At 57.9% G+C, this 178,673-nt stretch carries 180 protein-coding genes and 2 tRNA genes (1 of these 182 only partly in view); 89 read left to right on the top strand and 93 right to left on the bottom strand.

The genetic code is table 11. From position 1 onward, the window contains the following. A protein-coding gene (locus tag AC2FFH_RS08380) for a TRAP transporter large permease (protein ID WP_496844188.1) crosses the window boundary here: on the top strand, positions 1 to 171 show its end. Its footprint begins 2,184 nt before the window's first position; the window shows 171 of its 2,355 coding nt (coding positions 2,185-2,355); its start codon lies beyond the left edge, outside the window; its stop codon occupies positions 169 to 171. 133 nt (positions 172 to 304) lie between these two features. Here the strand turns inward: AC2FFH_RS08380 and AC2FFH_RS08385 are convergent, their stop codons facing one another. The 4 genes from AC2FFH_RS08385 to AC2FFH_RS08400 form a co-directional block, all read right to left on the bottom strand. Next, positions 305 to 694, bottom strand: a complete 390-nt coding sequence (locus tag AC2FFH_RS08385) for a VOC family protein (RefSeq protein WP_109311357.1) — start codon at positions 692 to 694, stop codon at positions 305 to 307. Positions 695 to 700: 6 nt separating this feature from the next. Further along, positions 701 to 1,525, bottom strand: a complete 825-nt coding sequence (locus AC2FFH_RS08390; RefSeq protein WP_109311356.1) for an arginyltransferase — start codon at positions 1,523 to 1,525, stop codon at positions 701 to 703. A 77-nt stretch (positions 1,526 to 1,602) separates the two neighbouring features. After that, entirely contained in the window at positions 1,603 to 2,034 is a 432-nt protein-coding gene (locus tag AC2FFH_RS08395) for an RDD family protein (protein ID WP_058274521.1), read from the bottom strand. A 65-nt stretch (positions 2,035 to 2,099) separates the two neighbouring features. Then, a complete protein-coding gene (locus AC2FFH_RS08400) occupies positions 2,100 to 2,522 on the bottom strand; it encodes a DUF2852 domain-containing protein (protein WP_282151432.1) in 423 nt (140 codons plus the stop codon). 147 nt (positions 2,523 to 2,669) lie between these two features. Here AC2FFH_RS08400 and AC2FFH_RS08405 point away from each other — a divergent pair, with 147 nt between their 5' ends. The 5 genes from AC2FFH_RS08405 to AC2FFH_RS08425 are packed head-to-tail and all read left to right on the top strand — an operon-like array spanning position 2,670 to position 7,884. Next, positions 2,670 to 3,059 (top strand): DUF4440 domain-containing protein, encoded by a 390-nt coding sequence (locus AC2FFH_RS08405; protein ID WP_496844189.1) that lies wholly within the window; start codon positions 2,670 to 2,672, stop codon positions 3,057 to 3,059. Beyond that, positions 3,056 to 5,845 carry a [protein-PII] uridylyltransferase family protein gene (locus tag AC2FFH_RS08410; RefSeq protein WP_496844190.1) on the top strand — a complete coding sequence of 930 codons (2,790 nt, stop codon included), beginning with the start codon at positions 3,056 to 3,058 and terminating at the stop codon, positions 5,843 to 5,845. Before AC2FFH_RS08405 ends, AC2FFH_RS08410 begins: the two co-directional genes overlap by 4 nt. Then, positions 5,832 to 6,104, top strand: a complete 273-nt coding sequence (locus tag AC2FFH_RS08415) for a hypothetical protein (protein WP_108859046.1) — start codon at positions 5,832 to 5,834, stop codon at positions 6,102 to 6,104. Before AC2FFH_RS08410 ends, AC2FFH_RS08415 begins: the two co-directional genes overlap by 14 nt. A 38-nt stretch (positions 6,105 to 6,142) precedes the next feature. Continuing rightward, positions 6,143 to 7,345 (top strand): RSP_2647 family RNA methyltransferase, encoded by a 1,203-nt coding sequence (locus AC2FFH_RS08420; RefSeq protein ID WP_496844191.1) that lies wholly within the window; start codon positions 6,143 to 6,145, stop codon positions 7,343 to 7,345. Then, entirely contained in the window at positions 7,342 to 7,884 is a 543-nt protein-coding gene (locus AC2FFH_RS08425) for an RSP_2648 family PIN domain-containing protein (protein ID WP_496735778.1), read from the top strand. The genes AC2FFH_RS08420 and AC2FFH_RS08425 overlap by 4 nt, the downstream gene beginning before the upstream one ends. 68 nt (positions 7,885 to 7,952) lie before the next feature. Here the strand turns inward: AC2FFH_RS08425 and AC2FFH_RS08430 are convergent, their stop codons facing one another. Continuing rightward, positions 7,953 to 8,639: a M48 family metallopeptidase gene (locus AC2FFH_RS08430; protein WP_496723279.1), complete on the bottom strand. Its 687-nt coding sequence runs from the start codon at positions 8,637 to 8,639 to the stop codon at positions 7,953 to 7,955. 191 nt (positions 8,640 to 8,830) lie between these two features. On the opposite strand from AC2FFH_RS08430, the gene AC2FFH_RS08435 reads away from it, so the two are divergent. Next, entirely contained in the window at positions 8,831 to 9,301 is a 471-nt protein-coding gene (locus AC2FFH_RS08435) for a hypothetical protein (protein WP_496782652.1), read from the top strand. 149 nt (positions 9,302 to 9,450) lie between these two features. Then, the gene (gene trhA / locus AC2FFH_RS08440; RefSeq protein ID WP_496767032.1) at positions 9,451 to 10,119 is read left to right on the top strand and encodes a PAQR family membrane homeostasis protein TrhA; all 669 of its coding nucleotides are present in this window, start codon (positions 9,451 to 9,453) and stop codon (positions 10,117 to 10,119) included. Positions 10,120 to 10,122: 3 nt separating this feature from the next. Here the strand turns inward: trhA and AC2FFH_RS08445 are convergent, their stop codons facing one another. The 5 genes from AC2FFH_RS08445 to AC2FFH_RS08465 all read right to left on the bottom strand — a co-directional run bounded on the left by AC2FFH_RS08445 (position 10,123) and on the right by AC2FFH_RS08465 (position 14,260). Further along, positions 10,123 to 11,307, bottom strand: a complete 1,185-nt coding sequence (locus AC2FFH_RS08445; protein ID WP_058274514.1) for a vWA domain-containing protein — start codon at positions 11,305 to 11,307, stop codon at positions 10,123 to 10,125. A gap of 3 nt (positions 11,308 to 11,310) precedes the next feature. After that, positions 11,311 to 11,481 carry a hypothetical protein gene (locus AC2FFH_RS08450; RefSeq protein ID WP_186437468.1) on the bottom strand — a complete coding sequence of 57 codons (171 nt, stop codon included), beginning with the start codon at positions 11,479 to 11,481 and terminating at the stop codon, positions 11,311 to 11,313. Between the two features lie 3 nt (positions 11,482 to 11,484). Continuing rightward, positions 11,485 to 12,852, bottom strand: a complete 1,368-nt coding sequence (locus tag AC2FFH_RS08455; protein ID WP_496844192.1) for a DUF2927 domain-containing protein — start codon at positions 12,850 to 12,852, stop codon at positions 11,485 to 11,487. Next, positions 12,849 to 13,298 carry a GNAT family N-acetyltransferase gene (locus AC2FFH_RS08460; RefSeq protein ID WP_496735772.1) on the bottom strand — a complete coding sequence of 150 codons (450 nt, stop codon included), beginning with the start codon at positions 13,296 to 13,298 and terminating at the stop codon, positions 12,849 to 12,851. Before AC2FFH_RS08460 ends, AC2FFH_RS08455 begins: the two co-directional genes overlap by 4 nt. A 116-nt stretch (positions 13,299 to 13,414) precedes the next feature. After that, positions 13,415 to 14,260, bottom strand: a complete 846-nt coding sequence (locus tag AC2FFH_RS08465; RefSeq protein ID WP_496767036.1) for an AAA family ATPase — start codon at positions 14,258 to 14,260, stop codon at positions 13,415 to 13,417. Between the two features lie 372 nt (positions 14,261 to 14,632). Here AC2FFH_RS08465 and dksA point away from each other — a divergent pair, with 372 nt between their 5' ends. Further along, positions 14,633 to 15,055, top strand: coding sequence for an RNA polymerase-binding protein DksA (dksA, locus tag AC2FFH_RS08470; protein ID WP_058274529.1), 423 nt, complete (start codon positions 14,633 to 14,635; stop codon positions 15,053 to 15,055). Positions 15,056 to 15,125: 70 nt separating this feature from the next. Further along, on the top strand, positions 15,126 to 16,277 hold the full coding sequence (locus AC2FFH_RS08475) for an FAD-dependent monooxygenase (RefSeq protein ID WP_496844193.1): 1,152 nt from the start codon (positions 15,126 to 15,128) through the stop codon (positions 16,275 to 16,277). A gap of 4 nt (positions 16,278 to 16,281) precedes the next feature. Here AC2FFH_RS08475 and xth read toward each other — a convergent pair whose 3' ends face one another. Together xth and AC2FFH_RS08485 are read right to left on the bottom strand one after the other, a co-directional pair. Further along, the gene (xth, locus tag AC2FFH_RS08480; protein WP_496767038.1) at positions 16,282 to 17,061 is read right to left on the bottom strand and encodes an exodeoxyribonuclease III; all 780 of its coding nucleotides are present in this window, start codon (positions 17,059 to 17,061) and stop codon (positions 16,282 to 16,284) included. 60 nt (positions 17,062 to 17,121) lie between these two features. After that, positions 17,122 to 17,445: a HesB/IscA family protein gene (locus AC2FFH_RS08485; protein ID WP_058277565.1), complete on the bottom strand. Its 324-nt coding sequence runs from the start codon at positions 17,443 to 17,445 to the stop codon at positions 17,122 to 17,124. Positions 17,446 to 17,521: 76 nt separating this feature from the next. Here AC2FFH_RS08485 and AC2FFH_RS08490 point away from each other — a divergent pair, with 76 nt between their 5' ends. Further along, positions 17,522 to 18,664, top strand: coding sequence for a deoxyguanosinetriphosphate triphosphohydrolase (locus AC2FFH_RS08490; RefSeq protein ID WP_496767039.1), 1,143 nt, complete (start codon positions 17,522 to 17,524; stop codon positions 18,662 to 18,664). Here the strand turns inward: AC2FFH_RS08490 and AC2FFH_RS08495 are convergent, their stop codons facing one another. Next, positions 18,665 to 19,216, bottom strand: coding sequence for a putative pterin-binding protein (locus tag AC2FFH_RS08495; RefSeq protein WP_496844194.1), 552 nt, complete (start codon positions 19,214 to 19,216; stop codon positions 18,665 to 18,667). Positions 19,217 to 19,347: 131 nt separating this feature from the next. Between AC2FFH_RS08495 and argS the strand changes: the two genes are divergently transcribed. The 6 genes from argS (at position 19,348) to AC2FFH_RS08525 (ending at position 24,916) form a co-directional block, all read left to right on the top strand. Further along, on the top strand, positions 19,348 to 21,093 hold the full coding sequence (gene argS / locus AC2FFH_RS08500; RefSeq protein WP_496844195.1) for an arginine--tRNA ligase: 1,746 nt from the start codon (positions 19,348 to 19,350) through the stop codon (positions 21,091 to 21,093). Positions 21,094 to 21,132: 39 nt separating this feature from the next. Continuing rightward, positions 21,133 to 22,245 carry an SPOR domain-containing protein gene (locus tag AC2FFH_RS08505; RefSeq protein ID WP_496844196.1) on the top strand — a complete coding sequence of 371 codons (1,113 nt, stop codon included), beginning with the start codon at positions 21,133 to 21,135 and terminating at the stop codon, positions 22,243 to 22,245. After that, positions 22,242 to 23,249 (top strand): beta-N-acetylhexosaminidase, encoded by a 1,008-nt coding sequence (gene nagZ, locus AC2FFH_RS08510; protein WP_496738383.1) that lies wholly within the window; start codon positions 22,242 to 22,244, stop codon positions 23,247 to 23,249. Before AC2FFH_RS08505 ends, nagZ begins: the two co-directional genes overlap by 4 nt. After that, a complete protein-coding gene (locus AC2FFH_RS08515; protein ID WP_113789426.1) occupies positions 23,239 to 24,033 on the top strand; it encodes a segregation and condensation protein A in 795 nt (264 codons plus the stop codon). The genes nagZ and AC2FFH_RS08515 overlap by 11 nt, the downstream gene beginning before the upstream one ends. Continuing rightward, the gene (gene scpB, locus AC2FFH_RS08520) at positions 24,026 to 24,682 is read left to right on the top strand and encodes an SMC-Scp complex subunit ScpB (RefSeq protein ID WP_496723244.1); all 657 of its coding nucleotides are present in this window, start codon (positions 24,026 to 24,028) and stop codon (positions 24,680 to 24,682) included. Before AC2FFH_RS08515 ends, scpB begins: the two co-directional genes overlap by 8 nt. A gap of 63 nt (positions 24,683 to 24,745) precedes the next feature. Continuing rightward, positions 24,746 to 24,916: a hypothetical protein gene (locus AC2FFH_RS08525; RefSeq protein WP_158541293.1), complete on the top strand. Its 171-nt coding sequence runs from the start codon at positions 24,746 to 24,748 to the stop codon at positions 24,914 to 24,916. 52 nt (positions 24,917 to 24,968) lie between these two features. Here the strand turns inward: AC2FFH_RS08525 and AC2FFH_RS08530 are convergent, their stop codons facing one another. The 8 genes from AC2FFH_RS08530 to AC2FFH_RS08565 form a co-directional block, all read right to left on the bottom strand. Next, positions 24,969 to 26,048 (bottom strand): 2'-deoxycytidine 5'-triphosphate deaminase, encoded by a 1,080-nt coding sequence (locus tag AC2FFH_RS08530; RefSeq protein WP_496844197.1) that lies wholly within the window; start codon positions 26,046 to 26,048, stop codon positions 24,969 to 24,971. A gap of 61 nt (positions 26,049 to 26,109) precedes the next feature. Further along, positions 26,110 to 26,186 (bottom strand) — tRNA-Pro (locus AC2FFH_RS08535). A 61-nt stretch (positions 26,187 to 26,247) separates the two neighbouring features. After that, entirely contained in the window at positions 26,248 to 26,880 is a 633-nt protein-coding gene (locus tag AC2FFH_RS08540) for a MerR family transcriptional regulator (protein WP_496779226.1), read from the bottom strand. 18 nt (positions 26,881 to 26,898) lie between these two features. Continuing rightward, the gene (gene ihfA / locus AC2FFH_RS08545) at positions 26,899 to 27,201 is read right to left on the bottom strand and encodes an integration host factor subunit alpha (protein ID WP_496723238.1); all 303 of its coding nucleotides are present in this window, start codon (positions 27,199 to 27,201) and stop codon (positions 26,899 to 26,901) included. A gap of 96 nt (positions 27,202 to 27,297) precedes the next feature. Then, positions 27,298 to 28,269, bottom strand: coding sequence for a beta-ketoacyl-ACP synthase III (locus AC2FFH_RS08550; protein ID WP_109311337.1), 972 nt, complete (start codon positions 28,267 to 28,269; stop codon positions 27,298 to 27,300). A gap of 21 nt (positions 28,270 to 28,290) precedes the next feature. Next, positions 28,291 to 29,379 carry a phosphate acyltransferase PlsX gene (gene plsX / locus AC2FFH_RS08555; protein WP_496723236.1) on the bottom strand — a complete coding sequence of 363 codons (1,089 nt, stop codon included), beginning with the start codon at positions 29,377 to 29,379 and terminating at the stop codon, positions 28,291 to 28,293. A gap of 24 nt (positions 29,380 to 29,403) precedes the next feature. Beyond that, on the bottom strand, positions 29,404 to 29,610 hold the full coding sequence (gene rpmF, locus AC2FFH_RS08560; RefSeq protein WP_037316137.1) for a 50S ribosomal protein L32: 207 nt from the start codon (positions 29,608 to 29,610) through the stop codon (positions 29,404 to 29,406). A 206-nt stretch (positions 29,611 to 29,816) separates the two neighbouring features. Further along, positions 29,817 to 30,353, bottom strand: a complete 537-nt coding sequence (locus tag AC2FFH_RS08565) for a YceD family protein (RefSeq protein WP_058274498.1) — start codon at positions 30,351 to 30,353, stop codon at positions 29,817 to 29,819. A gap of 84 nt (positions 30,354 to 30,437) precedes the next feature. Here AC2FFH_RS08565 and AC2FFH_RS08570 point away from each other — a divergent pair, with 84 nt between their 5' ends. The 3 genes from AC2FFH_RS08570 to AC2FFH_RS08580 all read left to right on the top strand — a co-directional run bounded on the left by AC2FFH_RS08570 (position 30,438) and on the right by AC2FFH_RS08580 (position 33,620). Next, complete coding sequence (locus AC2FFH_RS08570; RefSeq protein WP_496844198.1) at positions 30,438 to 30,911, top strand: outer membrane protein assembly factor BamE; 474 nt, start codon at positions 30,438 to 30,440, stop codon at positions 30,909 to 30,911. A gap of 98 nt (positions 30,912 to 31,009) precedes the next feature. Beyond that, positions 31,010 to 31,744, top strand: coding sequence for a GNAT family N-acetyltransferase (locus AC2FFH_RS08575; RefSeq protein ID WP_496767046.1), 735 nt, complete (start codon positions 31,010 to 31,012; stop codon positions 31,742 to 31,744). Positions 31,745 to 31,811: 67 nt separating this feature from the next. Continuing rightward, positions 31,812 to 33,620 (top strand): ABC-F family ATP-binding cassette domain-containing protein, encoded by a 1,809-nt coding sequence (locus tag AC2FFH_RS08580; RefSeq protein ID WP_496844200.1) that lies wholly within the window; start codon positions 31,812 to 31,814, stop codon positions 33,618 to 33,620. Here AC2FFH_RS08580 and AC2FFH_RS08585 read toward each other — a convergent pair. Next, complete coding sequence (locus tag AC2FFH_RS08585; protein ID WP_496844201.1) at positions 33,617 to 34,168, bottom strand: sugar O-acetyltransferase; 552 nt, start codon at positions 34,166 to 34,168, stop codon at positions 33,617 to 33,619. The two genes, AC2FFH_RS08580 and AC2FFH_RS08585, sit on opposite strands and share 4 nt — an antisense overlap. A gap of 9 nt (positions 34,169 to 34,177) precedes the next feature. After that, a complete protein-coding gene (locus AC2FFH_RS08590; protein ID WP_496779219.1) occupies positions 34,178 to 34,933 on the bottom strand; it encodes a 3-hydroxyacyl-CoA dehydrogenase in 756 nt (251 codons plus the stop codon). A gap of 499 nt (positions 34,934 to 35,432) precedes the next feature. Between AC2FFH_RS08590 and AC2FFH_RS08595 the strand changes: the two genes are divergently transcribed. Next, positions 35,433 to 36,314: a hypothetical protein gene (locus AC2FFH_RS08595; RefSeq protein WP_496844203.1), complete on the top strand. Its 882-nt coding sequence runs from the start codon at positions 35,433 to 35,435 to the stop codon at positions 36,312 to 36,314. A gap of 102 nt (positions 36,315 to 36,416) precedes the next feature. Here AC2FFH_RS08595 and tyrS read toward each other — a convergent pair whose 3' ends face one another. Together tyrS and AC2FFH_RS08605 are read right to left on the bottom strand one after the other, a co-directional pair. Further along, the gene (gene tyrS, locus AC2FFH_RS08600) at positions 36,417 to 37,670 is read right to left on the bottom strand and encodes a tyrosine--tRNA ligase (RefSeq protein WP_282168145.1); all 1,254 of its coding nucleotides are present in this window, start codon (positions 37,668 to 37,670) and stop codon (positions 36,417 to 36,419) included. A 91-nt stretch (positions 37,671 to 37,761) separates the two neighbouring features. Beyond that, positions 37,762 to 39,030, bottom strand: a complete 1,269-nt coding sequence (locus tag AC2FFH_RS08605) for an MFS transporter (protein WP_496844204.1) — start codon at positions 39,028 to 39,030, stop codon at positions 37,762 to 37,764. Between the two features lie 209 nt (positions 39,031 to 39,239). On the opposite strand from AC2FFH_RS08605, the gene AC2FFH_RS08610 reads away from it, so the two are divergent. Further along, the gene (locus AC2FFH_RS08610) at positions 39,240 to 40,298 is read left to right on the top strand and encodes an anhydro-N-acetylmuramic acid kinase (protein WP_496844260.1); all 1,059 of its coding nucleotides are present in this window, start codon (positions 39,240 to 39,242) and stop codon (positions 40,296 to 40,298) included. 172 nt (positions 40,299 to 40,470) lie between these two features. On the opposite strand, the gene AC2FFH_RS08615 is transcribed toward AC2FFH_RS08610, so the two are convergent. Then, positions 40,471 to 40,992: a TetR/AcrR family transcriptional regulator gene (locus AC2FFH_RS08615; RefSeq protein ID WP_496844205.1), complete on the bottom strand. Its 522-nt coding sequence runs from the start codon at positions 40,990 to 40,992 to the stop codon at positions 40,471 to 40,473. A gap of 200 nt (positions 40,993 to 41,192) precedes the next feature. Between AC2FFH_RS08615 and gntH the strand changes: the two genes are divergently transcribed. From gntH to AC2FFH_RS08630, 3 genes are read left to right on the top strand one after another with little or no spacing between them, the layout of a single operon-like run. After that, a complete protein-coding gene (gene gntH, locus AC2FFH_RS08620) occupies positions 41,193 to 42,374 on the top strand; it encodes a guanitoxin biosynthesis MBL fold metallo-hydrolase GntH (RefSeq protein ID WP_496844206.1) in 1,182 nt (393 codons plus the stop codon). 54 nt (positions 42,375 to 42,428) lie between these two features. Continuing rightward, positions 42,429 to 44,195 (top strand): hypothetical protein, encoded by a 1,767-nt coding sequence (locus AC2FFH_RS08625; RefSeq protein WP_496844207.1) that lies wholly within the window; start codon positions 42,429 to 42,431, stop codon positions 44,193 to 44,195. Positions 44,196 to 44,247: 52 nt separating this feature from the next. Then, positions 44,248 to 45,471: a HupE/UreJ family protein gene (locus tag AC2FFH_RS08630; protein WP_496723210.1), complete on the top strand. Its 1,224-nt coding sequence runs from the start codon at positions 44,248 to 44,250 to the stop codon at positions 45,469 to 45,471. A gap of 197 nt (positions 45,472 to 45,668) precedes the next feature. On the opposite strand, the gene AC2FFH_RS08635 is transcribed toward AC2FFH_RS08630, so the two are convergent. Continuing rightward, complete coding sequence (locus AC2FFH_RS08635) at positions 45,669 to 46,718, bottom strand: GFA family protein (protein ID WP_496764456.1); 1,050 nt, start codon at positions 46,716 to 46,718, stop codon at positions 45,669 to 45,671. Between the two features lie 301 nt (positions 46,719 to 47,019). Here AC2FFH_RS08635 and AC2FFH_RS08640 point away from each other — a divergent pair, with 301 nt between their 5' ends. Beyond that, positions 47,020 to 48,051, top strand: coding sequence for a GlxA family transcriptional regulator (locus AC2FFH_RS08640; protein WP_496764458.1), 1,032 nt, complete (start codon positions 47,020 to 47,022; stop codon positions 48,049 to 48,051). Here the strand turns inward: AC2FFH_RS08640 and AC2FFH_RS08645 are convergent. The 9 genes from AC2FFH_RS08645 to AC2FFH_RS08685 all read right to left on the bottom strand — a co-directional run bounded on the left by AC2FFH_RS08645 (position 48,029) and on the right by AC2FFH_RS08685 (position 57,073). Continuing rightward, entirely contained in the window at positions 48,029 to 48,961 is a 933-nt protein-coding gene (locus tag AC2FFH_RS08645) for a 3-hydroxyacyl-CoA dehydrogenase NAD-binding domain-containing protein (RefSeq protein WP_496764460.1), read from the bottom strand. The two genes, AC2FFH_RS08640 and AC2FFH_RS08645, sit on opposite strands and share 23 nt — an antisense overlap. Continuing rightward, positions 48,961 to 49,701, bottom strand: coding sequence for an SDR family NAD(P)-dependent oxidoreductase (locus AC2FFH_RS08650; RefSeq protein WP_496764463.1), 741 nt, complete (start codon positions 49,699 to 49,701; stop codon positions 48,961 to 48,963). Before AC2FFH_RS08650 ends, AC2FFH_RS08645 begins: the two co-directional genes overlap by 1 nt. Beyond that, positions 49,701 to 51,119, bottom strand: a complete 1,419-nt coding sequence (locus tag AC2FFH_RS08655; RefSeq protein ID WP_496844208.1) for a gamma-aminobutyraldehyde dehydrogenase — start codon at positions 51,117 to 51,119, stop codon at positions 49,701 to 49,703. Before AC2FFH_RS08655 ends, AC2FFH_RS08650 begins: the two co-directional genes overlap by 1 nt. 10 nt (positions 51,120 to 51,129) lie before the next feature. Beyond that, positions 51,130 to 52,062 carry a 3,5-dioxohexanoate:acetyl-CoA acetone transferase gene (gene kce, locus AC2FFH_RS08660; protein ID WP_496844209.1) on the bottom strand — a complete coding sequence of 311 codons (933 nt, stop codon included), beginning with the start codon at positions 52,060 to 52,062 and terminating at the stop codon, positions 51,130 to 51,132. Further along, positions 52,062 to 52,856 carry an SDR family oxidoreductase gene (locus AC2FFH_RS08665; protein WP_109312332.1) on the bottom strand — a complete coding sequence of 265 codons (795 nt, stop codon included), beginning with the start codon at positions 52,854 to 52,856 and terminating at the stop codon, positions 52,062 to 52,064. Before AC2FFH_RS08665 ends, kce begins: the two co-directional genes overlap by 1 nt. A gap of 5 nt (positions 52,857 to 52,861) precedes the next feature. Continuing rightward, positions 52,862 to 54,388 carry a choline-sulfatase gene (gene betC / locus AC2FFH_RS08670; RefSeq protein ID WP_496779201.1) on the bottom strand — a complete coding sequence of 509 codons (1,527 nt, stop codon included), beginning with the start codon at positions 54,386 to 54,388 and terminating at the stop codon, positions 52,862 to 52,864. Continuing rightward, complete coding sequence (locus tag AC2FFH_RS08675; protein ID WP_496844210.1) at positions 54,385 to 55,506, bottom strand: aromatic ring-hydroxylating oxygenase subunit alpha; 1,122 nt, start codon at positions 55,504 to 55,506, stop codon at positions 54,385 to 54,387. The genes betC and AC2FFH_RS08675 overlap by 4 nt, the downstream gene beginning before the upstream one ends. A 241-nt stretch (positions 55,507 to 55,747) precedes the next feature. Then, entirely contained in the window at positions 55,748 to 56,650 is a 903-nt protein-coding gene (locus AC2FFH_RS08680) for a fatty acid desaturase (protein ID WP_496844211.1), read from the bottom strand. A gap of 3 nt (positions 56,651 to 56,653) precedes the next feature. Then, positions 56,654 to 57,073: a cupin domain-containing protein gene (locus AC2FFH_RS08685; protein ID WP_496779195.1), complete on the bottom strand. Its 420-nt coding sequence runs from the start codon at positions 57,071 to 57,073 to the stop codon at positions 56,654 to 56,656. Between the two features lie 85 nt (positions 57,074 to 57,158). On the opposite strand from AC2FFH_RS08685, the gene AC2FFH_RS08690 reads away from it, so the two are divergent. Then, the gene (locus AC2FFH_RS08690; protein ID WP_496844262.1) at positions 57,159 to 58,577 is read left to right on the top strand and encodes a protein adenylyltransferase SelO; all 1,419 of its coding nucleotides are present in this window, start codon (positions 57,159 to 57,161) and stop codon (positions 58,575 to 58,577) included. Between the two features lie 11 nt (positions 58,578 to 58,588). Here AC2FFH_RS08690 and AC2FFH_RS08695 read toward each other — a convergent pair whose 3' ends face one another. Beyond that, positions 58,589 to 59,560, bottom strand: coding sequence for a cation efflux transmembrane domain-containing protein (locus AC2FFH_RS08695; RefSeq protein ID WP_496844212.1), 972 nt, complete (start codon positions 59,558 to 59,560; stop codon positions 58,589 to 58,591). 96 nt (positions 59,561 to 59,656) lie between these two features. Continuing rightward, the gene (locus AC2FFH_RS08700) at positions 59,657 to 60,544 is read right to left on the bottom strand and encodes a DMT family transporter (protein ID WP_496844213.1); all 888 of its coding nucleotides are present in this window, start codon (positions 60,542 to 60,544) and stop codon (positions 59,657 to 59,659) included. A gap of 204 nt (positions 60,545 to 60,748) precedes the next feature. Here AC2FFH_RS08700 and AC2FFH_RS08705 point away from each other — a divergent pair, with 204 nt between their 5' ends. The 6 genes from AC2FFH_RS08705 (at position 60,749) to AC2FFH_RS08730 (ending at position 65,283) form a co-directional block, all read left to right on the top strand. Next, a complete protein-coding gene (locus AC2FFH_RS08705; RefSeq protein ID WP_496844214.1) occupies positions 60,749 to 61,453 on the top strand; it encodes an endonuclease/exonuclease/phosphatase family protein in 705 nt (234 codons plus the stop codon). A gap of 71 nt (positions 61,454 to 61,524) precedes the next feature. Beyond that, positions 61,525 to 61,938 (top strand): Fur family transcriptional regulator, encoded by a 414-nt coding sequence (locus AC2FFH_RS08710; RefSeq protein ID WP_496738406.1) that lies wholly within the window; start codon positions 61,525 to 61,527, stop codon positions 61,936 to 61,938. A 135-nt stretch (positions 61,939 to 62,073) separates the two neighbouring features. Then, the gene (locus AC2FFH_RS08715; RefSeq protein ID WP_496779187.1) at positions 62,074 to 62,955 is read left to right on the top strand and encodes a DMT family transporter; all 882 of its coding nucleotides are present in this window, start codon (positions 62,074 to 62,076) and stop codon (positions 62,953 to 62,955) included. A gap of 145 nt (positions 62,956 to 63,100) precedes the next feature. Beyond that, positions 63,101 to 64,378, top strand: a complete 1,278-nt coding sequence (gene eno / locus AC2FFH_RS08720; protein WP_496723170.1) for a phosphopyruvate hydratase — start codon at positions 63,101 to 63,103, stop codon at positions 64,376 to 64,378. A gap of 46 nt (positions 64,379 to 64,424) precedes the next feature. After that, complete coding sequence (locus AC2FFH_RS08725; RefSeq protein ID WP_496779185.1) at positions 64,425 to 64,964, top strand: GNAT family N-acetyltransferase; 540 nt, start codon at positions 64,425 to 64,427, stop codon at positions 64,962 to 64,964. Positions 64,965 to 65,115: 151 nt separating this feature from the next. After that, on the top strand, positions 65,116 to 65,283 hold the full coding sequence (locus tag AC2FFH_RS08730) for a hypothetical protein (RefSeq protein ID WP_199528541.1): 168 nt from the start codon (positions 65,116 to 65,118) through the stop codon (positions 65,281 to 65,283). Positions 65,284 to 65,331: 48 nt separating this feature from the next. Here the strand turns inward: AC2FFH_RS08730 and AC2FFH_RS08735 are convergent, their stop codons facing one another. The 3 genes from AC2FFH_RS08735 to mazG all read right to left on the bottom strand — a co-directional run bounded on the left by AC2FFH_RS08735 (position 65,332) and on the right by mazG (position 67,640). Beyond that, complete coding sequence (locus AC2FFH_RS08735) at positions 65,332 to 65,781, bottom strand: GNAT family N-acetyltransferase (protein ID WP_496779183.1); 450 nt, start codon at positions 65,779 to 65,781, stop codon at positions 65,332 to 65,334. Beyond that, the gene (locus AC2FFH_RS08740) at positions 65,778 to 66,719 is read right to left on the bottom strand and encodes a nucleoside hydrolase (protein WP_496844215.1); all 942 of its coding nucleotides are present in this window, start codon (positions 66,717 to 66,719) and stop codon (positions 65,778 to 65,780) included. Before AC2FFH_RS08740 ends, AC2FFH_RS08735 begins: the two co-directional genes overlap by 4 nt. A 63-nt stretch (positions 66,720 to 66,782) precedes the next feature. Beyond that, entirely contained in the window at positions 66,783 to 67,640 is an 858-nt protein-coding gene (gene mazG / locus AC2FFH_RS08745) for a nucleoside triphosphate pyrophosphohydrolase (protein ID WP_496844263.1), read from the bottom strand. 66 nt (positions 67,641 to 67,706) lie between these two features. Here mazG and AC2FFH_RS08750 point away from each other — a divergent pair, with 66 nt between their 5' ends. The 4 genes from AC2FFH_RS08750 to AC2FFH_RS08765 all read left to right on the top strand — a co-directional run bounded on the left by AC2FFH_RS08750 (position 67,707) and on the right by AC2FFH_RS08765 (position 71,332). Further along, positions 67,707 to 68,870 (top strand): M20 aminoacylase family protein, encoded by a 1,164-nt coding sequence (locus AC2FFH_RS08750; RefSeq protein WP_496738413.1) that lies wholly within the window; start codon positions 67,707 to 67,709, stop codon positions 68,868 to 68,870. Between the two features lie 12 nt (positions 68,871 to 68,882). Then, the gene (gene speB / locus AC2FFH_RS08755) at positions 68,883 to 69,851 is read left to right on the top strand and encodes an agmatinase (RefSeq protein ID WP_496844216.1); all 969 of its coding nucleotides are present in this window, start codon (positions 68,883 to 68,885) and stop codon (positions 69,849 to 69,851) included. 62 nt (positions 69,852 to 69,913) lie between these two features. Then, positions 69,914 to 70,861: an agmatinase gene (speB, locus tag AC2FFH_RS08760; RefSeq protein WP_496844217.1), complete on the top strand. Its 948-nt coding sequence runs from the start codon at positions 69,914 to 69,916 to the stop codon at positions 70,859 to 70,861. 63 nt (positions 70,862 to 70,924) lie between these two features. Further along, the gene (locus tag AC2FFH_RS08765) at positions 70,925 to 71,332 is read left to right on the top strand and encodes a DUF1499 domain-containing protein (RefSeq protein WP_496844218.1); all 408 of its coding nucleotides are present in this window, start codon (positions 70,925 to 70,927) and stop codon (positions 71,330 to 71,332) included. On the opposite strand, the gene AC2FFH_RS08770 is transcribed toward AC2FFH_RS08765, so the two are convergent. Beyond that, the gene (locus AC2FFH_RS08770) at positions 71,273 to 71,560 is read right to left on the bottom strand and encodes a hypothetical protein (protein ID WP_496844219.1); all 288 of its coding nucleotides are present in this window, start codon (positions 71,558 to 71,560) and stop codon (positions 71,273 to 71,275) included. The genes AC2FFH_RS08765 and AC2FFH_RS08770 overlap by 60 nt on opposite strands. 63 nt (positions 71,561 to 71,623) lie before the next feature. On the opposite strand from AC2FFH_RS08770, the gene prfA reads away from it, so the two are divergent. The 3 genes from prfA to AC2FFH_RS08785 all read left to right on the top strand — a co-directional run bounded on the left by prfA (position 71,624) and on the right by AC2FFH_RS08785 (position 74,349). Next, positions 71,624 to 72,679, top strand: a complete 1,056-nt coding sequence (gene prfA, locus AC2FFH_RS08775; protein WP_496844220.1) for a peptide chain release factor 1 — start codon at positions 71,624 to 71,626, stop codon at positions 72,677 to 72,679. Continuing rightward, positions 72,676 to 73,521 (top strand): peptide chain release factor N(5)-glutamine methyltransferase, encoded by an 846-nt coding sequence (prmC, locus tag AC2FFH_RS08780; RefSeq protein WP_496764506.1) that lies wholly within the window; start codon positions 72,676 to 72,678, stop codon positions 73,519 to 73,521. The genes prfA and prmC overlap by 4 nt, the downstream gene beginning before the upstream one ends. Positions 73,522 to 73,758: 237 nt before the next feature. Next, the gene (locus AC2FFH_RS08785; RefSeq protein ID WP_496723147.1) at positions 73,759 to 74,349 is read left to right on the top strand and encodes a DUF4167 domain-containing protein; all 591 of its coding nucleotides are present in this window, start codon (positions 73,759 to 73,761) and stop codon (positions 74,347 to 74,349) included. 58 nt (positions 74,350 to 74,407) lie between these two features. On the opposite strand, the gene rsmA is transcribed toward AC2FFH_RS08785, so the two are convergent. The 5 genes from rsmA to lptG all read right to left on the bottom strand — a co-directional run bounded on the left by rsmA (position 74,408) and on the right by lptG (position 80,803). Beyond that, complete coding sequence (gene rsmA, locus AC2FFH_RS08790) at positions 74,408 to 75,250, bottom strand: 16S rRNA (adenine(1518)-N(6)/adenine(1519)-N(6))-dimethyltransferase RsmA (RefSeq protein ID WP_113790091.1); 843 nt, start codon at positions 75,248 to 75,250, stop codon at positions 74,408 to 74,410. Positions 75,251 to 75,334: 84 nt separating this feature from the next. Next, positions 75,335 to 76,300: a 4-hydroxythreonine-4-phosphate dehydrogenase PdxA gene (gene pdxA / locus AC2FFH_RS08795; RefSeq protein ID WP_496723145.1), complete on the bottom strand. Its 966-nt coding sequence runs from the start codon at positions 76,298 to 76,300 to the stop codon at positions 75,335 to 75,337. After that, on the bottom strand, positions 76,297 to 77,550 hold the full coding sequence (locus AC2FFH_RS08800; protein WP_496723143.1) for a peptidylprolyl isomerase: 1,254 nt from the start codon (positions 77,548 to 77,550) through the stop codon (positions 76,297 to 76,299). Before AC2FFH_RS08800 ends, pdxA begins: the two co-directional genes overlap by 4 nt. Beyond that, entirely contained in the window at positions 77,541 to 79,703 is a 2,163-nt protein-coding gene (locus tag AC2FFH_RS08805) for an LPS-assembly protein LptD (RefSeq protein ID WP_496844221.1), read from the bottom strand. The genes AC2FFH_RS08800 and AC2FFH_RS08805 overlap by 10 nt, the downstream gene beginning before the upstream one ends. Beyond that, a complete protein-coding gene (lptG, locus tag AC2FFH_RS08810; RefSeq protein ID WP_496844222.1) occupies positions 79,703 to 80,803 on the bottom strand; it encodes an LPS export ABC transporter permease LptG in 1,101 nt (366 codons plus the stop codon). Before lptG ends, AC2FFH_RS08805 begins: the two co-directional genes overlap by 1 nt. A gap of 240 nt (positions 80,804 to 81,043) precedes the next feature. Here lptG and AC2FFH_RS08815 point away from each other — a divergent pair, with 240 nt between their 5' ends. From AC2FFH_RS08815 to AC2FFH_RS08830, 4 genes are all read left to right on the top strand, one after another. Beyond that, positions 81,044 to 82,510: a leucyl aminopeptidase gene (locus AC2FFH_RS08815; protein WP_496764516.1), complete on the top strand. Its 1,467-nt coding sequence runs from the start codon at positions 81,044 to 81,046 to the stop codon at positions 82,508 to 82,510. A gap of 4 nt (positions 82,511 to 82,514) precedes the next feature. After that, positions 82,515 to 82,973 carry a DNA polymerase III subunit chi gene (locus AC2FFH_RS08820; RefSeq protein ID WP_282118261.1) on the top strand — a complete coding sequence of 153 codons (459 nt, stop codon included), beginning with the start codon at positions 82,515 to 82,517 and terminating at the stop codon, positions 82,971 to 82,973. Between the two features lie 154 nt (positions 82,974 to 83,127). After that, entirely contained in the window at positions 83,128 to 84,339 is a 1,212-nt protein-coding gene (locus AC2FFH_RS08825) for an NADH:flavin oxidoreductase/NADH oxidase family protein (RefSeq protein WP_496844223.1), read from the top strand. Positions 84,340 to 84,610: 271 nt separating this feature from the next. Beyond that, positions 84,611 to 85,657, top strand: coding sequence for an aldo/keto reductase (locus AC2FFH_RS08830; RefSeq protein ID WP_496781264.1), 1,047 nt, complete (start codon positions 84,611 to 84,613; stop codon positions 85,655 to 85,657). A 70-nt stretch (positions 85,658 to 85,727) separates the two neighbouring features. Here the strand turns inward: AC2FFH_RS08830 and AC2FFH_RS08835 are convergent, their stop codons facing one another. Next, complete coding sequence (locus tag AC2FFH_RS08835; protein WP_496844224.1) at positions 85,728 to 86,714, bottom strand: GlxA family transcriptional regulator; 987 nt, start codon at positions 86,712 to 86,714, stop codon at positions 85,728 to 85,730. 133 nt (positions 86,715 to 86,847) lie between these two features. Between AC2FFH_RS08835 and bcoG the strand changes: the two genes are divergently transcribed. The 4 genes from bcoG to AC2FFH_RS08855 are packed head-to-tail and all read left to right on the top strand — an operon-like array spanning position 86,848 to position 90,219. Continuing rightward, positions 86,848 to 87,759 carry a 3-dehydrocarnitine:acetyl-CoA trimethylamine transferase BcoG gene (bcoG, locus tag AC2FFH_RS08840; RefSeq protein ID WP_496844225.1) on the top strand — a complete coding sequence of 304 codons (912 nt, stop codon included), beginning with the start codon at positions 86,848 to 86,850 and terminating at the stop codon, positions 87,757 to 87,759. Beyond that, entirely contained in the window at positions 87,756 to 87,989 is a 234-nt protein-coding gene (locus AC2FFH_RS08845) for a hypothetical protein (protein ID WP_496844226.1), read from the top strand. Before bcoG ends, AC2FFH_RS08845 begins: the two co-directional genes overlap by 4 nt. A 5-nt stretch (positions 87,990 to 87,994) precedes the next feature. Beyond that, positions 87,995 to 89,461, top strand: coding sequence for a carnitine 3-dehydrogenase (locus tag AC2FFH_RS08850; RefSeq protein WP_496844227.1), 1,467 nt, complete (start codon positions 87,995 to 87,997; stop codon positions 89,459 to 89,461). Then, on the top strand, positions 89,458 to 90,219 hold the full coding sequence (locus tag AC2FFH_RS08855) for an SDR family oxidoreductase (protein WP_496844228.1): 762 nt from the start codon (positions 89,458 to 89,460) through the stop codon (positions 90,217 to 90,219). Before AC2FFH_RS08850 ends, AC2FFH_RS08855 begins: the two co-directional genes overlap by 4 nt. Here the strand turns inward: AC2FFH_RS08855 and AC2FFH_RS08860 are convergent. Together AC2FFH_RS08860 and AC2FFH_RS08865 are read right to left on the bottom strand one after the other, a co-directional pair. After that, positions 90,216 to 90,398 (bottom strand): hypothetical protein, encoded by a 183-nt coding sequence (locus tag AC2FFH_RS08860; protein ID WP_496738430.1) that lies wholly within the window; start codon positions 90,396 to 90,398, stop codon positions 90,216 to 90,218. The genes AC2FFH_RS08855 and AC2FFH_RS08860 overlap by 4 nt on opposite strands. Before the next feature lie 94 nt (positions 90,399 to 90,492). After that, positions 90,493 to 91,356 carry a helix-turn-helix domain-containing protein gene (locus AC2FFH_RS08865; protein ID WP_496764538.1) on the bottom strand — a complete coding sequence of 288 codons (864 nt, stop codon included), beginning with the start codon at positions 91,354 to 91,356 and terminating at the stop codon, positions 90,493 to 90,495. A gap of 105 nt (positions 91,357 to 91,461) precedes the next feature. Here AC2FFH_RS08865 and AC2FFH_RS08870 point away from each other — a divergent pair, with 105 nt between their 5' ends. From AC2FFH_RS08870 to AC2FFH_RS08880, 3 genes are read left to right on the top strand one after another with little or no spacing between them, the layout of a single operon-like run. Beyond that, entirely contained in the window at positions 91,462 to 91,665 is a 204-nt protein-coding gene (locus AC2FFH_RS08870) for a DUF2061 domain-containing protein (RefSeq protein WP_058278218.1), read from the top strand. Then, positions 91,658 to 92,542, top strand: coding sequence for a fatty acid desaturase (locus tag AC2FFH_RS08875; RefSeq protein WP_496738432.1), 885 nt, complete (start codon positions 91,658 to 91,660; stop codon positions 92,540 to 92,542). The genes AC2FFH_RS08870 and AC2FFH_RS08875 overlap by 8 nt, the downstream gene beginning before the upstream one ends. A 21-nt stretch (positions 92,543 to 92,563) precedes the next feature. After that, entirely contained in the window at positions 92,564 to 93,466 is a 903-nt protein-coding gene (locus tag AC2FFH_RS08880; protein WP_496844229.1) for an EamA family transporter, read from the top strand. Here the strand turns inward: AC2FFH_RS08880 and AC2FFH_RS08885 are convergent. From AC2FFH_RS08885 to AC2FFH_RS08895, 3 genes are all read right to left on the bottom strand, one after another. Then, positions 93,463 to 94,830 (bottom strand): DEAD/DEAH box helicase, encoded by a 1,368-nt coding sequence (locus tag AC2FFH_RS08885; RefSeq protein WP_496738434.1) that lies wholly within the window; start codon positions 94,828 to 94,830, stop codon positions 93,463 to 93,465. The genes AC2FFH_RS08880 and AC2FFH_RS08885 overlap by 4 nt on opposite strands. Before the next feature lie 184 nt (positions 94,831 to 95,014). Continuing rightward, complete coding sequence (locus AC2FFH_RS08890) at positions 95,015 to 95,944, bottom strand: glycosyltransferase family 2 protein (RefSeq protein ID WP_496844230.1); 930 nt, start codon at positions 95,942 to 95,944, stop codon at positions 95,015 to 95,017. A 189-nt stretch (positions 95,945 to 96,133) separates the two neighbouring features. Further along, on the bottom strand, positions 96,134 to 97,741 hold the full coding sequence (locus AC2FFH_RS08895) for a peptide chain release factor 3 (protein WP_496723114.1): 1,608 nt from the start codon (positions 97,739 to 97,741) through the stop codon (positions 96,134 to 96,136). Between the two features lie 109 nt (positions 97,742 to 97,850). Between AC2FFH_RS08895 and AC2FFH_RS08900 the strand changes: the two genes are divergently transcribed. The 8 genes from AC2FFH_RS08900 to AC2FFH_RS08935 all read left to right on the top strand — a co-directional run bounded on the left by AC2FFH_RS08900 (position 97,851) and on the right by AC2FFH_RS08935 (position 105,275). Continuing rightward, complete coding sequence (locus AC2FFH_RS08900) at positions 97,851 to 98,213, top strand: SnoaL-like domain-containing protein (protein ID WP_496723112.1); 363 nt, start codon at positions 97,851 to 97,853, stop codon at positions 98,211 to 98,213. Positions 98,214 to 98,282: 69 nt separating this feature from the next. After that, positions 98,283 to 99,062 carry an SDR family oxidoreductase gene (locus AC2FFH_RS08905; protein WP_496764547.1) on the top strand — a complete coding sequence of 260 codons (780 nt, stop codon included), beginning with the start codon at positions 98,283 to 98,285 and terminating at the stop codon, positions 99,060 to 99,062. 2 nt (positions 99,063 to 99,064) lie between these two features. After that, positions 99,065 to 100,177, top strand: coding sequence for a YhaZ family DNA alkylation repair protein (locus AC2FFH_RS08910; protein WP_496844231.1), 1,113 nt, complete (start codon positions 99,065 to 99,067; stop codon positions 100,175 to 100,177). A gap of 105 nt (positions 100,178 to 100,282) precedes the next feature. Continuing rightward, positions 100,283 to 101,329 (top strand): methyltransferase domain-containing protein, encoded by a 1,047-nt coding sequence (locus tag AC2FFH_RS08915; RefSeq protein WP_496764553.1) that lies wholly within the window; start codon positions 100,283 to 100,285, stop codon positions 101,327 to 101,329. Positions 101,330 to 101,409: 80 nt separating this feature from the next. Then, positions 101,410 to 102,495 carry an ABC transporter ATP-binding protein gene (locus tag AC2FFH_RS08920; protein WP_496764556.1) on the top strand — a complete coding sequence of 362 codons (1,086 nt, stop codon included), beginning with the start codon at positions 101,410 to 101,412 and terminating at the stop codon, positions 102,493 to 102,495. A 120-nt stretch (positions 102,496 to 102,615) separates the two neighbouring features. Beyond that, positions 102,616 to 103,398, top strand: a complete 783-nt coding sequence (gene surE / locus AC2FFH_RS08925) for a 5'/3'-nucleotidase SurE (RefSeq protein WP_496764558.1) — start codon at positions 102,616 to 102,618, stop codon at positions 103,396 to 103,398. Beyond that, positions 103,395 to 104,045: a protein-L-isoaspartate(D-aspartate) O-methyltransferase gene (locus AC2FFH_RS08930; protein WP_058271826.1), complete on the top strand. Its 651-nt coding sequence runs from the start codon at positions 103,395 to 103,397 to the stop codon at positions 104,043 to 104,045. The genes surE and AC2FFH_RS08930 overlap by 4 nt, the downstream gene beginning before the upstream one ends. Positions 104,046 to 104,108: 63 nt before the next feature. Further along, positions 104,109 to 105,275: a peptidoglycan DD-metalloendopeptidase family protein gene (locus tag AC2FFH_RS08935; protein ID WP_496844232.1), complete on the top strand. Its 1,167-nt coding sequence runs from the start codon at positions 104,109 to 104,111 to the stop codon at positions 105,273 to 105,275. Positions 105,276 to 105,336: 61 nt separating this feature from the next. Here the strand turns inward: AC2FFH_RS08935 and AC2FFH_RS08940 are convergent, their stop codons facing one another. Then, on the bottom strand, positions 105,337 to 106,008 hold the full coding sequence (locus AC2FFH_RS08940) for a helix-turn-helix transcriptional regulator (RefSeq protein ID WP_282118278.1): 672 nt from the start codon (positions 106,006 to 106,008) through the stop codon (positions 105,337 to 105,339). 15 nt (positions 106,009 to 106,023) lie between these two features. Further along, positions 106,024 to 106,332, bottom strand: coding sequence for a hypothetical protein (locus tag AC2FFH_RS08945; RefSeq protein WP_282118279.1), 309 nt, complete (start codon positions 106,330 to 106,332; stop codon positions 106,024 to 106,026). A 217-nt stretch (positions 106,333 to 106,549) separates the two neighbouring features. On the opposite strand from AC2FFH_RS08945, the gene AC2FFH_RS08950 reads away from it, so the two are divergent. From AC2FFH_RS08950 to AC2FFH_RS08965, 4 genes are all read left to right on the top strand, one after another. Then, positions 106,550 to 106,765, top strand: a complete 216-nt coding sequence (locus AC2FFH_RS08950) for a twin-arginine translocase TatA/TatE family subunit (protein WP_170354368.1) — start codon at positions 106,550 to 106,552, stop codon at positions 106,763 to 106,765. A 6-nt stretch (positions 106,766 to 106,771) separates the two neighbouring features. After that, a complete protein-coding gene (tatB, locus tag AC2FFH_RS08955) occupies positions 106,772 to 107,230 on the top strand; it encodes a Sec-independent protein translocase protein TatB (protein ID WP_058271821.1) in 459 nt (152 codons plus the stop codon). Continuing rightward, the gene (gene tatC / locus AC2FFH_RS08960; RefSeq protein ID WP_496723092.1) at positions 107,227 to 108,102 is read left to right on the top strand and encodes a twin-arginine translocase subunit TatC; all 876 of its coding nucleotides are present in this window, start codon (positions 107,227 to 107,229) and stop codon (positions 108,100 to 108,102) included. The genes tatB and tatC overlap by 4 nt, the downstream gene beginning before the upstream one ends. A gap of 116 nt (positions 108,103 to 108,218) precedes the next feature. Further along, positions 108,219 to 109,061: an ATP-binding protein gene (locus tag AC2FFH_RS08965; protein WP_496844233.1), complete on the top strand. Its 843-nt coding sequence runs from the start codon at positions 108,219 to 108,221 to the stop codon at positions 109,059 to 109,061. A gap of 59 nt (positions 109,062 to 109,120) precedes the next feature. Here the strand turns inward: AC2FFH_RS08965 and AC2FFH_RS08970 are convergent, their stop codons facing one another. The 13 genes from AC2FFH_RS08970 to alr form a co-directional block, all read right to left on the bottom strand. Further along, entirely contained in the window at positions 109,121 to 109,765 is a 645-nt protein-coding gene (locus tag AC2FFH_RS08970; RefSeq protein WP_496723088.1) for an SDR family NAD(P)-dependent oxidoreductase, read from the bottom strand. Positions 109,766 to 109,806: 41 nt separating this feature from the next. Then, complete coding sequence (locus AC2FFH_RS08975; protein WP_282151357.1) at positions 109,807 to 110,055, bottom strand: hypothetical protein; 249 nt, start codon at positions 110,053 to 110,055, stop codon at positions 109,807 to 109,809. A gap of 268 nt (positions 110,056 to 110,323) precedes the next feature. Beyond that, positions 110,324 to 111,847: an amidophosphoribosyltransferase gene (purF, locus tag AC2FFH_RS08980; RefSeq protein ID WP_496764571.1), complete on the bottom strand. Its 1,524-nt coding sequence runs from the start codon at positions 111,845 to 111,847 to the stop codon at positions 110,324 to 110,326. A gap of 36 nt (positions 111,848 to 111,883) precedes the next feature. Further along, positions 111,884 to 112,024 carry a hypothetical protein gene (locus tag AC2FFH_RS08985; protein WP_496764573.1) on the bottom strand — a complete coding sequence of 47 codons (141 nt, stop codon included), beginning with the start codon at positions 112,022 to 112,024 and terminating at the stop codon, positions 111,884 to 111,886. A gap of 595 nt (positions 112,025 to 112,619) precedes the next feature. Continuing rightward, positions 112,620 to 113,225 carry an AAA family ATPase gene (locus AC2FFH_RS08990; protein ID WP_496764576.1) on the bottom strand — a complete coding sequence of 202 codons (606 nt, stop codon included), beginning with the start codon at positions 113,223 to 113,225 and terminating at the stop codon, positions 112,620 to 112,622. A gap of 191 nt (positions 113,226 to 113,416) precedes the next feature. Further along, a complete protein-coding gene (locus AC2FFH_RS08995; RefSeq protein WP_496738449.1) occupies positions 113,417 to 114,016 on the bottom strand; it encodes a CvpA family protein in 600 nt (199 codons plus the stop codon). A gap of 40 nt (positions 114,017 to 114,056) precedes the next feature. After that, a complete protein-coding gene (radA, locus tag AC2FFH_RS09000) occupies positions 114,057 to 115,418 on the bottom strand; it encodes a DNA repair protein RadA (RefSeq protein ID WP_058278214.1) in 1,362 nt (453 codons plus the stop codon). 120 nt (positions 115,419 to 115,538) lie between these two features. After that, the gene (locus AC2FFH_RS09005) at positions 115,539 to 116,321 is read right to left on the bottom strand and encodes a DNA repair protein (RefSeq protein ID WP_496779125.1); all 783 of its coding nucleotides are present in this window, start codon (positions 116,319 to 116,321) and stop codon (positions 115,539 to 115,541) included. A 146-nt stretch (positions 116,322 to 116,467) separates the two neighbouring features. Next, the gene (locus AC2FFH_RS09010; RefSeq protein WP_496779123.1) at positions 116,468 to 116,917 is read right to left on the bottom strand and encodes a paraquat-inducible protein A; all 450 of its coding nucleotides are present in this window, start codon (positions 116,915 to 116,917) and stop codon (positions 116,468 to 116,470) included. Positions 116,918 to 116,921: 4 nt separating this feature from the next. Continuing rightward, complete coding sequence (locus AC2FFH_RS09015) at positions 116,922 to 117,368, bottom strand: hypothetical protein (protein ID WP_496779121.1); 447 nt, start codon at positions 117,366 to 117,368, stop codon at positions 116,922 to 116,924. A gap of 2 nt (positions 117,369 to 117,370) precedes the next feature. After that, positions 117,371 to 118,117, bottom strand: a complete 747-nt coding sequence (locus AC2FFH_RS09020; protein WP_108858454.1) for an ABC transporter ATP-binding protein — start codon at positions 118,115 to 118,117, stop codon at positions 117,371 to 117,373. After that, entirely contained in the window at positions 118,114 to 118,896 is a 783-nt protein-coding gene (locus AC2FFH_RS09025) for an MlaE family ABC transporter permease (RefSeq protein WP_472723887.1), read from the bottom strand. Before AC2FFH_RS09025 ends, AC2FFH_RS09020 begins: the two co-directional genes overlap by 4 nt. Next, positions 118,893 to 119,927, bottom strand: coding sequence for an alanine racemase (alr, locus tag AC2FFH_RS09030; protein WP_496764585.1), 1,035 nt, complete (start codon positions 119,925 to 119,927; stop codon positions 118,893 to 118,895). Before alr ends, AC2FFH_RS09025 begins: the two co-directional genes overlap by 4 nt. 229 nt (positions 119,928 to 120,156) lie before the next feature. On the opposite strand from alr, the gene AC2FFH_RS09035 reads away from it, so the two are divergent. Continuing rightward, positions 120,157 to 120,699, top strand: a complete 543-nt coding sequence (locus tag AC2FFH_RS09035) for a GNAT family N-acetyltransferase (RefSeq protein ID WP_496764587.1) — start codon at positions 120,157 to 120,159, stop codon at positions 120,697 to 120,699. A 3-nt stretch (positions 120,700 to 120,702) separates the two neighbouring features. Here the strand turns inward: AC2FFH_RS09035 and AC2FFH_RS09040 are convergent, their stop codons facing one another. The 6 genes from AC2FFH_RS09040 to AC2FFH_RS09065 all read right to left on the bottom strand — a co-directional run bounded on the left by AC2FFH_RS09040 (position 120,703) and on the right by AC2FFH_RS09065 (position 126,681). Next, positions 120,703 to 122,193, bottom strand: coding sequence for a replicative DNA helicase (locus AC2FFH_RS09040; protein ID WP_496723064.1), 1,491 nt, complete (start codon positions 122,191 to 122,193; stop codon positions 120,703 to 120,705). A gap of 225 nt (positions 122,194 to 122,418) precedes the next feature. Then, complete coding sequence (locus tag AC2FFH_RS09045) at positions 122,419 to 123,099, bottom strand: orotate phosphoribosyltransferase (RefSeq protein WP_108858457.1); 681 nt, start codon at positions 123,097 to 123,099, stop codon at positions 122,419 to 122,421. A 142-nt stretch (positions 123,100 to 123,241) separates the two neighbouring features. After that, on the bottom strand, positions 123,242 to 124,423 hold the full coding sequence (locus tag AC2FFH_RS09050) for an ammonium transporter (protein WP_496764591.1): 1,182 nt from the start codon (positions 124,421 to 124,423) through the stop codon (positions 123,242 to 123,244). Positions 124,424 to 124,577: 154 nt separating this feature from the next. Beyond that, positions 124,578 to 125,060: a CinA family protein gene (locus AC2FFH_RS09055; protein WP_496764595.1), complete on the bottom strand. Its 483-nt coding sequence runs from the start codon at positions 125,058 to 125,060 to the stop codon at positions 124,578 to 124,580. Further along, positions 125,057 to 125,554 (bottom strand): phosphatidylglycerophosphatase A family protein, encoded by a 498-nt coding sequence (locus AC2FFH_RS09060; RefSeq protein WP_108858460.1) that lies wholly within the window; start codon positions 125,552 to 125,554, stop codon positions 125,057 to 125,059. The genes AC2FFH_RS09055 and AC2FFH_RS09060 overlap by 4 nt, the downstream gene beginning before the upstream one ends. Then, positions 125,551 to 126,681 carry a bifunctional 2-C-methyl-D-erythritol 4-phosphate cytidylyltransferase/2-C-methyl-D-erythritol 2,4-cyclodiphosphate synthase gene (locus AC2FFH_RS09065; RefSeq protein ID WP_496844235.1) on the bottom strand — a complete coding sequence of 377 codons (1,131 nt, stop codon included), beginning with the start codon at positions 126,679 to 126,681 and terminating at the stop codon, positions 125,551 to 125,553. Before AC2FFH_RS09065 ends, AC2FFH_RS09060 begins: the two co-directional genes overlap by 4 nt. Positions 126,682 to 126,865: 184 nt before the next feature. Between AC2FFH_RS09065 and dusB the strand changes: the two genes are divergently transcribed. The 5 genes from dusB (at position 126,866) to ntrX (ending at position 134,110) form a co-directional block, all read left to right on the top strand. Then, positions 126,866 to 127,849, top strand: a complete 984-nt coding sequence (dusB, locus tag AC2FFH_RS09070; RefSeq protein WP_496844236.1) for a tRNA dihydrouridine synthase DusB — start codon at positions 126,866 to 126,868, stop codon at positions 127,847 to 127,849. After that, complete coding sequence (locus tag AC2FFH_RS09075; protein ID WP_496696576.1) at positions 127,846 to 128,910, top strand: two-component system sensor histidine kinase NtrB; 1,065 nt, start codon at positions 127,846 to 127,848, stop codon at positions 128,908 to 128,910. Before dusB ends, AC2FFH_RS09075 begins: the two co-directional genes overlap by 4 nt. Positions 128,911 to 128,948: 38 nt before the next feature. Next, positions 128,949 to 130,316 (top strand): response regulator, encoded by a 1,368-nt coding sequence (locus AC2FFH_RS09080; RefSeq protein WP_496844237.1) that lies wholly within the window; start codon positions 128,949 to 128,951, stop codon positions 130,314 to 130,316. Between the two features lie 99 nt (positions 130,317 to 130,415). Further along, positions 130,416 to 132,704, top strand: a complete 2,289-nt coding sequence (locus AC2FFH_RS09085; RefSeq protein WP_496764606.1) for a sensor histidine kinase NtrY-like — start codon at positions 130,416 to 130,418, stop codon at positions 132,702 to 132,704. Continuing rightward, on the top strand, positions 132,701 to 134,110 hold the full coding sequence (gene ntrX / locus AC2FFH_RS09090) for a nitrogen assimilation response regulator NtrX (RefSeq protein WP_496738462.1): 1,410 nt from the start codon (positions 132,701 to 132,703) through the stop codon (positions 134,108 to 134,110). The genes AC2FFH_RS09085 and ntrX overlap by 4 nt, the downstream gene beginning before the upstream one ends. A gap of 12 nt (positions 134,111 to 134,122) precedes the next feature. On the opposite strand, the gene AC2FFH_RS09095 is transcribed toward ntrX, so the two are convergent. Then, positions 134,123 to 134,605 carry a hypothetical protein gene (locus AC2FFH_RS09095; RefSeq protein WP_496721695.1) on the bottom strand — a complete coding sequence of 161 codons (483 nt, stop codon included), beginning with the start codon at positions 134,603 to 134,605 and terminating at the stop codon, positions 134,123 to 134,125. A 96-nt stretch (positions 134,606 to 134,701) separates the two neighbouring features. On the opposite strand from AC2FFH_RS09095, the gene trkA reads away from it, so the two are divergent. The 5 genes from trkA (at position 134,702) to AC2FFH_RS09120 (ending at position 139,556) form a co-directional block, all read left to right on the top strand. Next, complete coding sequence (gene trkA / locus AC2FFH_RS09100) at positions 134,702 to 136,078, top strand: Trk system potassium transporter TrkA (RefSeq protein ID WP_109311769.1); 1,377 nt, start codon at positions 134,702 to 134,704, stop codon at positions 136,076 to 136,078. After that, positions 136,078 to 137,616 (top strand): TrkH family potassium uptake protein, encoded by a 1,539-nt coding sequence (locus AC2FFH_RS09105; protein ID WP_496723048.1) that lies wholly within the window; start codon positions 136,078 to 136,080, stop codon positions 137,614 to 137,616. Before trkA ends, AC2FFH_RS09105 begins: the two co-directional genes overlap by 1 nt. A 126-nt stretch (positions 137,617 to 137,742) precedes the next feature. Continuing rightward, positions 137,743 to 137,982 (top strand): RNA chaperone Hfq, encoded by a 240-nt coding sequence (gene hfq / locus AC2FFH_RS09110; RefSeq protein ID WP_005982826.1) that lies wholly within the window; start codon positions 137,743 to 137,745, stop codon positions 137,980 to 137,982. After that, positions 137,982 to 139,253, top strand: a complete 1,272-nt coding sequence (gene hflX, locus AC2FFH_RS09115; protein ID WP_496764609.1) for a GTPase HflX — start codon at positions 137,982 to 137,984, stop codon at positions 139,251 to 139,253. Before hfq ends, hflX begins: the two co-directional genes overlap by 1 nt. A gap of 18 nt (positions 139,254 to 139,271) precedes the next feature. Beyond that, positions 139,272 to 139,556: a putative quinol monooxygenase gene (locus AC2FFH_RS09120; protein ID WP_496705367.1), complete on the top strand. Its 285-nt coding sequence runs from the start codon at positions 139,272 to 139,274 to the stop codon at positions 139,554 to 139,556. 12 nt (positions 139,557 to 139,568) lie between these two features. On the opposite strand, the gene AC2FFH_RS09125 is transcribed toward AC2FFH_RS09120, so the two are convergent. The 4 genes from AC2FFH_RS09125 to hemB form a co-directional block, all read right to left on the bottom strand. Then, positions 139,569 to 139,964 (bottom strand): SgcJ/EcaC family oxidoreductase, encoded by a 396-nt coding sequence (locus AC2FFH_RS09125; protein ID WP_496738465.1) that lies wholly within the window; start codon positions 139,962 to 139,964, stop codon positions 139,569 to 139,571. Between the two features lie 108 nt (positions 139,965 to 140,072). Further along, complete coding sequence (locus tag AC2FFH_RS09130; RefSeq protein WP_496844238.1) at positions 140,073 to 142,535, bottom strand: penicillin acylase family protein; 2,463 nt, start codon at positions 142,533 to 142,535, stop codon at positions 140,073 to 140,075. 173 nt (positions 142,536 to 142,708) lie between these two features. Continuing rightward, positions 142,709 to 143,281 (bottom strand): lipid-binding SYLF domain-containing protein, encoded by a 573-nt coding sequence (locus AC2FFH_RS09135; RefSeq protein ID WP_058271789.1) that lies wholly within the window; start codon positions 143,279 to 143,281, stop codon positions 142,709 to 142,711. A 142-nt stretch (positions 143,282 to 143,423) separates the two neighbouring features. After that, positions 143,424 to 144,422 (bottom strand): porphobilinogen synthase, encoded by a 999-nt coding sequence (hemB, locus tag AC2FFH_RS09140; protein ID WP_496844239.1) that lies wholly within the window; start codon positions 144,420 to 144,422, stop codon positions 143,424 to 143,426. A 119-nt stretch (positions 144,423 to 144,541) separates the two neighbouring features. On the opposite strand from hemB, the gene AC2FFH_RS09145 reads away from it, so the two are divergent. Together AC2FFH_RS09145 and mfd are read left to right on the top strand one after the other, a co-directional pair. Then, entirely contained in the window at positions 144,542 to 145,069 is a 528-nt protein-coding gene (locus tag AC2FFH_RS09145; RefSeq protein ID WP_496723037.1) for a component of SufBCD complex, read from the top strand. A 19-nt stretch (positions 145,070 to 145,088) separates the two neighbouring features. After that, positions 145,089 to 148,547, top strand: coding sequence for a transcription-repair coupling factor (mfd, locus tag AC2FFH_RS09150; protein WP_496844240.1), 3,459 nt, complete (start codon positions 145,089 to 145,091; stop codon positions 148,545 to 148,547). Here the strand turns inward: mfd and AC2FFH_RS09155 are convergent. The 5 genes from AC2FFH_RS09155 to AC2FFH_RS09175 form a co-directional block, all read right to left on the bottom strand. Continuing rightward, on the bottom strand, positions 148,544 to 149,197 hold the full coding sequence (locus tag AC2FFH_RS09155; protein ID WP_496844241.1) for an SH3 domain-containing protein: 654 nt from the start codon (positions 149,195 to 149,197) through the stop codon (positions 148,544 to 148,546). The genes mfd and AC2FFH_RS09155 overlap by 4 nt on opposite strands. Next, a complete protein-coding gene (locus tag AC2FFH_RS09160; protein ID WP_496844242.1) occupies positions 149,194 to 150,858 on the bottom strand; it encodes a tetratricopeptide repeat protein in 1,665 nt (554 codons plus the stop codon). Before AC2FFH_RS09160 ends, AC2FFH_RS09155 begins: the two co-directional genes overlap by 4 nt. Before the next feature lie 57 nt (positions 150,859 to 150,915). After that, positions 150,916 to 152,124, bottom strand: coding sequence for an MFS transporter (locus tag AC2FFH_RS09165; protein WP_496844243.1), 1,209 nt, complete (start codon positions 152,122 to 152,124; stop codon positions 150,916 to 150,918). A 75-nt stretch (positions 152,125 to 152,199) separates the two neighbouring features. Continuing rightward, entirely contained in the window at positions 152,200 to 152,859 is a 660-nt protein-coding gene (locus AC2FFH_RS09170; RefSeq protein ID WP_496764628.1) for a DsbA family oxidoreductase, read from the bottom strand. After that, a complete protein-coding gene (locus AC2FFH_RS09175; RefSeq protein WP_496844244.1) occupies positions 152,856 to 154,373 on the bottom strand; it encodes a class I adenylate-forming enzyme family protein in 1,518 nt (505 codons plus the stop codon). The genes AC2FFH_RS09170 and AC2FFH_RS09175 overlap by 4 nt, the downstream gene beginning before the upstream one ends. A gap of 65 nt (positions 154,374 to 154,438) precedes the next feature. On the opposite strand from AC2FFH_RS09175, the gene AC2FFH_RS09180 reads away from it, so the two are divergent. After that, positions 154,439 to 155,062 carry a helix-turn-helix domain-containing protein gene (locus tag AC2FFH_RS09180; protein ID WP_058271780.1) on the top strand — a complete coding sequence of 208 codons (624 nt, stop codon included), beginning with the start codon at positions 154,439 to 154,441 and terminating at the stop codon, positions 155,060 to 155,062. On the opposite strand, the gene AC2FFH_RS09185 is transcribed toward AC2FFH_RS09180, so the two are convergent. Both AC2FFH_RS09185 and AC2FFH_RS09190 read right to left on the bottom strand, forming a co-directional pair. Further along, complete coding sequence (locus AC2FFH_RS09185; RefSeq protein WP_496723024.1) at positions 155,051 to 155,287, bottom strand: hypothetical protein; 237 nt, start codon at positions 155,285 to 155,287, stop codon at positions 155,051 to 155,053. The genes AC2FFH_RS09180 and AC2FFH_RS09185 overlap by 12 nt on opposite strands. 468 nt (positions 155,288 to 155,755) lie before the next feature. Next, positions 155,756 to 157,570 (bottom strand): extracellular solute-binding protein, encoded by a 1,815-nt coding sequence (locus tag AC2FFH_RS09190; RefSeq protein ID WP_496764633.1) that lies wholly within the window; start codon positions 157,568 to 157,570, stop codon positions 155,756 to 155,758. Positions 157,571 to 157,863: 293 nt separating this feature from the next. Here AC2FFH_RS09190 and AC2FFH_RS09195 point away from each other — a divergent pair, with 293 nt between their 5' ends. Together AC2FFH_RS09195 and AC2FFH_RS09200 are read left to right on the top strand one after the other, a co-directional pair. Next, on the top strand, positions 157,864 to 158,637 hold the full coding sequence (locus AC2FFH_RS09195) for a 3-hydroxybutyrate dehydrogenase (protein WP_282118313.1): 774 nt from the start codon (positions 157,864 to 157,866) through the stop codon (positions 158,635 to 158,637). A gap of 61 nt (positions 158,638 to 158,698) precedes the next feature. Continuing rightward, a complete protein-coding gene (locus AC2FFH_RS09200; protein ID WP_496765341.1) occupies positions 158,699 to 159,727 on the top strand; it encodes a patatin-like phospholipase family protein in 1,029 nt (342 codons plus the stop codon). Here the strand turns inward: AC2FFH_RS09200 and AC2FFH_RS09205 are convergent, their stop codons facing one another. From AC2FFH_RS09205 to AC2FFH_RS09220, 4 genes are all read right to left on the bottom strand, one after another. Continuing rightward, positions 159,728 to 160,405, bottom strand: a complete 678-nt coding sequence (locus AC2FFH_RS09205) for a DUF502 domain-containing protein (RefSeq protein WP_058278068.1) — start codon at positions 160,403 to 160,405, stop codon at positions 159,728 to 159,730. A 76-nt stretch (positions 160,406 to 160,481) separates the two neighbouring features. Beyond that, entirely contained in the window at positions 160,482 to 161,387 is a 906-nt protein-coding gene (locus AC2FFH_RS09210) for a pseudouridine-5'-phosphate glycosidase (RefSeq protein ID WP_496844245.1), read from the bottom strand. Beyond that, the gene (locus AC2FFH_RS09215) at positions 161,384 to 162,277 is read right to left on the bottom strand and encodes a PfkB family carbohydrate kinase (RefSeq protein ID WP_113790158.1); all 894 of its coding nucleotides are present in this window, start codon (positions 162,275 to 162,277) and stop codon (positions 161,384 to 161,386) included. Before AC2FFH_RS09215 ends, AC2FFH_RS09210 begins: the two co-directional genes overlap by 4 nt. A 54-nt stretch (positions 162,278 to 162,331) precedes the next feature. Next, positions 162,332 to 162,952: a thiamine phosphate synthase gene (locus AC2FFH_RS09220; RefSeq protein WP_496844246.1), complete on the bottom strand. Its 621-nt coding sequence runs from the start codon at positions 162,950 to 162,952 to the stop codon at positions 162,332 to 162,334. A gap of 153 nt (positions 162,953 to 163,105) precedes the next feature. On the opposite strand from AC2FFH_RS09220, the gene AC2FFH_RS09225 reads away from it, so the two are divergent. The 4 genes from AC2FFH_RS09225 (at position 163,106) to AC2FFH_RS09240 (ending at position 167,906) form a co-directional block, all read left to right on the top strand. Then, complete coding sequence (locus AC2FFH_RS09225; RefSeq protein ID WP_496844248.1) at positions 163,106 to 163,849, top strand: RNA methyltransferase; 744 nt, start codon at positions 163,106 to 163,108, stop codon at positions 163,847 to 163,849. Between the two features lie 62 nt (positions 163,850 to 163,911). After that, positions 163,912 to 165,057 (top strand): heme A synthase, encoded by a 1,146-nt coding sequence (ctaA, locus tag AC2FFH_RS09230; protein ID WP_058271772.1) that lies wholly within the window; start codon positions 163,912 to 163,914, stop codon positions 165,055 to 165,057. 5 nt (positions 165,058 to 165,062) lie between these two features. Next, a complete protein-coding gene (locus AC2FFH_RS09235) occupies positions 165,063 to 166,532 on the top strand; it encodes a carboxypeptidase M32 (protein WP_496764643.1) in 1,470 nt (489 codons plus the stop codon). Between the two features lie 174 nt (positions 166,533 to 166,706). Then, on the top strand, positions 166,707 to 167,906 hold the full coding sequence (locus AC2FFH_RS09240; protein WP_496844249.1) for a DsbA family protein: 1,200 nt from the start codon (positions 166,707 to 166,709) through the stop codon (positions 167,904 to 167,906). Positions 167,907 to 167,934: 28 nt separating this feature from the next. Here the strand turns inward: AC2FFH_RS09240 and gyrA are convergent, their stop codons facing one another. Then, complete coding sequence (gene gyrA, locus AC2FFH_RS09245; protein WP_496705394.1) at positions 167,935 to 170,664, bottom strand: DNA gyrase subunit A; 2,730 nt, start codon at positions 170,662 to 170,664, stop codon at positions 167,935 to 167,937. 193 nt (positions 170,665 to 170,857) lie between these two features. Here gyrA and AC2FFH_RS09250 point away from each other — a divergent pair, with 193 nt between their 5' ends. Further along, a complete protein-coding gene (locus AC2FFH_RS09250) occupies positions 170,858 to 171,127 on the top strand; it encodes an usg protein (protein ID WP_058271768.1) in 270 nt (89 codons plus the stop codon). Positions 171,128 to 171,218: 91 nt separating this feature from the next. Further along, positions 171,219 to 171,914, top strand: coding sequence for a lipid-binding SYLF domain-containing protein (locus tag AC2FFH_RS09255; protein WP_496764649.1), 696 nt, complete (start codon positions 171,219 to 171,221; stop codon positions 171,912 to 171,914). On the opposite strand, the gene AC2FFH_RS09260 is transcribed toward AC2FFH_RS09255, so the two are convergent. Then, positions 171,915 to 172,868: a radical SAM protein gene (locus AC2FFH_RS09260; RefSeq protein ID WP_496844250.1), complete on the bottom strand. Its 954-nt coding sequence runs from the start codon at positions 172,866 to 172,868 to the stop codon at positions 171,915 to 171,917. It lies immediately after the preceding gene. Positions 172,869 to 173,029: 161 nt separating this feature from the next. Here AC2FFH_RS09260 and zwf point away from each other — a divergent pair, with 161 nt between their 5' ends. The 4 genes from zwf to AC2FFH_RS09280 all read left to right on the top strand — a co-directional run bounded on the left by zwf (position 173,030) and on the right by AC2FFH_RS09280 (position 178,576). Beyond that, the gene (zwf, locus tag AC2FFH_RS09265; protein WP_496764655.1) at positions 173,030 to 174,484 is read left to right on the top strand and encodes a glucose-6-phosphate dehydrogenase; all 1,455 of its coding nucleotides are present in this window, start codon (positions 173,030 to 173,032) and stop codon (positions 174,482 to 174,484) included. Beyond that, complete coding sequence (gene pgl, locus AC2FFH_RS09270) at positions 174,481 to 175,152, top strand: 6-phosphogluconolactonase (RefSeq protein WP_496764657.1); 672 nt, start codon at positions 174,481 to 174,483, stop codon at positions 175,150 to 175,152. Before zwf ends, pgl begins: the two co-directional genes overlap by 4 nt. Before the next feature lie 5 nt (positions 175,153 to 175,157). After that, entirely contained in the window at positions 175,158 to 176,768 is a 1,611-nt protein-coding gene (gene pgi / locus AC2FFH_RS09275; protein ID WP_496844251.1) for a glucose-6-phosphate isomerase, read from the top strand. A gap of 188 nt (positions 176,769 to 176,956) precedes the next feature. Then, complete coding sequence (locus tag AC2FFH_RS09280) at positions 176,957 to 178,576, top strand: long-chain-fatty-acid--CoA ligase (protein WP_496844252.1); 1,620 nt, start codon at positions 176,957 to 176,959, stop codon at positions 178,574 to 178,576. A gap of 20 nt (positions 178,577 to 178,596) precedes the next feature. On the opposite strand, the gene AC2FFH_RS09285 is transcribed toward AC2FFH_RS09280, so the two are convergent. Further along, positions 178,597 to 178,671, bottom strand: a tRNA-Asn gene (locus AC2FFH_RS09285). Between the last annotated feature and the right edge of the window lie 2 nt (positions 178,672 to 178,673).

Here is a 178,673-nt window from a genome sequence, read left to right on the forward strand (position 1 = left end):
CCGTTTGGGTTTGCGCTATTCTACTTACGAGGGGTCGCGCCCAAAGAAGTCACAACAGGCCACATCTACCGTGGGATCATTCCGTTCGTGATCATTCAGGTGGTCGGGATTGCGATCCTGTGGTTCTTCCCGTCGATCGTGACCATTGTTCCGGATCTGATCCCGAATTGATGCGACGTTCATAACCAAATTGAAAAGGGGGCCTTTGGGCCCCCTTTGCTTTGGTGTTGGGGGAAGGCGCGCTGGCCCTTCTTGGTCTGCGCCCAATTCAACCCTAGGATATTTTTGCCAGATGAAGTGCAGATCAGGTGAACTGGATCAGATCCCAGCGATTGCCGAACGGGTCGCGCCAGACGGCGACGATGCCATAGGGCTCATTGCGTGGGTCTTCCTCGAAATGGACGCCTGCAGTGATCATTGCGTTGTGGTCACGTTGGAAATCATCGGTTTGAAGGAAAAAGCCGACGCGCCCGCCGGTTTGGTTTCCAACGGCAGCGGTCTGGCTTGGGCTATCTGCCTTGGCCAGCAGCAGGGATGCGTCGCCCGAACCCGGCGGGGCAACCCGGACCCAGCGTTTGCCACCGCCGAGATCAATATCCTGCTGCAGGGTGAAACTGAGTGTTTGGGTATAGAAGGCGATCGCGTCATCGTAGTCCGGCACCACGAGGGTGACGGCGAAAAGACTTTGGGGCATGGGATATCAGCCTTTGGTAGGGTGGCGGTCGGGCAGTTGGATGCTGGCAACCTGTTCCGCGATTGGCGCGGTGGACAAAGGGTGGCGGCTGGAATCCGTCAGTTCAGATGGGTTGTTTACGCTGATCCATTCGCCCTGGTAATAGGCCTCAAGCCCTGAGAAGCGCGCTTTGTAGCCCATCTTGGGGCTGCCCGGCACCCAATATCCGAGGTAGACATAGGGCAATCCGGCTTCGCGCGCGATGTCGATGTGATCGAGGATCATATACGTACCCAGCGAGTTCTGCGGTTGCTGGGGGGTGTAGAACGAGTAGACCATGCTGAGGCCGTCATCCAGAACATCCGTCAGGCTGACGCCGATCAGATCTCCGGTACTTGGGTCGCCATATTCTACGACACGGCTGCGGATCGGAGTTTCTTCGATCATCGCGGCGAATTCGAAAACGTCCATATCGGCCATTCCACCATCCGCGTGGCGGGTATCCAAGTAGCGACGGAAGAGTTCGTATTGCTCGTCCGTGGCCCAGGGTGAGTTCGCCCTGCGTTGCAGGTACGCGTTGCGTTTTGCCGCGCGTTTCTGACTTTTGCTTGGGCGGAAGGCCGTCACGTCGATCCGGGCCGACAGACAGGCCGCGCAATCGGAGCAGGACGGGCGGTACAACACATTTTGCGATCGGCGAAACCCTTGTTGGGACAATGAGTTATTCAGCTGATCCGCACCTTCCCCCTGAAGGGCAGTGAACAATTTACGCTCCATCCTGCCCTCAAGGTAAGGGCAAGGCTGTGGGGCCGTCACATAAAATTGTGGCGCGATTGGCAGCGTGTGTCGCATGAACGTTCCGTGTTTCCTTGGACCGGATGATAACAACCGATCCTAAAACCGCCAAGTGATTCACGTCGTTGAATTTTTTACGCGCGCTGGTTGATCATGACAGTTCCAAGGAACGCATCGGTAAGTCCCTGGCCGCGTGCGCTGGTCAGCATCATGATGACCGAGATGATCTGAATGACCGGAAACGCCATACTGACAAAATAACCGGCTGTGTGGGCCACCGCTTTGCCCAAATCCATCCGGGATCCGAATGAATCGCGCAGTTCGATCCCCATAAAGCGCATGCCCAGTGTGGCCGAGCCATTGGCGATGGTAATCACGCGGTAGACGAAACTGACGACGGCGTAGATCAAGGCCAGGACGAAAAAGCCCAGACCAAAGGTCAGCAGGATGGCTACCGTACACAACAGCGAGATAAAGGCGATGTCGAAAAGCCAGGCGATAAAACGCTTGGTCGCGACAGACTGGTAAAACTCCGGCTGTCGGTCTGGGTCGGGCAGGTGGGTCATATTTTGATTTCCGGCTGAGAATTTAGGGCACCCTGTCCCGAATGTCGGGACAGGGCAAGGTCGGCTTAGGCGCGTTCGCCGTTTTCAGCCTCATCGTTGTTTTCACGGGCGCGTTCGTCCATGAACTGGTCAAACTCAGCCTTGTCTTTGGCGTCGCGCAGGCGGCGCAGGAAGGATTCGAATTCCTGTTGTTCGCGCTCGAGCCGGGCCAGGGTGTCGGACTTGTAGGCGTCAAACGCGCTATTGCCGGATGGCTTCATCGCACTCATGTGGCTGTGCCAGGATTTGCGACTGCTGCAGGATTTGCTAAACATGCGTTTGCTCCAGATCATATAGGCAAGAAGCGCCAGGCCAACGGGCCAGAAAAAGATGAAACCAAGGACCATGGCGGCGATCCAGGCCCCTTTGCCCTTGTCATCCATCCAGGCTTCGGCACGAGAGAGCCACCCCGGATTTTGTGGGACGGCGTGGTCGGACAATGCGGTCATTTGGGTTCTCCGGGTTTGATGTAAATTGCGTTCACATTGTCTAGATGGGGACTGAAGTGCGGGTTGCAAGGGGTCGATGTAAAAATGATTTACATTTTGTAATTTGCGGTGGTTGACCTTGCTGTGGAACGGGCGCACTTTCCGCCTATGCAACATATTGAAAATACGACACCTCCGACGCTGGATGAAATTCTGAACCTGGAAAAGCAGGTTTGGACTGCCCTGATGGAAGGCAATGCAGCCGCAGACCGGGCCTTGCTGAGCTCGGATTTCCTTGGGGTTTATCCGACGGGATTTGCGAACCGGGATGATCATGTGGGGCAGTTTGCCGACGCGCCGACGATGGCGCGCTATGAGCTAAGCGACACCCGGTTGCGGGTTTTGACCTTGGACATTGTTCTGCTGTCATACCGGGCCGACTATCAGCGACCCAAGGCCGAGGGTTGGGAGGCAATGCTAATCTCGTCGCTTTGGGAATGGCGGCACGATGTCTGGGTCAACAGTTTCAGCCAGGATACGCCTCTGGAGGGGAAATGACCGCGCCTCTTTCCATTCAGCGCTTGCCACGAGCATTCGATCAGTCGCTTGGCGATGATGCGCGCGCAGCGGTAAGTGGCATTTCATCCGAACAGGGCGAGTTGATCGCAGGGGCAGCTGGGTCCAGCCCCTATCTGAAAAACTTGATCGATCACGAAAACGATTGGTTGGCCTCAGCGCTGCAACACCCCGATCAAGCGCTGGCCGACGTTTTGCAGGCTGCGCAAATACTACCGCCGGATCAGTTGAAACCGGGGCTGCGGCTGGCCAAGCGACGGATGGCGTTGCTGACCGCTCTGGCCGATCTGGCGGGCGCGTGGCCGTTGGAAAAGGTGACTGCTGCGCTAACCGATTTTGGCGCGTTAGCGGCGGATGTGGCGGCCAAGGCCGAGATCGCCAACCTGATACGGCGCGGTAAACTACCGGGCATGGGGCCGGACGATGTCGAAACCGCAGCCGGGATGATTATCCTGGCGATGGGCAAGATGGGCGCGTACGAGTTGAACTACAGTTCGGACATCGACCTGATCGTTCTGTTCGATGAGACCCGGTTTGATCCCGATGACTTCTACGAAGCGCGACAAGGCATGGTGCGGGCGACACGCAATTTCTGCGCCACGCTCAGCGACAAGACAGCGGATGGGTATGTATTCCGCACCGATCTGCGCCTGCGTCCGGATCCGGCAGTGACGCCGGTCTGCATGGCGGCCGAGGCGGCCGAGCGGTACTATGAAAGCCTGGGCCGCACGTGGGAGCGCGCGGCTTATATCAAAGCACGCCCATGCGCTGGCGATATTGCGGCAGGACAACGGTTTCTGGATACGCTGCGCCCCTTTGTCTGGCGGCGTCACCTGGATTTTGCCGCCATTCAGGACGCCCATGACATGCGTTTGCGTATACGTGAGAACAAGGGGACCGGCGGTGCACTGACCATTCCGGGTCATGACATGAAACTGGGGCAGGGCGGTATTCGAGAGATCGAATTCTTTACCCAGACCCGCCAGTTGATCGCTGGTGGTCGTGACCCTGACCTGCGCGTGCGCGGTACGGTACCCGGATTGGCGGCGCTTGCCGAAAAAGGCTGGGTCCCGCAGGACGTGGCAGACAAGCTGACTGATCATTATCGCGCCCATCGTGAGGTCGAACACCGTATCCAGATGATCCATGACGCTCAGACCCACAAGGTGCCGCAATCGCCGGACGGGATAGAACGCGTTGCCTGCCTGATGGGGATCGACGTCGACGAACTGACCCGTGACCTGACCCACAGACTGACCGAAGTGCACGACCTGACCGAAGGCTTTTTTGCGCCCGGTTCCTCGACGCGCGCGCCAATTGGCGAGGTGGATTTTGACCAGAACGTTCTGGCCCGCTGGACGACGTATCCCGCACTGCGATCGCAACGCGGCGCGCGGATTTTCGAACGCCTCAAGCCCGAGCTGCTATCGCGTTTGGCAAAAACGGCGCAACCGGACGAGGCGCTGCGGGCACTTGATGGTTTTCTGTCAGGCCTGCCCGCCGGCGTTCAACTGTTTTCACTGTTCGAGGCCAACCCCCAACTGATCGACCTGCTGATTGATATTGTCGGGACATCCCACGCGCTTGCGGCGCATCTGTCGCGCAATGCATCGGTGTTTGATGCGGTGATCGGCGGGAGTTTCTTTAGCGACTGGCCGGGGCAGGCTACGCTGCAGGCGGATCTAGATCAGGCCCTTTCAGAGGAATCAGATTACGAAAGCCAGTTGGATCTGGCCCGCCGCTGGTGCAAGGAATGGCACTTCCGCGTTGGCGTTCATCACCTGCGCGGGCTGATTGATGGTGAACAGGCGGGGCAGCAATACGCTCAGCTTGCAAGCGCGGTGATTGCCGCGATCCTGCCGCGCGTATCGGATCATTTTGCCCGTAAACACGGCCCTGCACCGGGGCGCGGTGCAACCGTGCTGGGCATGGGGTCACTTGGGGCTGGGCGGATCAACTCGCAATCCGATTTGGATATGATCGTGATCTATGACCCGCTGGATCAGGATATGTCCGAGGGACCGCGCCCATTGGCGACCCGCACCTATTATGCCCGGTTCACGCAGGCGCTGATCACGGCCTTGTCCGCGCCGATGTCACAGGGGCGTTTGTATGAGGTCGATATGCGCTTGCGCCCGTCGGGCAATCAGGGGCCGGTGGCGACAAGTTGGGCCAGCTTTACCAACTATCAGCAGAACGAAGCGTGGGTTTGGGAACATCTCGCCCTGACACGGGCCCACGTGATCGCCGGAGACGAAGGTCTGGCCAAAGACATCGAGGCGTTCCGTACAGGCCTGCTGTCGCAACCGCGTGACCAGCAGAAGGCCCTGCGCGAAGTGGCCGAGATGCGCGCCCGCCTGGCCGCAGCCAAATCACCAGCAGGGATCTGGGACGCCAAGAACGGCCCCGGCCGGATGATGGATATCGAGCTGATGGCCGAAACCGGGGCGATGTTGTCAGGCGTGGAACAGCGCGATGTGCATTCCGGTTTGGACGGCGCCGTCGCTGCTGGTTTGTTGGACGTCGCTCAGGCGCAAACGTTGAAGGACTGCTACGACCTATGCTGGTCCGTGCAATGTGCGGCGCGCTTGTTGTCCGGCAAGGTCATCGAAGCTGACAAGGTCGGCGAAGGGGGGGCTGCCTTCCTGTGCCGCGCGACTGGATTTGAACAGGTTGAACAGCTGCAAAGCGCGCTGCAAGACAACTACAGCACGGCCGCCGGGATCATTGGCGGCGTGATCAGGGACGAAGATAATGGCGCAGAGTAAAGATCCAAATGATCACAAAGGGTTGATCCGCGAGGCGTATCGGATCGAAGGCATCACATTGCCTGAATGCCGCAGCATTTTTCTGGACTGGGCGCTGAGCCTGCCGGCTGAACGGGACCAATCCCAGGCGTTAATCGACCTGCATGCCGCCTATTCCCAGCAGGACGCCGATCACCCGATGACGCAGGTATTGGCCGAGGGGTTACAATCTGCCAAAACCCCCAAGCGGCGGGGCGGTTGGCGATCGCGCGACCGCTAGGGCTTTTCCCTCGGGGTATTCGCGACTATGAGGGCGTCATGACCCAAACTGCCGATCACCCCCGTATCCGCCTGAAACCCAAAGCCAACGCACGTGGCCTGCGCCACGGTTTTCCGTGGGTGTATGCCAATGACATCGTGACGGACCGTCGGACACGAAAGATCCCAGCAGGGGCTTTGGCGGTGCTTGAGGATGACAAACGCGCGCCCATAGCGCTGGTTGCGGTGAATCCTGACTCCAAAATCATGTGCCGCGTTCTGGACCGCGATCTGGACGGGCAACTGGACGCAGCGTGGTTCGAAACCCGCCTGCGCCGCGCGCTCGAGATGCGCGAACGCCTGTTCGACGCACCCTATTATCGCCTGATCCATGCTGAAGCGGACGGCTTTCCCGGTGTCATCATCGACCGGTTTGGCGATGCCTGTGTGATCCAACCCAATGCCGCGTGGGCCGAGGCGCATCTGGAAACTCTGACCGAGGCTTTGGTCACTGTCACCGGCGTGACAACCGTGCTCAAAAACGCCTCGGGGCGAACCCGAGGGCTGGAAGGCTTGGACGACGTGAACGTTACACTGCGTGGTACAGCGCCAGATGCGCCGCTACCAGTGCCGATGAATGGCGCGACCTATATGGCCGATCTGACCGGCGGCCAGAAAACCGGTCTGTTCTACGACCAACGGCCTAACCATGCTTTCGCCGCGCGATTGGTGCAACCGGGCGCGCAGGTATTGGACGTCTTCAGCCACGTGGGTGGCTTCGGACTGGCCATGCTGGCTGGTGGTGCAGGGCAGGCGCTGTCTGTGGATGGATCTGCAGCCGCGCTGGATCTCGCGACCAAAGGGGCCGAGGCCTCTGGTTTTGCTGACACGTTCCAAACCCGCCAAGGCGACGCCTTCGAGGTCCTGACCCAATTGGGCGAAGAGGGCGCGCAGTTCGACGTCGTCATCTGCGATCCGCCCGCCTTTGCGCCTTCCAGACAAGCGCTGGACGCGGGCCTGCGCGCCTATGAACGTGTGGCCCGCTTGGCGGCAGCTCTGGTCAAACCCGGCGGCTATCTGGGCCTGTGCTCGTGCTCGCACGCGGCTGATCTGGGCCGGTTCCGCGACGCGTCGTCTCGTGGGATTGGTCGGGCAGGGCGACAGGCGCAGCTGATCCATACAGGCTTTGCCGGACCCGACCATCCACAACTGCCGCAACTGGCTGAAAGCGGCTATCTCAAAGCTGTGTTCTACCGGCTGTGAAGGCAGTTCTGGATACCTGCGTCATCTACCCTACGGTGATGCGAGAGATGCTGCTCGGCGCTGCCAAACTAGGCCATTTTACTCCCGTGTGGTCGGCGCGCATCCTCGAGGAATGGGCGCGTGCGGCTCGTAAGCTGGGCCCAACAGGCGAGGCTCAGGCACGCGCCGAAATCGCACTAGCGCAGACCAATTGGCCGAAAGCCGAGTTTCCTGCGGCAACCAATGTCGAACAGCGGCTCTGGCTGCCGGACAGCGCAGATATCCACGTTCTGGCAACGGCTGTTGCATCCTCGGCGGACGTGATCGTAACTGTCAACGCCAAGGACTTTCCCCGAAACATCCTGTCCGAGGAAGGGCTGGACCGCCGTGATCCGGACAATCTGTTGCACGGCTTCTGGCAATCCGATCCCGACGGCATAAGCGGCACAGCCAACCGTGTCCTGGCCGAGGCCAACCGCCTGTCGGGCGACCAATGGACCTTGCGCCCGCTGATGAAAAAAGCCCGTCTCCCACGCCTGGGCAAAGCGCTCTCTACGTAATCGGTATCCAGCTTCATCTGGCTAAAAATATCCCGGAGAGCGCGATAGGCTGGCCTCTCGGTGTTAGATCAGCCACGGGTCCAACGCTGCTCTAATGCCTCCAGGGCAGCGATCCGTTCGTCCGTTTTCGGATGGCTCATCAACCAGGCGGGCACAACGCCAGCACGCTGCTGCGTCAGGTCTTCCAGCTTGTGAAACAACGACTTCTGCGGTCCGATTCCGATCCCGGCTTTGGTCAGCAAAGCGGCGGCATACTCATCAGCTTCATACTCATCACTGCGCGACAGGCGCGACGCCAACAGGTGTGTCAGCATATTGGCAATCCACGCGCCGATGAACGGGATAAAGCGGTTCAGCAGCATCATCAAAGCGGCCCGCAGCGCATTCTGCCCGGAAAAATCGATCATCCGGCGGCGCGCATGCCCCAGTGCCACATGACCCAATTCATGCGCGATGACGCTGGCCATTTCCTCGGCGGAAACCTCGCCACTGCGAAATTTGCGGTAGAATCCACGCGTGATGAAAATCCGCCCGTCAGGTGCTGCCAAACCGTTCACCGGGTCAATCTCATAGATGTAGACCGGCACCCGGTCGATCTCTAACGCTGCAGCCAGCCGGTCGGTCATGCGTTTCAGGGCAGGGTCGGCCAGCTCGGTGGATTTTGCATCCAGATCCTTATGTGTGCGCCAGACGGAAATCCGGTACATCACAAGGGCATAGGCAATGGCCAGCAGGATCGGGGTCAGACGTAGCATCTTACAAATATGGTTCCGGGCCGGGGATTAGGCAACCGCGCTTGAGCTTTTGTGCCATAAAGGTGAATGGGTCCAATTCTCGCCCATTTTCCCGCATAGCACGAATTCGATGCAAGGTTTTCAACAAGGTAGATTTTGTTATGAAGAGTTTCTGTTTGCGGATGTACATATTTTGCCTGCGATCATTGGGGATGTACGGCATTCTTGTGTCTGTAGCATCGGCCGGGGCGCTGGCCGTCGGCTTTTCTAAGGGGTTCCACATTGGACCGTTGGTTTTGTCCACATCGATTGCGTTAGCTATCAGTTTGGCGATGGCCATTTCGAAGCTGACGCCAAGTTGGCTGGCTGACCCCGCTGGAATGATCAAAGCCTTTGTCATTTTTGTGGGCTCGGGGCCGCTCGTTCTTCTATTCGGGATCGTCAGTATGACCGTAGTTCTGCCCATGGAACTAGACGCTTCACTGGGTAAATCGCTTTCTATTCTGATCGCGCTTCCCGCATGGGCTTTGGGGGTTGGTTTGGGCTGGACCGCCCTAATTTATGGAATTCTGCCGGACAAAAGCCAGCCCGGTCCTTCACCGCTGCCCGGCGCAGCACCTCCGCCGCCACCGACTACAAGCGCTGATTTGCGAAGCCTACGTCAGTCCCGTATGAGTCGATGAGTACTGAAGAAACGCGCCCATTCATATCGGCTTAGTCGTCGTTTCGGCGGCTTGCGCGGCGCATTTTTACAATCAATATATCGTCACAGTGTGAAACACAGTGGCTGCCAGACTTGTCGCAGGGCAGGTCGCGCCATAACTTTGAAATTATGTGGTCATTTGCCGATATCCGCCCGGCCTATAGCAGGGCTGAACGTGTCAGTGATGGCGTTGTTCATATCCTTGGCGTCACTGCGGCTATCGTTGCCGTTCCGGCGCTGATCGCGTTGACCGCCCTATACCGGACTGAGCCTGCTGCGGTTCTTGGGGTCTCGGTCTACGGCTTCACTCTTATTCTGATGCTGTCGTTTTCGGCTTTGTACAATATGGTACAATCTGATCGATGGAGTGAGTTGCTGCGCCGCCTCGATCACTCGGGGATTTACGTCAAAATTGCAGGTACTTACACGCCATTCATCTTACTTTCCGGTGCCCCAATGACCGGACTCATGATCGGTCTTTGGTCATCTGCGACCCTTGGATCAATCCTGAAAATGATCGACCCTCACCGGTTCCGTTGGTTTGGTTTGGCGCTGTATGTGTTGATGGGATGGGCGTCCGTCTGGGCGGGTCAATCGCTGCTGGCCGACTTGTCGCAGCCTGTTGTGGCGCTGATGATCACCGGAGGCATCGTCTATACCGCGGGCATCGCCTTTTATCTTCTGGATTGGTTGCCGTTCCACAACACAATCTGGCATGTCTTCGTTCTGACAGGCAGCGTGTTGTTTTTCCTTGCGGTTTCGTTCCGTATTGCCTGGGCGCCGGTCCTGCAGATATGACGGTCAGCGGGTCAGTTCCCGCATCCCCTGTTCCAAACCGGCCAGCGTCATCGGCACCATGCGGTCCTCGAAAACCTCGCGGATCATGCCGATGGAATGGGTGTATTCCCAGTACTTTTCCGGCACCGGATTGATCCACAGATTTGATGTCCACTGCTCGCGCGCGCGCTGCAGCCAGACCTGACCGGCTTCTTTGTTCCAATGTTCGTTCGCGCCTCCGGGATAGGCAATCTCATAAGGGCTCATCGAGGCGTCGCCGACGAAGATGCACTTGTAGTCTGAACCATAGGTGCGCAGTACTTCGTGGGTCGGAGTCTGCTGATCCCATCGGCGGTGATTGTCACGCCAGACGCCTTCATACAGGCAGTTGTGAAAGTAGTAATATTCCAGATGCTTGAACTCGGTTCTTGCAGCGGAAAACAGCTCTTCGACAACTTTGATATGTGGATCCATCGAGCCGCCCACATCCAGAAACAACAGCACTTTGACTGCGTTGTGACGCTCGGGGCGGGTTTTGACGTCGAGATAGCCATGTTCGGCGGTGGCGCGGATGGTGCCGTCCAGATCCAGTTCCTCGGCCGCACCTTCGCGGGCCCAGCGACGCAGGCGCTTCAGCGCGACCTTAATATTGCGCGTACCCAGTTCAACCGTGTCGTCCAGGTTCTTGAATTCGCGCTTGTCCCACACTTTTACGGCGCGCTGATGACGGCTTTCCTTCTGGCCGATCCGCACACCTTCGGGGTTATAGCCATAAGCCCCGAACGGCGACGTCCCGGCGGTGCCGATCCACTTGTTGCCACCCTGGTGGCGGCCTTCTTGATCCTTGAGACGCTCACGCAACGTCTCCATCAGTTTTTCAAAGCCGCCCATGGCCTCGATCTCGGCTTTTTCTTCGTCTGACAGGTGTTTCTCGGCCATCTTGGCCAGCCATTCGGCTGGGATATCGACAGCTTCGAGCACCTGATCAAAGCTGATCTCTTCCAGACCTTTGAAGCTGGCGGCAAAAGCTTGATCGAACTTGTCGATATTGCGCTCGTCCTTCACCATCGAAACGCGAGCGAGGTAATAGAACGCCTCGACATCATAGGTCGCCAGACCCTTTTTCATGCCTTCCAGAAAAGTCAGATACTCGCGCAGTGATACGGGAATGCCAGCTTTGCGGAGGTTTTCGAAAAAGGGCAGAAACATGCGTTAACCCACCAAACGAACCAGGATCAGGGAAAGCACCAGACCTACAATGGCAAATGCGATGCCGTAACCGGCCGCATATTGGGCAATATCCGCGCCGCTGCCATTGCGTTTGCGAGCCTTCATCGCGCCAAGGATCGCCCCCAATAACGCCATTCCCAAAACTACGACCATGCGTTATCCGCCTCTGTTGTTGGTGGACGGACCTTCGGCAACTTCCTGCATCAGCGACCGGACCACGACTTCCGAGCCAAAGCCGTATCGCGCCCATGCCAGACTGTCCAGCCTGACGGTACGTGCCTGTTTCGGGCGTCCGGCCTGATTGAGCGCTTCGGATTTCAACAGTAACAGAGTGGCCAATTGAGATGCGTTTTCGGCCCGCGACATGACTGCAATTGCCTTGTCCAGTTCGGGCAGTATCTCTGGTCCTTTTCCCTGCGAAAGCGCGAAGGCCGCGGTTTGCGTTGTCACATAAGCCTGATGAATTTCAGTTCCCGGAGCAGAGCGCAGAAATTGCATGGCAGTTTCGTAGTGTCGGATCGCTTCTTGCGGATTGTCGAATTGCGCCATGCGGCCAAGAATATAATGCGGATACGCCCGCCGATGGTCGGTCCAGCCCTGTTCCTGCCCGATCTGAACCGCTCTTTCCGCGGCTTTCACCCGGTTGCGTGTGCTTGGCCTTGATCCAAGCGACTTTTGGACGGCGTTGATCCACTCGCGCGGTGTGTCCGAAACAGGTTGCGCCGGCAAAGTATCGCCGCGCGGGTTCAGTCGGCTGAGAATGCCGGGCAGGACGGCCTGGACTTGTTCGCGTGTCATGCCGCTGCGCAATTGGGGCGAATAAGCCGTGCGCAGGATCAGCATGTCAAAACCGGTCAGAATGGTGTGGATGTTGTCGTCGTTGAACACCGAATCCGGCAGGTGATACAGGTCATTCAGCGGCCCCAGAGCCTGTGCCAGTTCCTCGTGCAGGCAGTCGCGCTTTTCCTGCGGGCTCACGTCATAGGGAATGAAAATGCCCAGCCGTTCGCGGCTGCGCAGCGCGGTCCAACTGCTCTTCCGTTTGCGCCGGTCCTGTCGGTATTCCTCAAAGCTGGATGCGTTGGGAACCACGAAACAGGCGGCTTGCGGCAAGATGCGTTGGATCTGCTCCTGGCTGACGGCCTCGATTGTTATGTTGGCCTGGCCCTCCGTCATCTGGCGAATGTCGATCCCGGCCTCGCGTTGTAGACGCGTCAACAACCGGGTCAGATCGCGCTGCATTGACGGTGTGGGTGATCCAGTAAGCCGAACGGTGACGGGGCCCTCGAACCGGGTGAATACGGGCAGGGTGGCGCCGCCTTCGAGCGCGAAGTGCAAAGAAAGGAAATCGGCTGCAATATTAGCGTTCGACCTAGCGGGTGGTCTTGGTCGGGTTGACGTGAACGCTTTGGCGGGCGGCAGGTTTGCCTCGATCGCCTTAACGCGTGTTGGCGGTTCAGGGGTGGTGACCGCGGTGCATCCGGCGACGGCAAAGCCAAACAGGACCGCTGCGACCCTGATCATGGGCGTTGATACCGGATAAAGGGCGTTTGCTTGCCGATCCGGTCATAGAGCTTGCGCGCTGTGTGATTGAACTCTTGTGTCAGCCAATAGACAGAAGGCGCGCCTTGCCGGTCGGCCTCGTCATAGACTGCCTGTATCAAGGCGCGGCCAACGCCGGTTCCGCGCGCCTCGGGCCGGGCGAACAGGTCTTGCAGATAGCAAACGCTTTCCTCTTTCCACGCATGGCGGTGAAATAGGTAATGGGTCAGGCCAACAAGATGACCATCCGCTTCGGCCACGAAACAGGAAAAATCATTGGGATCATCCCCAAGCAGCCGTGCGAAGGTGCTGTCATATGTCTGCTCTGGCACGGTCGTTTCGTAGAACGCCAGATAGTCGCGCCACATCTCGGCCCATTCGGCGCGATCTTCGGGCTGCAGCGCCCGGATATTAAGGGTGTCAGACAAGCATTGGCTCCTATGTCGTCAGGCCGGACTGCCCGACGACGCCGGACGGCCTTTTGGCCAATGCTGACACCCGGCCCCCCGCAAGGCAAGCGGGGATCCCCAAGTGTTCAATATTCTCAGCGTTTGCTGCGTGCCATGAAGGCGAGACGTTCAAACAGGTGAACGTCCTGTTCGTTTTTCAGCAGCGCGCCGTGCAACTTGGGCAACGCATTGGCCCCGTCGCGTTTGAGATCCTCGGCGGTCAGGTCTTCGGCCAGCAACAGCTTGAGCCAGTCCAGCACTTCCGAGGTTGACGGTTTTTTCTTCAACCCCTGCGTTTCACGGATTTCGTAAAACTGGGTCAGCGCTGTGGTCAGCAATGCATCCTTGATGCCCGGGTGGTGCACGTCGACGATCCGGCGCATGGTCGCCTCATCCGGAAAGCGGATATAATGGAAGAAACAGCGCCGCAGGAACGCGTCGGGCAGTTCCTTTTCGTTATTCGACGTAATGATCACAATCGGTCGGATTTTGGCTTTGATGGTGTCCCCGGTTTCGTAGACGTGGAACTCCATCTTATCGAGCTCTTGCAGCAGGTCATTGGGAAATTCGATATCGGCCTTGTCGATCTCGTCGATCAGTAGCACGACTTTCTCATCAGATTCAAAGGCCTGCCACAGTTTGCCCTTGCGGATATAGTTCGACACGTCATGCACGCGCTCGTCGCCCAACTGGCTGTCGCGCAACCGGCTGACCGCGTCATATTCGTACAGGCCCTGCTGTGCGCGGGTGGTGGACTTGACGTTCCACTCGATCATCTTCAGCCCCAGCGCACCGGCAACCTGCTTGGCCAGTTCGGTCTTGCCGGTTCCGGGTTCACCCTTGACCAGCAGGGGGCGTTCCAGCGTAACGGCGGCATTCACTGCAATTGTCAGGTCATCGGTGGCAACATATTCGGCTGTACCTTGGAAACGTGCGGTCATGGGCCCCTCATTCAATATCGCGCGGCATGTGTCCTTGGGGTTATAGCGGGGTGAAAAATTTGACAAGACAGGTCGCTGCGTCGCGCAGGGCGAAATTGACGTGCGACTCCAATGCCTTTGGTTGATTCGGATGCCAACGTAGGGCGCGACAATTTTGGGAACGCCCCAAAAATGCCTGTCAATTTTCACAGAAAAACAAGGATTTGTTGTTTAAAGTCTCATATTTAGACGACCTGAAACAGCACGCAGCCGGGCTAAGTTTCCATAGTGACATTCCCCCCGCTGTCGGATAAACGCTCCGCAGAAGGGGATTGCCGCATGTCAGGTGAAGCAAAGGTGACCGGCGTTGCAGGCCACACCGAGGGAGCAAAAATGAAGCAGGAAGTATTTCTGCCAGAGGATTATCGTCCAGCCGAAGACGAACCATTCATGAACGACAAGCAGTTAGAGTATTTTCGTCGTAAGCTGCTGGATTGGAAAACTGAACTTTTGGCAGGCAGCCGCGATACGATCGAAGGGCTGCAGGACAACACTCGCAACATTCCGGACGTCGCAGACCGCGCAAGCGAGGAAACTGATCGTGCGCTGGAACTGCGGACACGTGATCGCCAGCGCAAGCTGGTGGCCAAGATTGACTCGGCCCTGCGTCGGATCGACGAAGGCGAATACGGATATTGCGAGAAGACGGGCGACCCGATTTCGCTGAAACGTCTTGATGCGCGCCCGATTGCGACGATGACGCTAGAGGCGCAGGAACGCCACGAGCGCCGCGAAAAGGTCCACCGCGACGATTGATCGCTGGAAAAATCAGAATTCTCAAACGCCGGGGTCTTTTGCTCCGGCGTTTTTGCTTTAAGCCAGTGATATGAATATCAACGGTCTGAAATTTGGCATCATCGGTGGTGGTATCGGTGGGATCGCCGCCGCTCTGGCGTTGCGGCAACGCGGCGCTCAGGTCGTGGTTTTTGAGCAGGCAGCCGAATTGACCGAGGTCGGCGCCGGCTTGCAGATCAGCGCCAACGGAATGGTCGTACTGCGTGCTCTGAACGTTGTCGGTGAAACGCCGGAGGGGGGCCAGCGGTCCCACGGAACGGTGTTGCGCGACTATCGGGCAGGGCGATCTGTCAGTGAGATACCGGCACCGGCCGCTGGACCGACCTACTACTACCATCGTGCTGACCTGCTGGGATTGCTGCACAAAGCAGCGCTTCGGGACGGTGTCGAGTTTCGACTGGGCGCACGAGTTGCGCAGGTGCGCAAACATCCCTCCGGATCCGAGATTATTCTGGAAGATGGAACAGACCGGCACGTTGATTGTGTGATTGCCGCCGACGGTGGGCGAAGCACGATCCGCGCAGACCTGAACGGGCCCGAAGCACCAAAATTCACCCATCAGGTGGCCTGGCGCGCGACGATTCCTTGGGCGCGTCGCGATCCCAAACCGCGCGCCGTTCTGACGATGGGGCCGGGCCGGCACGTTGTCACGTATCCTCTGCGCGATCACACTTTGATGAACGTTGTCGCGATCGAGGAACGATCCGATTGGCAGGAAGAAGGCTGGCGCCGACGCGGCGACCCCGAGGAACTGCGCGCTCGATTTTCCGACTTTGGCGGCGTGGTCGGGGAAATTCTGGGGCAGGTACAGGAACCCCACATCTGGGCGTTGATTCTGCGACCCGTCGCAGAACGCTGGCAGAACGGGCGCATTGCATTGTTAGGGGATGCGGCTCACCCGACACTCCCCTTTATGGCGCAGGGTGCCTGTCTTGCGCTTGAAGATGCGTGGGTCCTGGCCCGATCTTTTGATGATCAATCCGGGATAGAGCAGGCGCTGTCCACCTATGAAACCCGCCGTCACCGAAGGGCGCAGCGCGTGGTGGCTGCGGCTGGTGCCAATGCCCGAAATTTCCACCTGCGCGGCCCGATGCGGTTGGCCGCACAGGCGGCTCTGATGGCGGTCGGGCCACGATTGTCTCGGAAATACGACTGGATATACAGCTACGACGCGACGGCCTGAGGTTTCACAGGTCCAAGTCGACCCAGACCGGGACATGGTCCGAGGGCTTTTCATGCCCGCGAATCTCGGCATCAATCCTGCAATCGCGCAACAGATCGGCGGCCTGCGGCGTAAGAAGAAAATGGTCGATACGGATCCCGTCATTCCGGTTCCAGGCACCGGCCTGGTAGTCCCAGAACGAATAATGCTCAGGACCTTGGGTGACGGCGCGGAACGCTTCCGTGAACCCCAGATTCAGGATCTTGAGAAACGCGGCGCGGCTTTCCGGCCGGAACAGAGCATCCTCGCGCCATGCATCTGGACGTTTTGCGTCTTCGGCCTGCGGGATGATGTTGTAATCCCCAGCCATTAGCGCGGGCTCTTCGCTCGTCAGCAAATCGCGCGCGCGGTCATATAGCCGCTCCATCCAGGACAGCTTGTATTCGTATTTCGGACCCGGCACCGGGTTACCGTTCGGCAAATACAGACCGCAGATCCGAAGGGCTTTTTTGCCAATGACGGTCGCCTCAATCCAACGGGCCTGTTCGTCCTCGTCGTCACCAGGAAGGCCCCGAGTCACATCTTCAAGTGGCAGCTTGGACAGGATCGCCACGCCGTTGAAGCTCTTTTGCCCGTGGGTTTCGACGTTGTAACCGCGCTCTTCAAACAGCTCGCGGGGAAAATTCTCGTCGATCGACTTGATTTCTTGCAGCAGCACAACGTCCGGCTGCGCGTCATCCAGCCAACGGGGCAGGGCTTCGGCCCGCGCTTTGATGCCGTTAATGTTGAACGTGGCGATTTTCATGCGCGATCCTCCGGCTGGCTGCCGGTTGATCTATCCCTTAACCGCGCGGGCAGAGCAAGCTCACATTGAAAATGAAGTGCCGCAGCCGCAGGAAGAGGTTGCGTTGGGGTTCTCGATCACAAACCGCGCGCCGATCAGTTCCTGCGTAAAATCGATCACCGCGTTTTCCAGAAACGGCAACGAAATCGCGTCGACGATCACTTTCTGGCCTTTGCCTTCCAGCACAAGGTCGTCTTCTTTCGGTTCGTCCAGTGCGATTTCGTATTGAAATCCGGAACATCCGCCGCCTTCCACTGCGACGCGCAGGGCTTGTCCCTGATCGGCTGCACCGATCTCGGCGAGACGTTCAAAGGCGCGTTCTGTAACTGTGGGGGGCAGATTCATGCCAAACTCCAAAGGTTTATTTCCTTTACGCCTTACAATATAGAAAGTGCAAGGACAGGCGACAAGGACAAGGCCTTTGAACATAGCGGGTTTTGCCTCGAACCCAGGCCGCGCCAGGGGGCGGCTTGTGCCAGAGGAGGAAAGCAGTTTCCGGTCATGCTTTCAACGCGACAGGGACCGGATCATTCACGCCAGCGCGTTTCGGCGGCTTAAGCACAAGACACAAGTGTTTGTTGAGCACGAGGGCGACAGCTATCGCACGCGCCTGACCCATTCTATCGAAGTTGCACAGGTCGCGCGAACAATCGCCGGAGCTTTGGGCTTGAACGGCGAACTGACCGAGGCCGTGGCGTTGGCGCATGATCTGGGACACACACCGTTCGGACATACCGGCGAAGATGCCCTACATGCGCTCATGGAGCCTTACGGCGGATTTGACCACAACGCACAGGCCATTCGCATCGTCACGAAGCTGGAACGCCACTATGCCGAGTTTGACGGATGCAACCTGACATGGGAGTGCCTAGAGGGGATCGCCAAGCATAACGGGCCGGTCACCGGTGATTTGCCGTGGGCACTGGCCGAGTGCAACGCGAGTTTCGATCTTGAGCTTTACACTCATGCCAGTGCCGAAGCACAAGTTGCCGCCCTTTCGGATGACATAGCCTATAACAACCATGACCTGTTGGACGGGTTGAGGGCGGGTCTGTTCACGGATGATGAAATCGGGCAATTGCCTATCGTCGGTGACTGCTATGCCGCGGTGGATCGGAGATATCCGGGTTTGGATTCTTATCGGCGCCGGCATGAGGCGCTGCGCCGTGTTTTCGGCGTCATGGTTTCCGATGTAATTGTCACGTCGCGTGGGCTGATCACGAGTTCGGGCGCGGAGACCGTCGAGGAAATTCGCAATCTTGGTTATCCGGTCATCCAGTTCTCGGGCGGTTTGTGGGCACAACTCAGGGAAATCCGCGCCTTTTTGTTCAAGCAGATGTACCGCGCGCCCAGCGTCATGGATGTGCGCGCCGAGGTTAGCAAAGTCGTGGAAGATCTGTTCCCAATCTACATGAACGATCCGAAACAGATGCCCGCGCGCTGGCATGAGGATATTGAGGCGGCCAGCGATGAAACAGCGCTGGCGCGGATTGTCTCGGACTACATTGCAGGCATGACCGACCGATTTGCCCTGCAGGATCACGCAAGGCTGGCTGGTGCCTGATCACTCGACCCCGATGTAAGCCAACGCCCAGACCTGCTGGCCCGACTGTTCGGCGGCCAGGTCGGGGTCATCGGTCGGGGGGAAGACGATCATAGTGGGGCCGTAGCCGCCAACACCCATCGGCGCACCGTCGGCGTGTGTCGCGACGATGGGTTGATGGGCGGTTATGCTGTCCCAAGGAATTTCAGACTGATAGCCATCCATGGCCATTGGCTTGGCGGTTTTTCCTTCGGCCCCGGCCATGATCAACAGGTCCGACAGGCGTGGCCCGGAAAAGGCGATGTCGCTCTGATTGTCTTCCGGGCCGTAAGGAATAGTGAATTCAACCTGTTCCAGACCGTCCAACATGGCCGCATCAAAGCCGGCGGCCCCGTCGTGCTGAACCTCCAAGTATCCCAGCAGACCGCCATCGTTTTCGCCGCGGGCAGGCAGGTTGGTTTCCGTGATCGCTCCGCCAAGGGTCAAAAGTACATGGCCTTGCGGTTCAGGCATGTCGGCCCAAAGCGGCAGGGCAGAAGTCAAAACAAAGGCGATTGGCAGGGCAAGGCGCATAGGAGTGTCTCCGGCTTGAATTTCCACCGACGTTAGCTGAGTCTACCGCTAATCCAAGCCCAAACTGATCGCTTCCATTGACCTTGCCGCCTTGCGTGGTAAACCGCCGGGCAAGCAAAAGGACATCCGAAATGAACCTGTTTTCCGAGATCCGCGGCCTCGTGCTGGACGCGCTGGCACAGATGCAGTCCGAAGGCGCATTGCCCGAGGGGCTGAGTTTTGACAACGTAGCGGTCGAACCGCCGCGTGATGCAGCGCATGGCGACATGGCAACCAACGCCGCGATGGTGCTGGCGAAACCGGCCAAGATGAAGCCGCGCGACATTGCCGACGTGTTAGCCGGAAAGCTGGCGGCGGATGACCGGATCACCAGTGCTGAAGTGGCCGGGCCGGGGTTCCTGAACCTGCGGCTTGCGGCATCGGTGTGGCAAGGTGTGTTGGCAGCGGTGTTGGAACAGGGCACTGATTATGGCCGCTCGTCCATGGGGCATGGCCAGAAAGTGAACGTAGAGTACGTGTCCGCGAACCCCACAGGCCCGCTGCATGTGGGCCATACACGTGGTGCCGTGTTCGGCGACGCCCTGGCGAGCCTGTTGGCGTATTCGGGCCATGACGTGACCCGTGAATACTACATCAACGATGGCGGCGCGCAGGTGGATGTATTGGCGCGGTCCGCGTATGAGCGGTATCGTGAGGCCAACGGTCTGAGCCCTGAGATTGCCGAAGGTCTCTATCCCGGTGACTATCTGATCCCGATCGGCGAGGCGCTGAAAGAGAAATACGGCGACAGCCTGATCGACAAGCCGGAAGGCGAATGGCTGGAAGAGCTTCGCGAGTTCTCGACCGACGCGATGATGGATCTGATCCGCGCGGACTTGAAGGCGCTGGGTGTCGAGATGGACGTGTTCTACTCAGAAAAGTCGCTCTACGGCACCGGCAAGATCGAGGCGGCACTACAGTCACTGACTGACAAGGGCCTGATCTACGAAGGTGTGCTTGAGCCGCCCAAAGGCAAGAAGCCCGAGGATTGGGAGCCGCGCGAGCAAACCCTGTTCAAATCGACCGAGCATGGCGATGACGTCGACCGCCCGGTTAAGAAATCGGATGGCAGCTGGACCTATTTCGCCCCGGATATCGCTTATCACTATGACAAGGTGACCCGTGGCTTTGATGCACTGATCGACGTGTTTGGTGCAGACCACGGAGGCTATGTAAAACGGATGAAGGCGGCTGTTTCCGCGCTGTCCGATGGCAAGGTGCCGCTAGATATCAAGCTGACGCAGCTGGTAAAGCTGTGGAAGAATGGCGAGCCGTTCAAGATGTCCAAGCGGGCAGGGAACTTTGTCACCCTGCGCGATGTGGTCGATCAGGTTGGCCCGGACGTGACCCGTTTCGTCATGCTGACGCGCAAGAACGATGCGCCGCTGGATTTCGATTTCGACAAGGTGCTGGAACAAAGCCGCGAGAATCCTGTGTTCTACGTGCAATACGCCCATGCCCGTGTCATGAGCGTGCTGCGCCGGGCTGCCGAGGCGGAAATCGCTACGGATGACGCGACCCTCAAGGGTGCTGATCTGGGCAAGATCGACCATGCCTCAGAGCTGACGGTGGCCAAAAAACTGGCTGAATGGCCGCGTCTGGTCGAAATCGCCGCGCGCACCAATGAACCGCATCGGGTTGCCTTTTACCTGTATGAACTGGCTGGCGATTTCCACGCGCTCTGGAACAAGGGCAACGATGAAACCCAACTGCGATTCATTCAGGATGGCGATGTTGCCACAAGCCAATCAAAAATCGCATTGGCCCGGGCCGTTTCTGTTGTGATTTCAGCGGGCTTGGGTATTCTTGGCGTCACTCCGGCGCAGGAGATGCGGTAACTAACACCGCCCGACGCGCCGGTACGAGGTAGGCAAGAAATGACCCGCGCGCCACTTTTTAAGGCGCAATCGGGCGGTGAGGCGGACATGGCAAGTTACGATTACTCGGGGCAGATGCGCCCTGAGGATATGCATTACACGAATCAGCCACATCCTGAGGATGGGTATGAGTATCCCGACGACTCCTATGGTTATGAACAGGCTCCGCGAGGGGCAGGGCTGGGCCGTATCGTCAACGTCATGGGTGCAGTAGCGTCGCTGGCATTGGTCGCCGGGATCGGCGTCTGGGGCTTCAAACTGGTGATGCGCGACGTTAGTGGCGTGCCTGTTGTTCGCGCCATCGAAGGGCCAATGCGCATTCAGCCGGAAAACCCCGGCGGCACCCCGGCCGATCACCAGGGTCTGGCCGTCAATGCCGTGGCAGCCGTTGGAACGGCAGCGCCGCCAGCAGATCGCCTGATCCTCGCGCCGCGCCCGGTTTCGCTGACAGACGAAGATACGCCAGTTGAACCGCTGAAGCCGACGCAGGCCGTGCATGTCGTCGAAGAAGAGATCTCGGATCAAGAGGCCGCGCAGCTGCGCCAGAATACAGTCGATGCCTTGGTTGCCGAATTGGCCGGTGGGGCGGCGAAAGCGAATGAACCGGCAGAGCAGGGCGTACAACTCGCCTCGTTGGCACTGCCCGAGGAAGAGCCCGCCATTGATCCTGCTGATCTGGCCGCACAATTGCCGGACCCGGAACTGGCGGCGCTGCCCGGTGTTCGCCGGTCCCTGCGTCCGTCCACGCGGCCAGCCCGAGCGACGCCAAGCGGGATTTCATCCAACAGCAGTACCGAAGCTGCGATCAACGCCGCTGTCAAAGCTGCCGTTGGGGTGGACGTGGATCCGAATACCCTGTCCAAAGGCACGCGCATGGCCCAGCTGGGTGCGTATGAAAGCTCGGATGTGGCTCGCGCGGAATGGGATCGCATGAATGGCCGATTTGGTGAGTATATGGATGGAAAACAACGTGTTATCCAGAAAACCTCAAGTGGCGGCCGGACATTCTATCGTCTGCGTGTTCTTGGGTTTGATGACCTGAGCGACTCGCGTCAGTTCTGTGCCGCTCTGGTCGCACAAGGTGCAGACTGTATCCCGGTTGCCGTTCGGTGACATTCGGCGCTGCGATCACCGATGCCGAAGGGCTGCGCCTGACGTCAGAGGAAAAGAGACTATTCCAGCAGATGAACCCATTCGGGTTCATTTTGTTTGCGCGCAACATTGATACAGCTGAACAAGTTCGCGCCCTATGCGATGACTTTCGTGATGCCGTAGGGCGCAATTGCCTTATCACCATCGATCAGGAAGGTGGCCGTGTGCAGCGTCTGCGCGCGCCATTGGCACGCGAATGGATGCCGCCCCTGGATCATGTGGGCCGCGCAGGGGATCAGGCGGAACGCGCCATGTACCTGCGGTATCGACTGATCGCAAAAGAGCTATTCGAGCTTGGCATTGACAGCAACTGCGCCCCGATGGTCGATTTGGCGCGCGACGATACCCATGCGTTTTTGAAGAACCGCTGTTATGGCTCTGATCCCAAACGGGTTTCAGCTCTTGGGCGCGCGGTTGCCAAAGGCCATCTGGATGGGGGTGTGTTGCCAGTTCTCAAGCACATGCCGGGGCATGGATTGGCAACGCTGGACAGCCACCATGACCTGCCGCATGTGGACCTGACACAGGACCAGCTGGAGCAAGCGGATTTCGAACCGTTTCGGGCGCTGAACGATCTGCCGATGGGGATGACGGCGCATCTGGTTTACGATCGGATTGATCCGCAACCGGCCACAATTTCGTCTGCGATGATCGGGCTGATCCGCGACAATATCGGTTTTGACGGTCTGATCATGACTGACGATATCTCGATGAAAGCGCTGAGTGGCGCGCCCGAAGACATTGCGCGTCAGTCACTGGCCGCAGGGTGCGACGTGGTTCTGCACTGTAACGGAACGTTGGACGCGCGCGCCAAGGTGCTGGAAGCCGCCGGGGAAATGACCGCGCAGGCACAAAAGCGCGCGGAAAAGGCGTTGTCGATGCGACAGAAGCCTGTGGAACTTGACATCCAAGCGACTGAGGCTGAACTATCTGCCCTAATGGGCAGGCAGGTATATGAACGATAATCTCTTTAGCGAAGACCCGGCCTCGGTCGCGGATCGTCTTGCGGCAGAGGCGTTGATTGTTGATGTCGACGGGTTCGAAGGCCCGTTGGATGTATTGTTGACCCTGTCGCGAACCCAAAAGGTCGACCTTCGGAAAATCTCGGTTCTCGCGCTTGCGCAGCAGTATCTGTCCTTTGTGGAAAAGGCCCGCGCGCTGCGGATTGAACTGGCGGCAGACTATCTGGTCATGGCCGCATGGCTGGCCTTCCTCAAATCCCGGCTTTTGTTGCCACCGGACCCGGATGATGATGGTCCTTCGGGCGAAGAACTGGCCGCGCACCTGGCGTTCCAGTTGGAACGCCTGCAAGCCATGCGCGACTCAGCCGCGCGTCTCATGGCCCGTGATCAACTGGGGCGCGATTTCTTTAAACGCGGGCAGGGTGAGGATATCACCCGTATTCGCACCGTGACCTACTCTGCCACGCTGCTGGATCTGATGCAGGGATACGCCCGTATCCGAACTCGTGACGAGTTCCGCCCCTTTGTTATGGACCGCGATTCAGTTTTCACAATGGAACAGGCGCTAGAGCGGATGCGCCCGCTGATCGGGTTTGCCGGAGCTTGGACGGATATGGAATCCTATCTGCCCGAGGGCTGGGACGCTGACCCGGTGCGTCGCCGCTCGGCCACTGCAGCGACCTTTGCTGCCTCGCTTGAACTGGTGAAAGAAGGACATATGGAGATGAAGCAAACCGAGACGTTTGCTCCGATCCATTTGCGCAAAAGGACTGACACACGTGACTGACGAACCGCAAGACGAAGGCACCGGCACCCTGTTCGAAGCGCCACCCCTGGCGGAACAGGAACGCATGGTCGAAGCCGTGCTTTTTGCCAGTGCCGAGCCGGTAACGGTCGCCGATCTTGAGGCGCGGATGCCGCATGGAAGCGATGCGGCGCAAGCGGTTGAAATTCTTCAGAAACGGTATGAGGGCCGGGGCGTCCGTGTTGTGCGCGTGGGTGAGGCCTGGGCCATTCGCACTGCGCCCGATCTGGGTTTTCTGATGCAAAAGGAAACGGTCGAAACCCGCAAGCTAAGCCGCGCCGCCATCGAAACGCTGGCCATCGTCGCCTATCATCAGCCCTGTACGAGGGCTGAAATCGAAGAGATCCGGGGCGTCTCGGTCTCGCGCGGTACAATCGATCAACTGTTGGAAATGGAGTGGATCCGTCTTGGCCGTCGCCGGATGACACCCGGCCGTCCGGTCACCTTTGTTGTGACGCCACAGTTTCTGGATCATTTCGGGTTGGAAAACGCCCGCGATCTTCCGGGGCTCAAGGAATTGCGGGCTGCTGGGTTACTTGAAAACCGGCCGCCCCCGGGCACGATGCCGTTGGGCGAGGGGCGTGATGACAGCGAAGATGAGGACCAGACCGAGCTGTTCGAGGAAGAGTGATAACTTGGCTCTTTTGTTGCCGTTGGAATCACCTATGTTGTGGCCAAGCTGAGGAGTTGAGCAATGAATATGAATCGCATCATCGACATGATCATCCGCCAGATCATGCGGCGGGTCGTCAACAAAGGAATCGACAAGGGTTTTGATGTGGCGGGCCGGATGGGAAAGCCGAAACAAAGATCGGCTGTGCCTCATGACTCGGGCACAAATGACGACAGCAATCGTCAAGCCTAGCAGGTAAGCCCGGCGCAGCGCGTGAAGCGCATATGCGCCGGTTCAAGAAGTGTTAACCAATAGCCTTGAAGTGTTTGGACAGTTTCAGCCCCTGTCCCTGATAGTTTGACGCGATACCCGCACCGTAAAGCTGCGTGGGCATTTCGGCCATCTTCTCATAGACCAGCCTCCCGACGACCTGCCCATGTTCCAGAACAAAGGGGGCTTCGTGGCAGCGGACTTCCAGCACGCCACGTGATCCAGCCCCACCCGCTGCGGCGTGACCGAAGCCGGGATCAAAGAATCCGGCATAGTGCACCCGGAACTCGCCGACCATTGCAAGATAGGGGGCCATTTCAGCCGCATACATGGGCGGGATGTGGACTGCTTCGCGGCTGACCAGGATGTAGAATGCGCCGGGGTCAAGGATGATGCGACCATCGGTGGTGCGCACTTCTTCCCAGTATTCCTGTGGATCGTATTCGCCAATCCGGTCCAGATCGATCACACCGGTATGCGGCTTGGCCCGATAACCAACCAGATCAGTGTCGGGTAATTGCAGATCGACCGAGAACCCCAGCCCATCCTGAATGACTGCCGGTCCGTCGACCAGTGGCGAGTCGTTGTGCAGCGCGGTCAGTTCCGCGTCACTGAGCACTGCCTGACCCTGACGAAAGCGAATCTGGTTCAGCCGCATGCCCGGTCGAACCAGAACCGAGAATGAGCGTGGACAGATCTCGGCAAAAAGCGGCCCGGTATAGCCTGCTGGTACGCGGTCAAACTCGGTGCCACCATCGGTGATTGTACGTGTCAGAAGATCCAACCGCCCTGTCGAGCTTTTGGCATTTGCCACCGCGCTGGTATCGGCGGGCAGGGCCAGTGATTCCATCAGCGGCACCAGATAGACGCAGCCTTTTTCCAGCACTGCGCCGTCGGTAATGTCGATGCGGTGCATCTCAAACTCGGCCAAACGATCTGCGACCGTGCGTCCTTCGCCCGACAGGAATGAGGCGCGGACCCGGTAAGCAACTGTACCTAAACGTAAATCAAGGCTAGCGGGTTGGATTTGTGCCGGGATAACCTCGGGGCTTGCGGTGATCTCTCTGCGGCCGATCATTGCCTCGATCTGTTGGTTTGGGCATACACCTGTCATTCCGATCCCCTCTGTTGCCAGAGCGGGATCTGGCCTGTCTGCCATAAACGTCGGTGTGATTTGGTCGGGCTAGCAGGACTCGAACCTGCGACCTTCCGTCCCCCAGACGGACGCGCTACCAGGCTGCGCCATAGCCCGACGTTGAGGTGTTCATAAAGACTTTCCCGGCAGGGGCAAGAGGAAATCATCGCCTTTTTTCTTATCCTGCCGACCGGTTCTCAATTCGGTTGATGACAGCGCGCAAGTCCTTGGCGATAGGCGCGATCCGACGCAGGAGGTCGTCGTCAAAATCGGTCCGTTCCCACGCTTGTGTGGCGATTCCGCCTATCAAGGGGGCTTCATCCAGATACTCGGGCGCGGGCTGAGGTGGCTCTGCTTTTGATTGCTGGGGGGGCGTCTCAGCTTGAGGGGCTTGTTCAGCCGGCGCAGTCGTCTTGGCCATCGGGGCCGGTTCGCCCAGGTCCAGATCGATCTGATTGCTGGGCGTGGCAGGCTTGGCGGAAAAGGGCACGACAACAGTGTCGTCTGCCGGGGCGCTTTCAGGCGCAGCGGGCTCATCCAGGCTGGGCGACAGCGAGGACACATAGGCCACGCCTTGTTCGCGCAGGATGCGCTGGACACCTTTGATGGTGATCCCGTCCTCGTGCAGCAGTTTCTTGATACCGCCCAAAAGGCGCATATCGTTTGGCCGGTAATACCTGCGGCCACCCGCGCGTTTGACGGGTTTTACCTGGCTGAAACGGCTTTCCCAGAAGCGCAGGACATGAGCTTGAACGCCCAACCAGTCCGCAACTTCACTTATTGTGCGAAAGGCGTCGGGGGACTTGCTCATGACCGTTTCGTCCCGAATTTACTTGCGATTCCCTGCGGCGACGCGATCCTTCATCAGGTGCGACGGGCGGAACGTCAGGACGCGGCGAGGCTGAATTGGCACCTCTTCGCCGGTTTTTGGATTACGGCCGATGCGGGCGGTTTTGTCCCGAACACTGAACGTACCAAACGATGAAATCTTGACCTGTTCACCTTGGACCAGTGCGTCCGACATGTGGTTTAAGACGCTTTCGACAAGCTGCGCACTTTCATTACGTGAAAGGCCAACCTCGCGGAAAACAGCCTCGCTCAGATCCATTCGCGTCAGTGTTTTATCGCCCATACCATTTCCCCTGTTGATATAAGAGAATATGGTGATGGCAAATTCGCTGTCAATATCAATGAATTGCACGAGGCTGTGTAAGCCGTTTTGCGCCGGTTACCAGCGCAGAACCACCGCGCCCCAGGCCAGGCCGCCACCGATAGCCTCGGTCACGATCAGATCGCCGGTCTTGATCTGGCCCCGTTGTTTGCCCACTGACAGGGCCAGAGGAATCGATGCGGCAGACGTGTTGCCATGATCCTGGACCGTTACGACGACGTTATCCATCGGCAGGCCCATTTTCTTAGCAGTGCCCTGAATGATGCGGATGTTGGCCTGATGTGGCACGATCCAATCGACGTCCGCGTTGGTCAGACCGGCACGCCCCAGGGCGGTTTCTGCAGTTTTCGCCAGCTTTTCGACCGCGTGGCGGAACACCTGATTGCCCTGCATCCGCAGATGCCCAGTCGATTGGGTCGACACACCGCCGTCGACATAGAGCAAATCCTTGTAGCGTCCGTCAGAATTCAGGTCGGTCGAAAGAATGCCGCGATCCTGCGCGGTTCCTTCGCTGTCCTGCAGCTCAAGAATCAACGCGCCGGCACCGTCGCCAAACAGCACACAGGTGGATCGATCTGTCCAATCCATGATGCGCGAAAACGTCTCGGCGCCGATGACCAGCACACGTTTGGCCTGACCGGACACGATCAAAGCGTTGGCGTTGCTGAGGGCAAAGACAAAGCCAGCACAGACGGCTTGCACGTCAAACGCGAATCCATGGGTCATGCCCAGGCGCGCCTGCACCATCGTCGCGGCAGAAGGGAAAGTCAGGTCAGCCGTTGATGTCGCCAGAATGATGGCGTCGATATCCTCGGCCTTCAGGCCAGCATCGGCCAGGGCGGCCAAGGCAGCGTTGGTCGCCAGATCGGACGTGGTTTCGCCATCAGCAGCAAAGTGGCGGCGTTCGATTCCCGAGCGAGCTTTGATCCACTCGTCCGACGTATCTAGCGTCTTTTCAAATTCAGAGTTCGGAACGATGCGCTCTGGCAAATAGTGTCCGACACCTACAACAACTGAACGGCCTGCCATTTGGGGGTACTGCCTTTATTGTTATTCGCCCGCCTTTGGCGGTACGTGCGCGGCATCTTGTGCAAGCTGGGCTGTCGATGCAACCCGTGCCGCCAATTTTTCGGCAAAACCCGACTCGGCCAGGGTAAAGGCCAGTTTGATCGCCGCCGAAACTCCGGTGGCATCTGCGCCACCATGTGATTTGACCACGGTTCCGTTGAGGCCAAGGAAGACACCGCCATTCACGCGGCGTGGGTCGATGCGTTTCTTCAACCGTTGCAGCGAGGTGATGGCCAAAACCGATGCGAGCCGGGACAGGGGGGAATATTTGAAGGCCTCGCGCAACAGATCACCGATCAGGCTGGCCGTGCCTTCGCCGGTTTTGATCGCGACGTTTCCGGTAAAGCCATCGGTAACAATGACATCCGCCTTGTCGCCGGGAATGTCGCTGCCTTCCACGAAGCCTACGAAGTCAAAATTCGCCTGCTCTGCGAATTCCGTGATCATCGCGTGGGCTTCTTTCAGTTCGGCCCGACCTTTGTGTTCTTCGGTGCCGACATTCAGCAAACCGATCCGGGGCCGATCCAGCGCCATGCCGTTGCGGGCATAAGACGCCCCCATCAGCGCATATTGCAGCAGATCTTTGGCGTCGGCCCGCACATCGGCGCCGACATCCAGCATTACGTTGAACCCTTGCGGGTTGCGCGACGGCCACAGAATCGCAATTGCCGGGCGGTTCACACCTGGCAATTTGCGCAAACGCATCATCGACAGTGCCATCAGCGCGCCGGTATTGCCGCAGGAAACTGCGCCGTGGGCTTCGCCTTTGCGCACTGATTCCAGTGTCGACCACATTGACGTCTGCTTGCCGCTGCGGACGACCTGACTGGGCTTGTCCTCCATCGTGACTACGTCAGGGCAATCACGAAAAACGACGCGTCCCTGCAGGACACGCCGTTTGGCGACAAGTTTGCGCAGCTTTTGCTCGGGCCCGTGCAGAACGAAGGCGATATCGGGGTTCTTATTTGCCGATTTGGCAATGCCCGCAACAACAGTCGCGGGCCCCGAATCTCCGCCCATAGCGTCAACCGAGATGGTAATCCGTCCGGTTTGCGTGGGCTGTTCCGTCATGCCTTGGCCTACGAGTTATGAGGCTTAGGCCGCGTCTTCGTCCAGGTCGATTTCGTCGGCCTGAGCGACGACTTCACGGTCATCATAATGGCCGCAGGACGCGCAGACGTGGTGCGGGCGCTTCAGTTCGCCACAGTTTGCGCATTCGTTCGGGTTTGCAGCAACCAGAGCGTCATGTGCGCGGCGATTGTTGCGGCGCGACTTGGAAACTTTGTTCTGTTGGACAGCCATGGTCTCAACCTTTGTCTATTAAGGGTCAGCAGATTCGCTGCTGGCCGGGTTTCATTCTTCGTTTTTCTAGTGGTTTGACGCGCGTTTAGGGGACGGGCCCCGCAATGTCCAACCCAAATTCCGTTGAGCGCGCGAAAATACTGCGATTCTCGGCATGTTCAAGCGATTTTTCTGGAGGCCTGCTATGACAGGAAAACAGACCTATGTCACTCGTCTTTTTTCAAAGCATCGCGCAAATTCGCCAGTCCGGCAAAGGGCTTTGCGTCTTCGTCCGTCATCGCCTGTTTGCCCGGCTCAGTATAGCCGGCCTGTTCCAATTCTGCGCCGTCCTTCCGTGGGTATTGGGGCAGGGCAAGCGACAGCGCCTCAATCATCACCGATGCGGGGTCGATTTCCGCGCCCAGCGCTTCGGTCTCATCGCCTTCGGGGATTTCGAATTCAGGCTCGTCGGGGTTTTGCCAGTCTTTCAGATAGACCCGTGATACAGGAATATCGATGCGCGTGGTTACGGGTTCAAGCGTCACGACACAGGGTTGAATCACCGTCGCCCCCAGTTTTCCGGCAAGAATCCAATCGCGTTTACCTTGTGCCCTTACGTCACCCACAAAGCTGAGCTTGCGCAGGCCCAACAATCCCAGTTCGGTTTTGATCGCGTCCAGGCCCTTGCTATCGGGGCGCAGATCAAACGGCGTGGGCGCGTTTTGGGGCAGGTCGGCCACCCGCAGAGATGTATTAGTCGTCATTCGTGACCCTTTCGTGTGTTGAACCGGGGCTGCGGTTTATGTAATCGGATAGGGTCCGCAAGGTCCCAAGGCAAGAGGATGTAAATGTTGAAGGTTGTGAACAGGTTGAAACCGGCGTCCAAAAGGCTTGTCTTTGCGGCCTGTTTGGTTGCGGCTGGCGCTTGCACGCCAATCTTCAAGAATCACGGATACGTCCCGCCGGCTGACCAACTGGCTGAGATCAAAGTGGGCGTCGATACCCGCGACAGCGTTGTTGAATCAATCGGAGCGCCCACCTCTGCCGGGCTGGTGAAGGATTCGGGTTTTTACTATGTCCGCTCTCGCGTGCGCCACTACGGTCCGAAGCGCCCCGAAGTGGTGTCGCGCGAACTGGTTGCGATCAGCTTTGACCAGCGTGGTGTTGTGCGGAACATAGAACGTTTTGGTCTTGAGGATGGATATGTGGTGGTACTGGACCGCCGCGTGACCGAATCCAGCGTTCAGAACCGTGGCTTCCTGCGCCAGCTGCTGGGCAATATCGGCAACTTCAACCCTGCGAACATTCCGGGCGCGAATTAAGTCTGCACTGCCTCTTGCGACGGTCACAGGACAGTCACATGTTCTGTGGTAGAACCGTTGCAACATGAAGCAGGTCAGCAACCGCGGAGGATGCGACCATGGCATTATTGCTGGGCAAGGGCAGATACCGGGCTCGTTTGGCGCAGTCCCCTCAGGATGTGGCGGCGGCGCAGAAACTGCGAACTCTGGCATTCGGGACGGATCAGATTGACCGGGATGAATTTGATCCGGTCTGCGCGCATATCCTTGTTGAAGATTCGCGCTCCGATGGACGGCTGGTGTGTTGTTTCAGAATGCTGACAATGGAGCACGGGGCCGAGGTTGACAGCAGTTATTCTGCCCAGTTCTATGATCTGTCTGCACTCAAAGGGTTCGACGGCCGCATGGTCGAAATGGGCCGTTTCTGCATTCACCCGGAATGGACAGACCCTGATATCCTGCGGGTCGCCTGGGGGGCGATGACCAATTACGTGGACGAGAACAACGTCAAGATGTTGTTCGGCTGTTCATCCTTTGCAGGAACCGAAACGGTCGAGTATCTGGACGCTTTTGCCATGTTGAAGCAACGGCATTTGGCGCCAAAGCGTTGGTTGCCGCGGGTCAAGGCCCCCGATGTATTCAAGTTTGCTTCTCGCTTGCGGCGCAGGCCTGACGTTAAAAAGGCGATGTCGCGGATGCCTCCATTGTTGCGCACCTATCTGATGATGGGCGGCTGGGTCAGTGACCATGCGGTGGTGGATCGGCATATGAATACGCTGCATGTATTCACCGGGCTTGAGATCGGAGCGATCCCCCCGGCCCGTAAACGGTTGCTGCGCGCAGTGGTCCGCTAGATTGAGTATTTTCGAAAAGGTGAAACAGGGACGTTGACGCCTTGTGCCCACCGGTTTAGCTGGCGGCATGGCGAGAATTCCTTTGTTGCAGATGTCCGGCATATCCCTGACTTTCGGGGGCGATCCGGTGTTTTCGGGGCTGGACCTGGTGGTTCAGCCGGGCGACCGCGTGGCCTTGGTTGGGAGAAACGGGTCGGGAAAGTCGACCCTGATGAAAGTCATGGCAGGTCTGGTCGAGCCTGATCAGGGTGACATCGTGGTGCCGCCCGGAAAATCTGTTGGCTACATGGAGCAGGACCCCGGCATGGAAGGGTTCGCGACATTGGGCGATTACGCGTCCAGCGGATTGGAACCGGGTGAGCTGTACAAGGTCGAACGCGCGGGCGAGGGGCTGAAGTTCGATCCCTCCCGCCCGGTTGAAACCGCTTCGGGTGGCGAGCGTCGCCGGGCGGCATTGGCCAAGCTGATGGCCGAAGCGCCAGACCTGATGCTGCTGGACGAGCCGACGAACCATCTGGATATCGAAGCAATTGCCTGGCTCGAACGCGAACTGGGATCGACCCGAGCAGCCTTTGTTCTGATTTCACATGACCGTGCGTTTTTACGCGCGTTGACCCGCGCGACGTTGTGGATCGACCGCGGCATGGTACGGCGGCAGGAGCAAGGGTTCGAGGCTTTTGAAACCTGGCGCGACAAGATTTGGGAAGAAGAGGATCAGCAGCGTCACAAGCTGAATCGTCTGATCAAGTCCGAGGCCAAATGGGCTGTCGAAGGTATCAGTGCACGGCGCAAGCGAAATCAGGGCCGGGTGCGGGCTTTGCAGGCTTTGCGCGCTGAAAAGGCTGCGCAGATCAAGCGTCAGGGATCAGCGGCAATGTCGCTGGAAGGCGGACCAAAGTCTGGGCGAAAAGTGATTGAAGCCAAGGGTTTGTCCAAGACCTTTGGCACGCATCAGATCGTTAGAAACTTTGATCTTCTGGCACAACGTGGGGATCGCGTGGCTTTTGTCGGGCCCAACGGTGTGGGCAAGACGACGTTGCTTAAGATGTTGCTCGGACAGGAACAGCCCGATGAGGGGACGGTGACGCTGGGCACCAACCTTGAGATTGCGGTGTTCGATCAGGCCCGCGCGCAGCTGGACCCCGAAATGACCCTGTGGGACAGCCTGACCGGGGACCCCGAAATGCGGGTGTCAGGCAAAGCGGATCAAGTGATGGTTGGGGGTCAGCCCAAGCACGTGGTTGGTTACCTCAAGGAATTCCTGTTTGATGATGCGCAAGCAAGAGCCGCTGTTAAGTCATTGTCAGGTGGGGAAAAAGCGCGTTTGCTGTTGGCGAAACTGATGGCCAAGTCCTCGAACCTTTTAGTGCTGGACGAACCGACCAACGATCTGGACGTTGAAACGCTGGACCTGTTGCAGGAACTGCTCGACGACTATGACGGCACCGTCCTGCTGGTCAGCCACGATCGGGATTTTCTGGACCGCGTTGCCACCACCACGATTGCGATGGAGGGCAATGGCCGCGCGACCGTTTATGCGGGCGGTTGGTCGGACTACATCGCGCAACGGGGTGACGTAGCGGAAAAGAAAGCTGAAAAAGCAAAGACTTCGAAGTCAAAGCAAAAGCAAGAGGCGCAGCCGAAATCAGGACTATCTTTCTCGGAAAAGCATCGGCTTGAGAAATTGCCTGCCGAGATTGCCCGCCTAGAGGCCGAAATCGGCAAGCTGGAAGAGCTTATGTCAGATCCTGAGCTGTTCACCCGTGAACCAGTCAAGTTCCAGAAGGCGACCGAGGCGCTGGTCGAACGGCAAGAGAAACTGGCCGCCGCAGAAGAAGAGTGGCTGGTGCTTGAGGAAAAGGCCGAGGGCGCTTAGGGGCGCGTCAACGGTTGGGCAGGGTTGCCGACAACCGCTTCTCCGGCCGCGACGTCTTTGGTCACAACGCTGCCTGCGCCAATAATGGCGTTGTCGCCGATGGTGACGCCGGGCATCACGATGGCACCTCCGCCAACCCAGACGTTTCGGCCAATGGTCACCGGTATCCCGATTTCCAAACCTTTTGCACGCTCAACGGGGTCTTTGGCGTGCTGCGCGCAATAGATCTGTGCGTGTGGGCCAAACATTGTGTCATCACCGATCCGAACCTGAGCGGTGTCCAAAATCACGCAGCCCGCGTTGAAATAGACCCGCGCGCCGAAGTGGATGTTAAGCCCGTAGGCGCAATGAAACGGAGCCTCGAGTAAGCAGCCTGGCCCGACGCCTGCGAACAACGCTCGCAGCTCGGGTGCCATGGCACCACGGGCATCAGGAGGGCAGGTGTTATGCGTGTGGACTGCAAGCCGGGCACGGGTGCGCAGCGCCTCAAGTTCCGGGTCCAGGCAGTTATACCACTGCCCGGACTGCATCTTTTCCCGCTCTGTCATGGGACAGGCTTAACGCATACGAAGGGCGCCGTCGATGCGGATGACTTCTCCGTTCAAGTAGCCCATCTCGACAATGAAACCCGCCAACCGCCCGTATTCGTTCGGATCGCCGAGGCGGGCAGGGTTGGGGACATCTGCCGCCAGTTGTTGTTGTACTTCTTCAGGCAGGCCCGCCAGCATCGGCGTCATGAAAATTCCCGGAGCGATGGTCATTACGCGCACTCCGGTCGAGGCCAGATCACGCGCCATCGGCAGCGTCATGCCAACGACGCCGCCCTTCGAGGCTGCATAGGCCGCTTGGCCCTTTTGCCCGTCGAAGGCTGCGATTGAAGCCGTGTTGATGATTACTCCGCGCGCGCCGTCCGGTTCGGGATCATTCTTTGCCATCTCAGCTGCGGCCAGGCGCGAAACGTTGAACGTGCCCACCAGATTGATGTCGATTGTGCGCTGAAACGCGTCCAACGGGTGGGGGCCATCCTTGCCGACTGTCTTGATCCCATATGCGATCCCGGCGCAGTTCACCGCAGCCGTAATGCGGCCCATCTTGCCCTTAGCGTGCTCGATGGCCGCCGCAACCGATTCTTCATCGGTTACATCTGTTTGTACGAAATGCCCGCCGATGTCCTCGGCGACCTTGGGGCCACGCTCGGCGTCGCGATCCAGGATCGTGACCTGCGCGCCTTGTTCGGCGAAGTACCGAGCCGTCGCCTCACCCAACCCCGACGCCCCGCCGGTGATAATTGTGGCTGAATTTGAAAGTTGCATTAGGCGACCTCTCAAGATTTTGACATTTTCCCGCCTCATTAAACTTTGCGGCTTGGGTAGATGTTGTATATTCACGACAAGAGATCGTCACAACTAGTGCCGTGATCATTGTAACGAGTTGTGGCGAGCCTTCATTAACGCATCTTTAGCGGGAACTTACCTGCGCTTCATTTGCGGCTCCCACAGTGTAACCGAAGACCCTGACGCACCTGGGTATTAAGGCGCAAGGAGCTAAGTGATGCGAATTAAACTGAAATCCACTGTTTCGGCATTGGTGGCCTCTCCATTCATAGGAGCTATGATAGTAACCACTGCGTATGCTGCGACGGATGTGTGCAATGCGAGAACTGCGCGGATAGCAGCCAACGCCGGCGACTATCAGACGCTTTGTGATTGTACGCACGTGACACCCAGTTTTTTGAAGCGGCTACAAACACGGTCAGATTTCGAATCAACACTAGCTTACACTGGCGAACAATGCCCGGGTTTGGCCGTATTGTTGACGGATTTGGAGACAGCTTCAGTCCGCGGAAATTCGGCACGAGGTGGCGAAGATCGGGACAGCGATCAAATTGCACAAGCTGACCCAAGCCCGCGCGGTGAGTCTGGTTCTGGCGATACCAGCAGTAGTTCGACCGGAGGTACCAACAACGGTGGCGGAAGCAACAGCCCTGGCGGTGGCGGAAGCAACAGCCCTGGCGGTGGCGGAAGCAACAGCCCTGGCGATGGCGGAAGCAACAGCCCTGGCGGCGGTGGAAGCGACAGCCCTGGCGGCGGTGGCGAAAGCAACAGCCCAGGTGGCGGCAACGATGGCGGCGGCAATGATGGCGGCGGCAACGATGGTGGCGGCAACGATGGCGGCGGCAACGATGGCGGCGGCAATGATGGCGGCGGCAACGATGGCGGCGGCAATGATGGCGGCGGCAACGATGGTGGCGGCAACGATGGCGGCGGCAACGATGGCGGCGGCAATGATGGCGGCGGCAACGATGGCGGCGGCAATGATGGCGGCGGCAACGATGGTGGCGGCAATGATGGCGGTGGCAAGGGCGGCGACGGTAAAGGTGGCGGCAAAGGCGGCGACGGTAAAGGTGGCGGCAAAGGCGGCGACGGTAAAGGTGGCGGCAAAGGCGGTGACGGTAAAGGTGGCGGCAAGGGCGGCGACGGTAAAGGTGGCGGCAAGGGCGGCGACGGTAAGGGTGGCGGCAAAGGCGGTGACGGTAAAGGTGGCGGCAAGGGCGGCGACGGTAAAGGTGGCGGCAAAGGCGGCAAAGGTAAAGGTGGCGGTAAGGGCGGCAGTAAAGGGAACAACGGTGGAGGCAACGGGCCGGAAGGCAATAGCCCGGGCCAGGGTAACAATGCCCACGATGATGAAAGGTGACGCGGTTCTTGCAAGGGCATCCCTAAGCTTAGCCGATACCTAAAACAAAAAACGGCCACCGCAAAGGGTGGCCGTTTCGTCTACTTCATGGTGAATGGCTCGCTAGCCCAGCTGAACCAACGCGTGGCGCTTCTTACCTGCGCTCAGCTTGATTGGTGACGACAGAGCACCCGCGTCGATCATCAACCCGGCATCCGTCAACGGAGCGTCATCCAGCTTGGCACCGTTTTCCGCGATCAGCCGTTTGGCCTCTTTACCGGACTTTGCCAGACCCGATTTCACGATGACCTGTACGATGGACATGCCGTCGCCCAATTCAGCCGCGCTGAGGGTCAGGGTCGGAAGATCGCCCCCAACACCGCCTTTTTCGAACACTTCACGGGCCGTGGCCTCGGCGTTGGCCGTAGCCTCAGTTCCGTGCAGCAGGGCGGTGACTTCGTTGGCGAGGCGGATCTTGGCCTCGTTGATCTCGGACCCTTGCAGCGCGCCCAGTCGGTCACACTCATCCACCGGCATTTCGGTGTAAAGCTTTAGGAAACGGCCAACATCCGCGTCGGTCGTGTTCCGCCAGAACTGCCAGAATTCGTAAGGCGAGCGCATCTCGGCGTTCAGCCAGACCGCACCGTCCTGCGACTTGCCCATCTTCTTGCCGTCGCTGGTGGTCAGAAGCGGCGAAGTCAGGCCGTAGATCTCATGATCCAGCACGCGACGCGTCAGGTCGATACCGTTGACGATGTTGCCCCACTGATCCGAGCCGCCCATCTGCAGGACGCAGCCGTAACGGCGGTTCAGCTCAAGGAAATCATAGGCCTGCAGGATCATGTAGTTGAACTCAAGGAAGCTCAACGATTGCTCGCGATCCAACCGTGATTTCACCGATTCAAACGCCAGCATCCGGTTGACCGAGAAATGCCGCCCGATATCGCGTAGGAAATCGAGGTAGTTCAGGCCATCAAGCCATTCGGCATTGTTCAGCATCAGCGCCTTGTTTTCGGCATCGCTGTCATAATCGATATAGGCCGAGAACACCTTTTTGATGCCCGCAATGTTTTCGTCGATCTGTTCGGGACCCAGCAGGGGGCGTTCATCCGCGCGGAACGACGGGTCGCCCACCTTGGTGGTGCCGCCGCCCATCAGAGTGATTGGCTGGTGTCCGGTTTTCTGGAACCAGCGCAGCATCATGATCTGGATCAGGCTGCCCACATGCAACGACTTGGCCGTCGCATCAAAGCCGATATATGCCGGTTTGCACCCACTGATCAGCGCCTCGTCAAGGCCCTGATAATCGGTGCAGTCGGCGAGAAAGCCGCGCTCGATCATCGTGGCGATGAAATCCGATTTGGGGTGGTAGGTCATATCGTGCCCTTTGGGTTTATGTTGCGGGGCACTGTATAGGCGGCGCACTGGGTAAGGAAAAGGCACCATTTCCAAGAAAACGCGGGCTGTGTCAGCTTTTGACCGGGGGCAGGCGGAAGGCATAGAACATTGCGATGGTGTTCAACACCACAAGGACAACAATCGGCGTGATCGGATCATGCAGATGTGCGACTGCGCCAAGGATCGCAGCAAAAACAATTCCTACGAGGCCAGCGCTGACATCCCCTAGTGCAACCAGGTAGGGGCGCTCTTTTTCAACGCTCATCTGAATGAGATACAGGTAGCGCCCATAGATCACCCCATTCCCGCCCAGCGATAGCAGCAGGATCACCAGCACGTAGACCCAGACGTTCTGAGCGTAGCCGAGGAACGTAAAGCCAAGCGCCATCAGAGCCGAGATTGCGGCGATCATGCACCCCAGCCACATCACAGGTTTGACCGAGACACGATCGCTGAGCCATCCCCACAGAAGCGAGCCGATCACCATTCCAAGGCTGGCCCCTATGACAAAATAGCTGAGTGAATGCTTGGTCCCCATATGAAGCGTCGCAGCATGGATCGTGTAGAAGGGCATCGCTAGCTCGACCGACACAAAGATCAGTCGGGCCGAAAGAAACTTGCGGTACCAGGGATAGGCCATGCCGGTTTTGAATCCTGTCGCCAACTCGGCCAGGGGTTTGGGTTTTTTCTTTGGCTCCGGCAATGGGGCGCGCTGTTCATCCTCAAGCAGTCGCACTCCTGCAAAGGCAACACCTGCGGCAAACATGGCAATCACGCCGCACCACAGAACGACGATGTGGCGCTGCATCGGTTGGTCCCCGGACAGCAGGTCGCGCGTGATCAGAACGACGATGATGGCCAAAACGCCCGAGATGGTGGCTTGCGCAAACACCATCCGGTTTCGTTTCGCTTCGGGAACGGAGATGCCGTAGATCTGGCTGGTTCCAAGGCTGGTGATCCCCTGGCACAATCCCAGGACCATCGCGGTGGTCAGGAACAGCAGTACGATCATCACACTGGGTAGTTTTGTTGAAAACAGGGCCACCGCCGCCAATACTGCGGCTGTCAACAGGTTCGGTGCGTAAACGGCCAGCTTGGCGCGGGTTGCCCGGTTAATGAAAGGTGCGACAAAGATCTCGGCAATCAGGCGCGATCCGGTGACAAAGGGCAGAAGCATTCCTGCAAAAAACGTTGGCGCGCCCAGAGCCAGATACAGGAACGGTAGCACCAGATTTGGGTTGATCAACTGCCCTCCGATCGTGGCCAGAGCCCCGGACCAGAAGATCAGAAAATAGTTCCGGCCTTCGGATGGTTGTTTCTGTGAGTATGTGTCTGACATATGCACCCAAAACCGATTTGTGTTCCTTATACCAAATTGTCGGGAAAAAGCGCGACACTCGTGTGATCTGGCTTGCCTTGGCTTCAGCGGTAGGGGCAGGTTAAACGGGCTGTGCCGATCAACCATGACGGTACAAACAGAATTCGGCAGGAGAGATTAAAGTGGGGCGGGCCATCAAACGAACAGGTGCGATCAGGGTTTTGGGCGCGATGTCCGGCACTTCGATGGATGGGGTGGATGCTGCGGTCGTCGAAACGGACGGGCACCGGATTTTGGGATTTGGTCCAAGTGGGTATCGTGCCTACTCCGATCACGAGCGCGCGGTATTGCGCGCCGCTTTAGGGCAATGGCACGGGCCTGACGTGGATGCCGCGGCAGAGCTTGTTACCCTGGCCCATGCCGAGGCGCTGTCTGAATTTGATGAGGTCGATCTGATCGGTGTGCACGGCCAAACTCTTGCGCATGAACCAAGTGGGCGCGGGACGTTGCAGGTGGGCGACGGGAAAGGGCTGGCTCAGGCATTGGGGGTGCCAGTCGTCTGGGATTTTCGCAGCGACGATGTGGCGATGGGCGGCGAAGGCGCCCCGTTGGCGCCGTTCTTTCACTTTGCCTGCGCCAAGTGGATCGAGGCAACCCAGCCGCTGTGCTTTCTGAACCTCGGTGGTGTCGGGAACCTGACGTATGTGGACCCCAGTTACGATGGCCCCGAAGCCCCCGGCGCGTTGCTGGCTTTCGACACTGGTCCCGCGAATGCACCGGTCGACGATCTGATGCAGGCGCGTCTGGGCCTGCCGATGGATCGCGACGGAGCCGTCGCGCGCGGCGGAACCGTCGAGATGGGCGCACTCGAGCTGTTTTTGTCCGAGCCTTACTTTAGACGCATGCCGCCAAAATCACTGGACCGGAACGACTTTTCCGAGATGATCAAACTGGTGCAGGAACTCAGCGATGCGGACGCGGTGGCCACGCTGACCGGCATGTGTGCCGCGGGCGTGGTGCAGGGGATGGAACATTGCCCCAAACCACCCTCGCGCATGTTGGTCACCGGGGGCGGTAGACACAACCCTGTATTGATGGAGATGCTGCGCGTTGCATTGGACTGCCCGGTCGAACCAGTCGAGGCCGTGGGTCTGGACGGAGATATGCTTGAGGCGCAGGCCTTCGCCTATTTGGCGGCACGCGTCGCCCGCAGGCTGCCGACGTCGTGTCCGGGGACGACAGGTGTGAAGGCGCTGGTCGGCGGTGGGGTTGTGAGTTCGGTTGCGTAATGGGGCGGTGGGTTAAAAGCTAATTGCCCGGTTTCTGCTTTCGCGGACGAAGCGGTTCTTGATGGTCACAGACTGAACGTCGGCTTCTGGCACTGTTGCGTGTGCTCTTCCTACAGGGCGATTAAAAACTGGCAGTCCGTTTCGAGCAAACTAACAATGCCGGGCGATATACTTATTCTGTCTTCTTCTTTCCGACAAGAATTGCATGTTCCCTCTCTATAACCTTTTCCCAATCGCCTTGCGCTTTCAGACCGGTTGAAGAGTCTCCCATTAGCGAAGTAACCATCAATCTTCCACGCGCTTTCGCTTCCTCTTTCGAGAACCCGGCCTGTTCAAACATCCAGGCGGCGAATTGGAACCGTTTGCCGATGGTTCTTTGATACGATTCTTTCACCTTCTCATCAGTATTCGCCCACACTGAGACAGCGTGATCCGGCAAGGCGGCGTCCTCTTCAATGACCTTTTTCATAAGAAGAAGAATTCGGTCTTCTGGGGGGCCGCCAAATGTCTTTGCCTGCGCGATCACTTTGTCAGTCAGTTCTTGCTCCCAATATCTGAGAACTTCATCCAAAAGCTCGCGGACGTTCTTGAAATGCCAGTAAAAGCTACCGCTTGTCAGGTTCAGCCGCTTTGCCATTGGCACGACCTTTATCGCGGCAACGCCGCCCTCGTTGAGTACTTTGTAGGCCAGCAATATCCAGTCTTCCTTGGTCGCGGCGTTTTTGGGTGAGTTTCGAGCGATAGATTCTGACATTCAGATTACAGCATTCTTTATTTGACATAGAGCAGTCTATGGGCTTACCGTAGAGATGTCTATGGTGAACGAGGGGATCACAAATTTGTGTTCTCTTAAGAGGCTTCGCTTTGAAGGGGGGGGGATCAATGAATAACTTAATGAAAACCGCAGCCGGCACATTGATGGCCTTAGGCGTGACACTGGCTGGCACAGCCACGGCGCAAAACGCGTTGCCAACGGGTCGGAGTGCCACTGCAATCGAAAACGACGTATATCCCGCGTCTTACTTTCCCAACACTGAAATCCTCGGCGAGGATGAGATGCGTATCACGGCATTGGGCACGGGGATGCCAAACCAAACCAAGGCGGCCGTATCTATTTCGTTTTATGTAGAACTTGGGAATGGGGACGTCTTTCTGTTTGACGTGGGAACGGGTGCAACGGGAAACTTGTTTTCGTTGCGACCGGATTTTGCAAAAATCGACAAGGTCTTCTTCAGTCATTTGCATGTCGACCACGTTGGAGACTTCATGGGTCTTCATGTTGGGGGGTGGCTTTCGGGCAGATATACTCCGCTTCGCGTCTTCGGTCCATCTGGGTCAGAGGACGAGCTTGGGACCAAAGCCTATGTTGATGGCATGTCCAAGGCTTACGCCTGGGACTTGGCCACGCGAACGGGCGCGCTGCCGGACGATGGCGCAAAGCTTGATGTCACTGAATTCGACTACATGCAGGAAAACGAAATTGTTTATCAGGAGAACGATGTCACGATCCGGTCCTGGCCAGCGATCCACAGCCTTGATGGTTCCGTGAGCTACTCACTGGAATGGAATGGGCTAAAATACGTCTTTGGTGGCGATACTTACCCAAACAAATGGTATGTCGAATATGCCAAAGGGGCGGACATCGCTTCTCACGAGGCTTTTCTACCACCGGATGCGCTGGCCCCGTATTTTGGCTGGGACATGAAACAGGCGACCTATGTAGCTACGCGCGTTCATACCGAACCTGCGGCTTTTGGCAAAGTGATGTCCGCAGTCGAACCGCGCATGGCGCTGGGGTATCACTCTGTTCTTTCACCCGAAAACTATCAGGCGATTTTGGAAGGCGTCCGTTCGACTTACGATGGGCCTCTGACGCTGGCGCGAGATCTACAGGTGATCAACGTAACCAAGGGCCAGATCGTTGTTCGGGAAGCGAGTGTTGATGACTATGCGTTGCCACCAGCTGTAAGCGACGAGTACATCAATGCCCCGCGCTCAAAAGAAAAAGAGCCGTCCGACAAAGTCAAAGCGGGAAAATGGGAGGGTTACACACCACCGCCAATGCCGGATAATTAACGTTCAGGGGTGAACAAAATTCCGATTTGGCAGTATCTGTACCGACTATTCCTGATGCTGAGCCTGATGGCTTCAGTTGCACAGGCCGTTTCGGCGGATGTCGTTCTGACTAACGGATCAGAAGTCGCCCCCAATATCGCTGTCCTTCATGTCAAAGATGATGGGGTCTACGTCGACCTTGAGATCTACGTCGAAAATATTCCGTTGTTTGCTGATATGTTGCCAATTGGTTGGTCATCAGATTTCGTCGGGGGTGAGCCGGAGGCTGAACAAGATTTCAATCAGGGTTCTACGCAGGCTTTAAGTCGGGCGCTGTCGATTGTTGGAAGGGACAAACAGCCGCTAAACGCTGAAATCAGAAAGTTAGAATACCGAACGCGCATCGACCGGGCCTCGCCGCTTGCAGGTCAGCGCGACCCATTCTCGGGTCAAATTGTTCCCAGCCCGCCAAAAGATCCGCGTGTCCTGTTCGTCGAAGTGTTCTTTCCGTTTCAAAACTCAGTTCCCAAGGAGCTGACGATAGTGCCTCCATCGTGGGATGGTGTACCACTGGCGACTATCGGGATGCAGGTTTTTGACCGAGAGGTTCCGGTCACGGATTTCAGCTTCTTGTCAAAGCAGGCAGAGTTAAAGATTTCCTGGCCTGACCCTTGGGAAACCCGATTTTCCGCAGAAAGCCTGAATCGAAAAGCCCAGGACGGAACTTCAACATTTCTTTATATCGAACCTCGTGAAGTTCGGCATGAGACGCTGATCCGCTTGCGTGAACTGGCGCCTTGGATCGGTGAAACTTTCGACGTAGGGCAGACACTTTCGCCACAACTTAGCGCCTTGATCGTAAACCAGGCAGCGCCCTTCCTGGCTTCTCGTAACCCGGTGACAATTGATGGCAAATCAGTGCAACCGTCAAACGCAACAGCAAAGCTCCTGGAGCTAACATCGCAAGGTTTTCAGGTTGTCGAGCCTGGAAAGGAAGTGTCCGTGAACAATGCGTTTATCGGAGCTATCCTGTCTTTCTCATCGGCAGAACTTCCCGAACAGGTGACAGTCACATGGGATATGTTTGACGAGGAAATTACCCGCGTCGCGACCATTTCAAACGATATCGCCGGGCCGTTCTTTGGAGCTGTGACACCAGTGGACCCTCAGTTTCAGTGGCAGAACCACTTGCTCCAATACGAAAAAGCATCTGTCACTCAGGTTCCAGTCGAGCAGCAGATACAGCAGAACCCGGCAATCGCTTTAATCACCGGAGTTATCAGTGCCGTCTCACTTGGTTTCTTCCTCATGTGCAGGGGCAAAGTTGCAAAGCGCGCCAGTTGCGCAACCATGATTGCCGCAACATCGGCAACCGTCGCATTTTCGGGATATTTGCCGGACTTGCCTTGGAAGAAGTCTGAGCCCCCTGAGCTGCAGGCTGCGGAAGATATACTGCGCTCAATGGTCGAGAACTTGAGCACGGTGAGTCTGGAAATTTCGCCGGCCGCAAGAAAGGCAGAGCTGGCGCACATTGTAACGGAAGCGTCTCTAGGTGACATCGCAACAGAGGTTGAACGTGGTCTCGCGATCCGAACGCCAGGAGGCAGTCTTGCTACGGTTACTGATATCAGCGACCTGAAATTGGAGCGCATTAACCCAACCCACACGCCGGGAGGATTTAGTGCCCTGACCAAATGGACAGTGAAAGCACAAGGCGGTCATTGGGGGCACGCCCACATACGCGCCGTTACATTTCGGGTGCTGGCGGAGGTCATACCTGAGTCAGGGCAATGGAAGCTGGATGGATTAACTGTAATCGAGGCTCGCGATCCAAATGCGTAAGTGTTTAAGACCAAAGGTTTTTGCTTTCGGCGCTTTGTTTGTCGGTGTGTTCTTGTCACTGACGCTGTCAGCCTCGGCACATTTTTTGCTTAACCTCAACGTTCGAATTTCGCATGTCGAGCATTCCGAAGACGGTCTGCGCGTCTACATCCGTACGCCCATGCCTTATCTGGTTGCAGACAAGGTCGGTGATCAGGAAGGTGATGCCTTGCCGATAGCTGCACCATTCACGACTAATGCCATGAGCGACGGTCAGTTGGTCCACTTTGTCGACTTGCAGGCTGTCATGAGCGATCCCAACGGTCTGGGGCAATTCGCCGAAGGTGGGTTGCATCTGTTGGTCGACAATCAGCGCATAAGAGGAACAGTTAAGTCCGTTCGCTTGCATCGAATTGGAAATGAGCCCGGATTTGCAACTTTGGCCGAAGCTCAACAGGCCGAGGACAGCGAAACGGCCCTAACGCCACCGCTTTTTGTTGGTGACACAATTGTCGATCTCGTCCTGCATTATGACACGGACGGCCCGGTCCAATCGTACAGCATTGCCAACGTGCTGGACCCCGGCTTGCCGGATCAGGACCAAACGGCCAACCTCATTCTCGATTACGCTTCGGACACACCGCAGATATTCCGATCTCGGGGCCTGATGACTGAACCATTGGTGGTTCAGCAAGAGGGGTATGGAGGATTCCTGAGTTTTGTCTGGGAAGGTATACGACATATCCTCGAAGGATTGGATCATGTTCTTTTTGTTGTGTGTTTGGTCATTGGAGCGCAGACACTCAGGGCGCTATTGCTGCGTGCAACCGGTTTTACCATTGGGCATAGCGTGACGCTGTCTCTGGGGTTCTTCGGGTTTGTGCCATCGGGCGCGTGGTTTGTTCCTGCCGTCGAAACTGGGATCGCGCTTTCTATCATATTTGCAGCCGTCGCAGCGTTTGTGGGTTTTAAGGACAATGCGCGCTCTGAAGTCACGATGGTGCTTCTGACAACGCTGATTGGCCTCTTGCACGGGCTTGGGTTTAGCTTTGTGTTGCACAAGATTTTGCAGGTTACATCCCCAAACATCTGGCAGAGCTTGCTTGCTTTCAATCTTGGCGTCGAGCTTGGCCAGGTCGCCATTATTCTTGCGCTCTGGCCTGCCTTAATAATGTGTCGGCGCGTGAACTCCAGTTTGTGGATGTCCTTACGAGTGGGCTTAGCCGGTGGATGTGCGGCTATCGCCTGCTTTTGGACCTTTCAGCGAGTTGCCGAGGTTTATTCCACGTTGGCTTAAGGTCATTGCGATGGTGCGTGCCGTGATGGTTTCCTGAGAGAAATGCGGACATTCGGCTGTTCCACAGCATAAGACAGATTGGGCTCTCCTGACACCTTCACCGCGATCTGCACCAAGGGCCGGTTTGGTATGGATCGACATTCGCTGCGCGTCGCATGAACAGGCAAGACGCGGACAAAGCCGACATCGCGCGGGTTCTAGAAAACTTCAGGCGGTTTGGCCAGAGGCCCCCAAGTTTCCGGGTCAGGTAAGCCGACACTTGACCATGCCTCCAATAATACCTTGGAATCTGCTGACCGTGTACGAGGCAAGTCATCCAAAATGTCGAACCAAGGCATTTTGCTTTCTATCCCGGAGTGGACCGATGGAGCGAAGTTTTCTGGGTTATCGAGGCTCGAAGTGTGCATAACCAAGTAAGCCGTTTCCCTCGGCTGAACGAGTTGGTAGGTCAGGCTTGCTCCGCATTTGGCGCAGAAGCCCCGTTTGGCTATTGGCGTAGTCGCGAAATACACGGGCTCTTCATCAAGAAATCGAACAGCAGAAACGGGAAAAGCCGTCCACGCATTGACCGCTGACCCAGAGAATTTTCTACAGCAGCTGCAATGGCAATACCCTGTACTGATCGCTGGTGCATTGACTTCGTACCGGACGGCTCCACAAATGCAGCCGCCCTTTACCATAGTCTTTGCCAATTCATCCTTGTCGAAATCCAGAAACCCGCCTTCTTCACCGTGCTTTGACTGGGTCATGTAAACATGGACTGAAGTATCCGTGCTTTTCAGTTTTTTGTGCCCGCAATCCGCAAGTGGAATGTCTACCTTACCATTTATTTGCGCCATCACTTCGCCGGAGACCGCTATTCCTCCTGGCTCGGCCATTGCTTCGAGCCGAGCGGCAATATTAACACCATCTCCCAATATATCTGCCCCATGTACAACGACATCACCAAGAGAGACCCCGATACGCAAGATGAGTGCATTTTCCGTGTTCGACTGACGGGCTTCGAGCGCAGACGCTTTTTGAATGCCAATTGCACAGTTGACCGCCTCAATAACGCTTGAGAACTCAGCCAAGAATCCGTCGCCAGTAGACTTGAAAACACGGCCTCGGTTCGCCTCAACTTGCATGCGGATGATTTCACGTTCCAGACGTACCAACTCGGCCAATGTTCCGCTCTCGTCGCGCGAAACCAGCCCCGCGAAACCAACAACATCCGTGGCCAGTATGGCCGCCAATTTGCGTTCCATCTCTATTCCTTAGAACTGTTATGTCTCTGCTGGTTTCTGTAAAGCTTAACATAAATCGCCATAGCCCGAGGGATGATCATTCAGACGTTTGTTTTGACTTTCAAAAAACTGCTCTGGGCTCAAAGTGGGCCTTCGCTGCGGTGAAGCGAATGTCGGCATTCTAGCTTCAGAAACTGATTGAGATCTGATCCCCTCGGCCTAGCCTTCGCACTTAGGCAGTGTTTGGCTCAGTACACTGGTGTTTTTTGCGTAATTCCGAAACATAATTGACAATTTTGGACGCTGTTTTACAAAATCGGTCATGACGCAGCCATTAGATCGCAAGCTAGACATAGTTGTTTTGGTGAGTTCGCATTTTAATGTTTCGGCGACAACGTCTTTCGTGGATCCATTCAGAGTAGCAAATTACCTGACAGGTTCGGCTCGATTTTCTTGGACCTATGTCTCAGACCCTGGTGGTCCAATTGAAACCAGCAGCGGCTTGGTCGTTGACACTGCCCCATTGGCGGAGGTGGTGGCGCGCAAGCCTTGGATGGTTCTGGTGAGTACAAGTTGGACACCTGAGCGTCACGGGACACCTCAGTTCAAGGTAGCCCTACAGAAATGGGAATCGAGTGGAGCAATCCTCGGTGGTTTGGATACCGGCGCAATTGTTCTTGCGACGGCTGGACTACTCAAAGGAAAGACCGCAACGGTTCACTATGAACACATCGACGCCTTTGCCGAAACGGCCCATGACACCACCGTGTCGGAGAACATGATTGTTATGGATGGAAAGATTTTCACTTGTTGCGGGGGTTCTGCAGCAACAGATCTGGGATTGCGGTTTATACATTCTGTCGCTGGTGAGAGTATCGCCAATGCATCTGCTCGATACCTTTTTCATCACAATGTGCGCGGAGAAGGCCAATCACAGAACCCCAAAGACGTAGAGCCGCTGGGGTACGTCACCTCTGGAGTGGTAAGGGACGCGATCGATTTGATGGAGGCGCACTTGGAAGCCACTTTGTCGATCCCTGAAATATCAGCGAGGTTGAAGATTTCGCAACGGCAACTTAGCCGATTGTTTCAGCAATATGTCCATAAGTCACCGATCGAGTATTACCGCGACATACGCCTTGATCGCGCGCGCGGATTAGTGACGCAAACTGAGCTTAAGTTCAGCGAGATTGCGGAAGCATCAGGGTTTAATGGACAGGTTCATTTCAGCCGGGCATACCGCAAACGATTTGGATTGACCCCCAGTGCGGATCGCATTGAAGGCCGCACCCCGTTCGAGTTTCGCGCTTGGCCAATGTTCAAGCCTGACATCAAGTCCGAAGGTGTTGGGTAGCTTTTTGCATCGCCGTAAGCATCTTGTCGCGTTGCGCTGATAACTCTTCGGTACTTTGCCCCTGTGTTTGATCCTTTATGCCGTCGACCAGTTTATTGATGACATCCTCATCAAGACGAGGGTCGCCCAGGTCGTCCCACCAGCCATTGAATGTGTCTTTGAAATGGTCACAGAAGGCCTGCAGGCCACCATTGCCTGCACCCAAGTGAAAAAGCGTTGTGGGACCCATCGCGGCCCATCGGAGTCCCGGACCAGCCCACATCGCTTTATCGATGTCTTCGACACTGGCGACACCTTCGACCGCCATATGAACGGCCTCGCGCCAAACTGCGGCTTGCAAACGGTTCGCGACATGCCCTGGCATGCCTTTCTTGATCCGGATCGTGATTTTACCAATGTCTTTGTAGAAAGCTTCTGTGCGGTCCAAAACATCTGAACCGGTGGAATCGTTGACGGTCAATTCGACCAGTGGGATGAGATGCGGTGGGTTAAATGGATGACCTAGGATCAATTTGCTAGGATCGCGCCATCCCTCTTGCAAAGCTTCGAGCGTCAGGCCGGAAGTTGAGCTTGAAACTATTGCGTTAGGGTTCAACTCTGGCTCAATCCCGGCATAGGTCGAATGCTTAATTGGCAGTCTTTCTGGCACGTTCTCCTGAACGAATTGTGCGCCCTGGACAGCCGCCTCGGCGGTTGAAACGAAAGTGATAGCGTCAGGTGTGGCCCTATCTGTGAGATTCAATTCGTCCAATGCCGGCCAGGCTTTTTCGATATAAGAGCGAACGGATGCTTCGGTATTCGGATCGGGGTCAAAGACCGTCACGCTACGGCCCGAGGCGAGAAACAAAGCTGCCCAGCTTGCCCCGATGACACCGGCTCCAAGAATGGCGGTTCTTTCAATTTCTGACATCATAAGAGTCCCGGATTAAGGGGGGAGGCCGCCGTCAGGCCACCGTCCACCGTGAACAACTGGCCGGTTGCAAAAGACGAGTCGTCAGAGGCCAGCCACACAGCCATCGCTGCAATATCGGCAGGTTTGCCAAAGCGTTTGACCGCGTGGCGAGCCAGCGCGTCGGATTTAGCTTTTTCCGGGTCATGAGCGAGGTCGAACGCTGCGTCCAGCATGCCCGTTTCAATCCACCCCGGGCAGATCGCATTGCAGCGCACCGCTGGTCCGTGGTCCACTGCGATAGAGCGTGTCAGCCCATGCACAAACGCCTTTGACGCATTGTAGAGCGCCATCGATGGGTCCGCGGCATTGCCCGAGATCGACCCGATGTTGATGATCGAGCCACCTTGCGACATTTCTGGAATGAAGGCGCGACAACAGTTAAAAACGCCTCGCGCATTTACGCCCATCACTAAGTCCCAATCCGCGTCTGTGCTTTCGGTCACTGTTTTTTCGACCTGAACACCGGCGTTGTTTACAAGGATATCAGTCCCACAGACTGTCCTAGCGATCTCTGCAACCGCGTCGGCTTCGGACACATCCAGCGTGTACCAAATTACGTTTTCCGGCAGATCATCGGGTTGAGGGCCACGCCCGCAGGTAGTGACAGCGGCCCCTTCAGCCACGAACGCCTCAACGATGCCCCGCCCAATGCCCTGCTTGCCGCCTGTGACAAAGGCACATTTTCCAGCCAACCGCATCAGTGTGCCACCATAACGTGACGGACTGCGGTGTAAGCATCCAGCGCATAGACCGACATATCGCTACCCGTACCGGACCCCTTCATAGCGGCCCATGGCATCTCGGGTGTCGCGACCCCATGCGTGTTTACCCACGTAAACCCATAGCGCAGCTTGGATGTCATTTGCATCGCGCGTCCAACATCTCGTGTCCAGACCGATGAGGCCAACCCGTAAGGCCCGTTGTTGGCAATCTTCAACGCCTCTTCTGCGTCAGAAAAACGGGAGACTGTTACAACAGGTCCAAACACCTCGTTGCAAGCTATCTCCGCAGTATTGTCCACGTCAGCGATGACTGTCGGCTGGTAGAAAAAGCCGTCTTCTTCGCCAGACGCCCCACCGGAAACGATTTCAGAGCTGCAGCGTGCGCGATCAACAAAACCCGCTACTCGATCCCGCTGAACTGCAGAGACAAGCGGGCCCATTTCCGTTCCTTCAGCTTTCGGTGCACCTGTCTGGATCTGGCCTACCTGATCGGCAATCGCAGCCACAAGTTTGTCGTAAACACTGTCTGCAACCATCACGCGGCATGGCTGTGCGCAGTCCTGACCGGCATTGAAGTAGCTGCCATATCGGATCGTCTCGGCCACAGCATCGAGATCAGCATCATCAAAGACAATGACCGGCGCCTTGCCGCCCAATTCCAGATGAACGTGTTTAATTTTCTGGGAAGCAGCCCGCATTGCAGCCATGCCTGTCGCCGGAGAACCCGTAACACTGATCCCTTCCATCTGTGGGCTGTTCATCAGGGTATTTCCCACGCCGAGCCCGCGACCATGGATCACGTTTAGCACGCCTTTTGGCAGAACATCTTGTAACAATTCTGCAAGTCGCAGAGTAGATAGGGGCGTTATCTCGGACGGTTTCAACACAATGGAACATCCTGCCGCAATTGGTGCGGCAATCTTCCAGGACGCCATCATCAGCGGATAGTTCCAAGGCGCTATGGCCGCTACGGGACCAATTGGATCACGCCGGATCATCGAGGTATGACCCGCAACATATTCGCCAGCAGCAGATCCCATCATGGTTCGCGCAGCACCAGCGAAAAAGCGAAAGACATCAATCGTCAGCGGCATCTCGTCATCATGAGCGGATGGCCAAGGCTTTCCCACATCCAGGCTTTCAAGTTCTGCCAACTCCTGGCTGTTCGCCTCGATAACATCAGCTATGTGAAGCAACATCGCGGCTCGTTCTGCAGGGGGCGAGGTTGAAAAAGCTTCAAATGCCTCTGTCGAGCCGCGCACGGCCGCCTCGATCTGTGCATCGCTGGCCTCTTTTACTTCGCCTATAGTCTCGCCTGTTGCAGGGTTCAGGATGTGCAAGGCTTCTCCGGTACCTTCCACCATTTCACCGTTGATCAACATTTTGGTCTGCATATGCGTCTCCTTAGAACCCAACCTGATCGCCGCCCTTAAGTGCAAGCCGCACGCGCGCCTCAGCTGGGGTCGCGACCGTTAGGCCAAGGTTTTCAATAATTGATCGGATGCGCGTGACCTGCTCCGCGTTAGATCTGGCCAACTCACCTTTGCCGATGAACAGGCTGTCTTCGAGACCCACCCGAAGGTTTCCGCCGCGCAATGCGCTTTGGGTTGCAAAAGGCATTTGGTGACGGCCAGCGGCAAGGACAGACCATTCGTAGTTCTCTGCCCCGAACAGCTTGTCCGCTGTGTTGTGCATGTGGGTTAGATGGTCTGCATCCGCGCCAACTCCACCCAAGATGCCGAACACCATCTGAATGAAAAAAGGCGGTTTGATCAGGCCTTGATCCACGAACCATTTGACGTTGTAGAGATGGCCAAGATCATAGCATTCGAACTCGAACTTGGTGCCATGATCACCACCAAGTTTTTCAATGGCGTAACGAATTGTTTTGAAGGTGTTGGGAAAGATGAAGTCCTCTGTCATCTCCAGGAATGGCTGTTCCCATTCGTGCTGAAACTCGGTGTATTTCTGCAGCATCGGAAAGATGCCAAAGTTCATAGAACCCATGTTGAGAGATGCCATCTCTGGGCTAGTCGAAGTTGCGGCCAGCAGGCGCTCATCCATCGACATACCCAAACCGCCGCCGGTAGAGACATTCATCACCACATCAGTGGACTGTTTGATCACAGGCAGGAACTGCTGAAATAGCTCGGGTCGGGGGTCGGGTTTGCCGGTCTCTGGATGCCGTGCGTGCAAGTGAATGATCGACGCGCCGGCTTGTGCCGCTTCAATACTTGCTGTCGCGATCTCGGCAGGCTTAATCGGCAGATGTGGTGACATCGACGGCGTATGGATGCCTCCTGTGGGTGCGCAGGTGATGATGACGGATTTGGGCATCAGAGCTTCATCTGCTGCACTTGTGCAGACAGCCCCCCGTCCAGAACCCACAACTGGCCAGAGGCATACCGTGCTTCGTCGGAAGCAAGCCAGTTAACCAGGTTTGCAATGTCCTGTGGCGTCCCGTAGGTGCGCGTCGGATGAACATCGCGCACGGCCTGTTGCAGCGTTTCAATATTGCCGCCGGCGCCACCAGATCCATCTCCGTTGAAGAAGCTCTGCAGCATTGGGGTATCGATATAGCCGGGGCAGATGGCGTTTACGCGGATACCTTCGGGGCCATGATCGCAAGCCATTGCGCGGGTCAAAGCGTGTACTGCACCTTTGGTTGCGCAATAGGCCGCAAGGCCCGGATCAGCGATGAACCCATCGTAGGAGCCAAAATTGATGAGGCTTGCGCTATTCCCTGTCTTCGCCGCTTCGCGCATCAATGGGATGGCGTATTTCGAGGTCAGGAACGTGCCTGTAGAATTCACGGCAAAGCTTTGGTTCCATTCCTCCAGCGTGGTCTCTTCAACGGTTTTTTCGATCTCGATCCCGGCCGCGTTTACTAGGATGTCCAACTTTCCGTGTGTGGCGCGCACATGATCCATCGCCGCAACCGAGTCTGCCTCTTGAGTCACATCCAGCTTAACAAAATGACTGCCATCTTCGTCGTGCTGGTCTAACGATCCTTCCGGTGTGAGGTCTGCGGCAAATACTGTTGCCCCTTCTTTTAGGAACCGCGCGACAATTGCACGCCCGATGCCACCGCGCGCGCCGGTCACAAGGGCAATTTTTCCGTTCAGCATCATTGGCTTCAATCCTTCAAAGGCGGATAGCGGTAGCGACTAGCGGCCACCGTCCAATCCAAGTTGTTGCGGACATACTGCTGACTTGCATCAGATGGTGGGTTGTAATCCCATGACTCGCTGGCACCTGCTTCCATCGCGGCATGTAACGCGCGGCGTGATCTCTGCGTGGCGATAATCTTTTTTCGCAATTCACTACCGTCCCACCGTTCCGCGACTTCGGCTGCAAAGCGGGCTGCCGGGTCAGCATAGTCAGGGTCTGTGGCAACATTTTTTGTTTCCAGCGGGTCGGCGTTTAGATCGTAGAGCTGCGGCGGATCGCTGTCGCAATAAATGTATTTTAAAGGGCCGCGCCGGATCATGATTACGGGATAGCCCGTCATCTCGGCACAATACTCACCGATGGCTTCATCAACTGGGTCGTATTCGCCACGGGCCAAAGGCATTAGACTGCGGCCGTCGATCGGTTCTCCGATCATTGTCTCGTTACCGCCGCCAATATCGATAAAGGTCGGCAGCAAATCGACCAGCGACACTGCATTCTGCGTTGTCCCCACTGCAACGCCCGGCCCGGCCATGACCAGTGGAACGCGCGCAGAGTGTTCAAAGAAATTCATTTTATACCACAGCCCACGTTCTCCCAGCATGTCGCCGTGATCCGCAGTTACAAACACTATGGTATTGTCCAACTCGCCCGTCTCTTCGAGGGTCTGAATCAGCTCCCCGATCTTGCTGTCGAAGTAGCTGACATTGGCCAGATAAGCATGACGCGCGCGACGGATTTCTTCATCACTGAGCGGCACATATGATGCTTCGATCCCATCCATCAATCGACGCGAGAACGGGTCCTGATCCTCTGTCGCGGGTGTAAAGGACGGCATGTCGATCTCATCGTCCAAATAGAGATTCCACCATTCGGGCCTCGCAACGTAAGGATCATGCGGGTGAATGAAGCTTACCACCATCGCAAAGGGCGCATCGTTCCCACGTGCTTTGTCTCGGGCAACATCGAAGAGCCAGCGATTGGCGGCAAAGCCAACTTCATTGTCATAGTCGATCTGGAAGGTCGCATGGGCCAAACCGCTTTCCTTGACGGTTTGCATGTTATGATACCACTTATCGATCCGCTCATCAGGCGCTTCCCAATCCGGGGTCCATGCGAAATCTGCGGGGTAGATATCGGTTGTTACCCTGTCTTCGAACCCATGCATCTGATCTGGGCCAACGAAATGCATCTTGCCTGAAAGACAGGTCCGGTAGCCTAGCGATTTAAGGTAATGCGCAAATGTTGGCACCGAGGCTCTGAACTCGGATGCATTGTCGTAAGCTGCAATGCGGCTGATGTGCTGGCCCGACATAAAGGCAAACCGTGAAGGTGCACAGAGTGGAGAATTGCAGTAAGCCGCATCAAAGCGCATGCCGCGTGCGGCTAACGCATCAAGGTGGGGTGTCTTGGCAACCTTGTGCCCGTATGCCCCAGTGAAGTGTGGTGCCAATTGGTCCGCCATGATCACAAGGATGTTTGGCCGTGTCACGCAGCACCTTTTGCGTAAGCATCCAGGACTAGGCCATGGAAGTGATGTACGGCGTGCTCGGACTTGCCGGAACCATCCGGGTCATTGACGATCCGACCTTGGGTGAACGCAGGTGTGTTCATCCCGCGCTGCACACTTTCGACAAGGCTGATATCTTCGACCTGAAGAACTTCATCCAGATAACGAATTGCGTCCAACTCCATCGCGTCGGGTTCCGGCGTCTCAAGGAAGAAGTCGTAAGTTTCAAGCGTCCGATCTGGCCCAACGGGGATGATGTTCAACACGATCATGCTTGATCGCCCCGGATACCGCATCAGGCAGGTCGTCGGATAGAGCCACCAAACCGCATGGGTTTTCACGGTGGCATTCGACACGTCATATGCGGAATTCGGACTTGTGCCCGCGTCAGCCATATGGCTGGAGTAAATGCCGTAGGTCGTAACCTTGTAGGTATCCATATCCACGAGGTCACAAAAATCTTTGTGCGCTGTAGGACAGTGATAGCACTCTAGGAAGTTGTCCACGACGTTCTTCCAGTTGGATTTGATGTCATAGGTCAGACGATGGCCAAAAGTGAGTTGATCCACATCCGGTGCCCAATGGCGCACTTCGGTTTCCAAGTTGCCGGATTGTTCTGACAAAGAAGCTGCCATCGGATCCAAATTGACGAAAACAAAGCCGCAAAATTCCTCGACCTGCACTGCATCGAGACAAATCTCGTCTTTCCTGAAATCTTCGAGGTTTTCGGTATGTGGTGCGCGGGCCAATTGCCCGTCAAGTTTATAGACCCAAGCATGATAGGGGCACATGATCCGCGTTGTATTGCCTTCGCCCGACAGCAATTCATGCGCACGGTGTTTGCAGACATTATAAAAGGCACGAAGCTTACCCTCTTTGTCACGCACAACGGCAATGGGTTGGCCGGCAATATCCACTGTTACATAAGATCCCGGCTCACGTGTTTTCTCAACATGACATACCCATTGCCAAGTTTTGGTGAGGATGGCGCAAAGGTCTGCGTCAAACCACTTGCGCTCGGTGTAGGCAGCAGCCTGCAATGAGCTGGAGCGCGATGGATCAGCATGATAGCCAAAAAAAATTGTATCTGTATCAGTCATGATTGCGTCTCCGATGTTAGGTTAAATCTATTTCAAATTGGATTCGGAGCTATGTTTAATCAGCCGCCAGTTTGATTATTTTCGCCAAGTATTCGGCATTTGGGGACACCGTAGTAATCCATCAAGCATTGCATTTAGTTGATAAGCGAATGCTGGGTCCTTGCCTGCACCTGTTCAGCGGTCATTCGTGCACATTGCAGCAATCGGCAAAATGGGCTCAAAGCAGCCAATTCGTAACCAACTAGCTGAATGATTGCCGCTTAACACTGCGTACATAATCAATCGTAAACTCCGAGTATCCGTCCGAAGTCGATCTAAGATGTTCCCGTGTCCAATGATGCAACGCGGGCAACTGATGGAACGGCACATTCGGAAATGCGTGGTGCTCTGCGTGGAAGGGCATATTCCAGGCCACAAAACGCACGATCCGGTTGGTGAACGTGGTGCGCGAGTTCTCGAGCATGTTGGCGACTGGCGGACACAGGCCGTGTTCCGCCAGTAGATAGAGGCGCAGGAATGGCTGCCCCAGCAGAACCGGTAAAATCCAAAGCCAGAAGAGCAGCGGCGACAGGAGCAGGCTTAGGGCTGCGGCCGCGTAGAGTATCAACAGCAGACGTGCCTCAGCCCGCATGGCGGTGTGTTGGCGCGCAGGTAGGTACGGGGCGTCGATGCGACCAAAGGCGTTTTGGAACAGGACAAGTGCCATGCCTTTCCAGTAAGGCCAGCCAGACAGGTAGGTCAGCAGGCTCAGCCGGTCCTGCGGTCGTGGCTTACCGCCAAGCTCGGGGTCTTTCTTAGGGTGGTTCGTCCATTTGTGGTGCGCAAGGTGAAAATACCGAAACCACGTAAAGGGCAGGGCGATCGGGACTGAAACAAGATGCCCCACAGCGTCGTTCAGCCAGCCGGTCTTGAATGGGGTCTTATGGGTGCATTCATGGCTGAGCGTGAACAGAAACACCATCAAGACACCCTGTGGCAGGATCAGGAGCGGCCAGAGAGGGACCCGCCACGCGATACCCGCGCTGGTGGCGGACAGTAACACCAGATAGCCCAGAAGATGACGCAGACCTGCTGAGTCCGAGCGCCGTTGTAGCTGATCTTTGGCCGCGGGTGGCAGCGATGCTATGAGGGCGCGGTGATCCATGCATCATCCGCGCGCTATGTCGAACCCTGGCTCGGCCAGTTCGAACCCGTCAAACTGGAACCCGGGCGAAACAGTGCAACTGACCAACGTATAGTCTCCGGTGGTGCGCGCCGCTTGCCAGTGGTTTTCGGGCACGATTAATTGCGGTGCGCCCTTTGAAAGGTCGGGGCCTAGGATGTGATCGGTGGCTGGACCGTCATTGGTTGCACTCAGCGACAGGATCAGCGGAGCACCAGAGTGGTAGAGCCAGATTTCGGTCGCGTCCACGCGGTGCCAGTGGCTGCTTTCACCAGCGGCCAACAGGAAGTAGATGCAGGTGCCGGTGGCGCGGCCCGCGTTATCCGCGCGCCAGGTTTCGCGAAACCAGCCACCTTCGGGGTGTTGTTCCAGTTTCAGGTGGTCGATGATCTCTAGTGCGGTCATGGGGCCTCTTGCCTTTTGCGATGATTATGCACGGGAAGGTGCGATCCGCTATGGTATTCGTCTACGCAAGGAATATGTTTGCCGCATGACCCTGACCATCCCGTTTGACAACAGCTACGCCCGCCTTCCCAACAGCTTTTATGCGCGGCAGGCACCTATACCTGTGCGTGCCCCACGCCTGATCGCATTCAACTCGGAATTGGCGAAGGTATTGAAGGTCACACCGGGGGAGGTAGAGGAGATGGCCGAAGCCTTCGCCGGCAACACGCTGCCCGAAGGCGCAGAGCCGATTGCGCAGCTTTATTCGGGACATCAGTTCGGCAACTACAACCCGCAGCTTGGCGACGGCCGCGCTGTACTGCTGGGCGAAACGATCGGGACAGATGGTCTTCGTCGGGATATCCAGCTCAAAGGGTCCGGACCGACCCCGTTCAGCCGTCAGGGGGATGGCCGCGCTTGGCTGGGACCCGTGCTGCGGGAATACGTGGTGTCCGAGGCAATGCATGCGCTGGGCATCCCGACAACCCGTGCGCTGGCCGCTGTTGAGACCGGAGAGGTCGTTCTGCGCGAGGGGCCGATGCCCGGTGCGGTTCTGACCCGTGTGGCGAAAAGTCATCTGCGGGTCGGGACATTCCAGGTTTTCGCCGCACGTGGCCAACTGGACAGCCTGCGCCGCCTGACGGAATACGCCATTGATCGTCACTACCCGGATGCGGACGGTCCGATGGGCCTGTTGCGTGGAGTGGTTGAAACACAATCGCGGCTGATCGCGGCATGGATGAGCGTAGGATTTATCCATGGGGTGATGAACACCGACAATTGCTCAATCGCGGGCGAGACCATCGACTATGGACCTTGCGCCTTTATGGACAGCTATCATCCGAACACGGTCTACAGCTCGATTGACCGGATGGGGCGCTATGCTTTTTCCAACCAGCCCGACATTGCCGTTTGGAACGTGGCACAACTGGCGACGGCACTGATTCAGCAGATGGAAGACAAGGACGCTGCCGTTGAAGAGGCGACCGAGATCGTACACGCCATGCCTGCGCAACTGCAGGAGAACTGGTTGAAGCGGTTCCGCGCCAAGATCGGTTTGGTGACCGAGGAAGAGGGCGATCTGGAGCTGATCTCGGACCTGCTGACACGCATGGCGCAGAATCAGGCGGATTTTACCAACACCTTCCGTGCGCTGGGCGATGATGCCGCACGTGATCAGTTCACCGATCCCACGGCGTACGACACCTGGTCCGAAGGGTGGAACGCGCGTCTGGGGCGTGAGCAGGACCCATCCGCCGTAGTGTCCGCCGCAAACCCGGCGTTCATTCCGCGCAATCACCGTGTTGAGCAGATGATCCAGTCTGCCGTTCAGGGCGACTATGCGCCGTTCCAAAGGCTGAACACTGTGTTGGCGCGGCCTTATGAGGAACAGCCTAATGCGGATGATCTGAAGCGTCCGCCGACCGACAGCGAAGTGGTGCACGCCACGTTCTGTGGAACCTGAGGTTCGACCGCTCAGGCCTCATCACGATAGGGATTGATCTCATCCGGCCAGCGCCGCGCATATTGCGAGATCATCAGGTAGACATCCGCCCCGTCGATTGCCTTGCGCGCATCGCGGACCATGCGCAGGTTAAGCGTGTCGACCTCGTCGGCGGTGATCGCGCGCAGAGGGTTGTAATAGACGGTGATCAAAATGGTCCGACCTTGCTTGGTTACGGACATATCCCGCAATGCGCCACCGTCCTCTGCGATTGCCGGGCGCAAGGCACGACGCGCAGCAGCAAGAAGTTCGGGGCTTGCGGTGGCGTTTGCCAGCTCACCCAACCCACCACGGAAGTCGCGTAGGTATGATCCGATGGCCAGAACGCACAGGAACAATACGATGATTGAGTCGCCGACGGGTGCGATCGCCGATAGGGCCCCATCCCGGAACAAGTAGATTGCTCCAAGGCCAATTGCTGCGGCGGCCGTGAACAGACCATCGAACAGCGCTGCCTTGGATTCCAGCCGTAGGATTGCACTGGCCTTCCCGGTCTGCCGCCAAGTGAAATAGTGAAACGCCCATAACAGAACGCAGGTAAGGCCGATGGCAGCGAAGTAGATGAACATCGGCCCAAATATCAGCGGTTCAGGCATCATGCCGTTGTAGTAGCTGTAGATGTTTTTAATCGCGTTCGAGATGGCGAACAGCACCAGTCCTAACAGAGACAGAGAGCGGAAGGTGGAAAAGATCGCCTCATCCGCTGCATAGCCAAAGGGGCGGCGTTTGTCGGGGCCTGCATCAATCTTCAGGCTAATACGGCGACCAAGGAATGCCGATCCAAAGCCGACCAGCGAATACAGGCCGTCCATCATGATCGCGTTGGAGTTCGACAGGATCCCGGCCAGAATACCCGCCGCGCCCATGAAAAGGTTGCCGCCCATGGCAATGATGAGCGCGCGCCCCTCAAGCTGTTTTCTACGTTCCGCGTTTGGCGTCGACATCTGGTAACGTCCTGATAGGGCAACAAACTCGGCAACAGATAAACACTCGAAAGGGATAGGCCAACAGTAGCTTTGAAGGTCAAAGCGGTTCGTTGCCTAGTCCCGCATGATTTCTAGCACTGCGGCACTGACAATCAGGATGGCGCCTAAAAGCTCGCGCAAACCGAACGGCTCGCCTGAGAACGCGGCGGCCGAGGCCAGGCCGACGACCACCTCGCTCATAAGCAGGATGCCGACGCGGGCAGGGGACAGTTTGGTTGCGGGCCAGATTGTCATGAACACCATGGGTAAGGTGTAGAAGGCCGACAGCAGTACGAACTGAAGGGTCCAAAGAAGATCCGCCTGCACAATTGTCGGCAACACAGGTTCGGGCAGGACCGTGAGGCTGACCAGAGAAAGGATCAGCGCGCTTGCGACAAAGGCAAAGACCTGACCCGAGGCTGAGATCTTGCTGGTTCGGTACAGCCCCAACGTACCCAGCGCCCAGCACATGCCAGAGGCCAACGCCATCCAGTCGCCGCTGTTTTGGGGCAGCGGAACACCGCCTGAGTCGCCTAACACGACGAACAGGCCACCGACTCCGCAAGTAAGACCTGCAAGCCGCCCCAGACTCAGGCGTTCGCCCAGGAACACGCGGCCCAGAATCGTGCCCCAGATCGGTGTGAGGTAGAACAAAAGGATCGACCGCACCACATCCGTATAGACAAGGCTGATGGAATAAAGACTGAAGGCCGCGCCGGTGAACATTCCGCTGAACACCAGATCGCGCCATTGCAGGGCCAGCGTCCCTCTCTCTTTCCAGATGAAGGGAACCAGGCCCAGCAGCGCAACGCTATACATCGCAATACCCGGCCAGGGCCCGGTCAGGCCCAGGTCAAAGAGAAACCGAACGGGGATCCAATAGAGACCCCACATCATGCCACCGATCACCAGAACGATGCTTGCCCAGGTGCGGTTGTTCGAGGGTGTGTTGCTGGAAACCACTTCAGGCCTCAATTGGACGCGTTCCACGGGGATAGAGTATCGGCACCCCGTTGATCAAGCGCAGCATTCCTGATCTCGCGATCTGCCGAATTTTCGGGCAAATGGTCAGGATAATCAGCGTTAATTTATCGACCTTAGAAAGACTGGGGTTGCACCCCGCAACCAGCATGGCACTTTGGGAGTCGACCATTTGATCGGAACCCTATGTCGCCTCATTCAATCCTGCGGATTGCAAGCTATAACATCCAGAAATGCGTGGGCTTGGATTTTCGCCGCCAACCGCAGCGCATCATGCAGGTCATTGAAGGCATGCAGGCTGATATTGTGGTGCTGCAAGAGGCCGACAAAAGGCTGCCGCCGCGACCCGCGGCCTTACCGCATTTCATGTTGGATGAAGCCGGTTGGCAGATTGTCGATCTGGGGGGCGCAGGCAGCTTGGGCTGGCACGGCAACGCGGTCATCTGGCGCGGTGACAAAATTGACGTGCGCACGACCGGGCACCATGATTTGCCTGGGTTGGAACCCCGCGGTGCTGTTCGGGTCGAGTTCGACACCCAGATCGGGCCGCTTCGGGTGATGGGGATGCATCTGGGCCTTCTGCCCGCTTCTCGGCGGCAGCAGATTCACCAGCTCCGGCGCTGCGATGAGGATCTGGATCAGATGCCTACCGTATGGGCCGGAGATTTCAACGAGTGGTCGCGCCAGCCAGTGCTCGATCATCTTGCACCCGACATGCGATTTTTACCCCCGGTTCCCAGTTTCCCGGCTGCACAGCCTCTGGGCGCACTGGATCGGATCGCGCTGGGCGCTGGGCTTGAGGCCGTGGTGCATGGCGTCCACAAAGCGCGGCCTGCGCATATCGCATCAGATCACCTGCCGATCTGGGCTGATCTTCGCCGGGTCGCTTAGGCGCAATTCCCCTGTGGCGCCAGCGGCGCAGACGTATTAAGACAGAAACCCGAACTACTCTGAGGGTCACTATGTCCGACACGATCATCGCCCGTTGCGAAGCCAAAGGTTTGCGCATGACGGGTCAGCGCCGCACGATTGCTCAGGTGTTGCAGCAAAGCGATGACCATCCGGACGTAGAAGAGCTGTATGCGCGCGCCTCAAAAGTGGATTCGGGTATCTCGATTGCCACGGTCTATCGCACCGTAAAGCTGTTCGAAGAGGCAGGGATTCTGGAGCGGTTGGAATTCGGTGATGGGCGCGCCCGCTATGAGGATGCCGAGAGGGACCACCACGACCACCTGATCGACATGCAGTCGGGGGAAGTGATCGAATTTGTCGACCCCGAGATCGAGGCCCTGCAGGAAAAGATCGCAGCCAAGCTTGGGTACAAGCTGAAAGGGCACCGGCTGGAACTGTACGGCGTGCCGCTGGAACAAGACTGATTCATCACGAAACGCGATTGGTTGCCGCACGGCAATTCATCAATCATGTCGCAATATGGCTTGCGACGTCGCGCATGTTCCGGTTTTGGTGACTCAAGGGCGCAGATTTGCCAGCCCATCCCAACGGACACGCGCATGAACAACGTACACGGCATCTTGCTGATCATCGGATCGATGGCGGCCTTCGCGCTTGAGGACATGTTCATCAAGCATCTGTCGGTCACTGTCCCTACGGGCCAGATCATGATCGCATTGGGGTTGGTATGTGGACTGGTCTTCGTCGCGATGTCGTTGGCCACGCGCAAACGCATCCTAGATCCGGTGGCGTGGCAAGGCCTGCCGCTGGCGCGGGCAGCGACAGAAGCGGTTGGTGCCCTGACCTTTGTCACTGCGTTGTCTCTGGTCGAGTTGTCTACGGTTGCCGCCGTATTTCAGGCCATGCCGCTGGCCGTGACCATGGGCGCCGCGCTGTTTCTGGGCGAGCAAGTCGGTTGGCGACGTTGGAGCGCCATCGGGATCGGCTTTATCGGTGTCCTGATGATTATTCGTCCGGGTCTGGAGGGGTTCCAGCCCGAGTCGCTGTTCGTGGTGGCGACCGTTATTGCGATCGCCGCACGTGATCTGATCACACGCAAGCTGGACGTCCGTGTGGCCTCGTCCGTTGTTGCCATGCAGGCGTATATCGCCGTTGCCCTTGCCGGGGTGGTTCTGATGGTATTTTTGGCTCAGCCCATTGTCCCGCTGCAGAACGCCCAGATTGGTCCGTATCTGGGGGCAATCGGCTTTGGCGTCCTGGGATATTACGGCATCGTGACGGCCATGCGGATCGGTGAGGCCTCGGCCCTGACACCTTTCCGGTACAGCCGGCTCGTGTTTTCCATCGCGGCAGGGATGTTGATGTTTGGCGAACGGCCTGATTTGATGACTGTGGCCGGTGCCGCGTTGATCCTCGGCTCTGGCATGTACACCTTTGTTCGCGAACGCAGGTTGGCGCGTGACATGGTGGTTGCAGCCTGACGGATCGTCGCACGTTGGCGCAAACACGTGGCTGTTAGCCCTAAACGCCCATGAATATGCCCGTTAGCGATAACATCGCTGGTTTACTTTTGGCCCGGTAATGTTATGAGGCATGCAACCAAATGCAGCCATAGGGACGGGCCTCATGAGCACCATCATCGACATCCACGCACGCGAAATCCTGGACAGCCGGGGCAACCCAACCGTCGAAGTGGACGTGATTCTGGAAGACGGCACCATGGGCCGTGCTGCTGTGCCTTCGGGTGCGTCAACCGGTGCGTATGAGGCGGTGGAAAAGCGTGACGGTGATAAATCCCGCTATATGGGCAAGGGTGTGCTTGAAGCTGTCGCCGCTGTGAACGGTGAGATCGCCGAAGAACTGGTCGGCTATGACGCGACCGAACAGGTGGCCATCGACGGTGCGATGATCGAACTGGACGGGACCGAGAACAAGAGCCGTCTGGGCGCTAACGCCATTTTGGGGGTCTCATTGGCCACGGCAAAGGCCGCAGCGGATTTCACGACGCAACCTTTGTACCGTTATGTCGGCGGCACCTCGGCCCGTGTATTGCCGGTTCCGATGATGAACATCATCAACGGTGGTGAGCATGCCGACAACCCGATCGACATTCAGGAATTCATGATCATGCCGACCTCGGCCGCGAATATCCGCGAAGCCGTGCGCATGGGCTCCGAGGTGTTCCACACGCTGAAACGTGAGTTGTCGGCGGCTGGTCTGGCCACCGGTGTTGGCGACGAGGGCGGCTTTGCCCCCAATATCGCATCGACCCGCGAAGCACTGGATTTCATCCTGCAGTCCATTGAAAAGGCAGGCTACAAGCCGGGTGAGGAAATCCATCTGGCGCTGGATTGCGCGGCGACCGAATACTTCAAAGATGGCAAATATGTCCTGTCGGGCGAGAACATCTCGCTGACGTCTGAGGAAAACGCCGAGTATCTGGCGGCTTTGGTCAAAGACTATCCGATCATATCGATCGAAGACGGTATGTCCGAGGATGACTGGGACGGCTGGAAAGCCCTGACCGACGCCATAGGCGATAAAGTCCAACTGGTGGGGGACGACCTGTTTGTAACCAACCCGGCGCGTCTGGCCGAAGGGATCGAGCGTGGCTGCGCCAACTCGATGCTGGTCAAGGTGAACCAGATCGGATCGTTGACCGAAACGCTGCGCGCCGTCGATATGGCGCACCGCGCAGGCTACACCAACGTCATGTCGCACCGCTCTGGCGAAACCGAAGACGCGACCATCGCCGATCTGGCGGTTGCGACCAACTGCGGTCAGATCAAAACCGGCTCTCTGGCGCGGTCGGACCGGTTGGCCAAGTATAATCAGCTGATCCGTATCGAGGAATCGCTGGGTGAAGTCGCGGAATACGCAGGCGCGTCAATCCTTCGCAACTGAGATCAATAATGCTAGACTGATCCTCGTGTTTTTCGAGGATCGTGTTTTGCTTAAAGTTATCGAAGCTGAAACGCCGGACCACTTTGATGAGGTTCGGCGTTTGTGTTGGGAATATCGCGACTTCCTGCTGACGTTGGACACCAAGTCCGTGCGCGTCGTAAAAACCTTTTATCCCCGCGACGTTTATGCCCGGCTGATGGACGAGATCGAAGTCGAACACGCCCCACCGGGCGGTGGTGTACGGCTGGTACTAAAGGATGGACATGCCGTTGGGTGCGGAATGTTCCGGACAATCGGGCCGGGCATTGCCGAAATTAAACGGGTGTTTGTAAATGACGCCGCCCGAGGGACAGGGGCAGGATATGCGGTCATGATGTCCTTGATTGAACAGTGCCGAAAACAGGGGTTCGACTGTATTCGCATGGATACGGGCAAACCATTGGAATCGGCAACGCGTCTGTACCTGTCGATGGGCTTTCAACTGCGCGACGCATATTCCGAGATTCCGGAGATCGCGAAAGACACATTATTGTTTTTTGAGATGCCTTTGTCCGATGCTCAGGCGGAAAACTCGCAAATCGAGTGATTTTTTTTCAAAGTCTTTCGTGTTGTTATCGCTTGTAAAAATCAAACTTGATAGAAATACGTCTACATAAATTCAATTTTGTGTGAACTTTTACCTATTTGTCCGATCCCGGTGTCTCGTAATGTGCCTGCATTACAGAAAGGGGAACGACATGACTGGTTCGAAAATCCTTCTCGTAGCTTCAGTGATCAGCACTGTATTTTTGGCGGCCTGTGCGGGGCCGGGTACTTATCCGATCACCGGGGAGGCGGTGTCCGCAAGTGACCCGGTTTTGGCAATGGAATCGCCGACCTACATGTATCGCGGTGAAGCCCGCTAGGGCTTTCATGGGGGGACGGGCGGCGACGCCCGTAAGTATCTGACCGATTTAGAGCTTTCGGCTCATCAAAACATAGCGATCGCGCGGTTTGAAGCCGGTGCGCAAGTACAGTTTATGCGCGGCCTCGTTTGTGCGATCGACTTCTAGGTGAAGGGCGGTCAGACCGGCCTCGGCCAGAGCCTTGGGCAGGTCAAGCAGCACTTCGGTGGCGATGCCACGGCCGCGCACGGCCGGGCGGATGTAGATTTCGTCTATGAAGCCGTCCATGCCGCCAAATTCGACCGACCAGCCGAAGGTCAGGATGACGTAGCCCAGCGGCGCGCGCCCTGGGCCGATCAGGTAGACGCAACCGTGGGGAATACCCTCTAGCAAGGGGGTGAGTGCATTGCGGGTCTGGTCCATGTCCTGCGCAATCCCGGCTTCGGTGTGGAACGCAGTCACCAGGCCCATCAGGCGGTCCAGATCTTCGGGGCGCGCAAGGCGAAGTGCGGCGCTCATAGCCGGGCCAGCCGTTCGGTCAGCAGGGCAAAGAAACCGTCAGCGTCGATTTCCCCAATGAACAATGCATTGGGCGGGTGGTCTGTCACGCGCCACCAATCAGCGACGGTCATACCCATCGTCAGTTCGGACTGCGTTTCGATCTGGACGTTGATGTGTCGGCCCGAGAACAGCTCCGGCCGGATCAGATAGGCGGTCACGCACGGGTCGTGCAACGGCGCGCCTTCCGAGCCGTATTTCTCTATATCGAATCGTTCGAAGAAATCCGTCATCTCGGCCACGGCATGCCCGACCTTACTGTCGAGCGCGCGGAAGGCGTCATTGCGATGTTTCGTGACCAGCGCATCATGGGTCACGTCTAGCGGCATAACGACGACATGAACGCCGGATTTAAACACGATATCAGCAGCTTCGGGGTCGACATAGACGTTGAACTCCGCTGCCGGGGTGATGTTGCCGACCTCAAAATACGCACCGCCCATCAGAACGATTTCCTGGACCCGGTCGACAATATCTGGCGCTTTTTGAAAGGCGGATGCGATATTCGTCAGCGGGCCAAGCGGGCAAAGTGTGACGGTTCCAGGCTCGTGTGCGCGCAGGGTGTCGATGATGAAGTCGACCGCGTGCCCGTCAGCCAGCGGCATTTCCGGATCAGGCAGGACGGGACCGTCGAGGCCGGTCTTGCCGTGCACATGTTCTGCGGTGACCAGAGGGCGGTTTAGCGGGCGGTCACACCCGGCATAAACAGGAATATGCGTGTGGCCGGCCAGTTCACAGACGATCCGCGCATTCTTGGCCGTCAGTTCCAGCGGTACATTCCCCGCAACGGCGGTAATGCCCAGAACATCAATCTCTTCCGGGCTTGCCAATGCCAGCAAGATGGCGACTGCGTCGTCCTGCCCGGGATCGGTGTCGATGATGATCTTGCGCGGTGCCATGCTTTGCCTCCGGGGTATTGAAGCGCGGACACTCGCAAGTGTCACCACGCTTGTCCAGCGGTTTCAGACCTCGGTCGTCGCACCTACCGGCGGGAGTTTGCCATTGGCGCGGTGCTCTTCAATTTTGACCTCGTCCCACAGCGCATCCATTTCTTCGAGATCGCTTTGAGATGGTGTTTTCCCGCGCGCAGCCAGCCGCGCTTCTACTTGCTCGAACCGGCGGGTAAACTTGGCATTGGTGCGGCGCAGGGCGGCCTCGGGTTCGATCCCCAGATGGCGGCCCAGATTGACCATCACGAACAGAAGATCGCCGAATTCATCCTCCAGCGCGTCTGCGTCCTTAGCGTTGCGCGCTTCCTCCAGCTCTGCAGCCTCTTCCGTGATCTTGGCCAGCACATGGCTGGCATCAGGCCAGTCAAACCCCACGCGGGCCGCGCGTTTCTGCAGCTTGTGCGCGCGCAACAGGGCAGGCAGGTTGGCTGCGACACCGTCCAGCGCCCCTTTCTGTTCCTTGCCGGCGCGCTCAGCCGCCTTGATGGTTTCCCAATCCACGGTCTGCTGGTCCGCTGATTTATCGCGGGATTCATCGCCAAATACATGCGGATGACGGTCGACCATCTTGTCCGACATGGTCCGGACCACGTCCTGAAAGGTGAAATGCCCGGCTTCTTCGGCCATTTGGGCATGGAAGACAGACTGAAACAGCAAGTCGCCCAACTCTCCCTTCAGCTCATCATAGGCTTCGCGTTCGATGGCGTCGGCGACCTCATAAGCCTCTTCGATCGTGTAGGGGGCGATGGTGGCGAAATCCTGTTCGATGTCCCACGGACAGCCCGTTTCCGGGTCGCGCAGGCGGCGCATTATTTCCAGCAGGCGCTCGATACCCGCTTCGCTGTCGTGGATCAGAGGATTTTCGGCCATTGCGAACCCTTTCGTTCCGGTGTCAGATGCATCCATTCCGCAGTCCCGATCAGGAGTCCAGCCCAGATGCCCGTCGTCAACCGAATTGCCGATTACTCAGCCGACATGGCCGCATGGCGCAAACACTTGCATTCAATCCCCGAGCTTGAGTTCGAATGCTATGAAACGGCGGCATTTGTTGCGGACCGTCTGCGCGAATTCGGAGTGGACGAGCTGCACGAAGGTATTGCCAAGACCGGGATCGTCGCGATCATTAACGGGCGGGGTGACGGGCCGACGATCGGTCTGCGTGCTGACATGGACGCGCTGCCGATCCCTGAAGAGACGGGGGTCGAGTACGCCTCGACCAAGCCGGGCAAGATGCACGCCTGCGGCCATGACGGGCATACCACGATGTTGCTGGGTGCTGCGCGCTATCTGGCCGAGACACGGAACTTTCGTGGCCGCGTGGCGCTGATCTTTCAGCCAGCCGAAGAGGAAGGCGGCGGTGCGGGCGTGATGGTCGAAGAAGGCATCATGGACCGGTTCGACATCTCTCAGGTCTATGCGCTGCACAATGCGCCAAACCTGCCCGTTGGCGCGTTTCACACCACTCCGGGGCCGATCATGGCGGCTGTGGATACGTTTGAGATACATATTCAAGGCGTTGGCGGCCATGGCGCCATGCCACATGAAACCAGAGATCCGGTAATGGCGGCCTGTGGCATCGCGCAGGCGATTCAAACCATCGTCAGCCGCAACCATTATGCGCTCGACGATCTGGTTGTCTCGGTGACACAGATTCACACCGGGACAGTGAACAACGTGATCCCCGACACGGCATTCATCAACGGAACCGTCCGAACCTTCGATCCAAACGTTCAGCAGATGGTGATCGAGCGTATGCAGCAAATCGTGCAGGGGCAGGCGACCTCATACGGGGTCGAGGCGCGGCTGGACTATGAAAAGAACTATCCGGCCACGATCAATGATGGCGAAAAGGCCGGGTTCGCTGCCGAGGTGGCCCGAGATGTGTCGGGGGCCGAGCGTGTGGTGGGCAACATGGGACGCGAGATGGGGGCCGAGGATTTCTCGTACATGCTGCAATCGCGCCCCGGCGCCTATCTGTTTCTAGGGCAGGGCGAGAGCGCCGGGCTGCACCATCCGAAATACAATTTCAACGACGAGATCGCGCCGATCGGCGCTTCGTTCTTTGCACGGATCGTCGAAAAGGCGCAGCCGCTGGGCTGACGGGGGGAAGACATGGCACTGGAAGACGCAAAGAACCAGGTGGACGAGGCATTCACCAATCCTGATCTCAAGGGACTGTCCTACGAGAACACCTTTGGCGGCGCGACCTCGTTCCTGCGTCGCCTTTACACTAAGGACCTGAAAGGCGTGGATATCGCAGTCACAGGTGTGCCCTTTGATCAAGCGGTGACGAACCGTCCGGGTACCCGTCTTGGACCGCGTGCCATACGTGAGGCCAGCGCGCTGCAATCGCCGGATGCGCCCTACGGCTGGCCGTTCGATGCGCTCAGCGAGTTGGCAATCGTGGATTACGGAGACATGGCTTATGACTATGCCAATATCCCTGCCTTTCCCGATACGTTGACCGACCATATCCACACCATTCTGGCCGCTGATGTGTCTTCGGTTACGTTAGGCGGGGACCACTATATCAGCTTCCCGATCCTCAAGGCCTATGCCGAGAAATACGGCCCGATGTCTCTGCTGCAATTCGATGCGCACACCGACACTTGGGCCGATGACGATATGTCCCGCGTGGATCACGGGACGATGTTCTATAAGGCGGTGAAATCCGGCATCGTGGACCCGAAACGCTCGGTTCAGGTCGGTATCCGCACGACGAACGAGGACACTCTGGGCGTCAACATCATCGACGCGCGCGAGGTATACGAATCCGGCCCCGCCGCCGTGGCGCAAAAGATCAAAGGCATTCTGGGGGACAGCCCGGTCTATCTGAGCTTTGACATCGACGGCCTGGACCCGGCCTTTGCCCCCGGCACCGGCACGCCCGTTTGGGGTGGTCTGAGTTCCATTCAGGCGCAGATCATCCTGCGCGACATTGCCGGGATTAACATCAAAGGCGGGGACGTGGTCGAAGTGTCGCCGCCCTACGACACGTCAGGTGCCACGGCCATTGCAGGTGCTCATGTGGCGACTCAGATCATTTGCCTGCTGGGGTGGAACAAGCTGGTGCAGGATTAACCTTTGGTTAGCCATCTTTCCGGTATCTGATTAACCAAAAGCCGGACGGGAGAAATACGGGCATGACAGACTTTAACCAACCGATCAGCGGCAATGATCTGGCGCGGTTTTCCGGGCCGAACACGTTCATGCGGTTGCCGCAGGCGGAGTCGCTGGCAGGACTGGATGTGGCCGTGCTGGGCATTCCGATGGATATCGGCACCTCATGGCGGTCCGGCACGCGGTTCGGGCCGAAACAGATCCGCAGCGAAAGCGCGATGATCCGGCCTTATAACATGGCCAATTCGGCCGCTCCGTTCGACAGCCTGCAGATCGCGGATATCGGGGATCTGGCCATCAATACGTTCTCGCTGGCCGACAGCCTGAAGATCATCAAGGAAAGCTACGATTCAATTCTCGATCAGGCGGTGATTCCCGTTGCGATGGGCGGCGACCATTCGATCACGCTGCCGATTTTGCGCGCCATTGCGGCCAAGCACGGGCCGGTCGCGCTGGTGCATGTGGATGCTCATGCCGACGTGAATGAAGAGATGTTTGGCGAGCGTGAAACGCACGGCACTGTCTTCCGCCGCGCCTATGAGGAAAAGCTGATCGTCCCGGACAAGACCTATCAGATCGGTATCCGCGGTTCGGGTTACGCGGCCAGCGACTTTACCGAGGCGCGGGAATGGGGCTTTTGCCAATTCCCGGCGTGGGAGCTGTGGCAGCAGAACCTGACCGAGATCGGCTCGCAAATCCGAAAAACGATCGGCGACCACCCGGTCTATATCACCTATGACATTGACAGTCTGGACCCGGCTTACGCCCCCGGCACCGGAACACCTGAAATCGGAGGGCTGACCACGCCGCAAGCGTTGCAGCTGATTCATGCGCTTTCGGGTGTGAAAGTGGTTGGATGCGATCTGGTCGAGGTGTCGCCGCCATACGATCCGTCAGGCAACACGGCACTAACCGCAGCAAACCTGTTGTTTGAACTGCTGTGCATATTGCCGGGCGTGACGTCACGGTAGAAGAGTTCGCACCTTGTTTGCCAAAGCTATCCGAATATGGTCAGCGCAAGGGCTGGTCCGGGGATGAAAAAAATGGTGCTGTGGCTGATTGTTGTTCTGGTAATTTTGCTTGGAGCATACATCCGTTTTGCACCATCAGACCCGGCAAAATGGCATATTGCGCCGGTCGGTGATCAAGACCGTGATCTTGATGGGGGTGTCGTCCGTGTGGTCGAAACGGGGCCGGATGGCCTGCTGCGGCTGGATGCGTTCGCACGCGTTTCAGACCGAACGTCAGTTCTGGCCGGGTCTGTTGATGAAGGGATGATTACCTACATCACACGTACGAAAGTGATCGGCTTTCCGGACTACACGACAGTGCAACAGGACGGAGACACGCTTCGCATCTATGCTCGTCTCAGGTTTGGCCGGTCAGATTTTGGGGTAAACCGCGCTCGTGTTGATGAGTGGCTTGCCCTGTTGCAGCCCTGAGGACAAGCACCCCTCCTGCACCTCGCGCCACATCGGTACGTTCAGGGACATCTGGCATTGAGCCATGAACATGCGGCCGTCGACCTGCAGGCAGATCATCTCGCCCAGTTCGACGCGGGTTCCGGATTTGTCGGTGCAATAGCAGTCCTGAACCTTGCCGCCGGGGCCGACCACGTCGGCTAGGGCGGGCGTTACGAGCAGTGTAAAAACAAGTATCAACCGTTTCATGTGCATTAGCCTAGCATAGTGAGGGGCCTTGACCAAAGGGCCGGATTGATAGACACCGCCCGGATGATCCCCGAAGAACGACTTGAACAGATAACCCAGCGATTCCAGTACCTCGAAGCGGCCATGGCAGATGGTGCCTCGGGTGGGGATATTGCGGCCTTGGCCAAAGAATATTCCGACCTCAAACCGGTTGTGGATCAGATCATGGCGTGGCGTCAGCTGGTCGCCGATCTTGCCGAGGCCGAGGCGATGCTGGCCGACCCGGACATGAAAGAACTGGCGGAAGAAGAAATTCCGGCATTGAAGACCCGCATCCCCGAATCCGAACACGCCTTGCAGCTTGCGTTGTTGCCCCGTGATGCGGCGGATGCGCGTCCGGCAATGCTGGAAATCCGCCCCGGAACTGGCGGAGATGAGGCCGCGCTGTTCGCCGGGGACCTTTTGCGCATGTACCAGCGCTATGCCGAAGCGCGGGGATGGAAGTTTGAGATCATCGTAGAACAGGCCTCGGATTTAGGCGGGATCAAAGAGGTCGTGGCCCATATCAAGGGCGAGAATGTCTTTGCGCGGATGAAATACGAATCCGGTGTGCATCGGGTGCAGCGTGTACCGGAAACCGAAAGCGGCGGACGCATTCACACCTCGGCTGCGACGGTCGCGGTTTTGCCCGAGGCCGAGGATGTGGATATCCAGATCGACGCCAATGATATTCGCATCGACACCATGCGCAGTTCAGGCGCGGGGGGGCAGCACGTGAACACCACAGACTCGGCGGTGCGGATCACTCACCTGCCAACCGGGATCGTGGTAACAAGCTCGGAGAAGTCGCAGCACCGCAACCGCGAGATTGCGATGCAGGTACTCAAAACCCGGCTGTATGATCAGGAACGCCAGCGGATCGACAGTGAACGGTCTGCGGACCGGGCTAGCCAGGTGGGGTCGGGGGATCGATCCGAGCGGATCAGAACCTACAATTTCCCGCAGGGGCGCATGACCGATCACCGCATCAATCTGACGCTTTATAAGCTGGATCAGGTGATGCAGGGCGATTTGGATGAGGTGATCGACGCGTTGACTGCCGACGATCAGGCGCGGCTGCTGGCCGATATGGCGCAATGATCGCCGCACTGACAGCAGCACAGGCGATGGTCGCGGCTACAGCGCGATTACGGGCGGCTGGCGTGGCTGACCCGGCGCGGGATGCGCGCGTTCTGCTTGCCCATGCGGCGCGGATCGAAGCCAGCCGGGTCACTCTGATTGCGCCCGAAGAGCTGTCTCCTGAGGTTGCAGAGCGTTATGATCAGTTGATCTCGCTGCGTGCGGTGCGTGTTCCGGTGTCGCATCTGTTGGGCGAGCGTGAGTTTTATGGCCGACGGTTCCGTGTCAGTCGCGATGTGCTGGACCCACGGCCGGAAACCGAAGCGCTGATCGAAGCCGCGCTCAGCGAACCGTTCGATCATGTTCTGGATCTGGGGGTCGGATCAGGTTGTATCCTGATCACGTTGCTGGCCGAACGGGCCAGCGCTTCGGGCGTGGGCGCGGACCTGAGCGAGGCCGCCTGTCTGCAGGCCAGCGCAAATGCAGTGCAGCATCAGGTACAGAGCCGGGTGGAAATTCTGCAATCGGACTGGTTTCAGAATATTGACGGCCAGTTTGATCTGATCGTTTCGAACCCCCCCTACATTTCACTGCAAGAAATGGCCGACCTTTCGCCAGAAGTGCGCGTGCATGAACCGCGCATGGCGCTGACGGACGAAGGGGACGGGCTGGGTGCCTATCGCCGCATCGCCGCGGGTGCGCCGGACTTTCTATTGCCCGGCGGTCGTCTGCTGGTGGAAATCGGGCCAACGCAGGGGCAAAGCGTCGCGGCTTTGTTCGAGTCGGCGGGTTTGACAGCCACAAGGATCATTCCCGATCTGGACGGCCGCGATCGCGTCGTTTTTGCCAAAATGCCGCATTAAAGCGGCAACCTGAGGCCGAAATACGCCGATTAATGTAAAAAAGCTGCGATTTTTGGGACAACCCCCTTGTCTGTACGCACAGGACGTGTTTACTCAACTCCAGTCGGAGGGCTGACGCTGGTTCAGCGGGCCCCGGACGCCAAGCCCAAAATAGTCGACATCGCGTCACAGCTAAGCTTTTGAGCAGTGCAGGATGCGAGATGATCGACAGCGAATGACAAGGCTGACGTAAAGTAAATGAGATCTTCCAAATCCCGCTCTCGGGTCAAGAATAACCGCAACCGTCCTTCTGGGGGCAATGTCGTCAACCGGGTTTTTGACAGCTCGGGTCCCGAAGGCAAGGTGCGTGGTACGCCCCAGCAGATTATCGACAAATACAATCAGTTGACGCGCGACGCCCAACTGTCCAATGACCGTGTGGCCGCCGAGAACTTTCAGCAGCACGCAGAACACTATCTGCGCCTGTTGAGTGAGGCACAGCGCGAAATGGAAGCGCGCCGCGAAGAGCAAGATCGCCAGAACCGTGAGCGTCAGGCCGAGCGGGATCGCGAACGCGCCGAGCGCCAGGAACGCGAAGCTGCTGCCCGTCAGTCGGACCCGGCCGAAGCGCCGCAACCGGACGTGATGGATTTTACACCCGAGGCAGCCACCCCGGAATCCGGTTTGGTCGAGACCCCGGAAAGCAAGGATGCCGCTGCGGCCGCCGAAGCACCGGCGAAAAAAGAAAAAGCACCGCGTCGCCCGCGTACGCGTAAGCCAAAGCCCGCGCCAGAGGGGGCAGAGGACGCACCGACAAGCAACGGTGATGCACCGGAAGCGGCTGAGTAATTTCTGCCATAGAGTTCAAAAAGCCCCGGAGTTCACTCCGGGGCTTTTTCTTTGCGCATTAGCTTTTTTGAACTTCCCGGGCCAGCGCACAGAACGCTTCGAGCGGGACTTGTTCGGCGCGCTCTGTGGGTTGGATACCAGCCGCGAGCAGGCGGTCCTCGATATCCGGCGCCACGCCTTTTAGCGATGCGCGCAGCATCTTGCGGCGCTGGTTGAAGGCTGCGGCCACGACGCGCGACAAAACCCGGGCATCTGCCGGGTAGCGCGGTTCGGGCAGGGCCGTTAGATGCACAACAGCGCTTGAGACCTTTGGCGGAGGCGTAAAAGCCCCGGGCGGCAGGGACATAGCGATGCGCGCCTCGGCCCGCCATTGGGCAAGGATCGCAAGTCGGCCATAGGCTTTGCCCCCGGGTTGGGCAACGATGCGTTCGGCGACTTCGCGTTGGAACATCAGCGTCAGACTTTGCCAGAACGGCGGCCATTCGGGTGGGGTCAGCCAGCGCACCAGTAATTCGGTGCCAACGTTATACGGCAGGTTTGCGGCAATGCGGATAGGTGGGGTCAGATGCGCCAGCGGGTCGATTTCCAGTGCGTCGCCGTTGATGACCTCAAGACGACCCGGGTAAGCAGCAGCGATGTCGTTCAGGGCAGCGATACAGCGGGTGTCTTTTTCGACCGCGACGACCTTGCGCGCACCTTCGGACAACAGACCGCGGGTCAGACCACCGGGGCCGGGGCCGATTTCCAGCACGTCGCATTCCGTCAGATCCCCTGCCTGCCGCGCGATCTTGGCTGTCAGGTTAAGGTCCAGTAGAAAGTTCTGCCCCAGCGATTTACGCGCCGAGAGTTGATGTGTTGCGATAACCTCGCGCAGAGGGGGAAGGGTGTCGATTGAACTCATGATCCGATTACCGTGGCGCGTGTCCGGGGGGGAACGCCAGTGATTTTTTGCCTCCGGCGGGGATATTTTCAGCCAGGTGAAGGATCAAGCGCTTTGTGCCATCCGTTGGGCCAGTTTCAGTGCCTCGATCAGACTGGTGGGGTTTGCTATGCCCTGTCCGGCGATATCCAATGCGGTGCCGTGATCGGGCGAGGTGCGAATGAAGGGCAGGCCGAGGGTCACGTTCACGCCACGGTCGAAGTCGAGTGTCTTGATCGGGATCAGTGCCTGATCGTGATACATGGCAATTGCGGCGTCATATCGGGCGCGGGCGGCGGCGTGGAACATCGTGTCCGCCGGGTGTGGGCCGGTAACCGTGCAGGTATCGCCCGGCAAATCAGATATCAGAGGGGCGATCCAGTCCAGTTCTTCATGCCCCATTTTACCGCCTTCGCCCGCATGCGGGTTGAGGCCTGCAATGGCGATGTGGGGATGGGGGATACCAAACTGTCTGCGCAGGCCTTCAGCGGTAATGGCGATGGTTTCGCGCAGCAGATCGGGGGTAAGCTCAGACGGGACGCGCGACAGCGGGATGTGGATCGTTGCGGGCACCACGCGAAGCTGATCGCTGGCGAGCATCATAACGACACGCTTGCGCCCGGCTAGAGCGGCGAGAAATTCGGTATGGCCGGGATAGGCGAACCCGGCCCCGTCGATCAGGGCTTTTTTGTGGATCGGTGCAGTGCACAGCGCCGACGCCGCGCCGGATTGCACCAGAGAAACACCGGTTTCGATGGCGTCGATCACACTGGGCGCATTGGACGGATCTGGTTGGCCTGCTGTGTTTGTGGCGGGAAAGCTCAATTGCAGAACAGGCAGGGCACTGGCGCTGATTTCATTGGCCTGCGCCGGATCGCTGATCCGCTGCGTGGGCGTGCCTGCGGGCAGATGTGCCGCATCCCCGATATAGAAAAACGGGCAGCTCGCGCGCAGTTCAGACCATGCCTTGGCGGCGATTTCAGGTCCAACGCCAGCAGGATCGCCACAGCTTAGCGCGATGGGCGCGGTCATTGCTCGATAATCGTCGCGTCGGCGCGGAGCTGTTCAACCAGACTTTCGGCAAAGGCCTGCAGACGCTGTTGCGTCAGGGCGTTGGCCACATCCACGCGCGTGGTGTCTTCGCCCCGGTCCAATGTGCGTGTGCACAGCATCAGGAACTTCAGAGTCTGGCCATTGTTCCCCGTCAGCGTCGTCGAAACTTCGTTCAGGTCCAGCTTGGACAGCTCAAGCGCTACGTCGCGCGGGATCTCGGAGGGGCTGGCTTCGACACGTTGCAGTACAGCGGCAGGTTGATCCTTGGCGATGCCATAGAGGTCGTCGCAGGTATCGATCTGTTCGCGCAGCTGGGCAGCGCTGGCCAGAGTTTCGGCACTACGACCGCCGGCCATGTTGTAAATTGCGTAGTCGATCTTGGAGTATCGCGGCGCGCTGGTGCTGACTTCGCGCAAGCCGCGCAGCTGGAACAGGGCGATGGCATTGGGCAACGACAAAGGCTGCGTGATGTCGCCTGATTTGAGACCCAGAATCACAGGTTGCAGGGCAGGGGGCAAGTCGGTCAGGTTCAGCCATTCCAAACGCCCGCCGTCATCGCGTGTGCCAGCAGCTGAATACTGCGTGGCAGCAGAAGAAAACGCATCGAAACCTTCAACCTGAGCAATCTCTTCGGCCAGCAATTCGGCTTGTGCAAGGGTCTGCGGAGTGACCGGAATGATTATTTCCGACAACAGAACCTGAAGCCCGCCGCTCCCGGCCTGTCCTAAAGCCCGGTTAATCTCGTCGTCGCTCGGCCTGGCTTGGGACAGAAAGCGCGAACTGACGTAATCGCGCCACGAAAGCTGATCAGCGACGAAATCCCGTACGGTTTCGGGGGAAACGCCGGCTTCGCCCAGCAATTGCAGGAATTCGTCGGTCGAAAGGCGACCACGGGCTGCAAATTCATCAATGCCCACCTGAATGTCTTCTGGTGCAACCTCGATTCCTGCGTCGCGCATGGCCTGCTTGCGCAGTCGTTCGTCGATCAACGCGTCGCGGACTTCGTCCTCGGTTGCGCCAGGGGCACCCAGAACGGTCAGGAATTGCTGGCGTTGCTGAAGTTCGTACCAGGTGACAATGTCCTGATTCACCTTGATCGCAGGTGAAAACAGGCTCTGAGCCTGGCTGTGACCAGTGGACAGGGCCAGCAAAGCGGCAGCCAGTGCCGGTGCAACCGGTTTTAGCCAACCGGAACGAATGAATCGCGAGAAACCTGAAATCAACTGCATCTTCTCTTGTACTGTTGGCCGCCACCCTCAACGGAGTAACCTGTCAGGGCTACGGTAAACCCGAATTCTGTCGAAGGCTCAATACTTGATGATGAGGTAAATCGCCTGCTAACGGTCATGTTAACTTTTACACACTCATTCTGGTAGGTAACGCCCAGCCCATAACGGATCGGTTCGGATTCGCTGAGGTCATAGCGCGCATAGGCCTGCGTCAACCAGTTCTGGTCAACAAGGTAGCGGCCATTCATCCAGATTTCGGATATCTCGTCATTCGCATTTTCTGCCGGATCCTTTTCCTGCCACACATAACTGCCGGTTAGGCCGACATTTGGCTTGTTCCAGCCTGCGCGCACCTCGGCCTTGGCAAAGCTGAAATCACCATTCAACAGGCCGCGACCCGCCAAAGACCAGCCATTGGCGGTTTGCAACTGACCGGCCAACAACACGTCGGAGGCGGTGCCCTGTAGGCCCGACGTTAGGTTGAAGTTGGGGTCAGCGGTCGAGCGGAAGACCTGTCCGACAGTGGCAAGCGCGCGCCAGCCATTTGCGGCATAGCGCGCCCAGTTGACCCCAAACACCGCCGTCGCGCCGTCTTCGCGACGATCCGGGGCCGGAAAGCGAGACAGGGACAACAAGTTCCCCTGGTCGAATTCCTGAAACGTGCTTTCGTCATTGGGAACGTCCTGATCTGTCACGTTCGTCCAACCGACTTGCGCGATGGGTTCAAGCACCTGAGTGGCGCCTGACTTTTCCCGCCGGGTCATCGGGTAACGCAAGGTGAGTGCAGCGCGGGGGGCCGCGCGGGTCACCTGGTCAGGAAACTGGCTGTCATCTCGGATGTCAAAGATATCCACCGATGTCCCGAACCGGGCATCAGCCCTGAGGCCCGATGCGAAAATCCAGCTGCGCATCCAATCCGCATCGAATGTGGCGCGCGCGACATCGCGGCCAACGATGTCCTGATCGCTGGTGCGTGTGTGATTGTGGGCCACAAAGCCCAAGCGTACTTCGCCGCCGACAGAGGTTGGGAAGTAACGTTTCTGGAAATACAGGTCGAAGATCCGAGATGGGATCACTTCCTCATTTTCACTGTCTCGCAGGGATTTGTAATGGATGAAACTGGTGCGGAAGGCGGTATCGCGTTTGATCCGCTCAAGCGCGATTTCGCTGCGCAACCGGTCAAAATCAGGCAGACCATAGTCAGCGAGATACGCGTTATCCGAGGTCGTCTTCACATCAAACAAAAGGCGGAAGTCGTTGTTCAGGAAGAAATAACCGTTGGCAAATAGATAGCCCCGATCCTCATTTTTTTGCAGGTCGTCGCGGGTGAAAGCACCGTTCAGCTCAATCCGGCCGCGTTTGAATGCCTGGCGATAGCGATAGCCCAGTGTTCTAGTTTTCCCCGAGATATAGGGGGTCAGCGTCAGGTCCCTGTGGTCGCCAAGCTTAAAGAAATACGGCACCTGCACGCCGGTTCCCAACTGCGATGTGGTGCGAATCGACGGAACAAGAAAGCCCGTCGCGCGGTCCAGCGTCGGGTCGGGCAGGCGCAGATAGGGGAAGTAGAAAACCGGGAAATCCAGTATCCGGAACTGTGCCCCTTCGAAATACAATTGGCGTTCCAACTGGTCATGCGTGACCTTGCGGGCGCGGATTTGCCAAAGCGGCGGTTTACCATTGGCGCAGACGTGGCAGGACGTGGCCGAGACCTTGCTGAACTGTGTGTAACGCCCCCCCGCGCGCGCAGCCTGGACCGAGGCGATCTGAACCTGCTGATCGAACACCATGCGGGCTCCGATCAGCAGACCGTTCATGATTCCGTCATCCAGTTCGGCGGAATCGGCCAGCAACGTGGTTGCGCCGCCCTGATCAATGCGCACCGGGCCTTCCAGCGACAGATTGCCGGTTTCGCGGTCATAGGTGATGCGCTTGGCAGTGACCTTGATGTCGCCCTGAAAGGCTTCAACATTCCCTTCGGCCACCAGATTGCGTTCGGGCGTGATAAAGATCCGGTCAGCCACCAGCAGGGCAGGGTGATCCTCTTGCGTGGTACCCTGTGCAGCGTTGGCAGCGGGTTGAGACTGCGCGAATGCGCCCGCTGGCATGTTCAGTGCGACCGCACCGGACAGCAACAAACTGGCAATAAGCCGCATCAGCCGTCCTCCGCATGCAGCAAAAGGCCGAGGGACAGAAGAATGGCTGCAAAGGGCGGGGCCCAGGCCGCGACTAAGATAGGCAATTGACCGTTTTCCCCCAGAATTTGGGCAAAGTTGCGAATAAAGTAGATGCCAAAGCCCAGCAGGACGGCGGTCAGAACCGCGATACCGGTGCCGCCAAATCGCACGTGGCGCATGGTGAAGGCCGCGCCGATCAGAACCATCGACATAAGAAACAAGGGACGGGCCAGTTGGACCTGCAACCAGACCTCATATTGCTTGGTCGAAAACCCGGCTTCGCGCAGGTCACGGATCAGTTCCGGCAGGTCATAGACCGAGACGGAATCCTGATCGCCAAGCGTGTCCAGAATCCGTTGGCGTGTCAGCGATGTGGGAACCTCAAGCCGCGCGTGTTCAGTGGCGTGGGTTTCTGGATTCACACCGCCTTCCAGCGCCCAGATCTTGGCATTGGTCAGGACCCACGTACCGTTCTCCAGATCCGCCTGGTCGGCCACGATCTGCTGCGTCGGTGTGCCGTCCGGGGCGAAGGTAATGATCGTTACCTGATTAAGGGTGAACTTGTCGCCGTTGGATGTATCCTGGGCGTGGATCACGGATTGGCCAATGGCCGATCCCTGCCGCAACCAAAGACCATCTGCACTGATCGACAGAGTTGATCCGCCGTTGTTTTTGTAGGATTCGGCAAGCTGTTTGTACTCTTCCGACGTGGCGGCTGCGATGGGATTCAGCATGCCAACCGCCAGTGCGCCGATCATCAGAGCTATCACCACAGGGGCTAACAGGGCGCGGATGCCTGATCGGCCGGTGGCGCGGGTCACAACCAGTTCCGAACTGCGGGCCAGACCGATAAACAACGCGATCGTGGACAGGATGACCAGCAGCGGCAGCATTTCGCTGATCGCGGCAGGCGTATTCAGCAACGTCAATTGCAACAGCTGACCAAAGGACAGGTTTGCATCGTCAAAGCGGCGCACCTGTTCGATCAGGTCGATCAGAATCATCAGCGTCAGGAAAATGCTGCCGATGACCAGGAAACTCTGAATGAATCGGCGGGCGAAGTAGCGGTCGAGGATCACGAAGGAACTCCTGCCGAAATGACGCGCAAACAGCCCGTGGTCGGGTGCAGACTAGAATCACCGCTGCACGCAATTGTGCGTGACGGCCTATGCCTGCTCTGTCTTGCCAAAACCTTCTCCCCCGAGCCTGTCGGATTTTTTCCGGGACTGTAATCCAAATGCGGGCCGGGGAAAACTGCTATCTGGTCAAGCCGCGCGGCGCGGGCTAGGTCTTGGGGAACTGATTTTGAGGAGTTCGCAATGAGCAGTCTTGTACCGATCCGTTTCCAGGACCCCGACATGGATGCGATGGCGCAGGCCGAAGGGCGCGTGGCCATTATCATCCCGTCCGACGGCAAAATGAACCCTGCCGCCCGCCGCGCCAACCGTCTGACCCGCGGGGCTGTGGCACGGTTGGTCGAAAGCGAGCGGTTCGAAAAAGTGAAAACCGGTGACGTGATCTCGATGGCGTGGCCATCCGGCATGGCAGCCGAGGCGCTGGACGTTCTGGTTCTGCCGCGCCGCCCCGAACCCGCCGAGGCCCGCAAGGCAGGTGCTGTGCTGGCCAAGCTGGCGGGCAGCAAGGACTTGCTGGTGATGTCAGGCAATCAGGTCAAGGCCGAGGATCTGGCCATGGGCATCGCGCTGCGCAGCTATGATTTTGATGCGCACAAGACTAAGGAATCTGATGAGGCCGGTTCAGTCATCATAACCCACCAGAAGGCGGATGAGATCGAGGCTGCGTTTGCACCGCTCTACGCGGTTGCCGACGGTGTCCGCATGACCCGCGATTTGACCAATGAGCCTGCGAATATCCTGACCACCGCGGAATTCGCCGACCGTCTGGACGAGATGAAGGCACTGGGGCTTGAGGTCGAAGTGCTGGAAGAAGACAAACTGGCCGAGCTGGGCATGCGTACGCTGCTAAGCGTCGGGCAGGGGTCGGACAGCCCTTCGAAGGTTGTGGTGATGCAATGGAATGGCGGCGACAAAGATGACGCGCCGCTGGCATTGGTCGGGAAGGGCGTGGTGTTCGACACCGGTGGTATTTCGCTGAAACCTGCGGGTGGCATGGAAGATATGACCATGGACATGGGCGGCGCTGGCGTAGTGGCAGGCACCATGCGCGCGCTGGCCAAACGCAAGGCCAAGGCCAATGTGGTCGGTCTGGTCGGATTGGTTGAGAACATGCCTTCAGGCAACGCCACCCGTCCGGGCGATGTGGTCAAATCCATGAAGGGCGACACGGTCGAGATCATCAACACCGATGCCGAGGGCCGTTTGGTTCTGTGCGACGTGATGTGGTACGCGCAAGAGCGGTTTAAGCCTGTGGGAATGGTCGATCTGGCCACCCTGACCGGAGCGGTCATCATCGGACTGGGGCATGAGAATGCGGGTGTCTTCTCGAACAATGACACGTTCTGCAATGCCTTCCTGAAGGCGGCGGGGGCCGAGGATGAAGGCGCATGGCGCATGCCGTTGGGCGAAGCCTATGACAAGCAGCTGAAGTCGCGCATTGCCGATATGAAGAACGTGGGCGGACGCCCGGCGGGTTCGATCACTGCGGCGCAGTTCCTGCAGCGGTTCGTCAAGGAAGACATGCCGTGGATTCACCTGGATATCGCCGGTGTGGCTTCGGTCTCGTCCGAGACATCCTACGCCCCGAAGGGCGCAACCGGCTGGGGCGTACGCGCGTTGAGCCGTTTCGTTCAGGACAATTTCGAGTAAGCCGATGGGGGCCGTCTATTTCTATCACCTGACCCGCCAGCCGTTGGAGCATACCTTGCCGGTGCTGCTGGACAAGGCACGGCAGGCCGGGTGGAAGATTGCCGTGCGAGGCAGCGATCCCGCGCGGATGGACTGGCTGGACGAAAAGCTGTGGCAGGGGCCCGAGGAAGGGTTCCTGCCACATGGCCGCGCAGGCGGTCCGCACGATGCCGCGCAGCCGATCCTGCTGACGACTGAGGCGCAGGCTGCCAATGACCCGTCTTGTGTCATGGCGGTAGATGGCGCGGCGGTCGACCCCGATGAGATCAAGAAACTGGACCGCGTATGTATCCTGTTCGATGGCAATGACGCAGAGGCCGTTCAACACGCGCGCGGGCAGTGGAAGGCTTTGACCGGTGCGGGATGTTCCGCCCAATACTGGTCCGAAGAATCCGGGCGCTGGGAAAAGAAAGCTGAGGCTTAGAGCCCGAGCCGATTTCCGGAAGGCGTGGTGGTCATCGCGCAAAGATGTGCGATCAGAAATGCCTCAATGACCGGATTGAAGCCCAAATTGCCGAATGCGGTGCAAGGCAAAAATGACTGCTTTCTATTGTTAAGGCAAAAGTTTGAGGAACCAAATGCCCAATATAACCCAGTCTCTCTTGCACCAGCCGCTAATTCTTCCCTGCGGCGTAACTCTTAAAAACCGAATTGCTAAATCGGCGATGTCTGACTCGCTTGGTGACGGCAAAGGCAATCCAAGTGATGATCAAATCAAGCTCTATGAGCGTTGGGCAACTGGCGGCCTCGCCCTGTCGATCATCGGCGAAGTGCAAGGCACACCTCATTTCGCAGAGAAGCCCGGCAATTTGGTTTTGAACGATCAATCCGATTTCGCATTTCTAAGAAAACTTGCACAGGCAGGGGCAACCAACGACGCTCATTTGTGGCCGCAACTTGGACATGCAGGTGCGATGGCGGATGCTCCGATCAGCTCGCCGAAGGGGCCGAGTAGATTTGAATTGCCCGGTCTGAAATGCGGCGCGCTGTCCTTGGATGAGATCCGCGCGCTGCCGGCCGAATTTGCACGCACGGCAAACCTTGCCAAGCGGCTTGGGTTCGGTGGCGTTGAGTTGCATGCGGCCCATGGATTCTTGCTCAACCAGTTTCTGTCTCCGCTATTCAACAAACGCGAAGATGCCTATGGCGGTTCTTTGCAAAACCGGATGAGACTGCTGCTGGAAGTGATCAGCGCCGTGCGCGATGCCGTTGGCCCGGATTTCCCTGTGGGCATCAAGTTGAACGCGACAGATCAACTTGAAGGCGGCTTTGCTGAAGATGAATCCCTTGAGGTCATTGCGGCATTAGACAAAACAACAATTGATCTGATTGATGTCAGCGGTGGCACATATTTTCCGGGTGCTGCGTCATCATCAGATCGTGCGGGTTCCGGCGCCTATTTTCTTGATTTTGCTGAACGTGCGCGTGCGAAAACGAACATTCCCCTTATGGTGACGGGCGGTTTCAAGACGCTTGCACAGGCCAAAAGCGCCATTGCAGAGGGCAAAGCCGATCTCGTTGGATTGGCCCGCGCATTGGTCGTTGATCCAGAATTGCCATCATTTTGGCTTTCCGATCAACGCGACGAGCCGCAATTCCCGCGTTTCAAAAACCCACCGGAAGGCGGTGTGACTGCATGGTACACGATGCAAGTCACGCGGATTGCCAGAGGTGAGGACGCGCTTGAACCAGATGATCTAGACGAAGCAATAGCGGCATACGAGGCCAGAGATGAGATTCGACGAGAGGTTTGGAACTCTCATTTCAGCGGAATCTCACGAGCAACCTAAAGCCGGCATTGGCGCAGCTGCAGTGACCGGAAGCATTGGTCCGCATGGCGGACCAAAACTTTGAAAGGAAAGCGCATTCGCTGGAATCGGCATGGATACCCGTATCACAGGGGGCAGAAACGCCGTGTGCTGCGTTTGGCTTTATTCCGCTTTCTGCAGAGAGGTTTGAATAAGCCCAACCCCTTGTTGCACCGGAATTGATCGCCTGCACCCTTGCTCTGACGGTTCTCTGCTTTAGGGTGCGCGGCGTTGTGAGCAGAAGGATTTTGAGATGAAAAAGAACCCATTGGGGCGCACTGGTATTGAAGTGACGGATCTGTGCCTTGGCACCATGACGTTTGGGACGCAGACCTCTGAAGCGGATGCACACACCCAGATCGACATGGCGCTGGAGGCTGGGATCAATTTCGTTGACGCGGCTGAGATGTACCCGGTGAACCCGGTCTTGAAAGAGACCGTGGGGCGGACCGAAGAAATCCTGGGCAACTGGAACGCGGTGAACCCCGCGCGGCGGGCGGAGTATATTCTGGCGACCAAACACTCCGGTGCAGGTTTCGCGCATGCCCGCGACGGGGCACCAATTTCTGCGCAAACGATTCCCGAAGCGATCGAGGGGTCTCTGCGTCGATTGCAGACGGATTGCATCGATCTGTATCAGTTTCACTGGCCCAATCGCGGCAGTTACATGTTTCGGCAGAACTGGACCTATGCGCCGTCTGGTCACAACACCAATGACGTACTGGAGAATATGGAGGAGTGCCTTGTCGCTCTGCAACAGCAAGTCGATAAGGGCAATATCCGCGCGTTCGGCCTGTCGAATGAAAGCGCATGGGGCACCGCGCAATGGCTGCGGCTGGCCGAACAGACGGGCGCGCCACGGGTCGCTTCGGTCCAGAATGAGTATTCTCTGCTGTGCCGCCACTTCGACACCGATATGGCCGAGCTAAGCGTGCACGAAGATGTCGGCCTGATGGCGTTTTCTCCGTTGGCGGCAGGGTTTCTGACGGGCAAGTATCAGGGCGGAGCGGTGCCTAAGGGCTCGCGCATGGATCTTGTTCCGACCATGGGTGGGCGTAAGTACGAGCGTGTTTTTGGGGCCGTAGATGCCTATCTGAAGATCGCGCAGCGGCATGGCCTGGATCCGGTACATATGGCGCTGGCATGGTGCCAAACGCGCCCGTTCATGATGTCTGCCATTTTCGGAGCGACCACGGTTGCGCAGTTGGCCCATATTCTGGGGGGCACGGAGGTGGTGTTGGCGGATGATGTCCTGGCGGATATCAGTGCCGCGCATCGCGCGCATCCGATGCCGTTCTAAGGGGGCTCTGCATCCGCTGCGCTTTGCGCGACTCCCCCGGGAAATTTTTAGCCAGATGAAGCGGATCCGGTCAGTGATGTGTGGGCTGGATCCGGTCCTGACGGAGGTCTCTGGCCGACAGGCCGTGCGCGGTGCGGAAAGCACGGGCAAAGCTGGATTGTGAGGCAAAGCCTGTGGCGAGTGCCACGTCCATCAATGGCATATCCGTATCGGTTACCAGACGCCGCGCTTCGGCCAGGCGCAGTTGCAGATAGTGATCCTGTGGCGTTGTGTTCAGGCGCAGACGGAACTGTTGTTGCAGAGTACGAGGGCTGGTGCCCAGAGAGTCGGCAATGACGGCCAACGGTAGCGGGTCCTCGAGCGAAGTCTCCATCAACGAGTTCGCCTTTGCTGTCAGAGCCGTATGACGATGCGGCGCGCCTGTACGGCTTTGTGGCTTGGACGGTTCGGGTGCGCCCTCGTATAGGAACAGGCCGGACACGCGGGCGGCAAAACCTGCGCCGTGGCGCGCGGCGATGATGTGTAGCATCATCTCGACTGCGGGGATCGCGCCGCCTGAAGTCAGCCGGTTGCCGGATACAGTAAATCGGTCAGGGCGAACATCAACTTCGGGGAAGCGGTTCGCGAAATTGTCCAGATCCTCCCAGTGCGTTGTGGCGGAGTGGCCGTTCAGCAGGCCGGCTTCGGCCAGTAGCCAAGGGCCGCCGTCGATGCCAGCCATGGTGGCTCCGGTACCGGAAATGCGGCGCAATCCGGCGAGCAGGCTGGGTGTGGCGTGACGGGCCAGTTGAAATCCCGCGATGACAATCATCAGGTCGCAGCCCTGCAACCGAGCCAACGGTGTGCCTGGAACATTTAGGGCGCTGGTCAGCATCGCCGGTTCCGCCGTGGCAGTCACATAGTCCCAGTCAAATGCCGGGCGGTCCGCCAGGCGATTGGCGGCGCGCATCGGATCGACGGCCGAAGCAAAGCTGAGCGTGTTGCATTCGTCCAGAACCAGCACAGCCGTTTTCAGGGCGCGATGTTCGGGCTGCAATATGTTTTTTGCGGATTTCATCAAGTTCGATTCGCATTCTGGCAAGTTGTTTCCATAAAGCTGCGCCAGAGTCGGGGATGAACGCAAATCGGAATCCGGGGAGAAGCCTGAGGATAACTTAGGTCAAAACCGGGTATAAGTTGGGGAAAACACCATGCCACTGGAAATGAACCGCGAAGTCTTCATCACCTGCGCTGTCACCGGCTCGGGCGGAACACAGGATCGCAGCCCGCATGTGCCGCGTTCGCCCAAGCAGATTGGCGAAAGTGCGATCGCCGCGGCCAAGGCAGGCGCGGCCATCGTGCATTGCCACGTGCGTGACCCGGAAACCGGCGCGCCCAGCCGCCGTCTGGACCTGTACCGCGAGGTGACAGATCGTATTCGTGAGGCTGAGGTCGACGTGGTGCTGAACCTCACCGCCGGGATGGGCGGTGACATGATCTTTGGTCCCACAGAATCTCCTCTGCCGCTGAACGAAGATGGCACGGACATGATCGGCGCGGCTGCTCGGGTGGAGCATGTGGCCGAGTGTCTTCCCGAAATCTGTACTCTGGATTGCGGCACCATGAATTTTGCCGAGGCCGACTATGTCATGACCAACACGCCGGGCATGCTGCAGGCGATGGGCCGAATGATGACGCATCTGGGCGTGAAGCCCGAGATCGAAGCCTTTGACACCGGTCATCTATGGTACGCAAAGCAGCTGGTGAAGGACGGCGTTCTGGACAGCCCGGCACTGGTTCAACTGTGCATGGGCGTGCCGTGGGGCGCGCCGGATGATCTGAACACCTTTATGGCGATGGTGAACAACGTGCCTGATGACTGGACCTTCAGCGCATTCGCGCTGGGACGAAACCAGATGGCTTACGCGTCAGCTTCCGTTTTGGCTGGCGGTAACGTGCGCGTTGGGCTTGAGGACAACCTGTTTCTCGACAAAGGCGTTCTGGCCGAAAACTGGCAGTTGGTTGAGCGGGCGAACACCATCGTCTCAAACATGGGTGCGCGGGTGATCGGCGCGCAGGAAGTGCGTGAGAAGTTGGGGCTGGTAAAACGAGCGCCTAAGTGAGTCGTGGTTTCGTTTCAGGTCTCTTTGTGACCGTGGCAGCTTGCTCGACATCTACAATTCAAAAGGCAGATGTCGAGTTTGATGGCGCTCACGCCCTGAACGAGATTTGCGAGAACATTGCAGGTGACTATCGCGCAGACCGAAACGCAAACCCCAAACTTTGCGTCGGCTATGATGAGAATGGCTGGCCCATAGATGGTGCAGAAATCAAACTGCCAGACAATTGGTGAAACTAATGACAAAAATAGCAGCTATCATCGGTGGCGGTGTCATCGGCGGCGGGTGGGCCGCGCGGTTCTTACTTAACGGTTGGGATGTCCGAGTGTTCGATCCGGACCCGGAGGCCGAGCGCAAGATTGGTGAGGTGCTCGACAACGCGCGTCGGTCTTTGCCAGGGTTGAGTGATGTGCTTTTGCCATCTGAGGGGGCGCTTACCTTCCACGACGATCTGACTGACGCCGTGCAAGGCGCCATCTGGATTCAGGAAAGCGTACCCGAACGGCTGGATCTGAAGCTGAAGGTTTACAAAAGCTTGCAAGAGGCCTGCGATCCGGAGGCAATCATCGGGTCGTCAACCAGCGGGTTCAAACCGTCCGAGCTGCAGGAAGGAGCGCTGCGTCCAGAACAGATTGTGGTGACGCATCCGTTCAACCCAGTGTATCTGCTGCCGCTGATCGAATTGGTGCCGACCGACAAGAATCCACCCGAAATGGTCGACCGCGCGAAGGACCTGTTGAAATCGGTGGGCTTCTTCCCTCTGCATGTCAAAAAAGAGATCGACGCGCATATTGCTGACCGGTTCCTCGAAGCCGTCTGGCGCGAGGCGCTGTGGCTGGTCAAAGACGGTATCGCGACAACCGAAGAAATCGACGAAGCAATTCGCATGGGCTTTGGCATTCGCTGGGCACAGATGGGTTTGTTCGAAACCTATCGTGTAGCCGGTGGTGAGGCCGGGATGCGGCATTTCATGGCGCAGTTTGGTCCGGCCCTGAAATGGCCGTGGACCAAGCTGATGGATGTGCCCGAGTTCACTGATGAGCTGGTCGACTTGATCGCGGATCAGTCTGACGCGCAATCGGGCATGCACTCGATCCGCGAGCTAGAGCGCATCCGCGACAATAACCTCGTTGGTATGATGCGGGCGCTCAAGGCGCAGAACTATGGGGCCGGTGCTGTTCTGAACCAGCATGACGCGGCGCTGAAACCAGGCGCACTTCCGACGATGGATCAGGCCGATCTGAGCCAGCCAATTCTGACCTTGTCGCGCGCGGTGCCGTTGGACTGGACCGACTATAACGGTCACATGAACGAGGCGCGGTACCTTGAGGCCTTCGCCGCGGCGACCGACCGGTTCATGGAGATCATGGGGTGTGATGCCGATTACATCGCCTCGGGCGGCAGTTATTTTACGGCCGAAAACCACATCCGCTACACCGACGAAGTCCACGCGGGTGCCAAGATCGAAGTGCGTACGCAGATGCTGTTGGGGCAGGGCAAGAAACTGCACGTGTTCCACTCAATGTATGAAGGCGACAAGTTGTTGGCCACGGGCGAAAGCTTCCTGCTGCATGTCAATCTGGAAACCCGTCGCCCGAGCGCACCTTCGGCCGAGATCGAAGCGGCTATGGCCCGGATCGCCGAAGCTCAGGCCGGATTGCCTTATCCTGAAGGTGCGGGTGCTGCGATCCGCAAACCGGCATGAGTGGGCGCGTTCTGATCACGGCTGGCGCGTCGGGCGTTGGCCGCGCCATGGCCGAGGCCTTTGATGCAGCCGGTGCGCAGGTTTGGGTGGCTGATGTTGACCCGAATGCCCTGTCTGATTGTCCGGCCCATTGGCAGCGGTCCGAGGCGAACGTCGCGGAGGAAAATGCCGTGGCCACCTTGTTCAATGACATCGAGGCGGAATGGGGTGGTTTGGATACCCTGTGCGCAAATGCCGGAATCGCGGGACCAACCGCTTCGGTTGAAGATGTTGAATTGGCCGATTGGCGCATGTGTCTTTCGGTGAACCTGGAAGGGGCCTTTTTGTGCGCCAAATACGCGTCTCCAATCCTGAAACGACAAGGCAGCGGCGCGGTGGTCATAACGTCTTCGACTGCGGGACAATACGGTTATCCCAATCGCGCGCCCTATGCGGCGGCGAAATGGGGGATGATCGGGCTGGCCAAAACTCTGGCGATGGAGCTGGGCGCACACGGAGTGCGGTGCAATGTCATTTGCCCTGGCTCGGTTGAGGGTCCGCGGATGGAAGGCGTCCTGCAGCGCGAGGCCGATGCCAAGGGCATGACACGCGATCAGGTCTATGAGGGTTATGCCTCGGGCACTTCAATGGGTCGCTTCGTCGAAGGGCACGACATCGCCAATATGGCCGTGTTCCTTGCATCAGATGCGGCGCGGTTGGTGTCGGGGCAGGTGATTGCGGTCGATGGGCACACCGTCAACCCCGACCCCAAAGTTTAAGCCTGATTGGGTCCGCGAATCTGGCGGATGCTCTGGCGAACTGCCTGCCAGTCGCGGGCTTGCTGCATGTTCCCGGCGTCTTTGCATTCGCGCATCTTCTGCGCGGCCTCGGCCTCGGCCTGATCTCCGTGGGCGGAATAAAGCGCCCGTGCGTATTGAGCGGTTTTTAGTGCGTCCATTCCTATGGTCCTCCGTCTGTGATCGGATCGCTCGAAAGTTCGCGCCAAGTGACGATATCACACCTTGGTCGCTTACGCATCTATGAGGCCGTTATCAGGCGGAAATCGTTGATCGTAGCTGCCTGAGATGATCGGGGAAGTCCCGCGCCGTCACATCCGCTTCTCGCACCAACGTATCGAAATGACGGGAAAAAACTTCGATTCTGTCGCGGTCCCGAAAGGCCATATAGTGACTGCCCGCGTAGAACACACACAGCAGCGGGCCAAAAATCGTGACCGGCGCAGAATAGAGGCGTTTGGCATCAAACAGATAGATGCGCATGCGGGGATAAAGCTGGTCGCTCAGCTCCAACAAGTGGTCGATCTGATCCATCCTGATCTTTGGGCACAGGCCTTCGTAGTATCCGGTCGCGCGGGCAAAGCTGTCGATCTCATACAGTGGCATGGCGATTTCATAATCTGATTGCGCACTGCGCATCCAAGTCAGCCTGTCTGCCGACGCGCCGATGGCCTGATCTGCTGTGCGTCCCAAATGCGGGGCGTATTCCCATTCCAGCACGGCGCGGGTTTTCAACATGTCGGGCAGGGTGGCGGGCACATAGCGAACCTTGTAGCCAGCCGCCTCTTTGTGCCATTCAAAGATGCGCTCATCGACCAGCGCGCGGGGCGCCTTGGTCATACTCAGAGAAAGCGCCAGTAGCTCTGCAGCGCTTTCTGGCCGATCCGATAAGCTCAGCAGCCAGTCAGCCGAAACACCAAGCGCTGTGGCGCAGCTGCCAACGACATGCGCGTTCGGCAGGCGCGCACCTTCGCCAGTCAAAAGTTGGGATATGGTCGATCGGTCGACACCGATATCCCGGGCAAGCGCGCTTTGGCTGATGTCACGTTCTTCCATCGCGCGGGCAAGGCGTTGGCGAAACTGCGCAGCGCGATCTCGTTTGTCTAATTTATCCGTCATATGGTGATTTATATCATAAGTGATGAGTTTTGTTAATCATATTCAGAATTTTCAACTCGGCCACGATCCGTAATTCTTAAACATAACAATAATATGGGTGACGGAATGGAAACGCGACGAAGATCGGTCGTGAAGGCTGTGGTGTGGAATGCGATGGGCCTGGTCATGATGACGCTGGTGGGTCTTATCGCGACAGGCTCTGCTGCAGTTGGCGGGACGTTGGCGATTGTGAACACGGGCATCGGCCTGACGATGTACGTGATCTACGAGCGCGTCTGGGCAGGCATCACATGGGGCCGAAATGTCTGAGCGGCCAGGTCCCGAGTGGGGCACCTTTGCCCTTATAATCGCATGCTACGCAGCTTGGCTTGCTGTGATCTTTATGTTCCCGGTTTGGCTGGCCATTCCCGCAATGGGATTGGTCGCGGCGTTGCACTCATCGCTGACACATGAGGCGCTGCATGGACATCCTTTTCGCACCCGTTGGTTGAACGAGGCATTGTTGGCGCTGCCGTTGACTTTGTTCATCCCATATAACCGGTTCCGCGATCTGCATCTGGCGCATCACAGGGATTCGACCCTGACTGATCCGTATGACGACCCTGAGTCGAACTATCTGGACCCGAAGGTTTGGAATACGCTCAAAGGCTGGCAAAAGCGACTGCTGAGAGCGAATAACACGCTGCTTGGACGCATGGTGCTGGGCCCGGCGATTGGTCAATTCACCTTCATTCGGGATGAGCTGCGCGGCGCTAAACGCGGAGACAAAGACATATTACTGGCCTGGGGGCTGCACCTGATCGGAGCCGCTGTGGTTTTGTGGATAGTCGCGCAATCGCCAATGCCGCTGTGGGCCTTTGTTCTGTCAGCTTACATTGGGTTGGGTTTGGTCAAGATCCGGACGTTTCTTGAACACAGGGCGCATGAAGACTCGGGTGCGCGTACCGTCATAGTTGAAGATCGCGGACTATTGGCTTTCTTGTTTCTAAACAACAACCTGCACGTCGTACATCACATGAATCCCGGTGCGCCGTGGTACCGATTGCCCGCTCTGTATCGGGCTGGAAGAGATCGGTATCAGTCAACGAACGAGGCCTATGTCTATCGGTCCTACGGCCAGATCTTCCGCTCGTACCTTTGGCGCGCGAAGGATCCGGTGGCGCATCCGCTCTGGCCAAAGGGCTGATTTGCCGACACAAGGGAATTCATGAGTTTGTGGATTCCCGTCACCATCGCCGCCGCGGCATTTCAGACCGTGCGGTTCATGCTGCAAAAATCGCTGAGCACCGTGAAGCTTACGGCTGCCGGTGCGACTTTTGCCCGATTTGCCTATTCCATGCCTTTGGCCGTTCTCGTGTTGGTCGTGGCAATGAAGGTAACCGGTTACAGCCTGCCAGTCCTGACCGGAAGATTCTGGCTGTTTGCAGTGATCGGCGGGACAACGCAGATATTGGCGACCATTTGCGTGGTGGCCCTGTTCAAACAGCGTAATTTCGCCGTCGGCATTACATTCAAGAAGACCGAGGTCATCCAGACTGCCATCGTCGGATTTCTTGTCTTGGGTGATCAGGTGTCCTCGGGCGCATTGTTTGCAATAATTCTGGGACTGATAGCCGTCCTGCTGCTGTCGAAAAATCCAGGCGGGGAAGGGGTTTGGTGGGCACATCTCACCAACCGGGCATCGCGCCTTGGGTTGGGTTCTGGCATTCTGTTCGCCTTCTCATCCGTCAGTTATCGCGGAGCGTCTTTGGAGTTGGGGGACATTGACGCATGGTATCGGGCGTTGATCACACTGGCTGTGGTCGTGTCGTACCAATTCCTGAGCATGGGATTGTGGTTGTTGTGGCGCGACCGGGCTGAGTTGCGCGCAGTTTGGGACACACGTCGAACCGGCGTCTTTGTCGGCCTCACCAGCCTGTGCGGTTCGTTCTGCTGGTTTTTTGCCTTCACGCTGCAAAACGCGGCCTATGTCAAAGCACTGGGCCAGGTTGAACTGATCTTCAGCCTATTCGCCTCGATCTTGTTTTTCCGCGAAAAAATCACCCGGCGCGAAATCGCCGGGATGACCTTGCTTGGTGCCTCGATACTGGCACTGGTACTTACGATTTAGCCTGCGCGGCGCTCGTCAAAGCTGAGGGCGATGAAGCTGGGCATGTGATCGCCCATGCCGACAACAGCAGGGCCTTTGTCGTCTCTGCGGCCACGGCCCTTGGGTTCTTTGTCCTTCTTCCGGTCGCTCTTCCTGCTTTCGCTTTTCTTGGCGTCAGTCGGTTTGGCTTTCCGCTCAGGCTTTGGCGCTTCTTCTTTGGCTTTGGGCTCTTCAGCCTGAACCGGGTTGTCGAGCCTGGGAATTTCTTTTTGGATCAGCTTTTCAATTGCGGCCAGGGCTTTTTCATCTCGCCCTGAACAGATCGTAATTGCTTTGCCATCGCGTCCGGCGCGACCTGTACGGCCAATTCGGTGCACGTAGTCTTCAGGGTGTCCGGGAACGTCGAAATTGAACACATGGCTCACCGACGGCACATCAAGGCCGCGCGCGGCCACGTCTGAGGCGACCAGCAGGCGCAAGGAGCCGTCGCGGAAACCATCAAGAGTTTTCATCCGCTGTGATTGGTCCAGATCACCGTGGATCGCTGCAGCGTCATATCCGTATTTTTTCAACGACTTCGCGCAGATATCTACATCGGTTTTGCGATTGCAGAAGATGATTGCGTTGGTGCATTTTTCACCTTCGGCATCGATCAGCGCACGCAGAACCTTGCGCTTGGCACTGGCTTCGCGATCGCGGCGACCGCCTTTGAACATGACAACACCCTGTTCGATGGTCTCGGACGCGGTGGCCTGACGGGCGACCTCGACGCGGGTGGGCGCGGACAGGAACGTGTCGGTGATACGTTCAATCTCGGGTGCCATAGTGGCCGAGAAGAACAGGGTTTGGCGCGTGAACGGTGTCAGCGAGAAGATGCGTTCGATATCGGGGATGAACCCCATGTCGAGCATTCTGTCCGCTTCATCTACAACCATGATCTGAACGCCGGTCAACAGCAGCTTGCCGCGCTCGAAATGGTCCAGCAGGCGACCCGGTGTGGCGATCAGAACGTCAACGCCCCGGTCAATCAGCGCGTCCTGCTCTTTGAAGCTGACGCCGCCAATCAACAGCGCTTTGGTCAGTTTCAAGTGTTTGGCGTACGTGTCGAAATTCTCAGCCACCTGCGCGGCCAGTTCCCGCGTCGGGCACAGCACCAGCGAACGCGGCATCCGCGCACGAGCGCGCCCACGGGCCAGCAAGGTGATCATCGGCAGCGTGAAACTTGCAGTCTTGCCGGTCCCTGTCTGAGCAATGCCCAGGACATCGCGCCCTTCCAGAGCCGCGGGTATTGCGCCTTCCTGAATTGGGGTAGGGGATTCGTATCCGGCTTCCTCAATGGCTTTGAGGACCTTCGGGTTCAGGTTCAGTTCGTTAAATTTTGTCATGTATGTCCGGTTCATGCGGACACTAGACCTGGCCCGCGCGTCAATGGAATGCCGGGCCCGGATGGCCATGCGCTGTCAGGCACATTTCGGCTTTGCGCGGACATAACAAAATCATGAGGCAGGGTCAAATGAAGAGGTTTTAACCTGATGTCGCTAGCGCCCACTGCTGGTTTTCCGCAACAATTCAGCAGCTTCCGGGGAAGTGTTTCGCAACTTTCGCGTCCAGATCCAGCGGTCTGTGCCGGATCAACCCATATTCTTCGAGACGAGCGCGTACGCCGGGATCGGCACCGCTAATTTCGTCAAAGAACGCGCGCAAGCCGTCCTGGCCCTGTTCTGTCTCGATCCAGTTGAACAACTCATTCTTGTTCAGACCGCCCAGTTCGCGCGGAACATTAGGGGACATGCCGGGTTGATAGGACCCACGCGCCATCCGAAACTGATAATGCGCCGCCCAGTGGTCCCAGTCAGGGGCGTGGCGATGACACAGCTCCAACCCCGGAAGTTCGAATTTGCAGGGCAGAAGCTTTTTGTTTTGAAACAGGTTGTGGATGCGAAAGTTCAGCTTTTCCATGCCTGTGCGGACGAAAAGCTTACCCTGAACGTGGCTGAGGAACCCGCCGAGTACAAAGCTGCCATAGTTGGGATAGACGGACTGTACCATGGCTGAGCGGTCCGGGCCGCTGGGGATATGCGCCTTGAACAGATCCTCGCCGCTTGCCATTGCCTCCATTGGCCGGACGCGGACGGCGGGGATGTCGGCGGGGACGGATTGCAACTGCTCCCGGATGGGTTTTGAAGACCACAGGAACTCGTCCACGTCGATATGGGCCAGCCAGTCCAGATCGGTGTTGCGATAGGCGAATGTGGCATGCAGCGTCTGACGAACCTGATGGCGTTCCGGTCGGTCGCGTTTGCGTTTCTCCCAAAAGGCATCGTCGCAGATTCGCGCTCTGATTTTCGGGTGTTTCCTGAGGGCCCGGTGCGCCTCACGATTGGGTTCGTCCAGGTAGATGTACAGATAATCCACACCCAGATCGAGGTGATGGGCCGCGAACCTGAGTATGTCGCGGGTCGATCCGCGAACCATTGAGACGATACCCCAGGTCGTCATGCCCAGACCTGTTGTGCGACGCCATATTCACGCGCAACGCAAGAATGAGGGTCGGGCGATTCCATGCTGAATTCAAAAAGTTTTTTCTGGGCGCCGAACCCGTGTAGTGCGCCTGTGGGCGTCTGGAAGTCGTCATTCATGCGGGTAAAATTGCACAGGCCATGTTGCCTGTGCAATCAGCCTGACGCATCACACCATCATTTCTTTCGTGGCCGTCAGGTTCAGTTCGGGATAGTCGCGGATGACCCGGTCGATGTCCCACTGAAGACGCGTCAGATAGACGATGTCGCCATCATGATCATGGGCGATGTGCTGCTTGTTGGCGTTGACGAACTTTTCGACCTCGGCCTTGTCACCACTGACCCAGCGGGCCGAGGTGAACTGAGATGCTTCGAACCGAACGGGCAGGCCGTATTCCATCTCGATCCGGCTGGCGAGCACTTCAAATTGCAGCGCGCCAACGACGCCAACGATAAAGCCCGATCCGATTGAGGGTTTGAACACCTTGGCCGCGCCTTCTTCGGCAAATTGCATCAGCGCCTTTTCCAGATGTTTGGCTTTCATCGGGTCGCCGGGCCGCACGGTCTGCAGCAGTTCAGGCGCGAATGAGGGGATGCCAGTAACCCGGATCGCTTCGCCTTCGGTCAGCGTGTCGCCGATGCGCAATTGGCCGTGGTTGGGGATGCCGATGATATCACCAGCCCATGCCTCTTCGGCCAATTCACGGTCGGACGCCAGAAACAGCACAGGGTTCGAAATCGCCATCGGCTTTTTCGACCGCACATGGGTCAGCTTCATGCCACGCTTGAAATGGCCCGATGCCATACGAACAAATGCCACGCGGTCGCGGTGCTTGGGGTCCATATTGGCTTGAACCTTGAAGACAAAACCCGCGACTTTCTTTTCGTCGGGTGCAATCTGACGCGGTTCGGCAGACTGGATCTGCGGCTGGGGGCCGTAGGCGCCAATGCCTTCCATCAGTTCCTTAACGCCGAACGAGTTGATCGCCGAGCCGAACCAGATCGGGGTCATATGCCCCTCAAGCACCGCCTGCGGGTCCATGGCGGGCAGCAGCTCGCGCGCCATCTCGACCTCTTCCAGGAACTTTTCCAACAGGTGCTCGGGCACGTGTTCGGCCAGTTTCGGGTCGTCCAGCCCATTGATTTCGATGCTTTCGGCCACCTTGTTGCGGTCGGCGCGGTCCATCAGTTCCAACCGATCGCGCAGCATGTCATAGCAGCCGATGAAATCGCGGCCCACGCCGATGGGCCACGCAGCAGGGGTGACGTCGATGGCCAGCATCTCCTGAATTTCGTCGATGATCTCGAACGTATCGCGGCTTTCGCGGTCCATCTTGTTACAGAATGTCAGGATCGGCAGATCACGCAGGCGGCAGACTTCGAATAGTTTCTGCGTCTGGCTTTCCACACCCTTCGCGCCGTCGATTACCATCACGGCGGCGTCCACAGCGGTCAGCGTGCGATAGGTGTCTTCCGAGAAATCACTGTGGCCGGGCGTATCCACCAGATTGAACCTGAAAGTGTCATAGTCAAAGGACATCGCCGATGCGGAAACCGAGATACCGCGGTCCTTCTCCATCTGCATGAAGTCCGAGCGGGTCCGACGCGCCTCACCCTTGGCGCGCACCTGACCGGCCATCTGAATGGCGCCCCCGTACAACAGGAACTTTTCAGTCAGCGTCGTTTTGCCCGCATCCGGGTGCGAGATGATGGCGAATGTCCGGCGCCGAGCAATCTCGGGCGGCAAAACGGGTTGGTTGGTGGCGGTATCAAGCATGAACGCGCGTATATGCGGGGAATTCTGCCGAGGCAAGACAAAGGGGCTGTTCAGAATCGCTCGACCATGGCAAAAAGAACATATAGTGAACAAATTATGGAGAGGTGTGATGAATTTAAAAGAAATCGCAAACGAACTGGTCGCTGGTTGCCGAGAAGGCCGGGCCAAAGCGAATTTGGATAAGCTCTATGCGGACGATGCCGTCTCCGTCGAAGCCGTGGATTACTCGGGCATGGGGCGCGAAGTCGCCGGCCGCGACGCGATCCGTGGCAAACAAGAATGGTGGGAAGGTGCACATGATGTGACAAAAACTTCGGTAAGTGATCCATTTGTGCATGGTGAGGACCGCTTTGCCGTAATTTTCGAAGTAAAGGGCACAGTGAAGGAAAGCGGTGACAGCTTTGATATGCGCGAAGTCGCCATTTACCACGTCGCGGATGGCAAGATTGTGCGTGAAGAGTTCTTTTATTGATCAAAGGTCCATTGCTGGTCTTCCCTGAAAGGCTGGTGCTAGATGTGCGGCAAATACAGGGAGGATCAGATGGATCTTGGTATCAAAGGTAAACGTGCGCTGGTCTGCGCCAGTAGCAAAGGTTTGGGTCTGGGTTGTGCCGAGTCGCTGGCCGCCGCGGGTGTTGATCTGGTGATGAACGCGCGGGGGACTGAGGCTTTGGAGGCATCGGCTGACCGCATTCGCGCTGAACATGGCGTACAGGTTCAGACTATCGCCTGCGATGTGACTTCGACTGAAGGACAGGTGCAGGTAATCGAAGCCGCGCAGGGTGTTGATATCCTCGTGACAAATGCCGGAGGCCCGCCCCCGGGTTTGTGGTCGGATTGGGATCGCGATGATTTCATCAAGGCGCTGGACACCAACATGCTGACGCCGATTGCGTTCATGAAGGCTTTGTTGCCTGGGATGATGGACAAAGGCTGGGGCCGGGTGGTGAATATCACCTCGCAATCTGTGCGCGCGCCGATCCCCGCACTGGGTCTGTCGAACGCGGCACGTACCGGTTTGACGGGGTATGTCGCGGGAACTGCGCGTCAAGTGGCGCCGAAAGGGGTAACGATCAATAACTTGCTGCCGGGCATTCATGCCACCGACCGGGCGGACTCGTTGGATGGTGGCGTGGCTGCGCAAAAAGGAATTTCGATGGACGAGGCGCGCGCTGAACGCGCGGCAACCATCCCGGCGCGACGGTATGGAACGCGTGAAGAATTTGGTGCAGCCTGTGCGTTCCTGTGTTCGCAGAATGCCGGTTTCATTGTCGGGCAGAACATACTGCTAGATGGTGGCGCCACTAATCTGACGATGTGATCATGGCACAAAACTTCTCGCTTAAAGATCAACTGTTTAATGTCGAAAAGACCCGCTATTTGGCGGGGCTTTTCGCGGGCGCGGACCCGTCCTTTGATGCCGAGGCGTTTGAGGCGCAGGTCATGTCGCGTCTGCTGGATCTGGAGCTGAAAGAGAGGATGGCCTGGATCGCCGAATGTCTGCAACAGGCGGTGCCGGGCGACTTGCCTCAGATCGCACCTACGCTGCTGCGCGCCTTGCCGCCACCATTGGATCCCGGCAAAACGGATGACGATTTTGGTGATTTCATCTTTGCACCGCTGGGTGACTGGGTTGTTGCCGTGGGGATGGATCATCCTGAGCAGTCATTGGATGTGCTCGAGGAACTGACCCAAAGGTTTTCAATGGAATGGGCCATAAGGCCGTTCCTCAATACCCATCAGGAACAGTTGCTGGCGCGGATGCAGGAATGGTGCGCGCATGACAGCTATCACGTGCGTCGACTGGTCAGCGAAGGCACAAGACCGCGTTTGCCTTGGGGGCAGGCGGTGGGGCTGGACCTGACCGATCCGCTGCCTTTACTGGATCGGCTGCATGCCGATGGAACGCGCTATGTCACTCGGTCGGTTGCCAACCATCTGAATGACATAACCAAAAAAGACCCCGATCTGGTTTTGGACCGGTTGCAGGATTGGGGCGGGAACGGGCGGCAGGATCAGGCCGAGATGGGCTGGATGACCTCGCACACCTTGCGTGGGCTTGTGAAAGCAGGCCATCCGCGCGCCATGAAGATGCTGGGCTTTGATCCTGATGCTGAAGTTTCGGCCGATGTTACCATCAAGGGTGACGCGCAGATCGGTGGAGCGCTGGAGTTTGATGTCGTGCTGAATGGCAATGGAAAACAACCGGTTCTGGTCGATTACATTGTTCATTTTCAAAGGCCTGGGGGTAAAACCTCAGCCAAAGTGCACAAGCTGAAACAGTCCGCGTTGGCAGATGGTGCTCTTACCCTGACCAAAAAGCACAAGCTCAAAGGTGACGCCACCACGTTCAAACTTATCCCTGGTGCGCATCGGCTTGAGATACAGGTGAACGGCAAACTGCGCGCGGGCGTTGATTTCGAACTGCTGGCATAACCCCTACACGCCCTCACGCTTTCGTCAGATTCTAAAGGCCCGGATTGCGCCAAGCCCCGCGCTGCTTTAGCTGCTATGCAGCCATCAGACAGAAGGATAACCGCGATGAAGCATGAGTCAGTGCAGAATTACTATGGCGAAGTCTTGCAGGGCAGCTCGGACTTGCAGACAAACGCGTGTTGTACGCCTGATGACATGCCGGATCATGTCAAAAAGATCCTGTCGACAATTCATGACGAAGTTCTGACGCGCTACTATGGCTGCGGTCTGATCGCTCCGCACGACCTTGAGGGAATGAGCATTCTGGATCTCGGCTGTGGTGCGGGACGTGATGTTTATGCCTTGTCCGCAATGGTAGGTGAAAAGGGGCGCGTTGTGGGTGTGGATATGACACCGGAACAGCTGGACGTCGCGCGGGCGCATCAGGACTATCACACGCAAGCCTTTGGGCATTCTGCCAGCAATGTGGAATTCCACCATGGCTATATCGAAAAGCTGGACGAGCTTGACCTGGAACCCGGTTCTTTTGACATCATCGTCTCGAACTGCGTGATCAATCTGGCCACCGATAAAGAGGCGGTTTTGCGTGGTGCGCATCGGTTGCTGAAAGACGGGGGCGAGATGTATTTCTCGGACGTCTACGCCGACCGCCGAGTGCCTAAAGAGATGGCCGAGGATGAGGTTTTGTACGGTGAATGCCTGTCCGGTGCCCTGTATTGGAACGAGTTCCTGTCGATGTCGCGTAAGGCAGGCTTTGGTGATCCGCGCCGGGTCACGCATCGTCCGCTGACCATCGAAAACGCTGTACTCGAAGAGCGTGTCGCGCCTCTTAAATTCCTGTCTGCCACCTACCGTCTGTTCAAGCTGCCCGAGTTGGAACCAGACTGCGAGGATTACGGCCAGGCCGTGATCTACAAGGGCACCATCCCGAATGCCCCGCATCTGTTCGAGCTAGATGATCACCACGCGATCGAGGCGGGTAAGGTTTTTCCTGTCTGCGGCAACACGTGGATGATGTTGAAAGACACGCGTTTCGCGCGGCATTTTGAGTTCATCGGTGATTTCTCGACCCACTACGGGATATTCGAAGGCTGCGGTGGTGAAAGCCCGTTTGAAGCCACGGGCGAGGCCCCATCCGGCGTCTGTTGCTGATCTCTTGCACCTGAGGGGCGGGGTTGTTATCCCCGCCTAAGCCCGATGGAATTGATCGGGAAAGGCAACGGGGCCCATCGGTGACAGAAAACGCTACTCCTCCTCGACTGGAAATCCGAAATCTGATCGCCCGGTATGAGGGGCGGGTCGTTGTGGATAACGTCTCACTGACGGTGCGGGCGGGGCAGGTGACCTGTTTGTTGGGGCCTTCGGGCTGCGGCAAGTCCACGACGCTGCGCATGATCGCGGGCGTCGAGATGCAGGAATCCGGTGAAATCTACGTCGATGGCAAGCTGATCTGTGACACGGTGTTTCGTGTACCGCCCGAGCGGCGCGAAATAGGGCTGATGTTTCAGGACTTTGCCCTGTTTCCGCATCTCAGCGTTGCCGACAATGTGGCCTTTGGCCTGAAGGGGCATAGGGACGAAAAACGCGCCCGCGTCGAAGCGCTGCTGCGCAAAGTCGACCTGATGCGTTTCGTCGACGACTACCCACATCATTTGTCAGGTGGCGAGCAGCAACGTGTGGCGTTGGCCCGCGCATTGGCCCCGCGTCCGCGGATCATGCTGATGGACGAGCCTTTCTCGGGCCTCGACAACCGGTTGCGGGACGGCATTCGGGATGAAACGCTTGCGATCCTCAAGGAAGAGGATGCCGCTGTTGTTCTTGTCACGCATGAGCCGGAAGAAGCGATGCGCATGGCGGATGAAATCGCCCTGATGCGGCGCGGTAAAGTCGTCCAACAAGGCGCGCCCTACAACGTCTTTACCCGCCCGGCGGACAAGGCGGCGGTGGCGTTTTTTAGTGATATCAATGTTTTGCAATCCAAAGTGAATGGGGCCTTGGCCGAAACGCCATTCGGGCAATTTCTGGCACCCGGCGTTCCGGACAATACAGATGTCGAGATCGTATTCCGCCCGCAGCACGTGCGGCTGGACTTTGACCGTAACGGCAAGGGGCCGCTGCCGACACCGACCGACGGCGTTGCCGCGCGGGGCGTGGTCGAGCGGGCACGGTTTTTGGGCAACGAAAGCCTTGTTGAATTTCGGATGGACCATGATGGCTCGATCCTGAGGGCGACGGTGCCCAATGTCTTTGTTCCCAGCCCGGGACGGGTCATGTGGCTGACCATCCGCCGTGACAGGTGTTTCGTTTTCCCGGTTTAGGCTGGAAAGCCACAGTTTAGCGCCAAGTGGTGCGCGAAAGCATCAGATTGGACGCGCGCGTTGCTTGCCGCGACGCGGGGGCGGGTCTATCAAGGGCAAAACGCCGGGTGGATGGGGCTTATGCGTATACTTCTGACCAATGATGACGGGATCAATGCCCCGGGGCTGATCGCACTTGAGGCGATTGCCGCCGATCTGGCAGGCCCGGATGGCGAGGTTTGGGTCGTAGCGCCTGCATTCGAACAATCGGGTGTGGGCCACTGCATCAGTTATACCCACCCGATGATGGTCGCCAAGCTGGGCGAGCGCCGCTTTGCCGCCGAAGGCTCACCCGCTGACTGTGTGTTGGCCGGGCTGCACGACGTCATGAAAGACACACCGCCCGATCTGGTATTGTCCGGTGTGAACCGGGGTAATAACTCGGCCGAGAACACGCTGTATTCCGGCACGGTAGGAGGGGCGATGGAAGCCGCCCTGCAGGGTATTCCTGCGATTGCCTTGTCGCAGTATTTCGGACCGCGCAATCTTGGTCTGGATGATCCTTTTGAGGCTGCAAAGCGTTACGGGGCCGACCTCGTGCGGCGAATTCTGAAAGCAACGCCTGAAGAGCAAGTCGATTACCGGCTGTTTTACAACGTGAATTTCCCACCTGTGCCGGCGGATGAGGTTCTGGGGACGCGCATCGCGCCGCAGGGCTTTCGCCAGGATACCAACTTCTCGGTCGAACCACACAGCTCGCCCTCGGGCCGGCGGTTCCTGTGGATCAAGGGCGGCTATCAGCACAATCCGACAGCACCCGGAACCGATGCGGCGGTTAACCTTGGGGGCTACATCTCGGTCACACCGATGCGTGCGGATCTGACGGCCCATGACGTTCTGAAACAACTGAAGTCGATCGAATGAGCGGACTTGATCCAGAAACAACCATGCAGTTCCTCTTTGCCCTGCGGTCGCGCGGGGTAACGGATGCGCGCGTTCTAGCTGCTATGGAACAGGTCGATCGGGGCCGTTTCGTCAAGGGTCTGTTCGCCGAGCGCGCTTATGAGGATACACCGCTGCCGATCGCCTGTGGCCAGACGATCAGCCAGCCTTCGGTGGTGGGGCTGATGACCCAGGCGCTGGATGTGCGCCCCCGTGATACGGTGCTGGAGGTTGGTACAGGCTCGGGCTATCAGGCGGCGGTTCTGTCCAAGCTGGCGCGCCGGGTCTATACGGTCGAACGTCATAAACGTCTGGTGCGCGAAACCGGCGAGCTGTTTCGAGAATTGGGAATGACCAATGTGACGGCGATGCTGTCTGACGGATCGTTCGGTTTGTCGGAACAAGCCCCGTTTGATCGTATCATTGTGACCGCCGCCGCTGAGGACCCGCCCGGGCCGCTCTTGGCGCAGCTCAAAATCGGCGGTATCATGGTTTTGCCGGTGGGACAGTCGGATGCGGTTCAGACCCTGATCCGGGTCAGACGCACTGAGACCGGCCTGGACTATGATGAATTGTTGCCCGTTCGGTTCGTGCCCCTGCTAGAAGGGCTTGGCAAAGACGGAGCGTAAGGAAATATTTCGCGATAAGCGCTGGAACCCCGGACAACAGGGGCAGGCGGTGAGGACAGTAAAATGAGAGCAGTTTCCAAATCAGCAGTCGCAGCAGGTGTTGCGTCTTTGGCGTTCCTCGCGGGATGCGAAGGCCCCATAGATTATGATCTGCGCGGCAATGTCGGTGGTTTTTCCACGGCCGACGCAGCGCAGGCGGCCACCGCGAACCGGCCTGCTCCGGATGCGCGTGGCGTGATCACCTATCCCAATTATCAAGTGGCCGTTGCGCGTCGGGGCGATACGGTTGGCGATATCGCTGCCCGGGTCGGATTACCGGCAGCGGAAGTCGCGCGCTTCAACGGGTTGCAAGCTGCGGACCAGTTGCGTGATGGCGAAGTGGTCGCCTTGCCGCGTACCGTCAGCGCTGCCAGTTCTGTCGATATCGCGACAATTGCAGGCACCGCGATTGACGCGGCGCCCGCGGATGGGTCGGTGCGCACATCGACGCTGGAACCGGCACAACCAACTGCCGCGCCTGCATCGGCCCCTGCGCCGACGGGGCCCGAGCCCATTCGCCACAAGGTCAAGCGCGGCGAAACCGCGTATACGATCGCGCGCCTGTATAACGTGCCGGTCGATGCTCTGGCCGAGTGGAACGGGCTGGGGTCTGACTTTACCGTCCGCGAAGGGCAGTTTCTGCTGATTCCCATCAAGAACCAGGCTGCACCCCGTCAGGAAGCTGCCGCTGCAACCGTTCCTGCGACCACGATCACCCAACCTGGGCAGGGATCGCCCACGCCGACCCCGCCCAGTGCGACGCAACCGCTGCCGGATGAAGATATCAAGCCGGCAGAACCCGCGCCGGACGTGACCGCCGAAGCACCCACAACGCAAAGCAATTCTGCACTTGGCCTGCCGGTCACCGGAACGATCATCCGCACCTATAAAAAGGGCTCGAACGAAGGCATCGACATTGCGGCCTCGCCTGGTAGCCCGGTTAACGCTGCCGCAGCGGGCACCGTCGCCGCAATCACGGCAGACGCGGATCAAGTGCCGATCATTGTGGTAAAGCACAACAGCGACCTGCTGACCGTCTACGCGAATGTCGAAAACATCACTGTGAAAAAGGGTGCTCGCGTCAAGCGCGGCCAAAAGATCGCCTCCTTGCGCGGCGGCGACAATGCCTACGTCCATTTCGAGGTGCGTAAAGGGTTCGAATCTGTCGATCCGGAACCCTATCTGCGGTGAGGGTTATGGCCCCGAGCGGGATGTGCCTTCTGCCAGAGTATTCGAGAGAAGACGAGACCTGTCAGGCGTGCGGGTCATAATCGCTAAGGCTCTTGCCGGGCTCGTCTGCGAAGACCTCGGGCAGGGGCAAGATTGTTTCGATCAGGTCTATGCGAAAAACACGGAACCCCTGACGTAACTCGCACCATGCCGTCAGGGTCCAGACGCGCCCCCAGTATTCCATGTGCAGCGGGCGTATGACCCGATCAGTCAGAACGCCGTCGATCCGACGGTAAGACAGACGGAGTTTCTGGCGGGATTTGATGGCGGCGCGGATCGGGGCCATATGCGCCAGCCCACGCGCCGCATCGGCAAAGGGATAGACTGCAAATTTCCAACTGTCAGCCTCGGCCACGACCTGCGTGGGCAACACGGCGTCGATCTTGTCGGCCAGCGACGTGGCTGCGGCCTTGAGGTCGGGGTCTGCGGCTTCGGCTACGATGGCCATACCGAGGTTCAACGCCTCAAGCTCGGCAGGGGTCAGATTCAGCGGGGGCAGGGTGATCTGCTCACGCACCATGTAGCCCACACCGCGTTCGCCCTCGACGGGGATGCCCGAGGCAACCAGCGTATCCATGTCGCGATAGATGGTGCGAACCGACACCTCAAGCCGGTCCGCGATGTCCTGCGCACGGTGAAGTTTACCGTCGCGCAGGATCTGGATGATATCGAACAGCCGGTCAGAGCGGCGCATGGGATGTCCTGTGTGTCATGACGCTCCGATGGTCCAATGGATTGCATCGTGGCGCATGGTGACCGTGTCCGGCGCGATTGCGGCCATCACCGCAGGAGCGAAATCCTGCTTTGGAAAGGCTGCGGCGGCGGATTGAGCGCAATCCATGTTGGCCCAGATGACGGTGTCGGTCCAAAGCCCATCATCCCCTGCGCTGAGGCGTCGAAAGACAAAGCCGTCCGCGTTCCGAACAAAGGATTCAGTGCCTTTCATGATGTTCACGAAATCCTCCTTTGTTACATCGGCCGCGAGTTTGAAGGTTACGGTTTCTGCGATTTGTGTCACGTCATGCTCCTGTTTTGATGAGACAGGGCCGTTGTACGTGTTTACAACTGACATAAACCTGTCAGTTGAGAAATGCGAGTCCTCAAAAATCGCGTGATCCGTTCATTTTTGGGCACAGAACCGGGCCGACACGCTTTTGCGATGGACCGCCCGGGCGTAAACACAGTGCCAGATCACATTCCCGGCGCGCGTGCGCCGACTTCAAAGGAGAAGAGACATGCTTAACAATATCGGACTTCCCGGTCTTCTGCTGATTGCCGTTGTGGTGCTGGTGCTGTTTGGCCGCGGTAAAATCAGCTCGTTGATGGGCGAAGTGGGCAAAGGCATCACCTCGTTCAAGAAGGGCGTCAAAGAAGGTGCGGACGAGCTAGAGCAGGACGCGTCCGAGATGGCGAAAGACGTCACCCCCGAGACCGACAAAGACAAGGCCTAAGCGCAGATGTTTGATCTGGGCTGGACCGAGCTTCTGGTCATTGGCGTTGTCGCCCTGATCGTTGTGGGGCCAAAGGACCTGCCGGTGTTGTTCCGCAATGTCGGCCGCTGGGTTGGCAAGGCTCGTGGCATGGCGCGCGAATTTAGCAGCGCCATGAACGAAGCAGCTGATCAGGCGGGCGTGAACGAGATCAAGAAGGGTCTGAATGCGGCCACCAATCCTGTGAACACCGCCATGGACGGCGTCAAAGAAGCTGCGCAGGAAATGGCCAAGAGCATGGACCCGACTAAGTTCGACCCCGACAGCGAAACCGGTAAACTGGCTGCTGAACGTGCAGAGCAGGCCAAGAAGATCCAGGCCTCGACGGCACGTGCCGCTGCCGAGCGTAAGGCCAAAGAAGCTGCGGATGCGCTAGCCAAGGCTGAAGAGGCCGAAGCCGCGCTGAATACTGAAAGCAAGACATGAGCAATACCGACGAGATCGAAGACAGCTCGGCCCCATTGATCGAGCATCTGGCAGAACTGCGCACGCGGTTGATTCACTGCGTCGTGGCGTTCCTGATCGGGATGATAATTTGCTTCACCGTTGCCACGCCGCTGTTCAACTTCCTCACAAACCCATTGTGCGAGGTGCTGGCAGAACGCGGGCAGGATTGTGATTTGATCTTCATTTCACCGCAGGAAGGGTTCTTCGTCGCCATCAAGGTCTCGCTTCTGGGCGGCTTCATTCTGGCATTCCCCTATATAGGGATGCAGATGTGGCGGTTCGTTGCACCGGGCCTGTACCGGTCGGAAAAGAACGCGTTCCTGCCGTTCATGCTGGCATCGCCATTCATGTTCCTGCTGGGGGCAAGCTTTGCCTTCTACGTGGTCACGCCGCTGGCTTATGACTTCTTCCTTGGCTTCCAGCAGTTCGGATCAGAAGGCGAGGCAGTAGTTGACGGCACTGCTACTGCACCGCTCAGCGTGGTCTTCCAGGGCTCGGCACAGGAATACCTGAACCTGACCATCAAGTTCATCGTGGCCTTTGGGCTGTGCTTCCAGTTGCCGGTTCTTCTGACCCTGATGGGAAAAGCCGGGCTGGTAACTGCCGAAGGTCTGGGGGCCGTGCGTAAGTACGCGGTGGTCGCCATTCTGGTTCTGGCCGCACTGGTGACACCGCCTGACGTGATCACTCAGGTCATCCTGTTCGTGGTTGTCTATGGGCTGTACGAAATTTCGATCTTCCTGGTCGCACGCGTCGAGAAAAAGCGCGAGGAACAACTGCGCGCTGACGGTTACTACGACGATGAAGAAGAAGCGGATGAAGAGATTATTCAGGAAGAAGAAGGCAAGTAATCCTGATGATCGATAACAATCAGGCGCGTCCGTCACGGCGCGCCTTTTTTGTGCGCGGCTCTTGTTGCGCCCGGCGGAACATGGTTTGAAACCAGCAAAACTGACCGGAGGCGCCTATGAACGACCAAGCCCTGAACCGTATCGCTGACGCCTTGGAACGCATGGCACCGGCCCCATTGGCCGCGCCCGACTTCGAAGCTGCCCCGGCTTTTGTCTGGCAAGTCGAGCCGGACCGGCTTGAGCCGGTCAAACAGGTCAACCGTGTCGATCTGGACCTGCTGGTGGGCATTAACCGCTCACGCGAAACGTTGCTGGACAACACGCGCCGCTTTGCGGCCGGGTACAAGGCCAACAACGCGCTGTTGTGGGGCGCACGGGGCATGGGCAAATCCAGCCTCGTGAAAGCTGTCCACGGTACGTTGCAGGCGGATTTTCCAGACCTCAAACTGGTCGAACTTCAGCGTGAAGATATGGGCTCGGTCGCGCGCCTTCTCAACCATCTGCGCGCCGCTCCGCACCGGTTCATTCTGTTCTGCGATGACCTGTCGTTCAGCCACGATGATCAGCATTACAAATCACTCAAGGCGGTGCTGGACGGAGGCATCGAGGGCCGCCCCGAAAACGTTGTCTTCTACGCGACCTCGAACCGCCGTCACCTGATGCCGCGGGACATGATCGAAAACGAACGCTCCAGCGCGATCAATCCGTCAGAGGCGGTCGAGGAAAAAGTCTCGCTCTCTGACCGGTTCGGCCTGTGGCTGGGCTTCCATCCCTGCGATCAGGATGAATACCTTGCGATGATTGACCGGTATTGCGCGGCTCATGGTGTATGCGTCGACGCCGATATCCTGCGCGCCGAGGCCATCGAATGGCAAGCCACCCGGGGCGGACGCTCGGGTCGCGTGGCATGGCAGTTCTTTGTCGATCTGGCTGGGCGCAACGGCGTACATATCGCGTAGACCGCCCGCTACATCAGGCCAAAATACCCCCACTGGAGGCATGGCCTAAAGGGCAATTCCTACAACAATGCCAAAATTCTGGCAGCCTCATCCGCCGGGTTTATCAACGCATTGCGGTCTTCGCCGGGATGGAACCTGGCGCGTACGGCCGTCGGCATCGGTGCGGGTTCCACGATCGAAACGCGTGGTCCTGTACGTTCTGTTTCCACCGCCCAGCTACGGGCAAGCGCCAGTTGCGCAGCCTTGGTTGCACCATAGATGCCATAGAATTTTTCACCGGCCTTGGGATCGTCAAAAAACACCGCATGGCCGCTGTCGCCCAGCAGGGGCGCGATATACGGGATCAGAACCGACGTGGCTGTGGCGTTGATGTTGACCGCCTTCGTCCATTCCTTGGGGTCCACGAAATGCGCGGGCGTCAGGGCCGAGGTGTGGACTGCAGTGTGCATCCACAGATCAACTTTGCCCCATCGGTCATGAATGCCCCGGCACAGCGTCGCCATGGCGTTCGGATCCGCGATGTCCATCGGCGCAAGCGTGGCGGCACCACCCTTGGCTTTGATCCGGTCGTCCAACTCTTCCAGCCCACCAGTGGTGCGGGCGACGGCGACGATGTGATACTCGGGTGCCAGAGCTTCGGCCAGGGCAGCACCCAAACCGCGCGAGGCCCCGGTGATGAGGGCAATTTTAGTCTGATCGGTCATAAGGGCGGTTTGAACCCATGCGCGCAGGGCGTCAAGACAGATTAACTTCCGGGGATGACGATCCGCTTGGTCTGGCCGCTTTGTCGCAGCATGACGCCTTCGTCATCAATGGCTATCACAGTGCCCGAGGACACCCGACTGCCGGGTTTGACCTCTTTGACCCGACCTGACGACAGGCGTACCAATGCACGCATGTCAGCTTTTGGGCCAAAGATGCCCAGGACAGCGACTGCGTTCTTCTTCAACGCGCCTGTCTGTGTGGCCGCGCTTTTGACGTTGGCGTTTGACATGATTTCCGGCCCGGCCGCGTTGGCCTGACCCCTTGTTTTATGAGTGGTTCGGCAGATGCGCTATCAAACGAAGGACCGGAACTAAAGGGGCGGGGATTGCGCGATAGCGCAGCTGAATTGCTGCGCCGCCGAAGCCCCTGCAATTGCGGTTTCTTCATCGAAAAGTTGTGCGCGAAAACCGACCGATCAGGCGCAGCCCATACGTGAAAAGGCCCGCATCGCAATTGCGAAACGGGCCATCACTGCAATCTGATTCGCTGATATGTCCTTAGCCGGACGCCAGTTTGGCCGCATTCCAGGACCCGCCGGGCACCTGCATGTCCTGCTTTTTCTTGCTGACCCGGCTGCTGTTTTCGAGGCTGTCCAGATAGTCTTCGCTGACGCTGCCGGTAATGTAATTTCCGTCAAAGCACGAGCAATCGAAGGATTCGATATCCGGGTTGCCTTCCTTGGCTGACCAAATCAGGTCATCGAGGTCCTGATAGAACAAGGCGTCTGCGCCCAACTCCTGCCGGATATCCTCAATGTTCTTACCGTTTGCGATCAACTCGTGCTTGGTGGGCATGTCGATGCCATAAACGTTGGGAAACTTCACCGGTGGCGAGGCGCTGGCGATGAACACCTTCTTGGCCCCGGCTTCACGGCACATTTGAACGATCTTTTTGATCGTGTTGCCGCGCACAATGGAATCGTCGATCAGCAATACGTTGTGACCTTTGAACTCCAGCGGAACCGCGTTCAGCTTGCGGCGTACGGATTTCTGACGCTCTTCCTGACCGGGCATGATGAATGTGCGGCCTACATAGCGGTTCTTGACCAGTCCCTCACGGTAAGGAATGCCCGTGGCTTTCGCGACCTCAAGCGCCACAGGGCGCGCGCTGTCCGGCACAGGAATGATGCGGTCGATCTCTAGGCCTGCAGCCTCAATCTGGCGCGCCAGAGTCTGGCCCATACGCATCTGGGTTTTGTAGACCGAAACACCATCTAACAGCGAATCCGGACGGGCCAGATAGACGTATTCGAAGATACAGGGGGTCAGTTGACCTTCAACCGCCTGAAAAGTGTGCATGTTGCCGTCGAGGTCAATCAGGATGGCCTCACCCGGTTTCACATCGCGCAGCTTTTCAAATCCGTTGATGCCGAATGCCACGTCTTCGGACGCAAAGGCATAGTCGTCGCCGTCTCCATCCACATCGCGCTTGGCAACCGACAGCGGTCGAATGCCGTAGGGATCGCGAAACGCCAGCATGCCAACACCGGCCACCAGACAGATCACTGAATAGGCACCCTGAACGCGTTCCATTGTCATCTTCACACCGGCAAAGATGTTGCGGATCGGTTCGGCATTGCCATTGACCTTGATTGCGTCGGCCACTTTGTCGGCCAGCACATTCAGCATAATCTCTGAATCCGACGTGGTGCGCAGATGACGACTGTATTTGGCGGTGACTTTCTCGCGCTGCTCGGCGGTGTTGGTGATGTTGCCGTTATGGACCAGATAGATGCCATAGGGCGCGTTGACGAAGAACGGCTGTGCCTCAGCCGCGCTAAGCGATCCGGCCGTAGGGTAGCGCACATGCCCCATACCGACCTGTCCCAGCAGGGTCTCGGCGTCGCAGGCGTTAAAGACGTCTTTGACCAACCCGTTGGCTTTCTTCTCTCGGAAGAATTCACCGGTATAGGTCACGATCCCCGAGGCATCCTGACCCCGGTGCTGCAACATCAGCAGCCCGTCATAGATTTCCGCAAAGACATCATGTGTCCTGCTTGCGATCCCTAAAATGCCACACATATACGGGCTCCAATTTCCATGACGTGTTTATGTTGATTAGGTGTGCGGGTCGGACCGTCTGGACAGCGGTATCTGTACGCATTGTCGCCCGGCCGATTGGCGGCGCGCACACGCCAGCGTCGCAACGGTAAGCGCGTAAGAAAACAGATACAGCAAGATCGGCAGCTCCGATTCCATGTCAGTTCGCCACTCACATAATGCCTAAGCGCGCCTGTGTCATCAAAGGATCACATTCGCGATTTGACGCATGCGGATTCTGCCAAAAACAAATTGAAAAGGTGACAGCGGCCGCGGGCATGTGGTGTCATGGTCGACATAGTGAGTTTTCGGCAATGATACAGGTTCGATCGGATACCCGGCATGTGGCAGCACAAACAAGGAAACAAAAAAGAAGAACCGGTAAAGCGCCGGTGTCACCGATGCAGGGGCATGGGGCGGGCACCCTGTCAGATCTGTAATGGATCGGGGGAGGTTATCAAAAGCCGCGACATTCACGGGAAGCCGATTTTCAATCGCTGCGACGGCTGTTTCGGTTTAAAGACGATTAGATGCACGGTTTGTGCAGGCGAAGGGTTCGTCTGAGCCCGAATGCGATCTGGAAAATTCCCGGCTACATTCCAGTTCATCAGGACAAGTATTGCAGCTTGTTCGGTATTGCTGTCGTCATCATTTGATGTCGACGATCTGTTCCCAAATTCGTTGGGACGCCTGCGGTGGTTCAGTTTGTGGTCGGCGGATTTTCTTACTTTCGCTGTGGCAGCGCGGATGGCTGCTATCCACCAGATGACAACGACTTTCGAACATCCACCATCAACCTCTCAAAGTTCACTTCAGCGTCAGTTCGAACTTCTAACAACGTGCCCATTCGAAGAGGAAAGCGATTGGTCCAAGAATCTAAGCGCTTTGCCAGTTCTTTGGTGTCACGTTGCTTATCTAGGTGTCCTGGATGTCTCGTTCTCGACAAAAATCGCCTGAGGGCCTCTTCTGGGGAGCACAAGCAACACACCTCAACCAATGAATCGTATTCCTCAACTAACCAATCCGACGGCGTTCCGCTATCTGCGGTACTTCGTAGCGGCCGCCAATGTGACACGAGGACGGCGGAACCTGACTTTTTAGCTGCTTTTTGGAATGCGTCATCGCTTTGCCTGCTGAGGCTTTTTCGATGGTTCCATGAAGAGACACTCTCACGCTCGTATAGGTCTTCGAGGAAATCGTCTTTGTCTAGAAACTCAAAGCCCAAGGGTTTAGAGATTTCACGAGCGACTGTCGTTTTTCCACTTGCTGGAAGACCCGTTACGATCACTGCGTGTCTCATGAAAACACCCTTCCATAGGACCCCGGGGAAACAGGCTCGCCTGTATATCGTGACCTTCATTCGACGGCGCGTCCGGAGTAGATCCTACGAATTGACTGCCCAGAAACAGCGGCGGACATTGGTGGAGATTGTTGTATGCGATGCGTTGGGCTCAATACTGCCATTGACCGCTCGTAAATATGATCGCTGCAGACCACCGTTCGATGATCTGCAGCATTTGTTCAAAGGCCATGCCCACAGCAAGGGAAACTTTATTCCGTAGTCGTGGGGGCTGTCAGATCCTCGGCCGGTGCGGAACCTTCCGCACAGCTGGCGACCAGTTCTTCATATTGGCGGGTGACCCAGCCAAGGGCCGCTTCGGGGTTCTGTTCTTCGATCTTATCGCTGAACTGTTCGAACACTTTGGCCGAGCGGCTTTCGTCAACGATCGTATAGGACTGACCCGTCATCACAGTGTCATAGACAAAGAACGCGATGGCAACCAACAGGATGCCGCGGGCGATGCCGAAGAAGAAACCGAGTGCCTGATCCAGACCGCCCAACGCAGATCGCTGGACGATCGACGAAAACAGGGGCGTAAAGATGCTGACAATAATAAGTGCAACTGCGAATACCGCAGCAAAGCCGGTGATGACGGACAATTCGCAGCTGTCGCGCAGGAAATCCCCAACAACCGGAATCTCTTTGACCAGTGGCACCGCTTGGGGCGCGAAAATAAAGGCCAGCACTGCGGCTGCGACCCAGCCTGCGATGGCCAGAACCTCACGTAAGAAGCCGCGCGAATAGGCAAGAATGCCTGAAACGACGATGATCAGGGCAACGACCCCGTCAATTATTGTAAAACCTTCCATGGCCCTCGCCTGTTCTTTTTCTGCCCCTCAGGGGGCGACCTTAACCTGCTCCGAAGGTTTCGCCAACAAACCCAACCAAATCAGAGGGTCGGGTGAGTGTCAGACCTGCCACAGTACCGGTTTTGCCGCCCGCCGGAGCGATTGCCGATGTGAAACCAAGTTTTTGGGCTTCTTTCAACCTGTTTTCGGTCTGTGGGGCCGGTCTAAGTGCCCCAGATAACGAGATTTCTCCGAAAACAACGGTATCTGCGGGCAGGGCTGTGTCTTCTCGGGCACTCAACAGGGCTGCTGCAACGGCCAGATCTGCGGCGGGTTCACCGATTTTCAATCCGCCGGCGACGTTGAGGTACACATCGAGACCCGCAAAAGGGATGCCGCAGCGCGCTTCGAGCACGGCGAGGATCATTGCCAACCTTCCACTGTCCCAACCGACAACGGTCCGGCGCGGTTGTGAATGCGGGGACGGGGCTACAAGCGCTTGTAATTCAACTAAAACGGGGCGTGTGCCTTCGATCCCGGCAAAGACTGCCGATCCGGGGCTGGGCGTGCCGCGTTCGGACAGGAACAAGGCCGATGGGTTGGTCACCTGTGCCAGCCCTTTGCCAGTCATTTCAAACACGCCGATCTCGTCCGCAGGGCCAAAGCGGTTCTTGACCGCCCGTAGGATGCGGAACTGATGGCCGCGCTCGCCTTCGAAATAAAGGACGGTGTCCACCATATGTTCGACGACGCGGGGACCCGCAATTTGGCCTTCTTTGGTGACGTGGCCGACCATGATGATTGAAACACCGTGTCGTTTCGCAAAGGTGGTCAATTCATGCGCCGCGGCCCGGACTTGTGACACCGAGCCCGGTGCGCTGTCCACATTGTCGGCCCACATGGTCTGAATCGAGTCGATGATGGCCAGACCGGGTTTCTCAGCCTCAAGCGTCGTCAGTATGTTCCGCAGATTGGTTTCGGCGGCCAGTTGGACCGGTGCATCCTCTAGCCCCAGCCGGCGCGCGCGCATGCGCACCTGAGCGCTGGCTTCTTCGCCAGATACGTAGATGGTCTTGACGCCCGCACGTGCAAACCGCGCTGCGGCCTGTAACAGCAGCGTCGACTTGCCGATACCTGGATCACCCCCAACCAGCAGGGCCGAGGCCGGGACCAGACCGCCACCCAAAACGCGGTCCAGTTCTTCTACGCCGCACAAGGTGCGCGGCGGCGGTGTTTCCTCGGTCGACAGGTCCGTGAGTGTAATGGACTGGCCACGTTTGCCGCCGAGGGATTTCTTTGCAGGGCCAGCCGAAAGAGGCACGTCTTGCGTGATTGTGTTCCATTCACCGCAGCCGTCGCACCGCCCGGACCACCGGGAATGCGTTGCGCCACAAGCCGAGCAGGAGAAAGTTGTCTTTGCCATTCGGCCTTGGTGCCCGAGCGCGGGCGGTTCTTCAAGCCCTTGTTGGGCTTTCATCTCTGCCGGAGGCGCGCCGCGTCCTCAGGCCCTATGGGCCATCGTCCCCGGCGGGCACTGTCGCGCCTATTCCGCTGCGCGGGGCGGCGACATTGCTATGACGCTCGATTTCTTGGGATCGCGGTCGTCCACGGGCGATTGAAGCTGTGCCGACAATTCGGGCAACAGTTCAAACAGTTCGTCCCGCAAACGTGCCAGCTGCGATTTGGCAATGGATTCTTCCATTTCTATATCGTGGGTCCATTGGCGCAGCTCATGCTGGATGACCTGCGCTTCTTCGATCCGCTTCTGGAACGTCTCAATTTCTTCCTGACGTTGCTGCAGGAACGTGCGAGCACGGCTGACGCGCGCATCGCCATAGGTTTCTGCCAGCTCTTGGCTGATTTGGCTCATTTGTGCGGCCAGCTCCAGGATTTCGGGTTCAAGCGATTGCAGGTCAGGGTGGTGGCGCAGGAAGGCCATCCTTTCCTTGACCGCGTCGAATTCTGAGGACAGCAGAAACGTTTCGCCGCGATCTGCTGAATGGGCCAAGTGATAGGCCTGAGCCACGTCATGCATGTTCAATGAGAACTTACGATGTGACGTTTCAAGCGCCATCATCCGGGCGTTTGCGGGAAGATAAAACGCCAACATGAGAATCAGCACCGTCAGGCCTGTCTGAACATACATACCTGCGTCGACAGCTGGACCTGTGCCGAAACCGGCCTGCATGGATAGCCAGGGCAGTACCCCCAAAGCGGACAGAAAACACGCGCCAACCGAGAACAGGGCCGCAGTGCATATGAGGAAAAAAGTCAATCTTAAAAAGGCATTCTGAAATTGCAATGTGATGTTGTGGAGGGCAGTCATCTTAGACGAACTCCTTTTGAAACCGGAACACACCAGCCCAAAGCGGGGACATCTAACGCACACAGAATGATCCGCTCAGGACCGAAACTACAAAAATTTTCTGCTCGAAATATATAGATGATACTCAGATAAGCGTTTTCAATCAATTACGTCTGAGAATTTCGTGATCCGCGTGTCATTTCGGTAATGTGGCCTAGTGCGAGCGAGGCCAGAATGCACGCCGTGAACAGGTAAAGACCCCATGCAGTTTCGATGGTCGCGTAGGAGATTCCCTTCGCCAGCGTGATATAGAGCGCGATCAGGAAGATGTCCGCCATGGCGAGTTTCCCGAGTAGGTTGAGCGCAGGTTGGACGCGCGGGTCCAACAAGTCCCATTGGATAAGCGCTGTGCCGATGGTTTTGATGTATGGTGCGAAGAGGGCGAAGATGGTGACAATCAGGGCCAGAAAGACGTCCGATTTCCACAAGGATTGCAGGCCGGTGATGACACTGATCTCGCTGAGGCCGAAGATTGGGAGAAGCCCTGCGCGCATCAGCGGGGCGAACCACGCGATGGGGTAGAGGATCAGGAGCGAAAGGGTGGCGAAGCGGAGCATGAATCTATATTTGGGTAATCAAAATAAACAATCCAACCAGAAAGCTTGCAAAGTCGATTTTCCATGCTTTTCCAGCCCATTTTCGCAAAAACAGCCTGCGGCAGTTAAGCCCCAAAAGGATGCACGTAATTCCCAGAGTAACATTCAGTGCAGGGATTTGTGCATTTTCTGCCCAGCGCAAGCCAAAGAAGGCCACCGCGATTAGTACAACTACCGCTATCCAAGTCAGAACGGTAGCCTTTGCATTGCTCTCGTCTTCGGCATACAGTCCGAAACTCCAGCCGAGCTGTTTTCTTTGAATAGTGGTCTGAGATTCGTCGTATTTGCTGTTCGAAAACTGTGACTTCGCAAAGGCAGGAAAAACGCCGGATGTAGAGATCACAATTCCCGTCAAATACGCAAGGCCCAAAAGCCTGATGAGATCTGACAGTTCTATCAGGCTGACGTTCATCTTTATCTCACCGCCTCAATCGGCCCTTCCGCACTGCCGCTGATAAACTGCTCCACATAAGGATCACCCGACGCATCCATCTGGCTGACCGGGCCGGTCCATTGGATGACGCCTCCGTGCAGCATGGCCACGTTGTCCGCAATCGCGCGGACAGAGCTCATGTCGTGGGTGATGGTCATCGCGGTGGCGCCCATCTCGGTCACGATCTCGCGGATCAGGTCGTTGATGACGCCGGACATGATCGGGTCCAACCCTGTGGTGGGCTCGTCGAAGAAAATGATCTCGGGCTCGGCGGCGATGGCGCGGGCTAGGCCCACGCGTTTTTGCATCCCGCCCGACAGTTCGGAGGGGAAGCGGTCCGCGACGTCGGATTTCAGGCCCACGCGGCGCAGTTTTTCGATGGCGATCTCACGCGCGTACTCGGCTGGGCGTTTCAACGGACCGCGCAGCAGACGGAAGGAAACGTTTTGCCAGACGGGCAGGGAATCGAACAGCGCCGCGCCCTGAAACAGCATCCCGAAGCGGGCCAGGAATTTATCGCGGTCACCTTTTGCAGCGTCCTTACCGTTTACGTAGATCATCCCGCTATCGGGTTTGATCAGGCCCAGAATGCACTTCAGCGCCACGGACTTGCCGGTGCCCGAACCACCGATGATGACCATCGAGGTGCCCTTGGGGATCTCAAGGCTCATGCTTTGCAGAACCTGATTGTCGCCAAAGGCTTTTGCTACGTTCTCCATCCTGATCATACCGAGAAGAACACTCCTGTGAGAATGAAGTTGGCGGCCAGGATCATGATCGCGGCGGATTCGACCGATGACTTGGTCGCTCGGCCAACGCCTTGCGCACCCCGGCCCGAGTTCATGCCGTAGTAACAGCCCATGATGGCTGCGATCAGGCCAAAGGCTGCGCCTTTGACCAGCGATGACACGATGTCTTTGGTTTCAAGAAAATTGACCGTGTTTTGCAGGTACGTCGCTGCGTTGAAGCCCAGATTTTGGGTCGCAACCACATAGCCGCCTGCGATGCCGATGATATCACCGATACCGACCAGTAAGGGCACGGTGATGAGTGCGGCCAGAACCCGCGGCGCGGTTAGGTATTTCATCGGGTGGGTCGACAGGGTGACCAGCGCGTCAATCTGCTCGGTCACTTTCATCGTAGCGATTTCTGCTGCAATGGATGAGGTTACGCGCGCGGCGATCATCAGGCCAACCAGCACCGGCCCAAGCTCGCGCACCATGCCGATGGCAACGATCTGGGGTACCACGGCCTCGGCGTTAAAACGCGCGCCGCCCGCATAGATTTGCAAGGCCAGCGCACCACCAGTGAAGATTGCGGTCAGGCCAACAACCGGCAGTGACAGCCAGCCCACATTCATCAGGGCAACGGCAAATTCGCGCGGGTAATAGGGTGGCCGAAAGATGTGTGAGATCGCGTCCAGCGCAAAAATTCCCACCTTGCCAAAATTGGCAAGCATGGACAGGACAGCACGGCCCAACCCACCCAGCACGGCCAAAGGGTTCATTCCACGTATCCCCGGGAATAACGCGCGCCCAGCGACGTCAGGATTTCATAGCCGATGGTGCCGGCGGCTTCGGCCAAGTCGTCGACTGTTTGATGTCCGTTCAGGATGCGCAGGCGTTCGGGATCTTCGGGCAGATCGGTGACGTCGACCGTGATCAGATCCATCGAGATGCGTCCAACAACGGGGCAGGGCTGGTTGCCAAAAAACACGTCGATCCCACCACCGATGGCGCGGTGCAATCCATCAGCGTAACCGGCGGCAACGGTTGCAATGCGAGAGGGACGACGCGCAATCCAGCTGTTGCCGTATCCGACCGTTTCACCGACGTCGACAGGGCGGACTTGGATAACAGGCAGGTCGATCGCGACAACGGGTTTCGCGTCGGCAAAGGGCATGCCGCCGTACAGGCCGATGCCGGGGCGGCAGAAGTCAAAGTGGAACTCGGACCCCAACATCGTACCACCCGTAGCAGCCAGAGAACGGGGGGCAGTCACGCCATCTGTCATCTCGCGGAAGGATTTCAACTGCTGTTGGTTCATCGGGTTATCAGGCTCATCCGCGCAGGCCAGATGTGACATAACTACCACCGGGTTATTGGCCTCCATCTCGGGCCGCAGTTCAGCCCAGTCTGCGGGCTCAAGCCCAAGGCGGTTCATGCCACTGTTCAATTGGACCCCAAAAGGGCGATCCGGCATTGCCTGCCGGAGCCTCTTATACTGTTCCGGCGAATTGATCAAAGGGATCAGATTATCTGCATAATGTAGCCCATTGTCCCCTTCCATGAAACCAGAGAACACGAAAATCTGCGGCTTGGGGCCTACCGCGTCGCGCACAGCGGCGCCTTCTTCGGCGGCGGCGACAAAAAATTGGCGAACCCCTTCTTCAGCCAGGGTCGCAGACACTGGCCCAGCTCCAAGCCCATAAGCATCAGCTTTGACAACTGCTCCGGTTTCGACTTTTGTTTTTGCGTCCAATGCCCGCCAATTGCTGGCGAGCGCATGAAGATTGATCGTTAAGTGTGCGGTACCCATGGAGTGTTCATGACATTGGATTGCGGCAGGTCAAGGGGGTAAACAGCAATTCTTGAGGAGATTTTGCGAGTGCTGGGCGGCTTCTAGCTGCTATCGCAGGGACAATGGCGGTTTGCCTGACTTTTAGGAGTATTACAGTTGCATCGACATTGTATCCGCCACGTATTCAACGAACGTTGTATAAGTAAATCGTTTACTCAGAGCCGGACGATGAAGTGAGAGGAATTCCATGCTGAAAATAACCTGGGACTACAATGCGTATGCGACCGAACTGCCTGAACTGTTTCGCGACGTATTCACGGCATCTGAGAGTAAAGAAGAGGGAGCAGTGATCAGTGCGCTGGTCAGCGATTTGTTGGAGACGACGGACAGAGATGACCTGCACGCCGCCATTGCCCATGATGGCCCCCAAGTGCTGGGTTGCATCCTGTTTTCGCGGCTGCTCTTTGACCAAGATCCGCGACAGGTGTTCCTGATGTCGCCGGTTGCCGTGCGTACGGATCGCCAGAAAGCGGGGATAGGGCAGCGACTGATCGCGTTTGGGTTGGACGAGCTGCGCCGTGACAAAGTGGATTTTGTGGTGACTTACGGCGATCCGAACTACTACGGCAAAACCGGGTTTTTTCCGATTTCAGAAAAAGTCGCCCAAGCTCCTCTGCCGTTAAGCCATCCGCACGGGTGGTTGGGGCAATCGTTGACAGGGGCTGAGATGGCGCCGTTCAAGGGGCCATCTCAATGTGTCAGTGCATTCAACAAACCCGAGCTGTGGTGAGGATTAATACCCCTCAATCTGTCCGTCCTGTTGCCACGGTTTGACCAGATTTCCAAAACGGGTGAACTGCGCCTCGAACGAGAGGTCAACCGTGCCGATGGGACCGTGGCGCTGCTTACCTACAATGACTTCGGCCTTGCCGTGCAGACGCTCCATGGCCTGCTTCCACTCTTCCATCTTTTCAAGTTCGTGATCGCCGGGCTTTTCGCGTTCCTTGTAGTACTCCTCACGGTATACGAACATCACCACGTCGGCGTCCTGTTCGATCGAGCCTGATTCCCGCAAGTCGGACAGTTGTGGGCGCTTGTCGTCGCGGTTTTCAACCTGACGCGAAAGCTGGGACAGGGCGATCACCGGAATTTGCAATTCCTTGGCGATGGCTTTCATGCCCATCGAAATTTCGGCAATTTCGTTGACGCGGTTTTCGGCCATTCCCCTGCACAGCTGCAGGTAGTCGATAACGAGCAGGTCCAAACCATGTGTCCGTTTCAAACGGCGTGCCCGAGCCGCCAACTGCGAAATCGGCAGGGCGGGCGTGTCGTCAATGAAAAGCGGGCAGGCTTCCAGTTCCTTGGCCGCGTCGACAAAGCGGCGGAACTCGGACTCGGTCATGTCACCCTGGCGGATCTTATGGGATGAGATTTCGGAGGCTTCGGCCAGAACCCGGCCGGCCAGCTGTTCCGCACTCATTTCCAATGAGAAAAAGCCAACGACACCGCCGTCAATCGCGCCCTCTGAGCCGTCTGGTTTCAGCCCACGTTTGTACGCCTTGGCCACATTGAATGCCACGTTGGTCGCCAAAGAGGTTTTCCCCATCGACGGACGACCGGCAAGAATGATCAGGTCAGACGGGTGCAATCCACCCAGTTGTTTGTCCAAGTCGGCCAGACCGGTGGAAATCCCTGCCATGCCACCACCGCGCTGGTACGCTTCGTTGGTGACGTTGACGGCTTCTGTGACCGCCTTGAGGAAGGATTGAAATCCCTGTTCGGTCTGGCCCTGCTCGGATAACTGATAAAGCTGTTGCTCGGCCTCGACGATTTGTTCTTTCGGCTCGCTTGAGACATCAACCCGCGCCGCCTTGTCCGAGATATCCCGACCCAGCCGGATCAGCTCGCGCCGGATTGCCAGATCATAAATCATCTGGGCATAGTCATGCACCGCAAAGGCGCTGATCGATGCGCCCGCCAGTTTGACCAGATAGGCCGGGCCACCCAGTTCCTGCAGGCCCTCATCCTCGGCCATGAAGGATTTCAGCGTCACGGGCGAGGCCAGCGCATTCTTAGCTATCCGGGTCGAGGCGACCTCATAAATCCGAGAGTGAACCGGGTCATAGAAATGCTCGGCCCCGATGATCGAGGCGACCCGATCATAAAGATCGTTATTGGTCAGGATCGCACCCAGAAGCTGCTGTTCGGCCTCAATGGAATGCGGCATGGTTTCGGCGTTCTGAATCCGAGCTGCTGCCTGCTCGATGCTGCTGATCTCGTTCATTTTGTCCCCGCTGCCCTGCGGCGCTTTCTACACGCTATTTCGGCGTGTCGGCTATCTGGAAATACCTGTGGCTAACTATGGATAAAGCCTTGGGATAACTTTCCTGACAGTTTGGATACCTGTGTATGCGTAGCTTATTATGTAGGATTTGGGGAAAAAGTCACCAGATATCGTGGCCGGTCGCCCGATTCTTCCGGGCTTATCCCCAATCTGTCCACAAGAGGTTTACGTGGATTTATTTGCTTCCTGCCAGCCACGCGGGTCTTTCAGGAAGGCTTCGACACCGTCAAGTGTTTCCTGATCAAAGGCTTTCTGCGCTTTGGCCTCGGCCAGAACATCCCACCATGTGCAAAGGTGATGCAGTTGGATGCCGTGGTCGCCCAACGTTTTTTCAGTCTCGGGAAAGATGCCATAGTAGAAGATGACCGCCGTGTGCCCGCAAGTGGCACCTGTTTCGCGGATCGCATCCACGAAGGACAGCTTGGACCCGCCATCGGTGGTCAGATCCTCGACCAGCAGCACGCGCTCTCCTTCGCTCATCGCGCCTTCGATACGAGCGTTGCGGCCATAACCCTTTGGCTTTTTGCGCACGTAGGTCATCGGCAGCGCCATACGCTCAGCCACCATGGCGGCGAAGGGGATGCCCGCGGTCTCACCGCCGGCGATATTGTCGAATGCCTCAAACCCGGCATCCCGCATCACGGTGACGGTCAGGAAATCCATCAGGGTCGACCGAATGCGCGGGTACGAGATCAGCTTGCGGCAGTCGATATAGGTTGGGCTGGGCAAGCCGCTGGCCAGTGTGAACGGCTCACGCGAATTGAAATGGACGGCTTTGATCTCCAGCAACATCCGTGCGGTAAGGCGAGCGATTTCGGTGCTGTCGGGGAATGAACTGGGGATCATAACGGTACCTCTGGGCTGAATGGCATTGCGGGCTGATAGCCCGTCCCGCGGCCCAGAGTCGAGAGGGTGCAAGCAAAAGAAAAGCGGACCTCAAGAAGAGGCCCGCTTTGGCCCTTGCGGGCAAGAGGCAGCCAAGGTGGGCTTAGCTGCTCATGTCATAGGCACGCTCGCCGTGTACCGAAAGATCGAGCCCGTTTGTCTCGGTTTCTGCATCTACGCGAAGCGGGGTGATCAGCGCAACCACCTTGATCAACACAAATGTGACAACTGCCGTAAAGACACCCACGATGACCAGCCCGCCCAACTGCGCGGTCCAGGCACCCAGGCCGAACACTGCGATCATGATGGTACCAAAGATGCCACCTACGCCGTGTACCGCGAACACGTCCAGAGTGTCGTCGATGTTCAGCTTGTTACGGATGATATTTACGGCCTCCTGACACAGCACACCTGCTACGGCACCGATGATCAGCGCCTGAACCGGATCGACATAGCCTGAGGCCGGAGTGATCGAGGCCAGACCCGCAATGGTACCTGTAACCAGGCCCACCATCGAGGCTTTGCCGTATTTGATGCGTTCATACAGCGCCCACGTCAGCGATGCGGTTGCAGCCGAGATATGCGTAACAGTTATCGCCATTGCGGCACCGCCATCTGCCGCCAATTGTGAACCGCCGTTGAAGCCAAACCAGCCAACCCACAGCATCGCAGCACCGATCATGACATAGCCCGGATTGTGCGGCGGGGTCGTGCGGTTGCGGCGCGGGCCAAGCGCCACGGCGATGATCAGCGCGGCCAGACCTGCGGTTTCGTGCACCACGATGCCACCGGCAAAGTCACGCACGCCGATCTCGCCCAGAATGCCGCCATCGGTCAGAATGCCACCACCCCAGATCCAGTGAACGACGGGTGCGTAGCACAGCAGCATCCACAGGCCTGAGAAGATCATGACAAACCCGTAACCCACACGCTCGACATATGCGCCGATGATCAGGGCGGGGGTGATGATTGCGAATGTCATCTGGAAGGCAAAGAACAGTACCTCGGGCAGGGTGCCCGACAGGCTGTCGACGTCAACTCCGTTCAGGAAGGCTTTGCCGAGACCGCCCCACAGACCCGACCCGCCGTCACCAAATGCGATCGAGTATCCGGCGACCAACCACAGGATGCTCATCAAACAGGCGATGCTGAAGCAGTGCATGAAAACGCTCAGCACGTTGCGGGCGCGGACGAGACCGCCATAGAACAGGGCGAGGCCCGGCAATGTCATGAATAGGACCAGTGCAGTTGCAACTATGATCCAGGCGGTATCGGCTCCGTTCATCAGCCGGTCTCCTCTGTGGCGTCTTCAGCTTGCGTGGCTGGCGTTGAAGCGGAGAGAAGGCGGGGAAAAAAGAGGCAGAGGCGGTTTTGGGTGCCTGTTTTAAGGGCCTTTTATCAACCGATGATTAAATGGGCGTCAAAAGGTACAGAGTGCTTTATTTTTGGGCGAACAACGAAACGCCATGCGACAGCAGGTTCAGGGCATGATCGCGGGCCGCAATGCGGACCTTATCACGTCCCAAAGCTCCGAATTCGACCGTTTCGGTCTTTGTCTTCTGCCCGTCGGTAGCGAGCCCAAAGCAAACACGGCCTTCGGGCTTGAATTCAGATCCGCCGGGGCCTGCGATGCCGGTGATCGAAACGGTCAGTTGGGCTTGCGAGTTCTTCAATGCACCTTCTGCCATCTCCAGCGCGACTTCTTCGGACACAGCCCCATGGGTTTCCAGAGTCTGGGCATTTACGCCCAGCATCTGCTGCTTGGCGTCATTGGTGTAGGTGACAAACCCGCGATCCACCACGGCCGAGCTGCCCGGGATATCCGTCAGCGCAGCAGCGACCATGCCGCCGGTACAGCTTTCGGCTGTCGCGATCATCACGCCTTGCGCCTTGGCGCGGTCAAGCAAAGCGGCGACACTCATAGGCCCAGAACACCGTGCGAGATGCCGGCAAGAACCAGAACGCCGATCCCGGCAAAGACGCCGGCGATCACATCGTCCAGCATCACACCCATCGCGTCACCTTTGCGATCCGCCCAACCCACCGGGCCGAGTTTCGTGATGTCGAACAGGCGAAACAGAAGGAAACCTGCGATCCAGCCGGGCCAAAGGGCTGTGATATCGATTCCATGCGCCCAGGATGGGTAGGAAATGGCCCAAAGCGCGATGAACTGCCCGGCAACTTCGTCGATGACGATTTCAGACGGGTCGTGATCTTCCTGACCAGCAGTCATCACTTTGGTGGCCCACAGGCCGCCGACGAAAACAGCGACAGTGGCGAGGACCAGCAATGGAAAGCCGCCCAGCGTATGAAGGACCCAAGCCAGGGGCAAGGCGGCCAGAGATCCCCATGTTCCGGGTGCAGGGCGTAGATATCCGACGCCGCAAACGGTCCCGATCAGGCGCGCGGCGTTCATGACTTCACCAGACAAGCTGTGGCCAGCGAGGCGATGCCTTCGCTGCGTCCGGTAAAGCCCAGACGTTCGGACGTGGTCGCCTTGACCGAGATCTGATCGGCGCGCAACCCCATGATACTCGCCATTTCTTCACGCATCGCGGGCGCGTGCGGACCGATCTTGGGGTATTCGCAGACCAGCGTGCAATCGACATTTGAAATACTGTAACCCATCTGGACCGACAACTCGACCGCGTGGCGGAGGAATATCTCGCTTGCCGCGCCTTTCCATTGGGGGTCCGAGGGTGGAAAGTGCTGGCCAATATCGCCCTGCGCCAGCGCGCCATAGATTGCATCAGTAACCGCATGCATGCCGACATCCGCATCCGAATGGCCCTGTAGCCCCCGGTCATGCGGAATTTTGACGCCGCACAGGATCACGTGATCCCCGTCGCCAAAGCGATGCACGTCATAGCCGTTGCCCAGTCTCACATCCATGTCTGTCCCCAATACGCGTTCCGCCCGGGCAAAATCCTCGGGTCTTGTGATTTTGATGTTATCGGCATCGCCTGGCACGATCACGACGTTCATGCCAGCGGCGCGGGCGACCTCGACATCGTCCGCCGCGCCGCCAGAATGGGCCGCGTGCGCCGCTACAATCGCGTCATAGCGAAAACCCTGTGGGGTCTGGGCTGCGAAAAGACCCGTCCGGTCCTGCGTACCCGTAACGACGGCTTCGTCACCGGTCCAAAGCGCATCTGTAACGGACAGACCGGGCGCTGCAGCCTCATGCTTGGTCAGGGCGGTCAGGACGCCTGTAATGGTCTGGCTGCTCACGCAGGGGCGAGCGACGTCGTGAATCAGGACATGTTCGATCCCCATCCCATCCAATACATCCAGCCCGTTCCGTACCGACCCGGCACGATCGCTGCCACCTTTTGCCAGCAGCAGATCAGAGCCTAAAAACTCGTCGCAAGCGGTCTTATCATCCTCGGACAGCACCAGAACAATATGATCGACCTGATGGCGAAAGCGGTCGATGGTCCAGTCTGCAACTCTGCGTCCGGCCAATGGTCGCCATTGCTTGGGAATGCCGCCTCCGGCGCGCAATCCGCGTCCTGCGGCGACGATGATGGCGGCGGTGGTCATTGGGCGAATTCTCCGATGATTTGAGCGCAGTGTTTAAGCTGCGGTGAATGTAGAGGCAATCACCCGCGTCAAGTTGCTTAAAAAATAGGCAAGTGGTGATTTTGCAAGCTTGTTTCCTGCCGTTTTGTTGTTCATATGCGCGGAATTCGATATCTAAGTCGCAACTGCCCAAGGATTAAGCACGTTGACCCTGCACCTCGCCGACAAAACCTTAAATCCGCCGGTCATGCTGGCCCCGATGGCCGGGATCACCGATCGACCGTTCCGCGATCTGGTGATGCGCTTTGGCGCGGGCATGGTCGTCAGCGAAATGGTCGCTAGTCAGGAAATGGTGCAGGCCAAACCGGGCGTGCGGGAACGGGCCGAGCTGTCTGCTGACGTTGAAAACACCGCTGTTCAACTTGCCGGGCGCGAGGCGCATTGGATGGCCGAGGCTGCGCGTCAGGTGGCCGATCGCGGGGCGCGGGTGATCGATATCAATATGGGCTGCCCGGCAAAGAAGGTGACGAATGGCTATTCCGGTTCGGCGCTGCTTAAGACGCCGGACCACGCGCTGACGCTGATTGAGGCCGTGGTCGAGGCTGTCGACATTCCGGTCACTCTGAAAACTCGTCTGGGTTGGGACGACAACCTGCTGAACGCACCGGATGTGGCGCGCCGGGCGCAAGGTGCGGGCATCCAACTGGTCACAATCCACGGGCGGACGCGGTGCCAGTTCTACAAAGGACGCGCGGACTGGCAAGCGATCCGGGCGGTGAAAGAGTCGGTGTCGATCCCCGTCATCGCGAACGGGGATATCGTAAATTCTGACGCGGCACGCACTGCTTTGGAGCAGTCAGGCTCTGATGGCGTCATGGTTGGGCGTGGGGCGCAGGGTAAGCCTTGGCTGCTGGCCCAGATGTGCCACGACTTGTATGGCGCACAAGCGCCGGTCATCCCCGCCAATGGCGACCTGATCGACATGGTGCGCGGTCATTATGAGGCGATGCTGGACTTTTACGGCACCGATCTGGGGCTGCGCGTGGCACGTAAACATCTCGGCTGGTACATGGATGAGGCCGCGACCCCGGCAACCTTGCGACGTGCGGTTTTGACCTCGCGAGATACCACCGAGGTGCTGCGTCTGTTGGGCGATGCCCTGCACAGCGACGCAGAGGCCGCAGCATGACCTCGGACCAAAACATCTGGGCCTCGCTGCCGGTTCCGGCTTTCATCATTGATGCCGATGACCGGATCACAGATGTGAATTCCGCCGGGGAGGGGTTCCTGAATGCGTCCCGCAATGCAGTCATCGGTCACCCGGTCTGGGACCAGATCGCCGTGGATGCCCCACTGGAAGAAGCGTTTTTGCGCGCACGCCAACAGGGCACACCGCTTTTCGTGAACGATGTGGATGTGGGGTCAGGCAATCGGGCGCCGCTGCAATGCGCTTTGCAAATTGCGCCGCTGCTTGGGCATCCGGGGTCGATGATCATGACCATGTCCCCACGCGAACTGGCGGGGCGGATGACACGGGGCAACACGGTAAAATCTGCGGCGCAATCGGCGATTGGCATGGCGGAAATGCTGGCACATGAAATCAAGAACCCATTGGCGGGGATCACCGGGGCTGCGCAGCTTCTGAGCATGAATATCAGTCAGCAAGACCTTGAACTTACAGATCTTATCGTTGCTGAAAGCCGCCGAATAGTGAAGCTGTTAGAGCAAGTCGAGCAATTTGGGAACCTGACCCAGCCAGATTTCAAACCAGTCAATATCCACGACGTTCTGGACCGTGCGCGGCGCTCAGCGCTGTTGGGCTTTGGCGCGCATATGACGATTATCGAGGATTACGACCCCTCGTTGCCGCTGGCCTATGGTGACCCGGATCAACTTTTGCAGGTGGTGCTGAACCTGCTCAAAAATGCATCCGAGGCGTCCCCCAAAGGCGGGACAATCCGCCTGCGGACGTATTTCGAACATTCCTTCCGCCTGCGCCGCAGCGACGGTTCGGGGCATTCTTTGCCCCTGCAGATTGAAATCATCGATGACGGCCCGGGGCTACCGGACAAGATCCGCAGCGACATTTTCGATCCGTTTGTGTCGGGCAGGGAAAACGGCACCGGTCTTGGGCTGGCGCTGGTCAGCAAAATCATCTCGGACCACGACGGCTGGATCTTGGCTGAGTCGGTTCCGGGACACACCGTATTCCGACTGTCGCTCAGGCGCGCACCGCGCGACGCGACCTGAGATGGACAACCGGGCAGAGATAGTAAGGAGAGCACCTGATGGATGGCACAGTACTGGTCGCAGATGACGATCGCACAATCCGAACCGTACTGACTCAGGCCCTGACGCGGGCCGGGTGCAAGGTTCATGCGACATCCTCGCTGACCACCCTGATGCGCTGGGTCGGCGAGGGCAAAGGAGACGTTGTAATCTCGGACGTGGTTATGCCGGATGGCAACGGGCTGGAGATGTTGCCAAAAATCGCGCAGGATCGTCCGGGGCTGCCGGTCATCGTGATCTCGGCGCAGAACACGATTATGACCGCCATTCAAGCGGCCGAGGCGGATGCATATGACTATCTGCCCAAACCCTTTGATCTGCCAGACCTGATGAAGCGGACCGCACGGGCCTTGGAGCAAAAGCAACGCGTGCAGGCGGATGCGGTCGTACCTGCCGAAGACCGTCCTGAGGAGCTGCCGCTGGTCGGGCGCACTCCGGGGATGCAGGCGCTGTATCGCCTTGTGGCACGTGTGATGAATACCGATCTTTCTGTCATGATTTCCGGTGAAAGTGGCACCGGCAAGTCCTTGATAGCGCGAGCTATTCATGATTTTTCGGACCGGCGCACGCTGCCCTTCGTCACTGCGACCGCTGGTGATCTGCGTGACCTCGAGGGACCTGCGCGCATTATGGCCAAGGTACGGGGCGGCACCCTGTTGATCGACGAGATCGCTGATATCGAAGATGAGGTCCAGGCACGTATTGTCCGGATGATGGACACGCCCGGTGATCATCTTCCGCGTTTTATGGCGACCAGCCAATCGGACCTGACCGAAGCGATGGAAAGCGGGCGGGTGCGTCAGGATCTGTATTATCGACTGTGCGGTGCGACGATCCACGTGCCAGCGCTGCGCGAGCGGGTGGACGATATCACCCTGCTGGTTGATCACTTCCTTGCCCGCGAAGAACGGGAGCATGGCACAAAGCGCTGGCTCAGCTCCGAGGCCGTAGAACTGGTCCGAAGGTATTCCTGGCCCGGTAATGTACGACAGTTGGAAAACGCGATCCGACGTTTAAGCCTGACCAGCCGGGCCGAAGAAATATCGAAAGCCGAGGTTGAGATGGTTTTGGGCAGTCAGCCCGAAGCGGAACCGATTCTTGGTGACGGCGAAAGGGAGAAACTCTCGGCCTCTGTGGCCCGTCATTTGCGTCGCTATTTCGATCTGCACGGCAATTTGTTGCCACCTCCGGGCCTGTATCAGCGCATCCTGCGCGAGGTTGAGGGCCCCTTGATCGAGCAGGCACTGGACGCAACCGGCGGAAATCAGGCGAAATGTGCGGATTTGCTGGGGATCAACAGGAATACGCTGCGCAAAAAAATCACCGATCTCGATATTCAGGTGACACGCCGACGCAAACTGATGTAATATCGCCACACAAAGCGTGGCATCCGGGTACAAGCCCGGCAACGACCACGAGATATGGCGGTACGTCGCGCAAGCGGCACATCAGGATGAGGGCAGACGGTGGCAACCCGAGCACAGAGCGGGCTGATCCTATCGATTGATCGGTGGCGGAAATCCCGAAAGCTGCGCAATTTTAGCACCTTGGGGCTGGTCCTTCTGGGGCCAATTCTGGCGTTGGCCACGTATCTGGTCATCGGTCCGTTTGATTTGGGTTCGGCAGCGCCTACGCTGCGGCTGATTCTGCTGGCCGATCTGGTCTATGTGCTGGTCGTTGCAGCACTTGTTCTGGGGCAGGTGTTCAGTCTGATTGCTGCACGCCGTGCAAAATCTGCCGGATCTCGTCTGCACCTGCGGCTGATCGGTGCGTTCACCTTGCTGGCCCTGGTGCCGACAGTGACCGTCGCGATCTTTGCCGGCCTGACGGTAAATATCGGGCTTGAGGGATGGTTTTCGGATCGGGTCCGTCAGGTTGTCGGATCATCCCTGTCCGCCGCAGAGGCCTATGAGCTTGAGCACCGCAGCGGCCTGACACAGGACGCCATCGTTCTTTCTCGGTTCCTCGACAATGCGCGAACGCTGGACTTTTACATCTCGGATGCCGAATTGCGCGAGGTTCTGGCACAGGGACAATCGCAGATTCAACGGGGCTTGCGCGAGGCCTATGTCATTGATGGCGGTGGCGAAATCAAATCTCGTGGCGACAGGTCCTACCTGTTCAATTATGAACCGCCGACACCGGAGCAGATGGTTGAAGCAACCGACAGTGGCCTTCTGATCATTGCCGATTGGCAAAACAACGAATTCCGCGCGCTGGTGCCGTTGCAGGCTTATCTGGACCGGTATCTCTATGTTAGCCGCGAGGTGGATGGCGAACTGCTGAAATTGCTGGATGACACCAAGGAAACGGTTCAATTCTACCAACAGCTTGAAAGTGAAAGGGGCCGGGTTCTTTTTGAGTTCGGGCTCCTGTACCTGGGCTTTGCGGTTATCCTGATCCTTGCCGCGATGTCTTTGGGGATGTGGTTCGCCGAACGCCTGTCGCGCCCGGTTGGCCGTCTGACAACCGCCGCACAAAGGGTCGGTGCCGGGGATCTGAGCGTTCAGGTCATCGAAGAAGCCAGCGATGACGAAATCGCCATGTTAGGTCGTTATTTCAATCAGATGACGCGGCAACTAAAAGGCCAACGCGAAACGTTGTTGGAAAACACGCGTCAAATTGAACGCCGCCGCCGCCTGTTCGATTCTGTACTGAGCTCGGTGACGTCCGGTGTAGTCGGCGTCGATTCGGATGGATGTGTCACATTCGTAAACCGCTCGGCCGAGCGTCTTCTGGACTGGTCGCGCGGTGAAGAACAATTGGCTATCGGCATCGCAGTTCCCGAATTCCTTCCCTTGTTCGAAAATCTGAAAGCCAGCGGTCAAGAGGCCGTACAGGGTGAGGTTAAGGTCACGCGCAAGGGGCGGTTGGAAAACTTGCTCGTGCGCATGGCGATCCGGCGCGGTGAGGATGGCGGTTTGGAAGGCTACGTGGTGGCCTTTGATGACGTGACCGATCTGGTCAGTGCACAGCGCATGGCGGCCTGGGGCGATGTGGCCCGCCGTATTGCCCATGAGATCAAGAACCCGCTAACGCCGATCCAGCTCAGCGCGGAACGGATCAAGCGCAAATTCTCGCGCAAACTGAACGAAGAGGATTGTGACAGCCTTGAATCCATGACCGATGTGATCGTGCGGCAGACCAACGATCTGCGGCGGATCGTGGACGAGTTTTCGAAATTCGCGCGGATGCCCGAACCGGTTCGGCGTGAGGAAGACGTTGTTAACTTGGTGCGCGAAGCCGTGTTGTTGCAGCAAGCCGGACAGCCGGACGTTCAGATCGACGCGACGTTGCCAGACAACCCCATCCTGGCAGATGTCGATGCGACGATGTTGAACCAGGCGTTGACGAACTTGATAAAGAACGCGGGTGAGGCCATTGAAACACTTAAGAAAAAAGGCCCGCCAGAAAATTTGAAGCCACAGATCAAAGTGGACATCTCCAACGATGATACGGGTACGATCATTACAATAGCGGACAATGGCATTGGGTTGCCCGAAGATCGGGCGCGGTTATTTGAACCCTATGTCACCACGCGCGACGAAGGCACGGGGCTGGGCCTGCCCATCGTCAAGAAAATCATAGAAGAACATGGCGGAGCGCTGACTTTGGAAGACGCGCCCGTTTTCGACGGACAGGACCATTTCGGTGCGATGGCCGTGATCCGTTTGCCAGGGGGCAATATTTCCCAGACCGCAGCGCCACAAAAGCAGGCAATTCATACTAACAAACTGAAAGCAGGCCAAAGATGAGCGACATTCTGATCGTAGATGACGAACGCGATATTCGCGAACTGGTGTCCGACATTCTGGAGGACGAAGGCTATTCCACCCGGCTGGCGGCAAACTCGGACGAGTGTATGTCGTCGATCAATTCTGAGCCGCCGGGTCTGTTGATCCTTGATATCTGGCTGAAAGACAGCCGCATGGACGGGATCGATATCCTGAAGTCGGTGAAACGCGACAACCCTGACGTGCCGGTGGTGATCATTTCCGGTCACGGAAATATCGAAATTGCTGTGGCGGCGATCAAGCAGGGCGCTTACGACTTTATCGAAAAGCCGTTCAACATAGACCAGTTGATGGTCGTGATCCGCCGCGCCATGGAGACCTCGCGCTTGCGCCGCGAGAATGCCTCGCTCAAGCGCCGCGAGGTCACAAACTCGGACATGATCGGCAAATCGGCCTCGTTCCGGGCGATGCAGAGCCAGCTGGACAAGGTTACCAAGTCGAACGGCCGCGTGATGTTGAGCGGGCCAGCCGGGTCAGGCAAAGAGATTGCCGCGCGTTATATCCACGCCCATTCCAACCGCGCCAACGCCCCTTTCGTCATCGTTAACTGCGCAGGGGTCGAACCTGAGCGCGTCGAAGAGGTGCTATTCGGGCGCGAGTCAACGGAACGCGGGATCGAATCCGGCTTGCTGGAAGAGGCCCACGGAGGCGTGATCTACTTTGACGAAGTGGCCGACATGCCCTTAGGGACGCAATCCAAGATTCTGCGGGTTCTGGTCGACCAGCAATTCCAGCGGGTAGGCGGGTCTGACAAGGTGCGAGTGGATCTGAGGGTCATCTCGTCGACAAATCGCGATCTTGATGCCGAAATCGAAGCTGACCGGTTCCGCGAAGAGCTGTATCACCGCCTGAACGTTGTGCCGATCGCCGTGCCTTCGATGGAGGACCGTCGCGAGGATATTCCGGTTCTGGCGCAGCATTTCATCGAAATGTGTAACGAAACCCAAGGCTTGCCGATTCGCGAAATCTCGGAAGAGGCGGTGGCATTGTTGCAGACCATGACCTGGCCCGGCAATGTGCGTCAGCTGAAGAACCTGATCGAGCGTGTCCTGATCCTGGGCGATGGAACAGGCCCGATCGAAGCCCGCGAATTGCCAACCGAAGAAGAGAAAACCGACGACTCGGGCCGCGTGGTTTTGTCCGGTGCGCTGGCAACGCTGCCGCTGCGGGAAGCGCGCGAGGCGTTCGAACGTGAGTACCTGCTGACCCAGATCAACCGTTTCGGTGGCAATATCAGCCGAACTGCCAGCTTTGTGGGCATGGAACGCAGCGCGCTGCACCGCAAGCTGAAATCGCTTGGTGTTGTGACCTCGAACAAATCCGGGGCGCGGGTGGCGCAGATCGACGAACCAGAACCGGCGGAGTAATCCGCCGGGGCTTTACCCTGCCTGACCCGGGGTGATGATCTGAAACGAGCCGTCGTCGAATTTCACATAGCAGGATTGGGTTCCCAGCGGCGGCAGTTTCGTTGTGCGCGCAGGTGGAACCTGAGACTTTACGCTCTGTTTGCAGGGTGGCAGGCTGATCGGACGAAAGCCTTTTTTGGCCATGCATTGGGCCTCGACCTGATTGCGCAGACCGGCATTCACGTCGACCGTATACACGCGCCCGGGTTCCCACCAACCAGGCGAGCGATAGCAGTGCCCCCGGTTGTCGCAATAAGTGCGTCCCGGCCAGTATGTGGGCGGGCTTTGCCGCACCTGATTAGCCACGGGAACGTCATTTACCGCCTTAACCTGACATTGCGTGGTCTCGGACTGCGCGCGCGACACGCTTTCACCTTCGCGGTAGTACAGCGAAAGTGGGCCGCTGCATGCGGACAGGACGGTCAGAGGAATTAGTAAGTGAAGCACTGATTTCATAGGGTTATCTTGCCCCAGCTTCGCCCGAATGACAATTCAATTGACCGCTTTGGGGGCATCTGTCATTCAAGGATTTCAGGCAGAAGGGCCAGAAACATGAAGGTCATCATATGCGGTGCCGGTCAGGTCGGCTGGCAGATCGCACGGCACTTGTCGGGCGAACTGAATGATGTAACGGTGGTGGACAACAATCCCGATCTGGTGCGCCGGGCGACGGAAACGCTGGATGTTCAGGGGATTGCCGGATTTGCCAGCTATCCTGACGTGCTGGAACGCGCAGGCGCGCGGGATGCCGATATGATCATCGCGGCGACCCATTCGGACGAGGTGAATATGGTCACCTGCCAGATGGCGCATTCGATCTTTTCCATCCAGCGCAAGATCGCGCGGTTGCGGGCTAAATCGTATTTGCAGGCGATCCATTCGGATCTGTTCCGTCGTGACCACTTGCCCATCGACGTCGTGATCAGCCCTGAACGCGAAGTCGCAGCTGCTGCCATGCGCCGCCTTTCGGCCCCGTCCGCCTTTGATACTGAGATGTTCATGGATGGGCAGGCGCAGCTGTTGGGCATCCGTATTGACGAAGATTGCCCCATCGTGAACACGCCATTGCGGCAGCTCACGGACCTGTTTTCGACGCTCAGCTCAATCGTTGTCGGTGTTCGGCGGGATGGAACGCTGTTTGCGCCTGAATCCGAAGATCAGCTATTTGTCGGCGACGAATGCTATGTCTTTACCAATGTCAAAGACGTGGACCGCACAATGGAGGTTTTCGGCAAGACCCACAAAAAGCAGGACCGCGTCGTGATCGTTGGTGGCGGCAATGTCGGGTTGGAAGTGGCCCGGACGTTGGAAGAGCGTGAAAGCCGCGTGCGCGCCAAGGTGATCGAGCGTGATCGCCAAAGCGCTGAAATAGCCGCCGAAACACTGGAACGGACGATTGTCCTGAATGGCGACGGGCTGGATGCCGCTTTGTTGCGCGAGGCCGGGATCGAGCGCGCCGACGCGATGTTGGCGGTCACCGATGACGACCGTGCCAACATGCTGGCTGCGGTGCGGGCCAAGGCCGAAGGTTGTGCCTTGGCAATTGCCTTGATCAATGATCCCAGCATGGTTGCCCTGATGGGCCCACTGGGGATCGACGCCTATATCAACCCGCGTGCAACCACTGTCAGCTCGATCCTGCGCCATATTCGCCACGGGCGGGTGCGGCAGGTGTATTCTATCGGGGATGCCGAGGCGGAAGTGATCGAGGCCGAGGTGCTGTCGACCTCGCCCATGGCAGGACAGAAGCTGCGGGATATCGATTTTCCCGAAGGCGTTCTGGTGGGTGCTGTACGAAAAGGCGATGAGCTTTTGCGCCCGACAGGCAGCCTGCGGATCGACGAAAAGGACGTGGTGGCAATCTTTGCGATGGCCAAGGACGTGCCCGAGGTCGAGCGCCTGATGCAGGTTTCAATTGATTTCTTCTGATGGCGCGCGCTCTGAGACAACAGATCACTTTGATACAGCGATTGCCGCTGTTTCTGTTGATCTCGGGAATCGCTGCGTTGTCGATGTGGATTCCAGCGATTTACGCGCTGGCCTTGGATGATCACGACACGTCGCGATCCTTTTTCTATTCCGGCCTTCTGGGACTGTTCGTGGTATCCACGATCGCTGTGGCAGCATCAAATCGGGTGCCGCGACGTGGGACGCTTGGGCAACTGGCCGTGTTGCTGGGGTGTTTTACCGTTCTGCCGCTGTTTCTGGCGATTCCGCTGCATGATGCCTTGGGCAACACCACCTTTTTGAATGCGTATTTTGATATGGTCAGTGCTGTGACCACCACCGGTGCAGATCTGTTTCCGGACCCGGATCGCCTGACCGCACCTCTACACCTGTGGCGTGCTTTGGTCGGCTGGATGGGCGGCTTGCTGATGTGGATTGCTGCCGCTGCAATTCTGGCGCCCTTGTCGCTGGGCGGGTTCGAGATTACGGCGCGCGGCCAGCCCGGTCGCCCGGTGTCGGGCGTCGCACAAAGCGAAGAGGTCGACCCCCGCGGCCGTCTGATCCGTGTGACCCGGACCTTGACACCAGTCTATACCGGTCTGACCTCAACCATTTGGATATTGCTACTGATCGCTGGCGAAAACGGTTTGACTGCCGTGTGTCACGCCATGTCAACCATGGCCACGTCGGGGATATCTCCGGTCGGCGGGCTGGAGGGGGCGCAGGCAGGCATAACGGGCGAGGCGATCCTGTTTCTGTTCCTGTTCTTCGCTTTGTCGCGGCTGACGTTTTCGACCGATACGGCGACCACAGGTTATTCCCGGCTGGACCAAGACCCCGAATTCCGGATTGGCTTGATGATTGTGGTTGTCGTCGCGGCACTGTTGTTCGCGCGCGTCTGGGCCGGCGTTCTGGAAATCGGCAATCAGCTGGAACCGCTTCAGGCACTCAGCGTGATTTGGGGCATGATCTTTACGGCGTTGTCTTTCCTGACCACAGCCGGTTTCGAAAGCGCAAACTGGAATGATGCCCAGCAATTGTCCGGCCTTGGCACCCCCGGACTGATCCTGATGGGTCTCGCCCTGATCGGAGGTGGGGTGGCCACAACGGCGGGTGGGGTCAAACTGTTGCGGGTCTTTGCCCTGTACCTCAATGGCGCGCGCGAGATTGATCGGTTGATCTATCCCTCATCCGTTAGTGGCATTGGCGGCGGTAACCGTCGCATTCAAAGCGACGGAGCCTTTATCGCCTGGATATTCCTGATGATGTTCGCCCTGACCGCAGCACTGTTCAATCTGCTGCTGGCCGCGATGGGGTCGGGGTTTGAACAGGCGATGGTCCTCAGCGTCGCGGCACTCAGCACCACCGGGCCGCTGATCGAACTGGCCACCGATGTTCCCATCCGTCTGGTCGATTTGCCCTGGGGCGCAAAGCTGACCATGTGTGCGGCTATGGTGATCGGGCGACTGGAAACATTGGCGATCATTGCGCTGATTACGCCAACCCTCTGGCGAGACTAAGAATCCTCACCTTTGCCGACACCTTATTTTTCATCTGGAATATCGGTTAACGACACTCCATACTCTGCCAGAGGGAGCGCGTTGGTCCGCAGCGCGTAGCAAGAACAATGGCGAGATTATAATAATATGGCTTCGGACAGACAGAATCTGCAGGACGCGTTCCTGAATAATGTACGGAAAGCAAAGGTCCCGGTCACAATTTTCCTGATCAACGGTGTGAAATTGCAGGGTGTCATCACCTGGTTCGACAATTTCTGCGTATTGTTGCGCCGCGACGGACAGTCGCAGCTGGTCTATAAACACGCAATTTCTACGATCATGCCGTCGCAGCCGATCAACCTGTATGAGGGCGAAGACGCCTCTTGATGGAACATGACAGGACGCGCACCCGGGCTTGGGTGCTGCATCCGGAAATCAAATCAGATGAACAGCGCCGTGTTCCTGGACCGGCGCTGGAAGAGGCGGTGGCGCTGGCTGCCGCTTTGCCCGATCTGGATGTGATCGGGTCCGATATTGTGCGCCTGCCGCGTGCCCAGCCGGGGCTTTTGTTCGGGACCGGCAAGATCGAAGAATTGGGCGAACGATTTCATGACGCCGAGGTCGAGCTGGTTCTGATCGACGGGCCGGTTACCCCCGTTCAGCAACGCAATCTGGAAAAAGCGTGGAAGGTCAAAATTCTCGACCGGACCGGGTTGATTTTGGAGATTTTCAGCGACCGCGCCCGTACTCGTGAAGGTGTGCTGCAGGTCGAGATGGCCGCGCTCAGCTATCAGCGTACGCGTCTGGTGCGCGCCTGGACCCACCTTGAACGTCAGCGGGGCGGGTTGGGGTTTGTCGGTGGTCCCGGTGAAACCCAGATCGAGGCTGACCGAAGGGCGATTGACGATCAGCTTGTGCGACTGCGCCGTCAATTACAGAAGGTGATCAAGACCCGGACATTGCACCGTGCTGCGCGAGCCAAGGTGCCGTATCCGATTGTTGCGTTGGTGGGCTATACGAACGCCGGCAAATCAACTTTGTTCAATCGCCTGACCGGTGCCGAGGTGATGGCCAAGGACATGCTGTTCGCAACTCTGGACCCCACGATGAGGCGGGTTGAGCTGCCCGATGGTCCCGAGGTGATTCTGTCGGACACGGTGGGGTTCATTTCGAACTTGCCGACCGAACTGGTCGCGGCCTTCCGCGCCACACTCGAAGAGGTTCTGGGCGCAGATATCGTCGTGCATGTGCGCGACATCAGCCATGAAGACACCGAGGCGCAAGCCCGGGATGTCGAGACCATTTTGACCTCGTTGGGCGTTGATGACGAACGGCCCCGGCTTGAGGTCTGGAACAAGATCGACCTGTTGAACGAAGATGAGCGCGAGGCCACGTTTGCCCGGGCCGACCGCGACCCGTCGATCTTTGCCATTTCTGCTGTGACGGGCGAAGGCATCGAACCTTTGTTGGCCGAGATCGCGGTTAATTTGCAGGGGGTTCGGCACGAGATGGTTCTGACGCTGGCATTTGCCGAAGGCAACAAGCGTGCGTGGCTGTTCCGTCAGGATGTCGTTCAATCCGAAGAGCAGACGGATGACGGATTTCAGATCACCGTATTGTGGACCGACAAGCAGGCGGCGCAGTTCGCCGCGCTTTGATCGATAAGCGAGGTCACGATGGCAAAAGTTAAGGTGGTTCTGCGTGGTCATATTTCGGTGCCTGCCGACCGTGTCACACAGGTGCGGGAGGCGTTGCCGGACCACATCGCCCTGACTCGGGCCGAACCGGGTTGCATCACATTCGACGTCACAGAAGACGCGGATATTCCCGGTCGGTTCAACGTACACGAAATTTTTGAAAACCAAGCGGCCTTTGACGCCCATCAGGCGCGAACCAAAGCCTCGACCTGGTTCAAGGTGACAGAAGGCATTCCGCGCGACTATCAGATCACGCGCGTTTAGGCGGGGCGTCCGCTACTGCCCGTCTATCTGGCGCTGATAGTCGTCTGCATCGAACCAGAAAAGCGAAGATTGGACTTCGTTGTCTTCGGTCAGCTCCCATTCTTCCCAACCACGTGTGACCACGTGGTTGCCGGTCTCGGAATGATGACCTTCCAGTGTCCAGACAAAAATCGCGTGTGATCCGGCCCATCGCAGCATGTCGCAGCGCACTTCCAGATCCGGGAAGTCGGCGTAGAATCCGCGCGCCATGTCTGCGACGGCGGCACGGCCGACAATTGGTTCACCCCGGTTGATCGTGATCTGCCCGTCGGGGGCAAAAAAGCTGGCAACCGCATTTGGGTCGCCTGAGCTCCACGCGATTGCGTAATCGCGTGCGAGATTGTTCAACATATCCCGAAAACTGGCCATCTGTACCCCCAAGGTCCCGAATTGTCGGCTTGCAGATCGTAGGCGAAAACACCTGCGCGCGTCCACGGCAGCTTGCAAAAGGGGCAAGGTCCTGCCGAAGCAGTGAAATCAGCGCGGGGTCAGGTTGGTTACACCGACCGCTGCCGCGCGGGCCAGATCCATGTCCAGTGACATGGGGATATACTCACCTCGCCGCCAAAGCTGTGCCTGATCGTCGTAGTAGCGCGACAGGAAATGCCCCGACTGACCCGTTGCCGTGATAAAGACCGAACTGTTGGGATCGGCAAAATCATAGACACCGCGATATCCCGCACCGTGGACGTTTTGGAAAGGGTTGGGCCCTTCGCCCGATGTCCGCCCGCGCAGCAGGGTGTTGTCGCCGCCGCTGGTGGATTGGCGGATGTTGACGAAGAACCGCAGAATGGGAACCGTGCCCAGAACCGGGTGGTCATGCGTGGCCTGATGGGCATCTCCCCAGCGCAGAGATTCCAGCGAACCACCGTATTTCTCGCTGATCCAGATCAGCGCATCATCCAGCGCCAACCGCGCCATGTCAGTGCATGTTTCTAACGGCGCGCTCTGGCGCACGTCGCACCAGACCGACGCGCCGTCGATATCGCGGTACACCCGTTCGATGAAAAGCGGCTCAACATGTTTGTATTCGGCTGCCAGCGGCCCCAGCTCGTCCGAGATCAGCCGGATCTGCAGTGCACGCAACCATGCAGCATAGATCAGCGGTTCAGGCAGGTGCTCGTTCATCTCACCGTTCCACTCGGCCAGCAGGGCCAGCGCGACCTGACGACGGCGTTCCGGTGTGCCCTCGGGCGCAGAGGCTCCGGTAAACCAAAGATCGGCGCCGATTAGCGGCAGAAGCGAGCGGGCGGTAAAGCTGACGGTATCAAGCTGCGCCTCGATAAAACTGTCGCGGGTGTGAACCTCGCGCGATTGCATCAGGCGCTCCCAACGGTGCACGCGCTGCGTATCGCCCCATTCATACGAGACATGGTCGGGGAAGGGGCGGTCGATGATCTTGTTGTTTGTATTGCCCAAAATCCCCCCTGCCGGAGCCACGAACTCGGGGTTGTTCGCATAGGGCAAACGTCCTTGCCACGAATTCTCGGCCAGCCAACCGGGCGTTGGGATACGGCCGCGGCTTTGGTTGCGAAGGTCTCGGCTTGGCATTGCGCCGATTAGTTTCATGCCGATCGTGTCCTTGTCGACCAGCGACAGGTTTTGCGAGGGCGCAATGAACAGCTCGGCCACATCGATGGCTTCGCGCACACTGTCCGAATTCATCAAGGCCATCGACGCTGTCATCGACGTGTCACGCGGGCTGAGCGCCGTCCAGGACAACGACGCGACGTGTCCGGGCGGGGTGATCGTTTCCAGATCGTAATGGCTGCCGGGCAGGACGGGTCCGTTGTCGGTCCAGCGCAGGGTCAGGGTGATGGGGGCTTCGTCCTTGATCTCGATGATCGAGGGGCGAGAGCGGAACCGTTTGAAACCATCAGGCGACAGGTATTCTTCTGAGTTTTCAGGGTTCAGCTGTTCGATGTGAACATCCTGATCGTCCAGGTAAGACGACGTCAGACCCCAGCCCAACCTATCACTGCGGCCCGTCATGATCGCCGGAACGCCCGGAATGGTCGCGCCGATAACACCGCCTTTGGCAAGCTCAAGCCGTGCCAGGTACCAAATGCCCGGTGCGGTCAGACCCAGATGGGGGTCATTGGCCAGCAGGGTGCCCCCGATCGCCGAACGCGAAGGCGCGGCGGACCACGCGTTCGACGCCCCGGCCAAGCCGCGTTTAGGGAATGGTGACAGCGGCGAGTCTGGCATCGGCGTGCCTTCGGCATAGCGCGGTAATTCTGGGAACAAAGACGCATATTCCGGCAGCGCCGCGATGCCCGCACCCGGCACATCTGGCAGGATATCGGCCAGCCGCTGAGGATCGTTCAGCATCAGGGATGTGCGGGCGCGCAGGACCTCATCTTTCAAATGGCCGGACAGTTGCAAGCTCATCAGTTTGATGATCGCAATGCTGTCGCCGGGCTGCCACGGCGAAACAGATGCGTTGAACAGAAACATCTCGGGCGCGCCGCGTCCCAATGCGTTCTCATTGATCTCGTCCAGCCGGGCATTTACGCCCGCAGAATAAGCGCGCAGCGCAGCTTTGGTGTAATCGTCCTGCACCTCGACCGAGCGGTGGGCAAGACTGTACAAGTCAAAACGGCGCAAGAGCTTGTCGATGGGGACAGTGCGCTTGCCAAACACTTCGGATAAACGGCCCTGCGCCGTGCGACGCATCACGGTCATCTGCCACAGGCGATCCTGCGCATGGGCATAGCCTAGGCCAAAGAACACGTCCGGGTCGCTTTCGGCCAGAATATGCGGAACATTGGCGGTGTCGCGCACGATCTCGACCGGGGCGCGCAGCCCGTTGACTTCGACGGTCTGATCATAATCCGGCAGGGACTGGCTGGCCAGAAAGTAGACAAGGCCCACAGCCGCAACGGCCAACAGGATCAGGCCCGTAGCAATCCGTACCAGCCAGCGAAAGACAAGACCCATGAACGCCCCATATCCCCATAAGAAATTATTGGCTGAACCCTACTGGAAGGACCGGGCAACCGAAAGAGGAACGCCGCGCGAACGTTGAGTTAACATGTTGAGATGAATAACCCCGCCATATGGTTTTGAACATGTGGCGGGGTTCGTGGCAAAGGGGGGGGTGGTATTCTGTATCAGGGGATGATGCGCGTGTACTTGGTGCCTTCGACGGTCGCGCCGAATTTCAGACCAGCCTGTCCGAAAACGGCGGCCAACACTGGCTTACGCAATTGGGTTGTGTCGGTCGAGAGCGAGTCGCCGGTGGCATCGACGACATAGCCGATATCCGCACCCGCCGTCCAACCGCTGGAGCGGCGGAAGTCATCCAGCGCGTCCTGCGTCATGAAGAACAGGACGTGCGCATATTGTTGCGCGCCGATCTGCAGACCAGCACTGCCGGATAGGGCCGAGTAATAGTCTACCGTTGCACCGTTAATGCGCAGCGCGCCCTGGCCATAGGCACCGCCAAAGATGAACCCGGCCTCGGTGATCAGGGGCATCACCAGCATGCCGTCGGCTTTGTTGGCGATCTCGACGGTGTTGGGGTACTTGCTGAACATTTCGTTCAACGTCACGTTCACACGGGCGTCGATCTGGGCCGCATTGGAATTGCCTACACCGTTTCCGCATGCTGCGGTCAGTGTGAGCCCGGCCATGCCAAGCGCAAAGCCACGACGGTTTAGTCGGGGAGAGTTGGAACTGCTCATGTTTTTTTCTCTGTATAAACTGCCTGAAGTGTCGGGTGTTCCCGATCTTGTGTGCAAGAATACGCCGATTGCGTCCGTGTGTCACGGGAAAGCTGGTCCAACAGCGTTCACAATCGGCGAAAAGTCGCGACCGTCCGGGGTTTTAGCCCTGAAGGATGCGTGCGACCTGCGGTGCAAAGTAGGTCAGGATTCCATCGCAGCCTGCGCGCTTGAAGGCCAGCAGGCTTTCCAGCATGACCTTCTCACCATCAATCCAGCCGTTCTGCGCCGCAGCCTGTACCATCGCGTATTCACCGGACACCTGATAGGCGTATGTGGGCGCGCCAAACGTGTCTTTCACGCGCCGACAGATATCCAGATATGGCATCCCCGGCTTGATCATGATCATGTCGGCACCTTCGGTCAGATCTCGTTCGATCAGGCGCAGCGCCTCATTCGAATTGGCCGGATCCATCTGATAGGTCTTCTTGTCACCGGTCAGCGCACCTGACGCGCCTACTGCATCGCGGAAGGGACCATAGAATGCGCTGGCATATTTGGCGGCATAGCTGAGGATCATCACGTTGTGGTGCCCCGCAGTCTCAAGCGCGCGGCGCATTGCGCCGATGCGGCCATCCATCATGTCTGAAGGTCCAATGATGTCGGCCCCGGCCTCAGCCTGCGCAAGTGTCATTTTGACCAGCGCCTCGACGGTCTGATCATTCACGATCTCGCCATCAACGACATAGCCGTCATGGCCATTGATGTTATATGGATCCAGCGCCACGTCGGTCATCACGGCGATATCGGGGGCCGCAGATTTGATCGCCCGAATGGCCCGGTTGGACAGATTGTCTGGGTTCCACGCCTCGGCGCAATCTTCGGTTTTTAGATTGGGATCGGTGTAGGGAAAGATGCAGATCGCCGGGATGCCCATAGCCTGTGCCTCGACTGCGGCCTTTGCGATCAGATCGACCGAGCGCCGCACAACGCCGGGCATCGAAGGTACGGGTTCTTCAATGCCTTCACCATCGCGCACAAAAACCGGCCAGATCAGATCGTCTGTCGTCAGCGCGTTTTCCCGCACCAACCCACGAATGGCATCGGATTGGCGCGCCCGGCGAAATCGCGTAAGGGGGTAGGGGGCGATGGTCGGTTTCATGTCGCGCTCTCCTTGAATAATCGTGCATTGGGTGGCATGAATTCCCGATGGTCTCAAGGGTAACATTGGACGCGCCTGCGCGAAGAACGCCCCAAGGACAATGAACAAAGGGCTGATGCGTGGATTTGCACTCTTCGATTTTCGAACTCATCGACATGCGCAGCTTTTCGAATCTGTGGTACTGGATCGTGCTGGCGGTGCTCTGGTCGTCGGCCAGCCACTGGGCGATGGGGGTTCCCTACGATCTGCTTGTACGTGCCCGTCGTGTTGGCGGACAGTCCGAGCAGGACCTGCTGGATATCGTTCGGATCAATGGGAACAGGCTGCTTTACATCGTTGATATGTCAGGCCTGGTTATTCTTGCTTTATGCTGTTTCTTTTTTACCGGGCTTGCGATGTTGGGTTTCTACTATGGCGTTGAATTTGCACAGGCCGTGTTTTTGTTGCTGTTCCCCGTGAGTTTGGTGATGCTGATCAACATTCGCGCCGCGCGCAAGTTGCAAGGCATCGAGCCGGTGCTCGGAAGCGTGTCAAAGATCCTTGTACGCTGCAGGATTTACACCCAGATCATTGGCATGATCTCAATTGTCATCACGTCACTTTGGGGTATGTACCAGAACGTCTCGATCGGCGTTCTCGGGGGATGAAAACCAGAAAGGCAAAGCGATGACAGCTCCGAACCATGTGACGGTTGGCGGCGCTCCAGAAGGGTTTGACGCACAGCTTGTTCTGAATGAGATCGCGCGCGTTGGCGGGCCGGTCTGCCACGTCGCGCGTGATGACAAACGGATGGAGGCAATGCGGGCCGCACTGGCCTTCTTTGCCCCCGATATGCCGGTCTTTGTGTTCCCGGGGTGGGACTGCCTGCCATATGACCGGGTGTCACCCAACGCCGACATTGCGGCGGCGCGTGTGGCGACTTTGGCGGCATTGGTGCATCAGATGCCGGAACGGTTTGTCCTGCTGACCACGCTGAACGCCGCGACCCAGCGCGTGCCTGCGCGAGATGTGCTGCGCGAGGCGGCCTTTACCGCTCGCGTGAATCACCGCGTCGACGAAACGGCGCTGCGGAACTTCCTTGTACGCATGGGGTTCACGCAAAGTCCGACGGTGATGGAGCCGGGTGATTACGCGGTTCGTGGCGGTATCATCGACATTTTCCCTCCGGGCGAATCCGGTCCCGTACGTTTGGATCTGTTCGGAGACGTGTTGGACGGCGCGCGCCGGTTCGATCCGGTCTCGCAACGCACGACCGAAAAGTTGGATGTTGTCGAATTGGCCCCGGTGTCCGAGGTCATTCTGGATGACGCCGCCATAACGCGGTTCCGCCAAAACTATCGCATCGAATTTGGCGCGGCGGGCACCGATGATCCGCTGTATGAGGCGATCAGCGCGGGCCGCAAGCATCAGGGCATCGAACACTGGCTGCCGTTCTTCCACGAAAAGCTGGAAACCCTGTTTGATTATCTACCGGATGCGACGATCACTGTGGATGATCAGGTGACACCCACGCGGCTGGCACGCTGGGATACAATTGCCGATCAGTATGAAACGCGGCGTCTGGCACTGGAAAACCGTTCGCGCATGGATACGGTGTATAAGCCAACACCACCCGGTTTACTCTATTTAGACGATGCCGCATGGGAGCAGGCGGTCGCGGACAGGCGGGTGATGCAGTTCAGCCCGCTGCCTCAGGTCAGCGGTCCCGGTGTGATCGATGCAGGTGGGCGGATCGGACGCAATTTCGCGCCAGAGCGGCAGCAGGAAAACATCAGCCTGTTTGGTGCTTTGGCAAGCCATATCACCGACAAGATGGCCAAGGGGCCCGTCTTGATTGCGTCATATTCTGAAGGGGCACGAGAGCGCCTAACAGGGTTGATCGAGGATGAAGGCCTGGCCGAAGCCGTCCCTGTCAGCGATGGCACCCGGATTGGCAAACGCGGATTGCATCTGGCTGTCTGGGCGCTTGAGCACGGTTTTGAAACGCCCGGTCTGACCGTGATCGCCGAGCAGGACGTGCTGGGTGACCGCCTCATCCGCCAGCCCAAGAAGCGCCGCAAGGCCGAGAACTTCCTGACCGAAACCCAATCGCTCAGCCCCGGCGATCTGGTGGTTCATGTCGATCACGGGATCGGGCGGTACATGGGGATGGAGGTGGTCACGGCCGCCGGTGCAGCGCATGAATGCCTGCTGTTGGAATATGCCGAGCAGTCCAAGCTCTACCTGCCGGTCGAGAACATCGAGCTGCTGTCGAAATACGGCCATGACGAAGGTCTGCTGGACCGCTTGGGTGGAGGTGCGTGGCAGGCTAAGAAAGCCAAGCTGAAAGAACGCATCCGCGAGATGGCGGACAAACTGATCCGTATCGCCGCGGAACGCGCTTTGCGCAAAGCTCCGGTCATGGATCCGCCGCCCCACGCGTGGGAGGAGTTCAGCGCCCGTTTTCCATATCAGGAAACCGACGACCAACTGCGCGCGATTTCCGAGGTGATGGAGGACATGCACTCCGGCGCACCGATGGATCGGTTGATCTGTGGTGACGTGGGCTTTGGCAAAACCGAGGTTGCCATGCGCGCGGCCTTTGTCGCCGCGATGTCCGGTGTTCAGGTGGCCGTGATTGCACCGACCACATTGCTGGCGCGTCAGCACGCGGCCAGTTTCAAGGAACGGTTCCGGGGCTTTCCATTGGAGGTGCGGCAGCTGTCGCGCTTTGTGTCGGCGAAAGATGCACAGCAGACCCGTGATGGTATGGCGCGCGGGACCGTCGACATCGTGATCGGCACCCATGCCTTGCTGGCCAAGGGTATCCGGTTCAACAATCTAGGCCTGTTGATCATCGACGAAGAACAGCATTTTGGCGTCGGTCACAAGGAACGCCTGAAACAGCTGCGCAGCGACATTCACGTTCTGACCCTGACCGCCACGCCGATCCCGCGGACGCTGCAACTGTCGCTGACAGGGGTGCGCGACCTGTCGATTATCGGCACACCGCCTATCGATCGTCTTGCCATTCGCACGTATGTCAGCGAATTCGACGCCGTGACCATACGCGAAGCCCTGCTGCGCGAACACTATCGAGGCGGGCAGAGCTTCTACGTTGTTCCCCGCATCTCGGACCTGCCAGAGATCGAAGAATTCCTAAAGGAACAACTGCCCGAGCTGACTTATATGGTGGCGCATGGGCAAATGGCGGCGGGTGAACTCGACGACCGAATGAACGCTTTTTATGACGGCAAGTACGACGTGCTGTTGGCAACGACGATTGTCGAAAGTGGGCTGGATATTCCTACCGCGAACACGATGGTCGTGCACCGGGCGGATATGTTCGGGCTGGCGCAGCTTTATCAAATCCGTGGTCGGGTGGGGCGGTCTAAAACCCGTGCCTATGCGTACTTGACCACCAAGCCGCGTCAGAAACTGACGGCGACAGCCGAAAAGCGCCTGCGGGTTCTGGGCTCGCTGGATACTCTGGGGGCCGGGTTCACGCTGGCATCGCAGGATCTGGACATTCGTGGTGCGGGCAACTTGCTGGGCGAGGAACAGTCCGGCCAGATGCGCGATGTCGGCTATGAGCTCTATCAATCCATGCTGGAGGAGGCGATTGCCAAGATCAAAGCAGGCGAGATGGAGGGGCTGTCGGAAGCCGACGACCAATGGGCGCCACAGATCAATCTGGGCGTGCCAGTTCTGATCCCCGAAGATTACGTGCCCGATCTGGACGTGCGTTTGGGGCTTTATCGTCGCCTGTCATCGCTTTCGACCAAGGTCGAGCTGGAAGGTTTTGCCGCAGAACTGATTGACCGGTTCGGAACGCTACCGAAAGAGGTGAACACCCTGATGCTGGTCGTGCGTATCAAGGCGATGTGCAAACGCGCAGGGATCGCCAAGCTGGATGGCGGGCCGAAAGGCGCGACAATCCAGTTCCACAACGACAAGTTCGCCTCGCCGGAGGGTTTGGTAGAGTTCATTCAGAACCAGCGCGGTTTGGCCAAGGTCAAGGACAACAAGATCGTCGTCAGACGCGATTGGAAGAAGGACAGCGACAAGATCAAAGGCGCATTCGCCATCGCCCGCGATCTGGCGGAAAAGGTCATGGCAGCGAAGAAGAAAAAGGCGAAAGCCTAGTCTCCGCTGACGAAAGTGCACAATTGCCATTCGCCCGCGTCGGATTTTACGAATGCGGCGCGGTGGCCTGTCATGGGCCAGAGAAAGTCACCGTGCATGAATCCCCGCGTGCCGTCAGTCAGCATCACCGGTTGATAGTCGGCACCGTCTCGATGGGTCGGGACGATGACGATCTCGTAGCTGATGAGGCTCAGCGCTGGGGAGCCTGGTTCGGCGGCTTGCCGAAGACTGACGTTCTCACCGGTGACAAAGTAGGCCACGTAAGGGTCCAATGAGGCAGGCAAGGTGATCTGCCATTGATGCGGCATCCAAAACTCGCCCTCGTCGTCGAAATAGCCCGGTTGGGACAGGGTGGTTTCCAGATCGCTCCAATAGGCTTCGCGGCTCTGGTCTTCTAGAGAGCTGTTTTCCGGGCCGAGGTATTCAAGGAATTCCCCGGGCCCACCGCTTCCGCCATGGCTGAGGTAGATGTCCGGGCAAGCAGCTGCGATAACGGTGTCGGTATCACGTGCGGCCACGCTCGCCAACAAACTCTCCCGAAAGGCCACAAGGGTAGGATCGCGTTCTGCTTCATCGACCGGCGGAAATGACTGCCGGTCAGCCAGGGCTGGGCCACAAAAAAGCAGCGACAACATAACTGCACGGATCATTCTGCGGCCTTCATTGCTGCCTGCGCGCAAAAACACGAGGCCCCGACGGCCCGGTCAGCGCGGGCAAGCGCCAGATCAAGACGTTGTTTGATCAATTTGATCTCAACTGTCTCACCGCGTGCTTTCAGACAATCATGCAGGCCCTTTAAACTCCAGACATTGTCGGGGTGGATTGAGGCGCGGCTCAGAGTGCCGCCAAGCCCTAGATCTTCGCGATACACTGCTTCGGCCTCGGGCACGCGGCCCTGTTCGTACAACAACGCACCAAGCGCGTGGCGCGCGGGTTGCATCCAACCCCAAGGCTCGTCGTAGGGCAGCGTGTCGTCCAATTCGACAGAGCGCCTCAGATGGGCGAAAGCAGCATCATAGTTGCCTTTGCGATACTCAATCTCGCCCCGCAGCATTTCGCGGGCGATGTCCAGCAAGTCGATCACGCGGTTGTTGTGCAGCAGCCGGGTTTCCGGAACCCGATCCTTGGCGGCAAGGAACAGTTGCTCTTCGGCCTCTGCTTCGGGCACCTCACCTGTGGCCGCATAGGCGACTGCACGTGCGTAATGGGTGGTTGCGGTGACAGTGCGGTAGAGATCCTGATCATCGGGCAAGGGCAGGGCCTTTGCTTCTTCCCACCGGCCAAACCGGATCAGGATATGCGGCCCCATCGACATGTAGCTTTCGAAGAAATCCGCCATGGGCGGGCTTTCCGTGCGCAGCATCTCTTCGGGGGTGGTGTCCCAGATGCCCTGATTGGCACGCAGGGCGGGTTCCATCTGACCCAGAAACAGCGCGCCGTAGATGGCAAAATGATAGTCGTGCTGGCGATAGCCTGTGTAGATGTTGAACGCGCCTTCGCGCTCATAATACTTCAAGTCAGCCACGGTCGCCTTTTCATTCCAGTGAACGACGTTCTGATAGTGCCCGCACAACACGTCGATATGGGTTGGCATATGCACCAAATGCCCTGCATCGGGAACCAGAGTGCGCAGGATATCCCCGGCCTTCAGCGCCTTTTCCGGTGTGGGCGACATTTCCATCAAGTGGACATAGAGGTGCAACAGACCCGGGTGCGACATCGCCGCCGGATCGTCTGCCATCGCGTCTTCCAGGGCTTTTTGTGCTTCCAGAGTCGCGGCGCCCTCAGCGGGTTTACCGGTTTTCAGGTCCCACATCTGCCAGGGGGTCAGGTTGAGCAGAGACTCGACATAGATGGTGCGCAGATCGAGGTGACCCGACTGCTCTGCAAAGGCGACGCGCATCGCGGCGGCAAAATCGTGATCCCAGCTATGCATGTCGTCGACAGGATCGCGCTGTGGATACCGCGCGGGCAGGGCGCGGATCAGCGCCTGTTCCGTCGGGCTGCACCCTTCGGCCAAAGCCACGGCTTTCTGCGTGGCATCATAGGCCAGTGCCAGCGCCTTTCGTTGCCCGCGGTCATCCAGCAAGTTCCAAGGAAGGTTGTAGTTTGGCCCTGCAGCATAAGCCACGCCCCAGTGGGCCATCGCGCAGTCAGGGTCAAACTCAAGCGCGCGCTGAAAACACACAACCGCTTCGTCGTGGTTATAGCCGTAGGTCCAATTCAGCCCTCGGTCGAACCAAAGCTGTGCGTCTGCTGAGGCCGTCGTTATCGGACTGGAATATGCGCCAAGATCGTAGTAGTCGCTCACTGAAAAACTCCACTCATATTGAGCAGATGTTAGCCTGATTCACCGTTCCTGCACAGATCAGGCTGGAAGCCTGTTTTCGATCCGCCCCATATGCAGCATCAGGCCGAAGCCCGCGGCGCTCATGGCCAGGATGCCAACAGCCAGCGGGGTGATAGACCCGTCGAACATCTGCCCGATGGGGGCCGCAATCGCGGCTGCAAACACGGTCGAGATCGCTCCGATCACCGAGGCTGCCATGCCCGCGATATGGCCCATTGGCTCCATCGCGATGGCGTTCAGGTTGCCCATAGTCATGCCTGCCATAAAGAAGACTGCCGTTTGCCAGCCTACGAAAACGGCGAAAGACATGGTGGGCGAAAGGTCTGCCGCATTCAGGGCGATGACAGCTGTGGTAAAGAGGACCTGCGCGCCCAACGCCCATGTCACGATCCGACGCATGCCCAATTTGATAACAAGGGCCGCGTTTAAAAGGCTGGCTGAGCCCGCCATCAACGCCACGAACCCGAACCAGAACGGAAAACTGTCGGCACTGTCGTGGATGACATCGTAGACCGGTTGAACCATCGTCAGCATGGTGAACAACATACCCAGACACAATGTCTGAACCAAGATCGACAGTCGGACAGTTGGATGTGTGAACATCTGGCGTGCGGCGTCCAGTATAAGGGGCAGGCGCAGCGGGCGACGGTTCTCGACCGACAGGGGTTCCGGAAGGCGCAGGCCCATCCAGACGATGGTGATTAGTGAGAACAGGATGAATGAGGCAAAGATACCCCGCCATCCGGTCAGTGCGATCACTCCGGCACCAAGCATTGGCGCGATCGCAGGGACCAGGGTGAAGATCATCATCGCAATCGATACAATCCGCGCCATCTCTCGGCCCGAATACAGATCGCGAATAATCGCCATGGCCACCACGCGCGGGGCCGCACATCCGATCCCCTGGAAGATACGGGCGACCAATAGCATTTCGAGTGATGAACTGGCCCAGGCAGCCGCCGCTGCAATGATATACAGTGCCGATCCGACATAGATCACTGGTTTGCGGCCAAAGGCGTCCGACAGCGGCCCGGTAAAAAACGTGCCAATCCCCATGCCCAACACAAACGAGGTTAGGATCAGCTGGGCTTTGTTGACGTCGTCGGGGCTGAGTTGCGCGCCGATATTTGGCAGCGCAGGCAACATGGAATCGATCGAAAACGCGATCGTCGCAAACATCATTGCGACAAGTGCTATGAACTCACCCCGTGACATGCGATTGGCCATAACGCCCTCCTGATCTGTTCGCGCTATCACGGCAAATCAGTTGACGCTAGGTGTCAAATTGCACAGAGGTCTGTGCTAATTTGCGGCGGAAGCCTCAAGTTGAGACATGATTTCAGCAATCGCTTTTTCCCACATTTCAGGGGGTTGCGCCCCGGGGACGGCATGTTGATTGGCAACGATGAACGTCGGGACAGAGCTGACGCCCATCTTCCTGGAATGGCTGTCACGGTTGCTGATATCCTCGCGGTCCGCGTCGGATTTCAGCAGTTTCAGCACGACCGCTGCGTCCATTCCCGCATTGTCGGCAATATCGGCCAGAACCTCATGATCGCCGATATCGCGGGCCTGCACGAAATAGGCATCGAACAACGCATCGACTACGGCGTTCTGTTTGCCTTCAATCCCGGCCCAATGGATCAGGCGGTGCGCGTCCAGTGTGTTGGGCGTGCGCTCCATGCCTTCGAAGTCGATCTTAAGGCCTGCGTTCTCGGCATGATCAACGACCGGAGCATAGGCACGCACCGCGCCTTCCTTGCCCCCGAACTTGCGTTCGAGATACTCGCGGCGATCCATCCCGGCATCCGGCATGTCGGGGTTCAACTGGAACGGATGCCATTCGATCACAAACGGATGGTCCGGGATCGCCGCGAGCGCCTTGTCCAGATGGGTTTTGCCGATATAGCACCACGGGCAAATCGGGTCGGACATGATATCAAGCTTGACGGTCTCGGTCATGGGTTGGTCGCCTTGAAATAGGCCGGCAGCGCCCGGCGCAGAAGTTTCCCGTTCCCGCCGGTGGGCAGGTCAGGCAGATGGATAAAGGCGCGCGGTTGCTTATAGCGCGCCAGATTTGCCTCGACATAATTACGCAGGGCGTTGTCGTCCAGCTTTTCCGGTCCTGTATAGAAGGCTGCTATCACAAATGTGTCCTGTTTGACCTCGACTGCCGCAGCTCCGACCTGCGCGATGCCGGGATACCGGGACAGCGCCGCCTCGACCTCAACCGGTGACACCCTATAGCCGCCCGCATTCATCATATCGTCATCGCGACCCAGATAGGTGATCTGGCCATCCACGGCCATGGCCCCTTGATCGCCGGTCAGGAACCAGTCGTCCTGCATCCGGGCTTCGGCCTCGTCCGGGGCGTTGAGATAGGTCAGCATCAGACCGGGGTCGGACCTGTGTATGGCAATGGTGCCTTCCTGACCCTGAGGTACGGGACCGTCAGGTCCCAGGATAGCCACACGGCGGCCAGGCTGCGGTTGGCCCAATGCATCGGACCGCGCTGGATGCGCCGGGCTGGACGAAATGAAAGTCGAACACTCTGACATGCCATAGGCCTCGTAGAGTTCAGTGCCGGTCGCTTGCGTCCACTGTTCATGCAGATGCCGTGACAGTTTTTCTCCGGCGCATAACCCATGCCGCAATTCCGGCAGGTCGACGTCGTCTGTTGAGCTCACCACCTTACGGAATACGCCCGGTGCTGCCGCAAAGATGGTAGCTTGATGATGGCGTAGCAGGGCAGGTAGAGCGTCCAGATCGGTGCCCGGCGCAGGGATAAGAGCCGTTGCGCCAATGGTCCACGGATCCATCAGACCGGTGCCCAAGGTATAGGTCCAGTTGAACGCGCCTGCGTGACACAGGCGATCGGTTTCACGCAGCCCGTACCAGCCATCCACCATCATCTGACGCGCCCAGATGGCACGATGGGCGTGGGCCACAGCCCTCGGTTTTCCCGATGTGCCCGAAGTATAGACGACATAGGCCATCCGTTCCGGGTCGCCCATTTGATATTCTGCAGCAGGCAGATCACGCATTCCGGCCAAATCGGACAGGTCAATCTGAACCGGATGCGCGGCGCACGCAACCTGTGGGTCACGCAGAATGGCGGCAGGTCTGAGATCGTTGATCATGCGCTCTGTTTCCGGCTCGGTCAGCTGCGATGACGTTGGGACCGGGACGATGCCGACAGCAATCGCTCCGAGATAGGCAATCGGGAAATCGACCGTGTTTCCAAGCCGCATCAACGCGATATCGCCGGGCTTCAAACCGGCATTCAACAACCCTGTGCCAGTGCCCAGAATGGCCTGCTGCAACTCGCTATACGTCAAATGCTCGGCATCCGAAGACCCTAGAACAGACAGGGCGGTCTTGTCCGAAAGCTTGGCGGCACAGCGCAGTACATGCGCTGCCAGATTGAACGGAGACGGGCAGGCGGGCGGCGGTCCCTGATCAAAAATAGAAAGCATGGCAACTGGCTAGCGCGACCAATGCTGCGTTGCAAGCGCGACAGGCTGCGCCTATAGAATGACGCATGAGCACCCAAGACCAGACATCTTTGATCCGCATTGCCCGGGACTCGGGCGAACATACGGAAGTTGAACCACTGGACCTCGGCGCGCGTGTGCGCGAGCTGCGGAAAGCGCGGAAATGGACGCTTGAACAGGCGGCCACGCAGGCTGGTCTGGCACGTTCTACGCTCAGCAAGATCGAAAATGGTCAGATGTCGCCCACCTATGACGCGCTGAAAAAGCTTGCGACCGGTCTTGAGATCTCGGTGCCGCAGCTGTTTACGGCGCCACAGCGGGACCAGGTGATCGGTCGGATGGCCGTGACGCGCATGGGCGAAGGGTCTGCCCATCCCACAACCACCTATGAACATGAACTGCTTGCCGAAACGCTGACCAAAAAGCAGATGTTGCCTTATCGGGCCCGTGTCCGCGCGCGGTCAATGGATGAGTTCGACGGCTGGGTCCGCCACGACGGCGAAGAGTTCTTGTATGTCTTGACGGGTGTTGTGCGCCTTTACACCGAGTTTTATGAACCAGTCGAAATGCGCCGCGGCGACAGCGCCTATTACGACGGGAGCATGGGGCACAATGTAATCTCGGTCAGCGACGAAGATGCAATGATCCTGTGGGTAACATCACTTACTTAACGACCGGCTGAATTCGCGGTTCAAACCTTCCGTGAACAAAAAATCCTCAAGCTCTTCGTGGGCTTCGTTCATGGTCAGTTGATGACGTTCAGCCAGATACGCTTCGAAACATTTGCGGTCTTGGCTTAACCGCACCATGTCCTGATCCCGCAGGTTCGGAAATCTCCGTTTGGCGCGCGTATACATAGCGTCTAGGTCTTGCGTCAGATCGGTCCATTTCAACATTAGACAGCTTTCCGTTTTCATGGTTTCAAACCGCTCGTCCCAAGAACCAGCGTACGAAGGTGGTGGGGGCGTTCGGGCATGACAAAATGTCGCACCCGAGGTCGGGAGGCGGTTTGATTTTTGACGGGGTCGAAAGTGCCCGTTGCAGCCTATCCGCAACGGGCAGACGGACCTGATTTTGAGTGAGTGGAGGCCGGTCCGTAAATTCGATGTGCTGCGCACCGGACGAAGAGTTACGTTTTGAAATTCAAAGCAATAATCAATTCGTGCAGCGTACTGCAGCTTATGCACAAGCTATATCGCTAAACCCTGTTCAGTAAAGCTTTTTGTGTGAGTTTTTTAGGGGAGCACTTGACGTTGGGGCAATTGCAACATGTTGGCGCACCAAAAACTCGACCCGCAATATGCGGTGCCAATAGGCTGTGCGCCGATTTCCGCCCACGTCCCTTTGGTGCTGCGCGTGACCCGTTACTGTTCGTACCACCAAACCTGCGGCATGTATTCTGGCCCATCGCCATAGATCGGCAAGTTTTCCGGCTGCTTGAGTTCCTTGGCGTGGGCGATCCTGCCTACATCAAAGTTCCAGATCGGAATGACATAGCGCCCGGCGGTCAATACACGATCAAGCGCGCGCGTTGCAGCAACGAAATCCTCATGACTTTCCGAGGCCAGCATGGCGTCAATCATTCCGTCCACAGCGGGTGAAGCCACCCCCATCAAATTGCGCGTGCCCGGAGTATTCGCGTTTTCGCTGCCCCAGTAGAGGCGCTGCTCGTTGCCGGGTGACAGGGACAACGCACGACGGAAATAGGTCATGTCGAAATCCAACTCGGATGTACGGCTGGTGAACTGGGCGCTGTCGACCTGCTCGGTGCTCACCGCGATGCCAAGACGTTCCAGTGCGCGCGTGTAGATCTCGATTGCCGTTTCGCTTTCGGTGTCGCCCTGTTGCAGCAACACGGTCACGGTAAAGGCATCGCCGTTTTCGTTACGCAGCACGCCGTCCTGGATGGTCCAGCCAGCCTCGGCCAACAGTTTGGTGGCGGCGCGGATGTTCGAACGATTGCGGGCCGATCCGTCACTTTCCGGCAATGTATAGCCTTCAAGCGTTCCCGGAGGCAGGTCGTCCTTGAATTCCATCAGCAGCTCTTCGACGCGACCACTTGCCGGACGGGGCTGCATCGCAAGGTCCGAGCCCGAGAAATAGGATGAGATACGCGGCTGCGCGTTGCCGGTAATCGTGTCGTTGATGAATTCGAAATTGAACGCCAGCGTCAGCGCCTCGCGGACACGCCAGTCGTCAAACGGTGCTTTGCGGGTGTTCATGACAAACCCGGTCATGCCCGAGGGCTTGCCGTGCGGGATCTCGGTCTTGACCACATCACCACGCTGGACGGCCGGGAAATTGTATTGGTTGGCCCATTTGTCGGCATTGAATTCACGTACCGCGGTCAGTTCTCCGGCTTTGAAGGCCTCGAACAGAACAGTGCCGTCGCCGTAGAACTCGATCCGCATTTCGTCCAAATTCATGGTGCCTTTACGGAAGGGGATGTCAGTGCCCCAATAATCCGGGTTCCGCTTAAGGTTCACGTATCTACCGGCCTCATAGCTGTCGACGACGTAGGGCCCGGTCCCGACCGGAATGTCATGCAACCCGGCATTGGCAAAATCTTTACCTTCCCACTGGGCTTTCTGCAGGATCGGGCGCAGGCCGGCGATCAGGGCAAGCTCGCGGTCGGGTTCGTTAAAGGTGATGCGCACCGAGCGGGGACCGGTCTGTTCGATACTGTCAATCTTACTCCACAGCCCGCGATAACGCAGGTGGCCTTCGGTTCCCAAAGTCTCATACGACCAGATGACATCATCCACTGTGACTGGTGTACCATCCGAGAATTCTGCGTTCTCACGCAGGGTGAATTCGACCCAGGACCGGTCCGGCGCTGTCTCAACTGATTCGGCTAACAGCCCGTAAAGAGTGAAAGGTTCGTCCCAGGATCGGCCCATCAGGCCCTCGTGGGTCCAAAATCGCAATTGCCAGGGCGAGCTGCCTTTTTGCACGAACGGGTTCAAACTGTTATAGCCGCCCGTATTTCCGAACACGACTTTCCCGCCTTTTGGCGCGTCCGGATTTGCGTAGGGCAGGGACACAAAATCCGGTGGTAAGGCGGGGTCACCATACATAGCTATGCCATGGGTCGATTCTGCATAAGCAATTGACGTGCTCAAAAGTGCAGTGATTCCCGCGATCAATGGGCGAACGGGGCGTAGAAAATCGGGGCTCATTTTGGAAACAATCCTGCTCTGGCCTTATTTTGTTGGGATTCATCGTAGCTATGATTTTTCTTGTTTTCAAACTTTTAGCTTGGACGAACACAAGAAATTGCTTATAAAGGATGCACTGCTCGATAGGTTTCTTGCCTGTATGAAACCTGCCTCAATAACTTAACGCCCGCTTCGTGCGGGCGTTTTTTTTGTCCGGATCTGACGTAGGATGCGTCGCCCGAATGTTTCCCCGTTTTCTTTGCAGCTGCAGCATGGCACTGTGTCGCCAAAGTTGACTTTGTGGGAGTTCGGCCATGAGCCTTTCGGGAAAAACAGCCATTATCACCGGATCGAATTCAGGGATCGGATTAGGCGTCGCGCGCGAGCTGGCGAAGGCCGGGGCTAACGTGGTGCTGAATTCATTTACCGACCGCGACGAAGATCATGCGCTGGCCGCTGAGATTTCGAAAGAGACCGGGACCAGCGCACGCTATATCAAGGCGGACATGTCTAAGGGTGAAGAATGCCGCGCGCTGATCGAAAAGGCGGGGGCATGTGATATTCTGGTGAACAACGCGGGCATTCAGCATGTTGCGCCGGTTGATCAATTTCCGGTCGAAAAGTGGGATGCGATCATCGCGATCAATATGAACTCGACTTTTCATACGATGGCCGCGGCGCTGCCAATGATGCGCAAAGCCGGGTGGGGACGTATTGTGAATATCGCCTCGGCACACGGGTTAACAGCGTCTCCGTTCAAGGCGGCCTATGTCGCGGCAAAACACGGCGTGGTTGGCATGACCAAAACCGTGGCGCTGGAGACTGCGCAGGAGCCGATCACATGCAATGCGATCTGCCCGGGATACGTCCTGACACCATTGGTCGAGGCACAGATCCCAGGAACCATGAAGGAATACGGCATGAGCCGTGAGGACGTGATCAAGAACGTGATGCTTGAACGGCAACCTTCGAAAGAATTCGCCACGGTCGAGCAATTGGGTGGCACCGCGATCTTCCTGTGCTCGGATGCGGCAGCACAGATCACCGGGACCACGATCTCGGTCGATGGCGGTTGGACAGCGTTGTGAGGTTTCACGGGGGCGTTGCCCCCGCACCCCCGGAGTATTTTGAAAAAGATGAAGGGGTGGAATAGTGAAACGGATCAATCTGGCTTTGCAGGGTGGGGGTGCGCACGGTGCCTTTACCTGGGGCGTTCTGGACAGGCTGCTGGACGAAGAGGATATCGAGGTCGCGGCCATCACTGGGACCTCGGCCGGGGCGCTGAATGGCGCTGCTTTCAAATCCGGGATGGTGCACAACGGACGTGATGGCGCACGGGCCAGTCTGGACGGGCTATGGGCACGGATGGGCGCGGTGGGTGATATGCGCCTTGCCAACTGGATGCAGGCGCTGGAGCCTGCGCAGATTGCCCAGTCGATGGAGTATTCGCTGCCATTCTCGGTTGGTGATGCCTGGTCGCGGCTAGTGTCGCCATATGCTTATGGTCCGTTTTACCGCAATCCTCTGGAACCGGTTGTCGATCGGTTCAACTTTGATGAGATTTGCACGGATCAGGGACCCCTGTTGTTTGTCTGCGCGACCTGTGTGCGCAGCGGCAAGATCCGGGTGTTCACCGGGGAAGAGATTTCAACGGATGCCATTTTGGCCTCGGCCTGCCTGCCTAGCCTGTTTCAGGCCGTCGAGATATTTGACCCCAGCTCGGGCCGGACCGAGGCATATTGGGATGGTGGTTACACTGGAAACCCGGCGCTTTATCCTTTGTTTAACAGTGATTTGCCTGAAGACGTCGTGGTCGTGAACATCAACCCGCTTGAGCGCGATGAGGTGCCAAAAACTCCGCAGCAGATCCAGAACCGGATCAACGAGATCAGCTTTAACTCATCCCTGTTTCGCGAGTTGCGGGCGATCAATTTTGTTCAGCGTCTGTTGGCGGACGGCAAGCTGACGGCCGGAGAGATGAGCCGCGTATTTGTCCACATGATTGCGGATGACGAATTGATGAATGATCTGTCTGTGGCGACCAAGACGGTTCCCAACCCTGTGATCCTGCACAAGCTGAAGGACGCCGGGCGCGCCGCGGCGCATCGGTTCATCGGCGATCACAAAGCCGATCTTGGCGCACGCAGCACCGTCGACCTGCCCGAGATGTTTGGCTGATCACTCGGGCGGCTGCGTCGGGTCTTTTTCGTTGGGGTAAACAAGGCCTGCGGAAATCACCAACTTCGCGGCGTCCTCGATTGTCATATCCAACAGGATCACGTCCTCGGCCGGGAAGAACAATAGGAAGCCAGAGGTCGGGTTGGGCGTGGTCGGGACGAAGACACCTAGCAGTTCACCCCCGGTTTCAGCCCGCTCGCTGACTTCGCCTTTTGCCGCGGTAGAGACGAAACCGATTGCCCAGATGCCGCGGCGGGGGTATTGGATCAGGCATGCTTTTTCGAATGACCGTTCAGTCTGGGCAAACACCGTTTCCGAGATCTGTTTGATCCCGGAATAGACGGATCGAACAACGGGCATCCGGCTGACAAGGCTTTCGGCAATTTGGATCAGGGACCGGCCCAGAATACCTTTGGCGATCCATCCGACCAGAACAGTGAAGATCAGGAAGATGACAACGCCGACACCGCGCAGGTTGATGCCCACATATTCCTGCGGCTGGAACCGTTGTGGAATTATGGGCAGTACCGCACTGTCGATCCAGCCAACCACGGACCAGATCAGCCAAATGGTCAGCCACACCGGCGCAATCACGACGATGCCCGTCAGGAAAGACGCGCGCAGTCGCGAAAACAGGCCCGGGCGGCGATGTGGTTCTTCGTCAAATGGCGTGTTCATTGCGGTCCTGAGCGGTTTTCTGCCGAATTAGTTAAGCAGTTGGGTGCCTTGGTACAATAGGCTTATGTCAATCGGTTCAGTCGGACAGCGCCCGAGCAATTCCGGCCGCCAGTCGGGCGTTGTTGCGGACCAAGGCGATGTTGGCCGTCAGCGAACGCCCTTCGGTCTGTTCGTAAATCCGTTGCAGCAGGTACGGCGTGACGCCTTTGCCGCTGATCCGGTGTGTATCTGCGTCGGCCTGTGCCGATGCAATGATGGGAGCCAGTTCTTCGGCCGGGATCTGATCGGCGGTCGGAATTGGGTTGGCAACAAGCTGGCCGCCGGGCAAGCCAAGCGCGCGGCGTGTGGCGTGCGCTGTGGCGATGTCCTCGGCACTGTCCATTCGCAGGGGCGCGGCATAAGGGGATTTGGCCGACCAGAAGGCCGGGAATTCGTCCTGCCCGTAGGCGATGACCGGAACGCCCAGCGTTTCCAAAACCTCGAGCGTTTTTGCCAGATCGAGGATGGCTTTTGCGCCCGCAGCCACAACTGTAACCGGAGACTGGGCCAGCTCATGCAGATCGGCTGAGATATCAAAGGTCGTCTCGGCACCCTGATGAACGCCGCCAATGCCACCGGTGGCAAACACTTCAATCCCGGCATAATGGGCGGCAATCATCGTCGCAGCGACTGTGGTTGCGCCAGTGCCGCCGGTCGCCATGCAGGCGGCCATATCTGCGCGCGACAGCTTGGCGACGCCCTGCGCCTGACCCAACGCTTTCAGCTCATCAGCCTCAAGGCCCACATGCAGTTTGCCTTTGATCACGGCCATGGTTGCCGGAATTGCGCCCGCGTCGCGGATGTCCTGTTCGACCTGTGCCGCAACCTCGATGTTCTGAGGGTAAGGCATCCCGTGGGTGATGATGGTGCTTTCCAGTGCCACGATAGGCTGGCCTGCGTCCTTGGCAGCACGGACTTCGGCGGAATATTGAATGTCGATCACAGTGGGGTTTCTCCGGATACGTATGTTGCGGCGGCGTGCAAAGCGCGGGCCAGGGCCTCTTCGCTCGATGCTCCGTCGGATTCTGAGGCGATGTGGGCCGCCATGAATGTGTCGCCTGCGCCGGTTACGCGGGTAACCAAAACGGACGGTGGTGTTTGGGTCAGGATTTCATCCGCATTACCAACCGTGGCCGAGCTTCCGCCGTCGGTGACCAACACCCGCAGCGCGCCGCGATCCAGCAGGCCTTTGGCGGCGCTTTCGGAATCCTTGAATTCGCGCTGGCACAGGATGCCGGCTTCTTCGAGGTTCACATACAGCGTGGCCCGCGCATGTTTCAGGAACGGCAGCAAACGTTCGGCTTTACCGGGCGAGGCCGGTGCCACACGCAGATCGGCGCGCGCAAAGGCGGGGCTTTGGGCGATTTCCTCAAGCAAGTTCAGGGTCAGGTTCCCGTCCAGCGCGATTGGGCCTTCGAACGGCTCGTTTTCGTACCCTAGCGGCCCGTGCATCAGTGGACGCAGGATTTTGGCACCCGCGGCTTCAAGCGAATGCGCATCAGCGATGGCTGCTATCAAGCCGTTGGCCCCTTCGACCGCCATGTAACGATCGGTCGGCAAATCCTGCGAACGGTAAATGTGATCCGTCACCATGCCTAGTCGGGAACAGGCGTTTGCCAATTCATCTCCCTCGGGATCGCGCCCGATGGCGGTCAGCAAGGTGGGGGTCATGCCAAAGCGCACAAGCGTCATGGCGATGTTCATGGCCACGCCGCCGGGCAGGCGGGTGATCCGCCCCGGCACGTCCGAGCCCTGCCGCATGGCGCTGGCGGACCGGCCAATCACGTCCCAAAGAACCGAGCCGATACAAAGGATGTCGCTGTTCTGAGTCATGTCGTCGTCATGCCGCAGCCCCGGCGAAGGTGCAAGCGTTAACGCTCGCACCGATCAGCGCATCGCGTCAGTCAGATCCTTCAGCGCGGCCAGAGGGTCATCCTGTGACCAAATCTCGTCCCCAATTCCGAAGAAATCGGTGCAGGGGGCCAGATCGCGAACCAAGTCGGGATTCAGGCCACCCTCGGCAACGACTGGAACTTCGATCGTCTCAGACCACCACTGGAACAGATCCATTTCGGCGATTGTGCCATCACCCAGCGTTGACGCGCCCACTGGTCCAAAGGCGACATAGTCCGCACCGGCCTCGCCAGCAGACATGCCGTCATGGCTGGACGCACCGCAAAAGCTGCCAACGATGGCTTCCGCGCCCAATTCCTTTCGTGCAAACCGGACCGAGCGCGCGGCGTCATCCAGATGCACCCCGTCCAGCCCCAACCGCTGCGCCAGCAGAACATGGTTCGAGATCACCAGCGCCACATCGCGCGCATGCGCAACCTCACGGCAGGCATCCGCCGCGCGGGCGATCGTGTCTTCATCTCCACCAGCCAGCGCCAATCGGATACAAGCGATCTCTGCCCCGTCCAACACGCTGGCCAAACGGTTCGTAAAGGTGCTCAGTTCGATGGTCGGTGGCGTAATCAGGTAAATCTGCGGCTGCTCGGGGGTGTCCATTGGCGCGTCCTTCGCTTTCAGTCTTTTGCGCGGTTTAGCGGATTGCGGCGGGGAAGCAAACTTTTATGCTGGTTTCCGGCCCAAATGAAGGCGCGGATGGCTTGCCCTGCCTGTGCGCGCAGATTAGAGCAGGCGGAACTTTCGGAGACAGCCATGCCTAGCGATAAATCTCAGCCCTCATTCGTGCTTGTGCGCCCGCAGATGGGTGAAAACATCGGTGCCGCCGCGCGGGCGATGTGGAATTTCGGGCTGGATCGGATGCGGATCGTAGCACCTCGGGACGGATGGCCGAACCCCAAGGCTGTGGCGATGTCCAGCGGCGCCGGGCGTCTGTTGGATGAGGCGCAGCTGTATGACGATCTGGCCGGTGCGCTATCCGACAGCACTTTTGTTTTTGCGACGACGGCGCGGCAGCGTGGATTGACAAAGCCGGTCTACAGCCCGGAACGCGCAATGCAATTGGCTGCCGAAAAGGTTGCTGCTGGTGAAAAGGTCTGTGTTCTGTTTGGCCCGGAACGCGCAGGGCTCGAAAACGAAGACATCGCTAAGGCAAACGCGATCATCTCGGTTCCGGTAAACCCGGAATACGCCTCGCTAAACCTTGGGCAGTGCGTGTTGCTGACCGCCTATGAGTGGATGCGCCAAACCGGCGATGTGGTTCATGAGGCCACCGATCTGGGCAAGGGCGACTGGGCCACGGGTATCGAGGTCGAGAAACTGGTCGAACACTATGAAGACCGGCTGGAAGAAGCGGGCTTCTTCTACCCACCGGAAAAGGCCGAAGGCATGAAGACCAATCTGCGTAATCTGTGGTCCCGTATGCGGATGACCCGGTCCGATGTGCAGATGTTGCACGGGATCATGCGTCAGATGGTCCGCTGGAAAGACAATGGCTGAGGCTGGACCTATGTTCCGCTTCACCCTAGCTTGCGACAAAATCCAAGGCACAAGAGGACAGCATGAGCGGTAAGCGCAGCATCTTCGAAGACGTCTCAGACACTGAAAAACAACAAGCCGTTCAACCGGGTATGATCGATCGTGGCCGCGGGGGTGCGCGCAAGGCCATTCGCGCCTGGCTGATGATCCTGTTTGCGCTGGTGGTCGTCATGATCGCTGTGGGCGGGCTGACCCGCCTGACTGACAGCGGGTTGTCGATCACCGAGTGGCGGCCGATTACCGGGGCCATCCCGCCGATGAATGAGGCGGACTGGCAAGCCGAGTTCGACAAATACAAGCAAATCGACCAGTGGCGCATTCAGAACCAATGGATGGAGCTGGGTGACTTCAAATCCATCTACTGGTGGGAATGGGGCCATCGTCAGCTAGGGCGCGTGATTGGGCTGGTCTGGGCTCTTGGCTTCTTTGGCTTCCTTATCGCGCGGAAAATACCAACCGGCTGGACCGGTAAGTTGTTGATTCCGGGCCTTTTGGGCGGTGTTCAGGGTGCAGTCGGTTGGTGGATGGTCGCCTCGGGCGTGACACAGGGCGAGGGGATGATTGCTGTGGCCAGCTATCGTCTGGCGATTCATCTGGGGCTGGCTTTTGTAATTCTCGGCTTCCTTGCATGGTACATCTTTGAGCTGGGCCGCGACGAACGTGACCTGATGCAGGCCCGACGCGCCAAAGAGGCGAAATTGTTCTCGCTATCCACCGGGTTGATGCATTTCGCCTTTTTGCAAATACTCATTGGTGCGCTTGTCGCCGGGATCGACGCCGGGCGGTCTTATACCGATTGGCCGCTGATCGGTGGTCAGCTTCTGCCGCCTGACATGACGATGCTCGAACCGATGTGGCGCAATTTCTTTGAAAGCCCGGGTTTGGTCCAGTTCATCCACCGTTGCGCGGGCTATCTGCTGTTCATCTTCGGCATCGTCGTCTGGCGGCGCGGCAGCACTAGTGCACATCCGCAAACTCGCTTTGCCTTCAACGCGGCCTTCGCAGCGCTTTCGCTACAGGTGGTGATTGGGATCGCGACCGTGATCTACGCAGCCCCGTGGCAGATCGCCATCTTCCACCAGTTCATGGCCGTCGTCGTCTGGACCCTTATCCTGCGGGCGCGGTTCCTGACCGCTTACCCAATAGCAACCTCTTTGCGCGGAGCCTGAATTCCATGAGTGCATATGACGATTTGACGGCATTTCAGCGCGAAACCTCAGCTCTTGGCGAAATTGCCGGGCGTTTGGGCTGGGATCAGGAAACGGTGATGCCCCGGGGGGCCGCGTCGCAGCGGGCCGAGGAAATGGCAGCGATTGAAGCGGTTTTGCACGCGCGCCGATCCGATTCCCGTGTGGCTGAATGGCTGGAACAAGCCGACCCTCAGGACCAGGTCGGTCAGGCGCAATTGCGCGAAATCCGCCGGTCCTATGAACGGACGGTCAAGGTGCCTGCCGATTTGGCAACGGCCATTGCGCGCGTGACGTCAGCAGCACAGGGAACCTGGGCGCAGGCCCGCGCAGACGAAGATGTCGCCGCTTTCTTGCCCGTTCTGGATGAGGTCGTGGCGCTAAAGCGTGAAGAAGGCGCTGCACTGGCGCAGGGTGGCAATATCTACGACGCGATGGTCGAGGATTATGAGCCTTACACAACCGGATCGCAAATCGCCGAAATCTTTGACCAGATGCGCCCGCGTCTGGTAGCACTGCGCGCCGCTGTTCTGGAAAAATCTGCGCCTCAGGCTTTGACGGGGAGTTTCGATGAGCTGAAACAGATGCAATTGTCGGAAAAACTGGCAACCACTTTCGGGTATGACCTGAATACAGGCCGCATCGACAAGGCTGTTCACCCGTTCAGCTCGGGCAGTGGCTCGGATGTTCGGATCACCACCCGGACAAGTGAAACCGATCCGTTCAATTGTTTCTATTCGACGATTCACGAGGTCGGCCATGCCGCCTATGAACAAGGGATTGATCCAGCCTACGCCCTGACGCCTTTGGGGCGGGGTGTGTCGATGGGTGTGCATGAAAGCCAAAGCCGGATTTACGAGAACCAACTGGGCCGATCCCGAGCCTTTACCGGTTGGCTGTTTGGCCAAATGAAAGACGCGTTTGGCGATTTTGGCATCACCGACGCGGATACGTTCTATGCAACGGTCAACGGTGTTCACAACGGTTATATCCGCACCGAGGCGGATGAGGTGCAATACAACCTCCACATCATGCTGCGCTTTGATCTGGAACGCGCGCTGATGGCCGGTGACCTCCAAGTGGATGATCTTGAGGCCGCGTGGAACGACCGTTTCAAGGCGGATTTCGGATATGCGGTCGACAAACCTTCGAACGGATGTCTGCAGGATGTGCACTGGTCAGTGGGTCTGTTTGGTTATTTCCCAACCTATTCGCTGGGCAATGTCTATGCAGGATGCCTTTACCAAGCGTTGCGGAACGCTGTGCCGGAACTGGATGCGCAACTGGCAGCAGGTGACACGTCAGGCGCAACCGATTGGCTGCACGAGAATGTGCAGCAACATGGCGGGCTTTACGCTCCACGCGAGACCATTCAGCGTGCAAGCGGTATGGAACCCGGACCTGACCCGTTACTCGGGTATCTGGAACAGAAATTTGGCGGGTTATACGGGCTCTGAGGTCAGAAAACGTTTCGTCAAGTTGCCGTGTAGGTGCATTGGTTTTGACCTGAATGAGGGTAGGGTGGTTCGAACGGTTTTACCAAAGGAACCACCTTGTTCTTTGCAACACATGTCAAACCACACTTAGCGTCAATTCTGACCAGCAACACGCGCCTGGTGGCGCGTAGGCGCGTGTTGGAGGCAAAGCATCAGGTGCTGAACCGGCCGCGCGTTGTCCAATATTTCCATGATGTTTCCGACCCATACTGTCACCTCACCGCACAGGTCTTACAGCAGTTTCGAGACACCTATGATATCGAGCTACGCCCACATCTGATTTCGGGCCCTCCGGCCGAGGCTTTGCCGGACCCGGCAGCACATCGGCAAAATGCTATCAAAGATGCGGCAAGGCTGGCCCGAAAGCTTGGTCTCAGCCCTCCTGAAGGCGCAGTTCCTGACGAGGCTTTCATTGCAATTGCGGAAAAACAGATGGCAGCCGAACTGACGAATGAGAGCTTTGTTAAAAATGTCCGAGGTATCAGCGAAGATCTTTGGTCGGGAAAGGGCTTTTCGTCGTCTGATCACCCCTTACCGGCTGCGCTGATCGAGGATGGTGACCAGCAACTTTCAGCTTTGGGTCACTATCTCGGCGGAACGTTTCACAACGATGGTGAATGGTATTGGGGCGTTGATCGTCTTCATTACCTCGAAAATCGGTTGCTGCACGTGGGTCTGGGAAGCGGATCGTCACCGATAGTGCCTTTGCCTTCAGTGCAACTGGACCAAGAGAAGTCTAAAGATCAGGAGATTGAGTTCTTCTTTTCTTTCCGCAGCCCTTATTCGTATCTGGCATTTGACCGGGCCGTCGACTTGGCACGCCATTACAACGCACGGCTGGTTCTGAGGCCGGTTTTGCCAATGTTGATGCGAGGCTTACCCGTCCCTCCACCCAAGTCCTCCTACATCCTTTATGATTGCGTGCGCGAAGCGCGGCGGTTGGGGATCCCGTTTGGGCGTATCTGTGATCCTTTGGGCAAAGGAGTCGAGCGTGGCTATGCCTTACTGGATTATGCCGAAGCGCAGGAAAAACTGCCTGAGTTCTGTTCCGCCTTCCTGCGCGGCGTCTGGTCAAAGGGTCTAAATGCTGCAACCGATCGTGGGCTTCGGATTATCGTCGAAAACGCGGGGTTGGATTGGCAGAGTGCGAAACCGCACGTTAGCTCGGATCATTGGAGAGATCGGGTAGCGGTCAATCAGGACCGCCTGCAAGAGATCGGGCTATGGGGTGTCCCAAGTTTCCGTGTCGCCGGGGAAAGTGTCTGGGGACAGGATCGCCTTTGGGCGGTCGAAGACCTTTTGATAAATAAAAAGGCGCCACACCCGAAAGTGTAGCGCCTGAATAATGTTATGGACCTGTCGGTTACTCTTCCGCTTCGTCCTCGTCGCCTTGATCGGCGATCCAGGCAACACTGACGACCACTTCGCCTTTGCCGGTGTTGAAGACCTTCACGCCACCGGCCGAGCGGGAGCGGAACGAAATCCCATCAACCGGCACCCGGATCGATTGGCCTTTGGACGTCGCCAGCATGATTTGATCTTCCATATCGACCGGGAACGAGGCGACGAGTTCGCCACCACGCATCGCCTTGTCCATGGCGGCCACACCCATCCCGCCGCGTCCGCGGACTGGGTAGTCGTGGCTAGAGCTCAGCTTGCCCGCGCCGCCTGCTGTGATTGTCAGGATCAGGTTTTCGGCTGCCGACATCTCGGCATACTTTTCCTGGTTGAAATCACTGCTTGCCGCGGCTTCCTCTTCGTCACCAGCGTCATCTTCGGTAAGCCCTGCAACCGCACGGCGCATTTTGAGGTAAGCCACACGATCTTCGGGGGTCGCTTCGAAATGGCGGATCACCGACATCGAAACCACGCGGTCTCCATTGGACAGCCTGATACCGCGCACACCGGTGGATTCGCGCGAGTTGAACACTCGTACATCGGTGGTGCGGAAGCGGATTGCACGACCCGAATTGGTGACCAGCATCACATCTTCATCTTCCGAGCAGATACGGGCGTTCACCAGCTCAACATCTTCGGGCAGTTTCATTGCGATCTTGCCGTTGCGTCGGACATTGGTGAAGTCTGACAAGCGGTTACGACGCACGTCGCCCGCGCTGGTGGCGAAGATGATTTGAAGGTTCTCCCATTCTTCATCGGGTACATCCACCGGCATGATCGCGGCGATGGAAACACCGGTCGGGATCGGTAAGATGTTGACGATTGCCTTGCCCTTACCAGTGCGCCCCGATTGCGGCAGACGCCAGGTCTTGAGTTTGTAGACCATGCCATCCGTCGTGAAGAACAGCAGCTGCGTGTGGGTATTGGCAACGAAGAGGTTAGTGACAACATCCTCTTCCTTGGTCTGCATCCCCGACAGGCCCTTGCCGCCCCGCTTTTGCGCGCGGAAATCGGCCAGCGGAGTACGCTTGATGTATCCGCCCGACGTGACGGTCACGACCATATCCTCACGTTCGATCAGATCCTCGTCTTCCATGTCGCCGGACCAATCAACGATCTCGGTGCGACGGGGCACGGCAAACTGTTCACGAACGCTGCGCAGCTCATCTCCGATGATCGACATGATGCGCTCTCGCGAGGACAGAATATCGAGGTATTCCTGGATCTTACCTGCCAGTTCTTCCAGCTCGTCCGTGACCTCTTTGACACCGATCTGAGTCAGTCGCTGCAGACGTAGGTCAAGGATGGCGCGGGCCTGAACTTCGGTCAGGTTATAGGTGCCGTCGTCATTCATCTTGGACAGAGGATCGTCGATCAGGCGCAGATAACTTTCGATCTCAGCCGCGGGCCAGCGACGGGTCATCAGCTTTTCACGCGCTTGCGCGGCGTCAGCGGATGACCGGATTGTGGCGACCACCTCATCCACGTTCGACACAGCCACCGCCAGACCACACAGGATGTGGCTGCGTTCGCGGGCCTTGCGCAGGTCGTACGCAGTGCGGCGGGCGACGACATCTTCACGGAAGTCGATGAAAGAGGTCAGGAACCGGCGCAGGGTCAACTGCTCGGGCCGGCCACCATTCAGCGCCAGCATGTTGCAACCAAACGAGGTCTGCATCGGCGAGAAACGGAAAAGCTGGTTCAAAACAACTTCCGGCGTCGCATCACGTTTGAGTTCGACCACGACACGCACCCCATTGCGGTCGGATTCGTCCTGAACGTGGCTGACGCCTTCGATGCGTTTTTCGCGAACGGCTTCGGCGATCTTTTCGATCATCGAGGCCTTGTTTACCTGATAGGGGATCTCGTCCACGACGATGGCATAGCGGTCCTTGCGGATTTCCTCGACGCGGGTCTTGGAGCGGATAATGACGCTGCCGCGCCCTTCCAGATAGGCTTTGCGCGCGCCGGATCGGCCCAACATCACACCACCGGTTGGGAAATCAGGGCCGGGGATATATTCGATCAGCTGTTCGGATGTCAGATCCGGTTCATCGATCAGCGCCAGCGTTGCGTCGATGACTTCGCCAAGGTTATGCGGCGGGATGTTGGTTGCCATACCGACGGCGATACCACCGGCACCGTTGACCAGCATGTTCGGGAAACGGGCGGGCAGAACCGTCGGTTCGCGGTCCTTGCCGTCATAGTTGTCCTGAAAATCGACCGTCTCTTTTTCGATATCGGCCAGCAGGGACGCGGCAGGCTTGTCCATGCGTACTTCGGTGTAACGCATGGCCGCCGGGTTATCACCGTCCATCGAGCCAAAGTTGCCCTGACCATCCAGCAGCGGCAGCGACATCGAGAAATCCTGCGCCATCCGCACCAGCGCGTCATAGATCGCGCTGTCACCATGTGGGTGGTACTTACCCATGACATCGCCAACCGGACGGGCCGATTTGCGGTATGACTTGTCGTGGGTATTGCCCGTCTCGTGCATGGCATAGAGGATGCGCCGGTGCACCGGTTTCAGGCCATCGCGCAGATCGGGGATCGCGCGGGACACGATGACCGACATCGCATAGTCCAGATAGGACGTGCGCATCTCGGATTCGATGGATACCGTCGGGCCGTCATATACGGGACGCTGGGGCGGTGTTTCATCCATGTTTTCTGGGGTTTCTGGCGTATCGCTCACGTAACCTGCCCGTTTATTGTGCTGGGTCTATATCTTGTGGATGTACCTTATCAGACCCGGCACATAAGGTGCAAGCAAGCAGCGCATTCTGTGCAAAAAACACCCGTAACACTGGGGTAACATATTGTTAACCAAGGGTTAGGTGGTTTCTGTGTTATGCTGAAGAGACCTTGCAACAATTTTGGAGATCTGCATGGAGCAAAGCGAAACAGAACTGATGCTCAAGGGGTATGGGCTGACGACGGCCGAATTTTTTTATCACATGCCCGACTATATTCACGTGCTAAATACATTTATCTGGCAGGAATACGACCTTGCGCCGGATCATCCCAAACTATTCGATTTTATTGAATTCTGGCAGCGAGAGATCGAAGGACCGCTGCATTCCGTGCGGTTTACACATCGAAAAATGATCGCGCCCGGGGAATGGCGCAACGTGGTAGGCGAATTCCGAGTGAATTGACGCCCGGGCGCATCAGGCCCAAACCCATATACATTTCCGGTGCATCCGGTATCGTGGCGGCGAAGTCATTGGCCACAAGCGGAAACACGGAATGCCCAGAGTTTTTTTGATTGCAGTTGCCATCTGCCTAGCCGGGCCTGTGTTGGCCGAAGGTGTCCTTGATAAAATCAAGAAGGGCGCTGAAAATACGGCTAATGCTGTCGGACGCGGGGCAGAAACCGTCGGGCAGACACTCGAAAAAGGGGCGAACGCGGTTGATGAAACTATCACGTCCACCTCTGATTTGCTGTCAAACGAGGCGACGCCCGAAGAGACCCGCGCGAAGCTGGATGTCATGGCCGTCGATGTGTTGGCGCAGTTGCTTGCCGAAAACCCCGAAGCACAAGCGCTATATGATGTCAGTGCGGGATATGCTGCGTTCGATTCCCGCAAAGTGACGGTGTTCCCGGTGTCCGCAGGGTACGGGCGCGGTGTTGCCGTGAACAAAGAGACTGGTCAGCACACCTATATGAATATGGGAACCGGCGGCGTGGGCGCGGCGATCGGTATCGGCGGGTTCGAGACCAAATTCGTGATCCTGTTTGAAACCCAAGCAGATTTGGACAGTTTTATCACGCAAGGTTACGACGCGACTGCGGAATCCGGCGCAATGTATGGAGATGAGCGCACCGATGAGACGCTCAGGTTCACAGATGGGCGGTCGTTTTTTGTGCTCAGCAAAAAGGGCTGGCGCGTTTCGGCTGGGGCGTCAGGCACAAAATACTGGAAATCGCCCGAGCTAAACTGATCAGCCCGAGCAGCTGGCGCCGCCCAGAACGCAAAATTTTGCGCAGTGTGGGTGGTTGAGGTGCACGTCGGCCTCGGCCTCGGCCAGTGTGGTGCCCATTTCAAACTCAGGCTCGTACGGCAGTAGGGTACAGGCCAGAACGGCAGGTTGTTCTGCGCCTTTGCGTTTAACCACCATGCGGGCATTCGAACACATTACAGCCTCGGGTGCTTTATCCAGAATGCCCCAGCAAGCGGTTGTGATTTCGGGGACTTCGACGGTTTCGTCCATCTCTGGGAACAAAACGGTTTGGCCGGGATTCTGTGCGTCGATGTCAAAGCTGTGCCGCTTGAAAAACGCCTCATACCCGGCGCGGCTGCCGGCGTCGCTGTCACCCCAGACCGTGCGGCCTGCGATAGCGATATTGAACCCGTTGTCGCGCAACCACTCCATTCCAGTGATCGTCTTGTCAAAGCTGCCTTTTCCGCGTTCCTCGTCATGCAGTTCGGGGCGATAGTGGTCCACGGAAACTCGAAGTGTCAGCTTGTTTCCATAATTGCGCTTCAGATCCAGCAAACCCTCGCGCATCTTGCGGCGCATCATCGGCAGCATTGCATTTGTCAGGATCAAAACTTCATAGCCGCGTTCCAACGCGACACGAGTCATGTCGATCATTCCGGGGTTCATAAAGGGCTCGCCCCCGGTGAACCCAATCTCACGCACCGGCCAGTCGCGTTCTTCGATCTGGTCCAAGTAGTCGCGCACCTCGTCGGTGGTGATATAGACCAGCGCGTCGTTGGTTGGACTACTGGCGATGTAGCAATTGACGCATTCGATGTTGCAAAGAGTGCCGGTATTGAACCACAACGTCTCGGGGTTTTTCAACGCTACGGAAGCGCGAGTTTGCCCATCTGCTGTCACCAATTTGTTCTTAAACTTGCCGATATTGGCGGTCTGAGGCGCGTTGTCTTTCATTCCGGTATCCGGTTCTTTGAAGTTACTTCTGATGTAGCTGCTCGACTCGGATTAGTTAAGTCAGGCAAGTGCGACCTGACAGAGTTTTGATGATGGGGGATTTACGCTGACCGATTGCGCTAACATTGGACATGCCCGGCGGGGCAAGATAAGGAAAAACCATGGTTTCTCGCGTCATACCAGTTGATCCGTTCGATCTCGTCATTTTTGGCGGGACCGGCGACTTGGCGCAACGTAAGATTCTACCGGCCCTGTTTCGGCGCTTTTGTTCAGGGCAGTGGGCCGAAGGCGTCCAAATCATTGGCGCGGCGCGCACGGTCCACGACCGCGCGGGGTTTCAGGCATTGGTCGCCGAATCGCTGCGAACCCATGCGGCTGCGCAATGCCAGGACGAGGGCGCATTCCGCGCGTTTCTGGACCGCGTCGACTATGTAACTCTGGACGGATACTCGAATGAAGGATGGGATCAGCTTTCTGACAAGCTGAACCAAGATCGGGTGCGCGCGTTCTACTTCTCGGTCGGTCCGCGCCTGTTTGGGCCTTTGGCCGAGCGGATCAAGGCGCATGATCTTGCGACGCCAAGCACGCGGATTGTCGTTGAAAAACCCTTTGGCCACGATCTGGAAAGCGCACGGGCGTTAAACGCGACCTTGGCTGAGCATTTTCGGGAAAGCCAGATTTACCGGATCGACCACTATCTGGGTAAGGAAACCGTCCAGAACCTGATGGCCGTTCGTTTTGGCAATATGCTGTTCGAACCGCTGTGGAATAGCCAATATGTCGATCACATCCAGATCACGGTGGCCGAATCCGTAGGTATCGACGGGCGGGAAGAGTACTATGAGCGCGCAGGTGCCATGCGCGACATGATGCAGAATCACCTGATGCAGCTTTTGTGTCTGATCGCGATGGAGCCTCCGGCAAAATTTGATCCGGACGCTGTGCGGGATGAAAAACTCAAGGTTATTCGCGCGTTGGATCAGGTCCAGCCACACCATATCGTGCGAGGGCAGTTCGATGGAGGTGAAAGCAGGAAAGGATACCGCGAAACCGTGGGCAATCCGCGCTCGACCACCGAAAGTTATGTGGCACTGCGGGCGCATATCAGCAATTGGCGGTGGGCGGGCACGCCGTTCTACTTGCGCACGGGCAAGCGTCTGGTGGCGCGGTCTTCGGTGATCAACGTGATGTTCAAGGACGCGCCGCATTCGATTTTTGGCGAAGAGGCCGGACGCCACGCGAATGTCCTTTCGATACGCCTGCAGCCGAACGAAGGCATAACGCTGAAGGTGACGATCAAGGAACCGGGCCCGGGTGGTATGCGTCTGGTCGATGTGCCCTTGGACATGAGTTTTGCCGAGGCGCTAGGGTCAGGAAATCAAGACCCCCCGGATGCATATGAACGGCTGGTGATGGACGTGATCCGGGGCAACCAGACCCTGTTCATGCGCGGGGATGAGGTTGAGGCCGCATGGGCTTGGACCGACCCGATCATCGCGGGCTGGCACGCGCGCGGTGACGTACCAAAACCATATGAAAGCGGCAGCACAGGCCCGGGCGACGCCGAGCTGTTGATGAAACGAGATGGTCGCCGCTGGCAAGGAATAAACCCATGAAGATTCAGGAATATGCTGATCGCGACATGCTGGCAATTGATGTCGCAAACGCCTTGGCCGGAGAGTTGGAGGCCGCCTTGCTGCATCACGACACGGTCTCAATGGCCGTGCCGGGCGGTACGACCCCGGGGCCGGTGTTCGATGGTCTTTGCGCGGCTGATTTGGCATGGGATCGGGTGCGGGTACTGCCTACCGACGAACGTTGCGTTCCGGGTGACAGTGACCGTTCGAACGAACGGCTGATCCGGCAGCGCCTGCTGACGAACCGAGCCTCGGTTGCGCAGTATGTACCACTGTATCTTGAGGGTAAGGAACCCGACGGTGTCCTGCCGGAAATCGAGAACCTGATCGCGCCGGTTTTGCCATTGTCGGTTCTGGTATTGGGGATGGGTGAGGATATGCACACCGCATCTCTGTTTCCGGGGATGCAGGGGCTTGAGGCTGCGCTGGACAGCCACGCGCCCATCCTTGCGGTTGCGCGCACCGAAACCCAACCCGAGGCGCGGATCACGCTGACCGGCCCGGTGCTGGACGGCGCGCTGTCCAAACACCTGATTATCTATGGCGCCGCCAAACGCGACGCGTTGGACAAGGCCATGTCGCTGCCACCAGAAGAGGCCCCGATCGCCGCTACGCTGACCGGCATGACGGTTCATTGGGCGGAGTGACACAGATGCAGTTGGACCCGCTCAAAACCCTTGCATCCGACGCTCAGGACGAAGCCATCCTGAGCCTGTTTGAAACCGATCCGAGCCGCGCGCAGAGTTTTTCTGCATCGACCGGCGATCTGCTGTTTGATTATTCCAAAACTCAGATCACAGATGAGGTCCGAAAAGCCTTAATCGCGTTGTGCGATGGGGCGGGTCTGGCCTCGCGCCGCGCCGCGATGTTTGACGGGGAAAAGATCAACGAAACCGAAGGTCGCGCGGTTTTGCACACTGCGCTGCGCAATCTGGACGGTGGTCCTGTCGAAGTTGATGGGTTGGACGTCATGCCTGATGTTCTGGACACGTTGCAACGGATGCGCGTCTTTGCAGAAGAGGTGCGTGGCGGCGCGGTCACCGGGGCAGGGGGCGCCTTTACCGATGTGGTCAATATCGGGATCGGTGGTTCGGATTTGGGCCCAGTGATGGCGACGCATGCACTGTCCCCGTATCATGATGGACCAAGACTGCACTATGTCTCGAATGTGGACGGCGCACATATCGCCGATACGCTGCGCCAGCTTGATCCAACGCGGACACTGGTGATTGTTGCCTCCAAAACTTTCACGACCATCGAGACGATGACCAATGCCCGAACCGCGCGAGCTTGGATGGAAGATGGCGGCGGCGATCCGGGCAAGCAGTTTGCCGCCGTGTCCAGTGCGTTGGACAAAACCCAAGCCTTTGGTATTCCCCAAGAGCGCGTTTTCGGTTTTGCCGATTGGGTCGGCGGGCGCTACTCGGTCTGGGGCCCGGTGGGCCTGCCGGTGATGATCGCCGTCGGATCGAACGCTTTCGATGCGTTCCTGCGCGGCGGTCAAGCGATGGATGTACATTTCCGCGCCGCCGACTGGGTCGAAAATATGCCCGTTATGCTGGCTTTGGTCGGCATTTGGCATCGTCAGGTTCTGGGCCATGCCAGCCGGGCCGTGCTGCCGTACGATCAAAGACTGCTGCGTCTACCCGCATATTTTCAACAGCTTGAGATGGAATCGAACGGCAAATCTGTTGCCATGGACGGCAACTCTCTGACCATTCCCTCCGGCCCCGTCGTCTGGGGGGAGCCGGGCACTAATGGGCAGCATGCATTTTATCAGTTGATCCACCAAGGCACCGACGTGATTCCCTGTGAGTTCATGGTCGCGGCCGAGGGGCACGAACCGGAATTGATCCACCATCACCGACTGTTGCTGGCCAATTGCCTGGCGCAGTCCGAGGCACTGATGCGCGGTCGATCCTTGGGCGAAGCACGGCAACGGATGGCGGAGAAGGGGCTGGAAGGGGACGAGCTGGAACGGCAAGCCCGACACCGCGTTTTTCCGGGCAACCGTCCTTCGACAACGTTGATGTATCCAAGGCTCACGCCGTTTGTTCTGGGCCAGATCATCGCGCTTTACGAACATCGTGTGTTTGTCGAGGGCGTCCTATTGGGCATCAACTCGTTCGACCAGTGGGGCGTTGAGCTGGGCAAGGAACTTGCGACATCTCTCGGCCCGATCGTCGACGGAGAAGAAAGCGCATCCGGCAAAGACGGCTCGACCGCTGCCTTGGTTGCCTATGCAATGCGCCACCGCGATTAGTAACGCGGTTTTTTGCAGTCTGCCGTGAAGGCAGGCTGCATTCTTTTATTGTCAGACAATTAAATGATTGGCAGGGTCTGTTCTTAGGGAACGCCCTGAACACTTTGCTTTGCGCACGCTGGCGAGTGGCATCAGGCAAGCAGACAGCACTGCCCAATAGAGGCGACGCTGATAATGGGAGGATGTCCATGCTGGGACAGATGATGACGCAGCCTTTGCTGATTTCGTCGCTGATTGATCACGCCGAACGCTATCATGGCCAGACCGAGATCTACTCGGTCGAAACCGATGGATCGGTCACCGAAACCACATGGGAGCAAGTGGCGCAAAACGCGCGAAAACTAGGATCAGCGCTGACCAAGCTGGGGTTGGAGCCGCAGGATCGAATTGGCACGTTGGCCTGGAACAACCGGCGACATCTGGAGATCTACTATGCCACCTCCGGCGCGGGTTTTGTGTGCCACACGGTGAACCCCCGGCTTTTCCCGGAACAGCTGACTTACATTATCAACCACGCCAAAGACCGGGTTCTGTTCTTTGATGCGACATTCATCCCTCTGGTCGCGGCCCTGCACGAACACCTGACCGAAGTGCGCCATTTCGTTTTGATGGGCCCACGGAATGAAGACGCCGTTGCCCAAATCCCTGGCGTCGCGTTCTATGATGACCTGATCGAAACAGGCGATGACGGTTTCCAATGGCCCAGTTTTGATGAAAACACGGCGTCCAGCCTTTGCTACACCTCGGGTACGACGGGCAATCCCAAAGGCGTTTTGTATTCCCATCGTTCCACAGTTCTGCACAGTTTCGGATCGAATACGCGTGATGTCATCGGCTTTTCAGCTATGGATGTCGTGATGCCAGTGGTTCCGATGTTCCACGTCAACGCATGGGGGTCGCCCTATGCCTGCGCCATGTCCGGTTCGCGCATGGTGCTGCCGGGGCCGGGCCTGCATGGCGAAGCCTTGGTGAATTTGGTCGATAAATATGGCGTAACGCTTGCAATGGGCGTTCCGACGATCTGGCAGGGCTTGCTGGCACATGCCGAAAAATCAGGAAGCAAACTGGCCAGCTTGAACCGCACCGTGATTGGTGGTGCTGCGTGTCCGCCCTCGATGATTGAGACCTTCCGCGAAACTTATGGCGTTGATACGGTTCACGCGTGGGGTATGAGTGAGATGAGCCCGTTGGGTACAACGAACAATCCGTTGGCCAAGCATTTTGACCTGCCGCTTGAAGAACAACACAAGCTGCGCGAAAGCCAGGGCAGACCGCCTTATGGCGTCGAGTTGAAGATCGTCGATGATGACGGCAAGGATCTGCCTCACGATGGCGTCACGCAGGGCGATCTGCTGGTGCGCGGGCATTGGGTGTTGGACAGCTATTTCCAGATGCAGGATGAAGACCTGCTGCAGGGCGGCTGGTTCGCGACCGGAGATGTCGCAACGCTGGACCCGGACGGATACATGACAATCCGGGACCGGTCCAAGGACATCATCAAATCCGGGGGTGAATGGATCAGCTCGGTCGAGTTGGAAAACATCGCCGTCGCCCACCCACAGCTCGCCACGGCAGCCGTTGTTGGTGTGCCTCATCCCAAATGGGACGAACGCCCCTTGTTGGTGGCCGTCAAAGCCGAAGGTTCCGACCCCAGCGAAGAAGAGTTGCTGGCCTTCTTTGACGGCAAGATTGCCAAATGGCAGGTTCCCGACAAGGTTGTCTTTGTGGACGCGCTTCCATTGAACGCGACCGGCAAGGTCCTAAAGCGCAACCTGCGCGCGGACTTCGAGGATGCCTTGATGGGCTAAGCGCCTGATATTTTTGGAAATGGCTCCGGCGGTAGGGATCGAACCTACGACCAATTGATTAACAGTCAACTGCTCTACCGCTGAGCTACGCCGGAAC

The organism is Ruegeria sp. YTSC003, from assembly GCF_059609785.1.

Bases quoted from the DNA above. Each gene is read 5' to 3' on its own strand.
- AC2FFH_RS08385 (WP_109311357.1), bottom strand. From the start codon at position 694: ATGCCCCAAAGTCTTTTCGCCGTCACCCTCGTGGTGCCGGACTACGAT.
- AC2FFH_RS08390 (WP_109311356.1), bottom strand. From the start codon at position 1,525: ATGCGACACACGCTGCCAATCGCGCCACAATTTTATGTGACGGCCCCA.
- AC2FFH_RS08395 (WP_058274521.1), bottom strand. From the start codon at position 2,034: ATGACCCACCTGCCCGACCCAGACCGACAGCCGGAGTTTTACCAGTCT.
- AC2FFH_RS08400 (WP_282151432.1), bottom strand. From the start codon at position 2,522: ATGACCGCATTGTCCGACCACGCCGTCCCACAAAATCCGGGGTGGCTC.
- AC2FFH_RS08405 (WP_496844189.1), top strand. From the start codon at position 2,670: ATGCAACATATTGAAAATACGACACCTCCGACGCTGGATGAAATTCTG.
- AC2FFH_RS08410 (WP_496844190.1), top strand. From the start codon at position 3,056: ATGACCGCGCCTCTTTCCATTCAGCGCTTGCCACGAGCATTCGATCAG.
- AC2FFH_RS08415 (WP_108859046.1), top strand. From the start codon at position 5,832: ATGGCGCAGAGTAAAGATCCAAATGATCACAAAGGGTTGATCCGCGAG.
- AC2FFH_RS08420 (WP_496844191.1), top strand. From the start codon at position 6,143: ATGACCCAAACTGCCGATCACCCCCGTATCCGCCTGAAACCCAAAGCC.
- AC2FFH_RS08430 (WP_496723279.1), bottom strand. From the start codon at position 8,639: ATGCTACGTCTGACCCCGATCCTGCTGGCCATTGCCTATGCCCTTGTG.
- AC2FFH_RS08435 (WP_496782652.1), top strand. From the start codon at position 8,831: ATGTACGGCATTCTTGTGTCTGTAGCATCGGCCGGGGCGCTGGCCGTC.
- trhA (WP_496767032.1), top strand. From the start codon at position 9,451: ATGTGGTCATTTGCCGATATCCGCCCGGCCTATAGCAGGGCTGAACGT.
- AC2FFH_RS08445 (WP_058274514.1), bottom strand. From the start codon at position 11,307: ATGTTTCTGCCCTTTTTCGAAAACCTCCGCAAAGCTGGCATTCCCGTA.
- AC2FFH_RS08450 (WP_186437468.1), bottom strand. From the start codon at position 11,481: ATGGTCGTAGTTTTGGGAATGGCGTTATTGGGGGCGATCCTTGGCGCG.
- AC2FFH_RS08455 (WP_496844192.1), bottom strand. From the start codon at position 12,852: ATGATCAGGGTCGCAGCGGTCCTGTTTGGCTTTGCCGTCGCCGGATGC.
- AC2FFH_RS08465 (WP_496767036.1), bottom strand. From the start codon at position 14,260: ATGACCGCACGTTTCCAAGGTACAGCCGAATATGTTGCCACCGATGAC.
- dksA (WP_058274529.1), top strand. From the start codon at position 14,633: ATGAAGCAGGAAGTATTTCTGCCAGAGGATTATCGTCCAGCCGAAGAC.
- AC2FFH_RS08475 (WP_496844193.1), top strand. From the start codon at position 15,126: ATGAATATCAACGGTCTGAAATTTGGCATCATCGGTGGTGGTATCGGT.
- xth (WP_496767038.1), bottom strand. From the start codon at position 17,061: ATGAAAATCGCCACGTTCAACATTAACGGCATCAAAGCGCGGGCCGAA.
- AC2FFH_RS08485 (WP_058277565.1), bottom strand. From the start codon at position 17,445: ATGAATCTGCCCCCCACAGTTACAGAACGCGCCTTTGAACGTCTCGCC.
- AC2FFH_RS08495 (WP_496844194.1), bottom strand. From the start codon at position 19,216: ATGCGCCTTGCCCTGCCAATCGCCTTTGTTTTGACTTCTGCCCTGCCG.
- argS (WP_496844195.1), top strand. From the start codon at position 19,348: ATGAACCTGTTTTCCGAGATCCGCGGCCTCGTGCTGGACGCGCTGGCA.
- AC2FFH_RS08505 (WP_496844196.1), top strand. From the start codon at position 21,133: ATGACCCGCGCGCCACTTTTTAAGGCGCAATCGGGCGGTGAGGCGGAC.
- AC2FFH_RS08515 (WP_113789426.1), top strand. From the start codon at position 23,239: ATGAACGATAATCTCTTTAGCGAAGACCCGGCCTCGGTCGCGGATCGT.
- AC2FFH_RS08525 (WP_158541293.1), top strand. From the start codon at position 24,746: ATGAATATGAATCGCATCATCGACATGATCATCCGCCAGATCATGCGG.
- AC2FFH_RS08530 (WP_496844197.1), bottom strand. From the start codon at position 26,048: ATGACAGGTGTATGCCCAAACCAACAGATCGAGGCAATGATCGGCCGC.
- AC2FFH_RS08540 (WP_496779226.1), bottom strand. From the start codon at position 26,880: ATGAGCAAGTCCCCCGACGCCTTTCGCACAATAAGTGAAGTTGCGGAC.
- ihfA (WP_496723238.1), bottom strand. From the start codon at position 27,201: ATGGGCGATAAAACACTGACGCGAATGGATCTGAGCGAGGCTGTTTTC.
- AC2FFH_RS08550 (WP_109311337.1), bottom strand. From the start codon at position 28,269: ATGGCAGGCCGTTCAGTTGTTGTAGGTGTCGGACACTATTTGCCAGAG.
- plsX (WP_496723236.1), bottom strand. From the start codon at position 29,379: ATGACGGAACAGCCCACGCAAACCGGACGGATTACCATCTCGGTTGAC.
- rpmF (WP_037316137.1), bottom strand. From the start codon at position 29,610: ATGGCTGTCCAACAGAACAAAGTTTCCAAGTCGCGCCGCAACAATCGC.
- AC2FFH_RS08565 (WP_058274498.1), bottom strand. From the start codon at position 30,353: ATGACGACTAATACATCTCTGCGGGTGGCCGACCTGCCCCAAAACGCG.
- AC2FFH_RS08570 (WP_496844198.1), top strand. From the start codon at position 30,438: ATGTTGAAGGTTGTGAACAGGTTGAAACCGGCGTCCAAAAGGCTTGTC.
- AC2FFH_RS08575 (WP_496767046.1), top strand. From the start codon at position 31,010: ATGGCATTATTGCTGGGCAAGGGCAGATACCGGGCTCGTTTGGCGCAG.
- AC2FFH_RS08580 (WP_496844200.1), top strand. From the start codon at position 31,812: ATGGCGAGAATTCCTTTGTTGCAGATGTCCGGCATATCCCTGACTTTC.
- AC2FFH_RS08585 (WP_496844201.1), bottom strand. From the start codon at position 34,168: ATGACAGAGCGGGAAAAGATGCAGTCCGGGCAGTGGTATAACTGCCTG.
- AC2FFH_RS08590 (WP_496779219.1), bottom strand. From the start codon at position 34,933: ATGCAACTTTCAAATTCAGCCACAATTATCACCGGCGGGGCGTCGGGG.
- tyrS (WP_282168145.1), bottom strand. From the start codon at position 37,670: ATGACCTACCACCCCAAATCGGATTTCATCGCCACGATGATCGAGCGC.
- AC2FFH_RS08605 (WP_496844204.1), bottom strand. From the start codon at position 39,030: ATGTCAGACACATACTCACAGAAACAACCATCCGAAGGCCGGAACTAT.
- AC2FFH_RS08610 (WP_496844260.1), top strand. From the start codon at position 39,240: ATGTCCGGCACTTCGATGGATGGGGTGGATGCTGCGGTCGTCGAAACG.
- gntH (WP_496844206.1), top strand. From the start codon at position 41,193: ATGAAAACCGCAGCCGGCACATTGATGGCCTTAGGCGTGACACTGGCT.
- AC2FFH_RS08625 (WP_496844207.1), top strand. From the start codon at position 42,429: ATGCTGAGCCTGATGGCTTCAGTTGCACAGGCCGTTTCGGCGGATGTC.
- AC2FFH_RS08635 (WP_496764456.1), bottom strand. From the start codon at position 46,718: ATGGAACGCAAATTGGCGGCCATACTGGCCACGGATGTTGTTGGTTTC.
- AC2FFH_RS08640 (WP_496764458.1), top strand. From the start codon at position 47,020: ATGACGCAGCCATTAGATCGCAAGCTAGACATAGTTGTTTTGGTGAGT.
- AC2FFH_RS08645 (WP_496764460.1), bottom strand. From the start codon at position 48,961: ATGTCAGAAATTGAAAGAACCGCCATTCTTGGAGCCGGTGTCATCGGG.
- AC2FFH_RS08650 (WP_496764463.1), bottom strand. From the start codon at position 49,701: ATGCGGTTGGCTGGAAAATGTGCCTTTGTCACAGGCGGCAAGCAGGGC.
- AC2FFH_RS08655 (WP_496844208.1), bottom strand. From the start codon at position 51,119: ATGCAGACCAAAATGTTGATCAACGGTGAAATGGTGGAAGGTACCGGA.
- kce (WP_496844209.1), bottom strand. From the start codon at position 52,062: ATGCCCAAATCCGTCATCATCACCTGCGCACCCACAGGAGGCATCCAT.
- AC2FFH_RS08665 (WP_109312332.1), bottom strand. From the start codon at position 52,856: ATGATGCTGAACGGAAAAATTGCCCTTGTGACCGGCGCGCGCGGTGGC.
- AC2FFH_RS08675 (WP_496844210.1), bottom strand. From the start codon at position 55,506: ATGACTGATACAGATACAATTTTTTTTGGCTATCATGCTGATCCATCG.
- AC2FFH_RS08680 (WP_496844211.1), bottom strand. From the start codon at position 56,650: ATGGATCACCGCGCCCTCATAGCATCGCTGCCACCCGCGGCCAAAGAT.
- AC2FFH_RS08685 (WP_496779195.1), bottom strand. From the start codon at position 57,073: ATGACCGCACTAGAGATCATCGACCACCTGAAACTGGAACAACACCCC.
- AC2FFH_RS08690 (WP_496844262.1), top strand. From the start codon at position 57,159: ATGACCCTGACCATCCCGTTTGACAACAGCTACGCCCGCCTTCCCAAC.
- AC2FFH_RS08695 (WP_496844212.1), bottom strand. From the start codon at position 59,560: ATGTCGACGCCAAACGCGGAACGTAGAAAACAGCTTGAGGGGCGCGCG.
- AC2FFH_RS08705 (WP_496844214.1), top strand. From the start codon at position 60,749: ATGTCGCCTCATTCAATCCTGCGGATTGCAAGCTATAACATCCAGAAA.
- AC2FFH_RS08710 (WP_496738406.1), top strand. From the start codon at position 61,525: ATGTCCGACACGATCATCGCCCGTTGCGAAGCCAAAGGTTTGCGCATG.
- AC2FFH_RS08715 (WP_496779187.1), top strand. From the start codon at position 62,074: ATGAACAACGTACACGGCATCTTGCTGATCATCGGATCGATGGCGGCC.
- eno (WP_496723170.1), top strand. From the start codon at position 63,101: ATGAGCACCATCATCGACATCCACGCACGCGAAATCCTGGACAGCCGG.
- AC2FFH_RS08730 (WP_199528541.1), top strand. From the start codon at position 65,116: ATGACTGGTTCGAAAATCCTTCTCGTAGCTTCAGTGATCAGCACTGTA.
- AC2FFH_RS08735 (WP_496779183.1), bottom strand. From the start codon at position 65,781: ATGAGCGCCGCACTTCGCCTTGCGCGCCCCGAAGATCTGGACCGCCTG.
- AC2FFH_RS08740 (WP_496844215.1), bottom strand. From the start codon at position 66,719: ATGGCACCGCGCAAGATCATCATCGACACCGATCCCGGGCAGGACGAC.
- mazG (WP_496844263.1), bottom strand. From the start codon at position 67,640: ATGGCCGAAAATCCTCTGATCCACGACAGCGAAGCGGGTATCGAGCGC.
- AC2FFH_RS08750 (WP_496738413.1), top strand. From the start codon at position 67,707: ATGCCCGTCGTCAACCGAATTGCCGATTACTCAGCCGACATGGCCGCA.
- speB (WP_496844216.1), top strand. From the start codon at position 68,883: ATGGCACTGGAAGACGCAAAGAACCAGGTGGACGAGGCATTCACCAAT.
- speB (WP_496844217.1), top strand. From the start codon at position 69,914: ATGACAGACTTTAACCAACCGATCAGCGGCAATGATCTGGCGCGGTTT.
- AC2FFH_RS08765 (WP_496844218.1), top strand. From the start codon at position 70,925: ATGAAAAAAATGGTGCTGTGGCTGATTGTTGTTCTGGTAATTTTGCTT.
- AC2FFH_RS08770 (WP_496844219.1), bottom strand. From the start codon at position 71,560: ATGAAACGGTTGATACTTGTTTTTACACTGCTCGTAACGCCCGCCCTA.
- prfA (WP_496844220.1), top strand. From the start codon at position 71,624: ATGATCCCCGAAGAACGACTTGAACAGATAACCCAGCGATTCCAGTAC.
- prmC (WP_496764506.1), top strand. From the start codon at position 72,676: ATGATCGCCGCACTGACAGCAGCACAGGCGATGGTCGCGGCTACAGCG.
- AC2FFH_RS08785 (WP_496723147.1), top strand. From the start codon at position 73,759: ATGAGATCTTCCAAATCCCGCTCTCGGGTCAAGAATAACCGCAACCGT.
- rsmA (WP_113790091.1), bottom strand. From the start codon at position 75,250: ATGAGTTCAATCGACACCCTTCCCCCTCTGCGCGAGGTTATCGCAACA.
- pdxA (WP_496723145.1), bottom strand. From the start codon at position 76,300: ATGACCGCGCCCATCGCGCTAAGCTGTGGCGATCCTGCTGGCGTTGGA.
- AC2FFH_RS08800 (WP_496723143.1), bottom strand. From the start codon at position 77,550: ATGCAGTTGATTTCAGGTTTCTCGCGATTCATTCGTTCCGGTTGGCTA.
- AC2FFH_RS08805 (WP_496844221.1), bottom strand. From the start codon at position 79,703: ATGCGGCTTATTGCCAGTTTGTTGCTGTCCGGTGCGGTCGCACTGAAC.
- AC2FFH_RS08815 (WP_496764516.1), top strand. From the start codon at position 81,044: ATGAGCAGTCTTGTACCGATCCGTTTCCAGGACCCCGACATGGATGCG.
- AC2FFH_RS08820 (WP_282118261.1), top strand. From the start codon at position 82,515: ATGGGGGCCGTCTATTTCTATCACCTGACCCGCCAGCCGTTGGAGCAT.
- AC2FFH_RS08825 (WP_496844223.1), top strand. From the start codon at position 83,128: ATGCCCAATATAACCCAGTCTCTCTTGCACCAGCCGCTAATTCTTCCC.
- AC2FFH_RS08830 (WP_496781264.1), top strand. From the start codon at position 84,611: ATGAAAAAGAACCCATTGGGGCGCACTGGTATTGAAGTGACGGATCTG.
- AC2FFH_RS08835 (WP_496844224.1), bottom strand. From the start codon at position 86,714: ATGAAATCCGCAAAAAACATATTGCAGCCCGAACATCGCGCCCTGAAA.
- bcoG (WP_496844225.1), top strand. From the start codon at position 86,848: ATGCCACTGGAAATGAACCGCGAAGTCTTCATCACCTGCGCTGTCACC.
- AC2FFH_RS08850 (WP_496844227.1), top strand. From the start codon at position 87,995: ATGACAAAAATAGCAGCTATCATCGGTGGCGGTGTCATCGGCGGCGGG.
- AC2FFH_RS08855 (WP_496844228.1), top strand. From the start codon at position 89,458: ATGAGTGGGCGCGTTCTGATCACGGCTGGCGCGTCGGGCGTTGGCCGC.
- AC2FFH_RS08860 (WP_496738430.1), bottom strand. From the start codon at position 90,398: ATGGACGCACTAAAAACCGCTCAATACGCACGGGCGCTTTATTCCGCC.
- AC2FFH_RS08865 (WP_496764538.1), bottom strand. From the start codon at position 91,356: ATGACGGATAAATTAGACAAACGAGATCGCGCTGCGCAGTTTCGCCAA.
- AC2FFH_RS08870 (WP_058278218.1), top strand. From the start codon at position 91,462: ATGGAAACGCGACGAAGATCGGTCGTGAAGGCTGTGGTGTGGAATGCG.
- AC2FFH_RS08875 (WP_496738432.1), top strand. From the start codon at position 91,658: ATGTCTGAGCGGCCAGGTCCCGAGTGGGGCACCTTTGCCCTTATAATC.
- AC2FFH_RS08880 (WP_496844229.1), top strand. From the start codon at position 92,564: ATGAGTTTGTGGATTCCCGTCACCATCGCCGCCGCGGCATTTCAGACC.
- AC2FFH_RS08885 (WP_496738434.1), bottom strand. From the start codon at position 94,830: ATGACAAAATTTAACGAACTGAACCTGAACCCGAAGGTCCTCAAAGCC.
- AC2FFH_RS08890 (WP_496844230.1), bottom strand. From the start codon at position 95,944: ATGACGACCTGGGGTATCGTCTCAATGGTTCGCGGATCGACCCGCGAC.
- AC2FFH_RS08895 (WP_496723114.1), bottom strand. From the start codon at position 97,741: ATGCTTGATACCGCCACCAACCAACCCGTTTTGCCGCCCGAGATTGCT.
- AC2FFH_RS08900 (WP_496723112.1), top strand. From the start codon at position 97,851: ATGAATTTAAAAGAAATCGCAAACGAACTGGTCGCTGGTTGCCGAGAA.
- AC2FFH_RS08905 (WP_496764547.1), top strand. From the start codon at position 98,283: ATGGATCTTGGTATCAAAGGTAAACGTGCGCTGGTCTGCGCCAGTAGC.
- AC2FFH_RS08910 (WP_496844231.1), top strand. From the start codon at position 99,065: ATGGCACAAAACTTCTCGCTTAAAGATCAACTGTTTAATGTCGAAAAG.
- AC2FFH_RS08915 (WP_496764553.1), top strand. From the start codon at position 100,283: ATGAAGCATGAGTCAGTGCAGAATTACTATGGCGAAGTCTTGCAGGGC.
- surE (WP_496764558.1), top strand. From the start codon at position 102,616: ATGCGTATACTTCTGACCAATGATGACGGGATCAATGCCCCGGGGCTG.
- AC2FFH_RS08930 (WP_058271826.1), top strand. From the start codon at position 103,395: ATGAGCGGACTTGATCCAGAAACAACCATGCAGTTCCTCTTTGCCCTG.
- AC2FFH_RS08935 (WP_496844232.1), top strand. From the start codon at position 104,109: ATGAGAGCAGTTTCCAAATCAGCAGTCGCAGCAGGTGTTGCGTCTTTG.
- AC2FFH_RS08940 (WP_282118278.1), bottom strand. From the start codon at position 106,008: ATGCGCCGCTCTGACCGGCTGTTCGATATCATCCAGATCCTGCGCGAC.
- AC2FFH_RS08950 (WP_170354368.1), top strand. From the start codon at position 106,550: ATGCTTAACAATATCGGACTTCCCGGTCTTCTGCTGATTGCCGTTGTG.
- tatB (WP_058271821.1), top strand. From the start codon at position 106,772: ATGTTTGATCTGGGCTGGACCGAGCTTCTGGTCATTGGCGTTGTCGCC.
- tatC (WP_496723092.1), top strand. From the start codon at position 107,227: ATGAGCAATACCGACGAGATCGAAGACAGCTCGGCCCCATTGATCGAG.
- AC2FFH_RS08965 (WP_496844233.1), top strand. From the start codon at position 108,219: ATGAACGACCAAGCCCTGAACCGTATCGCTGACGCCTTGGAACGCATG.
- AC2FFH_RS08970 (WP_496723088.1), bottom strand. From the start codon at position 109,765: ATGACCGATCAGACTAAAATTGCCCTCATCACCGGGGCCTCGCGCGGT.
- AC2FFH_RS08975 (WP_282151357.1), bottom strand. From the start codon at position 110,055: ATGTCAAACGCCAACGTCAAAAGCGCGGCCACACAGACAGGCGCGTTG.
- purF (WP_496764571.1), bottom strand. From the start codon at position 111,847: ATGTGTGGCATTTTAGGGATCGCAAGCAGGACACATGATGTCTTTGCG.
- AC2FFH_RS08985 (WP_496764573.1), bottom strand. From the start codon at position 112,024: ATGGAATCGGAGCTGCCGATCTTGCTGTATCTGTTTTCTTACGCGCTT.
- AC2FFH_RS08990 (WP_496764576.1), bottom strand. From the start codon at position 113,225: ATGAAGGTCACGATATACAGGCGAGCCTGTTTCCCCGGGGTCCTATGG.
- AC2FFH_RS08995 (WP_496738449.1), bottom strand. From the start codon at position 114,016: ATGGAAGGTTTTACAATAATTGACGGGGTCGTTGCCCTGATCATCGTC.
- radA (WP_058278214.1), bottom strand. From the start codon at position 115,418: ATGGCAAAGACAACTTTCTCCTGCTCGGCTTGTGGCGCAACGCATTCC.
- AC2FFH_RS09005 (WP_496779125.1), bottom strand. From the start codon at position 116,321: ATGACTGCCCTCCACAACATCACATTGCAATTTCAGAATGCCTTTTTA.
- AC2FFH_RS09010 (WP_496779123.1), bottom strand. From the start codon at position 116,917: ATGCTCCGCTTCGCCACCCTTTCGCTCCTGATCCTCTACCCCATCGCG.
- AC2FFH_RS09015 (WP_496779121.1), bottom strand. From the start codon at position 117,368: ATGAACGTCAGCCTGATAGAACTGTCAGATCTCATCAGGCTTTTGGGC.
- AC2FFH_RS09020 (WP_108858454.1), bottom strand. From the start codon at position 118,117: ATGATCAGGATGGAGAACGTAGCAAAAGCCTTTGGCGACAATCAGGTT.
- AC2FFH_RS09025 (WP_472723887.1), bottom strand. From the start codon at position 118,896: ATGAACCCTTTGGCCGTGCTGGGTGGGTTGGGCCGTGCTGTCCTGTCC.
- alr (WP_496764585.1), bottom strand. From the start codon at position 119,927: ATGGGTACCGCACACTTAACGATCAATCTTCATGCGCTCGCCAGCAAT.
- AC2FFH_RS09035 (WP_496764587.1), top strand. From the start codon at position 120,157: ATGCTGAAAATAACCTGGGACTACAATGCGTATGCGACCGAACTGCCT.
- AC2FFH_RS09040 (WP_496723064.1), bottom strand. From the start codon at position 122,193: ATGAACGAGATCAGCAGCATCGAGCAGGCAGCAGCTCGGATTCAGAAC.
- AC2FFH_RS09045 (WP_108858457.1), bottom strand. From the start codon at position 123,099: ATGATCCCCAGTTCATTCCCCGACAGCACCGAAATCGCTCGCCTTACC.
- AC2FFH_RS09050 (WP_496764591.1), bottom strand. From the start codon at position 124,423: ATGAACGGAGCCGATACCGCCTGGATCATAGTTGCAACTGCACTGGTC.
- AC2FFH_RS09055 (WP_496764595.1), bottom strand. From the start codon at position 125,060: ATGAGTGTCGCCGCTTTGCTTGACCGCGCCAAGGCGCAAGGCGTGATG.
- AC2FFH_RS09060 (WP_108858460.1), bottom strand. From the start codon at position 125,554: ATGAACGCCGCGCGCCTGATCGGGACCGTTTGCGGCGTCGGATATCTA.
- AC2FFH_RS09065 (WP_496844235.1), bottom strand. From the start codon at position 126,681: ATGACCACCGCCGCCATCATCGTCGCCGCAGGACGCGGATTGCGCGCC.
- AC2FFH_RS09075 (WP_496696576.1), top strand. From the start codon at position 127,846: ATGACCTCGGACCAAAACATCTGGGCCTCGCTGCCGGTTCCGGCTTTC.
- AC2FFH_RS09080 (WP_496844237.1), top strand. From the start codon at position 128,949: ATGGATGGCACAGTACTGGTCGCAGATGACGATCGCACAATCCGAACC.
- ntrX (WP_496738462.1), top strand. From the start codon at position 132,701: ATGAGCGACATTCTGATCGTAGATGACGAACGCGATATTCGCGAACTG.
- AC2FFH_RS09095 (WP_496721695.1), bottom strand. From the start codon at position 134,605: ATGAAATCAGTGCTTCACTTACTAATTCCTCTGACCGTCCTGTCCGCA.
- trkA (WP_109311769.1), top strand. From the start codon at position 134,702: ATGAAGGTCATCATATGCGGTGCCGGTCAGGTCGGCTGGCAGATCGCA.
- AC2FFH_RS09105 (WP_496723048.1), top strand. From the start codon at position 136,078: ATGGCGCGCGCTCTGAGACAACAGATCACTTTGATACAGCGATTGCCG.
- hfq (WP_005982826.1), top strand. From the start codon at position 137,743: ATGGCTTCGGACAGACAGAATCTGCAGGACGCGTTCCTGAATAATGTA.
- hflX (WP_496764609.1), top strand. From the start codon at position 137,982: ATGGAACATGACAGGACGCGCACCCGGGCTTGGGTGCTGCATCCGGAA.
- AC2FFH_RS09120 (WP_496705367.1), top strand. From the start codon at position 139,272: ATGGCAAAAGTTAAGGTGGTTCTGCGTGGTCATATTTCGGTGCCTGCC.
- AC2FFH_RS09125 (WP_496738465.1), bottom strand. From the start codon at position 139,964: ATGGCCAGTTTTCGGGATATGTTGAACAATCTCGCACGCGATTACGCA.
- AC2FFH_RS09130 (WP_496844238.1), bottom strand. From the start codon at position 142,535: ATGGGTCTTGTCTTTCGCTGGCTGGTACGGATTGCTACGGGCCTGATC.
- AC2FFH_RS09135 (WP_058271789.1), bottom strand. From the start codon at position 143,281: ATGAGCAGTTCCAACTCTCCCCGACTAAACCGTCGTGGCTTTGCGCTT.
- hemB (WP_496844239.1), bottom strand. From the start codon at position 144,422: ATGAAACCGACCATCGCCCCCTACCCCCTTACGCGATTTCGCCGGGCG.
- mfd (WP_496844240.1), top strand. From the start codon at position 145,089: ATGACAGCTCCGAACCATGTGACGGTTGGCGGCGCTCCAGAAGGGTTT.
- AC2FFH_RS09155 (WP_496844241.1), bottom strand. From the start codon at position 149,197: ATGATCCGTGCAGTTATGTTGTCGCTGCTTTTTTGTGGCCCAGCCCTG.
- AC2FFH_RS09165 (WP_496844243.1), bottom strand. From the start codon at position 152,124: ATGGCCAATCGCATGTCACGGGGTGAGTTCATAGCACTTGTCGCAATG.
- AC2FFH_RS09170 (WP_496764628.1), bottom strand. From the start codon at position 152,859: ATGACCGAGACCGTCAAGCTTGATATCATGTCCGACCCGATTTGCCCG.
- AC2FFH_RS09175 (WP_496844244.1), bottom strand. From the start codon at position 154,373: ATGCTTTCTATTTTTGATCAGGGACCGCCGCCCGCCTGCCCGTCTCCG.
- AC2FFH_RS09180 (WP_058271780.1), top strand. From the start codon at position 154,439: ATGAGCACCCAAGACCAGACATCTTTGATCCGCATTGCCCGGGACTCG.
- AC2FFH_RS09185 (WP_496723024.1), bottom strand. From the start codon at position 155,287: ATGTTGAAATGGACCGATCTGACGCAAGACCTAGACGCTATGTATACG.
- AC2FFH_RS09190 (WP_496764633.1), bottom strand. From the start codon at position 157,570: ATGAGCCCCGATTTTCTACGCCCCGTTCGCCCATTGATCGCGGGAATC.
- AC2FFH_RS09195 (WP_282118313.1), top strand. From the start codon at position 157,864: ATGAGCCTTTCGGGAAAAACAGCCATTATCACCGGATCGAATTCAGGG.
- AC2FFH_RS09205 (WP_058278068.1), bottom strand. From the start codon at position 160,405: ATGAACACGCCATTTGACGAAGAACCACATCGCCGCCCGGGCCTGTTT.
- AC2FFH_RS09215 (WP_113790158.1), bottom strand. From the start codon at position 162,277: ATGACTCAGAACAGCGACATCCTTTGTATCGGCTCGGTTCTTTGGGAC.
- AC2FFH_RS09220 (WP_496844246.1), bottom strand. From the start codon at position 162,952: ATGGACACCCCCGAGCAGCCGCAGATTTACCTGATTACGCCACCGACC.
- AC2FFH_RS09225 (WP_496844248.1), top strand. From the start codon at position 163,106: ATGCCTAGCGATAAATCTCAGCCCTCATTCGTGCTTGTGCGCCCGCAG.
- ctaA (WP_058271772.1), top strand. From the start codon at position 163,912: ATGAGCGGTAAGCGCAGCATCTTCGAAGACGTCTCAGACACTGAAAAA.
- AC2FFH_RS09235 (WP_496764643.1), top strand. From the start codon at position 165,063: ATGAGTGCATATGACGATTTGACGGCATTTCAGCGCGAAACCTCAGCT.
- AC2FFH_RS09250 (WP_058271768.1), top strand. From the start codon at position 170,858: ATGGAGCAAAGCGAAACAGAACTGATGCTCAAGGGGTATGGGCTGACG.
- AC2FFH_RS09255 (WP_496764649.1), top strand. From the start codon at position 171,219: ATGCCCAGAGTTTTTTTGATTGCAGTTGCCATCTGCCTAGCCGGGCCT.
- AC2FFH_RS09260 (WP_496844250.1), bottom strand. From the start codon at position 172,868: ATGAAAGACAACGCGCCTCAGACCGCCAATATCGGCAAGTTTAAGAAC.
- zwf (WP_496764655.1), top strand. From the start codon at position 173,030: ATGGTTTCTCGCGTCATACCAGTTGATCCGTTCGATCTCGTCATTTTT.
- pgl (WP_496764657.1), top strand. From the start codon at position 174,481: ATGAAGATTCAGGAATATGCTGATCGCGACATGCTGGCAATTGATGTC.
- pgi (WP_496844251.1), top strand. From the start codon at position 175,158: ATGCAGTTGGACCCGCTCAAAACCCTTGCATCCGACGCTCAGGACGAA.
- AC2FFH_RS09280 (WP_496844252.1), top strand. From the start codon at position 176,957: ATGCTGGGACAGATGATGACGCAGCCTTTGCTGATTTCGTCGCTGATT.